Source organism: Flavobacterium profundi, assembly GCF_006491645.1.
Taxonomy (GTDB): domain Bacteria; phylum Bacteroidota; class Bacteroidia; order Flavobacteriales; family Flavobacteriaceae; genus Flavobacterium; species Flavobacterium profundi.
Map to the genome: position 1 here is coordinate 57,672 of NZ_VDCZ01000001.1, position 230,686 is coordinate 288,357.

Below are 230,686 nucleotides of genomic sequence, written 5' to 3' on the forward strand. Positions count from 1 at the left end.
CAAGAGATTTTGATGAAGATAGTTTATTAAACAAAATAAAACTTAGAAAAAACGATACAGGAAAAGTCATTCAAATGGCTCAAAATTGGTTCTTCAGAGTTGTTGCTTTAATTCTTATTTCTCTAGGTGTTTTTATGGTTTACCAAGAAAACACAAATGTGGTTGAATTTGCTAAAAAAGGAGCAAAATCTACTTTTTTATTGCCCGATCAATCAGAAATTACACTTAATTCAGATTCAGAATTAAAATATAAAAATAGAAATTGGGACAACAATAGAACCTTACATTTAACAGGTGAAGCCTATTTTAAAGTTGCAAAAGGAAAAACTTTTGAAGTAAATACAACTTTAGGTAAAGTAACCGTTTTAGGAACACAATTTAATGTTAAAGCTAGAAACAAACGCTTTGATGTAGTTTGTTTTGAAGGTAGAGTTCAAGTAAACCATAACGACACCACTATTATTTTAACCCAAGGCGAAAAAGTTTCTTTTGAAAATAATGACTTAATTATTCAGAAGAAAACCAATGCAACAATTCCTAGTTGGTTAGAAAATGAATTAGCATTTGAACAAGAACAACTTAAAAATATTATAGAAGAAATTGAACGACAGTATAATATTTCAATTGGTTACGACCCAAAATCAGCTAACCAATTATTTACAGGAAAAATTCCTACCAACAACATTTCTGTTGCGCTTGAAATTATTGCCACAACTTATCAATTACAACCTATAAAAATTTCAGATTTACAATATGAATTGATAAAAATGAATGAAATATAGCGTATATCTTTCATACTTATTTTTTATTGCCATTATTCTGAATTCTTTTGCTCAGGATAATGGCAATACTATTGAATTAAAGAAAATTTTAGAAAGTATTTCAACCCAACACAACATTACTTTTAATTATTTAGAAGAAGATATTATTTCCTTTAAAATAATTCCTCCCAATTCAGAATCAACTCTTACAGATAAATTAAATTACCTAACCAATCAAACCAATTTAAAATTTTATTTGGTTACGGAACATTACATTTCTATTGTACCCAATAAAGAAATCAAAATTTGCGGTTATCTTATGGATTCGGAAACCAATGAAGCCATAGAAAACGCTTCCATACATTATACACAAACCAATAGCTTTACAGTTTCAGACGAAAAAGGATATTTTGAAATCACCTACTCTACTTCAAACCCAATAGAAGTCAATCATTTAGGCTATAAAAGATTGACATTACAGTTAAATAAAGAACAAGTCAACGACTGTATTACGTATTATTTAGAGCCCAATTCGAGTCAGCTAAAGGAAGTAATTGCACAAATATATTTAACCAAAGGTATTAGTAAAAAAATTGATGGTTCTTTTGAAATTCAACCTAAAAAATTTTCAATACTTCCAGGTTTAACAGAACCAGATGTCTTCCAAACAATGCAACAAATTCCTGGAATAAATAGTCCAGAAGAAACGGTTTCTAATATAAATGTAAGAGGCGGTTCGCACGACCAAAATTTATTTTTATGGAATGATATTAGACTCTTTCAAACAGGACATTTTTATGGTTTAATTTCTGTTTTAAATCCCAATTTGCCCAATAAAATTAAAATTACAAAAAATGGTACTTCAGCATTGTTTGGAGAAAGTGTATCAAGTACCGTAAGTATTAACACAGAAAACAACACTTCAACCAACAACAATTCCTTCGGTTTAAACTTATTAAATTTTGATTTCAACACTGATTTTAAAATTTCCCCACAATCTAGTTTAACTGTTAGTGGTCGTCGCTCTTATACTGATTTGTTAAGAACTCCAACGTATACAAATTACTACCAACGTATTTTTCAAAATACTGTAGTTTCATCTACTTCCAATGAAAATATCCCTTTTTCAACAGATGAGAATTTCTATTTTTACGATGCAACTGCTCAATACAACCATAAGTTATCCAATAAAAATAGTTTTCAAATTAATTTGATAACTATTTCTAATCAATTAGACTTACAACAAAGTAAAATTGAAAATAACACGGCTGTTCAAAAAAACAGTAGCTTAGAACAACAATCTTTTGGAGGAAGTGCTTGGTTTAAAAGGAACTGGAACGCAAAACATACTACTAAAATGACAGTGTATGCTTCTAATTATCAAATCAATTCTAAAAATGAATCTATTAACGGTAATCAAGTATTTCAACAAGAAAACACTGTTCTAGATACTGGCATTCGAATTGAAAACCAACATGAAGTTAAAGATGTATTCACCCTTAGAGAAGGCTACCAATTTAACGAAATTGGTATTCGTAATAAAGACGCAGTTACCATTCCATCCTTTTCCAGAAATATAAAAAATGTTTTACAGAATCACGCAGTAATAGCTGAAGGAGATTATATTTCAAAAAATCAAAAATGGAACGCCACTTTGGGTTTGAGATATACTTATATTTCCACTTTTCAAAAGTCAATTGTAGAGCCAAGGATTCGGTTCAATTATCAAGTTTCAGAAACCTTATCTTCTCAAGTTTTAGCAGAAAAAAAACACCAGATAAGTACACAAGTAATCGATTTACAACAAGACTTTCTTGGAGTAGAAAACAGAAGATGGGTTCTCGTTACTAACGATGACATTCCTATTATAACTAGTAATCAAGTTTCTTGGGGTTTTACCTTTAAAAAAAACAATTGGTTAGTTTCCATGGATAATTTTTATAAAAAGGTAGACGGAATTACTTCAAGAAGTCAGGGATTTCAAAATCAATTAGAATTTGAAAGAATTGTGGGTGAATATACTATTATCGGTTCTGAAATATTAGTACAAAAACAAATACAAAATTTTACAACTTGGTTAAGCTATACCCTTTCAAGAAACAATTATACTTTTGAAAACTTTGAACCACAAAAATTCCCAAATAATTTTGACATCCAACACAATCTGGAACTAGGTCTGGTTTATAATGCCGATCCTTTTAAAATTGCATTCGGTAGTAGATGGTTTAGTGGTAGACCTACTACACTTCCATTAACAGATATAATTGTAGATAATGACATTGTTTATAACGCTCCCAACTCAGCTCGTCTTCCCGATTATTTCCAAACTAATCTTTCTGCTGGATACACCTATACTTTCGATAATTTAAACAAATTACAAATGGGAGCTTCTGTGCAAAATATTTTCAATACTAAAAATAATCTGAATCAGTATTATAGAATCAATCAAAATACAAATAGTATTGAAAAAGTAAACACCTATTCTTTAGCGCTAACACCTAACGCGTATATTCGATATTTTTTTTAAAAACAAACTACATTCTCCTATCTTCTTAAAATTGTTATCATAGAAATGAAACAATTAAGTGATTTAGACGACTAATTCAATACACTTTTAAATCACAAATTATGATTGTAACAACCACTCCTTCTATTGAAGATTATAAAATAATTGAATATTTAGGTATTGTATCTGGAATTGCAGTGAATATGCAAAAAATGAAAATGACATTTAACATGCAAAAATATTACGAAGGTATTAGTGAAAGTATTGCAGAAGTGAAACAAAAAGCTTTTTCACAATTAAAAAAGAATGCTGAAAATTTAAATGCAAATGCTGTAGTAGGGATCAATATTGATATGGAATTAACGGCTAGTAATTTTGTAACTGTTACCATAACTGGAACTGCTGTATATGTTGCAAAAAAATAAATTTTGGAATTATCAACTATAAATAATAAAAAATGCCGTTGCTGTACAACGACATTTTTTATTGGTAAATGTTTACGCTTTAATTTTAAAGACTTTCCTAAGTATATCTTCCATTAAACACCATTTTGTAATCGAGGATTGTAACAAATTAGCGCCTACAAAAAGGGTAAACCATAACCAATTTTGGTTGACATACATTGCTAAAAGAACACTAAGTAGTATGAATGTTCCTGCAATAGCTCTTATTAATCTATTTATCATATTAATTGTGTTTTTCTACAGTTAAAACTGCAGTGTGAATATGTGATACTGTTTCTTGTTTTGAATTAAATTTTGCTACCAAATCAAATAAAGTATCTATGTTTTGTTTTTCAACAAATGCAAAGAATACTATAGATTCGGTTTCATTCATTTCAGAGCCAAACCAATTGGTTTCAACTGCATCTTCTGTACTATCGCGATACCCTTTTACATCACGATAGGAATAGGACAATACATTTGCTTCCTTCAGTATTTTTTTAACTGTTTTGTCAAACTCCGCGATAACTGTTATAATTACTAATTTCATAGGTTTACTTTTTAATTATTGTTTTCCCATTTTTTTCTCTCGGTGATATAATAGATCAATGGTACAACAAGTAATGTTAGCAAAGTAGAAACTATAGCTCCTGCAACTAACGAAATGGCTAATCCTTGAAAAATAGGATCAAACAAAATAATCGAAGCGCCAATTACTACTGCACCTGTAGTTAATAAAATAGGTGTCGTACGCACGGCTCCTGCTTCAATAATAGCTTGCTTTATTGGAATACCATCATTTAAACGTATTTCAATAAAATCGATTAATAATACCGAATTTCGAACCATAACTCCAGCCAATGCAATCATACCTATAAAGGAAGTAGCGGTAAAGAAAGCTCCCAATAACCAATGTCCTAGAACAATCCCAACTAACGATAATGGAATAGCTACCATCATCACCATAGGTGTTTTAAAATTTTGGAACCAACCTACAATAAGCATATAAATGATAATAATTACTACTAAAAAAGCGGCTCCTAAATCACGGAAAACTTCTAACGTAATTTGCCATTCTCCATCCCATTTTACCGTAAAATCACTTTCATCTGAAGGTTGATCCATATACAATTCATTCACTTTATATCCTGAAGGCAATTGCATTTGTTGCAATTTTTCATTCATTCCTAAGATTGCGTAAACCGGACTTTCTAAAATGCCAGCCATATCTGCCAAAACGTACACCACTCTTTTTTGATCTTTGCGATAAATCGTATTTTGTAAAGTATCTGCTTTTACTTTTACCAAATCGCTTATTGGTACTACATTTCCTTGATTGCCTTTTATTTTTAAATTTTCAATATCCTGAAGTGAGGTTTTATCAGCATCTGCCAAAGACATAACAATACCTACGGGATCATTAGAACGTTCATCATATAAATTAGAGACTGGCATTTCTCTTAACAAGTAGGTTAAATTCCCAACCACTTGCTGTGGAGCAATCCCATTTAGCATGGCTTTTTCTCTATCAATTTCCAATTTATATTCTACTTGAGGAGCTTCAACCATCCAATCGGTATCCACTACATCCGAAGTGCTTTCTAAAATTCTCTTTACTTGATGAGCAACTTTAATTTGCTCTTCATAATCAGGACCATACACCTCAGCTACCAATGTAGATAAAACTGGAGGACCCGGTGGCACTTCTACAATTTTTACATTGGCTCCATATTTTTTAGCTATTTTTTGGATTTGTGGACGTACTAATTTAGCAATATCATGACTTTGTAAATCTCGATCCTCTTTGTGCAATAAATTCACTTGAATGTCTGCCATATTGCTTCCACCTCGCATATCGTAATGACGTACTAAACCATTAAATGTAATAGGTGCTGACGCTCCAATATAATTTTGATAATTCACTACCTCAGGAATCGTGGTAAGATATTGTGCAATTTCTTTAGTAACTACGGCTGTTCTTTCTAAAGTTGTGCCTTCTGGCATATCGATGACTACTTGAAATTCATTTTTATTATCGAAAGGCAACATTTTTACGGCAACCGATTGGGTAAAGAACATCATTACAGAACCTAATAACAACAAAATAGTAATACCAAACATCAGATTTCTTTTTACTGAACTATCTAATAAGGGCTGTTCCAATTTCTTATAGATTTTAAAAATCAGACTGGTTTCTAAACCTTGTTCGTCTTTGTGTTCCTGTTCGTCTTTCTCCTGAAGCAAATGATATCCTAAATAAGGAGTTACCGTTAAAGCAACAAATAAGGATAACAACATGGCTATTGAAGCCCCTATCGGCATCGGACTCATATAAGGTCCCATCATTCCAGATACAAATGCCATCGGTAAAATGGCAGCAATAACGGTAAAAGTTGCTAAAATGGTTGGATTACCTACTTCATTTATGGCATAAATGGCAGCTTGTTTAAAGGGTAAACGCTTCATTTTAAAATGCCTGTGCATGTTTTCAGCAATAATAATACTATCATCTACTACAATTCCTACTACAAAAACCAATGCAAAAAGCGTAATTCTATTTAAAGTATATCCTAATAAATAATAACTGAATAACGTAAGAGCAAAGGTTAAGGGAACCGAAAAGAAAACAACTAAACCTCCTCTCCAACCCATTGCCAGCATGACTAAAATAGTAACGGCTAAAATAGCAACACCTAAATGCAATAATAATTCTCCCACTTTATGGGAAGCTGTTTCTCCATAATTACGTGATACTTCTACATGAACATCTGTAGGAATTAAATGCTTTCTTAACGTTTCTACTTTGCTCAGAATTTTATCTGCAATTTGCATGGCATCTGCTCCTTTTACTTTAGCAACAGAAATGGTAACGGCTGGATATTCCGATTTAAATTGGCTGTACTTTTCATTCGTTTTTCCGTAACCAAAAGAAACGTAGTTCTTAGGAGTTTGGGGTCCGTCTTGAATGATAGCAACTTGTTTTAAATACACCGGTTTATTTTGGTTCACCCCAATAACTAAATTTTCAACATCTTCAGAAGTCGTTAAAAATTGCCCTGTAGTCACTAAATATTCGGTGTCATTTTGAACAAAATTTCCAGATTGTGCACTGCCATTATTGGCTTGAATCATTTGCATAATGCTCAAAGCATCCACATTATTTTCAGCCATTTTATCTTTATCCAACACAACTTTTAATTCTCGTGTTCTACCTCCAATTTCTTTTGTAATGGCTACGTCTTTTACTTTTTCTATTTCTGAAGTAACTTCTTCCGCAATTTGACGCAATTGAAAATCACTATAATTTTCGCTCCAAAGCGTTAACCCTAACATCGGAACATCGTCTATCGAACGTGTTTTAACCATAGGTTGATACACGCCTTGAGGAAACATATCGCGGTGTTTCATCAATTCGTCATATAACTTCACATAAGAATCTTCACTGTTTTCTCCTACGTAAAACTGTACGACTATCATCGCCTGACCGTTCATGGCCATACTATGAATATGCTCTACTCCTTTGATATTTCCAATGATTTTTTCCAAAGGTTTAATTACCCTGCTTTCCACTTCTTTAGGACTAGCACCTGGATAACCCACCATGATGTCTGCCATGGGAACATTAATTTGTGGTTCTTCTTCTCTAGGAATTAAGAACGAACTGTATGAGCCAATTATCATTAATGCTACCATTAATAAAATGGTTAGTTTTGAATTAATGAAAAAATGGGCTATTTTTCCTGATATACCTTCTTGCATTTTTTTTAAGTTTAAAAGTTAGACTTCTCGCCTCTCGACTACGCTCGAGGTGACGGCTTGAAGTGACAAAACTGTGACTGATTACTGGATACTCACTTTTGCTCCATTATACAATTTCCCTTCTGTAGCCACGATATAAGGTTCATTAGCTGACAATCCTGACAACACTTCCACCTCATTTCCATATTTTTTTCCTATACGTAACCAACGTAAGATGGCAATATCATTATCTCCTAAAGTATACACTCCTGTCAATTGTCCTTCTCTAACCAAAGCCGTTTCTGGAACCAAAACAGTAGTGGTTTCATTAGCGATTTGTTGTTTTTCTATTGGAAATTGTACATTTACAAACATGCCCGACAAAATTTTAGCATCGGTTTTTTCTAAATCTATTTTTACTAAATATTGTCCGCCCGTATTTCTAGCCGATAAACTCACTTCACTAACTGCTCCTTTTACTGTGATTCCTAATGACTTTACTAATACTTTTACTTGCATTCCATTGGTAATAGACGTAATATCATTTTCGGAAACCATAGCTGTAACTTGCAGTTTCTGAGCATCTTCTATACTTATCAAAGGCATACCTGGATTAGCCATATCGCCTTCTTTCACAAAAGAATTGGTAATTATTCCACTAAAAGGTGCGGTAATATTTGCATAAGCAAATTGGGCATTAATCTCGTTACGCATTTGTTTCGCTGCTTCTAAACCTGCTTTTGCCATTTCATAACGAGAGGTCATATCATCTAATTCTTTTTGAGAAGCACTTTGTTGCGCAAATAGGTTCGTAAAACGCTCATAATCTTTCTTAGCATTGTTATAAGCTGCCTTAGCTTGAATAATAGAAGCATCTACTTGTGCTTTTTTAGCTTCTAAATCGGTGTTATTAATACTAACTAACAATTGGCCTGCTTTCACTTTTTGTCCCACTTTCACAGGTACTTTGGTTACAAATCCCATCATTCTGGTACTCAAATTGGCACTATTTTCAGATTCAATTTTTCCACTTGCTGCCACATAGGATTGTGTTGCAGTACTAGTTTTTCCATACACTATCACTTTTATGGGAGAGGAAGTAGCAGTAGTATTCTTGGTTTCACTTCCACAAGATATTGCGACAAGTGCTACGATTATCATTAAAGTTATTTTTTTCATATTTAATTTTTATAGGTGGTCTGTCGACGGTTATTTATTTTCTGTTCTCTCTTCACGTCACTTCATGTGCGAAGCGTATCGAGAAGTTTTACTTTATATTTTTTGTTCTCGATACATTTTTTATTGCATTGCATTTCATAAAAAACACTCGAACTAACGGCTTTATTTCATTAAAAACTGCAAATACTCTTTCGTAAAATTATATTCAAAAACGGCTTGCAATACTTCCAATTCTTTCTGAGCCATTTGTGTTTCTGCATGTAGTAAATCGGTTGTTTTTTCTAAACCTTGTGCAAAGCGATTTTGACGAATGCGAAAAACTTCCTGAGATTGTTCATATGCCAATTGACTTAATTGCACTTTGTTTTCAGCATCCACTAATTGACGACTCGTTTTAGTGACTTCTAAAAGACTTTGTTTTTTATAGTGTTCGGTTTCAATTTTAGCTTTATTAAAATCGGCTTTGGCTTTTTGGGTTTTCCCAATGTTTTTATAGCCATCAAATACATCCCAAGACAATTGCGCTCCAAGCAAATAGCCTTTCGCTTGAGTTCCTAAAAATTGACTATCGTATAATTGATAATTTCCAAAGGCATTTAAACGTGGTAAAAAACCATACTTAGAAGATTGAAACATTTTTTTATACGCTTCGGTTGACTTTTCCATGGCTTGAATATCTTTTCTATTCGCATTCAAACCCACCTCAACAGCTTCTAAGGTTACTTCATTGGCTAACGATTCTGCTGGCACATATACTTTTCCATTGGTATCTTCATTTAAAAGAAAAGCCAAATAATCGGAAGCATTTTGCACATTACTTTTGGCATATTGCAATTGGTTTGTTATTTCGTTTACACGAACTTGTACATTCAACACATCGGTTTTTTGTAGCATACCATTGTTGAAGTAATTTTCTACTAGTTTTAAATTTCCTTTTGCGGTTTCGTTTGCTTTTTCTAAAACAAGAACAGCTTTGTAAGCCAATTGCAATTGCATATAGGCTTTGGAAACTTCTAAGACCAAATATTCTTTGGTTCGTTCGGTTTGCAATTGAAAAGCATCCATTTTAGCTTTTGCTGCCTGTCTTCCAAGCAATCCGTCCACATTAATTAGCGGTTGTTTGACTTCAATTACAGTTGCAAAATTTTGAGTTTGATCGGGATTATTCAACAAAGCAGGGTTAAAATCAGCTTGGGTTAAGATTTCCTGATTTAATTTGGACCCAAATGCCATTAGCGGATTGGTAGTAACTATACCTGTATAAGACACATTTACATTCGGCAAAAACAAAGCATTCGATTGACGATAATCGGCTTTTGCAGCTTGATAAGAGGCATCGGCAGCTTGTAGTTGCAAATTTTTCTCAGAAACTTTTTGTAATATTTCTTCTTTTGAAATTGAGATGGTTTCCTGACTAAAAACACCTGCTGTAAAAAAGAGTACGCCTGTAAAGAGGTTCCATTTTATATTCTTCATTGCTATTTTGTTCTTAATTTCTGAAACAAAAGTACAATGGCAAAATGGCCCAATTGGTAACCAAAGTTACACAGACTTGTAACTAAAGTTACATAACTATTTTATTTCCACTATAAGATTTAATGAATAAACTGAAGTTAATTCGGTTGAAACGTAACTCGATTCGTAATAAGCATAATTTGATTTGGTTTAAACATAACTTAATTAGCAATAAGCAAAACTTAATTCGGTTTAAACATAACTTAATTAGCAATAAGCAAAACTTAATTCGGTTTAAACATAACTTAATTAGCAATAAGCAAAACTTAATTCGGTTTAAACATAACTTGATTCGTAATAAGCAAAACTTAATTTGGTTTAAACGTAACTCGATTACTAGTTCTATGCAATCGGTTCATAGAACTATGCAATTGATACAGTGTTCTGTGTAATTGATACATAGTTCTGTGTAATTGATACATAGTTCACTGTATTGAGTTCAGAGTTCTGTGTAATTGATAACTAGTACACTGCAATTGATACACCCTTCACTGTATTGGAAACATAGTCAAGTGCATTGGTTACATAGTTAACAACGCTAAATTTGGTTGAAAAACAATAGAAAAACTAGTTCTCGATACTATTTTTATAAAAAACATTCTCTTTGATAGAATAAGTTGCGAGATTTGACAACTCTTCTAAGATTGTATTTTCTTTTCTGTTTTTTTAAAGTAATTTAATAGAGCCTAATGATATTCATTGAATTTTATAGACTCTATTATGTTTGTTCTGAATGCTTTATTTTTATCAAAATTATCACCATCAATCATGAATTGGATAGAATAAATAGCACCTTTATAAATAAAACTATAATTTTCTACTATTTTCTTTTGTTCTTGAACTTCTAATACAATTTTGATATAAAAAAACTTCACATTCTCTACAGAAAAAACTTTGAAATCTTCAGTAGTAGAAAAAGTTTCACTAATGAGCGTTCCCTTAGTAGAATTAAGGACTCCTTTTTTTATCCCTTTTAAAAACTTATTCATACCCTTTTCGTCACTTATCTTTGAGGCTTCATTTATTCTATCAAATTTTGTATATACTATAATTTCAGTATCGTATATTCCTCTTATAAATTTTCCATTTGCGATTACTCCTTCTTCGGCATTATCAAGAACATCAATAGTAATGTTTTCATCAAATTCATATTGGAATACTTCTTGACTAAAACAATTTAAACTAAAAAAAACAATAGCATTGTAAATGAATTTTAGCATGAATTTCATTTTATTAAATTATACTTGACAAAACTAATCTTTTATTTTTCTAAAAAACTACCAAATGGGAGTTCTCGATACTATTTTTATAAAATTGTTTTTTACATTTTATAAAAATCACTCGAACTGACGCAGTGCTGATTTAAATTTTTATTACATCCGTTTTGTTTACTGTTATGAGTTCTCGATACATTTTCTACTCCATTTCATTTCGTAAAAAACACTCGAACTGACGCAGTGCTGATTACAAAAATAGTAGATAAAATTATATTAACGACTCGTCAGTTCGATTGGTTTTGTGAAGCGCAACGAAACAAAAATATATCGAGAACTCATTTTAATTACCACACCGTCAGTTCGAGTGTTTTTGTGTAGAGTAACGAAACAAAAATGTATCGAGAACTTAAAATTTCTTCTTTGCTAAATTAGGTAAGTCATCAAATTCACCAAATATTAAAGCTTCTTTTTTAGCTCTAGACCACTTTTTTATTTGCTTTTCTTTTTGAATTGCAATAGTAATATCCGTAAACTCAGCATAGAAAACCAATAAAACTGGTCTCCTATTAAAAGTATAACAATCTTGAAAAACACCATTTTCATGCTGAAAAATACGTTGCGAAAGATTACTTGTAACTCCTGTATAATAAGTGTTATCAGAACATTTTAAAATATATACATAAGAAGCTTTCATCTATATTTTTTCAAGTGAGTTCTCGATACATTTTTCCCTCTATTTCATTTCATAAAAATCACTCAAACTGACGCAGTGCTGATTGATTATGTCTGTTTTGAAAAGCGTAATTTGTTTATTTAAGGAAAGAGATTTACTATTTAAGAATCGCTTTTATTTGCTTTTCTAAATCTTTTATTCCTTTAAATTTTTTAAAATTTAACTCTTTCCCAGTTGCTTTTAATTCACTAATTAATTCTAGAACGAGTTCCAAAGGTTCTGCTTCAAACCCAAACATGTTTTGATCAAATTCTGTTCCAATGATAAGTCCGTCATGATCCATACCAATACACCAATTTTCTATAAATTCCACTAATGGAATTTCAGCAATTTTATAATTGGACCATTCTTCTGTTATACAAGATTTTGCCAAAGCAATATCAGACCAAAAGCAAATAATACCAATGGGCTCCTCATCGTAGTTTATATAATTATTGGATGTAGAAGTTGCGTATCCTTCTGTATCTTTTAGGGTGTAAACAATAGAAGATTTACAAACGTTTTTTATAAATTTTTTATATTGTTTCTCTATTAAAATGGAGTCTTGTAGCATTATTATTATTTATAATTATAGAAAACCTTGGGAACAGATTTTATATTTTCAATTTTCTTAATTTGAATCATTCTTTCAAAATCATTTAAGACTTGTTCTACTTCTGGCAGATCGCTAACCACTTTGATTTTATACAACTTACATATTGTAAGTGTAGTTAGATATAATCTTTCCTTTTTATATTTTCGAGCAAATTTTAATCCATATACAAAACCGTAATTTTCATTTTTCAATCTATTTTTAAATTCTAAAATCAGTTCTAATGTAATTCTATTATTTAGTACTTGAAAACTACAATGATAGGTATATTCATCTACTATTTTAGAAAACCATTTATCTAATTTTTTCTGTTTAGAATTTTCTAATTCAAAACCAATATCTTCTAGTTTTTTAAATAAAGGAACATGTTCGAAATTTTTTTTTATTTTCTTTAATTTGAAATGCTCATATATAATAGAACTTATTAGAAACATGACCATTAAAACTAAAAATAACATACCCATAAATTGTTTGATTTTTTTATATATGATAGATTATATCAATTAATTGTTTTATTTATTTGTTTGAATTTCTTTTTTAGCGAGCAAAGCTAACCTTTTATTTTATAAAAGAATACCAAATGCTAGTTCTCGATACAATTTTTATAGAATGACAAATTGTATTGTTTAAAAAAAAGAGTGTCTCAAAAGACACTCTTTTTTAGTTTAATTAGTTAAATTCTATTGAATCTAGAATTTTCTTTCTAAAATCATTATTTTTTTCAAATTCATCTTGTGCATTCATGAATTGAATTGTGTATATAAAACCTTTATAAAAAAAATTAAAGCTTTGGGTTCTTTTACTTTCTCCTCCTGCAACAAAATCTATTGTAAAGGAATAGATTTTAACATCGTTCAAAACAAATTCTTCCTCACTCACAAGCTTTCCTTTTGCAGACTTTAGCAGGCCATCTTTAACTCCTTTAAAAAAATTAACTTTCTTTTTTTCATCCTTACCTTTAAAGATATCTTTTGGTTTATCTGAACTTAGGTAAACAATAATTTCATTTCCAAAGGCACCTTTTACAAATTTCCCATCTAGTAATTCACCTTCTTCAGCTTCTTCAACAACATCAATAGTTAGATTTTCATCAAATTCATATTGAAAAACTTCCTGACTAAAACCATGTAAATTAAAAAGTACGAAAACCGCAAAAAATAGTATTTTTTTCATATTAAAATTTTTTATATATCTATTCAATTTATAAACAAGCTACTTTTCATTTTGAAAATAGCTAGGCAAATCTACTATTTAAAAATTTAAATCTATTATCTTTTTTTATATTTAAAATCTCATTTAAAATAAAAATATTACTATTTTACTTCTTCACCTGCGCTTTAATTTGTTCGAAATACTTCGTATAATTCCCATAATCGATATGTTGGGTAATCTTTCCTTTTTCGATAGTGAGAATGGTTACAAATGGAATGGCTACAAGAATGGTTTCATTTGTTTTTTCCTGAAACCAAGCATTGGGCAAAACACATTCAAAAGTGGAATTGATAATGGTATGATTTCCTGATGTAAAGACTTTTTCGATAACGAAATTCACATAAGGAGGCTTGTCGTTTTTAAATTTGTCTTTAAAAACCGTTTTGAAGAATTGGTACACGTTTTCTTTTCCATCAAAAACAAAATCTTGTTGAAAAGCTGCTTTGGCAGTAGGATCTTCAAAATGAATCGCATCTGCATAAAAGGTTTTCATGGTATCAAAATCCCATTTCCCATAGGCTTGCATATACGCTAAAGCCAGTTTTTCATTTTGATTTTCATTGGTTTGACCAAAGGAAAGAGTAGAAATAATAAGTAGTAACGTTAGGGTTAATGTTTTTTTCATTGTATAATTCCATTTATATTAAAATCCGGCATCAATTCGTTTTTGCACATCGTAAACTTCTTCGTTTAAAAAAATTTTGTGCTGTTTTGGCTCTTTAGAGGAAATAATTATTTTATAAAACAGATAGTTTGCTGTCTATTTTCTTTCATTTTTCGAATAAATTTAAATTTGGGTTAAAATAATACTCATAAAGCAAACCATTTATCAATAGGATTGGATGATACCTAAATTTTATTTCCAAAATTCCCACCATTTTTTTTCAATTATTTGTAATGCTCTGTTACTTTTTGAAATTTCAACGCCTTTACCTTCTTCCACTAATTTCTTTGCAATTTCAAAATCCCATCCAATTTCTGGTCTTATGTGAGGTCCTTCATGCCAATGATCATATGTTACTTTATTTCCGAAAGATTCTATTAACTGTACCAATGCCTCAGTTCCACCAAAAGGAAAACCACCAGGATCGAAAAACAAGGTTCCTTTATCTTTTAATTTCTCTAATTTTATTAATTCATAATCTCCTTGAAAAATAACTTCAATAACAGAATTAAAATCCCAATTATCAGCTGTATTAAAAATTGGATGCTTGTGCCTTATTTCTGGTTTTGTTAAGTTCCAAAGTGCATTATATATTTTTCTTTGTTCAGAATTTGGGGTTAACTCAATTTTAGTAAACCATTTTCTAGCATTTTCATCTAAATATATTGTCCAATCAATATCATTATAAGAGATTTCAGTTTCAGCATTATAATATTCCTCCTTTACTTCCTTTAGCTTTTGAAAGAAAATTTCAAATTTCTCATGCCTCTCATTATCTTCAAAATCATAGTCTATATAAAAAAATTTGTCTCTCATTGTATAAAACTAACTAAATTCTACTTAAGCTCCTATTCATAACTTTTCAATACTTATGAAAAATACTTATAAAACAAAAAAACTAGCTTATTTCTAAACTAGTTTTTTTATAAGTAAGCAAGATACCAAATTACAGTATATAATCGGTATTAATGAAATTACTTTTTTTACTGTCTAATAACTCTTGTAAAATAGCATTGTTATAGTCGTTATCTTTTGACGCAACAAAAGTTCGTATCGAAAACGAGCGCAACGCGTCATGAATACTCAAGGTTCCTACAGCAGAATCTTTTCTTCCAGTAAACGGAAAAACATCTGGACCTCTTTGGCACGAACTATTTAAATTAACCCTACACACTAAGTTAACTAAAACATCAATTAGCGGTGCTACTGTGGTAATGTCTTTTCCAAAAAGACTCACTTGTTGCCCATAATCAGAAGCCGCCATATCATCTAAAGGCTCTTGTATGTCTTTAAAGGTTAAAATCGGCACGACTGGTCCAAACTGCTCTTCGTGATACACTCGCATCGCTTTATTTACAGGAAACAAAACCGCTGGAAAAATATAATTTTCCATGCGTTCGCCCCCTCTTTCGTTGATAATGTTGGCACCATTTGCTTTGGCATCATCAATTAATTCTTGGATATAATCGGGCTTATCCGGCTCAGGAAGTGGTGTTAAAAACACATTTTCTTCCCAAGGATTACCAAATTTTAGCGCATCTACTTTGGCAGCAAAACGCTTGTTGAATTCTTCAGCAATCGATTCGTGTACATAAATCACTTTTAAAGCTGTACAACGTTGTCCGTTAAACGAAAGTGATCCTGTAATACATTCAGAAACGGCCAAATCTAAATTCGCATCAGGTAAAATGATGGCTGGGTTTTTGGCTTCCAAACCTAAAATCAAACGCAATTTGTTTTTATTCGGATGCAAATCTTGTAAGGCAATCGCAGATTTACTATTTCCTATTAAAGATAAAACCGTAACCAACCCCGATTTCATAATGGGTGCCGCCACTTCTCTACCGCGTCCGTATAAAATATTGATAACACCTTTTGGGAACGAACTTTGGAACGCTTGTAACAAAGGAGCTAATAATAAAACACCAAATTTTGCCGGTTTAAACAATACGGTGTTTCCCATAATTAAAGCTGGAATTAATAAAGAAAAGGTTTCATTCAAAGGATAATTATACGGACCCAAACACAAAACCACACCCAACGGACTCCTTTTAATCATGGCATTAATACCTTGCACTTTTTGAAAGCGATTGCCTTCCTGATTTAAGGCTTTGTAATCTTTTATCGTGTCATAAATATATTCTACGGTTCGATCAAATTCCTTTTCGCTATCCGGTAAGGTTTTCCCAATTTCCCACATTAATAATTTAACCACTTCCGAACGCGTTTGTTCCATTTGTTTTACAAATTGCTCCATGCATTTGATACGGTCTTGTACTTTCATGGTAGGCCAATCACCCTGACCATTATTATAAGCTTTGTGTGAAGACTCTAAAGCTGCTAAAGCAGCCGCTTCATTCATATTTGGTACAGAACCCAATAAAGTAGGTTGATAATTAGTCGTTGTAGAAATGGAAGAATATACCTCAGCCGTTTCACCTTCCCAAATTTTAAGTTCGCCATCTAGCAAATAGTCTTTTTGATGCCAAGGTTGTTGCAGTTGTATTTTTTCTGGAATTGTTGTCATTTTATTTGTTTTTATTTTAGAGTTCCAATACTTTTCTATACAAAAAAAGCTACTATAAAATTCCAACTATTTACTGGAAGAACCAAACTTTTTCAACTGAAATACAATTATTTGACGCATTATTATTGATAATTTAAAAAATAAAATACTTCAAACGTTTTCGCATAAAACAGAAATTAAAAAAGCCAAGTATTCTTTAAACAAAAACCTAGAAATCAAACAATTATTTATTGCTTTTTACGTTATATATTTTCAAACAACAACTATGAAAAAAACAGCCCTAAACTATTTCAAAACAGTAGGTTATTGTTTTGTAATTCTAGTAAGTATAGCTTGTTCCAAAGACAATGCGGAAGAAGGTATTGAAGTACACAATCCATTAGAAAATCCACAAGACGGACCACCAGCAGGAAACCCAAATGGCAATTCACCCATTCCTGTAGGAGCAGGAACAGAAAGTGTTACTAATCCTGATGTGGTAATAGGCAATGGAACACCTGAGAGTTGTACCTGTGATGCCGTTGTTGCTGCAGTTGCACAAGGAGGAAAAATTACATTTAATTGCGGTCCCAACCCTGTGACTATTGTTATGGATCGACCGGCACGTGTTTTTAACAATGCCAACCCTGATGTGGTAATTGATGGTGGTGGATTAGTTACTTTAAGTGGTGGTGGTACCACTCGCATTTTATATATGAATACTTGCGATCCTGATTTAGTTTGGACAACAGACCATTGTCAGAATCAAGATCATCCAAGGGTTACGGTTCAGAATATCACTTTTGCAGACGGACATAATATGGATACGGGTTCATCTGGTGGTGGCGCAGCGATTTGGGCAAGAGGCGGACGCTTAAAAGTAGTGAATTGTCGTTTTTTCAACAATCGATGTGTAGGCACAGGTCCGGATGTAGGTGGTGGTGCTATTAGAGCTTTTAGTCAATACAATAGTTTACCTATTTATGTCGTGAATACCACTTTTGGTGGTGGCAGTATTTATGGAAATAGCGGTTCCAATGGTGGTGCCATTAGTAGTATTGGTACCTCTTGGACAATAATTAATAGCTTATTCTCATACAATAAAGCCATTGGAAATGGTGGTAATCCAGCGCAAAGTGGTACACCCGGTGGAGGAAGTGGAGGCGCTATTTACAATGACGGAAATGAAATGACACTGACAATCTTAGGCAGTTTAATCGAACAAAATGAAGTAAATGCTTATGGCTCTTCAATTTTCTTTGTAAGTAATAATCATACAGGAGATATTCGAATTGATAATTCTACCATTAGAAATAATATTGGCGGTTCTTGGTATCCAGTATATCCGAGTATCTCCATGCATGATGACACACCTATTGTTGTAACGAATTCAACTATTCAATAGTTACTCTAATTCAATACACGTATAATTGAAGGTATTAAATAGTTCACAAACTGTTTTAGAAATATTTTTTTCGGCCACAATTCGTAGAATATTATCACAATCTTCTAAATCGAAATTCCATCTTTGAATGTCTTGTATCTCATTTAAATTTTTAGAAATACTTTTAATTTGTTTTTTATCTTCAATTGAAGTTTTGAAAACGTAAACCATAGCTAAAACTAATTATTTATTTGTGCTACAAACTTAAAACCCAAATATGACAACAGTATGTCAATAGGTTTTAACTTTTTTTAGATGAATCAAATAAAAGCAGCAATAATTAGGACTAGCAATAAAAAGTAAATAGCAACTGACACATTAAAATACAAATTCGCATAAATGGATCGGAACGAAATCAACGTTTTCTCTACATACAATTTTAAGAAATATTGACAAGAGGAAATAAAAAAACTAATAACTGTAACCGCTACAAAAGAAAGCAAAAGTGTTTTCAGCATTTCTTCGTAGGTGAAGTTTGACTTAAAATGATTTGTTAAATAATTAAATATTCCAAAATTCAACAAAATTAAACCAATCACAAATAGCACTCTTTTCATGATAAATATTTATTATGTTATAAAATTGGTTATAATTAAATGACAGACCTGTAGGCAATACAGTGCGGTAATAGCATGTCTTTTTGAATGAGAAATAAAAAACGATATGTTTTTTTGTTAGGTACAAAGTTAAACTATAATTCAACATCATGCAATACGTATTTACACGTATTTTGAGCCTTTTTTTATACGTATTTATACGTATATTCTTGATTTTGCCTTCTTATAAACAAAAAAGAGCATTATAAAATACTCTTTTTACTAACCAATTAAAACTACTAAATATCATTTATATAATGATCATTAGTTTCTTGTTCCTCCATGACCTCCAGCAACAATTTTTAGAATTCTTATATTTAAATAAATGAATTTAAAAAATTGAATTATTGGATTTTTCATTTTAGCATGTTGAGATTTTGATATTCTTTGTGCCATAGTATATACTTTACTGGTTAAATATTACTTTAAAAAATTTCTATTTTATATTTACTAAATCATTCAGGAATTAACCACCAAAAAGGTTTCATTTTAGCTTTATAAATAAATGCATAATGTAGGGCTAGTTTTACCCAATGACCTGCTAATCCAATATCGCCAAATGTTTTCTTAATATCTCTTCCTCCTGTATTTTTATATTTTTCATAATCGGGCACAATGGGAAAAGTAGTTATACTTACACCACTTCCTTGTGTAATTCCATAACCTGCAGATGCAATACATGCGGCTCCCATATTTCCTAATGATCCTTTGTGAGATAAACTGGGTTGTCCTTTCTTAATACTATCAATAATATTATCGGCTACCAATTTTGCAGTAATTCCTGAAGGCATTCCTGTGCGAGGTGGTGAAGGAAAGATTTCTGTACCATTTTTACTTTTACGAGGTTTGGAAATAGAATGAGGTGGTGCAAAAGCAATACCTGGTGCAAAAATGTTCTTATAGCTAGGATTTTGATACGTTTCAGGCCAATCTTGCACAGTCCATTCCTCATAAGGCTTGGCTGTATAATCGGCATCAACAATCATAAATCCTTTAAATAATTTGTCTGTGATATCTTCTTCTTTTTTATTATATGCTTTAAATCCATGACCTGAAAATGCAGGAATTAGCATTGCAAAATCAAAAGTTTCAGTTTTATATTCTCCTTCTAAATTTTCATAATATGCTATACCATCCTCAATTCTTTGAACTCCAGCACCTAAAATCCATTTTATTCCTCTGTCTTCAAAAATCATTTCAACCATATCTTTAGACTTCATATTAAATCCATTGTAATCTAAAAGCATTCCGTCCATCCCAAAATCACCTAACTCATATTCGTTAGAAATCCATGTAATTTCCACTCTATTTCTTATACCATATTTAACAAGTTCCTTTTCGATATTTAAAATATATTCGAAAGCAGCTCCTTGACAAGTTGCTTTAGCATGACCTGTTCCAATGAGAATTTTTGCTTTTTTATCTGTGGCTTTTAGTTGCTGTACTAATTTTAGAAAAGCTTCAGAAGCATGTTCTGCATGATCATAAGTACATACAGAATAAACTTTATTAGTTGCTGGTAATAATCCTTCGGTTAATTCAAAAGCTAATTTTGGACCTGTTGCATTAATTAAATAATCATACGTTACTTTTTCCTGATTTCCTTTTTTCTCACCATGAACATATTCTACATTTACAAAAGGTTTTCCAGAAGTATCATTACCTTCTGGATGAAAAGAAATTACTTTAGCTTGTTTATAACCAATATTTTTCTTTTTGTATAAAGGTTCTAAAGGGAAAAGAATTTGTTTTGATTTCATTCTTCCTATTCCTACCCAAATATTCGAAGGAATCCATTGATAATTTTTATTTGGAGAAACTACAAGTACTTCATGTTCTTTACCTAATTTTCTTCTTAAATGAGCGGCAGCTGTATGACCTGCAATACCTGCTCCTAATATTACTATTTTTGACATCTTATTTATACTATTAGATTAATATCTTGAAAGATTACGATTAAATGCAGCTAAATGATTGTATGAAGCATTTAAAAGATTAGTATAAATCTCTTTAGTATAAACATCATTTGTATTACTAATTGCCATTTGTAAATCATAGATATCTTTTTCTTCAATATTTTTTCCTACTTCTAAAGCTTCTATAGTGGAATTTGAACCTTTTTGAATTAAATCATTGTAAAGATGTTGCAATTCTTGACTCATAAAAACTCCAGATTGAGAAGAAATTTCATAGGCGACCTCATTACTTTCCAAAAGTCTTTTTACAGCCTCCATATGCTTGGCTTCACTTTTTTTTATATTTCTAAATATTTGCAAATCCCATTTGTTGGCTAAAAAAGAATAGACATCTAAAGCCATTTTTTCTTCTTCTAACATAAATTTCATTTGATTAATTTCTTCTTGGCTCAAACTAGTTGCTTCTGAATTATTTTGACATGATATATATGTTAATGAAAGAAGGAAAATTCCTAAAAAAATTAATTTTAATCTATTTTTCATTTGTATATAATTAAAGATTACTATACAAATTTGCTATTATTTATTAACTTGTACAGCTACATTTGTTACATAAAAAAAGTGCCTAAGAGGCACTTGGTTTAGTAATAAAAATGAATTGTATCAATAACTCGTATCATCCAATTTTACCTTCCCATAAAACGTTTTATATAGGAAAAGAAAATAAGCCGCTAATAAGGGAGAACCAATGGCTACAATGGTTAGCATAATTCCTAAAGATTTTTGAGAAGAAGCTGCATTATAAATGGTAACACTATGTTCTGGATGTATGCTTGAAGGCAACAATACAGGATACAATTGAAAAGCTACCAACATTAATAAAAAGGCCATAGTTAATGAAGAAAATATCAATGCATAACCGTATTTCTTCTTTGAAACCAACCGTGGCACATTGGCCACAGCCAAAAAAGCCAAAACTGGTAGAACAAAGAAAATGGGATTTTCTTTAAAATTATCGGTTACTCCAGGAATAAAAATTAAGGTATATAAAGACGTAACGGAAAAACTCAAGATAAAGAAAATCATTCCCTTTCTAAGCAGAAATGTAATTCTTTCATACAACTTTCCTTCTGTTTTTAATAACAGAAAAATAGCACCTTGTGTCATAAATAAGAATAAGGTTGTAATTCCTACCATAATGGCATACGGGCTTAAAAAAGAGAGAAAAACACCTCCTTGATATTTAAATTCATGACCAATTTCAAAACCTTCTAAAATATTTCCTAAAACTACACCTAAAAGAAACGAAATAAGTATATTCGAAATAAAATAGATATAATCCCAAGTAGTTCTCCACCAAAGCATTTCTTCTGCACTTCTAAATTTTATAGCCGAAGAACGCAATACTAATAAGACTAAAAAAAGCATAAAAGGAATATACATTGCAGATAACATAGTGGCATACATCACAGGGAATCCAGCAAATAAAGCACCTCCACCAATAATTAACCAAACTTGATTGGCATCCCAAACAGGTCCTATAGCATTAATAGCAATTCGTCTGCTTAAGTCTTTTCTTAGAAACAAATGCCAAGCACCTGCTCCATAATCAAACCCTTCCAAAATAGCGTAACCAGAAAATAACAACCCAACTACTAAATACCAAAGTGTAGGATAATCGATTCCTAAAAATGTTTCCATTTGATGTTTTTTAAATTATATCTAATGCATTTTGAGCTTCATCATAAGGTCCATGCTTAATTTTCTTATTTAAAGAATATAGAAACAATAAGAAAAGTAAACTATAAACGATAGTAAACAGTACTAAGGAAAATACTATTTGGTTTGCAGAAACTTCTTGAGAAAACCCTTGACTGGTTCTTAAATGACCGTAAACAATCCAAGGTTGTCTTCCCATTTCAGCGGTAAACCATCCTACTTGATTGGCAATTTGAGGCAAAATAACAGAAAAAGAAAAAATCCATAAGAGCCATTTCGTTTCAAACAATTTTCCTTTCCACCATAAAAAACAAGCATAGATTGTTAATCCAATTAAAAACATTCCAATAGCAATCATAATGTGATAAAATTGAAATACTGCATTTACTTGACTTGGTCTATCTTCTTTAGGAAAAGCATTCAATCCTATAATTGGTGCTGCAAAATCTTGATGCACTAAAAAAGATAAACCTCCAGGAATCCCTAAACCAGTTACTTCTTGTTGTTCATTATCAACCCAACCCAATAGATATAAATCAGCAGGTGCACTTTCTTCATAATGACCTTCCATTGCTGCTAATTTAGCAGGTTGATTTTTAGCGACTCCATCAGCAGAACTATGTCCTGAGATCAATTGAGAGAATGATATTACAGTTGCTACAACCAATGCCATTTTAAAGGCTTTCTTAGAAATATCGGTATATCTTCCTTTTCTTAAGTAGTAAGCATGTACACTTAAAACCATAAAGGCACCTGCTAAAAAAGCACCTTGCCACACATGAATGATACGATCCAAACTTGACGGATTAAAAACCATAGCCCAAAAGTCTGTCACTTCCGCACGAGCATGAATACCTTCACCTACAATATGATAACCTGCTGGAGTTTGTTGCCAACTATTTGCTACCACTATCCAAACAGCAGAAAACATGGAGCCTAAAAAAACACCAACTGTAGATATAAAATGGACTCTAGGTGACACTCTATTCCAACCAAAAAGCAAAATCCCTAAAAATGTACTTTCTAAGCCAAAAGCAAATAGTCCTTCCGCTGCAAGTGCACTTCCAAAAATATCACCCACATATTTGGAATAGATGGCCCAATTGGTTCCAAATTCAAATTCCATAATGATGCCTGTTGCCACTCCTATTCCGAAGGTTATAGCAAATATTTTTAACCAAAAACGAGTGAGAATTTCATATTCTTTTTTCCTCGTTTTTAAATACAAACCTTCCATGATAACCATTAAAAGGCCAATTCCGATACTTAGTGGAGGATAGATGTAATGAAAAGCAATTGTAAAGGCAAATTGGATTCGAGCAAGTATTTCAACATCCATGGTAGTAAATTTTAGCTTCTTACAAAGTTACCCCATTTGCTTTATATAAGAGTAACAAGAGTTACAATTTTTTACTAATAAAAAGAATTATTTTTTAATTAAATAATATCTCTTTTTCTAAATACTGTTAGTTCGTATTTTTCGACTTTATCTTCCGTAAAATAAATATAGAGGTAATTTTTTTTAAAATAACTCATCCTTTCATTCAAGCGAAAAACCCAAATATCACTATAATAATCATTATAGGATTCAGAAAAGATAGAGTTTATATCTTTTTTGCTTAGCCCAATTAATTTTTCGTAGTTTTTTGAAAAATAATTGGCACTTTTTCGTTCTTTATTAATCGGTAATTTATCGAAAATAGTGCTTAAATCGCTTTCCTTTTTCGCATCATCTAATATTTCATTCAAGTTCTTCCCTAAGCTATCATTACTCATTTCGTCGTTTTTATTGTTGTCTATTATTTCTGTTGCTAAAGCTAAATAATTTAAAGCACCTTTACTGCTAGCATCATAATCTATCACTGTTTTTCTATGACTTTGCGCTTCACTAATAGTAATATTTCTCACTATTATTGTAGAAAAAACCAATGTTTTGAAATGATTTTTAATCTCCTCTACAATTACGTTGGAAAAAGCCAAACGCTTATCATACATCGTTATTAATACCCCTTCAATGTCTAAATTACGATTATAATTGTCTCGTATTGTTTTGAAAACGTTAAATAATTTAAACAAGCCACTAAGTGCATAAAACTCACATTGTACTGGAATCAATAAAGAATTGGCAATACATAAAAAACTAGTAGTAATAAAATTTAAAGAAGGACCGCAATCTATTATAATATAATCATACTCGTTCTTTATATCTTCAATAGAATGTTTGAGTTCGTGATGTGTTCCAAAATAATTCTTTTCTTGAATTTCCAGATTGGCTAAATTAATATTGGTGGGTATAAAACTAAGATTTGGAGTTTCTGTTTTGAAGGGACGAATACTATTTTTTTCATAATTATATAAATCAATAGTAAAAGTACAATCTTCATTATCTGAAACAGGAAAAGAACTGGTTGTATTCGACTGTGGATCAGCATCAATAAGCAGTGTTTTTTTCTCCAATACAGCCAATGAGGCAGCCAAGTTTATAGACGTAGAAGATTTTCCTACACCTCCTTTTTGATTGGCTATCGCGATAATTCTACACATCAAGTACTAATAAGTCATTAATAAATGTTTTTTGCAGTATTTTCTCCCTCTCCTACAAATATATAAAATAAATTTTTGTAAAAAAATTATTAAAAAAACAAATAAAAAAAGAGGTTTTAAAGACCTCTTTTTCATTCAAAATATCTATTTTCTACATTCTTTCTGGCACTTGTATGCCTAATAAATGAAATGCATTTTTGATTGTATTTCCAACCGTTTTAGACAATTGTACTCTAAAGGCTTTCTTCTCTAAATTTTGTTCAGGTAAAATAGGTACATTTTGATAGAAAGAATTAAACTCTTTTACCAAATCATACGTGTAATTTGCAATCAAAGCCGGACTATGATGGGTTGCTGCATTTTGAACTACCTCAGGGAATAATTGCACTTGTTTGATTAATTCTTTTTCTTTCTCCTGCATTTCCAATCCACTCGATGTTATAGCAACAGTAGAATAATCAAAATCGGCCTTTCTTAAAATCGATTGAATACGTGCATACGTATATTGAATAAAAGGTCCCGTATTGCCATTAAAATCTACCGATTCCTCTGGATTGAATAGCATTTGTTTTTTTGGGTCTACTTTTAACATATAATATTTCAAAGCCCCTAATCCAATTACTTTGTATAAAGCTGCTTTTTCAATATCTGTATAACCATCTAATTTCCCTAATTCTTCTGAAATCTTTTGAGCAGTTTCCGTCATTTCCTCCATTAAATCATCTGCATCAACAACGGTTCCTTCACGTGATTTCATTTTACCAGAAGGCAATTCTACCATTCCATAACTCAAATGAAACAAATGTTCCGCCCAATCAAAACCTAATTTCTTTAAAATTAAAAACAGTACTTTAAAATGGTAATCTTGTTCGTTACCAACGGTGTAAACCATACCGCCTATATCTGCATGATCTTTCACACGTTGAATTGCTGTTCCAATGTCTTGTGTCATATAAACTGCTGTTCCATCCGAACGCAGTACAATTTTCCTATCCAAACCGTCAGCAGTTAAATCAATCCAAACAGAACCATCTGGATCTTTCTCAAAAATTCCTTTTTCCAAACCGAATTGAACCACTTCTTTACCTAAAAGATAGGTGTTACTTTCGTAATAATAACTATCAAAATCAACACCTAAATTTTGATACGTTTGCGCAAAACCATCATAAACCCATTGGTTCATCTTTTTCCAAAGTGCTACTACTTCTTCATCACCCGCTTCCCATTTACGTAGCATTTCTTGTGCTTCCTGAATGGAAGGTGCCATTTTTTTAGCCTCTTCTTCTGTTTTGCCTTGTGCCATTAATTCGTTGATTTCTTTTTTATATTGTTTATCAAATGCAACATAAAAATTACCCACTAATTTATCGCCTTTTAAACCCGTATCTTCTGGAGTGACTCCTTCACCAAATTTTTGCCAAGCCAACATCGACTTACAAATGTGAATGCCTCTATCGTTTATAATTTGTGTTTTATATACTTTTTTACCAGAAGCTTTAATAATTTCAGCTACGGAATAGCCTAATAAATTATTACGAATGTGTCCTAAATGCAACGGTTTATTGGTATTTGGTGAAGAATATTCCACCATAATAGCCTTATCACCTTCTACTGGTGCAACATATCCAAAAGTATCTTGATTTTTAATTGTATTGAAAAAATCAACATAAAAAGTATCGGAAATAACAATATTTAAAAATCCAGCGACTACATTGAATTTTTCAACTACAGCAACATTTTCAACTAAATAGGTTCCAATTTTGGTTCCAATTTCAACTGGATTGCCTTTTAATGCTTTAACCAAAGGAAAAACAACCATTGTAATATCACCTTCAAAGTCTTTCCTAGTCGCTTGAAATTCAACTTTATCAATGGTTAAATTGAAAACTGAATGAACGGCTTCTAAAATGTGTTTGGTTAGTGTTTCTTGTAATGTCATTTTTCTTGATTTTTATAAAGGTGCAAATTTAGTGATTAGTGATTAGTAATTAGTAATTAGTTTACAAAATTTGTTGTAGTGTTAAAAAAAACCAAAAAAACGATAGTCCTTGTAACAAAGAATAAAAACTACAGTCTAGTATAGTATCAATCAAATCACGTTAAACAGTTATTAAAATGAAATTAAAATTATTTATTTTACTTGCATTGAGTAGTTGGTATTCCCTATTTGCTCAAATCTCTGGAAATATTTCAGGAAAAGTAATCGACAAAAAAACAAATGAACCTTTACCTTATGTGACCATTGTGGTAAAACATGACGCAACTTTGGTTACAGGTGGCATTACCAATGAAACTGGAAATTTTGAAATTAATAAATTAGTCCCTCAAAAATATACTCTTGAAATTCAGTTTATTGGTTACAAAACTTTAATCAAAGAAGTAGATTTATCTGAAAATTCACGTATCGACTTAGGCACCATTGCCATTGAAGAAGATGTGGCTCAGTTAGCCGGTGTAGAAGTCGTGAAAGAGCGTTCAATCATGGAACAAAAAATCGACCGAAAAGTAATTAATGTGGGCAAAGATTTAATCAGTGCTGGTGCTACTGCCGGAGAAATCATGAATAACATTCCTTCGGTTTCAGTTGATCCACAAACCAATCAAATTACATTAAGAGGAAATTCGAATGTACGAATTCTTATTGATGGAAAACCAACGAATCTATCACCCGAACAAATATTAAAACAAATTCCATCGGCTTCTATCAAACAAATTGAATTAATTACCAATCCATCGGCAAAATATAATCCGGAAGGAATGAGTGGTATTATTAATATTGTATTGCATAAAAATGCAAATGATGGTTTTAATGGTTCGGTAAATTCTGGAGTTACTTTTGGTATTACTCCTAAAGTAAATTCGTCTTTAGACTTGAATTATAAAACAGGTAAAGTGAATTTCTATGGTAATTATGGTTTCAATCATGGAAAAAATGCCAATAATGGGTATATCAATAGTTTTGAAACCAACAACAGAAACAGACAAGACTTTGATTTCAACAATAAAAACACATCCCATTTATTCAAAATAGGAATGGATTATTTTATTAACGACAAAAACACAGTTTCTTTTTATACCACGCAAAATCTTTTTTATGGTGGCGCTATTGGTCGTACCGATGTTAATTATGAAGACCCAGCAACTAATGACATATTACAGCTATTCAATTCTAAAAGTGACAACACTTCGCAAGCATACAACTTTGATTACAAACACAATTTTAAAAAAGAAGGCGAAAATATTGAATTAGAAGTTAATTTTAATCAAAATGATAGTCCTGAACGCACAACATTTGAGTTTCCACTCATCCCAAGTTATACATTAAATACTGTAGATAACACAAACGACAATGTAATTATTAATTTGGATTATGTAAATCCATTAAATGAAACGACCAAATTAGAAACAGGGTTAGAAACCCGAATTGAGTCAACTGATAATTTATTAAATGTGAACAACAATTATAATTCTAGTTTTAGTTACGAAAGAAAAATATATTCTGCTTATGCTACTTATGGAAAACAGTGGAAAAAATGGAGCGCGCAAGCGGGAGCGCGATTAGAAAAATTTGAAGCCGCAGCCGATTTTAATCAAGTAGGAAATGCAAGTGCTCATTTTTCTGATAGCTTTGTAACAGTGTATCCTTCTGGATTTGTAAGTTATAATCCGAATGACAACAACTCATTCAACTTTAGTGTTGCCAGACGCGTGGATCGTGCCAGCATTCAACAAGTAAACCCAATTAGAGAATGGTCAACACCAACTATCGATTCAAAAGGTAATCCTGATTTAAAACCTCAGTTTACCAATTCTTTTGAATTGAATTATACTCGTAGAACTAAAATTGGTTCCATTACATCTGGTATTTTTTATAGAAAAATTTATGATGAAATCAATCGATATATTTACGAAAGTCCAACAGATCCTAACAAAAACATCTTAAGTTATGATAACTTTAAAGATAATGATGCCTATGGAATGGAAGTTTCTGGAAATTTAAACTTTACAAAATGGTGGAGTGCTAATTTTGGAGTTGATGCTTATTTTAGAAAAATAAGAGGTGTGGTAAGTACTGATTTTGTGGAAGCAGATGCTACTATTTTTAATGCGCGTATCAATAACTCTTTTAAAGCTACCAAAGATTTACGTTTTCAACTTTTTGGAATGTACAGAGGAGAAGACATCAGTTTACAATTTATCAGAAAACCGATGTGGAGAACCGATTTAGGTGCAAGTTACACTGTTTTAGGTGGAAAAGGAACCATTAGCGCTCGTTTTAGCGATATGTTTAAAGCAATGAAATTCAGTTTTGATGGTGACTTGCCTTATCCACAATCTGGTGCTTTTCATTGGGAAAGTCAAACGGTATATCTAGGATTTAATTATCGTTTTGGTGGTGGAAAAAACAGAGCCTTACAACGCAAAGAAAGAGACAATAATCAAACCCAAAAAAGCGGTGGATTATTATAAATCTTGTTAAAAAAGAAAATGCGATTCAAAATTGAATCGCATTTTTTATATTTATTAATTAAGATTACCATCTAATTATCACACTTCCCCAAGTAAAACCACTACCAAAAGCAGCTAATACTACTAAATCGCCTTCTTTTATTTTTCCTTTTTCCCATGCTTCTGTTAAAGCAATAGGAATAGAAGCTGCAGTTGTATTACCATATTTCTGAATATTGTTATACACTTGATCATCTGTCAACCTAAATTTTTGTTGGATAAACTGAGAAATTCTCAAATTGGCTTGATGTGGTACTAATAAATTAATATCGGATACCTGTAAATTATTAGCTTGTAAACCTTCATTTATTACTTCACTGAAACGAACTACTGCATTTTTAAACACAAATTGTCCATTCATATAAGGATAATAACTCTCATCATTAGGATCATTATCAGCTATAATATCTGTAACCCATCTTTTCCCCATTCCTGGAGCAATTAATGATAATTCTTCTGCATGTTGTCCTTCTGAATGCAAGTGCGTAGATAAAATTCCTTTTGTAGTATCTTCTTCTCTACTCAAAATAGCAGCTCCTGCTCCATCTCCAAAAATAACGGAAACACCTCTACCTCTTGTTGTCATATCTAATCCAGTAGAATGTAATTCAGAACCAATGACTAATATGTTTTTATACATACCTGTCTTTATGAATTGATCAGCTACAGAAATGGCATACACAAAACCAGAACATTGGTTTCTAACATCTAATGCACCAATTGTTTTTAAACCTAAATCGCGTTGCACTAAAACACCTGGTCCTGGAAAATAATAATCTGGACTTAAAGTAGCAAAAATGACAAAATCAATATCATCCTTATCAATTTTGGCTCTTTCAATGGCAATTTTAGCTGCTTTTACACCCATTGATGTTGTGGTGTCTTCTCCTCTAATGATATGTCTACGCTCTTGAATACCGGTTCTTTCTTGAATCCATTCATCATTGGTGTCCATAATTTTAGACAAATCATCATTGGTTACTATATTGTCAGGAACATAATATCCTAATCCTGTTATTTTTGAATGATACATTTCTTACACTATTAATATTTTAGGGAGGACAAATTTAATAAATTATCATTTTAAATGAATTATCTAGCTGTTTTTTTCGGTAATCTCAAATTTACAGATTTTAAACTTACATTTTAACAAAATTTACAGATTTTCCGATTTTAATTGGATTATTTTTGAGCAACTAACCATTTTTTATTTTACAATGAAAGTATTTTTTATTAGTGCATGCCTTTTAATTGCTGGTTTCTCTAGCTTTTCTCAGGAAAATGTAACCTACCAAAAACCCCCACAAGAAATTTTAACCTTAGCAGATTACCAAAGAGCGCCAAGTGTTTCCATGGATTCTAAAAAAGAATACATGTTATTAACGTATAGAAATACGTATAAAAATTTAGAAGATTTAAGTCAGGAAGAAATGCGTTTAGGAGGATTGCGCATTAATCCCGTAACTAATATTTCTAGTACAATTACATACGCAAACAACTTAAAAATTGGTACGGTTAAAAACAAATCTGAAACTCAAGTTTCAGGCTTACCTGATAACCCAAAGATTGCTAATATTTCTTGGTCACCCAATGAAAAATATATTGCTTTTACGCACACAACTTCACAAGGTGTAACTCTTTGGTATATTGATGTTGCCACAGCAAAAGCTACAAAATTAAGCAAGGTATTTTTAAATGCCAATATGGGAAACCCTATCAGCTGGTACAAAGACAGTAAGGCTTTATTAGTAACAACTTTAGCAACCAATCCACCCGCTTTAATCAATTCAAAAGAAGCATTACCTAAAGGTCCAATTGTATCTGAAAGCGAAGGAAAAGTTTCTCAAAACAGAACCTATCAAGATTTATTAAAAAACAAAGCTGACGAAGCCAACTTTGTAACTTTAGCAACATCAAAGGTTGATAAAATCGATTTAGATGGAAACCGAACTTCTTTTAGCAAAACTTCTGGATTGTTTTCTGATGTTAGTTTTTCACCAGATGGTAATTATGTTATGATTACTTCTATTGAAAAACCTTTTTCTTATTTGGTTCCTTATTATCGATTTCCTCAAATCACGGTTGTTTATGATATAAATGGTAATGAAATTAAAACGGTAAATGAAGTACCTCTTAATGAAATTTCTCCTAAAGGCTTTATGTCTACTCGCACAGGTAAAAGAAATATGGCTTGGAGAAGTGATGTTCCAGCAACACTTTATTATGTGGAAGCTTTAGATGGGGGTGATCAAGCGAATGAAGTTCCTTTTAGAGACGAAGTTTTTTTATGGGAAGCGCCCTTTACTAATGCACCTCAATCGTTATTAAAAGTACAACAACGTTTTGCTGGAATACAATGGGGAAATAACACAACAGCTATTCTTTCGGATTACTGGTACGACACTAGAAACAGTAAAACCTACCTTATCAACCCTTCGGTTAATGGTGCGGAACCGAAATTAATTTGGGACCGAAATTACCAAGATAAATATAGTGATCCAGGTAGTTTCGAAAGCAAGAAAAACGATTTTGGAAATTATGTTTTAACCATTGAAAACAATAAAATGTTTTTATTAGGCGACGGTTTTACCAAAGAAGGACAATTCCCTTTTATTGATGAATTTGACATAAAAACATTAAAAACCAAACGCATTTACACTTCTAAACTAACTGATAAAAAAGAAGACTTACTATCTATTGAAGACAGTAAAAAAGGAGATGTTTTGGTCATGTTGCAATCTAAAAATGAATATCCAAATTATTATTTTCGAAATTTAAAAACAAAAAAAATCACACCCATCACCGCTTTTAAAAATCCTTTTAAAAGTTTGAACAATGTGTATAAAGAAGTTATTACATACAAAAGAAACGACGGTGTAACGCTTTCTGGAACTTTATATTTACCTGCTAATTACGACAGAAACAAAAAAGATCAGAAATTACCTTTATTGATTTGGGCTTATCCAGAAGAATTTAAAGATAAAAATAGTGCCGGACAAACCACTCAAAATCCAAATGATTTCACCTTTCCATATTATGGCTCTTTTGTATATTGGGTAACCAGAGGTTATGCCGTTTTAGACGATGCTTCTTTTCCTATTATTGGTGAAGGAACGACAGAACCAAACGATACTTTTATTCCACAATTAGTGGCTAATGCTAAAGCAGCAATAGATGCTGTAGATGATTTAGGATATATTAATAGAAAAAAAGTGGCTGTTGGCGGACATTCTTATGGTGCTTTTATGACTGCAAATTTATTAACACACTCTGATTTATTTGCTTGTGGAATTGCGAGAAGTGGTGCTTACAATAGAACCTTAACACCATTTGGCTTTCAAAGTGAACAGAGAAACTATTGGGATGTTCCAGAAGTTTACAATATGATGTCACCTTTTATGAATGCTTCTAAAATGAAAACACCATTACTTTTAGTGCATGGAGAAGCAGATAATAATCCTGGTACGTTTACATTGCAAACAGAGCGCTATTTCCAAGCTTTAAAAGGATTGGGAGCTCCTGTTAGAATGGTTCTTCTACCTAAAGAAAGCCATGGTTATGTTGCAGAAGAAAACATCTTTCATCTCTTATGGGAACAAGATCAGTTCTTAGAAAAATATTTAAAAAATTAAAAAGATAAAAAATAGACTTGTAAAACTACAAGTCTATTTTTATTTTTAGACCTACTGTAGTATTCGGCACTATTCCATATTTATTTTCAAAGAAAATGGTTTGGTTACCCAAAGTCGATTCAATTAGATACGAATTTCCTTTAAAATAGTTTTTCCGAACAACTACTTCAAAGGTAGAATTTTCAGAAATTTCCAATTGATGTGCATAAAGAAATAAACTATCCTCTTCCCACTTGATTTGATTTACTTCACCAAATAAAGAAGCCGAATAAAAAGAACTTGGGTATTTATAAATTTCTTCCGTTTGACCAAAATCAACTAATTCTCCTGCTTTCATAACTAAAACCTGATCACAAAATGACAATACATCCTGAGTATCATGAGTGGCTACGATACAACTAATTTGCTTTTCTTTTAAATAAGCAAAAATTTTTCTTCTCAAACTGTTTTTTAGAAAATTATCGATATGACTAAAAGGCTCATCAAGTAACAACAATTCAGGTTCAAGAGCTAAAACTTTAGCCAAAGCTACTCGCTGCATTTGTCCGCCACTTAAAAACTTCACTTTGGTACTTGAGAAAGAAGTCATTTCTACCACTTCTAACAATTCCTTTACGCGATTCTTTTTCTCTTCTGGATAAAAGTTAGATAAAAATTTACCTACGTTTTCAGCAACAGTTGTGTAAGGCATTAGGTCAAAATCTTGAGCCAAATATTTCATTTTTGACATTCCAGGAACCAAATTGGATTTAGGACCTAATACGGGTTCGTCATTCCAAAAAATAGTTCCAAAATCCAAATCATGTAACCCGTATATTAATTGTAACAGGGTACTCTTACCACATCCGCTTTCTCCAATAAGGGCTAAAAAATTCCCTTCTTTTAAAGAAAAGCTCATTTTTTTTATCAAAGGTTCATTCGTATATGAAAATGATATATTTGATACTTTTAACATTATTTACTCCATTTTTCAACAAACTTACAAATAAATTGACTTTTATGCGGTCCAAGTTTAAAAACAATACATTGTTAATAAAAAGTATTATGGAACATTGAATTTAATTTCTATCTTGCGGCACCCAAAATAACAACCTATTCTAATTTAAAATGGTACGAAATTTATTTTCCATTAGTTTCTTTTTTTGCTTATTTACCCTAACTTCTTATGCGCAATTTGGTATAGAAGTAAATTATGGTCTTAACGGTGTTTTACAACCTAATATCACAAATTTTTCACATATAGGAGGAGGTCTCTTATATGATTTTAACGAATCTTTCGGTGCTAAGTTAGATTTTGGATCTGACCAATTTAGAACCGACAATACTTTTTTTAATAAAGAATCTGGTATTAATATAACTCGTTTTTCACTTCAAGGTACTGCTAATATTTCAGATTTAATTGACCCAACAAGCCTTTATAGTTCTTTTAATTTATCGGGACATTTAGGAGGTGGTTATTCTTTTATAAAATCGACAGAACATAAGAATTCAGATAATACCGTAAATGCTATCATTGGGTTGACCCCAAAACTTAAAATTACCCAAGGATTATATTTCGCAGTAGATGCTTCTGTAATTTTTAACCTCTCTCAACATTATGGTTTCGATGGTGAATACACTTATGATAATTATCCTAATTCAATTACAGGTATCATGTATAATGTTACAGGAGGATTAATCTATAAGTTTAATGAATATTATTAAAAACAAAAAAAGACTGTTGCGTTAAACAACAGTCTTTTTTTTATTGATAGCAATTTTAATTTTGTGCTTCTTTTTGAGCGTCTTGTATCATTTTTTCATTTGCTACAATTGCAAATTCTACACGTCTGTTTTTACTTCTTCCTGCATCAGTATCATTATCTGCAATTGGATCTGCTTCACCCATACCTTTAATTACAAATCGTGAAGAAGAAAGCCCTTTCTGAACTAAATAACTTTTCACACTCGTAGCTCTTTGCTCTGATAAATTTAAGTTATAATCATCTGCACCTTTGCTATCAGTATAACCAAAGATGGTTATATCTGTATCTGCATAATCTTTAAAAACAGGAACTAATTTATCTAAATTTTGTTTCGCTAAAGGTGTTAAACTTGCTTTATTGAAATCAAAATTAACTGAATTTTCTCCTAAAACTAATTGAATTCCTTCTCCTACCCTTTTTACTTCTGCTCCAGGAAGTGCTGTTTCAATTTCTCTTGCTTGTTTGTCCATTTTGTTACCAATAACGCCCCCTGCAACACCACCTACAACACCACCAATAACTGCTCCAAGAGCACCATTACCACCTTTCCCTACATTATTTCCAATAACACCACCAATAATAGCTCCACCAACTGCTCCTATGGCAGCACCACGTTGTGTCTTATTCGAATTTTTAACTGAATTACAACTATTTAAACTCATTAACAAACTCATCGAAAGAGCTGTTAACATTACTATTGATTTTTTCATTTTATTTATTTTTTTAATTATTTCTCACAAATTGATACGTAACTCCTGTATTTTTCCCTGCAACATCAACATGGTCTACTAATTGAAAAGTAGTTTCTGTTACATTTATTAAATCTAAAACATAACCTGTACCAACTCTTTTTGCTTTTTCTGCATCTAAAATTTTCATCACAAAACGACCATCCTTATTCACATACCAAGTGATATTGGATGAATATAGAGAACAAGCATCATTCGTTAAACTAAAGGAACCTTTATTATTGTTAGAAATAAAATTCCATTTACTACCCACAAAACAATTAGAATCTACTAAATCAAAAGAAGTGATTTTTACATATTGTGAATTAGGATAACTCACTTGAGTTAGTATCCAATCTCCTTTTAATGCAACTTCAGTTTTCATATCCAACTTCGTTCCAACAGGAGAATTTGATTTACATGAGATTAATGATAGAATTAAACCCATTAGTATAAGTACTTTTTTCATATCTGTTTTATATTAAATTTTCTTTTACAAATGTATATCAGAAACCATCATATTTTTTTACATAATATTATTTTTCGCTTTCAAAATTTCCATTCAGCCAATTTGTCAGTTTCTGAAAATTGGTATTTCTTTTGAACAATAGAGTATATTATTATGTATAATTAAAAAAATATCAAATATGTCAAGTGGAAAAATTAATGTATCAGTAGAAAACATCTTTCCTTTAATTAAAAAGTTTTTATACAGCGATCACGAAATTTTCTTACGTGAATTAATCTCTAATGCAACAGATGCTACGTTAAAACTAAAACATTTAACTAGTATTGGAGAAGCAAAAGTAGAATATGGCAATCCTAAAATTGAAGTAAAGATTGATAAAGAAGGTAAAAAATTACACATTATCGATCAAGGTTTAGGAATGACCCTAGAAGAAGTGGAAAAATACATCAACCAAATTGCTTTTTCTGGTGCAGAAGAATTTTTAGAAAAATATAAAGATACTGCCAAAGATTCAGGTGTAATTGGTCATTTTGGTTTAGGATTTTATTCTGCATTCATGGTGGCCTCAAAAGTGGAAATCATTACGAAATCCTACAAAGACGAACCAGCAGCACATTGGTCGTGTGATGGAAGTCCAGAATTTACTTTGGTTCCAACAGATAAAAAAGAAAGAGGTACCGAAATTATCCTTCATATTGCAGAAGATTCATTAGAATTTTTAGAAGAAGGAAAAATTAAAGGCTTGCTAACCAAATATAACAAATTCATGCCTATTCCAATTGTTTTTGGAACAAAGCAAGAAGCCTTACCAAAACCTGAAGATGCTCCAGAAGATTATAAAACGGAATATAAAGAGGTAGAGAATATTATTAACAATCCTAATCCTGCTTGGACCAAACAGCCTAGCGATTTAAAAGATGAAGATTATAAAAGTTTCTATCGTGAATTGTATCCAATGCAATTTGATGAGCCTCTCTTCCATATTCATTTAAATGTAGATTACCCATTTAATTTAACCGGTATTCTTTATTTTCCTAAATTAGCAGCAGACTTACAAATTCAGAAAGATAAAATTCAGTTGTACCAAAATCAGGTTTTTGTAACGGATAATGTGGATGGAATTGTACCTGAATTTTTAACGATGTTAAAAGGAGTTATCGATTCACCAGATATTCCATTAAATGTTTCAAGATCGTATCTACAAGCAGACGGAAATGTAAAGAAAATTTCTAATTACATTACTCGTAAAGTTTCAGATAAATTAAAATCCTTATTCAATGAAAATAGAGCTGATTTTGAAGCGAAATGGAACGATATTAAAATTGTATTAGAATATGGAATGCTTTCTGAACCGAAATTTTATGAAAAAGCAGGTGATTTTGTTTTATATCCAACAGTTGATGAGAAATATTATACTTTAGCGGAACTGAAGGAGCAATTAAAAGCTTCTCAAACCGATAAAGATGGAAAATTAGTAGTACTATATGCTTCTAACAAAGAAGCACAACATAGCTATATTGAAGCAGCGAAAGAAAAAGAATATGAAGTATTGTTATTGGACAGTCCAATCGTATCGCACTTAATCCAAAAATTAGAAGCTGATAATGAAAATCTTACTTTTGCTCGTGTTGATGGTGATGTTATTGAAAAATTAATTCAAAAAGACGATGCACAACTTTCCAAATTATCAGATGAAGAAAAAGAAAGCTTAAAATCAGTAATTGAAGCAATTGTACCTAAAGAAAAGTATAGTGTCCAATTAGAAGCAATGGACAGCAAATCAGCACCTTTCTTAATCACCCAACCTGAATTCATGAGACGCATGAAAGAAATGAGTCAGACTGGTGGTGGCATGTTTGGAATGGGTAATTTCCCAGAAATGTACAATTTAGTGGTGAATACGAATTCTGATTTAGCGACTTCTATTTTAAATAGTGAAAATGAAGAAGTAAAAGCCAGTTTAGTAAAGCAAGCATTAGATTTAGCTAAACTATCACAAGGTTTACTAAAAGGAGAAGAGTTAACTTCTTTTGTAAAACGTAGTTTTGAAACCCTAAGATAAGAAGGTATAAAATAGTTCAAACAAAAAACCTGCAAGTAAAAGCTGCAGGTTTTTTTATTTTATATTTGTTGCATAATTTTATGCATTCAAAAATGAAAAACAATTTTATTTTAGTATTTCTATTATGCAATTTTTGTTGGTCACAAAACTTTGATGAAGGCACCGGTTTAAGTAAATTGAATGTAGGAGACACAATTCCTGAATTTAAGTTTACTAATTTAGAAGGTCACCTTATTAATAGTACCGAATATAGTGGAAAATATATTTATATTAATTTTTTTGCTACTTGGTGTGAACCATGTATTAGGGAAATGAAATTAATTGAAAAAGATATTTGGGAAATCCATAAATCGAATTCTAACTTCATAATTTTAAGTTTTGGTAGAGAAGATACAGACGATGATATCAAAAAATTTATTAATCAAAGAAAATTTACTTTCCCAATTTTTCCAGATAAGGATAGAACTATTTATAATTTATTTGCAGTATCATTTATTCCAAGAAATTACATTATAAATCCTGAAGGAATAATAATTTATTCAGAAGGTGGCTTCTACAAAGAAGAATTTGAAAAAATGAAAGAAAAATTGAATTTATTATTATCTAAATAATCTCAAAAAAACCTAAACAATACTGTAAATCATAAAATAGTGAGATATACTTCCACTAAGTACAAATAAGTGCCAAATAAAATGTCCGTAAGGAATACGTTTTGAAGCATAAAAAATCGTTCCCAATGTATAAAAAACACCACCAATAGCCATGTAGGTTAAAGCTTCCCCAGATAACAAATTAAGCAATTGGCTTAGCTCGGCAACTACTAACCATCCCATTAATAAGTACATAAATAAGGATAATTTTTCTACTTTTCCCGTAAGAAATAATTTCATCACTAATCCAATTCCTGCAATACTCCAAATTATAAAAAACAAACGCCAACCTGTTGTTTGTTCTAAAGTAATTAAACAAACTGGTGTATAGGTTCCGGCTATGAGCAAAAAAATACCAATATGATCCATAATTTGAGCTTTTTTCTTTCTTCCTTCATGTTCTAAAGCATGATAAACGGTGGAAGCAGTATATAAAGCAATCAAACACAAACCATAAATCCAAATGCTCAACGTGCTAAAATGCGTTACTCCTCTATTTTTTAATAATAAAAATACTAATCCGAAAACTCCCAATACAATTCCTGCAGCATGTGAAATGGTATTTAAAAATTCTTCCTTATTTTTGAAGTGTAATGCCATTATAATTCCCTACTAATTAATGGTGTAAAGATACAAAAATCCTATGAAAGAAAAACCACTCTTATATTTCAAAAATGATACAGAATGGCGCGAATGGCTACATGAAAACCATACACAATATGAAGGCGTCTATTTAATTTTTTACAAAGTAGCTAGTGAAAATGATAGTATGCGCTGGGAAGAAGCAGTAAAAGTAGCTATATGTTATGGATGGATAGATTCTACCGTCAAAAAAATCGATGATGCTAGAAGAAAACAACTTTTTACTCCTAGAAAAGATAAAAGTGTATGGAGTAAATTAAACAAATCCTATATTGAAGAATTACACGCTCAGAAATTAATTCATGAAAGTGGCTTAAAAAAAATTGAAATTGCCAAACAAAATGGCTCTTGGGAAAGTTTAGATGCGGTTGAAAATTTAGAAATTCCTTTAGATTTACAAGTGGCTTTTGAAAAAAACGAAACAGCTTTTAGCAATTATACCAATTTCAGTAAAACCTATCGAAAAAGTTATTTGTATTGGTTAAACCAAGCCAAAAGAACTGCTACTAGAGAAAATAGAATTCAAGAAATAATCAGTTTGTGTGAAAAAAATATAAAATCTAGATAAATTTTATTCGCAATTTAAATAAAACATAAACATTTAACAAAAAATACGAATTTACTGTAATATAGTTATTTTTTTAATATTTATTTTTATACTAAATCTAACCAAACAATTATAAATATGAAAAAAATTAATTTTAGAAAAATGGTTCTTTTAGCCATTTTTTCGATGACTGTATTTGCATGTGACAAAAATGAGGTACAGGAAGAAGACATTTCAGAAAATGTAAATTCAGTAACCGATGAAATTTACAACACCAAATCTTCTGGCAATTTAATTGATGCTATTTATCTTGGAAGAAATGTAACACTTTTGGAAGTAGAAAATGGAAAATACCTTTATGATGGTGACGTCCTATTAGAAAGAAATGATTTTTCAATTCCTGTTGAAGAAAGCAATCGAGGTGTTTATGGCGGTGGAAATTGGCCCAATCGTAATGTTCGTTGGAAATATGCTAGTGGTGTTTCACAAGATCTTAAAAACAAATGGACAAGTGCTATGAATACTTGGTCAAGTCAACTAAATTTTTCATTTACTCAAATTTCTGGTTCTTCTGGAGATTACATTTTGGTACAACAAAATTCTAGTGGTTCAGCTTATAGTACTAGTATAGGACGAAAAGGCGGACAACAAATAATAAGTGTAGACCCACGATATTATGGTTCGGGAAATGTAGTTCATGAAATTGGCCATGCCGTAGGATTAATACACGAACAAAAAAGACCTGATCGAGATAATTATATTATTGTTAATTATTCGAATATTAGACCTAATTGGACTTCTCAATATGACAAATGCTCCAGTTGTACTCCTAATGGAACTTTTGATTACAGCTCCATTATGTTATATGGTTCAAGAGCAAGTAGTTCGGTTGTATACAATACCAGCATTCCAGCAATGACAAGAAAAGATGGCTCAATTTGGAATGCCCAACGCTCCTATTTATCTACTGGAGACAAGGCTGCAATTAATGCCAAATATTAATATCAAGAAATAAAACAAATCTTGAAAAACAAACTTTAACAAATTCTATAATTTTGTTGTAAGGTGAATTTAAAATTTCTATCTAGATTTGTATCAACAAACAAACAGATCAAGCATGATGAAACCGTCTAAAAATTTTTTTTTAGACGGTTTTTTTCTTTTTAAAAATTATGAAAACAAATTAAACCTAAATTTAAGGTTGCACTTTCTTCTAGAACACAATCAAGATTCCTATATTTACATAGTAAATTATCTTTAAATTATGAAAAAGGAACTTTTTATTGTACTATTCACCATTTTATCTTTCCAAAACAGTTTTAGCCAAATCACTAAAAAACCCTTAAACATTGGTGAAACGGTAACTTTAAACTCTCAAATTCTTTCTGAAGAACGGGTCTTAAACATCTATTTACCCGAAGGATATCAGGAGAATGATTCCATTAGTTATCCTGTTATTTATCTTTTGGACGGTTCAATTAATGAAGATTTTATACATGTAACAGGATTAGTCCAATTTTTTAATTTACAATTACAAATGCCTAAAACGATTGTTGTAGGTATTGCTAATATAGATCGAAAACACGACTTCACTTTTCCTACAACTATCCCTGATTTAAAGAAAGATTTTCCTACTACTGGTGGTTCTGAAGCTTTTATTGCTTTTATCGAAAAAGAAGTTCAGCCATTTATAAACAGTAATTACAAGGTTTCAGAAAAGAAATATCTGTTAGGACAATCTTTAGGAGGCTTATTGGCAACAGAAATATTATTTAAAAAACCTGAATTATTTACGCATTATATTATTACTAGTCCAAGTTTATGGTGGGATGACCAATCCTTGTTACAAAAAGCCAACACGTATTTATCGAAGATTCAAAAACCAGTTTATGTATTTGTAGCAGTTGGTGAAGAACATAAGATTATGATTAGAGATGCTAAAAACTTAGCTTCGGAATTAAAAAAATATCCTAAAACCATTCAATCAAATTTTCAATATTTTGCAAAAGAAAATCATGCCACTATATTACACAACAGCTTATACCACGCCTTTTTATTAGAATTTCCTTATAAAGAACCTAAATAATCATTTTATGAAAACAATCTATTTTTGGTTCGTTTTACTAACTTTTGCAAATGGTATTAGCCAAAATGAAACAGTAGTTCCAGCCTTTGATTTTTTAATTCAATTTACTAATTGTAGAGACTTTACGCTTTCAAAAAGTCAGGATGAACTATATTTTACCATACAAAACACAACGGAAGAAATTTCTCAAATTGTTTGCAGTAAAAAAATAAAAAACAAATGGACAACTCCAGAATTAGTTTCTTTCTCAAGTGAACATAGAGACATAGAACCTTTTCTAAGTGCTGATGGGTTGCGATTGTATTTCTCTTCCAACCGACCTTTGGAAAACACTTCAAACCAAAGTAAAGATTATGACATTTGGTATGTGGAAAGAAAAAACACAAAAGAAAAATGGTCTCACCCCATTAACATTGGAACACCAGTTAATACAGTTAAAGATGAATTTTACCCATCTGTTGCTTTAAATGGAAATTTATATTTTACTTCCGAAAATGACAAATCACTAGGAAAGGACGATATTTTTGTTTCTCGCTGGGAAAATAATGCTTTCACAAATCCAGAAAATTTAGGCCCTAGTATTAACTCAACAGGTTATGAATTTAATGCTTTTATTGCTCCAGATGAATCCTTTTTAATTTTCACAGGTTACAAAAGAGAAGATGGTTTAGGAAGTGGTGATTTATATATTAGCTATAAAAATAAACTGGACGTTTGGGAAAAAGCCACCTCGCTAGGTTCCAAAATAAATTCTTCGGCTATGGATTATTGTCCTTTTTATGATTCCTTAACTCAAACCTTATACTTTACGAGTAAAAGGAATAGAGCTACAAACCAATCCTTTTTAAATCTAGAAACGTTTCTAAAAGAAATAAATCAATATGAAAATGGTTCTAGTAGAATTTACAAATGTAATTTAAAACTATGATGGACTTACAGCCTACCTTAACTCATGAACTTGTGCTTTTAAGACCTTTATTAGAAGACGATTTTGATGATTTATATCAAGTTGCCTCTGACAAATTATTATGGGAACAACATCCTAATTCAGACCGATATCAAAAGGAGGTGTTTGAAGATTTTTTTGAAAAAGCATTAGATTCAAAAGGTGCTTTTGTTATTATCGATCAAAAGAATAAAAATATCATTGGTTCTTCGCGTTTTTATGATTTTAATGCGGATGAAAAAAGTGTTATTATTGGATATACTTTTATAGACAGAAAATTTTGGGGCACAGCCTACAACAAAACCATCAAAAAAATAATGTTAGATTACGCTTTTGAATTTATTGAAACTGTTTATTTTCATGTTGGAAAAACTAATTTTCGTTCGCAAAAAGCCATGGAAAAATTAGGAGGAAAAATCGTAAGCTATACAACAGCTGCAAATGGTACAACAGACAATCCGGTTTATGCAATTTCAAAAGAAGAGTGGTTTAAAAATTAATTTGGCACACTTATTGAAATTCAAATGTTAAATTTTTAACATTTGAATTAAACCTTTTTACCTTTTAAACATCTTATACATAAACACTAAAATAATAAATTATGAAAAGAATATTTGTTTTAACAGCAATCGTAGTATTAGCGGGGTTTTCATTCCAATCTTGTAGTAAAGATGAAACAGAAGCTGCAGTTGTAGATCAAGAATTATTAGTAGCCAATGCTCAAATTGATGTATCTAATGAAATGGATTTTGACTTAGGTTTGGATGTAGCTTCAGAACAAGATACCTACTCTAGTAGAAATGGAGTTTCATCAGCTAGAACTTTTCCTTCTTGTGCCACTATAAGTGTTGAAAACGGAACATTAGGGCAATTTCCTATTACTTTTGCAGTTGATTTTGGCACAGGCTGTTTACACAATGGTATTTTACGCTCTGGAATAATTCGAATTACTTTCGATGATTATTTAATTAATTTTGGAAGCCATATGACCATTACTCGTTCTAACTATTATGTTAATGGTAGAAAAATTGAAGGAACAGTTGTTTACCAAAACCAAACTACTAATGCAGAAGTTCCAAAATGGTCAAGAACAGTTACCGATGGTAAATTAACAACGCTTACTGGCAGTGTATTCACTTTTTCTGGAACAAGAATAGTACAACAAATTGAAGGAGTTGGTACTTTAACATTAGGAGATAATGTATATGAAGTTTTATCTGGAAATCATACTGTTACTAGACCAAATGGAACTTCACTAACAGTAACAGTAGTAACACCACTAATTAAAAAATATGCTTGTACCTATATTTCTCAAGGCCAACTTAACTTACAAGGTGCTTTATTAGATGGTATTTTGGATTATGGAGACAATACTTGTGATAATTTAGCTACTTACACGCATTCCAATGGTGTTGTATATAATGTTTCACTTTAATAGATAACAACATGAAAAAGATTTCTTTTTTATTTTTTCTATTAGCATGGAGTTTTTCTTTCTCTCAAGATGTCGATACAACTCAAAACACAGGAGACAATTTTAGTCTGGAAGGAGCATTAGCTTTATTAAAACAAGCCTCCAATTTAGAAGAATTTGAAAAATTACTGAATGAAGAGCAAAACAATGTTAACAATTTAGATTTAAATGGAGACGGTGAAATTGATTATATTGTAGTAAATGCTATTCAAGAAAAAGATACGCATGTACTTGTTTTAAGCACGTATTTAAATGAAACAGAAAAACAAGATATTGCTACTATTGGCATAGAAAAAACAGGTAATGAAGAAGCTATACTTCAAATTGAAGGAGATGAAGACTTATATGCTGAGAATACTATCGCAGAACCTATAGCTATTGAAGAAAAAGCTACTAAAATGGGTCAAGGCCCAAATTCATTTGAGATTGAAACCATTGCAGTTGTAGTAAACGTTTGGTTTTGGCCTAGCGTTCGTTACCTTTACGCTCCTGGTTATGTTGTTTGGAAATCTCCTTATAGATGGAGGGTTTATCCAAAATGGTGGAAACCTTGGAAACCATACCGACATACCGTTTTTTACACCAAAACAACACCTCACAGAGTGTATTATACAAGAACACCCACAAGACGTGTTGTGGTGGCAAGAAAAGTGTATACTCCTAGAAGAAGCCGATCTACCGTAGTAGTTCACACAAGAAGAGGTACAACAGTAGTTCATAAAAACAAAAGAGGAAAAACTACAGTGGTTCGAACTAAAAAAAGAGCCCGAAGATAATTGTTTAAAATCGCTAATCCTCTCAATTTGATTAGCGATTTTTTTTTGGTTTATCTAAAAATTACCGAACTTTGATTTTTTCAAATAATACGCTATGACTCTTTCGATAGAAACACCAGCTTTACTTTTTTCTGCAACTTCCTTAATTCTTTTAGCTTATACCAATCGTTTTTTAACTATTGCTCAAATTATTAGAAGTTTAAAAAAATCATACGATGAGGAAGAAAGTAAATTAATCTTACTAGAAATTAAAAATTTAAATTTAAGATTAACATTGATACGTTATATGCAACTATTTGGAGTAATGTGCTTGTTTCTATCTGTTTTTGCCATGTTACTTTTATTCTTAGGACATCAACTTACTGGCATCTATCTTTTTGGATTATCCTTATTATGCCTATTAATTTCGTTAGGACTTTCTTTTTGGGAAATTAGTATTTCCGTAAAAGCATTACGCTTGCATTTAAGCGATTTGAATGACAAATATTAAATAAAGACCTTTTCTAAAACTTCTTTTAGCTTTTCCACTTCAAAAGGTTTCCACAAAAAACCGCTAAAATAATTTGTCTCACGGGTTTCTGAAGTTACCATAGTATCAGCTGTAAGTGCTAAAATAGGCGTACTCGAATTGAGATTTTCAGTTGTTCGTATCAATCGAGTGACTTCTATTCCATTCATTTCTGGCATATGAATGTCCATTAAAATAAAATCATAAAACTGCTCTTTTACTTTTTGCAACGCTTTTTCGCCATTATCTACATGTTCAGAGATAATATTCCACCTAGAAAGTAATTTTTGAAGCAGAATAGCATTGATAGTAGTATCTTCTACAATTAAAACTTTTTTATCTTTTAAAATGCCATCTCTAGCATTTGGAACTACATCCACAAGTTGATTTTCTATAATTTCATCTCTTTTCAATTTCAATTTAAAGAAGAAGGTAGTTCCTTTCCCAACAGTACTTTTAACTTTAATCTTGCTTTTATGCAGTTCAATAATTTTCTTAACAATAGCCAAGCCTAGACCTGTTCCACCTTGTTTGCGAGTTAAAACAGGTTTCACTTGAGAAAAACTCTCAAAAATTTCATCTAAATTTTCTTTTGAAATTCCTTCTCCTGTATCTTTAACTTCAAACAATAAAGTATCTTTTTTAGGCGACGACTTTACATGTTTTATTTTTAATTCTACACCTCCTTTTTCTGTAAATTTAATAGCATTACTGATTAAATTATTTAATACCTGAGTAATTTTAGTCTCATCTAAGTTGTATCTAATTTCTTTAGATAAATCGCAATTTAAAGTAAGATACAATCCTTTTTCATGAGCTTGTTTTTCATAAACACTAACAATATTTTTCGCTAAAATGGCTAATGCAGAAGGAACCATTTCAAGTTTTGATTTATTGGAATCCAATTTGGTAAAATCTAAAACATCATTTACAATTTTAATCAAATTTGAAGATGCAAATTTTAGACTCCCTAACAATTCTTTTCCTTCTGGATTCACCTCATCTTTCAATAATTCTACTATTGAAGTAATTGCATTTAAAGGGGTTCTAATTTCATGACTCATAATCGACAAAAAGTCTTGACGCATTTTAATAGCCTTCGCTTCATCAAGATTTTTTTTCTCTAAAAGCAATTGTTTTTCTTTATGAAGTTTTGCCTCATTTTTAAGAACTTCCATTTTAGAAATCAATTCATAATTTTCAATTACTTTTAAAGTTTGCGCATTAATTACGGTTTCCTTTTCTTTTTGATAACGTTCAAAATAATCTAAAGCTAATGCGGGTTCATTTTTGGCTTTATAAATATGATAAATTAGTTTTTTTAATTTAATAGTAGACATGGCTAGTTTTAAGGATGTAGCAATTTCCAGTCCTACAAATGCAGTATCTAAGGCTAACTCTAAATCATTCTTTGTGTAATACAGTTCACCTAGTTTAGTATAGGTCATTGCTTTACCAGTATTTTCACCCATTTGATTGTGAATCTCTAACCCTTTAAAATAATATGCTTCTGCTTTTTCATAGTCTTTTAAGTAAAAGTAAACTTTCCCTTTACCATACAAAGCATAAGCCATTCCTCTTATATCATTGGTCAATTCTTTTTGTGCAATTGATTTATTAATAAATGCCATTGCAAATTTTAGTTTACCATTCTTAGCCAGTATTCCCGATATATTATTATAAACATTCGATTCTAAATTAAAATCATTTATCTTTCTAGCATTTTTTACCGCACTGTAGTATGATTTTAAAGCCGCATGTTGATCTCCAATGTAACCATAAATGGTTCCTAAGGATTTCTCGGTACGGGATTGATTGTAATAATCGTCATTTTTTTGATATATTTTTAAAGCATCGGTAAAAGAAACCAAGCCCAAATGATACAAGTTTGTTTTGTAATACACACCTGCAAGACTGTATTTTGCATCAGCTATACCTCTTTCGTCTTTTAGTTCGGTGTAAAGTGTTAAAGCTAATTTTGAAAAATATTCTGCTTTATCCATCTCACCAATAATCATATAATACAATCCTAACTGGCTGTAACATTTAGCCAATAAAGATTTACTACCCAATTGAGCACTTGACTCAAGGGCAAAAAGAGTCATCGAAATACTCTTCGGAAGATTATGGATTCTAATTTGATGTGCTTCATTAAGCAATAAAAGAATCTCTTTTTCTCTTTTATTAACTTTCAAAGGGTTAGACATTTAAGCAGTATTGGGTCGATAAAAATAGCAAAAAAAAACATATAAAAAATTATTTTTTTATATAATCCACAATAAAACAGGTTTTTGAGTGTTCTGAAGTTGCTTATCTAACTTCTCCATAAAGGCATTTGACACAGCTGGACAACCCCAACTTAACGGACTAAACTTTGGGTATATTTCGTTGTTTTTCACAGCATTCCACGAATGTAAAACCACTACTCTATCGACTGCTGTGGAATTTGTATTCTCCAAACCATGTATCCAATATTTTATTTTAATACCCCAAGAACTACTATCTCTTTTACCAATTTTATATTTGCCTTTCATGGAGCAATGACTATTATTTCTCACATCAAACTTTACTTTTTGCCATTTTTCAGGATTCTCTTGAAACTGATCACAACTGCCATGAGTAACTAAATTCTCATCGATAATCTTTTGATTTTTAAAATCATAAACATAAAAACGGTTTTTACCAGAATGTAGACTCAAATCAATCAAATAATAATAGTCGGTATTAAAATTGTTTTTTTCAATGTATTCCTTAGCTTCCTTATGAAAAGCACTGTAGTCTTTTTTATATTCTTTTGGCTTATTAAGATTTGGAGTAACCTTATTCTCTTTACAACTGAAAAAGAGTAGAGAAAAAATTAGAATTATGTTTTTCATTGAATACTATTAAAATGGAAATTTAAAATTTAATTTAAACCTTTTGTGTTAAATTTTATCTAAAAATAGTAACACTTTTAATTATGAATACAGCAATCACTTGGTCTTTACGATTAGGCTTTTCTAAAAAACAAAGTATTTCTATTGAAAAATTAGGGATTGAGAAATTTTTGGAGCAATCATTTGAATCAAAAGTAGATACTTCTTTACCAGATTGCTTAAAAGAAAGTCCGAAGACACTTGCGCAATTAAAAGAAGTAAGAGAGAAAATAAAAAATGCAACTTCTGAAGAGCAGAAAAAACTTTTAAAAAGTCAAATTAAAGATGCGAATGAACTGCGAATATGGTGGTTGAACAAAATGAAAAACGAAAAATTTCCCTTGCGAGAAAAAATGACTTGCTTTTGGCACAATCACTATGTCGCTTCGATTCAAAAAGTTAAGGTCAATTATTGGGTGTACCAACACAACATGATTTTAAGAGAAAATGCATTTGGAAATTTTAGAGAGCTTACAAAAAAAGTAATTCATACTAATGCGATGGTGCGCTATTTAGACAATATCGATAATCGCAAAGGCAAGTTAAATGAAAACCTAAGTAGAGAATTACTAGAATTATTCACCATAGGCATAGGTAATTACACTGAAGAAGATATTAAAAATGGTGCAAAAGCGTTAGCGGGGTTAAGTTTAGGAGAAGAAGAAGCAATTTATAGAACACGTTTACAAGATGATGACGAAATCACTTATTTAGGGAAAACTGGAAAATTTAAAGCCAACGACTTGATTGACATTATATTCGAACAAAAACAAACCTCTTATTTCTTAACCGAAAAACTGCTAAAATGGTTCATTTATGACAATCCTTCTGAAGATATTATACACTATTATGGAGATTATTTCAGACAAGTAGATTATGAAATACAACCTTTATTAATTAAAATTTTCACAGAAGAATATGAAAAAAATAATGCGGGTTCCAAAATTAAAGACCCTCTTGTTTTTGCTTTTCAACTTTTGGAAGAACTTGAAATAGAAATGCCTGCCAATATTATTATTCCCTTTTTAAAACAACAAGGCATGGAATTATTTAACCAACCTAACGTAAAGGGCTGGATTGGTGGCAATCATTGGCTTACTTCTCAAATTTATTTGCAACGGAATAACGCAATAGATTTTTTAATCAATGGTCAAAATATTCTTGGCAGAAGAAATAAAAACGTAGAAATGAATAGCAACGAAATGAGTAATGACAAGAGAAAACCAAACCTCGTTTTTAATTCTAACGGTAATCATCTAACGATTATTCAAGAGCTCTCTAATAGATTGCTTTTTTTAGTAGAAGAACCCATTCAAAAAGATATGGAAACTATTTTAAAATATGATTTTAATCCAAAAAGTGAAAATGCACAAACTGCTGTCTTACGATTATTTGCATACATTACTAAACTTCCTGAATTCCAACTTATCTAAACTTATTAATTATGGATCGTAGAAAATTTTTCAAACTAGCAGGAACTTACACAGGAGGCTCACTTTTGCTACCTAATTTCCTTCATGCTTTTACCGATTATAATTCCTTTTCATTACAAGAAAAGAGTGTTCTTTTCATACAACTTAATGGTGGTAATGATGGGTTGAATACTTTTATCCCATACGACAACCCTTTATATTACGATTTACGACCCAATATAAGTTTGTCAAGAGATCAAGTTATTGGTAAAAACAAGGGTATGGCATTTCATCCCTCTTTAAAAGGATTTGCTTCAATACAAGATGCAGGCGATTTAACTGTAATTCAAAATGTAGGATATCCTGAACCAAATCGTTCCCATTTCAGAAGTCAGGAGATTTGGCAAACCGCATCAAATGCCAATGAATATAAAAACGACGGTTGGTTAGGACGCTATCTCGATTTTCATTACAAAGAACATCATCCTACTGGTGGAATCAATTTAGATGCTATTGATAATTTAGCCCTAAAAGGAATAGAACCTAATAGTGTTACTGTAAAAGATCCTAACCGATTTAAAATAAAAAACAATTCAGAAGAAGGCATTAAATTATCGAATAACCCGCAATTAGACTTTGTTCGAAAAATTGCTAATTCGGTTATTGATGGTTCAGATGAAATACAAAAAGCCTTATCAAAAGCTAAAACAGAAATAAACTATCCGAAAACAGGGTTAGGTAAAAACCTAGAATGGATTGGAAAACTTATTAAAGGAAATTTGAATTCAAAAATATATTATACTTCATTGGGAGGATTTGACACCCACGACAATCAGTTGGCTGTACATTCCAATAAATTATCTGAATTAAATGATGCTGTATTTACATTATATACCGATTTAAAACAAGCGAATTTATTACCTTATACTACGATTGTGATTTTTTCAGAATTTGGCAGAAGAGTTCAAGACAATGGAAAAGGAACAGATCATGGTACCGCTGCACCTGTTTTTATTATTGGTGGAAATAATCACGGAAACTGCATTGGACATAATCCTAATCTAACCGATTTAGATCATGGTGACTTAAAGTATGCTATTGATTTCAGAAGTGTATATGCTAGTCTTTTAGAAAACCAATTAAATTTCAATCCAAAGACAATTGGTATTCAAAATCCTTCATTAAAAGGAATATTTTAATTCTATGATTAAAAAATTAATTCTTTGCTTATATTTGCGCCCCTTAAAAAAATGAAGTATATGTCAAAGAATGAAATCATAAAAGGAGTTTTTCTAGTAGGCTTAGGAGCAACAAGTTATGGCATGCTTGCTACTATCGTTAAACTAGCCTATCAAAGTGTTGAAAAGTTTACTACTGCAGAAGTAATTTCTGCTCAATTTATATATGGTATTTTAGGAATGCTTCTTATGAATTTGTACCAAAAGACCACAAAAAAAGAAACCATCGTTAAGGCTACACCAAAAAATATAAAAAATTTAATGCTTGCAGGAACTTCTTTGGGAGCTACCAGTATTTTCTATTATTTATGCGTAAAATATATAAATGTATCCATAGCAATTGTATTGCTAATGCAAACTGTTTGGATGGGTGTGCTTGCCGAATGGTTTTTAGATAAAAAAGCACCTTCGAAACAAAAAATACTTGCGGTTTTAGTGGTATTAATAGGTACCGTTTTAGCAACTAATTTATTATTTAGTAAAATCGATTTTAATTGGACTGGATTTATGTGGGGAATTTTAGCAGCGGCATCCTTTACTACAACCATGTTTACCGCAAATAAAATTGCATTAGGTGTTTCATCGGTTCAAAGAAGCTTATACATGCTTTTTGGCGGTGCAATTATTGTGTTATTCTTTGCTCTATATACACAAACAGATGCTTTCAATTTTGCTATTTTTGGAAAATACGGAATTCTTTTAGCATTATTCGGAACAATTATTCCACCCGTATTAATGAATAGTGGTTTTCCAAAAACGGGATTAGGCTTAGGAAGTATTGTTTCTTCTTTGGAATTACCCGTTTCTGTTTCAATGGCTTTTTTCCTTTTAAACGAAGAAGTAGTTGTAACACAATGGCTTGGGATTCTCTTAATTATAGCAGCAATTGTAATTATGAATATAAATTTCAAGAAAAAATAGTTCGTTTCCTTTCTTTTTGGTACTTTCGAAGTAAAAACATACCCTAATGGACTTACCTTGGCATCAATACATGATGGGATTACTTTATATTTTAGCAGGTTTGAATCATTTCAGACAACCTCGTTTATATCTTAAAATTATTCCTCCTTATTTCAAAAACCCTAAACTATTAAATCAACTGAGCGGATTAACTGAAATCATCTTAGGAATATTGGTTTGTATTGAACCTACAAGTATATTTGCTGCATGGGGAATTATCATTCTATTAATTGCTGTCTTTCCAGCAAACTATTATATGTATCAAAATGAAAATGCTTCTTTAGGATTACCTAAATGGCTAAGATTACTGAGACTACCTTTACAGTTAATATTAATATATTGGGCCTATTCATACATTCCTTATATAACCTATGCATAAAAGACAACTATTATATTTTAGTGTATGTTAGATTTATTTCCAAATGAAAAAATCGTTTTAGATTTACCGGATGCCATTTTTGAGTATTATCCCAATTTTCTTACCCAAGAAAAAGCCAATATGATCTATCAAAAATTGTTGGATGAAACTCCTTGGAAACAAGACAGTATAACTATTTACGGAAAAAATCATTTACAACCAAGATTGACTGCTTTATATGGAAATGAAGGCAAACCGTATTCCTATTCAAATATTGTAATGCAACCTCACGCTTGGAACCCAACTTTAATGTTTTTGAAAAACGAAATTGAAGAACATACGCAATTGTCATTTACAACCGTACTTCTTAATTTATATCGTGATGAAAATGATAGTAATGGTTGGCATTCAGATAATGAAAAAGAATTAGGAAGAAATCCAACTATTGCTTCTTTGAGTTTAGGGCAAGATCGCGTTTTCCAAATAAAACACATTGAAAAAAAAGAAATAAAACAAAATATTATTCTCACAAATGGGAGTCTTTTAGTAATGAAAGAAGGCAGTCAAATTTATTACAAACATCAGTTACCAAAAGCCTCAAGCCCAAAAAGAAGCAGAATAAATTTAACATTTAGAACTATTATTTAAATATTTTTTAAAAAAAACTAAGAAAGCTATATTTATATTAACAAATTTTTAAAAATGAAAGAATATATTTTTTTTACCATTTTTTTTAGTAATATTGAACTAAATAACACTAATACATTTACAGATTAATTTTTCATCTGATGAAGAAAAGAAAGATTTCAGAATTGGACAACGAAACACTAGAAAGAGTTGTAACCATGGCTCAAGAGGAAAAAAAACCTTTTGAAGTCTTAAAAGAAGAATTTGGAATTTCAGAAACTGAAGTTACAGAATTAATGCGAAAAAAATTATCGAAAGATAACTTTGAAATTTGGAAAAAGAAAGCTGTTTCAAGTAAACCCAAACCAAAACCCTTAAAATTTGATCCTCTTGAAGATGATGATTTAGATAGTAAATACTACTTTAAAAATAAATTTGATTAAAAATGTTAAGCTCTTCCTAAATGAAGAGCTTTTTTTATTAAAAAATGTAACATTTGCATTGCTTTAACGTCAAATCAAAATATCAATAACGATTTAAATGAAAAAAATAATTTTAACCCTTGCAGTAGCAAGTTTTATTTGGAGCTGTAAACCAGGTGCTACATCTTCAAAAAAAGACGAAGTTAATGTTGCTATCGACTTAGTAAATGTAAAAGATGACAAAGTAATGGTATCCATTGACGCACCTACCTTTACATCAGAAAGTACAACTTTTTTCATACCAAAAACTGTTCCTGGAACTTATTCAGAGGATGACTATGGAAGATTCATTGAAGATTTTAAAGCTTTAGATGCTTCAGGAAATGGTTTACGAGTTACCAAATTAGATAAAAACTCTTATAAAATTGAGGAGGCTAAAAAATTAGCAAAAGTAACCTACCTAGTTAACGACTCTTTTGATACTGAAGGTGGTGGCGGATTTGGACAAAGTGAAGATGTGTTTTCTCCAGCAGGAACGAATATTAAAGCAGGTGAAAATTTCATGTTAAACACCCATGGTTTCGTGGGATATTTTGAAGGAAAAACAGAAACTCCTTATACGCTAACCATCACACACCCAGAAAGCCTTTTAGGTGTATCAGCTATGGTTGATTTAGATGCTTCAAAAAGTAAAGATGTTTTTCAAAGTTCAAAATATGCAACTTTAGTAGAAATGCCATTAATGTATTCTAAACCAGACATTACCACTTTTATGGTTGATGATATGGAAATTATCATTAGTGTTTATTCTCCAACAGGAAAATATACAGCAAAAGATATTACTCCTAACATGGAAGCGATGATGACAGCACAAAAGAAATTTTTAGGCAAATTCAATGCCACTAAAAAATATGCAATTCTATTGTACCTGTCTACTATGGAAAATGACGCTAAAGGTTTTGGAGCTTTAGAACATCCAACTTCTACAACAGTTGTTATGCCAGAAAGAATGGAATTAGAACAATTAAGAGAGCAATTGAAAGACATAGTTTCTCATGAATTTTTCCACATTGTAACACCATTAACTGTTCATTCTAACGAAATACAATATTTCGATTTTAATAACCCTCAAATGTCTGAACATTTATGGATGTATGAAGGTGTTACAGAGTATTTCGCAAATTTATTCCAAGTAAATCAAGGTTTGATTGATGAAACTGAATTTTATGAAAGAATGTCTGATAAAATTCAACAATCTAAAAGAATGAATGACAAAATGAGTTTTACTAAAATGAGTAAAAACGTTTTAAATGAACCTTATAAAGACCAATATATTAATGTATACCAAAAAGGAGCTTTAATTGCAATGTGTGTTGACATTTTAATTAGAGAAAACAGTAATGGTCAAAAAGGTATTCTGAATTTAATGCAAGATTTATCAAATGAATTTGGAACGAAAAAAGCATTTAAAGATGAAGAATTATTTGGCACTATAACTAAATTCACCTATCCAGCTGTTGGTGATTTCTTAAATAAATATGTGGCTGGTGAAACTCCAATTCCTTATGATGACTATTTTGCAAAAATGGGAGTAACTCCTGCAGAAATTGAAGTAGAAGGAAATCCTTTCTTAAAAGGTGGGCAAATTCCTTATATTACTGTTGATCAATCTACAAAAGAGATTATGATTATTCCAAGTGTTGAATTAAATGCATTCATGACCAATTTAGGATTAAAAGGAGGTGATAAAATTTTAGCTGTAAATGGAACCAATTATAACTTAGATAATATTTACGATTTAGTTATAGGAAGTATGGGTTGGAAAGATGGCGAACCGATAACTATGAAAATTAAAAGAGACGGTGCAGAACAAGAAATTAAAGGAACTATTGTGATGCCAAAAGAAAAACGTCAAGGATATCAAGCAACTGATGACTCTAAAAAAGCTGTTAGAGAAGCTTGGTTAAAAGGCTAATCTTTATCATATAAAAATACAATCCTCAAAGTAGCTTCTATTTTGAGGATTTTTTTTATTATTTTGCAACCAAATTATATAATGATGCAAAACCCTCCTTATTTTACAGATGATACAATTGTTTTTGGTTTACTAATGTTACTCTTAGGTTTCGTTTTTTATACCTCTTCAAAAGAAGAAGGCAATTGGAAAAAATTCTATAAAATTGTTCCTGCACTTTTAATGTGTTATTTACTTCCTGCTATTCTAAGTTCAATGAATATTATTGCTCCTGAATGGACAGAAATTTCAGCAAATGGAGAAGAAATTAAAAAATCTTCTCAAATTTACCACATAGCTAGTCGCTATTTATTACCCGCAGCTCTAGTTTTAATGACATTGAGCATTGATTTAAAAGCACTTATGAATCTAGGATTTAAATCAATTATAGTTTTCTTAGCAGGTACAATTGGAATTATTTTAGGAGGCCCTATCGCAATTTTAATAATTTCCATTTTTTCACCAGAAACAGTTGGCGGTAATGATTTTGATGCGGTATGGAGAGGATTATCAACAATTGCTGGTAGTTGGATAGGTGGTGGTGCAAATCAGGCTGCTATGTTAGAGATTTTCAAATTTAACCAATCTAAATATGGAGCAATGGTCTTAGTTGATATTGTAGTAGCTAATATTGGAATGGCATTTTTATTATTTGGTATTGGTAAAAAAGAAACTATAAATAAGTGGTTAAAAGCCGATAATTCATCCATTCAAAAACTACAAGATAAAGTATCCAATTATCAAGAAAGTGTAAAGAGAAATCCTTCTTTAACCGACTATATGGTTATTTTAGCTATTGCATTTACATCAGTTGGAATATCTCATTGGGGTTCTCAAATCATATCCAATTTTTGCACACAAACTTTCGAAGCAGTGAATGACCCTAAAAGTTTTGCTTCAACTTTTGGTGGAACTTTCTTTTGGATGATAACTATTGCTACAATTTTAGGAATTATACTTTCCTATACAAAATTAAAAACTTATGAAGGAGCTGGTGCTAGCAAAATCGGGAGTATCTTTATATATATATTAGTAGCATCAATTGGTATGAAAATGAATTTAACTTCAGTATTTGATAATCCAGGATTAATTCTTGTAGGAATTATTTGGATGATAATTCATTTTATTATCATCTTTGCGGTCGCAAAATTAATAAAAGCACCCTATTTTTTTATAGCGGTTGGTAGTCAAGCAAATGTTGGTGGTGCAGCTTCTGCACCTGTTGTAGCTTCTGCTTTTCATCCTTCCTTAGCTAGCGTAGGAGTTCTTTTAGCAATTTTTGGATATATTATCGGTACATATGGAGCAATTATTTGTACTTTTTTAATGGAACATGCTGCTCCTCAATAATAAAAAAATGAAAATTAAAAAAATGAAAAAAGGACTACTTCTTGGATTTGCATTACTAAGTTTAATAGCTTGTAATGATAATGAGGCTCCAAAAGAAAATTTACACTTAACAGGAAATGTAAAAGGATTAAGCCAAGGTAAATTATATATTAAAAAATTTGAAGACACCACTTTGGTAGCAATCGATAGTATTATTATTAAAGGAAATTCTCATTTTGAGACCACTATACCTTTAAAAAACCCAGAAGTATTCTATTTGTTTTTAGACAGAGGTCAAACCAATTCCATTGATAATAATTTAGTTTTTTTTGCTGAACCAGGTGAAATGAATATAGAGACTTCTCTAAAAGAGTTCTATGCGGGTGCTAAAATTACAGGTTCAAAAAATCAAGAACTTTTTGATGAATTTAATAGTTTCAAATCTAAATTTAATGATGAAAATATAGCCATCATAGAAAAGAGAATTGAGAACAGTACAAATTTTAACCAACAAAGAGCAGATAGTATTGAAGAGGCTTATGGCAGATTAGTTAAAAGAAAATACCGCTATACAGCCAATTTCGCAAGCACACATGGTGAATATGAAATTGCCCCTTATCTTGCATTAACAGAAATTCCCGACATCAATGTAGCTTATTTAGATACAATCGCTAAGCACATGAGCAGAGAAGTTGCTGCTTCGAAATACGGAAAAATTCTTAGAAAACATATTTATGATACAAAAAAAGAAACTTTATCCAATAAAGAATAAGCTTTCTTTTTGAAATTCATTTGTTTTTAGGTATTTTTCAATAAATTTTAATTCCTATAATACCTATGAAAAAACAGCATATTCAAACATTAGCAGTTCATGCTGGTGAAACCAAAGGAAAGAATAAAGACATTATTCAACCCATACATCTTTCGACCACATTTGAACGCAATGAGGACGGAACCACAGGAGAATATATTTATACTCGTGGTGAAAACCCTAACCGAATTGCTGTAGAACAAAAATTGGCACAAATTGAAGGTGCAAAAACAGCTATTGCCTTTGCCTCTGGAATGGCAGCAATAAATGCTTTATTTGATACTTTATTAGAACCAAATTGTCATATTATTATTCCTGATGATTGCTATCATGGAACGCGTCAGTTATTAGATACTTTTTTTAAACGTTGGAATGTAACTACGAATAGGATTGATATGACCGAAGCCACACATGTTGAAAAAGCGATACAACCCAACACGAAATTAATTTGGATTGAAACACCATCAAATCCTCAATTAAAAATAACCGACTTAGAAGCTGTCATTTCGATTGCTAAGAAGAATAATATACTAACCGTTTGTGATAATACTTTTGCAACACCTTTAGCTCAAAAAACAATTCAAAATGGTATTGACTACGTCATGTATTCCTCAACTAAATTTTTTAGCGGTCATTCCGATATTTTAGGAGGTGTTGTCTTAACTAACAAAGAAGATGAATTGAGCCAAAGTATTCGAACGTATCAAAAAATGGCAGGTGCTGTTCCATCTCCATTCGATTGCTGGCTACTCAACAGAAGTTTAGCTACATTTCCTTTACGTTTTAGAGCACAATCTGACAACGCTATTACTATTGCAAATTTTTTAAGTACGCATCCTTCCATTGAGAAAGTGTTTTTTCCTGGTTTAGCTTCCCATGAAAATCATCATATTGCAAAAAAACAAATGCAAAATGGTTTTGGCACTATAGTCTCTATTTTGGTGAAAGGAAACCAAGAAAATGCCTTAGCGTTTACCAATAAACTACACATTTTCAAACACGCTACCTCTTTAGGAGGTGTAGAAAGTTTAGTAGAACACCGAAGAAGTGTTGAAGGCACCAATCCGATTAGCCCAGAGAATTTAATACGTCTTTCAATTGGAATTGAGTATATAGATGATTTACTTTCCGATTTGAAACAGGCTTTGGAATAATTATCCAAAAATATTTTTCATATCTTTAGCTAACAAAAGTAGATCTAAAAACATGCTTTCTATAATGAAATGGTTCAGAAATTACAAAACAGCTATTTTATATGGCATAAGTTTATTTGTTTTGCTTTTTTTTCTGAAATGGTTAGAACTTCGTTATATTTTATTTGATCATTCTTTGGAAATTTATATTGGTTCCATTGCAGTTCTTTTTACAGCATTAGGAATTTGGCTTGCTTTAAAACTTTCTAAACCCAAAACGAAAACCATTATTGTAGAAAAAGAAGTTTTTATCCCAAAAGAGGAAGACTTTACAATGAATCAAGCTCTAATTGAAAAATTAGAATTAAGTGCAAGAGAATTAGAAATACTTGATTTAATGGCTCAAGGAAATAGCAATCAAGAAATTGCGAATAGCATTTTTGTCTCCTTAAGCACCGTAAAAACACACAATCAAAATATTTTTGAAAAATTAGATGTAAAAAGAAGAACGCAAGCTATTGAAAAAGCAAAACGTTTACAAATTATACCTTAAGTGAGTCCTACTTTAGTACTAAATTCATGATAAAAAACAAAAATGTACTAAAGTATGAGTAAAAAAAAGCGGTTAATTTTCACATTTGTGGTTATAAATGATTCCTAAAATGAAAAAAAACATTCTTATCTTCGGACTAATAGCTGGTATAGTTGTTTCTATACCTATGCTTATCATTACTTCTAATTGTACCTCTTTCGATTTTGAAAAAGGAATGCTTATTGGCTACTCCTCCATGCTCATTGCTTTTTCTATGGTCTATGTGGGTATTAAAAATTACAGAGACAAATACAACCAAGGTGTAATCAGCTTTGGTAAAGCATTTAAAATTGGTAGTATTATCGTATTAATTGCTTCTACTATGTATGTGGTGAGCTGGTTGATTAACTATTTTTATTTTGTACCCGATTTTACTGAAAAATATGCCGAGCATATGATAAACGGTTTAAAACAAAGTGGTGCTAGTTTGACAGAAATAGAGCAAAAAACAAAAGAAATGGAAGAGTTTTCCACGATGTATAAAAACCCTTTTTTTAACGCCATGATAACGTATACAGAAATTTTACCTGTTGGGATACTTGTGACGTTAATTAGTTCTTTCATTTTAAAAAGCAAACCTACAGAATAATAACACAAATAGGGAAGTTAACTGAAGACAAATATTATTTTTATTTGGCTTCCCTGTATTTTATTGTATCGCATGACCAAAAAAGAAATTGTTACTCATTTTTTACATCTTGCTGCTAAAGGGCAATCTAGAGAAGCCTTTGAAGTATATGTAGCACCTGATTTTATCCATCACAATGCCTATTTTAAAGGAGATCGAAACACCTTAATGCTTGCTATGGAAGAAAATGCAATTCAAAATCCGAATAAAATTTTTGAAATACAACGCATTTTAGAGGATGAGCATTTGGTTGCTGTACATTCTCGCATTCAATTACAACAAAACAATTTGGAGTTAGCTGTCATGCATATTTTCAGATTTAATGAAAATAAAATTGTAGAACTTTGGGATTTTGGGCAACCCGTTCCAAAAGATATCATTAATGAAAATGGTATGTTTTAATATACAAAAAGTGGAAAAATAAAAAAAGGAAAGCAAATGCTTTCCTTTTTTTTGAGCCGATGGAGGGACTCGAACCCACGACCTGCTGATTACAAATCAGCTGCTCTAGCCAGCTGAGCTACACCGGCAACTCTTAAGGAAACAGCCACTAAAACAAGCTACCTGTTTCCTTTATTGCGGTGCAAATATAATTTTGATTTTTATATTTGCAAAGAAAAATCTGCTTTTTTTTTACTATTTTTTTAATTCAATTTGTTGATTTTTTCAACTATTTGATTTGCAGTATCTTCGTATTCTTTACGAATTTGCTTAAAATGCGCTTTTTTATTTTCAACATCTTTTTTATTGATTTTGGTAACCAATGCATCATAGTTATCGTAGATTTCATCAATAATAGCATCTGTAGTTTCAGTAGGTTTTCCACCATTTGTCATTTCCCACACATACACAATATTTACTAAATCTCCTAAAACGTAGTTGATTTCTTTCTTCAAGTTTTTAACGCTTGCCATTTTGTATTTATTTAAAATTTGAAGCAAAATTAAGGAATATATTCTTATGATATTTAATTAAATAGAAATTTCTAACAACGTAGCATTTCCTTTAAAAACTAAATTATCAATTACAGCTGGTATTAAAATCGTATTTCCCGCTTTCAAACGGAAGCAATCTTCTTCAAAAAGCAAATCCAATTCACCTTCCGTACACATAAAAACACTAAACGCATCTTGTTTTTTGGACCAATTATAGATTCCATCTAAAGGAATTATATTTGTTTTAAAATAAGGACAATCCACAACCTGGTTAGAAGTATTTTCAATGGCCTGAAAAGCAATTGCTGCGTTTGTTTTTTCAAAAGTAATGGCTTCTAAAGCTAAATCAGTATGCAATTCCCTACCCTTACCGTTTGCATCAACCCTATCCCAATCATAAATGCGATACGTTACGTCGCTTGTTTGTTGAATTTCTGCTATAACAACACCAGCTCCAATAGCGTGAATGGTACCTGTTTCTAAAAAAAAGACATCTCCCTTTTTCACAGGTACTTCATTTAAAATTGAAACTAACGTTTTATTTTCCAAATGATGTAAATATTCTTGCTTGGTTGTATTCTCTTTAAATCCAACAACTAAGCGTGAGTTCGAATCGGCTTGCATCACATACCACATTTCTGTTTTCCCGAAAGAATTATGCCTTTTTTTAGCTAAAAAATCATTTGGGTGTAGTTGAATAGATAAATCTTCTTTGGCATCAATAAACTTAAATAATAATGGAAAATCATTTCCAAATCTTTTTATTACAGAATCTCCCAAAAAATCTTTAGAAAACAATTCAATCAACTCATTGATATTTTTCCCTTTTAAAGCACCATTATTCACTACACTCAAATCGTTTGGAACTGTAGAAATTTCCCAACTCTCTCCTGTTATCTCAGAAGAAATAGGTTTATTTAAATAGGTTTTTAATTTGGTTCCGCCCCAAATTCGCTCTTTGAGTATCGGTTTAAAAAGTAATGGATATAAACGATTCATAATGTATTTTTTTGGATACAAATATTGAAGAATTGTAATTTTATTTTATTTTATTTCGACGAATGCGCAACTTATTTATTTCAACAACAAAAAAACTGAGACAACTCGTAAGTTAAATATCGATTTACTTAATTTTTGAAAGCATTATTAAAAAAGCAATAATAGTGAGAATAATATACCCTGAAAAATAGCGTTTAGGAATTTTAGTTTCTTCGTTAATTTTAAAAAGTTTATTTTTGGCAGTACTCGTCATTTCAAAAGGTTTAAGATCTCCTTTTTTACATTGTGAACAACCTACAACAGTTCTTTTTTCTAATGGAAAAATAAAAATTTTTAGTATTAAAAACTTTAGATAAACATCAACAAGTAAACTTGTATCTTGGTTACAAACTTTACATTTCTCGTCTTTGATAATTCCTTGAGAAATTAATCTTTCTCTTGTTCCAATCATAAATAAACCATTTAAAAAGCAAAAATAGAAACTTAAAAGGCAAAAAAAGATTTTATTCTATTTATTTTTAAAATCCTTAAAAATTTCTTTAACCTTATCTTTTGCAATTGAAACATGATTCTTTGCCGACATATTATTATAAATGTACACTAAAGTCCCTTCTGCATTAATAATATAAGTTACCCTACCGGGTAGCAATCCTAATAAATTTGTTGGAACTCCAAATAATTTCCTTAAGCTTTTATCTTGATCAGACAATAATATAAAAGGCAACTTGTATTTTTGAGCGAATTTAGTATGTGCTTTTTCAGAATCACCACTTACACCAATAACTTCAGCACCTAATTCTTTAAAGTCTTCATATTCATCTCTAAAACTGCAAGCTTGAGCTGTACAACCTGGCGTATCGTCTTTTGGATAAAAATATAGTACTATGGGTTTACCTAAATGTTCATCCCAAATAAAATTGGCTCCATGTTGATCTTTCGCACTAAAATTTGGAACTTTATCTCCTACTTTTAAACTCATTTTAATTACCTTTATACGTTACAAAATTTCTTGGAGTCTCATATAGTACCACTTCCATTTCCAAAGTAGAGTCGATGTAAGGCCTTAATTTGTTCCAAATTACCACAGCTATATTTTCTGCAGTAGGATTTAAATCTTCAAAATCTGGAACATCTAAATTTAAATTTTTATGATCGAAAGCATCTTCTATATGTTCTTTTATCAAATCCGATAAAATTTTCACATCCATAACAAAACCTGTTTCAGGATTTATGGGACCAGTTACACTTACAATTAATTCGTAATTATGCCCATGATAATTAGGATTATTACACTTCCCAAAAACCAGATTGTTTTTCTCTTCTGACCAATCTTTTCTATATAATCGATGGGCCGCATTAAAGTGTGCCTTTCTTGAAACCGTTACTTTCATTTGTTTTTAGAAAATTTGTGGCATTAAATTTTATGACTTTCTAGATAATGATAAAATTCATCAAAAATAATTTTAAACCATACCGTATAGCGTTCTGGATGAGTTGCCATATCTTCTCTAATATCTTCTATTTTCATCCATTTCCAATCTTCAACTTCTTCTTTATTAATAACAGGCTCTTCATTATATCTTCCAATCATAACATGATCTAATTCATGTTCGGTTAAACCGTTATCAAAAGGAGCTTTATAGATGAAGTGAAAGAGTTCTTTTAAATCGGTAACAAAACCCATTTCTTCCATTAAGCGCCTTTTACCTGCTAAAATATTAGACTCTCCAGGTCGCTGATGACTACAACAGGTGTTTGTCCACAATAAAGGAGAATGGTATTTCTGAGCTGCTCTTTGTTGCAGCATTACTTCATTTTTATCATTTAAAATAAATACTGAAAAGGCTCTATGCAAAAGCGCTTGTTCATGTGCTGCCATTTTTTCCATTAAACCAATGGCTTCATCATTTGTATCCACTAAAATTACTTTTTCTTCACTCATAGTATTGATTAATGTCTCAAAAATACAAAAAAACTTTGGCTTATGTAAGTCTTTAGAAGTTTATGAGAACATTAACAATTGTATAGCTAAATTTAATTTCTTAACTTAGGTAAAGAATAAACAAAAGAATAAACAGTTGACATTCAATTTTATAAAATTCAAACATTCTCTTCAATTAATATTGTATATTTGTTCCTTAGAAATTTTTTAAATTCTTTTCATTATTTACCTCATAAATAGTTTTAAGTACTACTATAAGATATAATAATTGTTTTTTTTAAATTTTTATCATCTTAAATAATCACTTAAAATTATAAATTAATTAATGGGCAGACCTCAACAATCATTTAATAAAAAAGAGCAAGAAAAGCTTCGTGCTAAAAAACGAAAAGAAAAACAAGAAAAAAAAGAGGCAAGAAAAGCCAATCCTAAATTATCTGGTGAAGATTTATATGTATATGTAGATGAAAATGGTTATTTAACCAGTACACCTCCAGATCCTTCCAAAAAAATAGTTACAGATGTAGAAAGCATTGAAATTAGTATTCCAAAAAGAGAAGAAACAGAAGAAGTTGACAAAGAAAAAAAAGGAATAATCGATTTTTATGATACTTCAAAAGGTTTTGGTTTTATTAAAGAAATCGACTCTGATAATAAATTCTTTTTTCACATAAAAGGACTAATTGATGAGGTAAAAGAAGGAAATAAAGTTACCTATGAATTAGAGAAAGGAATAAAAGGAATGAATGCCGTACGCATAAAAAAGATATAAATCTATCCTTCAATAACCATATAAAATGTTGCTCCATAAGGGAGTGACATTTATTTTTACATTAAACTTTCAGCAATTTTAATAGCACATTTTTCACCATCTATGGCTGCAGAAATAATTCCTCCTGCATAACCTGCTCCTTCACCACAAGGATAAAGGCCTTTTATTTCTAAATGCTCCAAAGTAATTGGATCACGAGGAATTCTAACAGGAGAGGAAGTTCGACTTTCTGGTGCATGCAAAATTGCTTCATTTGTAAAATAACCTTTCATAGATTTTCCAAATTGAACAAAACCCTCTCGCATGGTTTGGGTTAAAAACGAAGGGAATACCTCTCCCAACTCCACTGAAGTAGTTCCTGGAACATAGGAAGTTTTAGGAATTTCCGCAGAACTCTTTTTCTGAGAAAAATCGACCATTCGTTGCGCTGGCACTTTTTGTGTTTTACCAGCAACTTGCCAAGCTTTTTGCTCTATTGCTTTTTGAAATTCCATTCCTGCTAAAGCACCAAACTTTGCAAAAGGTTTAAAATCCTCCAATCGCAATTCAACTACTATTCCAGAATTAGCGGTAGCTTGATCCCTTTTTGAAGGTGACCAACCATTCGTTACAACTTCACCCGGACTTGTGGCACAAGGTGCAATAACTCCTCCAGGACACATGCAAAAAGAATACATCCCTCGTCCTGCGATTTGCTTAACAATTGAATACGGTGCAGGTGGCAAAAATTCTCCTCTAAAATCGCATGAATATTGTATTTTATCAATCAACTCTTGTGGATGTTCTGCACGAACCCCTAGAGCAAACGGTTTTGCCTCAATAAAGATTTTTTTCCTATCTAATAGTTCAAAAATATCTCTTGCAGAATGTCCTGTTGCTAAAATAATTTTTTTTGTTGAAAGGACATTTCCATCCTGCAAAACAACTCCTGCAACTTCATTACTTTTTAACAAAATATCGGTAACCCTTTTTTCAAATAAAACTTCACCACCACTGGCACGAATTTTTTCACGAATATCTTGAATAATTTGTGGTAATTTATTGGTTCCAATATGAGGATGTGCTTCAATCAAAATTTCATCTGAAGCTCCAAAACCAACCAAAAGTTTTAAAATTCTTTCAACATCTCCTCTTTTTTTGGATCGTGTATATAATTTACCATCGGAATAGGTTCCTGCACCACCTTCTCCAAAACAATAATTGGAATCTTCATTAACAATATGATCTACATTTATCGCTTTCAAATCTCTTCTTCGTCCTCTCACATCTTTTCCTCTTTCTAAGACGATTGGTTTCAGCCCTAATTCTATTAATTGTAAGGCTGCAAATAAACCTGCTGGTCCAGCACCTACAACAACTACTTCTTGTGCATGAGACACATTGGGATAATCTGGTAATTCTATAGATGTCGCAACAAATGGCTCACCTAACAAAAACACATTTGCTTTAATGTTTATTTTAATCGATTTTTGTCGGGCATCAATAGAGCGTTTTACCACAATTACCTTTTGAATCTCTTTTGGAGAAACTTGAAATAATTTAGCAACATGATGTGTTAGCAAAACTTCGTTTGCTGCAACTTCTGGAGAGACTTGAAATTGAAATTCGCGTGGCATTAATTGTATTCTATTATAGCTTCAGAAATTAATACTGGTTGGGTTGAACTCACACTATATTTTTTAATTAAAACTGGATAATTATCATTATCATATGTGATTTCATATTCATGCGAAAGTGTTCCGGTAGAAGCGTTCACATCAGAATAGGAATATCTTTTTAAAATATTATTACTACTTATAAAATCGCAAGTTTCATATTGAAGAATAAACTTTAAATAAGGATTCATCATTTTCATTGGATTATTCTTTGCATCATACTCAAAAGTTGATTTATAGGAAGATGAAAAGCTATAATTCTCTGTAATAACTTGCTGAATATTATTCGTAAGAAATATGTATTGTTTTTCAGAATCTGTTATCCAATTTGAGCTTTCTAAATGTTGATTCTTTACCAAAGACAAAGTACCATTATTGTATGTCAAAATTTGCTTTTCATCATTAGAATCATTGACAATTGAGCTCAATAAGGATCCCTCGTAATTTAAATAATTGATTGACATCAATTGATTATTAGAATATTTTTTTATTTGGCTAATCTTATTTGAATTGTAGTAAAATTCAAGAACATTCTGAGTATCAGAAATAGAAACAAGTTTACCTTCTGAATAATTAAAATTAGCAGTGAACTGATAATCAACTTGTTGATTATAATATACCTTTTCTGAATATTTTTTTATCGTTTTTGATAAAGAAACCGTTTCACCATTCTCAGTAGTATCATCATTACTACAACCAAAATTTAATCCAACAACAACTGTTAATAAAACTACTCTCCAATTCATCTTTACATTTTTTTTGCAAAAATAGTGTTTTAAAATAAAAATGAGAGGTAGAAACCACCTCTCATCCCAATTAATTTACTCTATTCTTAATTTTTTAAAAATTTTTGAATAACTATTCCTTCATTAGTGTTCAATTTTACAAAATAAATACCCGATTGCAATTCAGAAACATCCATTTTCAAAACAGTTTCAGTAGTGGTTATATTTTGCAATACTTGCCCGTTTATGGAAACAATTGTTGCTTCATTTATAGCAACTCCTTTATTATTTTCAATTGTAATTTCAGAAAAGGCAGGGTTAGGATATAAAGTAAACCCAATATTGTTTTCAAAATTAGGAGTACCCAAAACTGCAGCATTGTCTAGATAATCAGGAATTGAATTGGTATTAATATCATCATCCATCGGATTAAAATTATGGTTATAATCTTCATCCTTAGTTAAAACACCATCCCCATCATCGTCATCATCAAGGTAATCTGGAATTGTATCGTTATCCGTGTCTAATAAACTACTTGTAGTGCCACGATTAGATCTTGCAAAAACATATTCGTATTCTGTTAAAACAGTATCACCATCATCATCATTATCAGCAAAATTTGGAATACCATCATTATCGGTATCATCATTTGCCAAATTTCCGTCGCCATTTAAATCCTCACTTGATGTTGGCACACTATCTGCGTCAAAATCATTTGAACAATCAATAACTTGAAGTTTTACATCATAAATAACACCTTCAGAAAACGCATAAATTGTTTGTTGTGATTGTGTATTTGCATAATTTAAATCACTTAACGGGTTTGTGTTGTTTTCAGCATCAGCGTAAGTTTCAAAGAATAAGACACTCGATGAGTTTGTTGCATTGATATCGTTTTGAGCTACTGCTAAATTAAACAGACCTAAACCATCAGTATCATCATCACATATGGTATAATAATACACATTAGAATCAAAAGGCAATTTAAAACGATACCCTTCTTGTGCAGCTGTCCAAGCACCTGTATTTCTACCAGGTGGAGCCAAACCTAAAGTCCCATCTGTATTAATTAAACCAACAACAGTTCTTCCTGAATTCCATGTAGCACAGAGCGGTTTATTTACTATTTGTACATCTATCATATTATAGGTTTCATACATAATCACCTGAAAGGTACTTTGTAATGTCGTACAACTAAAATGAGGTTGATTGGTAAACAACACTACCATTTTTCTATAAGGAGCTGTACCTAATATAGAATATATAATTTGTCCTACATTTGACCTATTATCTAAATCATGATAACAACCCAAAATAGCATTTTTTACTGGAAAAGCAGTATTTGGAATGGTTGCATTAAAATTCCAAGGAGACATCTCCATAGGATTACCATCAAAAGTTATATAACCATTTGTGCTCACTAAAAATTGGTCATATGTGTTTCCAAAAAAAGCAAAATCAAATCCTATAGGCACATATTGTGACAATGCATCATCATTTGTAACTAAAGGAGCTCCATTAACCGAATACGTTTGATATGGAATTTGACTTACTTGATAATTATTTTGGGAAAAAAGAAAACTTAAGAATAACAATCCTAAGCATAGAAAAAAGTATTTTTGCTTCATAAACAGGGCATTTTTTAAATTTATTTTCAGCTTACAATATAAACATTTTATAGGAATTACAACCTATTTTTTTGATTCAAAAGTTCTTAAGGCAAAAGAAGCCAACCAATGTTCTCCTTCATAGTTTCCATCTACTACAGAAGGTAAAGAAAACTGCAAATGCGCGTCAGCAATCTTTTTTAGATAAAAAAACTTTTTAGGATACTGTTTGATTAAAGCATATAAATTCCAAGCTCTACTAAAATTCAAACCATCTAAATGTACTAACTGACCATCGGTTCTATCCGAAACTTTAGCGGTTTCCCACTCGAAACTCTTTTTACATAAATTAGGTGCAAATTTATCTAACCAAGGTAAAAATTCTTTTTCAGTTAAAATGCGTTGCATTAATCCAATTTCTTCCATACAAGGAGATAAAAAATCGGTACCACTTGGTTCCCAAATAAACGGACAATTTTCATCGGAACCATACATTCGTAAAGCATTTTCTTTAATTACATTTTGGAATACTTCATTTTTAGAAAAAACAGCATAATCCCAAGCATTTGTTAGCCCAAAAGCAGTATTAGAATGCGTTCCTACACGAATGGGGTACAATAACTTTGGTAAAAAATCGATGTATCTTTCAATTAATAAATCCGTTAGTGGTTTTAAATTTTCTGATAACGGTTTCGCAAATGGCTCATTACTTTGTTCTAATTCTAATTGTAATTTTAGTAACCAATTCCAACCATAAGTTCTTTCAAAAGACTTTTCATGAGGTTTAGCAAAATAAAGCATTTCTTGTTCGATATGCTCTTTCGATAAGTTGGTTTGCAACTTTTGAATAATTTCTTCCCTGTGTGCTAAATCTTTAAAACTATTCAATAAATATACTAAACTCCAATGACCATGTACAGAAGAATGCCAATCAAAGCAGCCATAAAAAGAAGGATGTAACGTTTTAGGTGAAGCCAATTCTGAATCATCTTTTAACAATTGATTCAATTTATTAGGATATTCTTGTTGCAAACATTTAATAGGCAAGCTCGCTAAATGATTCGCTTGTTCCAAAGTTAATTCTTGTGCAAATAAGAAATTCATTCCAAAAATTAAAAAAAGAAAATATTTCATAAGACAAAGTTTTTCCAAATTTAATAAAAACCTACCTTTGAATATTGATTTATTAGAAAGAGGTTCAACATGCGAAAAATAAAATTAATTTGGGATTTTAGAGGAATGGCTGCAGCAAAAACTGCTGAACACCATGAAATTCATTTAAAAGAGTACATTCAAATTGAAAAGTTACCTATAAATATAACCGGTTGGTCCTCTATAAATGAAATGCATGCTATAGCTTATATGGTTGTTGAAGAAAAAGATATGATTCTTGTAAGAGATGCTTTGAAACCACATCGAGGAGAAGTTTACAACACTTGATTTTTCATCCTTTGAAGAAACTCTTTAGTGGTACTTCCTTCTCTTTTTTTAAACAATTTAACAAAATAATTAGGAGAAGCAAACCCTAATTCGTCAGCGATTTGATTTACAGAAAGCTTTCGTTCAACGAGCAAGCGTTTCCCTTCTAGGAGCAAACGTTCTGCGATAATATCAGTTACTGTTTTATCAAGAGTCGCTTTAGTAATTCTATTGAGGTGTTTCAACGTAATTGCCATTTTATCTGCATAAAAAGAAGGCCTTTTTTCAATTTTATAATGCTTTTCCAGCAGGCCTTCAAATTGTTTTAATTTCAAATTAGAATTCGAATTGGTATACTCATTTTTAGGCTCATACCATCTCGCTATTTCAATATGAATAGTATCCAACAGATTGATTAATTTATCTTTTTTGTAGATGAAATGATGCTCTTTCTCTTCCAACATCAAATTAAAATAGACTTGCAATTGTTTTCTTTTTTCATCTGACAATAACATTTCGGAATGATCTTGAAAAGACTCAAAAAAAGCATAGCTTTCAATACTTTTCCCTTTAAAATATAAATCAAAAATTTCTTTGGTATAGAAAACAATATAACCTTCAATATCATCAGATAATTTCCAAGAATGCATTTGCCCAGGCTGCATAAAAAACAAACTTCCCTTTTGAATTGTATACTTTTTAAAGTCTAAAGAATGTACGCCACTTCCATGAGTAAAGAATACTAATAAATAAAAATTATGACGGTGTAAATCTTCAATAAAACGATGTTTTTTCAAATGGTTGGCAAATGAATTTACATAGAATTTATTTTTAAAAATGGTTTCTTCAAAATTTTCAATTTTATAAACGGGATAACGCATAAATGTCTTTTTTGTGCACTTTTTAGCGAAGATACAAAACAGAAACAAATATAAAAGGGGTTAAATTTGCAATAAAAAAAATGACCAACACAATTATTACACTTTTCAGCAATAAATGTCCGAATTGTACTAAAGGAAAAGTTTTTAAAAACGGATTATTTAATTTAGGGTTTGGTTTCCCCAAAATGAATACCACTTGTCCCAATTGCAATTTTAAATTTGAAAAAGAACCAGGTTTCTTCTTTGGAGCTATGTTTGTGAATTATGCATTAGGATGTGCTGAGGCTTTAGTGACGTATTTTATAGCGAAACCTTTTTTTAAAGCTACATTTGATTTACGGGTTTTTCCTATAATTGGAATTGTAATTTTAGCTTTATCCATTTTTAACATTAAACTTTCACGGTTAATTTGGATTTATATTTTTAAAAATTACAAGAAATAAAAAAACTGTTCAAAAACAAGACAAGAAATCTATTTCTTATGTAACGTTTTTGAACAGTTTATAATAGATTAGTTCGCTACTTCGCTAATAAATTTGATTCGCATTAAACGCAATTCTTCAGTATCATAATCACCGTCAAATTCTTTTAAGGCATCTTTGATATTATCCGATTCTGATTCCATAAAATAATCATGAATTTCCTCTTGTTGATCTTCATCTAAAATATCATCTATCCAATAATTAATATTTAATTTGGTTCCGGAATATACAATTTGTTCCATTTCTTTTAACAAACCATCCATATCTAATCCTTTGGCTTTAGCAATATCATCTAGAGCCAATTTTCGATCAACATTTTGAATAATGTATAGTTTTAATCCAGAATTAGCTCCAGTAGATTTCACTACTAAATCATCAGGTCGAATGATATCATTATCTTCAACATAACGAGCAATTAATTCTACAAAATCTTTACCATATTTTTTTGCTTTTCCTTCTCCAACTCCATGAATATTCCCTAATTCTTCAACAGAAATTGGATATTTTAAAGCCATATCTTCTAAAGATGGATCTTGAAAGACAACAAATGGTGGCACACCTAATTTTTTAGCCACTTTTTTTCGCAGATCTTTCAACATACTCATTAAAGCTTCATCTGTTGTACCAGACGATTTGGCTGTTGCAACTATATTTTCGTCTTCTGTTTCACTATATTCGTGATCTTCAGACATCATAAAACTTTCTGGTTTCTTAATGAAATCTTTTCCTTTATCTGTTAATTTAATAACTCCGTACGTTTCAATATCTTTTTTAATATATCCAGAAACTAAAACTTGACGAATTAAAGCCATCCAATAGCGGTCATCAAAAGCACTACCTTTTCCAAAAAAAGCTTGATTATCTAATTTATGAGCTTTCACAACAGCATTTATTTTACCAGTGAGCACTAGTATAATTTCTTTTGCTTTAAATTGTTCTTTCGTTTCATTAATTACGGTTAGTAATAATTGTACTTGCTCTTTTGCTTCGATTTTCTTTTTAGGATTTCTTACATTATCGTCCATATCAGCTCCCTCTCCATTTTCCAAATCAAATTCCTCACCAAAATAATGCAACAAATATTTTCTTCTAGACATGGATGTTTCAGCATAAGCCACAACTTCTTGTAGTAATGCGTAACCAATTTCTTGCTCAGCCAAAGGCTTACCTGCCATAAACTTTTCCAGTTTTTCAATATCCTTATACGAATAGTAGGCTAAACAATGTCCTTCTCCTCCATCACGACCTGCTCTACCGGTTTCCTGGTAATAACTTTCTAAGGATTTAGGGATATCATGATGAATTACAAAGCGAACATCTGGTTTATCGATTCCCATTCCAAAAGCAATCGTAGCTACTACCACGTCTACATCTTCCATTAAAAACATATCTTGATGTTTGGCACGTGTTTTTGCATCTAGTCCTGCATGGTAGGGAACTGCACTTATTCCATTAACTTGCAATAATTGTGCAATTTCTTCAACTTTCTTTCTACTCAAACAATAAATTACTCCTGATTTACCTTTGTTTTGTTTGATAAAACGAATGATATCACTTTCTATGTTTTTTGTTTTTGGGCGTACTTCATAAAATAGATTGGGTCTATTAAAGGAAGCTTTAAAAGTATTTGCATTAGGCATATCCAAATTTTTCAAGATATCTTCTTGAACTTTTGGGGTTGCAGTTGCTGTTAAACCAATGATTGGAATATCACCTAATTGCTTGATAATAAATTTTAAATTTCTGTATTCTGGTCTAAAATCATGTCCCCATTCTGAAATACAATGTGCTTCATCGATAGCTACAAAAGAGAGTTTAACACCTCTTAAAAATTGTATGTACTCTTCTTTGGTTAAGGATTCTGGTGCCACATACAACAGTTTGGTTATTCCTGATGTAATGTCACTTTTTACTTTATTAATTTCTGTTTTGGTTAATGAAGAATTTAATACATGGGCAATACCCGATTCGGAACTGATACCTCTAATGGCATCTACTTGGTTCTTCATTAAAGCGATAAGAGGAGATACAACAATAGCAGTACCTTCTAAAACTAGCGCAGGAAGTTGATAGCATAGTGATTTTCCTCCACCCGTAGGCATAATTACAAAAGTATTATTTCCATAAATAATACTATTAACAACTTGTTCTTGAAGTCCTTTGAATTGGTTAAACCCGAAATATTTTTTTAATTCTTTGTGTAAATCAATTTCGTTTGGTTTCATTCTCTATTAATATGATTTTACCTAAATTTGCAAACATAAAGATACAATTTTCTTTAAAAAAACAAAACATTAATCTATTTAATACTTTGGACACAACAACAACCATTTTAAATTCGGCGAGAAACACTATTTTAACAGAAAGTAAGAGTATTGCTAATTTAACAGAGTATCTTACAGAAGATTTTGCAAAAGCGACAGAAATCATTTATAAATCAAAGGGAAGACTAGTAATTACTGGCATTGGAAAGAGTGCAATTATTGCTCAAAAAATAGTAGCTACGTTGAATTCAACTGGAACACCTTCAGTTTTTCTTCATGCAGCAGAAGCCGTTCATGGCGATTTAGGAATGGTTTTACCAGATGATGTTATCATTTGTATTTCCAAAAGTGGTAATAGCCCTGAAATAAAAGTTTTAGTTCCACTACTAAAACGCTTTGGCAACATTTTAATTGGTATGACAGCCGATTTAAATTCCTTTTTAGGAAAAGAATCACATTATGTTTTGCATGCTTATGTAGAAAGTGAAGCTTGTCCTAACAATTTAGCACCTACCAATAGTACCACAGCACAATTAGTCTTAGGTGATGCTTTAGCTGTTGCTTTAATGGAACTTAGAAATTTTAAAAGTGAAGACTTTGCTATTTATCATCCAGGTGGCGCTTTAGGTAAAAAATTATTATTACGTGTGAAAGACATGTTAGATACAACCCATACACCACAAGTCGCTCCCAATGCAAGTATAAAAGAAGTAATTGTAGAAATTTCCGAAAAAAGATTAGGTGTTACTGCTGTTATTGAAGCTGGAAAAGTTATTGGAATAATTACGGATGGAGATATTCGAAGAATGTTAAATACGAATGATACTTTTACGCATTTACAAGCAAAAGATATCATGACTCACAATCCAAAAAACATCGCATCTTCTATTTTAGTTGCTGATGCTTTAAGCATTTTAGAAAACAATGCTATTACCCAATTGGTTGTGATAGACGATGGCGTTTACAAAGGAATTGTACATTTACATGATATTTTAAAAGAAGGAATTGTATAATGGCAAAGAAAAATTTAGGAGAGATGTCATTTTTAGATCATCTCGAAGAATTAAGATGGTTATTGATAAGAAGTACAATTGCAATTCTAGCTTGTTCGGTAGTTGCCTTTTTCTTTAGTGATTTTGTTTTTGACCAAATTCTTTTCGGACCTAAAAACCCAGATTTTTTTACCTATCAATTTTTTTGCGATTTAGCACAAAAATTTGGTTTAGATAAAAGTTTATGTGTCACAGAAATTAACTTGCCCATTCAAAACAGAGAAATGGGCGGTCAGTTTTCGATACATATGTGGACTTCCATAACGGTAGGATTTATAATTTCTTTTCCATTTGTTTTGTGGCAAATTTGGAAATTTATTAGTCCGGCTTTATATGAAAATGAAAAAAAATATGCAGCTGCTTTTATTATCATTTCCTCTTTATTATTCTTTATAGGTGTTTTATTTGGATATTATTTGATTGCTCCTTTGTCGGTTCAATTTTTTGCCAGTTATATTGTAAGTCCGGAAATCAATAATTCAATTGACATTACCTCTTATATCAGTTTAATGAAAACCTCAACAGTAGCGAGTGGTTTATTATTTGAATTACCCATTATTATTTATTTTTTAACCAAAATAGGTTTAGTTACTCCTCAATTCTTAAGAAAATACAGAAAATATACGTTAGTCATTGTATTGATTTTATCTGCTATTATTACACCGCCAGATGTATTGAGTCAGATTATCGTTTCAATTCCAATTATGTTACTGTATGAGATTAGTATTTTTATAAGTGCTGCCGTAGTAAAAAAACAAAGTACAACAACCGATTTAACAACCTAATTTATGTCAAATTTAGTCCAAGAATTTAATGACTATCGTGCTAAAATGAATGAAAAATTATTAGCCGATAACAACAAAGTAATCAAAAGAATTTTCAATGTAGACACCAATGCCTATATGGCAGGTGCTTTAGACGTTAAAACCAAAGAACTTCTAGGTTTAGTCGCTTCTGCAGTTTTGCGTTGTGACGATTGTATCAAATACCATTTAGAAACTTCATATAAAGAAGGTATTACAAAAGAAGAAATGATGGAAGCTATGGGAATTGCAACTTTAGTAGGTGGTACCATTGTTATTCCACATTTAAGAAGAGCTTACGAGTTTTGGGAAGCTTTGGAAGAAAACACCAAATAAAAAAATAAAAAGAGCTACTTGTTTCAAATACGGAAACACCATCTGACTATAATTAAAATTATGATTTTAAAAAGACAAAATATAAAACAACTCTTAATTTTGTTTTTATTTTTTTTCATCTCTACAAATGGATTTTGTGATACCATTGATTATTGGCATGTATATATTAACAACAAAGTTGTTGCAGAATTTAATCAAAACAGCAGCGATTTGACAATTAAAATTAAAAAGGGTGAAATAACAAAAAAGGACTTAATTACAGTTAGATATTTTTCAGATCACCTTTGTACGGATTGCGTCTATGGGCTAACAGCGCTTGCAGAAATTAAACGCAAAGCCCCTGAAGTAGAAACAGATAATCATTTTGGAGAACTAACAATATCTTTTGATGAATTATTAGACATTCAGAAAACAGATGGAACCAACAAGTTTTATTTTAATTATCATCAAAGAAAAAACAATGCAATTAAAGCTATGTTTAATAAATTGCTATTTATCTTAATTTTACCTGAATAATAATTCAAATTATCTTTTAAAACAAAAGCATCAAAAGAATGAGCTAATTAAGTAAAATATTTTTTTTATGTATTTTAGTTTCGGTTTAAAAAAAATTAAAAATTATTCAAAAACAATGTTTCTTTTGACTAGCTGTATAAAAGTTAAAAATTAAACTAAATTTGTTAAACCTAAAGGCTTTAAAATTTAAAATTTAATACATTTACACCTTACATATTCCATTAAATGAAATTAAGAGCAGAAAATTTAGTAAAAACCTATAAAAAGAGAAGTGTTGTAAAAGGGATTTCTGTAGAGGTAAATCAAGGAGAAATCGTAGGTTTATTAGGTCCAAATGGTGCTGGAAAAACAACTTCATTTTATATGATTGTAGGATTGGTAAAACCAAATAGCGGTACTATTTATTTAGACGATATGAATATTACTAATTTTCCAATGTACAAACGAGCTCAAAACGGAATTGGATACTTGGCTCAAGAAGCTTCTGTTTTTCGAAAATTAAGCATTGAAGACAATATTATGAGCGTTTTGCAATTGACTACGCTTTCGAAAGCAGAACAAGAAGCTAAAATGGAAGCCTTAATTGATGAATTTGCTTTACAGCACATTCGTACCAACAGAGGTGATTTATTATCTGGAGGAGAAAGAAGACGTACCGAAATTGCAAGAGCTTTAGCTACCGATCCTAAATTCATTTTACTGGACGAACCCTTTGCAGGTGTTGATCCCGTTGCAGTAGAAGATATTCAACGAATTGTAGCGCAATTGAAAAATAAAAATATTGGAATTTTAATTACCGATCACAACGTACAAGAAACACTTGCCATTACCGATAAAACCTACTTGATGTTTGAAGGAGGTATTTTAAAAGCTGGAAAACCAGAAGAATTGGCAGAAGATGAAGTGGTACGACGTGTATATCTTGGACAAAACTTCGAGTTGAGAAAGAAAAAAATAGATTTTGAAGCTCCTAAAACCACAATTATTCATGGTAAAGGAGAACTTCTAAAACAAGAAGAAAATAAAGAATAAAAAAAAGAGTACTGTTTAGTACTCTTTTTTATTTTAACAATCACAAGTATAAATTAGTCAATAATTGGAATTTCAATATAACTATCATTATACCATGTAACTTCTAATGGAATATCTGCATCTACAATACTTTCATCTGAAACATCTTTACCTGTTCCGTAATTTATTTGCCAGTATTTGCTTTTACTAACACCAAATAATAAAACGAGTTTACTACCTTTCTCAATTTTTTTACTAACAAAACTAGCATTTTTGACAGGTATTACTTCAATTTTATTTGGCTTTAAAAGTTGACGCTTTGCGCTGTCTTTGGCATAACTAGCTCGACCTATGTAGTCAGAGAGATAAAAAACTTCACCATTAGGCTTAATTTGAATTAAATCAATAGCAATATCTAAATCTTTTTTATTAATAGACAATTTTAAGTTTCCTGTAAAAGATCCATTAATTATAATATCATGTTCTAATGTTTCAGATTCTATAGCTACTCTACCTACACCTATCGAAGCACTATCAACAGCTGTAGAATAATATTTCCTCTTTTCATCCCTATTTTTAAAATCTATGCTCTGTTTGAAGAAAGATTTTATGGAAGGTCTTTTAAAAACTGATTTTAAATTTTTATCATTGTTTATATAAAATTTTAAAGAAATATTACTAGATTCTTTTAATGAATTATAGCTTTTCCATTCATTTGTACCTACAACTTGGATATTAACTTTATCCTTAAGAAATTCAGGTTTAGGTTTATTTTTTAAAATATAGTCAAACCAATCATAATTAAGATTTATAAAATTAACTTTTGCAACAGAGTCTAATTTTAAACCGTATAATTCATTATTTGCAAAATTTTGAGCTGTTTGATGGTCATAAGGACCAATAACTAAATAGTGTTCTGCATTTTTATTATATTTAATATGCTCTTTAAAATAATATAAAGCACCCGTTTGATCAGCATCCCAAAAGCCAGTTGTTGTTAAAATAGGGATATTTATTTTTGCAAATTCTTCTTTATAAGCAACCATACTATTCCAATAAAAATCTTGGCTAGGGTGTTGCAACCATTTTTGAAATATTGTATCTCTTTTATTATTTAAAGAATCTAAATCTTTAAATTTAATTCCTGTTTTATAGTATTTAGTATCTAATTCATACCATCTATTACTATCATCAAAATTTGTTCTATCAGAAAAATTGTCTAATGTTACATAATCCAACCAACGCAACATGTAAGTCATAAATACATTATTCCTCATTGGGTAATCCATGGATCCAATACCAACTGCAACTTGCGGTACTATTGTTTTAAGCGCTGGATGAAGTTTTTTAGTAGCTGCCCATTGACTAAAACCTAAATAACTTCCACCAACCATACCTAGTTCTCCATTACACCATTCTTGTTTACTAATCCAATCTATAATATCATAAATATCATCTCTTTCATGTTCAAAAGGTTCATTTATATCTTTGCTATTTCTTTTCCCTCTTGTATTTACTATTACACCAACATAATCTCTAATTGCAGCTCTCATGCAAAAAACAAAATCCTTATCACTAGCATAGATATTATTTGTTAAAATTACTGGTAAAGATTTTTTTTGCTCTTTACGTTTCATAACAATGACAGACAATTTGGCTCCAGTAGATGTTTCAACCTCGTAAGTTTCAGTAGAAAATTTTTCTTGTATTTTTTTTTCTAAAATTTGTAAAGCCCTATTGTTTACTTGTGATAAAACTTGATAATCTATTATAGACTCCATAAGAACATTTGCGAAAGCTCCATTTATGGAATCTTTATTTTTTAAACTCTCAATATTAATATTTTTATTTTTTTTATAATTTTCAATTTTAACATCAAGTTCCTTTTTTAAATCAATAAGTAAGATTTCATCTAGATTATTGATCTTATCTGTAATGACTTTATTTAAAGCCTTATCAAAATTAATATTCTCATTTATTTGTAAAAGTTTGGTTATTGAAAAGACTTCAAAAGAAAACAAAAGATTTCCATCCCAATTATTAATAGCAGACTGATTCCTATATTCTTTTATTGTATTAATTGCTGAAGAAAAATCTCCTAAAAAGACCTCTTGCTTTATTTTAGTTTTTAGAGAATCTAAATCTCTAGCTTTAAGAAAATTCAAATTTTCTATTTTTATTATTTCTTTTAAATTATTATTGAAAGAGACTGAATCTTTAAAAATATTTTTAGATATAAAATAATTTTGAGCAATAGAAATATTACTTATCAATAAAAAGGTTAGAATGTGTTTAATTGTCATCCTTAATTTCATTTTATATTTTCAATAAAAATATTAAAAATACTCATATGAATTTTTACTAAAGTTTTTAATTAAATAATCAAAATTCAATATGAGTTAATATTTTTCTATGGTATTTGATTGATACCATTTGTTCCTAAATAGGATTTACCATTATCTTCACAATTATCATTATTTTCAGTACCTCTATTCAGATTTTTCATTTTTTCAAAACTTAAAAAAAACTAAATTCATGAAAAGCCAGTCGAAATTCACGAATGTCGACTCACTTTGTTTGCAGAACTTAAAAAACACTTCTAGTTTTGATATCAGAAATAAGGGATGTGCTATTCCTTTATAAAAGATTTAAACCATGGATATGCAATACCTCTTTCAAATTGTTTTAATCATTACCATTCTTATCATATTATATTATTTAATCAAAGTATTGAAAAAGATTTTAGAATTGTTTGATAAACTGGAATAAAGAGTACGTAAAATTACTGCCAAACCTTAAAAATTATAGTTGGCCACTATATTGGGATTGATTCAGCTGTTAGTAACCCATTAAAAAAACGAGCAAAACAGGAATTGGTTAGATTTCCTAAAACAAAACTACCCAACAAGAATAAAGAGAGAGTTGGCTTTTTCTTGTTTTTCGAAGTACCAACTAAAAAAAACAGTCCTACCTAATTATGTTTTGACGAACACTAAGTATGACTGTAATTAATTTAATTAAACAACAAATTTATGAAAAAATTAAATTCAAAGCTTTTTGAAAGCTTACAATTGAACGAGACGGAAATGCAAAGTTGTACAGGAGGAAATTACACTTCTAGAGGTACTGACACTGCATTAAGTTCTACTCAATATGACGTAGTATTTCAAACTACTGATGAAAAAGGAGGTAATGGAGTTTGGGATAACCAAAATACTGGAGCAGGAACAAAAGATCAGCCAACACCCGCTACGTTAACTCAAGAGTAATTTTTTTTAAATTATAAGAAGTGTTTCAAAAGGATATAAGTTTTAATACTAATGACATAAAAAACCATACAGATAATGTACAAGCCATTCATAAATATATTTTCTCTTTAGTAACTTAAACAGAACATTTATCTGCATTGAAGCACTTCTTTACATATAATTCAGTGACAATCAAATTAATCAATTATGAATTCATTATCCAAAATTCTTTTCGTTTTTTTATTTGGGTTAAATAACAGTGTACATGCTCAAGAAAATTATAAAGAGTATTATACTTTATTAAATCTATCTAAAACAACAACAAATCAAGATTCTTCATTTTATTATCTAGAAAAAGCCATTACAACTACTTCTACTCCTTTTGCTGAAGATGTGATGAGTTTAAGCATGCAATTGTTTAATCGAAAGGATATTTCTAAAGCAAAAAAAGTATTCTTAAAAGCAGTTTCTCTAGGGTATGAAATTGATAATGATACTGTGGTTAATTTTATTCCTTATAAAATTGATTACTCTTCTTTTTCTTTTACTTATAAAGTTAAAGAATATATGTTACAGCATTATGAAAAAGAAATTAAAAAACACAGAACAGCCTTTTTAGAAAACTCATTCACAGAGGAGAATAAAATTTTTGAGTCATTTCTTCATAATGAACATTATTTTCAAGATTTACGTTTTCTTTTTTATGATAAAAAAGTGAAAGACTCTGTAGCATTCAATGCTATTTCAAAATATGGAGCAACTCCTAGTAGTTATTTTATGTTAGAAATTTTAAAAAAGAATAAATTCCCTGATAGGAGAAAATGTATACGATTTAATGGACAAACCATTACGATGTTATTGAATCACGCAATTGCTGGCTTTTTAAATAAAGAAGATGCTTTAATGTTTATTACTTTATTATGGCCATTAGTAGAAACAGGTAAATTAACACCTCGTGAATATGCTATGGTATACGACCATTATTATCAATGGTATGTTAGTGAAAATAAAAATTATTTTGGTACTGTATTTGTTTTAAATGACGATAATAAATCGTCTATAATGAGTCTTGCAGATCCTATAAATATTGATACTATAAGAAAAAAACATTTTTTAATTGATTTAAAAACGGAGTGTAAAAACTACAATGTTCAATTACCTGAAAATTATGGAAAAGAATAAATTAATATTAATTTGTTCAGATGAAAATGAACCCAGCACAGATATCGTTTGTTCGTGGTTAAACTATCATAACAAAAAATTCTTAAGAATCTCAGAAAAGAACTTAATTACAATAAAAAAAATAATTATTGAAAACAAAAATGTAGATATCATTTTTGACATTGATGATTTTGAATATAAACTCTCTGAATTGAAATCTTATTGGTATCGAAGGTCTCAATTGAAATTTCAAAATCCAAACTTTATAAAGATTTTAAATAAAACAGAACAAGCGTTAGATGAAAAAATCAATGTGTTTTTAAATAAAGAATTTCATAAAACAATTGAATTTTTTGAATATGAATTAAATAAACTAGCCGTTTTAAATAAATTTGATGATAACTACATAAACAAACTTAAAGTACTCTCTATAGCTAAAGATTTGGGTATAAAAATAAGTAACACCTATATAGTTAATGATTTTGATTCAATTGATTTTAAAGATTCTTATATAACAAAAGCAATATCCGATTTAGTAATTTTTCATGAGAATACAAATTACTATTCTATGACACAAAGAGTAAGTTTTGAAGATGGAGAAAACATTAATAATACTTTGATTCAAAAAGAAGTTAAAAAGAAATTTGAAATTAGAAGTTTCTTTTTTGCTAATACTTTCTATAGCTCAGCCATTTTTTCCCAAGAAAATGAAAAAACATCTTTAGATTTTAGAAATTATGATTTTGAAAACCCTAACAGAGTGGTTCCATATAAATTACCCATCGGGTTAGAAACTAAATTAAAAGAATTATGCAATTTGATTGATTTAAAATCTGGAAGTTTAGATTTAGTATATACCACTGAAAATGAATATTTACTTTTTGAAATTAATCCTGTAGGCCAATTTGAACAAGTTTCTTTTCCTTGTAATTATAATCTACATAAAAAAATAGCAGAAATCTTATGATTTACAAAATCAAATTACCCATAATTATCAAGAAAATCCAATCTACTGAAATTAAAGAGAAAAGTTTTCATGAAATCGAAAGCAATAGTTTACAAACTAAAAAGCACCTTGCGAGAGAGATCTATCCTAGACAATCTTTTTTCCCTGAAAAAAAATAAACCATGTATCAATTTTTTAAAAATATATTTTTAACGAAAGGATTCAACAGAACCTTGGTATACGATTCCTTAACCTCTAAGATTCATTTTTTTCCGAATGATTTATATGATCAATTGTTGTTAAATAATTTTAGAATAGATAAAAAAAATAATGAAGTTTTTGAATTTCTTAATAAAAAAGGATTACTTCAAAAAATAAGCGATGATCTTGTGGATTGCTTTATTGATTTAGATGATGAAATACAAATCCCTTATGATATAGCAACTTTAGTTTTTGAATTATCAGGTTCATCTTCTAAAAACCTATATAAACTTAAAAATCAAAATATACTGCAATATAATTTTATTTTCGCTGATTATACTTCTTTAAAATCAATTGAATTGTTTGTTGATTTTATAAACGAATGTGAATCTGACACGATTGAATTGACTTTTTTAAACGGATTTGTTTATTCTAAACATCTTTTCGAGTTAATCAAATCAGTTAAAAAGATAATATTACTAAATAATTTTGCAGGAATTAAAATTGATGATCCTTCAACACATAAGAACAGGTATCTAAATTCTTGGAACGATATCCATTTTAGGTTATCAATAAATTTTATAAATTATTTGGAATCATTAAAACATCACACCTATTTTAATAAAAAAGTTTTTATAAATAAGGATTGTGAAATAAAAAACTCACAAGAAACAAAAGAAATCTATGGAAATCTAAACAATGATAATTCGTTTGATATAGCTAAAGTTTTTAAAAACCCAACGTTTAAAAAGCTTTGGAGCATAAAAAAAGAAGACACATTGGTTTGTCAAGATTGTGAATTTAGAAGATTATGTGTAGATAATCGATTACCTATAAAAATAAAAAATAATTGGGTTCATGAGGAAGAATGCAATTACAATCCATACATAAGCAAATGGTCTCACGAAGATGGATTTAAATCGTTGAAAGAATTAGACATTATAACCAAAAATGGCTATTTAGAAATGAATAAAGAAAAACTTTCACTAATTACAAATGAATTATGGGAAGGATAACTTATAAAACAAGAAGAGAATAAAGGATAGTTTACTTTAATCAAATAGATTATGCATTGAATGTTTTTTAGTTTAGCCTTTAAAGCATTTTTAGGGCTTATATTACTAGCTATTCTCACAACTTTTATAGTTATAACTAAGCTATTATATATAATATTTATGAATTAAGCTTGCTACTGTAAAAAATTTATTAAAAACTGTGACAAAATAATTTTAAGAAATAAAAATGACACAAGTTTGTGTAAAAATAAATGTGTCAAATTATTTGACACTATATAAATTGCCACAAAATGAATAAAAAATATAATATTCAAAAAACTGTATAACAATTGTGTCTAGATGTTTGTTAAAGTACTGTAAGATAAAGTTTTATATTGTTGTTTCTGTGTTAAAAAAGTACTTAATTCCTGAAAAGCCAGTCGAAATTCCCGAATGTCGACTCACTTTGTTTGCACAACTTAAAAATCACCTCTAGTTTTGATATCAGAAATAAGGAATTTGCTATTCCTTTATAAAAGATTTAAACTATGGATATGCAATACCTGTTTCAAATTGTTTTGATTATTACCATTCTTATCATATTGTATTATTTAATCAAAGTATTGAAAAAGATATTAGAATTGTTTGATAAATTGGAATAAAGAGTAAGCAAATTTACTGCAAAACCTTGAAAATTTATAGTTGACCACTATATTGGGATTGATTCTGCTGTTAGTAACCCATTAAAAAAACGAGCAGAACAGGAATTGGTTAGATTTCCTAAAACAAAACTAACCAACAAGAATAAAGAGAGAGTTGGCTTTTTCTTGTTTTCAGAAGTACCAACTAAAAAAAAACAGCCCTACCTAATTATGTTTTGACGAACACTAAGTATGACTGTAATTAATTTAATTAAAGAACAAATTTATGAAAAAATTTGAAGATTTTCACAACCAGAAATTAAATGCAAATTTAGAAAGCCTAAAAATAGATGAGCAGAATTTAAAGCAACTGTATTAAAGACATTAATAGATAGTATTGCTGGAAAGCAAATTAACAATAGTAAATTTGATATGTTGGAATTAAAAAGTAAAAGTAGTAACGTATCAATTTTAAAAATTAATACGTTATTTTTAATGACAAAGCTACTTCCATTTGTTTTGGGATGCTCATTATTTTTATCATGTTCAATAGTAAGTACTGATGCTAGAAAAGATAAACTCCTTAAGCAAGATGAATCTATAGTAATAAAAAAAATAGATCAATTGGTTAAGTCAGACCAAGACAATAGAAAACTTTTAAAATTACATAAAAGTAAAAATGAAAATTACGGTCTTGAAATAGATTCTTTAACTTACATGCATTGGAAAGATTCAATCAAAATGTTACAATTAAAAATTGATTACTCAAATTCTATTGAACTAATTAAAATCACAAAAAAATATGGCTTTCCCGATAGTTCTAGATTATCTAAAAAAAACCTTTCATGGATTATTTTTCAACACACTCCAGAAAGATTAAAGAAAAGAGTAAAAAGAATTTTGATTAAAGAAAATGAAAAAGGAAGGTTTAAAAATAAAGCAACTTTAAAATTTATTATGTGGCATTTAGAAGGAAGAAAGATGGATTTTTTTTAATGATATCAAAAGAAATGAAAAAAGTATTAATGAAAAATGAAAAAATCCCCGAAGGGATTTTTTAAATAATTATGATATGCTATTTAAATTTCACATCGAAAAATATTTCCAAGGTACATACAACATCCCAAAACATTCCCCGTGTTCTTTTCCTAAATGTTTGTGATGAATTTTATGTGCTTTTCTAAGACCAACTAAATATTTATTTTTTGTATTCTTGAACCATTTAAATCGTTGGTGAATTAATACATCATGAATTAAAAAATAAGCAACTCCATAACACAAAATTCCCAAACCAATGAAAAATAAAAAATTGAGTTCTGGATTAATCCCAAAATAAAACAAAGCGATACTCGGAATGGCAAAAATCACAAAAAAAGCATCATTTTTCTCAAATATACCTTGATATTTGGGCTGATGGTGATCTTCGTGCAAATACCATAAAAAACCATGCATTACAAATTTATGAGTCAACCAAGTAACTCCTTCCATCGCTAAGAATGTTAGTATAGTAATTAAAATGTACAATATGATAGACATTAGGCAATAATATTAAATTGATAACGAAGATATGATTTCCCCAAAATTACTAATTTCAAAGGATTTGAAACACTAATTCTTTTACTTAAAAACTCTTCGGGTTGGGTTTTATTAATTTTTTGCATAAGACTTTTATAGTAACGATATGCTGTATAAACTCCAAATTTTGCTTCTGTTGGTAATCTTAAAATACCTTTAAAGGCTTCGTCAAAATCTGAATTAATTTCTGCTACAATTTGTTCCTTATTCGCGTTTGTTAAAGACGAAAAATTGATACCAGGAAAATAAACACGACCTAAATTCTCATAATCGTGTTGCAAATCTCTTAAAAAATTTACTTTCTGAAAAGCGGAGCCTAATTTCATCGCACTCGCTTTTAGCTCATTATATTTTTTTTCATCCCCTTTTACAAATACTTTTAAACACATCAAACCCACTACATCCGCTGAACCAAAAATATATTCTTCATATTCTGCAATTGAATTGTATTCTTTCTTAGTCAAATCCATACGCATACTTTTCATAAACGGAGTAACCAATTCATATAATCCATATCGATGCACCACATCTTGGAATGCATTTAAAATAGGGTTTAAACTAATGCGTCTTTCTAATGCTTTTTGGTACTCAGCTTCAAATTCATCTAATAATAGCTCTTGTTCATACCCTTCAAAAGTATCTACAATTTCGTCTGCACAACGTACAAACCCGTAAATAGCATAGATATCATCTTGGATTTCTGGGGCTAACATTTTAATGGCCAAAGAGAAAGAAGTACTGTACTTCTTTGTGATTGTTTTACTGCATTCTAAGGATGCTTGGTCAAATAATGCTTTCATGATGAGAATTCTTTTATAATTTGTTCACTTACGATTTTTCCAGAGATCAATGACGGTGGCACACCTGGACCAGGTACGGTTAATTGGCCAGTAAAAAATAAATTTTGAACTTTTCTACTCTTTATTTTAGGTCTTAAAAATGCGGTTTGAGTTAAAATATTGGCTAACCCATACGCATTTCCTTTATAAGAATTGTAATCTTTTATAAAATCATTCACACAATACGACTCAACAAATATAACATTTTGTTTTACAGACTGTTGTGTTATTTTCTCTAATCTATGAATAATAATGTCAAAATACTGTTTTCTTATGGCTTCAGTATCTTCAAGACCTGGAGCGATTGGTATCAAAAATGTGGCTGCTTCTTTCCCCTCAGGAGCAAAAAAAGAATCTGTTTTGGAAGGAAAACTTGCATAAAACAAAGGTTCTTTAGGCCAAACTTTAGTATCATAAATTTCTTTTGCATGCGGTTCAAATGGCGTATCAAAAAATAAAGTATGATGCGAAACGTTTTCTAATTTTTTATCAAAACCTACATAAAATAAGAGAGAAGATGGTGCAAATATTTTTTTGTCCCAATAGGCTTCCGAATACATTCTGTTTTTTTTATCTAATAATTGCTCCGAGTGATGATAGTCTGCTCCACTAACCACTATATCAGCATATTCATCACTACCATTCACATGTACTCCAATTGCTTTTCCATCTTTTACTAAAATTTTAGAAACGGTTGCATTGGTGTGTATATCTACCCCTAATTCCTCAGCTAAATTTTGCATGGCTTCAACCACAGCATACATTCCTTTTTTTGGATGCCAAGTACCTAGACCAAAATCTGCAAAATTCATAAAACTATAAAAAGAAGGCGTATCTGAAGGTTTTGCTCCTAAAAACAAAACTGGAAACTCTAAAATTTTAATTAATTTTTCGTTTTTAAAACGCTTTCTTACTTCTTTAGAAATCGTAGAAAAAAACTGCCCCACTCTTGTAATCGTTTCAGGAGTTACGAGTTCTAGTGGAGAATTCCCTGGTTTATAAACCATTTTATCCACTGCAATCGCATAATTATCTTGCGCCTCATTAATAAAGGAACGCAACTTTTTAGCACTACCAGCTTCAATATTTTCAAATGTAGTAGCTATGGCATCCAAATGATCATCAATAGTCACTTTTTCATTCCCTTCAAAATAAACATCATAAGCAGGTGCTAGTTTTTCAAGAACATAATAATCGGATACTTGCTTTCCAAAATCTGCGAAAAACTTATCAAAAACACCAGGCATCCAATACCATGTAGGGCCTATATCAAAATGGAATCCTTCACGCGAAAGCCTTCTTGCTCTTCCACCAACGGAGGCATTTTTTTCATAAAGTGTTACTTTATTTCCAGCTTTCGCTAAATAACAAGCCGCTGATAAAGAAGCAAATCCTGAACCAATGACTATAATTTTTTTGTCCATTATTGTTATTTGTTTTTAAATATAATAAATATTCATTCTTTTTTAAAGATCCAATAGCAAATTTTGAATTTCCGAATAACACATAACCGACTCATATTTTTGAGTTACGTGTTCAATTTGCTTGCCTAAAACATACAATCTATTAGGGGTATCTTTTAAAATAGTTTGATAAAATTGTTCCAAATAGGCATTCACATCTTCCGATAAAGGTTGTACCGTAAAATACGAAATGAAATGTACTTCATCAAAATATTGCTTCATATCTTCTAAATCTTCCATAGGTACACTCTCCCCTAAATACAAAGTGCTATAGCCTTTTTTTAATAATAAATAATTAATGAATACCAAACCTAGTTCGTGAATCTCATTCATTGGAAGGTATAATACAAATACTTTTTTACGGCTATATTTTATTTGTTGATGAGCTTCCTCTATAACAGTATACAATTTTTGTCGGATTAAAGCACTAATAAAATGCTCGTGTATCGGTTTTAAAGTTGCGGTCTGCCATAAAACACCTATTTCATCTAAGAGAGGAATAAAGACTTCATAAAAAATTTCCTCAAATGATTTGGTTTCTGCTAATTTCGCATAAGTCTCATGAAATAACTGCGTATCAAAATTAAACATCGCAAATTTAAAGGAAGAAATAGCTAACGAAGAACTGTTCTTGTCAGAATAGATTTGCTTCACCAAACTATTCATATCTTCAGTAGACAAAGAAGATATTTTCGAAATCTTGTAACCAAAATTATTTAAAAAAGTAATATTAAGTAATTTCAGTAAATCATCTGAATTATACGATCGTATATTATTTTCATTTCTGTCTGGCGAAAATATAGAATAACGCTTTTCCCAAATTCTGATGGTGTGCGCTTTGATTCCTGAAAGGTTTTCAAGATCTTTTACACTAAAAGAAGTTTTAACATTGTTCATCGTTTTTCGAATTTCGTTAAACAAATATAAAACTATTTTTTGATTTATGGTTTAGTACTTTCAATAAATTTTACAAAATCCCCATTAAAAACATTCAAATCTATCATTCCTTTGATGCCTTCAACTTTCGCTTTTTCAGTAAATTGCCACATAAACCACTCCTTTTCGGGTTTCTTTTTCCAAATATTGTAATTGGCAATCCAAAATGGATAATCGGAAAATTCTTTTTTTAGAAAATCGTTGTAATAACTTTCCCCAGAATAAATGATGGGTTTCATTTTATAATGTGCTTCCACTTTGGTTAACCAACGTTTCAGTCCTAATTTCAAACTATCTAAAGATTGTGTTTTGGGTAATTTTTCAATATCCAAGACTGGCGGAAAATCTCCTGAAGACAATTGTACGGTTTGTATAAAGTTATTTGCTTGAAGTATTGAGTTTTCATTAGGACGGTAATAATGATAGGCTCCTCTTACAAAATTATTTTTTTTGGCTTCTTTCCAATTGTATGCAAATTTACTATCCACTTTATCTTTTCCAGCAGTTGCGCGAATGAATGCAAAGGATAAACTAAAAGTATCTTCTACTTTTTGCGCCTTTTCCCAATCGATATTTCCTTGGTATTCTGAAACATCCATGCCAAAAATAAAATCTTTGTGTTCGCTAAGCACTTCATAAATTCGAATATCAGCAATAGCGCGTTCTTCTTTTGTTAGACCGTCTAAACTATTCGTTTTAAATCCCAAATAATACAATACTCCATCTTTAAACTGATATATTCCAAGACTAACGATAATTATCGCACAAAAAAATAAGACATAACCAATACTTTTAGCCAAAGTAAAATTATTTTTTTTAGCTGTTTTTTTTCGAGTAGCTGGACGCTTATTTGAAGAAGGTATCTGAGGCTTATTTTTTTTCAAATTGGTTGACTATTATAGAGATACTGATGTAACCTAAAATAATTAATGGAATAGCTACAAAATTGAACAACAACAATAAAGCTATTGCAAAAATCATAAATAAAATTTGAAGTTTAGCTTCGTTCCAACTGAATGTTTTAAATTTTAAAGCAAACAACGGAATTTCTGCATTTAATAAGTAACAACTTAAAAGTGTGATTCCAAGTAAAATATAAGGATTATACAATGCATCAGTCAACCATTGATACGAATCTACATATTGAATCATTGGGATACTCATAATTAATAATGCATTTGCAGGTGTTGGTAATCCTATAAAAGAATTGGTCTGACGTGTATCAATATTAAAATTAGCCAATCGATAACAAGAAGCCAATGGAATTAAAAGTCCTAAATAAGGTACTACTCCCATATAATAAGTGGCTTCAGTAAGCATATATTCAGGTTGGTTTTGTTGAATGGTATCAAACAATTTGAACATCATTAATCCTGGCACTACTCCACTAGTAACCATATCGGCTAAAGAATCTAATTGTAAGCCTAATGCACTTTGTGCGTCTAATTTTCTAGCTAAAAATCCATCCCAAAAATCAAAAAATATACCTAAACAAACCAATAAAAAGGCATGATCATAATATCCATTAAAAATACAAATAATGGCAATTAAACCACTTAACAAATTTAAAAGAGTAAAAGTATTAGGTATCGACTTTGTAATATTCATAATAACGTGCTTAAAAATGCTCTTAGTTGGTTTGTTTAACCCTGATGGTAGTGAAATCCTTTTTTATTAAAAAAGTAACCTATTTACAATCAATTAATTACTTTTTTAATAAAAAAGATTGAAACGAACAGCAGGAAAACGATTTAAAAAGAGCCTATTGTTTGGTTTTTACTAATTTTAGAACAAATGTAATACAATAAGTTAATACATTTAGAGTTTACTAATTAAGATTTTTATTTCATCTTTGTAAAAAATTAATTTGCTTTGAAAAATACGTTTGTTGTTGTTTTGTTTTTCTATGCCTTAACCTCGAGCAGTCAGACTTTTAGGAAGTATTCCAATGAATTTTTGAGCATTGGAGTGGATGCTGCTGCATTAGGAATGAGTAATACCGTTACAGCTCATACTGGTGATGTTAATTCGGGTTATTGGAATCCTGCAGGTTTATTACAATTAGAGGACAAACAGATTGGTTTGATGCATGCCAATTATTTTGCCAATATAGCGCAATATGATTATGCTGGATTTGCCATGCCTATTGATGACCGAAGTGCTTTAGGAATTTCCTTAATTCGTTTTGGAGTAGATGACATTCTTAATACCACGCAATTGATTGACAATCAAGGCAATATTGACTATAATAGAATTTCTCTTTTTTCGACTGCTGATTATGCTTTAACCCTTTCCTATGCTAGAAGTTTACCTGTCCAAGGAATTAATTATGGTGTAAATGCAAAAATAATTCGTAGAGTAATTGGAGATTTTGCTAATTCTTGGGGATTCGGCTTTGATTTAGGAATTCAATATCAAACTGAAAATGAATGGATGCTTGGATTAATGTTGCGAGACATTACTACGACATATAATACTTGGTCGATTAATACAGAAGAATACGAAAAAATTAAAAATGCAATTCCAGGTGAAAATCAGGAGCTTCCTGAAACCAGTGAAGCTACTTTACCTAAAGCACAATTTGGTGTTGCTAAAAAATACGTATTTCGATACGATTATAGCCTAACCGCTGCTGCTAATTTAAACATGCAATTTACCCAAACGAATGATATTATTTCAACAAGTTTAGTGAGTATTGATCCTGCACTAGGATTTGAATTTGGTTATGTTGATTTGGTTTTTTTAAGAGCAGGTGTTGGTAATTTTCAACAAATCACACAAATTGACAATACAAAAAAATTAAGCTTTCAACCTAATATAGGCTTGGGTTTTAAGTACAAAGGCATCCAAATTGACTATGCTTTAACCGATTTAGGTGATCAAAGTGCCGCTTTGTATTCCAACATTTTCTCTCTAAAGGTTGATTTTAGTATCTTTAGATAGTACAACACCAAAATAATGTTTTGAAATAAAACGATATGATAAAAAAAATACTGTTCTCTTTTTTTCTATTCCTCACTTGTACTTCTTACAGTCAAAATATAAGGTTATCAGAACAAGCAGAAGTGAGTGTTTTAACTTGTGGTACGGGAAATGAATCCTACTCTTTATATGGTCATACTGCTGTTCGTATTAAAGACTTACCGAATCAACTTGATATCGTTTACAATTATGGAACTTTTGATTTTGAAACCCCTAATTTTATTTTAAAATTTGTAAAAGGAGACTTACAATATTTTATGTCGGTAAGCAATTATCCTAGTTTTGAATACAGTTACCGATATGAAAATCGTTCGATTTACGAACAAACACTACTACTCTCTTTAGTAAAAAAACAACAACTTTTTGACTCTTTAAATTCTGACTTGCAAAGTGAAAATCGATTTTATACCTACAAGTTTATTGATAGAAATTGTACCAATATGGTTGTAGACAAATTAAACACTATTCTTGGTGATACGCTCATTCATACTCAAAAACCAGTTGAAATAACCTATCGAGAAATATTATTCCCTTATTCAAAAAATCATTTTTGGGAACAATTGGGAATTAATATCATTTTTGGAACTAAAGTAGATCAGAAAGCCGAACGCTTATTCCTCCCTTTTGAATTTCTTGAGGCTTTAAGAAACACAACCCAAGATAAGAAAGCTTTAACCACAGAAACAAAGACACAATTTGAAGCAACAGCAGCAAATTACACCTCTTCTTTTTTCAACAGCATTTATCCTATTATAATAGTACTACTACTTATTGTTTTACTTCACAAGAAAAGCATAAACTTCATCTATTTTGGTTTTGTTGGGTTAATTGGTGTATTTCTATGTGGCGTTGGTTTTTATTCGTTACACAAAGAAGTCATGTGGAATTACAATGCGTTATTATTTAACCCATTATACATTGTTTTTCTATTTTACTATTACAAAAACAATAGCAAAAAAATGATTTTTTGGGGAAAAATTATAGCCGGATTATTATTGGTATATTTATTATATATGCTAAACAAAGTGCATTTATATCTTATGACTCCGTTTATAGTGGCTCATTTTATTTTCTTAGGTAGAATAATAGTAACACAAAAGAAAAATAGTCATTAATAAAGACATTCTGAAAAATCTATTCAAAAGTATATTATTGTCCTCTTGCAAAAAGAATGGTACTCAATGTTTTCATTACGATATTAATATCCAAAAACAAACTTCTGTGCTTAATATAATATAAATCGTAACGCAGTTTCATCAAACTATCTTCCAACGAAACTCCATAAGGATAATTTACTTGTGCCCAACCCGTTAATCCAGGTTTAATAACATGTCTCGTTTGATATAAAGGAATATTCTTGGCAATCTCATCCACAAATACCGGACGTTCTGGTCGTGGTCCTATAAGCGCCATTTCCCCTTTCAATACATTTATAAATTGAGGGACTTCGTCAATTCTTGTTTTACGTAAAAACCGACCGAATGATGTTATCCTTATATCATTTACTTTAGCAAATACAGCGCCATCCTTTTCTGCATTTACAATCATCGTTCTTAATTTATAAATCTCAAAAGGAATACCATTTTTACCAATACGTTCTTGTTTATATAGAAGAGGACCTTTATTCCATAATGCATTAAATAATATAATAAAAGGCAAAATACACAATAACCCCAAAAGACCTATAATAGATAAGAGCACGTCTAAAAAACGAATATAAAAAGCATATAAAGCATTTTGATTACTTCTACTAAAGGGAAAGAATTTATACAATTCTTTATCTTCGAAATGAATCGGCAAACGATTGGTGCTGTATTCATACACTTCTGCATATTGACGTATTACGATTCCTTTTTCAAGTAATTTTAATAGTTGAGAATACAATGCAACAGAAATCACTTTACTATTGTCATTGGTAACTACAATTTCAGAAATATAATGCTTTGAAAAAAAGGACTCCAATTCTGAAAGGGATAAACTTTGCAAGGTTGTCTTAACTGTTTTATCATCAGTGGCTATAAAACCAATTACTTTATAATGTGGATTCACTCTTGTAAGTTCTTCTACTAAGCTCTCTACTTTTTTACTACTACCTACAAACAATACTGTTTTTACGAAGCGGTTAGCTGCTAAGAAATAAATATAAAGGTTTCTCCAAAGCAACAAAGCGAATAAAATTGCAACAAAGAAGTAAACAATCTGAAGTCGGTTCGACGGAAGTATTGGCGTATAAAAAGGTGTTAATAAATATAAAAGAGTGGTAACTGCTGTTGTTAAAATTGTGCTTCTTAAAATTAGAAATTTATTATTCGCGATTTGAAGGTTATACATTTCAAATATAGTTCCTATACTTGTTATATATAAAGCCAGTACAATAGTCCAATAATAATTGGAAGCGGTAATTTGAAAGTAGGTAAAATTAAAATATTTCCCAATTAGGAATAATACAAGCAAAACGAAAAAAATATCAAAAACACGAAGTAAAATTTTCCTTTCCGATATTTCAAAATGTATTTTTCTAGAAATTGACATAATTTGGGGAATTATTTCCCTGCAAATTAAGGAATAAATTAGCAACAAATTATCGAAATAGTAACTTTTCTATCCTAAAATTAAATTCCATTGTTCTTTTACCCTATTCCAATCCATAGTTTCTACAAGTTTTCTTGCAGCATTTATTCTTGAATATGATTCTTTTGGATAGATTACAATGCTATCTATTGCCTGACACATAGCTAATACATCACCATCATTAACCAACAAAGCATTTTCATGATGGGTTAATAAAAAGGGTAGACCACCTACATTAGTTGATACGATTGCTAATCCTAGAGCCATTGCTTCTAAAACGCTTACTGGCGTGTTATCAAAATGAGTAGTATTGATAAAAATATCATGTTCAGATGCTAATTGCCACCACTCTTCTTTAGAAAGTTGCCCTGTAAAACGAACAAAAACGCCCAAATCGTTTGCTTTTTGTTGAACTTTTTGCAAACTACCGTCTTTATCAGGTCCTACCATTGTGAGTGTTGCATTTGGGTATTTCTTTTGAAGTTCAAACAAAACTTCAACTGCCATAACAGGGTTATAAATAGTTGCAAAAGCTCTTACCCAAAGTAATTTAGGGTGAAATACTTTTCTTTCTTTAAATTCATAGTTTTCAATGGAAATAGTATTAGGTACATGTATGACATTTGTAAACCCTTTAGCTTCAAAAGCAGCTTTTAGATAATGAGATGGAGCAACATTTCTCCAAGCATTTTCAAATAGTAATCGACATAAAAAAGGATTGCTTTGCAAACGATTCGGCAAATTACCACCGTGTAGTATAGGAATGTATTTTAGGTTTAGAATTCGAGCTAACTGACTCGTAATCCATGCATACCAAAATGCCTTTGTGCTATAGGTATCGATAAGTACATAATCCGTTCGGTTTGAGTTACGCAATAATGTATAAATCATATCCAAAAGTCTGAAGAAAAAATTCTTTTTTGAAGAAACTGAAACAACTTCATATCCTTCTTCTTTAAGTGATTCTCCTAAAGTCTCAATGGTTGTTTTATTCAAACCATGCTGCGAAAGTTTATTCCCTATGTACAGTAGGTTCTTCATCTTCGCTATTTAATTTTATTCGTATAAGTGACAAGCCGTAAACAAAAGCTGGAGCCGCTAATCGCATAGCAGCATGATTAATAGTTAATAACCAAAATATAAAAAAGGACAATGCAAAAATGTTTTGCCTATTCATAAAGAAAAAAAACAAAGGTGTTATAAATAAAATTAATAAACCTATAATTCCTAAAACGCCATGCTCAGCGAGCATTCTTGATATTTCATTATGAGAAGCAGCTTCAATTCCTGTCAACATTTCCCTATATTCTTTATTTTTACCGACACCTACACCTGTTATTGGATTCTCATAAAACATTAATAACTCCGATTCTATCAATGTCTCTCTACCTGTTAATTTACTTCTCTTTTCTTTTCCACTTGCATCCTGATTAGCGTATCTCTTATCAATTAAGCCTCCAGTTGCTACTGAACTATAGGTCCATATTCCTAATGCTAAAAAAGAACCTATTAATACCATCGCTATTACCCTCATTTTTGCTTTGGAGTTAACCAATGTAAAAGTTATTAAAACCAAAAGCAATATCATTCCAACCCCTACATAAACTCCTCCTCTAGAAAAAGTAATGATTCCTCTAAAAGAAACAACAACTAAAAGAAAAAGAGTAATAATTTTATTTGTTTTCGTTTTTGAAAAAATATAAAAAATAGTAAAATATATAAAAATACCAAACCCTAAAATTGTCGACATTTGATTGGGGCCAAAACCTCCAGAAGTACTATGATTTGATTCGGTACCTGTAATTACAGAACGTATATCTGGAGCATAGAAAATTAAATAAACCACAATAGATAATATAGGTAATCCAAACGCTATAAATATTTTTTTTATTTCCGAAAAAGTAACCACTCTCCCCATACAATACAAAGCGGAGAAACCAAGACAAACTGGCCCAGAAATATTAAATGCTATTGCTTTTCTAATATTAGTATCAAAGCTTAATGTATGAATTCCATAAAAAACACCTGGAATTAATAAAATAATAAATATTACATAAATCATACTTGCTTTATAGGTTTTTCTATAGAGAATACCTAGAAACATTAATATGATAATATTGTATTTTCCATATTCATTAATGTACATTCCGTTAGTCATTCTCAAAAAAACTTCCACACCCACAATGTAAGCACTTACAATAAGAACCTCATTATTCCTATTTTTGTTTTTAATTACGATACCATAACCAAACAAAAGAATTAACAAGCTAAAAATTTTTGCTAAAAAAGGAATAGCAAAAATTATTGCACCTAAAACAGCATGAAATCCTAATAATAAGAGATAATAATTTTTACTTTTCTTAAACACTTTAACTTTTCTTATTTATTTTAAATATTTTGCAAACTCTATCGAACATTTCCGCCTTCCAATTTGATTAACATGAATATTATCATAAAACATTTCCTCGTCAATAAGGAAATTGGATTGATCAATTATACTATCATCATGAATTTTTAATTTTGTTTTGAATATTGGAGAAATGTAAATTCTTAATTTAATATTATTTTGAGAACAAAACTCTTTAATTTTAAAATAAAATGGATTATTAATGACTACCTCTATTTCATCTATTTCTAATTTATTAGGTTTTCCATTTGTTGGATAACAAAAATTACCTTTGTCGTCAAAATGATTTCTTTTATTCGAATTAAAAAAAGATATAATTGATGGATAGAAAATTTCAGTATTGTAATAACTCACTCCTATAATTGGAAAATATCTGGAAAAAGACAAGGGTTTAAATGTTTTTGTTTCCAACTCATTGTAATAATCAAACACATAATCTTCCTGAACGTAAGGAAGAAAACGATAATCATTATTATTTAATTTTGGATTCTTATTTTTTAAATCCCAAGGCGTAACTGCTAAAACCAAACATTTTGCACTCTTATTTGAAGCTTTAAAATGCTGTAGCATTAAAAAATGAGAATTTAAAGAGGTGTCATCCATACTGATATTCAAGCCTTTTTTATTTGTAATGGAATCAATCAATTTCGTATCTAAAGTTGTGAGTCCTGTACTCGATCCTAATACAACATAATCAAAATTAGTATCAATTACAGTATTTTTAACGAATTCAGGTTTATAAAAATTCGATTTACCTAAAATTTGCAAACTCAGAAATGCGATACCATTGAAAAGCAATAAACTCATCAATACATAAAATGCTATTTTTTTTATAAACTGTTTCATATCAAAATTGAAAATATATAAAAGACAATTGATTGCGATAAACCCCCATAAATAAAAGCATTGCCACTAGTAAAAAAAGCATTCCTTTAGACAAAACGATTTCTCCATTATATTTTTTCAAAAAACACCATTCTAATAACAGCAATGCAAAAGATGAAACAAATACTATTGCTGACAATAAGATATATTTAGCGTTTTTAATGTAAAACTGAATGCTAATGGAATCGAATTGAAGCATTCTATGTAAATAATCAAATGCAATTGAAACTGAATCAGCCCTAAAAAATATCCATGCTAAAGATACTAGTAAAAACGTAAGAATGATTTTTGGAAAATCTTTATAACTATAACCTACATTGGATAAATTCCTTCTATTTTTATTGACCAATAACAGTGGAATAAATAAAAAAGCGTGCAAGCCTCCCCACATAATAAAAGTCCAATTAGCACCATGCCAAAATCCGCTAACCAGAAAAATGACAAACACATTTCTAATCTGATACCATTTAGATCCTTTACTACCGCCTAAAGGAATATATAAATAATCTCTAAACCATGAGGACAAAGAAATATGCCATCTTCTCCAAAAGTCGGCAATATCTTTGGCAAAATAGGGAAAATTAAAATTTTTCAATAATTCAATCCCAAATAATTTAGAAGTTCCAATTGCTATATCAGAATAGCCACTAAAATCACCATAAATTTGGAAAGCAAATAAAAAACTTCCAATCCATAATTCAACAGCTGTAAAATTAGTATGATTTTCAAACAATTGATTTACAAAAAATGCACAATTATCAGCAACTACCACTTTTTTAAACAATCCAAATAGGATTAATTTAATTCCTTGAATTCCTTGTTCATACTGAAAAAAACGTTTTATTTTCACTTGTGGTAATAAATGAGTCGCTCTTTCAATAGGTCCAGCTACTAATAGCGGAAAATAACACACGAAGAGCGAATAATCAATAAAGTTTTTTTCTGGTTGTATCCTTTTGTAGTAAATATCAATTACGTAAGACAATCCATGAAAAGTATAAAAAGAGATTCCTACAGGTAGCACTAATTGCAATAAATAAGGTTGTACTTCCAAACCAAAACCTTGAACGAATTCAGCAAAAGAAGAAGCAAAAAAATCATAATATTTAAAAACCCCTAAAAACCCTAAATTTATACTTATAGTTAACCATAGCCAAAATTTTCTTTTGGTTTTCGATTCATATTTACCCATCATTATACCACTAGTATAATCCAAAATAGTAGAAAAAATTAATAAAAATAAGAAGCGCCAATCCCAACACGAATAAAAATAATAACTGGCTAAAATTAATATTGTGTTCTGACTTTTTTTGGATTGATTAAATACAAACCAATACAACAAAAAAACAATTGGAAGAAAAATGGCAAATGTTATGGAGTTAAAAAACATAATACGGTTTTTATTTTATTGAAGATTGGAGAATAGCTGCAATCTTCTTTATTACATTTTCATTACTATACTCATTCAATACTAATTCCCTATTCTTTTCTAGATTATTTCTTTTATTTTCAATAATCGAAAGTTTCATAGCCTCTATACTCATTATTTTTTCTACATTTCCATTTTGAACCCATTCCTCAAGACCTTCATGATATAATGCTAAAACACTTGTTCCTGTTGCAAAAGCTTCCAAGAAAACATTAGGGGTACCTTCTAATTTTGAAGTTGAAATTAAATAATCCGCTTCATATAAATAAGGCCTTACATCATCAACATTTCCTAAAAAATGAATAGGTAAATTATTCGATTGCTTTTTTAAATCTTCCATTAAATACCCTTCACCAAGAATTTTAGCGTCAATAGTATATTTTGCCGCAATCAATAGTGAAACAATACGTATAAATAAATGGGGTTGTTTAATTTCTTTTAAACTTCCAATAAATATTAAATTAATGGTATTACTACTCTTTTTAGGTTTAAATTCAAAATGAGATGCATCTATTATATTAGGCACAAATTTTAACTCTTTTGAATAAAATATTTTTTTACAATTCTGTATCGCATTTTTTGAGTTTGCAATAATGATTTTAGGGAAAAAATAATGCAGCCAAGAGAAAATTCCATTGGCTTCTTTTTCAGCTTTACCATTACTTCTTATGGAACCTATACTAAAAGCTCCTAAAAACATTCCTATTAACCCTACATACACACCCGTATAAAAATGAAAACCATAAATAACATTAGGTTTGAAACTCTTGGCAACTTTAAATATCCTGTATAATTTAGAAAACTTATTGGGTGTGTTTTTTATACTCTCAACTGTAATTCCTAGTGTTCTAATTTCATTTTCGTAAAACTCTCCCGATGTTAAACAAATTACCTTAATTTCATAATTATCTTTCAACAATTTACATAAGTAAAACAATTGTTTTTCCGCTCCTCCTCTTCCTAAAGTTCCTGCTAAAAATAATATCCTCATGAGCTAAACACGATTTAATTTAACATTCCATGACTTTTCCAAATGGGAACCTATTTCATTTGCCCAAGCTTCTAAAGTAAATTGCTTTGAATAAGCGATTGCATTTTCACTCATTAGAGAAAGATTATTTGGATCAGAAAGTAATACATTGATTTTTTTAATCACTTCCTCAGCATTTCTTTCTTCTAATATGGCTCCCGATTTTGATTCTGTTATCATTTGACCCAAAACAGAAACCGGTGTGGTTATTACAAGTAACCCTTGACTCATTGCTTCTAAAACTACTTTTGGAAATCCTTCTGATGCTGTTGGATAAATAAAGAAATCATTTTTTTGTAAAACTTTTAAAACTTCTTCATGATTCAATTTACCGTAAAAGTGAACTTGTTCTTCTACTTGCATTTCAATAGCATACTGCTTTAGCGTTTCCAAATAACTACCATCACCAACTACATCGAACTTAAAATTCATTCCTTTTTCTTTCAATTTATGGATGGCTTCGATTACAATTTCTGTCCCTTTACCTTTTTCTTGTCGACAAACTATACAACAACGAAAAGGATAGTTCCAATTTCTTTTAGCTTCAAAAATTTTTATTTCTTGTAACGTAAGACTGCTAGAAAAAATCCACTTTATATGCTCATTTTTTTGAGAAGGTGACTCTTTTGATCCACCTGTCGTTAAAAAAACGTTTCTCCCTCCAGCAAATTTTTCCATGTACCAATGCCAAAATTGTTCCGCTTTTGTGCGCTGTACAAACCAGTTTCCACAGTGTCTAATATACAAAGGTTTTTGGAACAAATGAGCCAGCAAAAAACCAATTGTACCTATATTACTTGGAATAGGTGCGTGAATAGCATCACATTTCATAATCTCATAAATGAATTTTGGCAAATAAAATAAAAGCCAAAAAGGCATAAATAGCTTGTTCAATATTCCTCTTTTAATCCAAACTTTAACAGGTAAAATGGTAATAGCATCATTTGTAAAAAACACTTCTCCCTTTGGCATTCTATCAATTTGAGGAACTATTATTCTTGTTTCATCAAACAATTTAGACAAATAATCCATATGCATGGCAAAGCCTCCATCTGTAGCCCATTTTGTAGGTGATGCATCACTTTTCCAACATTCTTTATGTGAAAAAACTAATAGTCTCATTTAATTAACTATTTGTATTAAATCGGATACAAACTTTAAATAGGTATTTTCAAAAGTAAACTCCTCTTCAATTTTATTTTTTGCGTTTTTAGCGATTTGCATACGTAATCGCTCATCTTTAAGTGCTTTCTTAATGTCTTTCTCCCAAGTACCACTTGAGACAAGCACATTTACTTTATCTTTAAAACCCATTCCCCAAATTGCGTCTTCAGTAGTTAAAATAGGAATTTCATAATGCATTAACTCTATTAATCTACTTCTGAAACCATACTTGCCTTCAAAAGGAATTACTGCTAAATCTACACCTTCAAAAGCCTCTTCTAAATTTTCAACAAACCCTAACAAAGTAATTCCCTTTTTTTTAGCAATATAATCCTTTAAAAAAGAAGGCGCATTGGAACCTACTATTATCATATGAATTTCAATTTCTTGTATTTTTTCAACAGCTTGAATTACCTGTAAAGCAGCATGTGAATTTCGAATACTACTCAATCCTCCATAATAAACAATAGTATAATGGTTGTGAATTTCTTTTGAATTCCTCCAACTTGCAATTGGATTGAACTTAATTCCCATTGGAAAGTAATAAATTTTTTGGTTAGGAAATTTTATTTTAAGAATGTTTTCCTCTTCTTTATTAATCGCAATTATAAGATTAAAATTTTCCTTTAAGGCTATTTCAAATTCCAAATGAGCATATTTTTTAATTAAAAAGGATTGGTATATTTTGGGTAACCACTTTTTTTTACGAATAAATTCTGTAAAGGAATTCAATAAAATATTATGCGTATCACAAATGACAAATATCCCTCTATTTTTAAGTCTTTTCGCTAATTTATATAAATGCCAATATTCAAAAAGCACCACATCAAATTGAGTTGCTAATTCCTTTTCAATCCCATCAAATAAAAACGGAATAGAAAAATTAGATTCTTTACCGTAACCTAAATAAGGTAAAAATTTAAATAAAAAAGCGACAATCCAATTTGGTTTTTTATTTTTTACATAAACAATTGAAATTCTTTTATTTATAGAACACAAAACTTCCATCTTATTTGGATGACTTTTATTTTCATGTAAGGTATAAATAGTGAGTTCTTCCCATTCATAAGCTAATGCTAATAGCGTATTATAGACACGCTCTACTTGTCCACTTCCTTTTGAAAACGGATTAACATGACTAACAACAGCTATACGTTTACTTTTCATTATGAATAGTAGCAATTACACTTACAAAATTCTCCTTTATGCTTTGACTTAAATTATTTTCAAAAAAATCGGCTATGAGTTTTTGTCGCTCCACAGCAAACTCTTTAGGGTTTTCAATCGCATTTTCCAATAACTTCTTCAAATGTGCTTCATTAATCGCTACTTGAACGGCACCACTTTCGACGATAGGTTTATAGTGATCAAAACTATAAAAACGTGTGTAATTATAGGGATAAATATTTTTATCGGGTGGATTATATCCTACATTGATTGCAGGCTTATTTAACATACATAATTCTAAAGAAACTGTTGATGCCACATTAATTCCTGCAATAGCATTTTTCATTAGACTCACAAAAAATTCTTGATCACTAAGTAAAGGCGTTTGAAAATTAGGTTCCCAATCTACTTCAGGAATAAGAATATCTTTTCTTCTTGTTTTTAACTCCCTAAATACGGAAGCTTTATCTTTTGCATAGGTTCTAACTACTAATTTTATTTCTGGATCTATTGAATAGATTATATCGGCTATTCGCTCTACTACATAAGGTTCATAAGGCATATGATGACTCATTCCAGAAGAATATAAAAAATATTTATCCTCTAAATTAAGCCCGAGTTTTTCATACAATTCCTTTTTAGACAAACATTTATCCTCATCAAAATGATTGATAAATTGAGGAGTCCCTGTTACAATTACCTGATTTTTTTTAACATGAGGATAAATCGTATGAAAATCATTTTTAATTTTTGAATTCCATGCAAAATAGAAATCATATTTCGGCACAACGCGTCCTTGCGAAGTAAGGTTATCCCATGAATATAAAAAGGTGGTGGTCTTGATATTTAAATTATTAGCGGCATAAACTAACGGCAATGCAATTCGCGCATGCGAGTGAGAAGTATTAAAAACCAAATCAAATTTATTTTCTAATAAAAATTTCTGATATTCCAATACTTGCTTTTCTTTACTCGCAAGCCATGCATCAATTTTTTCAGCCCATTGTAGGGTTTTACGATGTGCTAATAAAATAGCAATGCTTTTCTTAATTCTTCTAATTATTTTTTTCTTAATAGAATTCGCTTCCACATCTCTCATTTCCCATCGCACTTTAGCAGCTTCTGACCACATGTACCGATTGTGAGCCAAATCAAAAATTTCAAAGAAAATTTTATATCCATAAGAAAAATTTTCTGTTTTTAACTCGTATAGTTGATCTGAACTTTCAGACAATAATTTCCAAATAGTCTCATTGGGCTTAACGGCATAAAGTGTTACGTGGAAGTATTTCATTACATCTTTAACAATACCCGTGTAGATAAAGTTTCGTATGGTTTCTCCTCGAGGTAATATGATTAAAATTTGGGGTTTCATTGTTTATACAAAATCATTAAGCTTATTGTAAAATTCATGAACTTCATTCGGTTCAATATTTACTTCGTTACTATTATTTTTTTTCTTTCTAAAAAGTCTTTTAATATAAACCTTTGGTCTTAATGAGGTTTTTCTATCGAGCCTTAAGAAATCTTTGACTCTATTTATGAATCTAGTGTCTACTTCTTTTCGATATTTGAGTAAATTATTTTCAAGATTTCTTTGATCTATTTCATTCCATTTTTCGAGTTCCATTAAAATTTCATCCGCAACTCTTTTATATGCGAGGCCATCTAATTTGCCAAATATACCTTCTAAAAAAGTGGCCACATTATCTACATTCCAATTTTGATATTCTTTACTTTTTATAAATGCATCTAACTCTTCAAAATTATTGATTAAGTAGGAATAATCAAGATGTTCTTTATAAGTTTTGCTATTGTAATCGGCATCATCTAATTGAACAACTGGTTTCCCTAACAACCAAGATTCTAAAGCTGTAGTACAATTTCTCTGAATTACTAAATTACTATATTGCAAAAAAGGTCTCACATTCTCATTACTAATTAATTTAATATTGTTAACTCCTTCGAAAACTGTTTCATAATTTGAAATATATGCTTCAGAAGGATGTGCTTTGTAAAAGAAAACTATTTCTGGATTGGATACTGCTAGTTTTTTAATGATAGTTGTATGATTTCTAAACTGATTTTGATTATCATCATAAAAATTACGAATAATTTCATCAGAAAAATTAGCTTTCTTTTTATATCTTGAATAAAATTTTTCAAAACTATATCCTTGATAAGGAGTAGTAGACATATAGGTTATAATCTCCTTATAATCTTGTAAATCATATTTTTTTATAAAATCCAATTTACTAAATCCAAATGAAGACAAACTGGTATTGGTTAAAAAATCGAACCTTGGACTTCCAGTGACAATCATTTTTTGAGAAAACTCATCTGAATAATCTAAATCCTTTACACGCTTTACCATTTGGTTGTTCCAGACTAAGTACTTTGTTACATTTAATTTATCGGCATTTGGATGACCAAAGATTTTGTCGAAACTAGAAATGTCTTTGTAATACCCTTCTGTAAAGAGTAATACAACTCTAACACCAACTGAGTTTGCCCAAACAGCAAGTTCTTTTTTATGATCCCAAACCAAATGATCCATAATTAATACGGCCGGCTTTAGTTTTTCAATCTCTTGTTTCACAGAATAGCCATGAATAAATTGAGATTCTATCGCATAATTTTTATACAAATAATAGCCTACTAGAGCATTCCCTTCAAAATCTCTTGCTTTATATGTTGTTATAAAAAGTACTTTTTTTTCAGATAAATTCATTCTAAATCCTTTGTTAAAAATCGCTCCCCTTTTTCAAAGTCCCTATCTGCTTTGGTTCCTAGAATTTTATTATAATGTTTTGGATGCAACCCAAATCCTGGCCGCACTGATTTAAGATTTTCCACAGTAAAAACAGCTCCTTTTTTTACGTCTTGAGTGATGTATAACGACCTACAAAATTCTCTTCCTTTTATTTGCTTTTCAGTTAATGCATAATCCACTACACCAATAGCTTTTTCTGCTTCTCTTACCGCTTTTACCATCGAGGAAAATTCGGTTTCATCCATAGAAAAAGAAGCATCTGGTCCACCTATTGCTCTATCTAAAATAAAATGTTTTTCAATAATTTTTGCACCAAAAACAGTAGCAACTATAGGAACAGTATTTCCCATAGTATGGTCGGACAAACCGGCAATTACATTATATTTTTCAGCTAAATCTTTTACCATACACATATTGGCTTCTTCAATAGGCGCTGGATAACTGGACGTACATTTAAGTAATGCGATATTTTTATTTCCTACTTTATAACAAGCTTCTAATGCCAATTGAATATCTTCTTCAGTAGCAACACCAGTTGAAATAATGACGGGTTTCATTTTAGAAGCTACGTATTCAATTAAAGGAATATCAGTAATTTCAAATGATGCAATTTTATATGCTGGAGTACCTAGCGTTTCTAAAAAATCAACTGCTGACTTATCAAATGGAGATGAAAAACAGACTAAACCTTCTTCTTTCGCTACTTTAAATAACTCAGCATGCCATTCCCAGGGTGTATAAGCCTCATTATATAAATCATATAATTTTCTTCCATCCCAAATGGTACCTTTTATTAAAAAATCTTCTTTTTCTGAATCCAAAGTAATGGTATCTGCAGTATACGTTTGTAATTTAATACAATTTGCACCTGCCCTCTTAGCAGCTTTGATTGTCTGAATAGCTGTTTCTAAACTTCCATTATGATTTGCGGATAATTCAGCTATAATAAAAACTGGGCTGTTATCATTAATATGAAAAGTATCTATTTTCATTATCTTTTAGTTCTTTTATTTCTTCTTCAGTAAAATATTTTGGATTATAACATCCCACGAGAATTCTATCCTCATTCTTTCCTTCAACCATGTAAAATCCTTTTAATCTGCCTTCAATAACCCATCCTGCTCTATGATACGCTTTTATTGAGGCTACATTAGACACATACATCCCACCATATAATTTTCTAATATCAAACTCCTGAAAAGCCAATTCATTCCCTAATTTAATTGCTTCGACTGCTAAACCTTTCCCTAGAAAATTTCTATTTCCTATCAACGCTACTAAATCAGAAGTTTTATGAACAAAATTAATAGGCCCTAGCTTTAAAGTTCCTATTAGTTCGTTATTTTCATGTACAAATATTCCAAAAGTAAACAAATTCCCTTTTTGCTTTCCTTCTTCAATGGATTGCAAAAGCCTCTCTTTCGTAATTTTATTTTTAGAATTAGAATAAAATTGCATCAACTCTTCATCATCAAACCAAGCCATAACGGTATCATTTATGTTATCAATTTCAATTTCCTTTAAGTACAACCTTTCACTTTTATATTGATTCTTCATAATTCTATTTTTTTACATTCAATTTAGCATGGATAACAACATCAATATACTGACTTTCAATAATAACGTGTTCTTTTAAAACCGCTTCTTTCTTATATCCATTTTGTTCAAATATTTCATATAAATGAGGTCTTACATCAAATGCATAAGTGGAAACTTTATGCAGATCTAATTCTTGAAAAGCAACATTTTCTATTAGTTTTAGAAAAGAGGACCAATTCTCTTTAAGAAATTCTTTTTCCAATTCCGTTTTCATCACAAATGAAATTTCAGCATTTTTATCTTTCCAATTGATATGAACTAATCCACCATATCCAATAAACAGATTATTTTTAAAAAAAGAAAATAAAATTTGAGATGGAAAATTGACTTCAAACAAATTCTTAACTACCGTATTGAAATAAGTATCTTGATCTTCTAAGGTTAATAATTTTTCTTGTCTTAAATGATACAATTGTTCATTTCTAATAGTCATAATTTCATACTTATCACTATCTCGTATAGGTTCGATATGAAAATTTTCAGTAGAAAAAACCGATTGGGATATGCATTTATATTTTCTCATTTCCTTTAAATAATTGGTACTTTAATTCTGCTAGCTTCCAATCTGTTTCATTATCTATATCTTGTACCATAGTTTCTTCTAAAATTATACTACTTGAGTTATTGGTTAACACTGCTTTTTTGTCTAAAACTGTCTTGGCATTCATGAAATAAAACTGCCCTACATCGTGATAGGTGGGTTCCAAATCTTGTGAACGTGTTAATGCAAACTCATGATTTACAAATTCGATTTTTTCATTTATAAAGTGTAACGCTCTTTGTATTGGAAACGAAAAAGGAACAACAGGAAAAACAGAATCCCGAGTCTCCTCTTTTAATTTTTCAAAAGCTCTTTTTATATCTGAAATTTGAATTAATGGCGCACAAGCGTAAAGACAACAGGCGTATTCGAATGTCATTTCTTTTTTTGCATAATTATTTAAAACCTCTTCAATAACATCATACGTTGTAGCAAAATCATCACTATTTTTAGGACTCCTGAAGAAGGGCACACTTGCACCATATTGAGTTGCAATTTCAGCAATTTCAGTATCATCAGTAGAAACCATAACCTCATCAAATAAATTGCTTTGTAATGCTGCCTCGATGGAATAAGCAATTATTGGCTTTCCTAAAAAAAATTTACAATTTTTTCTTGGTATTCTTTTGCTGCCACCTCTCGCAGGTATAATAGCTATATTAGACATAATATTCTTTAATCATTCTAATTACAAAATCTTGCTCTTCTTCAGTTAAAGTGGGGTACATTGGTAAACTGATACAATCTTTATAGTACGCTTCAGCAACAGGTAAATCACCCGTTTTCCACCCTAATTGTTTATAGTAAGGCATCAAATGGCAAGGTATATAATGAATTTGAGCGAAGATATTCTGTTCTCTTAGATAATTATAGAGACCTAGTCTATCTTTTACTTTAATAACATATAAATGATACGCGTGTCCTTCTACAACTCCAGACTGGTTTTTTATGAAATCTTCACCTATAAAACTTTCATAATACTTTACAGCAATTGCAGTTCTTCTTTCAATACCTTGATTTGCTCTTTTTAATTGACTGATTCCTAAAGCTGCTTGAAAATCGGTAAATCGATAATTATAACCTAACTCCTTCATCTCCATATACCATCCTGGATAGTCTCCTTGATTTTTTTCCGTTCCGTTTGCAAAATCAACTGTGTTTTCAAATAATTCCTTGTCTCTAGTTATGCCATGAGTTCTTAGAGTGAGTAATTTTTGATACAATTTTTCATCATTAGTCGTAATCATACCTCCTTCTCCTGTTGCAATATGTTTCACGGGATGAAAAGAAAAAATAGCTAAGTCAGCATATTTTCCATTTCCACAATTTTGTTTAATCCCTTTACTATCTATAAAATATCCACCGGGTGCATGACAAGCATCTTCTAGTATCCAAAGATTGTGTTGGTCTGCCAAATCTTTTAAAGCTTCTAAGTTAACGGCTCTTCCAGCAAAATCTACAGGAATAATACCTGAAAAAGTACCTTTAGGGTGACTTTCTATTACTTTTTGGAGTTGTGGAATATCTATTAAATACGTATCTTCATCTATATCGGAAAACACAATTTGGCCACCACAATAACGGATGCAATTTGCAGAAGCAGCAAAAGTTAAAGGGGTGGTTAAAACTTTTGAATTCTCATTAACACCTAAAGCAAGAGCACTTAAATGCAATGCAGCCGTTCCATTTGAAACAGCAACAGAATATTTGCAACCTATGTAATCTGAAAATGCTTTTTCAAAAGCTAAAATAGTGGGACCTTGAGTTAAAAAATCACCTTTTAAAGCTTCCGTTACAGCTTTTATATCTTCTTCTGTTATATTTTGTTTCCCGTAAGGTATCATAGGAATATTATTTAGGTTCAAAATCACTGTAAAGATGTTCTTTTATTAAAGCACGTAATGAAGCTACAGTTTCCCATTCTGTATTTTCTCCTGAAGTATAACTAAATCCTTGAGGCACTAATGTTGCCTTAAAAACATTTTTATATTCATTTAAATCCCAATTGGTAAGTTGTGGTAATATTACATAATATTCCCCTAAATCGTAGGTTGTAAAAGAATCTGACGCTGTTATCATTTCTTCATGAATTTTTTCTCCTGGGCGAATACCTACTATTTCATGTTTACAATTTGGAGCTATGGCGGTAGCAACATCTAAAATCTTGTATGACGGGAGTTTAGGCACAAATAATTCTCCTCCCCAAGCCTTGTCAAGAGCATGTAAAACCATATCCACTCCACCTTGAAGTGATATATTAAAACGAGTCATTTTTTCATCAGTTATGGGTAACACCCCTTCCGTTCTTTTGTTCATAAAAAAAGGAATTACGGAACCATTAGATCCCATAACATTTCCATAACGAACTACAGAAAATTTAATATCTTGTTTTCCTTTGATATTATTAGCAGCTATAAACAGTTTATCTGAAGTTAATTTTGTTGCCCCATATAAGTTGATAGGTGCACACGCTTTATCGGTTGAAAGAGCAACAACTTTGGTTACAGCACTTGACAAAGAAGCTTTAATCACATTTTCTGCTCCTCCAATATTTGTTTTTACACATTCGTCTGGATTGTATTCAGCGATATGAACATGTTTCATTGCCGCTGCATGAATAACATAATCAATACCATTAAAAGCCCTTTTTAATCTTTCTAAATCTCTTACATCTCCTATAAAATATCGTATTGCTTTATATTTGGATTCTGGAAACTCTTGAGCCATTTGATATTGCTTTTGCTCATCTCTAGAATAAATAACTAGTCTTTTTACATCTGGCCATTTCTCCAAAATTGTTTTAGTAAGCGCTTTCCCTAAAGATCCAGTTCCTCCTGTAATTAATATTGATTTATTATTAAGCATTATTTTTTACTATTTTAATTAATTGATTTGCAAAAAAGGCTCCATATTTACCCTCATTTTTTTGTTCGGCTAGTGCGATCACAATTTCTTTACTTTTATTTTGAATGCTATTTTTATCATTTATATACTGATGCAATTGATTAAAAAACATCTCCCAATTCGTAATATTATTTAATAATTTTTGGTCGTTTAAATTTTTAAGGTGAATAAATTTATAACTAACATCTTTTAAAAAATCATCATATTGTTTGTCTTCCGTCAGATTTTCAGTGATATTAATATGTGGTTTGTTAAACATACTTGCGTCTAATAATGTTGTAGAACTGGTAGCAATTACAATATCAGAATAATAAAAAGTACTTACCCAATTTTCCAACATGGCTTTATTCATAAAACGATTTTTCTCTGTTTTTGAAGTTTGCACTTCACTTTGTATTTTGATTCTTGTATCAATATGTTTAAATTTTGGTATATATTCTGAAAAATCTTTTATAGGATGAGGTCGAATTAAAATTTGATATTTTTCTAAAATTCCTTCTTGCAATGCTAATTTACAAAATTGAAGACAAACATCTATTTCTGTAGTTATAAATAAAGGCGAACCTAAAGTATAAAGCAAAATAGGTAACGAATCATTTAAATGATATTGGTCCAAAAAAACTTCTTTTTTTTGTAAAAAATGCGCATTTGAAAAAATATCATATTGAGGTGTACCAAAAACAAATGTTTTTGCTTTTTTTGTGTAAGGATAATAAGTAAATAATTCTTTTATTCTTACCGAAGACCACAGTCCGTAATAATCTGACTTATAAACCATTCTAGATTTTGTAGTAACATTATCCCATGAAGGAATTATACTTATAATAGGAATATTATTTTTTTTTGCTTCTAATGCTACAATGGGTTCTTCCACCCAAAATGGATTAAAAACCAGCAAATAATCAGGCAATGATTGCTTTAAATCTTGGTTTATTTTCTTATTTCTATTATTTACAGAAACCAATTTAAAAACCAAATTTTCAAGTAATTTGTGCAATCCTAAAAGTGAAAACAAATAGCCTAAAAGAAGTAAAAACTTTATCAGAAACGTTTTTTTGACTTTATATTTTATATTGATTTTAATGCTTTTAGCATCTAATCGATTCATCCATGCATATTCATTTACTCTTCTAATATAACTTGTCCAGTGAGGCAATGGATTAACTTTTGGAAAAGACTTTACTAGTATATCATCCATTTTCCAATCTTCTGGATTTGAAATAAAAGATTTGGCCCAAATTTCTACTTCGAATTCTTGTTTTAATCTTTCCAAAAAAGTAGAATACTGAAGCATTCTATCAGTAAAAACCGATGTAGTTACTATAAGGATTTTAGGTTTATTCAAGTTCTTATTATTTTAGTTCTTGCATCTTTATAAATTCAGCCATTCTCGAATTATTTCTATTTAATAATTCATTGTAGGTTCCATTTTCAATTATTTTACCCTTTTCCAAAACATAAATTTCATCTGCTTTCTTTATTGTTGATAATCTATGTGCAATTACAATTATAGTAATTTTACCGTTTAATTGTTCTAAACTTTCAATAATATTATTCTCAGTCTCAGAATCCAGAGCACTAGTTGCTTCGTCTAAAATTAAAATTTTTGGATTCCTATAAAGTTCTCTTGCAATAGCAATTCTTTGTTTTTGACCTCCCGATAAAGACACTCCTCTGTCTCCTACTTCTCTTAACAAATCCTTTTCAGTTGTAATGATTTCATCTAAATGACTCATCTTTATTACTTCCCACAATTTTGCTTTATCTTTCACAGGATTATAATTCCAAGAAGTAATATTATTTAAAATTGTATCATTAAAAATTACCGATTCTTGTGTGATATATCCAATCGTATTTCTCCATCGATTTACATCAATTGCATTAAGTTCAACTGCGTCCAGAAAAACATTTCCTTCATCAGGTTTTAAAAGTCCAGTTAAAATATTCACAAGAGTACTTTTTCCGGTTCCGCTTTTGCCAACAAAAGCTATTGTTTTGTTTATTGGAACAGTAAAATTAATAGATTGAAGCGTATACTCTTCTGGAGTATATTTAAAACTTACATTTTTTACTGTAATTTGATTTAAGAAATGAGGTTCTAAATCACCCTTATTCATTTCTTGGTTCTCAATTAAACTATTTTCTAGATCAATTACAGAATTTGTACTTCCAATTTGACTTAAAAAATTATTCCATGTAGATTGTGAGGTTAAAAAATAATTGGTTGATCTATAAAACAAAACCAATAGCATTAAAACAATAGAAGTTTCAATTTTAATATAATTTACAGAAATAAAAACTATAAAAAGAACCAAAACGAGTACTGCTGGTTCTTGTATAGCCGAAACAAAATTAGTTCGAATATCTTTTTGAATTTTCAAACTTCTAATTTTTGATACAGTATCACTTAAAAAAGTAGATAAATTTGAAAAATTATTAGTCGATTTTAAATATTTAAAGGATTGGATAAATTGAATTAATAAACTATTAAATTTCGCGTTATGATAGGTGATTTCTTTAGAAATATCTTTTATTTTTATATTTAATTTTTTAAAGCCCAAATAATAAATTGCACCAAAGAAAAGTATACTTATTGCAAAACGATATTCAATAAAAAGGATTATAAAAATAAAGGAAAGACCTGTAAAGATAGTTACCAAATAGTTTGAAAAATAAATAAACCCAGAAACTAAGTTTTCAACTTCTAAAGTAAAAGTGCTAGATAATTTTCCCGTTTCTCTCTTTGTATAATTTGCATAATCAAGTCCTGATAGTTTTTTAATTAACTTTTTTCTAATATCAAGTAAAAATTTACTAGAATAATGGAGCTTTATGTATCCTGTAAAAAATTTAAAAAATGCTTTGATAATAAATAATGAAACAAAAATTAATGTTAGATTTCTAATGGAATATTCAACATTAAAGAAGGAAAGTACATCACTAACAATGGGAAAGTTTAATTCTTTTACGGAATTATTTGTATCCAAAACGGCTTGAAGTATGGGAAAAATCATACTTACTCCAATACTTTCAAGAATCCCAGTTAAAAACGAAAGAAAAATTATAAAAAAGATACCAAATTTTATATACTTGAAATAAAAGGATACTATTCTTAATTTATAGTCTAGTGCTTTTTTAATTTTCATACAGCATTTCATTCAAGTTAATCCATTGCCAAATATAAAAACTATTTTCTTGATTTCCATTTTGATATTCATGCCATAGAGAGAGTACTTTGTCTTTTTTAACCAAATCTGAATTTGAAAAATTTTCAATTTTACTTGTAATATATTCCAATAAATCAGATGCCATCCATTCCCGTTGAGGTGTTTGTAGAGGTCTTTTAGGCGCAAGCGCAACTTCATTTCCTAGCAAATCTTTCATGAGCTCTCTTAGAAGCCATTTTCCTTGTCCTTCTTTTATTTTAACGGCTTCCTTTTGTGAGAATGCTAATTCTACTAATCGATAATCTAGAAAAGGTTCTCTTAATTCTGTACCATGCATCATACTGATTCTATCATTAAATCGTAAGGCTCTTGGAATTTTTGTATAAAATAAATCTCTATATTGAAGATTTTGTAAATCATTATCAAATGGAGTTTCATATACTTCTTTTGATGCATATGCTTGATATTCTTCTGTCAAGACTTCGGGTCGCACTGGTGAGGTTTTTGTACCTTGAATGGTATAACCCGTTTTGGTTTGATAATAGTCATATCCGGCCCAAGCTTCATCCATACCTTGTCCGTCTAAAAGCACTACAACTTTTTTCTCTCGTGCAGTAGCAAAAATTTGGCTATAAGCTAATGTTGGAAAACCTCCAAAAGGCTCATCTTGAAAGGTTGCTATCTTTTTTATTAATTGAGGTACATCAGCAACTTGCAACAAACATTTATTTAAGGGTTTCTTTGTTTTTTCTAACATTAATTCTACCCAGTGCAATTCATCATAACGATAATCATTTGTATAAAAAGTAAAGGCTTCTATAGCGTTATTATTTGGAAATTCATTATTTACTAAAGCTAAAAGCACAGAAGAGTCTAAACCACCACTAATATTAAATCCAACAGCTACATCAGCTCTAAAACGCAAACGTATACTATCTTGTAATAATTGCAAGTAGTTTCTTTTCAACTCTTCCTCAGCAAGTTGTGGCATTTTTAAAACATTTCCAACAAAATCATACCATCTTACAGGTTGAATTTTTTCATCTCCAAGGCTATATTCAAAATAATGACCTCCAGGTAACTGATTTACTTTTTCCCAAAAAGTCTCATTGGGTAAGCCATACGTTCCAAAACTTAAATAATTTGCCCATACCTTTTTATTCTTTACCTTTTCGACACCAGCCGTAAATAACGTCTTTATTTCACTAGCAAAAACTAAATTTTCTCCAATAAATGAATAATAAAAAGGTTTTACTCCAAACCGATCTCTAGCTGCAAAAATTTCACCCTTCAATTTATCATAAATAACAAATGCAAACATTCCGTTCAAATCATGCAACATATCTTTTCCTTTTTGCTGAAAAAGAGCTAATAAAACTTCCGTATCTGAAGAAGTTTTAAATGTATAACTCAGAAGTTGTTGTTTTAATTCTAAATAATTATAAATCTCACCATTAAAAACGATGATATATCTGCCGTTTGAAGAAACCATTGGCTGATCAGCCTCACTACTTAAATCTATAATAGACAATCTGTTATGGCCCAAATAAACATTCCCATCATTCCAAATATGTGTAGCATCTGGGCCACGATGCGCTTGAGATTTCAACATACTTTCTAACTGTTGAATTCCATTTGAATTTGAACCTATTATACCCGCAATTCCGCACATATTATTGTATTCTTAATTGAGAAATCTTATTTTCTGCTATTTCCCAATCTTTCAAAGTATCAATATTGCAAAAATAGTCAGGATTACTTTCAACATAGCTTATAGAGTCTCCGTAAAAGGATTTTTTCTCCTTAATGACATTTATTTTAGTTATATAAACACTTCCATCTCTAAAATAAGCATTAGGCAAATCTTGTCTCCTTTTAATAATTTCTTTCTCGCCAGTTGCAATCTTTAAAGCCCCATTTTTGTCTTCTAAAAAAGTCCAATGAGGATTGTATTCATGAGGAACTTGCTGAACACTTATTAAACAATCCGTTTTTTTATTTATGAATTCTTGGATACACTTATCAATAAATTGATCTTCTCTAAAAGGCGAGGTAGGTTGTAAAAGACAAATAGCATCAAAAAAAATATTTTGTTTTTCAAAAAATTCAACTGCATGTAACACCACATCAATAGAAGATGCTTCATCTGATGCTAGTTCTTTAGGTCGTACAAAAGGCACTTCTAACCCTATTGAATGAGCAATAGAAATGATCGATTCATCATCTGTAGATACTATAATTTTAGATAACAAAGTTGAATTTATCGCAGCTTCATAAGTGTATTGAATAAGTGGTTTATTATGCAGTAACTTACTGTTTTTTTTGGGAACGCCTTTACTTCCTCCTCTAGCGGGTATAATTCCTAATATTTTCATTAGTAAGTTATGGTTTTATGGAATCTAAGTGGACTTTCAGCTAATAAGTTTGCAATTTGAACACCAGCATCACCTCCACCGTAAACAGTAGATAAATTTGGTTTTGGATTATGTAACCAATGTAGTATTGCTTTTTCTATTGCACTACTATCATATTCAACATCAAGAATATTATTTCCTCTTTCTCTTTTGTTTTGTCGAGTACCGATATTAACCACTGGAACGCCTAAATAAGCACATTCTCTTATTCCAACACTAGAATTGCCAATTAAACATTTAGAATTCACAAGTAATCTTAAAAAATCCTCTCCTTCCATATTTTTAAAAAAATGAATATGGTTGGGTTTAAATTTTTCTCTAAAAGATCTAATTCCTGTAGAAGTTCCATCTGCACCTGCGTCTACATTAGGCCAAAACCATAAAACAGGTATTGAAATAGTATTTATAGCTTGTAATGTTTCATTAATATGTTTTCTACTATCTGCATATTCAGTTGTCACTGGATGCTGCATTACAACTATATAACCGTTAGATAAATCTGGACTAGAACCTACACCTCCATATTTTTGATAAGGGTCAAAGTTTAATTCTGGTTTTTCTAAAACATTTTTAGCCAAGTCTATAGAGGGACAACCTGTATTAAATACAGATTCTGATTCTTCCCCTAGTTTCAAAACTCTTTGTTTGGCCCCTTCAGAAGCAACGAAATGATAATCGGCTAATTTTGTTATAGCATGCCTTACTTTTTCATCAATATTTCCAGTCACTTCACCTCCTTGAATATGCACTAAAGGAATATTCATATAAGATGCAGCTATAGCTGTTGCCATCGTTTCAAATCGATCGGCAATTGTTACCACCATATCAGGTTTCAAATTATCAAACACGGTAGAGAGTTCAAGAATCCCTATTCCTGTTGTTTTTGCAGCAGCAGTCAAATTTTCTCCTTCAAGAACATTAAATACTTTTGCACTAATTTCAAATCCATCATTTACGATATAATTTACAGCACTTCCATATCTATCCAATAATGCTGAAGCCGCTACTACTAATTGTAATTCTAATTTTGGATGATCTTTTATAGCTTGTAAAGCAGTTTTAATTCTACTATAACTTGGTCTGGCTGTTACTACAACACATATCTTTCTTTTCGACATATTAAGCGATATTTTCTTTATTTAAAAAATCCCATTGCTTTAAATCTACTAGCAACTCTTTACCAATAACACTTTGAAAATCTTTGGCACTTATCCCTTTATTACCTGGCTTTTTAGATTCTAAATCTGTCATAGTAAGTATGCTTCCTTTTTTCAAATCTTTATTAACACTTAATGATTTACCGAACATAATTTTCAAATCATCAAACTTATTCGTTTCTACTTTTGAAAAATCTGAATGTAGAGAAGTTTCAATAGCTCTCACTCCTTTTACTAGTTCTTTTGTTTCTTCTATGGTAACGGAAGCTTTTGCATCCGGTCCAAATAAATCTTTATGAAAAACCACATGAAATTCTAAAATGGAAGCTCCCATAGCGGTGGCTGCTAATGGTGCTACGATACTAGCAGAATGATCTGAAAACCCAATTGGTATATTAAATTTTTCTTTTAATTTATGAATTTCATTTAGACCCCATTCTTCTGCTTTTGTTGGATATGCTGTTGTGCATTGCAGTAAACTTAATTCATTTTTAAATGGCTTTAGAAATTGGATGGTTTGCTTTAATTCTTCATAATCACTCATTCCAGAAGATAAAATTATTGGCTTACCTGTTTGAGCAATTTTCTGCAACATTAAATAATTATTTAATTCTCCCGAACCAATTTTATATCTTTTAACACCAACCTCTTCTAACAAATCAACAGCTGTACAACTAAATGGAGAGGATATAAACTCTAAACCGACTTCATCACAATGCTGTTTTAGTCCTTTCCATTGTTCCAAAGTAAATTCCATACGACTCCAATATTCATATCTACTTTTATCTTCATAGCTAAAGTTAACTCTAAAAGGCTCAAACATACTACTTTCGGCTTCTGCAATATGCGTTTGAAATTTAATAGCATCAACTCCTGTTTTTGCTAAAGCATCTATATAGCTATGTGCAATACCTAAACTTCCATCATGTGCTTGAGCTATTTCAGCAATTATAAATACTTTGTTCATTGTTAAATTTAAATAAAAGTTCTTTAAAAATCTTTTTAAGACTTTAATTATTTCATATAAGCTGTCAAAAATAAGCTATTTTAGATAGGTAACAAACAATTTTAGTTCTTAAACTCAAATCGAAAGTTCATGATTTAAAGAATAACATTACTTTTGTAAAAAAAATAAAAATGTTATCCTTTTTCAAAGCGAAGCCAAAACTGTATGAATTTATACCCGAAGACTATGTAGACATTCACTCTCATATTTTACCTGGTATTGATGATGGTGCTAAAACCATTGAAGATTCTGAATTTTTAATGAAACAAATGATTGAATTTGGCTTTAAAAAAGTGATTGCAACTCCACACACTATGAGTTCCGTTTGGGAAAACACTAAAACTACCATTCAAAATGCCCAAGCGAAAGTGGAAAAAGAATTAACTGCAGAAAGTAATCGACTTGAATTACATAGTGCTTCTGAATATTTTATGGACGACAACTTTATGAAACGTTTTCAGAATGAAGCGCTATTAACTTTAAAAGATAATTATGTCTTGGTTGAAATGTCCTATCTAAATGCTCCCATTCAACTTTTTGAAATTCTTTTTGAATTGCAATTAAAAGGTTATCAGCCCGTTTTAGCCCATCCTGAACGCTACACTTTTTATCATTCAAATATAAATCAATACGATAAACTAAAAAAAGCAGGTTGCTTGTTTCAAATGAACTTACTTTCTACTGTAGGTTATTATGGAAAAGAAGTGAGTACAGTTGCTGAAAAACTTCTTTCTAGTAATTCTATTGATTTTGTGGGTTCTGACATTCATCATAAAAACCATATCTACTCTTTCAAAGATAAAATAGTTATTAAATCTCTCGATAAACTAGAAAGTGCTATACAAAAAAATTCTTTTTTTAAATAATTGATTTTATTTCTTTAAAAAAGGCAGAAAACTATACCACGGTTTTTTCTCTTCCGTTTGTCCGTAACCATAACCATAACCGTAACCATAACCGGTATTAATTTCGGTATCATTAATAAGAATTGACATATTAGGAAGTTTTTTCTCGTTGTATAAGCGTTCCGGCAACTCTAACATTCTTTTATCTAAGAAATTTGCTCTAGTAACATAAATAAAAGCATCCGCGTATTTAGCAATTAACAAGGTATCTGTAACTAAACTTACTGGAGCTGTATCGACAATGATATAATCATATTCTTTTTTAAGCGTTGCAAATAACTCCCCAATCTTTTTACTCATTAATAATTCGGCAGGATTAGGAGGAATAATTCCTGCTGGCAACACATTTAAATTTTTAAACCCTTCTACCGAAGTAATATAGTTTTGAATAGGTTTCTCATCTTTTGAGGAAAGATAATTGGTAACACCTCTCGATTCTAATTTTAAATACTCATCTAATTTTGGATTACGAATATCTAAACCCACAAGTAAAACTTTCTTTTCTGACAACGCTATAGTAGATGCTAAATTCACAGAAATAAAGGTTTTCCCTTCTTTTGGATAGGTAGAAGTTAAAAACACAACTTTTGCTTCATCTTCATTTACATTAGTTAACAAAAATTCTAGATTGGTTCTAATAATACGAATTGCTTCTGCTGTGCTGGTTCTACTTGTACTGTCTATTATTAATTGTCCACTTTCTAATTTTGGAATTTCACCTAAAAACGGAATTGTAGTGTTTTTCTCTAAATCATATCTAGATTTGATTTTGGTATCAAATAAATCGATTAAATATAAAATACCAAATGGAATTAATCCTCCTAAAAGCAAAGCTGCTAAATAAATCATCCTACGATTGGGAGAAACAGGACTTTTTGAAGCTTTAGCCGCATCAATAACTTTTGCATTTGGAGCCGTTACAGCTAATGAAATAGCCGTTTCTTCTCTTTTTTGCAATAAATACAAATACAAAGATTCTTTGATATTTTGTTTTCTATCGATATCTCTTGAATTTCGCTCTTGAGTAGGAATTTGAGAAATTTTACCACTAATAATTGCATTCTGTCTATTTAAATCGTTTCTTTTAATTTGCAAAGAAGATTTTAATTGACTTAAGCTAGAACTCACACTCCCTTTTAATGCATTAATTTTTGCATCTAAATTTTGCACCAAAGTATTTTTTGAACCAGCAGTTTTTAACAACCTATTTTTTTGTAGAACAAGTTCATTATACTCAGAAATTAATTGGCTCGCTCCTTGATCTTGACCAATAATATTTACAGGTATGAGTTCATTTGTATCCGATGAGTTTACATAATTCATCATGGTTTCTACCACACGTAATTGTGTAGCATTTTCAACTTGCATTCGCTCAAAATCACTTGCATTTTCAAGATAAAGTCCCGCTTCAGAAACAACATCAGTGATACCATTATTTTTTTTAAATACTTCTTTATCTTTTTCAACATCTTGTAATTCTTCTGAAATAATACTCAATCGCTGTTCAATAAACTTAGACGTATTTTCAGAGATGTATTTTTTATCTTGTATAGCATCCTTATTGTAGTTAGCGATAACAGTATTCAAAAAATCTTCTGCTTTTCCTGGAACCGGATCAACAATACTCAATTCTATAACACTCGTATTTTTGCTTAAAGCTGCAACCGTCAGTCTATTTTTAAAGCTTTCAGCTAGTTGAGAAACAGGTAAATATTGTACCCCAATATTATAATTTAAGGTAACAAATTCGGGTTTGTTTACTAAAACTATAAATACTTCTTCCCCAATTTTAAATTTTTCTCCGTATTTAAAAGTACCAATTTTTTGATCGTTGCTATCATAAATAGTAAATGTTGTTGTAGTTGCTTTTTCTATTCGGTAAAAATGACCTTTAGAAGCGTATGCATCACTATACTTTGATAAAATTAATTTGATAGGAGACTTTTTATATAATTCTTCCCATTTTACTCTACCTTGAGAAAAATAAGCAACATTCAACTCTAACTCTCTTACTGCAGATTCTATAAGCGTTCTAGACTTGATAACTTCAATTTCATTATCCACATTACTTTTCACATTTGTCATTAAACCCAAATCAGAAAATGCAGACAATTCTGAGGCCATAGTTCCTTTACGATCATCCTTCACTAAAATAGTAGCAACGGCTTTATAATTAGCCACTGTATATCTTAAATAAAGAAATGCAGCTAGTAAAGCAATAAATATTCCCAAAACAAACCATTTCCAATGCTTCAGATATTTTACAACTTCTTCTTTAATATTAAAATTGCTTTGTGTATGTTGATGTTCTGTCGAATGTAAATTTTGCATTTTATCTAGTGGTTAAAGCGATAATAGTTACGATTAGCGATAAAGCAGATATACCTACAGTAATATTTGGACCAATGGATGAAGAATTAATTCTTGTTTTATTAGGCTCCACATAGAGAACATCATTTTGAGACAAATAATAATAAGGTGAATCTATAAAATCGGTTTTGGTAATATCGATTCGTTCCATTATTTTAGTACCATTTTGTTCTCGAATTAACAAAATGTTATTTCTTTTCCCATAAATAGTTAAATCTCCTGCAAGACTTAACGCTTCTAATAAAGTAATTCTTTCACTTTTAACTGTATAACTTCCTGGATGTGTAACTTCACCAAGAACAGAAATTTTAAAATTTAATATTCTAATATTAACAACAGCATCGGTTACATGTTCTTTTAAAGCTTCTTTTACTCTAGCAACCGCGTCTGATTTTGTTAAACCAGCCAAATGTATCGTCCCTAAAATAGGAAATTCAATGTTCCCATTAGAATCAATAATATACGTTTGTAATTTTGTATTAGCAGTAGCATCTTGCGTATTATTATCTACTATAACAGACTTTAAATTATAGGGTGCTGCTATTTCAGGATTTTCAGAAGTAACTAAAATTAAAAGCACATCATCTTTTTGCAAGTAAGGCTCATAACTAGAGGCCTCTTGATTTTCTTTATTATTTTGTAAATAAACCAAATCTTTTTTAGAAGCACAAGAAACCAAACAAAAGAAGGCAATAGTAAAATAGAATATTTTTATTTTTTTCATTAATTTTCTTTTTGCAAATATAAATGAGATAAATTTAATTGTCTAATTGTTCATAAATTGAATTCATACTTTTAAATTCAGGTATTATTTTCTTCATTTCACAAACAATTTCCATGTCTGTTGCTTTATGGGTTTTATCAATTAATTGCGAAATTTTTAAAATATTATCGTTGTAATTTTCATCCATTTCTTGAGAAATCATAATTTTATCATGATGAGTTGGCAATGTTTTAGAGGTATCATTTAACAATTCTTCATACAATTTCTCACCTGGTCGCAAACCTACAATTTGAATATCAATATCTTTATAAGGTTCATAACCAGCTAATTGAATCATCTTCTTAGCCAAATCAATAATTTTGACTGGTTTGCCCATATCAAATATAAATATTTCTCCACCTTTACCCATGGAACCAGCTTCTAATACAAGTTGACATGCTTCAGGAATTGTCATAAAATAACGAATAATCTTAGGGTGTGTAATCGTAATTGGTCCACCTTTTCGAATTTGCTCGGAAAAAAGAGGCACAACAGATCCATTGGAACCTAGTACATTACCAAATCGTGTGGTAATAAATTTAGTAATTTTATGCTCGTCGTTTTTGTATTTAAAATATAAGGATTGCACATATTTTTCTGCAATTCTCTTACTGGCTCCCATTACGTTACTTGGATTAACTGCTTTATCAGTGGAAACCATAACAAATTTTTTAACACCGTTCTCTAAAGATAAATCGGCCAAATTCTTGGTTCCCAAAATATTGGTAAAAACAGCCTCACAAGGATTTTCCTCCATTAAAGGAACGTGTTTATAAGCTGCTGCATGATACACCATTGTGGGCTTATATTTTTCAAACACACGCTTTAATACTTCTTTATTACGTATATCTCCAATAATGGGAACAATTTTCGTATCCTTTTCAAACTTTGAAATCTCAATAGCTAATTTATGTAAAGGAGACTCAGCCTGATCAAAAATGATAATCTTTTGAGGATTAAATTCTAAAACTTGCCAAACAATTTCACTCCCAATCGAACCTGCAGCGCCCGTTATAAGAACGACTTTATTAGAAATTTGTTTTGAGATTAATTTATTATCTAAAATGATTGGTTTTCGTTCTAATAAATCTTGAATTTCAAAATTTTTAATTTTTTTAGAAATCTCTCTCTCGTTTTCCCAATCGGTAATAATAGGTACAACATATACTTTAATATTGTTTTCCAAACAATCATCAACAATTTGAATTTTTTGCTCTTTAGTTAGGGATTTTTCTGCAAGAATTAATGTTTTTGCACCTATAGAACGAAGTAATACTGAGGCTTTTTTATTCTTGTATAAAATAGGTAATCCTAAGATACTTTTTGATTTATTATGTCTTGATTTATCTAAAAAAGCTACAATTTTAAATCGTGCTGGTATTTCTGATTTCACAGCATTCGCAATAGCAATAGCATTGGCATCTGAACCATAAACCACCGTTCGTATTAGTGTTTTTGAATCGGTTGTTGTAATCTCAAAAACAAATTTTACAATAATTCTAAAAAAGAATAAAAAAGTAAAAGAAAGTACAAAACTTATAATTAACGCTGGAAAGAGGAATATTTTTTTATGCGCAATAAAATAGCAACCGTAATTGATAATACTTAAAACAAGAAAAGAGCAAAAACTTGCAAAAAATATTTTTACAGCATCAATAAAAGTAGAATGCCGAATGATTCCTGAAAAAGTTTTAAAAACTCTAAAGAAAAGAATATTAACTAGTAAAATTAAAAGGTATTGTTCAACCAATGTGATTGTTTTATAAAACCCTAATGTTAAACTAATTACTATAAGATGTGTAAGTAAATTTGCAAAAGATAGAATAATTATATCGATACAAAAAATAATCCACCTTGGTAGATAGCCAATAGAAAACAACCGCTCATTCAACTTTATCATTTGCTCCTCTTAAATTATTGCAAAAGTACTAAAAAAAACTCCTTACTACTGCTGTTATTCTTTCTTTATCTAATGTCGTTAAGTTAGATCCAGAAGGAAGGCAAAGACCTCTTTCAAATAAGCTTTCAGCAATGTTATTTCCGTAATAAGGACTTTCCTTAAAGACAGGCTGTAAATGCATCGGTTTCCACAATGGTCTTGTTTCTATATTCTCTTTTTCAAATGCTAATCGTAATGCTTCTCTTTTGGTATAATCTGGTAACAAAATTGCACTCAACCAATGATTGGAATAAAAGTCGGAATTAGGTTCTTTAAAAAGGACAACATCAGAAATAGATTCGAAAAGATGTTTGTAAAAATGATGCATTTCCCTTCTTTTTGCAACGTGTGCTTCTAAAACTTCCATTTGCCCTCTACCTATACCTGCACAAATATTACTCATTCTATAATTGTAACCAATTTGAGAATGCTGATAATGTGGTGCCTGATCTCTAGCCTGAGTAGCTAAAAAAACAGTATTTTGTTTTACTTTTTCATCTTTGGTAACCAAAGCACCTCCACCAGAAGTAGTAATAATTTTATTTCCATTAAAAGATAAAACAGAAATGGTTCCAAAAGTACCGCACTTTTGTTTTTTATAAGTACTTCCTAAGGCTTCAGCACTATCTTCTAGAACAGGAATATCATATTTTTTAGCAATTGCAATAATTGCATCAACTCTAAAAGGCATCCCATATAAATGCACAGCGATTATTGCTTTTGGTTTTTTACCATTTTCAATACGATCCAAAATAGCTTTTTCTAAAGCTTTGGGACAAATATTCCAAGTATCTTCTTCACTGTCTACAAAAACAGGTGTGGCACCCAAATAAACGATAGGGTTAGCCGAAGCAGAAAAAGTAAATGTTTGACAAATGACTTCATCACCAGCAACTACACCTAATTGTATCAATCCCAAATGTAGAGCAGCCGTACCTGAACTTAATGCAGAAACATGTGAATTATTTCCTAAATAGCCTTGTAAATCTTCTTCAAAACCTGTTACATTTGGTCCTAAAGGTGCAATCCAATTTTCTTTAAATGCTTGTTCAATATAGTGTTGCTCATTGCCACCCATGTGAGGAGAAGACAACCAAATTTTTTCTGGATTCATCCTTTAAAAACGGTTTTAAAAATTATATGCAAATCTACTAAAATACTTCGCTTATAATAGTATTCTAAATTCATTTTTACCTTATCGGGAAACAAAACGGTATCATTATACAATAGGGGATTTTCTTGCAGACTTAAAATAGCTTCTTCATTAGCATATTTAATAGACGCTTCCGACGTTAAACCTGGTTTTAATTCTAAAATTTTTTTTGCTTCCCCTTCTAATTGATCATAATATCCAGGTATATCAGGTCTTGGCCCAACAAAGCTCATCTGTCCAAAAAGAATATTAACCAATTGTGGCAACTCATCTAATTTTGATTTTCTTAAAAAATGTCCATATACAGAAATTCTTTTAGTTGAATCATGAACTGATTTTATCTTGTAAATCAAAAAAGGTTTCCCATACTGACCTATTCTTTTTTGCAAAAACAATCCAAAAGATTTAGTATCAATCGAAGCAATTACAATTCCAAGGAAAAGTATCCAAAAAAATAGCACTAATGCTAGAAAAGAAAAAACAACATCAAAGAGCCGCTTGACTGTCATTTTAAATTCATTTTAATTACTCTTCCTGGATTGCCCACAACTACAGCAAAATCGGGAACATCCTCAATAATAACTGCTCCAGCTCCAATGGTTGCCCATTTCCCAATAGTTATTCCTTGAATGACAGACGCACCTATACCAATTTGAGTTCCCTCACCTACAGACACGTTTCCTGCCAAGGAAGCATTTGGAGAAATATGAACATAATCAGACAGCACACAATCGTGTTCCACAATACTCCCAGAATTTAAAATACAATGTTTACCAATAGTTGCAGCTGCATTAACAACTACTTGTGGCATCACTACACTACCTTCTCCAATTAAAGCAAATGAAGAAATTATGGCTTTTTGATGAATTGCTGTGAGATAATTAAAATGATGTCTTTCTACAATTTCTTTTCTAACCCAATTATCACCAATAGCAATAATAAATTTACTAGAATTGTTTACTTTGAAAACACTTGTTTTAACAACTGGTATCGACAAAAGAAAATCTACCTTTGGATTATCATCTACTATGGAAGAAACTGAATTATCATTTGATAACAATATATCTAGAACCACTTTAGCATGCCCACTTGCTCCAAAAATATAATAGTTTGACTCCATTACTTATAAATTACCTTTAAAAACTTCCATTGTAGCTGCACCTTGCTGAGAAATTCCCTCTCGTACAAAGACTTTTTTTATTGTTAAAAATACTATTTTTAAATCGAGTAAAAAATTATAATTTTTAACATACCAAACATCATATTCAAATTTTTGATTCCAGCTGATGGCATTTCGACCATTAATTTGTGCCCAACCCGTAATACCAGGTCGAATTGAATGTCTTTGTTTTTGAAAATCATTATACAACGGTAAATATTGAACGAGTAAAGGTCTAGGGCCAATTAAACTCATATCTCCTTTAATTACATTAAGTAATTGAGGTATTTCATCTAGCGAAGTTTTTCTAACGAATGCGCCAATTTTAGTCAGCCTTTCCTCATCAGCTAATAAATTTCCGTTAGCATCCTTTCTATCATTCATTGTTTTGAATTTAATAATCTTAAATATTTTTTCCTTTTTTCCTGGGCGCATTTGAAAAAAGAAAGGTTTGCCTTGATTGGCAATATACAAACCTACGGTAACTAAAACAAATACAGGAAGTAACAACAGAAATCCTAATAATGAAAAACTGAAATCTATCATCCTTTTGAAAAAGCTCTTATACATAGTAATTACTTGTTTCTTTATATGAAGCAATGGTTTTATCCCACAATTGTTTTTGCTCAAATTTCGATAAAATTATGCTTCTCGTGGTACTAGCCATCTTTTCGACTATATTTTTATTTTGGAAACAATACAACATAGTTTCATAAAGTATTTTTTCATTTTTAGAGGGAATCAAAAAACCATTAATACCATCAATAATAATTTCATTACATCCAATAATATCAGATGAAATTGAAGGAACATTCATGGCTGCAGCTTCCATTAAAGATATCCCAAAACCTTCTCGATAAGAAGGAAAAACAAAAAGATCCATCATTTTATAAAAAGGTCTAATATCCATTTGAAAACCTACAAGAATAATATTAGGATTAGCATGTATTTCATTTTTAATTTCAGGTAACAAAGGGTCTAAGGTTTCTTCAAAATTTCCTGCAATAATTAATTTAACATTGTTATAATCATTAGAAATAGTTTTAAAAGCAGATACTAATTCGTTAATTCCTTTATCCTTGACCACTCTGCCAATAAAACCAAAAACAAAATCATCTTCAGCTATACCGTATTGTTTTTTAAAATTATTAGAATCAACGATTTGCGAATTAAAAAAAACGCCATCAATTCCATTTATACTTCCATTCCAGATAATTTGAATTTCTTTTTTTGTTATCTTATCATCCTGCATAACCTCTTTTACTCCATGACTCACAGCATAAACCGAAGTTGCTAATTTACAAGAAACTCTTTCCATAGCCATTAGTAATTTCCTCTTAAAACCTGCTACTCCTTGATAACGCAATCCATGAACATAATAGATTCGTGTTGGCACTCTACAAATCCAAGCTGCAATCATAGATAAAAAGCTACCTTTTGGAGTGTTTCCATGAACTATATCTGGTCTTTTCATTATGAAATATCCAATTAATCGCAACAAGCTAAGAAAATCGTTTACTAATGCAATTTCTCTTTTCATTACGATTCCTTTACAAGCAACATTATATTGTTTAGCTGTTTGATAAAGTCTATCTTCAGGAGATGAAATTAAAGTAACATCAAATTCTTCTTTAAGCAAAGCAAGTTGGCCTTTAAAAAAAATTAAAGACAAAGGGATTGTTGTAATGATAAATAACTTTTTTTTACGCATTTAAACCCTTAACTTTTGTGTTTTTAATAATTGTAATTGCTTCTTTAAATTTAGAAATATATTCTTCTGAAACTACCCCTTTACCTCTATTTTTTTGTAGCAGATCTATTTTTCCCATTCCATCTAAAAGATAAACGACTAATGATTTAAAATAAGACTTGGCAAGTAAAATATGAAAACGATTTTCTCCGTATTTACGAATCATATTCCTTTCATTTTTGTAAGCTCTGATAAGTTTTCTTCTAGTTACATTATTTTCTTCCCTGTAGATATACAAAGGTTCTTCTATAGAGATAACCTTTAAATCGTTTTTTTTGGAAGTACGCAACCATAAATCTAAATCTTGAGCAATACTTAAGCTTTCATCATATTTATTTCTTTCATACCATGATTTTTTAGCAATAAGTGCAGCATGCGTAATTCCTACTTTTCGAGTCAAAATATCTTGAAAAGTAACCGATTTATAGTTAACACCTCTCACACCAACGATTTCTAAATTATTTAAAACAGAATACACTCCTGTTGTAACAATATCGACATCGTTTTTAGAGAATAATTCCAATTGTTTTTCAATTCTGTTTGGCATCATTAAATCATCAGCATCCATTCGTACTATATAATCATGTTTTGCCCATTGTGTAACTTCATTCAATCGAGCTGCTAATTTTTTATTTTTCCCATCTGAAATTACTCTCACTCTCTCATCATCTACTGACTTTGCAATAGCAAGAGAACTATCTGTAGAACCATCATCTATTAGTAATAATTCCCAATCTTGAAAAGTTTGAGCAAATACAGAGCGTATTGCATCTGGCAAATATTCTTCGGCATTATAAAATGGAATTGCTATTGTTATTTTCATTATGGGAATAAATTTGGATTGAACTCATACGGAACTAAATTGGACATTTTGGATAAATAAATACCAAAAAAAACTAAATGTATACCTATAAAAGCGACTCTAGGCAAAAGACGATTAAACATGGGCACATCGTTAAGTATAAAAGGCCAGATTAAGATATAACCGAATGAAAAATACAAAGACATTCGTAAAAAGTTTACATCAGAACCTGTTAAACTAACTACCATATAGATAATAGAACTAAAAACGCAGGTATTCAAATAAATATTAAAATAGGCTAAGTTTTCAGTTTTGATATACTTCCTAAAACGAATTAAAACAAATGTCATTACAATAAAAAACAAACTCAACAACAATCCTCCTTGAGCACCTCTATCCTCATATACAGAATACCTGTCTATGGTTGCTTCATCAAAAAGTAGCAAAAATCTACTTAAAAATGTTAAGGCTACAAAAGATAAAATAGAATAATAAAATAATTTCTTTATCGAAAATTCATTTTTCAGAATAAAATAAAAAGGAATCATTATTAAAATGGTTTTGTGAAAAAATGCCCCAACAAGTATCCAAAAAAGGTAATATTTCAAATTTCGTTTTACTAAAAAATAAAAAGAAATACCAAAAAAAGATGCCGCTATGCTTTGACGTGCTCCATTAAACAAGAACAAATAAAAACCTAAAGTGATATATATAAAGATAGAAATTCTTGCATTTAAACTCATTTTTCGAATAGCAAACAATGACAAACCCACAGACAACAAAGCAATTAAAAACAATAAAACCCAATATTGATTTGATATAAAATAAGCTGCTTTTTCTAGCATTAAATATCCAATCTCTAGAGATGAATTCGTTTTATCTATAGGCAATTGCAAGTATTTTAAATTTTGGAAACTACCAACATAATTATTCGTATCTGTACCTACATTTGAAGATCGAAAAGCAGGAAAAATTACTAGGATAAAACCAGACAAATAAAAGGATAAGTTATTATTTTCACCTTTCTTGCTTAGAATACTAAAAACAATTAAAACTAAAAACAATATAATAAAATAGATAATCATTCTCCTTTATTTGAAATATTGATTAAACAGTGTCTGAATCACTTCATTATGCGATTCACATCTCATAATATTATGACTAGAACGCAGGTATTTTTTACCATATAAAATAGCGACCACTCTATTTTTTAAAATTCTATTAAGGTGAATCCAATAGCGATTCAATCCTAAATATTGAGGGAAATACATTTCTTGTTTTCGCTTACAAAAAGCAATCCAAGATGCCATTATAAATTGTGAATCATACACTTTACTAGATCGCTCTTCAATTTGCTTGGATAATGTTATATTTTCAGTAGCATTCATTAAACGGATTCCTCCTTGTGTTGCAGTAATTCCTTTATGGTGCACAGCAAAAGTGTTATTTTCATAAAATTCAACTTTTAACAACAAACCTTCATTCCAAGAAGAATTATTTTCTTTATAACCAAAAATACTATTTCCTTGTCCGTATATAATTTTTTTATCTTTATATTCTTCAATGGAACCAATGCAATGACTGTGTTGACACGTTACTAAATCAGCACCTTTTTCCACAAATTTTCTACATTTCTTTTGAAGCAAAGGGCTAGGATACTCATAATATTCAATACCTCCATGATAAATTACAAGCAAGAAATCAACCTTTTCTTTTAATTTTTCGATGGCATCTAAATCTTCGTAGGGATCAAAATAATTGGAACCGTATTCCGTATCATTGGCACAATTAAATTCTTGTTCCGCATAAGCAAGAATTCCAATTTTCACACCATTTACTACTTTTACAAATGGTTTTTTGGCTTCGTTTATATTTTTTCCAACACCAACTATATCAATTTGATGCTTCAAACAAGTGTCCATAGAAGATTTTACACCCTCTTCTCCACAATCTTTAATGTGATTGTTGGCTAAGCTTAATAAATGAATTCCTGCTTTCTTTAAAACACGAATATAATTGGTTTTCCCGTATAAAATAGGCCCCGATTTTTGTATTGGTTTAGGGGTATCTGTTAATACAAATTCTAAATTTGCCACAACCAAATCGGCTGAATTAAACTCCTGTATTACATCATTAAAAAGCGAACTAGCATTTTCTTCTTCGAAAAACAAAGAGGTATCTTTTGTAGGACATATATCGCCACATAGTATTATTTCAGCTTTTCGATTCATTTTATGCATGACTTTTTATTTTAGCAAATTTATCTTTTAAAATGTATTGCTTGCTTCAAAATTTAAACAATTTTACTATACAGTTCTTCAATTTTTTTTGTATTTATCTCGATATCAAACCCTTTAGACATAATTTTTTCTCCAATCTTTTCTTTAGCGATTGTTTTGTTTTTAGAAATATTATAAACAATCGCATCTGTCCATTCTGAAACAGAAAAAGAATCAAAAAAAGTTACTAAATCTAAATTCATATCTACTGTTTTAGGAAAACCTTTATATAAATAACACGGTAATCCAGCGGCTTGAGCTTCTACAGCAACTAAACCGAAACCTTCTTTTAATGCTGGTCCCACAAATACATCAAAAGAATGCATCACTACAGGAACATCTTCTCTTACATCCAAATACCTAATGCGTTCTGTTACCTTATATTCTTCCGCTTTTTGAAAAATTCTCTGTAGATAATCGGGTTGATCTGCTCTTCCTGCAAACACAAAAACAACATCTAATCCTTTTTTTTGGAGTTCATTTAAAACTTCAATAATAAATAGGACGTTTTTATGACTTACAATTCGTCCCACATTACCTAGAACCAGCGTATTTTCAGTTATATTGTAACTCTTTCTAAGCTTTTCTACAGCTTCATCAGAAACCATTTGAAAAGCTTTTGTGTCTATTGCATTATTAATAACAGCAGTTTTATTTTTTGTAAGTAGTCTTTCATAAAACAAACTTGCATTAGCTTCATTGGAGCAACCCCAATAATAATCAGCATATTTTGCAATTAACCATTTTTGAAATTGAAGTTCTAACTGACTCAAAACTCTAGATACCAGATTTCCTCTAAATTTCAAATCTGCATGTGAATGAACAATTACCGTTTTAATTCCTGCTTTTTTTGCAGCCCAAGCAATAACACCCGACTTTGCATTCATATGTATATGAACTATATCAGGTATTCCTAGCTCCTTACAAATTTTTTCAAATTCAAAAGCATATTTTTTCGGACCAACATCCCATTGTGTAGGTATATATTTGATTTGAGCTCCATTAGCTTGAATTTCTTCGTCAAAATCACCTTTTACTACACCCAATTTACGTTTGTAATTTATTAAAAAATCAAAATGAAAATTTTCTGAAATATTTCTATAGATATCCATCAACATTACTTCTGCACCACCTCGGTTCATAGCTCCAGTAACATGTAGTATTTTTATCTTTTTCATTCGCTTATTGGATTAGGTAATACTAATAAATCGCCCAGTATTTGATCGTATTCTAAGGGCTTAAAATCGGGTAATCCACTTTTTGGATAAAAAGTCATTTCTCCAAAAATGATTTTAGTTTCCACTTCATAAAAATCAATTCTTACAAAAGGAAAATCTTTTGATAAATCCTCAGCAATTTGTATCATCTTATTCAATTGAACTGGAGGATTAATTTTAATATCTGGTCTTGGCAATAGATCTTTTCCAAAAGGTTGAATGTTCCAATTTAAATCATAAAAATTTTGTGCATGATTCGCAGTATCTCTCCCTTTATTAGCTTGAATAAACTGTGCTTTACCATTGAAACAAAAAAACTTATAATCCATTAACTGGCCACTTTCATCTGTAAGAAATTTTTCAACTATTAATCTTGGCTTCATGTTTTTATAAGGCCATTCCCTTCCTGGCCAAAAAATAGTATTGGTTAACCAAAGATTCATAATTTTTTTCCAGATGAACCAATTTATTTTATTTTTATTGGTACACAATAAATTCCATCCACTTCCATGAGTGGCTTTTATAATAAATTGATTGGGTAAATCAGCTACTTTTAATTCAGAAATTGTATCATAAACTGCAATAATTTCATTCAATAAATCGCCATAACCTTTTTCTATCAAAAAGTGTCTCACTTCATATTTATCGGCACAAATTGTGGTTAAATTATTATGATAATGCAACTTCAGCCACTGCAGTTTTTCGCTAAAGGTTTTAGGTTCTTCCAGATTAGGTTTTTTGCCTGAAAAATTTTGATACAATTTCACAATAGCTTCTTCATCAGTAAATTGCTGAAGATTTTTAATTCCTTTTTGTTTCTGTTGGTAAGACCAAAGATATAATAAAAAAGGATTGCTATTTTTCAATTTAACGAGATAACTTCTAATCATACTGACTTTATTTTTCGAAATATAAATCTAGAAGTATACCATATAGAAAGTTTAATTTTCGCCCATAGGTTACCTTTCAAAGATAAATAAAAATATTTAGCTTGTTTTCGTAATGGTTTTCCTGAATGGATGTATTCATAATGTTCTACAAACAATCTATCCACTATTAATTGTTTAGCTTGTGGTTTTAAATCCTCTTTAATATTATCATACATCCCAAAGAGCAAATTCAATTGTTGTCTTAAAAATTCGTCTTTATAAGTTTCATACTCTTGATTTTCTTTTAGAAATTCTTTTACAATATCTAACACATATGCCAAATGAAATAATTTTTCATTTTTCTTAGCTGTTGTTGCATTGGGTTGTTGTCTATAAAAACTTAATTTTTCAGGTAATAGGCTAATGGTTTCCAATTTTGTAATTAAATGCCAATGCACTGGAATATCTTGTCGTGTATAACCTGGAGGAAAATAAATGCCTAATTTTTTAGCAGTTTCCGTTTTAATCATTTTCACCCAAGTAAATGAAGGGCGTTGAAGAAGGGCAATTTTATTTGCAACCTCAAATGTTTCAAGTGCTGATTTTTGTTTTTTCAAAGAATCAATTTCGTTAGTCTCAAAAAATGACACATAATCCCAAATTACCATGTCCTTATTTTCTTTCTCTAAAATGGAAATTGCTTTTTCAAAAAGGCTTTGATCATAAATATCATCTCCATCAAAAAAAACAACATATTTGCCTTTTGCTAGTGCTAAAGATTCATTTCTTGCAACAGCTAATCCTTGATTTTCATTTTTTGCAATAACTTTTATACGTTTGTCTAATGACGCATATTCATTTAAGATAGCTACTGTATTGTCTTTAGAACCATCATCTATACAAATTACTTCAAAATCTGTAAATGTTTGATTTAAAACACTGTCTATACTTTCTTTAATAAAGTCTTCTACGTTATAAGTAGCGATTGTTACAGATAACATTAAATTTTCCATATCATTAATTTAAAAGAGAATTAAAAATATTCTCCCATCTTTCAATCATTTCTGTTTTATTAAACTCTTTTTGAAAATCATTACGAATTCTTTTGCTCATACTATTTAACAAGAGTCTATCATGATATAGGATTTCAATTTTCTTTACCATTTCATCAATATCTTTTGAAACTAAAAAACCGTTTTTCCCATCTTGAATTACTTGACTTGGCCATCCAATATTTGTTGAAACACTCGGTATACTCATTAAAGATGCCTCTCCAAACATTGATGGACCTGCGTCAGCATCTGAAGCAATTAGAATAACATCTACATCTTCATAAAAATCTGGCAATGTTTCTATAGGTCCTGAAAATCGAGATTTTAATTTAATATTTGCATATTTTTGTTGAAGCAATTCTACTACTTTTACAACATGAGAATAATATCCTTTAAATTCTCTTTTAGGATTTCCTGTCCATCCTATTATAAAATCATCTTTTTCAACAATTCTTTTTTTTAAAAAAAGTTTATCATCAATGATACAATTTGCATAAAAAACTTTAGGAAAATATGCAGCATAAAAATTTTTAATTTGATTCGATCCACAAACTAGAACATCAGTTGTACTGCAGAATTCTTTTATAAATTCCTCTGGTGAACCATTAAAATTGGAATTAGATGGAGGAAAACCATCGGTATAAATTCCTGTAATTTTATATTTATAAGTCCATGAAACTTGTAAATGTTTTTCAAAATAAAAAGCTAAATTAAGAACTATATCGTAATTACAATCTTTCTTATGAAGGGTATATTTTTTTTTATCTAAAAAAGTACGTATTCTTTTGATTGGGTTTTTAGATTTTTTTTTTGTGTTATAAATTAGATAATCACAATAAATATCAAATTTATCCGCTAAATTTATTTTTATAAATTGTTGAATTTCAAAATAAGCCCAACCTGGGAAATCCGCTATTATTAGAATAGATGGCTTCATTGTTTTTTTTGATTAATTGATATTATCGTTGTTTAAGATAATTTAATATCTTCTTTTAAAGAAACAATTCTTTTTTAATTATTGCGGGAATTCCTGCAACCATAACATTGCTAGGAACATCTTTAGTTACTACAGAACCCGCAGCAACAATTGAATTTTCACCAATTGTAAGTCCTGGTAAAACGACTGCACTAGTACCTATAAAGACATTATTATGAATTCTACAATTACCTGAAATATTTACATTTGGACACAATTCTACAAACTTACCAATTGTCACATCATGTCCTATAGTTGTATTTAAATTTATTAAAACTCCATTATCTATTTTTATCGAATTAGTAAGAACACAACCCGATGTTATAATTACACCGTATCCTATTTCATTATCAAAACTTCCCACTTCTGCTTTGCTAGAAATGATAGTGTATGGCTTTCCTCCCAAACTCATAAACTTTTCATACATTTTTTTTCGTAGTGAAGGATTACCGATACCAATAATAAACGCATTAGATTTTTCTTTAAAATGCTTTTTAACTTGAGATTCATTTGTATATATATGAAATAAATCAAAAAGTTTTTCGGGTACATTTTCAGTAACATCATCATAAAAACATAAATCTAATGTTTCTCCATTTTTATGTAATATTTCTAAAACCTCTTTAGCAAATCCTTTAGCTCCAACAACTATCATTTTATTAATTATTTTGAATTCTCAACATTAAACGACAAATTAAATCTACTTCCTCATCTGTTAAATCAGGATATAATGGCAAACACAAGACTCTTTTTGAAATATCTTCTGTAATTGGCATTTCTTTAGCTTCTACGTAAGGCAAAACTTTAGATAATGAAGGATAAAAATACCTTCTTGTAAAAATTTCATTTCCATCTAAAATCTCTACAACTTTAAGAAGTAATTTTTCGGATTCAATTATTATAGGATAATAAGCATAATTATCAAATGAACCATTAAACCAAATAGGTCTCGTTGCTTTGAAACTTTTTAAATTGTTAGTATACCTTTCTACAATTCTTTTTCTGTTTTGATATATATATTCGATATATTTTAAATTAACAAGTCCCATTGCAGCATGAAATTCTGAATTTTTGCAATTAATCCCCAATTCAGAAAAAGATTCCGGTCCATTAAAACCAAAATTACGCATATAGGCAATTCTTTTTAAAAGTTCAGCAGATTTAGTTATTACTAACCCTCCCTCAATTGAATGGTATAATTTTGTTGCGTGTAAACTACAAATACTAATATCACCATATTCAAAAATAGATTTGCCCATAATGGTAACTCCAAACGCATGAGCCCCATCATAAATAACTTTTAAATTGTATTTTTTTGCAATTCGATCTATTGCAATTACATCACAAGGGTTCCCATAAACATGGGTCGCTAAAATTGCAGTTGTAGAAGGAGTTATAGCTGCTTCAATTTTATTCGCATCAATATTTAAAGAATTAATATCAATATCTACAAAAATTGGTTTACAACCTTCCCAAACAATACTGCTAGTTGTTGCTACAAAAGAAAAGGGAGTTGTAATTATTTCTCCTCTTAAATCCAATGATTTAATTGCTAATTGTAAAGCTAGAGTTCCATTAGTAACAAAAAGCAAATGTTTAACATTTAAAAAATCTTTTAATTGCATTTCTAAATTGCTAGCTAATGGTCCCATATTGGTTAACCAATTGCGTTGCCATATTCCATTTAAATACTTATTGTATTCTTCTTGAGGAGGTAAAAATGGTTTAGTAACTGGGATCATCTTCTTCTAAGTATTTTTATAATTTCAAAAAAAGCGTTTATTCTTAGTAAATATGTAGTTAACAAATAAGAACTGAGACCAATAGTTGTACCTAGTATTAGCCTTACAAAATCGGTATATTTATGAAATAAAATATCCAATTTAAAGGTACAAAATCCTATTAACATACCAATCAAAATTGTAGGTAACAAATCTTTAAATTGTTCCCAAGCCGTATAGTTTAAAAATTTCCCACTATAATGTGTATTAATAAAAAAGGCTATTACAGAAGTTATAATACTTCCATATAGTAATCCATAAATACCATATTGAAAAGAAATTATTAATACAATTGTCATGATAATTTTCTTTATTATTTCTAATTTAAAAAACAAATCACTTCTACCTTTTACTTTTAAAATTTGCAAATTATAAGAATGTATCGGATATAAAATACCAGTTAAACATAAAATTCTAAAATAAGGAACAGCTGGCAACCATTTATCTGTAAAAAGAAAACGAAAAAGAGGTTCAGCTAATGCTGACATTATAAGCAAAATTGGTACAACCAAATACAAAACCATTTCCATAATTCTCTTATATACTTGCTTAAGTTTGATGTTATCATTCTGTATTGTTGAAAATAAAGGATAGGATACTTTCGTAATAATAGTACTAATATTACCTACAGGAAGCATCTGTAATGTGTCGGCTCTATTAAAATACCCAACTTGTGCTGGTGCAAAAAATTTACCAATAATTATAGTATAACTACTGCTATAAAGTATATCTAAAACACTTGAAAAAAGTAAATTTGTTCCAAATTTAAAATGCTTTTTAAACTTATTTTTTTTAAAACACCATAAAGGTTTCCATTTTGCCCAATACCAAAGTTGAATGGAACTAATAATTGATTGACATATGGCCATATAAACAAGACTCCAAACACCATAATTCAAATTCGCCAAACAAATTCCTAAAGTTCCACTTACTATTAAAGAAGGCACACTTACTTTCATTTGCGTCTTAAAATCCATAAGTTTAGTAAGCCTAGTAGTTTGAATAGTTGAAAATGCATTAATAATAAAGGTTAATCCATATACTCTTATAATTGTTATTAATAAATCTTGTTCATAAAATTTAGCTATATAGGGAGCAGCTATAAAAAACAAACTATAAATCATAAAGCTACCTAGTAAATTAAAATAAAAAACAGTAGTATAATCTTCTTCATCTATTTCTTCAGAACGAATTAAAGAACTGGATAAACCACTATTAATTAACGCATTACCTATACCTATAAAAACGCTTAACATTGCTATAAGTCCAAAGTCTTTTGGCATTAATAAACGTGCTAATACAATATTAACAGAAAATGAAATAATTTGATTAGAAGAAAGCTGTAAAAACGACCAAACGATTCCTTTTAAAGCAATATTTTTTAACGACATTTAATTTATTTTGAATAATAACTTTTATACCATTTTATAAATTTCTCCACCCCTTTTTTAATATTGGTTTGAGGAACATAATCATAATCGGATTTAAAATTTTCTATATCTGCATAGGTCCGCATCACGTCTCCAGCCTGCATGGGTAAAAAATCTTTTATAGCTTCTTTTCCTATTTCTTTTTCAATTGCTTCAACAAAATCCAATAATTTCTCGGGTTTACTATTCCCTATATTATAAATAAGATATTTTTCGGGTCTGATTTTTTCAATTGTTGCAACAACTCCAGAAATGATATCGTCGATATAGGTAAAATCTCTGTATAAATCTCCATGATTAAAAACTTTTACAGGCTTATTATTTAGAATAGCTTCCGTAAATAAAAACATAGCCATATCTGGTCTTCCCCAAGGACCATATACGGTAAAAAAACGCAACCCTATAGTTTGTATATCAAATAAATGACTATACGTATGAGCCATCAACTCATTCGCTTTTTTGGTTGCTGCATATAGACTTATTGGATTATCCACACTATCATTTGTAGAAAATGGAATTGTATCAGAATTACCATATACACTAGAGCTACTAGCATACACCATTTTTTTAACATGATTGTGTCTCATACATTCTAATAAATTGACAAACCCAACCACATTACTCTCTACATACACCATGGGTTCCTCAAGACTGTATCTAACACCCGCTTGAGCGGCTAAGTTACAGACTACATCAAATTTATATTGTTTAAATAATAGTGGTAATTGAACTTGATCTTCGAGACTTAGTTTTGTGAAATGAAAACTATTTGGATGTAAATGGCTTATAGATATTTTGTGTTCGTATATATCGGTAATACCCAGCTGCTTTAAACGAGCCAATTTGAGAGTTATATCATAGTAACCGTTTATATTATCAATTCCCACAACTTCATGACCTAAAGCCACTAACTTTTCGCAAAGATGGTATCCAATAAATCCTGCAGCTCCTGTAACTAATATTTTCATTTTTTTTTAGTTTACATTTTTTAAAGCAAAAAACTTAAAAAAAATTATAACTTCTTATAACTTACCATCTACCTTATCGCCAAGAATACCTTTAACATCGTAAACAACTCCATTGTCGTTTAAATGGGCTTTTAAATCAATTGTTAAAAATTCTTTATGAGAGACTCCTAAAACAATTGCATCATATTTTTCATAAGATAATTTAGTTCTACTTTCTATTTTATATTCGTGCTCTACTTCTTTAGGGTTAGCCCAAGGATCATAAGTAGTAACAGTAATACCATATTCTTGCAAAGCAGTAATTACATCTACTATCTTGGTATTCCTTACATCTGGACAATTTTCCTTAAAGGTAATACCCAACATTAAAACCGAAGCCTTATTAACACTTATTCCTTTCTTAATCATCAACTTCACAATTTGAGAAGCAACATATTCACCCATAGAATCATTTAATCTTCTACCAGCTAAAATAATCTCAGGATGATATCCTTTTTCTTGTGCTTTTTGGGCAAGATAATATGGATCCACACCTATGCAATGCCCACCTACCAAGCCTGGTTTAAAAGGTAAAAAATTCCATTTAGTACCAGCTGCTTCTAGTACAGCATGGGTATCAATTTCAAGTAAATTGAAGATTTTAGCCAATTCATTTACAAAAGCAATATTGATATCTCTTTGTGAGTTTTCAATTACTTTAGCAGCTTCTGCTACTTTAATAGTAGGAGCTAAATGTGTTCCTGCTAGGATAACACTTTTATATAAATTGTCTACTTTCTTCCCTATATCAGGAGTTGAACCAGAGGTGATTTTTAAAATTTTTTCAACCGTATGCTCTTTATCTCCAGGATTAATTCTTTCAGGAGAATATCCTGCAAAAAAATCTTTGTTAAATGTAAGCCCAGAGACACGCTCTAACACAGGAACGCATTCTTCTTCAGTAACTCCGGGATAAACAGTTGATTCATAAATTACTATGTCTCCTTTTTTTAACACTTTCCCTACAGTTTCACTTGCTTTATACAAAGGAGTTAAATCTGGTCTATTGTGTTTATCTACTGGTGTAGGTACTGTGACTATAAAGTAATTACATCCTTTTATATCTTCTAACTTGTTAGAACAAAAAAGACCAATTTCATTATTATTATTTGGCAATAGTACTTTTTTCAAGACATCATTTTCAACTTCTAAAGTAGAGTCGATTCCTTTATTTAGTTCTAGTATTCTATTCTCATTAATATCAAAACCAACAACTGAAAACTGAGTTGCAAACAGTCTAGCTAATGGCAAACCGACATATCCTAAACCTATAATAGCGATTTTATCTTCCATAATTTATGATCCAATAGATTGATAAACAAAACCAATATTTTCCAATTGTTCTTTATTCAATAAATTTCTTCCATCAAATATGAATGCAGGTTTCAGCATACTATCATATATTTTTTGCCAATCGTAATCCTTAAATTCATCCCATTCTGTTAAAATTGCAATTGCATGAGAATTTTCAACAGCTACATATGGATTGGATGCTACATGAATGTATTTTTTGTTTTCCATTTCAGTTCTCGATTCTAAATAATTTAAATCTGAAAGTATTTGTGTTTCTTGAACTTGAGGATCATAAACTGCAACTAAAGCTTGTTCGCTTATCAAATCATCAGCTACATATATGGCTGCTGATTCACGAGTATCATTAGTATCTTTTTTAAAAGCCCAACCTAAAAAAGCTATTTTTTTACCAGAAACTGTATTATAAAGAGTGCTGATAATATTTTTTGAAAAACGTCTCTTTTGGTGATCATTCATTATAATAACTTGTTCCCAATAATCTGCTACTTCATTTAAGCCGTAGGACTTAGCAATATATACTAAATTTAAAATATCTTTTTGAAAACAAGAACCTCCAAAACCTACTGAAGCTTTTAAAAATTTTGATCCAATACGACTATCCATACCAATTGCTTTTGCAACTTCACTAACATCTGCACCTGTTTTTTCACATAACTCACTCATGGCATTTATAGATGAAACACGTTGCGCTAAAAATGCATTTGCTGTTAATTTTGATAGTTCAGAAGACCAAACATTTGTAGTTAGAATTTTATCTCGGGACACCCAATTTGCATAAACTGCAACCAAACTTTCTATTGCTTTTTGACCTTCAGAAGAAGTGTCTCCCCCTATTAAAACCCTATCTGGAGAAAATAAATCTTCAATAGCAGTACCTTCTGCTAAGAATTCAGGATTGGATAAAATTTGAAAATTAACACTGTTTCCAGTATGATCTAAAATATCTTTAATTGCTTGAGCTGTTCGCACAGGCAAAGTTGATTTTTCAACTACAATCTTATCGTTTTTAGCTACTCTTGCAATTTGTCTAGCACAGAGCTCAATATATTTTAAATCTGCTGCCATTCCTTTTCCAACACCATATGTTTTAGTAGGCGTATTCACTGAAATAAAAATCATTTCTGCTTCATCTATTGCCTGATCAACGTCTGTTGAAAAAAATAAATTTCGCCCTCTAGCTTCTTCCACCACTTTATCTAATCCAGGCTCGTATACTGGTAATTTACTAAGGTCTGAATCATTCCATGCGTTGATTCTATCTTGATTTAAATCTACTACAGTTACTTTTATATGAGGACACTTTTGAGCAATTACTGCCATGGTAGGTCCTCCTACATACCCTGCTCCAATACAACAAATATTTTTAATCATAATTTATTTTAAATTTTCCCAATACCAATTTACAGATTCTCTTAATCCCTCTTTTAATTGATATTTAGGTTGATAACCTAAAAGTCTTTTTGCTTTTTCAATACTTGCAAGCGAATGTGGAATATCTCCCACTCTATTTGCTCCATGCAAAACGCTTACATTTTTAATCTCTTGATTGTATTCCGATAAATATTCTTTTAAATAGTACACCAATTCATTTAGTGTGGTTCGATCACCACAGGCTGTATTATAAACTGTATTCACTGCTGTTTTATCTTCAACCAACATTGCTAATTCATTCATTTGAATTACATTATCAATGTAAGTAAAGTCTCTAGAGTAATTTCCATCTCCATTAATAACAGGACTTTCTAAATTTATTAATTGTTTTACAAATTTAGGAATTACTGCAGCATATGCTCCATTTGGATCTTGATTTCTTCCAAAAACATTAAAATAACGTAACCCTATGGTTTCAATTCCATACGTTTTTGAAAACACATCCGCGTATAACTCATTTACATATTTAGTAATTGCATAAGGAGATAGAGGTCTTCCTATAACTTCCTCCACTTTTGGCAAGGATTCAGAATCACCATATGTTGAAGAACTAGCTGAGTAAATAAATCGTTTTACTTTAGCTTCTTTAGAAGCCAATAACATGTTTAAAAAACCAGTAACATTTACATCATTAGAGGTAATTGGATCAGCAATTGACCTTGGAACACTTCCTAATGCCGCTTGATGTAAAACATAGTCAACTCCAGTTGTTACCTTTTTACAATCTTCTAAGTTCCGTATATCGCCTTCAATCAGAGTAAAGTTAGGATTTGATAGAAAAGGCTCAATATTATGTTTGTGACCAGTGGCAAAATTATCCAAACAAATTACAGTATTATCTTTATTTAGAAAATAACCACATAAATTTGAACCAATAAATCCAGCACCTCCTGTAATTAATATTTTTTTATTACGTATCAAATTATTCTTGCTTTATTTATTTTTTATTTCTTTTAAGCATTTTTCGCCATCCTTTTGGTTCTTGCGATTCATCATGATATCCTTCTCCATACACTCCATAACCGTAACCATAGCCATAACCATAGCCATATTTTGCTTTATTTTGAAAACCATTAAACAAAATACTTATGTTTTGTAGTTCACCTCGTCTATGTTTTTCATTTACAACAGATAACATTCCTTTTTTGGTAAATCCTTGTCTGGTAACATACAAAGTAGCATCACAAAAATGGGCTAATTCCAAAGCATCAGAAACCAATCCAACTGGAGGAGTATCCAAAATTATATAATCATATTTTTGCTTAAGCTCTTCTATTAATTCTCTCATACTTTCACTCATCAACAATTCTGCTGGATTAGGAGGTATTGGACCTGAAGAAATTACATCTAAATAAGGTACATGCGTTTTTTGAATTACATCTTCTAATTTCTTTTGACCAATTAAGTAATTTACTACTCCAAAAATATTATCAATATTAAAATCACCAAAAATTCTTGGTTTTCTTAAATCGAGACCCACAATAACTGTTTTCTTTTCGCTAAGAGCAAAAACTGTGGCTAAATTAATCGAACAAAACGTTTTCCCTTCACCACTTACCGAAGAGGTCAGCATTAATATTTTAGCACCGTCTTTGTTTTGCTTCTTATATAAAAATTGTAAAGAAGAACGAATTGCTCTAAATGATTCCGCTAAAGGCGATTTTGGCTTTTCAAACACAGACAAATTGGTATCCGTATTTTTCTTTCCTATTACACCTATTACAGGAATTTTAGTTAGTTTTTGAATATCTTCGATTAGATTAATGTTATTGTCTAGTAAGACAATAACAAAAATAATCAACAATGGAATTAGCAATCCCAATATAGTAGCTAAAATATAGTTGATACTCGTTTTTGGTCCTCTTAAACCTCCTCCTACATCTTTTGCTGGATCGATAAAATCGATATCTGAAATATTTGCAGCTTTAACTATTTCTGCTTCACTTCTTTTTTGTAAAAAAGTGCTATAAATATTATCTTTTAAATTGTATTTTCTAGAGATTTTCAAATGCTCTTGTTGTTGTTCTGGTAAAACACTTACTTCAGACTCAGCTTGAGAGATATTTCGATTTACAATATTCAAATCAATCATTAAAGCACTTTTAGAACTTGAAATATTTTCTAGAAGCACTTTCTTTATAGCGTCCATTTCTACATCAAACTCAGTAAACATCTTACCACTTTTAACCGCATAATTTAATTCGGCTCTTTGTTTAGATAACTCTATTAATCTAGAAACATTATTTACGATATTAGGATCTTCAATACTCGCTACTGTTGGCGCTGGTAAATTAGAAAAATCAACACTTTTGTCTAAATAGGTTTTTAAATTGTCTAAATATCTAATTTTTCTGACAGTCTCGTCTTTTTGAATATCATATTCTGAGATTCTTTGGGTTAATAATTCTCCACCACCTTCTAATTCAAAAACGTTTTTCCCTTTTCTAAAATTTTTCAATTCATTTTCAGCCTCTTTAATTTGACCTTCCATCACCAAAAGAGTACTATCTATAAAATTAATGGTATTGGTAGCAAAAAGGTTTTTGCTATGCAACTCATTCTTTCTCAGTAATTCTACGGTCGTATTTAAATATTCAACCAATCTGTTTTTATTAGAACCAACTAATTGCAAACTAATAACTGATTGTGCTTTATTATCTGCTGCAACATCTATATTTTTATATTTGGCAACTGTAGAATTAAAGTCTTCGAATCTTAAATAATACTCTTGATTCACATATTGATTGGCATCTGAATGAAGATGTAGTTTAAAATGAGCAAAAGGTAAGTTTACTTCTTCGTCTATTTTAAATTTTTTACTAGAATAAGTTTCATCCAAATTTACTTGACTTCTCGAATTATCTACATAATGAATGAGTGTTCGGGAAGGAAATTCATTAAAATCAACACTTAATTCGTATTCACTCGCATTGATAAATTTTATTTTTATCGGAACAAATGCTAATTGTCCTTTGTTTTTATCAATTTTAACATAAAATGGCACATTCCCGTAGGCATCTTCGTAAAAGTATTTCCCTTTCGTTTGATATTGAATGTAATATTCTAATTTATCTACAACTAATTCATTATGTGATCTAGAACGAAGTGTTGTTATAACGGTTTGGACTTTATCAGAAACACCTCCCCAATTAAAAACCAAGCTAGTATTTGAAGTAAAAAATGGATTATTTTCATCTTTAACAACAATTAAAGACTCCATCCCATATAGTTTTTCTTTTCTTATATTAACATTATAAGCAACTACAAATGAGATTAATAATGATAAAACAAACCATTTCCAATAACTAATTACTTTTATAAAAAAACCTTTAAAATCGAAATTAGATTGAGATTCAAAAAAAGTAAAATCTTTTGCGTCTAGCATCTTGTATTACAAATTTCTGGTTAATAAAATTGTGGTTGTAACCAACGACAATGCGGTGATAATAGTACTAATTGTTTGTACACCTGTTGTACCTGTTCCCCAAGATTTTTGTTTTAATGGTTTAATATAAATATAATCATTTGGCTGTAAGTAAAAATAAGGAGAATCTATCGCAGTGTCTTTTGTTAAATCTACGGTATACGTTTCATATCCATGAGGATATTTACGAATAATTTGTACTTTTCTGCGGTCACCAGTCATCGTAATATCACCAGAATTAGCAATAGCTTCCATTATTGTGACTCTATCTTGATACAGTACATTCGTTCCAGGATTTGTAATTTCACCATTTATAGTATATCGTAAACCCGCTAACTTTACTGTAACATACAATCTTGCTTCCGAATTAAAATATTCGTCTAATAATTTCTTTTCAATAGTTGTTCTAATCTCATCTAAGGTATATCCTAAAACATTAAGATTCCCTAAGACAGGAATTCTAATATTTCCATGATCATCTACACTGTATCCCGTAAAATATAAATTTTGAGGCGTATTTTGATTTTGACTTTGATTTTGAACGGTAGAAGTGTTAAACATTTCAACTAACTTTTGATCCAAAGCCTTAATATTTATGGTTAAGATGTCATTGGTTTGTACCCTGTAAGGCTTAGCCACAACTTCTTTCACTTCATTATCATTCGTTTTTTTATCTGTTTTTTGCAGATATACTAAATCCTTATTCGGAATACATGAGGTAAAAAATAACGCAAAAGCGAATATATATATACAATTTTTAATTTTCATTTTCTCACTTTAAATAGCAAATATAGTTTTTAGGAATTAATCTATAACGATACGTACTTAAAATTATATTAAACTTGTTTAATGGATTGTTCAAATGGAATGCGGTGCATTAAGCTTCTACCTAAAGTTACTTCATCCGTATATTCTAATTCATCTCCTATTCCAATACCTCTAGCGATGGTAGATGTTGTTATTCCAAATTCCTTTAATTGTTTATAAATATAAAAATTAGTGGTATCACCTTCCATAGTGGAGCTTAAAGCAAAAATAATCTCATTGACCCCTCCCAAACGCACTTTCTCTATTAACGGTTTTATATTCAATTGCGAAGGTCCAATTCCTTCAATAGGATTAATTTTCCCTCCCAAAACATGATATACTCCTTTAAAAAAACCTGTAGCTTCTATAGCCATAACATCTCTAACGTCTTCCACAACACAAACTGTAGCTGTATCTCTTTTAGGGTTAGCACAAATTAAACAAATGGAAGTGTCAGAAATATTATAGCAAGATTGACAATATTTAACTTCATTTCTCATTTTATCCAATGCTGAAGTCAACTGATTGGTTTGCTCGACAGGTTGTCTCAAAAGATGCAAAGCCAAACGCAAAGCAGTCCTTTTACCAATACCCGGCAATTGAGCAATTTCATTTACTGCGTTTTCTAATAATTTTGAAGGCAATTCCATAACGGCAAAAATACAAAACTTAGTCTTTACAATAATTTATTTATTCTATTATCTTTGTTTCACAAATTAAGATTATGAAACCGATTACAATTATCACAATAATTCTCTCTTATTTTTTAGTATTAGTTGCTTTTTCTTTTTGGGTTGGACGAAAAGAGGAAAAAACGAACGATTCCTTTTTTAAAGGTAACAAACAATCGCCTTGGTATTTGGTAGCATTTGGGATGATTGGTGCCTCGCTTTCTGGAGTAACTTTTATATCCGTTCCAGGTTGGATTGAAAGTTCTCAATTCAGTTATATGCAAGTGGTACTTGGTTATATCGTAGGTTATTTTGTAATTGCAACGGTATTACTTCCTTTGTATTACAAATTAAATCTGACTTCAATTTACACCTATTTAGAAGGTCGTTTTGGAAATCATTCCTATAAAACAGGAGCTTCCTTATTTTTAGTATCCCGAGTGGTAGGCGCCAGTTTTAGATTGTTTTTAGTGGCCAATGTTCTACAAATTATATTATTTGATGAATTGGGAATTGCATTTTGGCAAACTGTAACAATTACCGTTCTTCTCATATGGTTATACACCTTTCAATCGGGAATTAAAACCATAGTCTGGACAGATACTTTACAAACCCTATTCATGCTTATTGCATTAGGAGTGACTATCTATTTTGTAAGTGATTCCTTAGGATTAGATGCTACAACAATCACTAGTTTTATTTCAGAAAGTAGTTTATCAAAAACCTTCTTTTTTGAAGATGTTTTATCCAAAAATTATTTTTGGAAACAATTTATTTCTGGAGCTTTTATCGCTATTGTTATGACAGGTTTGGATCAAGATATGATGCAGAAAAACTTAACCTGTAGATCATTAAAGGATGCTCAAAAAAACATGTTTTGGTTTACCATTGTACTTACAATAGTCAACTTAATCTTTTTATGCTTAGGGCTTTTATTAACTGTTTATGCTCAAAAAAATGGAATTGATGCACACAAAGACGACTTATTTCCTGTTTTAGCCAAAAATTATTTAGGTTCTGATATTTTTATTTTCTTCATCTTAGGATTAATTGCAGCTGCATATAGTAGTGCGGATAGTGCTTTAACCTCATTAACTACTTCGTTTAGTATAGACATCTTAAACATTGAAAAAAAATACAATACTGCTGAGCAAGTTAAAATTAGAAAAAGAATACATGTTCTGATATCACTCCTTTTAATTTTTGTAATCATCGCATTCAAATACCTAATCAAAGATGCAAGTGTTATTTCAAAGTTATTCACTTTTGCTGGTTATACTTATGGTCCTTTGTTAGGTTTATATGCATTTGGCCTTTTTACCAAAATGAAAGTACACGACAAATGGGTGCCGATAATCGCAATTACATCTCCAATATTAACCTATATCATAAGTATTGGAGGTGCAATATACAGTTACCTAACCATCGATTTCGCAACTTGTGAAACCACAAAATGGGATTGTGCAGTTGCATTCGCATCCAATCATTATTACCAATTTGGATTCGAATTATTATTAATCAATGGTGTATTAACCTTTTTAGGCTTAATACTGATTCGTAGCAAGCAAAACTAAAGTACAAGCCACTTCATACAGAATATTATTTTCGTCTAAAAGTGTATAAAATTCTGGATTTTCTGTTCCTGGATTAAAAATAACACGTCTTGGATGTAGTGAAATGATATAATCATAATATTCTCTTTGTACGGTAGGATTAATATATAAAGTAACAGTATCCACTCCTTTAAAAGGAATTTTTTCAGTTTCAATGGTAATATCCAATGCCATTCCTTTTTTGGCACCAATAGCAACCACCTGATGACTTTTCCCTACAAGATTATGAATGGCTTTATATGCGTAACGTTCTTTATTTGTGGTAGCCCCAATGACTAAGGTTTTCATTTGTATTTGTTTATAGTTTGTATTAAATCGAATTGCAATTGTACAATAGTACTTTTTTAGCTTATTTTTAAAGTAATATTTTAGATAAAATTAGTAAAATAAAATATTAATTTTAACTTTGAGATAACTTTATTTTAAAACGTTGTTTTAAAAACAACTGTTTCTTTGCAAAAAAACTATGGAACTATTTATTTATGTCTTTGCTGCTTTATTTTCTGTTTTAAATCCATTAGGTGCAGTACCTGTTTTTGTAGGTTTAACTCAAGACGACAGCAAACAAGAACGCTCTAGAATTTCATTATGGGCTGCAATTAATGTAGCTATCATATTAATCATTTCGTATTTTATAGGAAAATACATGCTTCAATTTTTTGGCATTAGTATTAATGCTTTACGAATTGCGGGTGGTTTACTAATTGTAAACTCGGGCTTTAGTTTGCTTTCGGGAAATGTTAGTAAAAGAAGAGGTGTTAATAAAAAAGTAACGAACGATGCCATGCAAAGAAACGACATTGCTTTAACTCCTTTAGCGATGCCTATGTTAGCAGGACCAGGCTCTATGTCTTTATTAATTGCTATGTATCAAGAACAACCAGAACTACTTCAAAAAATAACAACCTGTGCCGCTATTTTATGTGTTTCAGTTACCATTTTTTTAATTTTAAGAAGCGCTCATTATTTATCCAGAATATTAGGTGCATCGGGTTTAGTTGCTATTTCTAGAATTATTGGTTTTATCGTAATTGCCATTGGAATTCAATATATCAGTAGTTCTATTGTAAACATCTTCCAATCTATTTAACGAATGTTTAATGGTTTTTCTTAGTAACTTTAAAGAAAAATCTTTTTATGAGAATTCTACTTACGGGTGCCAATGGTTATGTAGGAAGACGGTTGTTACCCGAACTTCTAGCCAATGGTCATGAAGTAATTTGTTGTGTAAGAGACAAGAATCGTTTAGGAATCGATGAAGAAACCCTTAAACTTATTCATATTTGGGAAGTTGATTTTCTATTGGAACCTAATTTAGACAATCTTCCTCAAAATATAGATGTTGCTTATTATCTCATTCATTCCATGACGTCTTCAACCACTGCTTTTGATGAAATGGAATCCAAAACAGCTGAAAACTTCAACACCTATATGCTGCACATGAGACCACATCAGGTTATTTACCTAAGTGGCATTGTAAACGACAAGCACTTATCCAAACACTTGCAATCACGAAAAAATGTGGAAGACATTTTATATCAAGGGGATTACAAATTAACAGTTTTAAGAGCGGGAATCATTGTTGGTTCAGGAAGTTCTTCGTTTGAGATTATTCGCGATTTATGTGAAAAACTTCCTTTTATGATTACACCTAAGTGGGTTTTAACGAAAACCCAACCTATTGCCATTCGCAACGTTATTCAATATTTAATTGGAGTGTTATTTCATGACGAATGTTATAATAAATCCTTTGATATTGCAGGACCAGATGTATTATCTTATAAACAAATGCTTCAGTTGTATGCCAAAACTAGAGGCTTTAAAAACTGGATTGTTACTGTTCCTGTAATGACGCCAAAATTGTCTTCCTATTGGTTGTATTTTGTAACCTCAACTTCTTATAAATTAGCCATGAATTTAGTAGACAGTATGAAAATTGAAGTTATTGCAAAAGCCAATAACTTACAAGAATTATTAAATATACATTCGATTAGCTATGTTGAAGCTATTGAATTGGCTTTTTTAAAAATTGAACAAAACTTAGTTATTTCTAGCTGGAAAGACAGTTTAGTCAGCGGTCGCTTTCGAAAAAACTTAACCGAATTCATTCAAATACCGAAATACGGTTGTTTAACAGATCATCAAACTATTCCTGTAAAGAATCTTGAAAAAACTTTGGATAATATTTGGTCTATTGGCGGTTCAAAAGGTTGGTACTACGGCAACTGGATGTGGAAAATAAGAGGTTTTTTGGATAAACTAGTTGGTGGTGTGGGTTTACGAAGAGGTCGTACACATCCTACACATATAGATAATGGAGACGTTTTGGACTTTTGGAGAGTACTATTGGCGGACCGAGAAAAAAAGAGACTATTGCTATTTGCTGAAATGCGTTTACCTGGAGAAGCTTGGTTAGAATTTCGCATTGACGAAGAAAACATCTTACATCAAATTGCAACCTTCAGGCCTAAAGGTTGGTTAGGCAGGTTGTATTGGTACACCTTAATTCCTTTCCACTTTTTTATTTTTGGAGGTATGATACGTAATATAGCCAAAACTTCAGAAAAATGATACATTTAAAAGTGAAACATAAAAATTGAGGCTGTCCTCTTCAACAGACAGCCTCTTTTAATTTTGGATTAAAAAAATTAATCTTTTAAAAGTTTACTTACCTGTAAAATACGGTTACTATTATCATAAAGTTTTAAAAGATAAACCCCTTGTTTTAAACTTTCTAATGAAACTTCTTGTTCTTTACCAACTTTCTCTAATGGAAAGGTTAATACTTTCTTACCATCTATACTATAAATCTCGATTTTGTGAGCATTATTATCCTCATTATATGTAAAGTAAAGATTCTTTTTTACTGGATTAGGAAAAAAATGATAGTTGCTAGCGAGTACATTCTCCTCTAAAGATAAGGTACTCATATTTTTAAATTCATAATAATTAGTTAAGGGAAATTCCTGAATTGTAGGTGTATCAATAAAAAAACTTGAAAATGATATCAGTAATTTTTCATTGGTCAATTCTAAGATTTCATATGTTCTCCCATTAATAATAAGAGCGTTATTCGAACCAAAAGACCAGGTACTCTCAGTAATTTCACTAGGAGTAACATTAAAATAGGCTTGGTAATTATTATTTTCATTAAATCTATACACTAAACCTGTGTAATCTGGATAGGTAATTTCTGTATTATCAATTGAATAATGAACAATCCTATCATCAGGAGATTGAGTAAGAATAGAATAATACTGTTGTATTTCCCAATTTTTATTAATCAATAATTCTGTTTGTGCTTGTACAAAAGAGATTGCTATAAGATTTAAAATAATTATATATTTTTTCATAATTTTTATTTTATAGTTAGTTTTGACCATTAATAAATTTTTTCAAAGCAATATCTGCATTTTTGAAAATAATACATCCTTCAATAAGATTGAGTCTTCTTGACAAGTCTGCTAATTTATTTCCTGAGAAATTACCTTGACAAAAATGATAACCAGTACCTGAAGTCACCACATAAATCTTATTATCAACTTCTACCACACTTCTAGCAACCATACCCGGGTCAAGTGCATGCCCTTGTTTGGTAAAGTTAATAATGGTATACGTTTTATCATAAACAAACATTGTGATAGGGTCATAATATACATCCTCTACTGGATATGCGCAAGAAGGAAAAGATAAAAGTTTAAAAACTCTTCTACCACCTATAAAGCTTGGAGAATTATAAAGCCTATAGGTTTTATCATTTTTACATTCTATTTTATCAGCTGTTTCTTCAGGCTCTTTATTAAAGTTATTCTGTATTTCATTCAACTCATCTTTATCATGAACCAATGATTCAGAAGAAGGTATTTGAGTTAAATCAGGAATCCAATTACTATTACTATTGTTAAATTTATCTTGAACACTTTGAGAAGAAGTTGCAAAAATATCAGATGCGTTTTCAATATGTTCAGTTTTAGTATTAACAGTATTATTAATATCTATAAAATCTTGTTCACTTAAATCAAGTAAAAAACCATTAGGCATTGCATCTTGACTCATCACAAGAGGAGACGCAATCTGAAATTTTGAATACTCTTGCATCGTTCTGTAAACATGCTCTTGAGTACATGGAATACAAACATTATTTGCATCGTAAACTCTAGTTTTATCACAAATTTCTGTAATAATGGTATATTCATGATAAGAAGGATCACCTCCTGGAATATTACTTCTAGTTTCCATTTCATCTAAAACTCTTCTAGCATTTGTATTTTGACTAGTCCTTCTTGCAACAACATCGGTAGCATACTCATCATCTGTTGGAACAGAACCAATATTTGCCTTTATAATTCCATTATCGGTTGCAATCCATTGATTTAATTTATAATCCAATTCTTCTTCAGAATCATCTACAATAGTTTCAGAAGTTCCAGCTAAAATATTATTAGATAGTAAACCATGTCTTTCTTGATTGTATAATGTGTATGATTTCTCTTCAGTTACAGAACCTCTACCATCATATACTATTAACCCTTTGTCGGTTCCAAAAAAAACATTCCCATATTGATTACTCCAAATTGCCCTTGTATTAAAACGTGCTCCAGCAGGTATAATATTTGAAAAATTAGTACTATTCAAATTTGTCCACACACCATCTTTTAAAACAGAAAAACCATTTCCAACTAATGGTGTGGTTGTCCAAACTCCTTTTTCTGTTGCATAAACCCCATTAAATATGCCTCCTGATGTTGAAAAACCAGCTTGCTGAGTTGTTACTTCTGAAACAAATTGCGGTACAGCTGAGTTAGTATATTTTATTAATCTTGGTTTCAAATAGGTAGTAGGTACTACATTCCCCGATGAATTAAAAACCCCATTCGAATCATTATATCCATATACACTGATGTAAATAAACTCACTATCAACAAAAATTGCGTTTACAGTTCTGCTATCGGGACTAACACTAACAGGTGGGTTATAAGTATAAGCTGGATAAGGTAATCCTTCTAACATAATACCTGTTGTAGCTCTATTCTGCCAATCGTTCCAAGTACTATAGTTCTCAAAGGGACCACTAGCATCAGCTATTCTCGAACTAATAGAACCCGGAGTAACAATATAATCAGGAGAACTTGTTACATCATGATAGCGATGTGCTGTCCAAACTTTATTATTTGGATCAACTACTATTTGTTGTACTCTTCTAGTTGGAATACCATCACCTTCTGTATAAACCGTAAAACCTCTAGCATTGATTCCTGGACCAAAATGTTGCACGGCTAAAGTAGTTACATTCACTTTTTCAATTCCTCCTACTCCTCCAGTTGTGTTAATACCTTCATGAGCAATCCAAATATTACCCGACTGATCTTTTGCCATAGAAGTGATTCTTGTACTCCCAATTACAGGATTTGTTCCCAATGATTGTGCAGAAAAAGTTGGTGCTTGCTGCGTCTGATCCATAAAGAAAAGACCTTGACTCGTCGTTCCAGCCCATACATTATTATTACCATCTGTAGTAATAGATGTAAAAACTTGACCTGTTTGAAAAGTTTCAAATATGGGCTGATTATTCACCGTCTGGGAATAAACCAAATGCGCCATAAATAAACCTACATACATTGCAAGCTTACCTAAATTGTAATTTGTTTTCATTTTGTTTGTTGTTTGTATTAAATTAAAAATTATCGTTTCATACTAAAATGTGACTTAAATTCTTTATCGGTACCATTTTCTCTATAATAAACTGTGAACCAATAGTCGGTAGAAGGCAAATTGTGGCCGTTATAGGTGCCATCCCAACCCTCTTTATCGGGTTCTAATTCTTTTAAAAATTTACCATAACGATCGTATATGTACACTTTCGCATTCGGCTGATTTTGTATCCCTCTAATGTGCCAAGTATCATTATAACCATCTCCATTTGGAGTGAAAAACTTATCGTAATCTAATACAATAGCTTCTAAAGTTACTGGCTCACAACCATTGGTGTCATAAACCGTAATGGTATACATTCCAGCAGATACATTTTGAAAAACATTAGACATTTGAACAGGTTCGTTATTCAACTCATACGCATAAACTCCATTCCCAATTGCAGTAACAATGATGTGAATACTATCCTCAAATGAATATTCTACTTTAACAGAAGCCGCTGCTGGCTGAGAAACAATAACTGTACTCCCGATTGGCTCAGAAACGCAACCTGTAATAACGTCAGTAGCCACTACAAAATAATTTCCGCCTTGTGACACTTCTAAAGTAGGTCCAGTTGCATTGGGAAGTAAGGTGCTTTCTTGATACCATTGGAAGGTATAGGCATTATTATCTAATTCCGAATCGATTGTAAAAGTGGAAATCAACTGATTAGTTAGTGGATCTGTACAGATAAATCCATCTTGAGGTGTTGGATTAGGTAACATGGGAACACTAATATCAAAACTTGTAGTCGCCATACATTTGTTCTGTGTAGATTCATCTACGACTTTTACATAAATGGTTTGTGGACTACTTACATTAATATAGTTTGAAATATCTGCGATGGGCTGATCTGACCAAAGATCCATTTCAGATGCATAAAAATGAATTGATATATCAGAATTTCCATTTTGAGAGCCTAAAATATTTGGTACCAAAGGGTTAAAATCAAACACATGGAAACCGTCATTTACACCATCTTCATCACAAATTGTTATAGGACTTGGAGCAACTGCAAAAACGGCATTTTCAGTTACCAATGCAATAGAAACCGTGGCAATACAATTGGTTTGAGTATTCAAAATACTTGCCCAAACAGTTGTAGAAACACTTACATAAGGCGAATTAATAGGATTGATTCTTAATTTTGCTTCATTTTCTGACAAATGATAGCTAACCAAAAACTGATTCGGATTTTGTCCATTTAAAATTTCTGTAGTTTTGGTTTCCAAATCAAACTGTGCTTCACCAGATGTGTTGATGATACAGCTTAAATAAGGTGTAACAGGAACTACTGCTGGTAGCGGATTCACAATAATAGTTTGAGGAACTACTACCGCACAAGTGGTTAAAACACTTACAGGAACAGTAATAATTCTTACATAAATAGTAGTGCTTCCTGTTTCATAGTTCGTAAAATTTAAAATCGGATTCAGTCCCGTTTGCGCATCAGTAGCCAACTCATGATAACTCACTTGATAGGCATTCCCATTCAACATCAAGCCTGTATTTAAGCTCAAATCAAAAATTTCTGTCAAGTTCCCTGAATTAATATCATCGCAAGCAATTAAAGCAGGCAAATTGGTAACCAAATTAGTTGGCTTCGCTACTACCTCTATTTCTTGCTCTACTTCTATAGCACAATTTTGTAAAGTGGTAGCTACATCAGATTGTACTCTTATCCAAATACTAGTTGTTCCAGAAAAATAATTCGTCACTGAAGTAATCGCGTTTATTCCTAACTGCGCATCATTTAAAGAAGCATGATAGGAAACCAATGCCGTTACATCTCCATTTCGAATATAATCAATATTAGTACTTAAATCAAATGACTCTTGTAAATCTCCTGTTAAATTGTCATCACACAAAAGAATTTTAGGAGGATCTGTTCTTGGCATTGGCAAAGGAATCACTTCTAATTCTTGCTCAATAAGTACAGCACAACTCGTTAAAGTACTAATAGGTGTGGTTACCACTCGTATCCAAACACTGGTTGTTGCAGAAGAATAAGCCGTTGGATTCGCAATAGGATTCAATGCTAATTCCGCATCTTGAAACGTTTCATAATAGGTTATGTTCCAAGTGCTATTTCCATTTCTAATATAGGTTTCATTTTGAGTGATATCAAAAATTTCTACTAAATCATGATTCCCAGTAACATCACATAATTCAATTTTTAAGGGTTGCGTTAACGGATTAGGATACGGCACAATTTCTATAGTTACAGAAGTAACGGAATAACAACCCGCTACATCTTCAAAACGCACCCAATAGGTTTGATTGGCAACCGTTTGCAAATAATTGGAATTCGAAATTAATTCCGATGCAACTTCATTCTCAGCCCCATTTTGTGTAAGATAAGAAGTGATTGTATAATTGGATGCATTTGCATGTAAATTCGAAAAATAAGAAGACAAATTAATAATTTCTGTAGTATTTCGATCTAGATCACAAAGTTGAACAGTATGCGGAGTTAATACAATTGGTGCATAAAAAGCATATTCCAACTGCTTAATAATTGGACAACTGGTAGCTATATTGGTTATGGTAACAAAAATAGGAGTTGTAAAATTGGTAAACGTATACACAGAAGGAATACTATTTGTATTGGCCAATGCATCAGCATAAGAAGTATAAAATTGTAAATTCAATGAAGCTGGTGTATACATGTTCAAAATACCATACACTGTTGCTCCTAAATCTATTATTTCTGTTCCATCTGCATTGTTATCGCAAAATTGAGTTAAGACTGGAAAATCATACACTTCATAAAAAGGATTTAATGTTAGGGTAGCATAGGTATCACAATTATTCGCACGACTCAATCGTACATAAACTACACTTGGATTCGGTCCTGCATTTTCATAATTGTTAGGATTTACTAGTGCATTGGTATTATTCTGCATATCTGACAAGCTGGTAAAATATGCAAAACTTACTCCAGTTGCATTTGTAAGCAAACTCGTTGCATCGGTTAAATCAAAAACAGCAACCCCATCATTGTCTGGATCACATTCAGTAAGCGTAGCAGCATTGGTTAACATCGGTACATTAGGCACTAAACCAATAATCACCGCTTTTACCTTACTACAATTATTCACATTGGTTCCTTTTACATAAATGGTTTTGGGAAAATCTGCCAAAGGAATCGTATAATTGGTAGTATTCGTTATCGGATTAATGCCTGCTAAACCATCCGCTTCGGAATTAAAATATTGAAAAGTAAATGGCGTTGGGTCTTCTACCACAGTACCATTTAATTCAGCCAAATCTAAAACATAAATACCATCTAAATTTCCATCGCAAATATCATAGACACTATTAACGAATTTTGGCAAGTTATAAATCTGCAATTCAAGTACTTTTACAGTAAAACATCCGGTTATATTGTCTTGAAAACGAACATATATCGCTGTGGTTTGATTGGCCACTACAGTATAATTTATTGTAGTAACAATCTCAGCCACATTATTTACTGCATTGGCATTACTGGTATGAAAAGAAATGGTATAATCATTTGGATTGCTAATCATTCCTTGGGTTCCTACACGAGGTATTGAAGCTTCTAAATCAAAAATCGCTTGTAATTGATTGGTCGTAGAAATATCACAGCTAAATTGAATCGCATCATAAGCTTCAATAAGTGACAAACGCTCAGGTGTAATGGTAGCAACCGAATAGCATTGAGTAGTATTATCAATCACTTTAACATAAACCGTTTGTGCCACATTGGAACTATTAAAAATCGCATTAAAATTGGTCACATTCGCATTAGACAAAGCATTGATATTGTTTTGTAAATTGGCCAAACTGGTATAGTATTGGAACGTTAAGCCTGTCATAGAAGTAACCAATTGACTTTGGAAAGCGAATAAATTAATCGTTTCGGAACCATTTCCTAAATTATCACACACTAACGGATTAATACTTGTTACCAAAGGAGTTGGTTGAAAATCAATTTCAATTGGGAACACACGAGAACATCCCGGATTCAATCCGCTTTGAATGCGGACATAAACCACACTTCCATCTTGCACTGTAAAACCAACTGGCAATTCTGGTGTTCCTGCAGTAGCATCGGCAAGGGTTTCAAAATACTGAAACGTATATAAAACGGTATTTACAGAAATAATCTGCGCATTAAAAACCTGAAAATCTCCAATTGCCTCGCTATTATCATTATCAAAATCACATTGGTTTACAATAGTAATAACTGATAGTGGTAACGTTCGAATTTCAATGGCAATCGGCACGATACGCGTACAACCTGTAACCGAATTGGTCAGTTGTAAATAAATTGTACCAGAAGTCCCCAAGATCGTCGTATCATAGGTAAACAAATCCCAATCGGGTAGTATCTCATAAACCGCATCACTGGTTTGTGCTGCTAACAAACTCGTATATAATCTTCTAATAATTGGTTGTGAAGGATCTTCGATAACAATAGCAGTTACCAAACTATTTAAATTGCCTAACACAACTTGGTTATCATCATCTAAATCACAATATTCTTGTGTGCCAATGGGATTCACATCCACAGAATCATAAAACCCAAATTGAAATTCCTGAATAGCCGGACAAACTACAGGTGTATTAGGTGGTAAAACCGCTGTCTCTTCTACCCTTACAAAAACCGTTGTGGTAGTCGTTACATTGTATGTAGTGGCATTCGCAATCACATTGGTATTCAAATAGGCATCATTCAAGGTTGGATGTAAGGTTAAAACAGGAGTGGTATAACCCGTAACATCGACCGTTGGTAACAAAGTAGTCAAATCAAAAACCTCAACTCCATCCGCATCAATATCACAAACTTGAGTAACTATGGGTGTTTTAATATCATAGGGTTTCAAGTTGAAATTCAAGGTATAGTCGCTATCACACCCATAAGACGAAACTTTTACATACACAGTGGTTAACGGACCGTTTAAGGTAATCGTAGTAATCGGATTGGAATTGGTAAGATAATCAGCCATAGAAGCATAAGCCGTTACGGTTTCTCCTGGATTATCATTGCGTATGGCTTGTAAATAGGAAACAGGAACGGGACTATTTTCCATATCGATAAACTCTGTATCATCGTTAAAAACATCACAGATTTCGTATTCGATAATTTCATGTCGTTTGTATTTCAAAGGCACAATAATTCTTTTGATTCCAACGATACCATTGGCATCTATAAATCGCACCCAAATCTCCGAATAAGGAGCTACAGGAGTATAGGCACTCACTTCTGCTGGAGTTAAAAGCACAGCAGCATCTGCGGTTTGCGCTCCTAATAAGGTGGTGTAAAAACCAACAGCCGCTGGCACTGGATTTACGGGAACGGCTTGCATCACATTGGTATACACCACATTCAAATCGAAAGTAGGGATCACATCCCCTGTTTCCAAACAAGCACCTAAACCTCCAAAACCGCCGTTTCCGCCTCCGCCGCCACCGCCGCCATCACCACCATCAGCAATACAGAATGTTAAGGTTACTGGAACCACACCAAAACAATAACCCAAAGCATTGGCTAACACATAAATAGTGGTTTCCGTTTGCCCTTGTGGAATACTCACATTAAACGCATTTGGATTACCAATCGCATTGGTTTGGTTATTGGCATTTGCCAAAGAGGTATAGTAGGTTAATTGCAAATCCGCAGGATTTATTGGTCCAACTGAAGCGGTAATTGGAATACTCGTAAGATCAAAAATTTCATTCAAATCGAAATTGGTATCGGGTATACAAGCAACTGTAGGCACATCTAATACCAAACGCGGCAACAACTCCAAACGCACGGTAATAATATCAAAACACTCAGGATGAGCTGTATTATAAACCCGTACATACACATCATAAAAACCAGGTGGATTCGTCAGGTTGATATAGGTAATCGGATTGACATTTGCAGTGGCATTGGCTAGATTCTGAAAATAGCGCACCGACATCCAAGAGCTGGTATACCCTGCAATTTGATTGGTTAAACCCGGCAAATAAATGTTACTTTCTACATTATCATTATTTACATCGCAATAGTACAACGTCACATCATTTAAATCGGGGGTTTGATATAAATTAATGGTAATTCTACCAGTAGAATAACAACTTCCTAAAGTTCTACGATAATATAAAGTAGTAACCGCAGTGGCTAAGTTGTACGCATTCATGTTGGCCAACGGATTCAGGTTATTGTCCGCTTCCAATTGGGAACCATGAAAACTAATCACTTCTGAACCTATTGGCGTTACCAAAGCTTCCACATCATATATTTCACTAGGAAATGGAGCTGTAGCATCACAAACATTTCGAACAATATCGGGGGAAGCAGGAAAACTCGGATCATAGGTAACAGTAAAAACACCTTGAATTTGTCTTGGAATACAGGTATTATAAGTAACCGTAGCGGTATAAAAAGTATCCGCTTGTGGTGGAATTACTTCGATAGGATTACTTGTTCCAATGTTTACTCCAAATTGATTGGTCCAAACAATAGAAGTTGCCGAAGCTCCTGAAGGTGTAAAAACATAGGATTCATTGCTCACTGCAAATTCAGACGTATTTCTACCGGGTGCAGCCACACCCAAAGTCCCATTGGAATTATTCAAACCAATTAACGAGTTACCGTTTCCATTCGCACTACTATTACCTAAACAAGGTAATGGTTTGTCTTGCACATGAATCTCAATCGCATTAGTCGTTTCAAACAACACCACTTGAAAATAAGCCTTAATGGCGTTGGCTCCCAAACAGTTAAAATAGTTCAATCCGTTAAAATTGACTACCATTTGTCGAAAAGGAGCGGTTCCTGTTGTATAATAACTAATGGAACCGCAATCTTCACCAGTTGCACAACCAAACCCAACTGGTGCCATAATATAATCTTGAAAGCCTCCAAAAATCGCATTGCGAATTAAAGACGGACTCGGAGTGCTATTGGTAATCGAGGAAAACGAACCTTCTGGTGTGGATGGGTTGTAACCAAAACGAACGATTCCGTTATCAGAAACGTTTAAAGACGTATAGGAATTGCCATAAAAACAAAAAGTAAACCCAATCGGCACGGTAGCACTCCAAACATCATCACCCGTAATTGCAACAGGGTTTCCGTCGGACAAATTACCGATTAAACCATACGGTATAGTAGCAGCTGTATAATCGGTAGTCGATTGCAAACTCGGATACGTAGCGGTAAGTTGGATTCTTTGAGGAGGGATAAAATTATAGGTACAATCTAGTAACGCATCGTCTACATTGTCATTATGGTCGGAAATAGAAACGGTAGGTGTTTGTCCCATTGCCAAAAAACTAGCCATAGCAAGGGCTAGTGAAAAAATAATTTTTTTCATAGATAGTTTAGATTTTACGCAAAAAAACAACAATTTCCAAACAACCTATCTATATAATCGATGAAATCATCATTTAATCGATGAAAAAAATCGGTCTCTTTTTTCGTACTTTTTATCTCACCAAAAAATTACATTTTAACTATATAAAATGTTAAAAAACAATACTTTTAGCAATTTTTACAACACCCTTATCTTGTAACACTGAGGAAGATTTTTTTCTTAGTTTTGATATACAAAAGAAATGGAACACGAAATTCCTGAATTTCGGGTTAGAGTTTTGTTATTTTCTATAAAAATGTAGCATCTAAAATTAAAAAAATGGATATTTACGGTTTTAAATTTCAAACAAACTATAAAAACAAATTATAAAACAATGAAAAACATCTTTTTACTTAGTTTTTTATTCTTATTACAATTCGCATTTACACAAATTGATAAAAAAGAAGTAAAAGAAATGAGTTATGATGAATTAAAAAAGGGCTTTTTTGAAAATGATGGCAATCTTTTATTGCAAAAAAAATATGCTAATGAATTTATTCAGAAAGCAAAAACTGAAAACAATCAAAGTAAGTTAGCAAGAGGATATTACTACTTTTCTTTAATCAATAATGATAAATTAAAAATTGTGTATTTTGACAGTATAATTAATTATACCAAAACTCCAATAAGTGATAAAAACTTTCCTATAGTCGCCTATTATGAAAAAGCAATGTTTCTTGAAAGTTTATTTCGCTATGATGAAGCTATAGATAATTATTTAAAAGCTGAAAAAATATCGTTAGAAAGAAATACTGACTACTATTATCATTGCAAATTCGCAATAGGAATTTTAAAATCTGAGAAAATGGGTGAAGTTGAAGAAGCTTTACCATTATTTAAAGAATTTAATGCATTTTTTGAAAGTAAAAAGAATGATTCGATATTCTCTTATGATTATGAGAATTCTTTATTTGCTCTTGCTGATGCATACAAATCTCTAAAAAAACTAGATAGTTCAAGCTATTACAATAATATAGGGTATTATCACTCCAAAAAATTCAACAACAAAAATTTAAATGGGATTTTTATTTTAAATGAAGGTGCAAACCAAGTATTAAAAGGTAACTATAGAGCTGCAATAGACAGTATTAATAAAGCCCTTCCAATATTAAAAGAAATAAATGACATTGGGAATAACATACTAGCATCGTACTTTTATTATGGCAAAGCTTACGAAGGACTAAAAGAAAATGAAAATGCTGTAATAAGCTTTATTAAAGTAGATTCTATTTACCAAAATACAAAAATTATAACACCCGAATTCACTGATGGATATCGTTTTTTAATTAACTATTATAAAGAAAAAGATGATATAAAAAAACAATTATACTATATCAATACTTTAATGACTATTGATACTTTGTTTCAAAAAAACTACCGAATACTAACTCGCAAAATCCAGAAAGATTATGATATCCCACATCTCATAAAAGAAAAAGAATCTATAATAGAAGAGTTGAATAATGGCAAAAAAAAGAATTATTTTTTTATTGGTATTTTATTTCTTATAATTTCAATTTCTATTTTTTTAAATATCAGGCAAACAAGACTTAAAAAAAAGTATAAAAAACGGTTTGAAGATTTAATTAAGAATAAACCAAACAATATCAATAAAGATATAATAGCTGAAAATAAAATAGCAACACCAACTAGTGAAAACTTAGGTATTGCTGAAGAAGTGATAGAAATGATTCTTCACCAATTAGAGACTTTTGAAACAAACAAGGGGTATCTCAATTCAAACTTAACCGTTCAAAATTTAGCTCAAGAATTTAATACCAATTCCAAATATCTTTCTATAATAATAAATGCAAAAAAAGAAAAAAACTTTGTCAATTATATTAATGAACTACGAATTGATTATATCGTAAATGAGTTAAAAGAAAATAAAACTTTAAGTAAATTTACTATGAGTGCTATAGCAGAAGAGGCTGGTTTTAATACTGCTGAATCCTTTTCAAATGCTTTTTTCAAGAAAACAGGAATAAAACCTTCATATTTTATAAAAGAATTAAAAAATATTTAACAAACAACAAATCAATACATTACAATTTTAAAGGATCGAAATTCCTGAATTTCGACCACTACTTCCTTTTAAAGGATTTATTTTTAAAATTGAAATGTATATTTGTCTTAGCAAACAAAAAAACATAATGACATGAAAAAACAAAAAGAAAAAAAATTTGGATTTGATAAATTTGAAGTAGCAAAACTTTCAACTTTAAAAAAAACAATAGGTGGAACAGGAGACATCTTAACAAATAATGGTAATGATGATCCAGGTGGTATAACTGATATAATTAAAAAATTAAGTAGTGACAAGTGTGTATAATCAAAACAATAAAAAATCAATTTTGAATAAAATACTTCTAATAATATTTTTAATATCAATTTCTTGTTCAACAAATAAGGAAATAACAGAACATAAAAATACATTTTGGCATCAAAATGATAAAAAAATAAAATTTTCTAATAGTAACCTACTAAATAAATGGCATTCAGAAAATAAATTTAATAAAACAAAAAACACAATAATTGTCGCTGTTTTAGACACCCAAATAGACTTGAATCATGAAGATTTAAAAAATCAAATATGGATAAACAAAAATGAAATACCTAATAATGGCATTGACGATGATATAAATGGTTACATCGATGATCTAAATGGTTGGAACTTTGTGGGTAAACCCAATGGAGGCTATTATGTTTATGGCAATTTTGAATACACAAAAATTGTCAGAAAATATGATTCAATTTTTAACGACTCAAAAGATATTCAAAATGATTCAGAATTTTTGTATAATGAATTTAAAAGAGCCAAACAAAAGCATCAAATTTATTCTGGATTTTATTCAAATTGGTTAAAATCAATGGAGTTTAGTGTAAATGTAGGTCAAATTGCTCGTGATACTTTAAAATATTTCTTCCCAAAAGAAGATTACACTATTGAACAGCTAGACAGTTTATATAAAATTTACAAAATAAATGATAAAACTTACAAACAAAAAAGAGATAGTAACGACAGGGATTTAGGTGCATTAATACATTATGTAAAATCAGATTATTCTACTGGTGATAAAACTGTACGAGATTTAGTAAAATCTAGAGATGACAAAGATTCAATTTTAAACAGAAATTTAAATATCTCTTTCAACCCCAGAGATTTTATTAAAGATGACACTAAAATTCTAAAAAAAGGATACGGTAATAACAAACTAAATAACGCTCCAAATTTAAGAAAACACAGCACAACTGTATCAAGCATTATAGCTTCCAATAGAAAAAATAATATTGGAACTAATGGTTTCCATGACAAGATAAAAATAATGCCTTTAAGTATTTCTACCTCAGGTGACGAATACGATAAAGATATTGCAATGGCTATTTATTACGCCGTCGATAATGGAGCCAAAGTAATTAACATGTCATTTGGGAAAGAATTTTCATTAAATCAACAATGGGTTACTGAAGCATTTAAATATGCTGAAAAACATAATGTGCTCTTAATACATGGTTCAGGAAATAATAGTTTTAACATTGATACCAATCCCTATTATCCTTCTGATTATGATTACGAGAAAAAGAAAGACTTAGTAGCAAACTTCATTAACGTTGGTTCTATTTCCAAACGAACGGATAGCACTATGGTATCCTCTTTCTCTGATTACGGAAAAAATAACGTCGATATTTTTGCTCCAGGAGAAGACATCTATGTTGCTATTCCAGACAATCAGTATAAATATGATTCAGGAACTTCTCTGGCTGCTCCTATGGTATCTGGTACTGCTGCATTGATTTGGTTGTATTATCCTAATTTGACCGTACAAGAAGTAAAGCAAATCATCTTAGAATCGGGTGTAACTATAAACAAGCAAGTCATTAAACCCGGAACAGAAAACGAGTTAGTCCCTTTTTCTGAATTGTGTAAATCTGGCAAAATTTTAAATACCTATAATGCTATAAAAATGGCAGAAGAAAGAAGCAAAAAGAAAAATAAATAATAATGAAGATATATTTTCTTTTATTCTTATTTGTTTTAAATTGCTTTTCTCAATCTAAAGCTATAGAAAAAAACCAATGGCATCTAGACAACAATTCTGACGGCATTTTCTTAGAAAAATGGCATAAAGAAAATCCAAAAAGAACAAACAACACAATAATTGTAGCTGTTTTAGACACCCAAATAGACTTGAATCATGAAGATTTAAAAAATCAAATATGGGTAAATAAAGATGAAATTCCTAACAATGGTATTGATGACGATCAAAACGGTTACATTGATGATACAAATGGATGGAATTTTCTAGGTACAATGGGTGGGCATCATACTACTAAAAACAATTATGAATATGTAAAAATCGTAAGAGACAATAGGCAAGAATATGAATTGAATCAATTGAATTCATATGAAAAAAAAGAATATGAAAAGGCTTCTGAATATTACAAGAATGGATTAAAATATTATACTACATATTTGAGTTCACTAAAATATGCTAAAAAAATTTATCCATTAGCAATCGATAGTCTAAATTATTATTATCCAAATAACAAGTACAAATATACAGAATTAGATAGTATATATAATATAATCAAAAAAAGCGACAATAGGACTTTTAATCAAATGAAAGAAACTAATGCAAATGATTTTATTGCATTAGTTTTTACTTTAAAATCATTTTATCAACTAAACTATTCATCATATAATGAAATTTTAGAAAACGAAAAAAGTTTCGACTCAATAGTCAATACTAATATAAATATCAATTTACAAGAAAGAAAATATATCGGTGATAATGTAAATGTTATGTCCAATAATTATGGCAATAACAAATTAAATATTTATGATCGTCAACTAAACCATAATACAGAAGTCTCAGGAATTATAGCCGCAAATAGAGATAATAAAAAAGGTATCAAAGGTTTTTCAAACAATATAAAAATAATGCCAATTTGTATTGCAAATAATGGTAGTGAACATGATAAAGATATTGCTAATGGCATCTATTATGCGGTTAACAATGGTGCTAAAATAATTAATATGTCTTTCGGTAAAGAATTCTCAATACATAAAAAATGGGTTTGGGACGCAATAAAATATGCTGAATCAAAAAATGTCTTAATTGTTCATTGCTCAGGAAATGATAATATGGATGTAGACATAAACCCCTTTTATCCATCTGATTATGATTACAATCAAAATAAAGAACTATTTAGTAATTTCATCAATGTTGGCTCTATCAATAATAATAAAAACAATGTCTTTGTATCTAGTTTTTCAAACTATGGCAAAATAAATGTAGATTTATTTGCCCCTGGAGAAAAGATTCTTGTTTGTAAAAAACACAACACTTATGAAGAAGATTCAGGAACTTCTCTGGCTGCTCCTATGGTATCTGGTACTGCTGCATTGATTTGGTTGTATTATCCTAATTTGAACGTACAAGAAGTAAAGCAAATCATCTTAGAATCGGGTGTAACTATAAACAAGCAAGTCATTAAACCTGGAACAGAAAACGAATTAGTTCCTTTTTCTGAATTGTGTAAATCTGGTAAAATTTTAAATACTTATAATGCCATGAAAATGGCAGAAGAAAGAAGTAAAAAGAAAAGTAATTAATTATGAAAAAACTCTTGATCTTATTTTTATTTGTTTCTAACTGCTTTTCTCAATCTAAAGCTATAGAAAAAAACCAATGGCATCAAGATAACAATTCTAACGGCATCTCCTTAGAAAAATGGTACAAAGAAAATACAACAAAAAAAAGTAACATTATCATAGTTGCAACTATTGATTCTCAAATAGATTTAAATCATGAAGATTTAAAAAATCAAATCTGGGTAAATAAAGGAGAAATCCCAAATAATAGCATCGATGACGATAATAATGGTTACATCGATGATATAAATGGTTGGAGTTTTTTAGGAAAACCAAATGGTGGTTATTTTAGATATGGGAATTTCGAATACACAAAATTTGTAAATAAATATCAAGATTTATTTAATGGTAAAAATGATATATCTCAAGATTCTTTATACTTATTTAATGAATATAAAAGAGCAAAAGAGCTACATCAAATTTATTCAGCTTTTTATGGTAATTGGTTAAAATCAATGAAATTTAATGTCGAAATAAGACCCTTAGTAGAAGATACTTTAAAGTATTTTTTTCCAAAAGAAGACTATACTATTTCACAGCTAGACAGCTTATATAATATTTATAAAATAAACGATAAATCATTTAGACAAAGAAGAGATGACAAAGATAAAGATTTAGGTGCGCTAATTTACTACATGAAATCAAATCTTGAAGTTAAAAATAGGACTATAAACGATTTGATAAAATCTAGAGACGACAAAGATTCTATTTTAAATAGGAATCTTAATATTGAATATAATCCAAGAAAATTTGTAGGAGACAATCCAGATATTTTAAAGAAAGGTTATGGGAATAATATAGTAAATAATAATACTTTTCAATTAAGCCATAATACATCTGTTTCAAGTATTATAGCATCTAATCAAAAAAACAAAAGAGGCACTTTTGGTTTTCATGATAACATTCAAATAATGCCGCTACATATATCTTGTTCAGGTGACGAATACGATAAAGACATTGCTATGGCTATTTATTACGCAGTTGATAATGGAGCCAAAGTAATTAACATGTCTTTTGGGAAAGAATTTTCATTAAATCAACAATGGGTTACTGAAGCATTTAAATATGCTGAAAAACATAATGTGCTCTTAATACATGGTTCCGGAAATAATAGTTTTAACATTGATACCAATCCCTATTATCCTTCTGATTATGATTACGAGAAAAAGAAAGACTTAGTAACAAACTTCATTAACGTTGGTTCTATTTCCAAACGAACGGATAGCACCATGGTATCCTCTTTCTCTGATTATGGAAAAAACAATGTCGATATTTTTGCTCCTGGAGAAGACATCTATGTCGCTATTCCAGACAATCAGTATAAATACGATTCAGGAACTTCTTTGGCTGCACCTATGGTTTCAGGAACTGCAGCCTTGATTTGGTTGTATTATCCTAGCCTAACAGCGCAAGAAGTAAAGCAAATCATCTTAGAATCGGGTGTAACTATAAACAAGCAAGTCATCAAACCAGGTACAGAAAACGAGTTAGTCCCTTTTTCTGAATTGTGTAAATCTGGTAAAATTTTAAATACCTATAATGCTATGAAACTAGCAGAAGAAAGAAGCAAAAAGAAAAGTTAAATACGAGTATCTTGCTCGTGCTAACTTTTCTTACTTAAAATAAAAAATCATTTACTTGACTCTTTTATTATTTGATCCAACTCTTCTTCTAGCGCAACATTTTCTGTTAAACGAATGTATTTATCAATCCAAATTCGTGCTTCTAGCTTCAATATAGTTTCAATGTTGTTTAAATAGGCTCCTTCATAATAGAAATTGGTTCCAATTTCTTCTAAATCCATCCATGCATAATAAAGCAAATAGAATTTAATTATACGAGAATCATAATAAACAACATATAACTGAAAAAGGGTTTTCAGATTTTCTCGTATTGTAATTCCTTTTAGAATTTTGGAAAGCAAATAATGGGTTTGAGCAAGAACCGCTTCTTCACATTCCAATTCTTCCAAACCTAATTCTCGTAAAACAGCTGTAACATACTTACTAATTTCATGTTTTTCTATAGGCTGAGTAAAAGAGGCCAACATCAAGACTGCATCTGAATCATTCCCTTCATGAAGCAACTCCATCGCCCAATCGACTGCCAATTGATAATCAAAAGGCTCCAAAGCTTTATGACTTTGAATAAATTTATCTATTGGGCTTCTTTCTTTCATTTCAAGCAATTATGTTTTATTTAATAAGTCCTGAGTTGGTGAAGGCTTCTTAGGAAGAACCTTATTTTTCTTGTAGCGACTTTTCCTATAGGCTTTTTTAATTTTCATTTCAAGGGTATCAATATCACATTCTAGAAAAACACTAGAAATAATAATACTCTTTTTATACTCCCAATTATGAGCCCAGCGCAAAAATTTTTTTAATAGATTATCATTTGGACTTTGAATGCGCTTTTCCTCTTTAAAAAAGAATTGAATACTTTTTTTCTTAAGTCTTTGAATCTTAGAAATTTCATCCCATCTTATTTTTCCTATTGCTTCATATCTAGAACGATCTATAATATATTCCTCACAAATAATTATGGCACACTTTCTTGGAAGAAGCATTACTATAGAATACAGACCCGCTAAAAAAAAGACACTTGCAACAATTCCAAATATCACATTTTTAGTTTCAGAGGACAAAAAATTACGCATAAAACGCTCCGGTTCTAGTATAAACCAAACGGATAACCTCAGGAACACAATAGCTAATAAAATCCCTAAAATTATGCGTTTCTTATCAAAATTAATCCTTTCCTCCATTAGAATCGTATTCTAAATTTTCAAATTATTCCCTAATCTTCTGCTGTTCCTTTTCTTGCTGCTGTGATGTCTTTTGGCAAATGCGCTTTTACAATTTGTAAGGCTTCTTCTGCATTTCCTTCGCCCAAGTAAGTAGTACCGTTTATCGTGACTACATATTGGACTTCACTTGGTTTATTTCCTGTAATACCTACAAAAGTTTCAAATCTTTTAGAAGTCACATTAGGCAAACCTACACTATCATAAGGATAACCCGTACACCTACTAAAACATAAGGTATATAAACTCGTATATGGAAACAACAATCGAACAACCTCATCTTGGTAAGCCAATCTTACAAAATCAGTTAACTCTAAAGAGGTGTCTTGTAAAATTAAATTCCAAGTATAGGCAACTTCTTGGTTTGCATCAAACGCAATCGCAATCTCATTAGCCGTAATAGAAGAAAACCGTTCTGCCAAGGCTCTCGTTGGAATTGCATTACAAAGCCAAAACTCCAACATATCGACCAGTTCGGAAAGACTAGAAGCATGTCCATTGGCAAGACAAACGCCATCACTCCAAAAATCAAGCAAAAAAAGTTTCTCATTTTTAGCAATATCAACCTGAGAAAACTTTTTCCCATTTTTAATTACAGCATAGCTAAATGGAAGTGTTTCTAAATCAGAAACTTCAGAAACCCTCAAAACAGAATTTCGCTCCACTAATGCTCTATTTATTACTTTTCCTAGCCCAGCTACTAATTCCAACTTGTCAGAATTGTTTGGAGCAGTTGCTTTCGTTTTAAAAAGTTGTAAAAACTTTGTTATCATATTACCTTCCAAAAGTTTTATTTTCTTTACCAATTTCTATTATCCCAATTCATTATACAGTGGACGTTTACGTTTTCCCGAAGCCACGTCTTGTAATAATGTAAAAACGTTTTGATTTATAGCATCATTGGGTTCCATTTCTATAGCTTTTTCAATATATTTTTTTGCTTCTTCATCATTGCCAGAAACCATCAAATTCACAGCATGATTACAATAAAGTCCAGCATCTTTAGGATTGCGATGCAGGGCCTCCAAAGAGTACTGCAAAGCCAATGGTATATTTCCTAAATCCATTGCTGAAATTGAAGCCTCTCTTGGCAAATCTGGATTCGTTTTTTCAAAAGCAATAGCTTTTTCAAAATGACTCAATGCTTTCTGATGGTCTAAAAGAACCTGATATACTTTTGCAATTAACCAATTCGTTTGCCAATGATTTGGAACCAATGATAAACAAGTTTCATAATATCGAATCGCTTTGTTTGCTTTGCGTTTATCCCAAAAACCTAATTTAGTTGAGACTTTCTCTTTAAGCAACATCACATCTTTTACCAAATCATTGGCTTTTTCAAACTTGTCATTAAACAGTTGTATTTTATCTTCTGGTAATTCGTATTGCATTTTCTGACTATCAATTAAAGTTATTGGGAACAAGAAACCAAACCTTTTACTACGTAATACAATTAGATCAAAGTTGGGCTAGGACACTTATTCTTCGTAAATATAATTTTTATTCTTTTGCAGTACAAACCAAACATTCAATTCGCTACACAAAAAAAGGGCTTTTTAAAGCCCTCTTTCTTAATGTACTAATTTGGTGGTATCCTTATTTCGTTTTGCGCGTCGCATTCTCGATGCAATTCTCGTTATAACATATTCATCCCGCTTCGTTAAGCCATCATACATAATCTTACCCGCTTTGGAAATGGTACTAATGTAAGCATACAAGGCGTCATATTCCTGTCTGTTATCGCTATGCAATTGCTTTTTGATATTCATGACCACGTTTTGCATACCATTTTTAACTTTCATCTCTTCTTTTAATGCGTCTATTTCAGCGGGGAAAGTCGCACTCATGCCTTTGGCTTCTAACACCGCTCTTTTACTTTCCACAAACTGAAGCAACCCATCCAGTTTTAAAATCGCGCCTTCTATGTTTCTATCCATTAGATTGCGCTTTACAGCAGTAATACTGCTCGTACTGATTGCCGCACGTTTAAAATAAAAAGACAGAAAATTCAGGTCTTTGTTAATTTGGTCCGACGTAGTATACAAACTAGCCGTTACGCCTTTTTGTTCCTCGGTTATGACGAGGGATTGCTCTAAACGCGCCACTTTCGCCAGTTGGGCTTCAAAATCGTTTAGATACGTAGTTGAAAATTCGCTAAAACGCGTCGCTAGTTCTTCTCGATCACGCTCAAAACTAGCCTTTAGGAAGGTACCTGCAGGTACATACTCTTCCATCTTTAAATAAAAACCTTTACTCATGTTTATAATTATTTGTTTAATTATGAAACAACATAATCACAACAACTAAGCCAAAAAATAGAACTTTTCTTATCAAAAATCATAAAATTTTCATAATTTCTAAATAAAACGTTGAAGTGTCAATAATATAAGATAAAGGGTTGTTTTTTTTAATATATTCCTATTTCAAAAATTCTCATTATTATTATTGCTCCAGTAAATGTACCAATTAGAATGTAATTTACCTTTTTTGGAATATTAGTCAAGCCATTAAGAAGTAACATTAATGCAGTAAATACTGAAAAAATCTGTAGTCGTAACCTATACAATTCCTGATTATGAAAAAATTCATCTTGAGAGAGCAAAGAATTTCCTTGTACACTTATACCTATCACTGTAATATCTTCTTTCGCATCAGAGAGGTTTTCAAAGTCTGAAGGTGTAAGATATAAATCAACCATTTGTCCACCTTTTAAACGGGATAGGACATCGTGTTTTCCTCTAGTTATACTACCTTTCAAAATATGAAATTGATTTTTATATTCCTTAGTCCAAAATTTATAATCTACAGAACTTTTTCGCCCTTTTACATGAATTATGTCTTTATAAAGCTCAACTGTTATCTTCTTTAATTCTGTTTGTTTTGTTTCTTGATTGTTAGTCAAACCAAAATAAAAGATTAAAATTCCTACTATTATAAAATACCAATTTAAATTTGATTTTTGTCTTGCCAACTTCTATTTATTTTAAAATTACTGCTAATGTTCCTCAAGCTGTGCAAAGCCAGGAGTCCGAAACTTCAGACTTTGCAGAGTGGGCTTTTCATTTTTTCAGAAACCAAGATTTGTCTTTTAATGCTGTTAAAGTAGTTGCAGGAATTCCATGCAAATCATACATTTTTTTACAAATTTCATTAAAGTCTGCCTCTTCAAGAAATGCCATCTCCAGTATATGGTCTGTATCTCCAAAACCACCAGCTGCAAGTAGTAGCTCGTCTGATTTTCTGAATGCTTTGCCTATTTCATTAATTATTTTAAACAATTCAGAAGATATGTTTTTATCTTCCAAATAAAGACTTGAAAACCTTTCGACACAACCTATATGTATTACTTTTTCGTAAATATCAATTCTAAAACTATCTCCTTCACCAGTAATATATTCGGGATTTTCGTATTCAGAAGGAACCAAAAGAATCCACCAATCTCCATTTGGTTTTTTGGTAAAACTTCCGTTTTCTTCTAAATGTAAATATTCCGATTGCAATCGGTTGTAAACACTTTTTAGTTTTGATTTTATTTCCGCAACGGAATAACTTTTTTCTTTTGGAATTATACAGTCAATATGTGTTCCCATAATGTATTTTAACATTAACTATAAGCCATTTTTAAAAGCAACACGCTTGCAATACAATACTTATTTTAGGAAGTATAAGCAAAGGGTTGTTTTACTTTTATTCTCCAAATATAATTTCCTAATTTCTTTTCACAATACACAGGCATACATTTTTCATTCATGGTCGCTCAAAGTAAGAGGAGTAGCACTTTACGCAACTGGACCGATATTATTATCAGTAGCATTTCCCATCCAATTTTTAGCGTATAAAATTCTCATATTCGTTTGTTGTTAACACCCAACTCGTAAACGGATAAATTGAATTCTCATCCTCGTCATTATATTCCTGTATAATAGTATACACATTCTGTCTGTTAATTTTGTTTTTTCCTAGTCCCGTAAAATAAAATGCCGTTGTCCCATTTTCTTTATTGGAACGAAAGAGAACCAATGTCCTTTTGTATTGGGTTGAATAATAAATTACCTCGTTCGGAGTTTCCTCTAGTAATTCAAAAGATCCTGATAATTTTCGTTCTTGGTCCACGCAACCATGTTCATATTCCGTAAACGACAATTTCTTTGGGAATAGTAATTTATCATCCAGTTTAAAGCTAAAATGAATATCGGTTGAATAAGCGTCGGGGGCTCCGCAATCCGGTTCATGTATGTTAAAAGGTATATTCACAAGAACACTGTCATTGGAAATTGTGACCACATTCCTAATATACATTTCCTGAAGAAAACTTTCTTTCAATATTTTATTTTTCTTTCCTTTCAGAATTTCATTTCGAAGAGCGTCTTGATATTTTCCCCAATCATCGAATTGCTTCTCGGTCGTTTTGTTATTTTCCTTTTCATCAGTTATTAAATCCGTGGAAATAGCACTGCTATCTAAAAGAGTTCCATTCGGAGATGTTTTAGCCGGTTCACTTTGTTGTCTACAAGAATACAAAACTAATATTGTTAAAAATGCAAGTAGCTGTCTCATTCTAAAATTACTGATAACTTATTTAATACCCTATACCGTAACATTAATTCTTCTTATTTTATATGGTTTCCCTTTTAGTATTCTCCAAATATAATATCCTAACTTCTTTTCACAATACAAAGGGCATACATTTTTTCATTCATGGTCGCTCAAAGTAAGAGGAGTCGAACTTTAAAGAACGTGGAAAATTAGAAAATATCCCTTTATTACAACATATGTTGTAACGAATTTTTTATATTATTCCGTTCTAAAGAGAGTGTGTTAGATTTATTTTCAGTAAATTGGATTAAATCCAAAAGACGCTTTTTTAGAGATGGATTCTTTTTCAATCTTTCTATAAGTTCAGATTTAATACCAGAATTGACACAACTATAAATCAATACAATTATTTCATCTAATGTTCTGATGTCAATCTGATTGAGTTTTGAAGATATCACTTCGAGTCTTTCTTCAGTAATTTCTAGAATAGATATAGTAAAGTTAGTTTTTATAACACTATCAAGCTCATATAGTGCTTCAAGTTTCGTCTTCTTTTTAGGCTCGAAAAGATTTTCCAAGAACTCTTGAAATTTTTCAATTAATAAACCAATTGCTATTGCTCCACCTTTTGACATCTGTTTTTATATTCATTTATTAAAAATTGAAACAATTCATCTTGTTATTTTAATTATCAATGCCAATCATAACGACAAAATCTACATTGTTTTGCATCTGTTGTACGAGCTATTTTTCCGCATTTCGGACATAAATTTAATGTCAATTCATTTTTATATTCTTTATAAATCCTTGTTGCAGCTTTTATTTTGAATTCCTCAAATCCATTTTCCAATAGCTTTAAAACATTTTTATCAGTAGAAATATGCCTATCTCTTAGCTCAATTAATTTTGGAGGTAAATTCTCTCGACTTCCCCATTTACTCATTCCTATATTATGATTTCTTGCTTTTCTCTCAAGCTCAGTATTGAATTCAGAACAGTATTGATGAATATAATCAATTAATTCAGGATAAATTCCGTCCACTTTTATTCTCTTTCGTATTTATAAATCCGATACCCCTCTTTTTGCTCAAATCCTTTTGGCATATATCCTTTTTTTAAAATTTCGTCCCCTATAATTGCCATATTCATTCCCATAGCGTCATTTAATTCATCCGAAATCATTAGAATTTCTTCTTTTTCATCAAATGATTCAGTTACATAATTTCGAGCTTCTTCAAGTTTCGTAAAAGCCTCCATTTCTTTATTGTTTTCTTTACAGCCAACTAAAATCATTACTGTCAGTAAAATGTAAATATATTTCATATAGGTGTTCGTTATTTTATTTCGTTTCTCATTCTGTTAAACAATTGTTCTATTTCTGTCCAGTCGGTTTTGTCAGTTGGTTCTTGTTCAAGTAGCACAAGAGTTGAGAAGAACTCTTCTTTTCTTTCTTTGTGTTCTTCAACTAATTTTTGCTTGTCTATTTTAATATTTCCCCATTCTTTTGCAACAGCTAACTCAACTTGTTTGTCCATTGCGGCAAAGAAAGATTGTCCAAACACTTTTATTTTATCTATAAATTCGGAATAGTCCATTTCAAAGCTACCGTCTTCCGCTGTCCACAAACTGATTCCATTTTCCAATATATGTTCTGTCTCCCAAATAATTCTCACTTTGTTGTTATTTCTAAAAAACGACAAATGTGGTCCGCCAATCAAGTGTGCAGAGTTAAAAGTTCTTTGGTAGGTCCACGAAATTAATTTGTCATACTCTTCAAAATAAAATTCGCTGTATTCGTCTTCGTCTGAGTCGTAAATGTCTAGCCATTTTTTTGAATCAGATTTGAATTTTTTAAGGTCTTTTGTCAAGGAGTAAAATTCTTTAGGAATAGTTTCTCTAATCTTGTCAAAAAGTTCTATGAAGTCTTCAATAAATCTGACTATCGGATAGTCATTGTATGGTGTAGGTTTATTCTCCCAATGATTAATAGCTTCTGTTGAATATTCATAAATTGTTTGATCCCCAAACTTTAACCATAAGTCACCTTCTGTCAGCCAAAACCAACTTATAGCCAAATTGGGTTCTTGTCCAACGGGTAATATGTCATCTATTTTTTTTAGCTTAAAATTTATCACTGTCTTTTTTTTATAATGACGCCTAACTCACCTATTCACGCTACTCAATAGCACCAATCTAGCCCGTCAGCTGCACAAAACCAGGAGTGCAAAACTTCGGGCTTTGCAAAGCGGGTGTACTTTCAGAGAGGAAAGTCATAAGCAATGAACTATAGCCGTTCTTGTAACCAGTTACTTTTTCCATATCCACCATTTTTTTTGAGTTTCATTTTTCACTCTAAATGGCTTGTCTTCTATTATTTTTCCATTAAAATCTATTAAGTATTCGTTTGATTCCCAGTCAAACAATCTGATGGCATTTTTTTCAATTTCAACTTCTTTCTTTCCGTTTGTATTAACCCAAATATCTCTAGCAGAAAAAGTCCATTTGATATTTCCTTTCAAGTCTATTCTGTGAATTCCCAATTCTCCTCTTAAAAGAATATCTTTTTCAAATTCATAAAATTCAAAAACTTCGGCTACATCAGGTCGTATTTTCCAATTTATGTTCAAAGTTTTTAAGTCAATTGATATTAATGTGAATCCAAGACTTAAAATTAGATTGTCATTATTTATTAAAACTGACTGATATTGATTTTCTCCTTTAGATTTTGAGAATAAAATAAATGATCCATCGATACCAGACAAGATGCAACTTTTCATTGAGCCTTTATTGTCGGTTGCATCAATTTTAATTGCCGTGTAAAAGTTTTCGCTTGTTACCTGTATTATTGGAATATTTTCATTCAGTTCAAGTTTTTTCGTCTTTGCATTTGAACTTTCATAGGACAAATCTACTTTCCAATTTTCATTAGAAATCGAAGTTTCGTGTTCGAAAAATATATCTTTTGTCACTTCCATTTGAAATTCTCGAGTCGCGTTAATTAACTACAACGTCCCGCCGGCTTTGTGGATGGCGAGGATTTTTATTACTGATGCTCACAAATATACCGAAAAGTTTTAAAGGAAAAATCAGCTGCGCAAAGTCCGAAGTTTATGACTTTGCGGAGTGGAAGAATAAATAACTTGTACCTATTAATACCATTCGTTATCTTATCCCCAGTTTTTTTAATAATTCAGTTTCATCAAATCCAGAACAAGAACTATCTTTTATTGCTATTTCTTCATCTCCCACTTTTAGATGGAAATAGGCTTGAAGTGTACAACCTCCATTTGGCCTATTCATCAACTTCATTTGTTTTTCAAAAGTTTCAATAAACACAATTTCTTGTTCTGAGATCATTTTCTTAATTACATATTTCTTTTTCCTATTCGCGTTTTCAGGATATTCCCAGTACGTATATTTAGCTAATAACCCATTTTTTTTAGGTGTGATTTCGAGTTCAGAATCGTCTATTCCAAAACAATGAACAACAGTCATTTTCAAATTCCAATTAGTGCTATTTTCTAAAGCTTTTGCAATTAATGAGCTTGAATTATAATCTTTGAATTTATCTACACAAAGATAAATGCGTTGATTGTTTTCTGTTATTTGAAAAACGGTATCCAATTTTTGCTTGTAAATGTTTTCAAATTCAATTGCAACTTTAGGTTCACTTGTTTTAAATTCTAATTGAAAATTACAACATTTTGTTGTATCAGTAACTAACTCGTGATTTGTTAAAATCTTAAATTTAGTGCGCTCCAAGTCAGTCATAGAAGTACCACCCGATTTACAATAAGAAGTGAATAACTTAATTGTTTTTTGGCTGTAAACAAGACTTGAATAAAATAGTAAAACTAAAATTATACTTTTTTGCAATTGGTTGGTTTTAAATTAATAGCAACGTTAAGCCGTTTGTAGCGGTAGTATCTATTTGAAACAATTATTTCTAGCTAAGATACGTTTTTTAGTAAAAAATCGAACGTGTTTTCTATTGTAAATGTAGCAATTGCTCCAAACCACTGTTATGCGTTCGGCTTTTATCATTTTCTATTTCTTTATGGTAAAAGCCAAAACCTCCATCCATACCAATATTGACTATAATAATATCCAAAATTTTTATAATCTGCATTATAATCAAGGTTTTTGGTTTTCAATATATTTATATAGTCATTTTCTTCTTCAAAAGTTTTGACGGAATTATTGACCAAGTCATAGATGAAATAGCTTCCTTCATAATTTTCATTTCCTTCACTAATAAAGCCATATACAAAATCATCTGCTATTATGAATCTGTCAATTTCTATCATACTTATTGGTCCTTCATCTTGGATATATGCTTGCATTGCATCTACTTCTTGAATTGCTTTTCCGTGTCCGATAGGAATTCTTGCACTGTCACCAAGTCCGTGGTCACCAAAGTGAGAAAACATAAAAAAGAAAAGAAAAATAGATATACATAGACCGCTTAAAACCCAAAGTTTAAGCTTTATCTTTGAAACTCTGTCGAACCAAGAATTTGGTTTATAAATTGCAATTATTTTAAAAACCAAAAGTGTTAAGCTTGCGTAAATACAGCTTAAAATTGATATTTTAATTAGTTCAAATAAGAGGTGAAATAATGCCATTTCTTTTTTTTCTATTTTCCGTACAGTTTTTTAAGCTGATGCATATCGGTTTCGGGCTTTGCATTCGGGCGGGTTTCGGAGCTGATTATTTTCTGTTAAAGATAAAATTTCTTACGAATTATAAACGTGAATTTACCACATAATTCGCAATCTTGTCAAACGCTTGTTAGCAGAAGTTTATTATTCAAAAAATACATCGCCAATTTCTAGATTTTCAGGGTTGATTTCTACAGTAATGCTGCGCTCGTCTCTATGTTTATCATCAGTAAAACCCAATACAATTTCATATTTTTCATTATAGATAATTTCATCGTTTTCAAAATCCCAGAAATCTTTTCTCCATTCTATTCCAATACTATCTAAATAAATTTCATTGCAAAGTCTTTTTCTTTCTTTTTCTCTTTTCTCAGGTTTCCAATGTTTAAGTGATTCATCGCTAAGTTTTTGAGATATTTCGACTTTATAATTCTCAAATTCATTTTTATTTAAGAAGTTAATTAACTTGATAAATAAATTTTCTAAATGAGTGAATTTTTCAAATCTATTAGTACTCAGTTCATTAATAATTTTTTTTTCAACTGTATTAGTAATCGCATATTGAATTCCAATTATATTAGGCAAGAAATCAAATTTGTAATCTCCATCAAAATAATCCTCTGATATTTTAGTATTTTTTAATATTTTACTTTCAAAATTCATATTTGTTTTTTGAATCGAATTTTCCTTAAATTTCTACTAACGGTCCGCGGCTAAAGAAAGTGGCGTAACCGAAAACCAAGTTTACAAATAGTCTTTCCAATTTGTACACCAATATTTTTTAATTAGACTGTAATCTTCAAACGGCAGTATAAACCTCAGCTGGGCAAAACTAGTATATAAACGCTACTCAATAGTACCAATCTATATCTTTAAAGGTGCATATACGAAGGTTTGTTTCATTTTTAGTATACTCCAAATATACCTTTTCCAACTTCTTTTTACAATACGCAGGCATACATTTTTTTACTTATTACTTTAAAGCTATGAGATTTTGAGAAGCTTGTGTTAATCCTTTTCTAGACCAAGAACACTTGGGTTTAAAACTTCTTCTAAATTACCTATTTTCAGCAAATCTGTTATCGTTGCATGAATACATTCTCTTGTCAATTCTGCAACAAATAAGTCTGGTGGAACAATATAAAGGCCCTTTAAATTATTATTTTCGTTTATATCTTGAGTAATAGCAGTTGCTAAAAATTGAAAAGTCCAAACATTTATTCCATAATTTCTGCCATCTGGCAAGTCCACGTGTATGTTTGCAAAGTCATTTTTTATATCCCAAGACGTTGGGTCAACTTCCTCAAATTCCAACCACAATTTAAATTCTGTCATATCAATTAATTTGTCATCTTCCAATAGTTTTATGGCGCCAAACCGCAATCACGTTTGTGTCTGCATGATGCTCGTCTGGATTGTTTTCTATAAGCATCTTTTTTATTTCATAAGCTTTTGTAAAATCGTCAATTAGACCTTTGTCATTCAAATCTGTTGGCAAAAAAGTTTCATCAAAACCTCCACAATTTGTTAAGGCACTTATGCTGAAATCTCGATCTAATAATTCGTAACCCACAAATTCAAAACCTTCAACCATTACATATTTGCAATCTTGTTCAGGTTCTAACACAACTGCTAAAAGGTTAAACGTATCAATAGCTTTCAGTCGTTTAAATACAAAATCAACTGATGTAAAAAGGTCTGTTTGAAATATACCCTCACAATAAATAAAATTCCAATCTTCAGCACTATCAAAATCAGGCTCAACCAAATTTTCATTAAGCATTCCGTCAAGTGAAACAAGTTCTGTCAAGTGTGTCAATTTAGACCATTCAATATATTTATCCCAAGAGAATTCATCTCCTCCATATTCTTTATTGTATATTCCCCGAGCTGCATATAAAAATTTCATTTTTTGTTTCTTTTATGTTGTACAAAAACTAACCAGCTGTGCAAAGTCCGAAGACTTTTCGGAGCGGGAGCACGGTCTACCAACTTTGCTTAGCTAGATTTTCCTATATTTTAATTCTATATTTGAAAATAATCCATACGAATTTAACAAATCATTTTCAATTGATAAAAATACCGCTCGAGTAAAAGTTTTCAATGTATAACTATAAGTGTTTTTTATTTTTTTAATAAGGAGGAAGAAAAACTCTAAAAAATCCTTTCCATGTATAAAGAGTCTAGGTTCATTTAATTCTTTAAATTTATCTTTTACAAATTCAATTTCTTTTTTAAAATCTTCCAATTTATTCACACAATTATTTTTAACAAGAAATTTATTTAAAATTTCTTGTTGGTTATAAGTTATACCCCCTTGAGAATAATTGAAGATTTTTTCAGGTTGTATCAATTGATAACTGCAATTAATCTTTTCACGAGCATATCTTAGACAGAAATTATCAACTAAAATTGGAGTCAATGTTTTAATAACTTCTTCGCTTGACAATGGAAAATTTTTTAACCCTATTTTCAAAATTTTATTTAAACTTTTATTATTAAATAAATACATTTCTAAATTAGCATAATCTGTATAATATAAATAAGGATTTACATTAAAATTCTCATTTAAAACATCAAAATCTTTATCAATCACACATGCAATATTATTTAAAGAATTATCAAATTTTTCGTATATTTTTCTTGATAAAAGCAACACTTTTTCTCTATTGGAAAATATATTCTCATCAAGTTCTGAAAAATCAATAATATCAATGGGATAAATTTGAACATCATTAATTGAATGAAAATCAAGAAATAGTTCAAAAATATTTCCATCTTCTGGACCTTCAATAAATAAATTTTTACTTGTAGGTTCTAATTCAAGTAAAGCTATGTGTTCACTTAACTTTCTTTTATAAGTTTCTTCCATAATATTAATCTTCCAGTTTTACTACATTATTAGTATTTGGAGCTAATAGTTCAATAGAATGGGTAGCAATTATAAATTGGACATAATTTTTTGAACTAAATTTCAACAATGTTTTAAGAAGCATTCTTTGCCATTTTATATTTAATGAAATCTCTGGTTCATCAATAATAAATATAGTTGCTTGATCAGTTGCTGTTATTGTATTAATAAAAAGAAGCAATAATTGTTTTTCTCCGGAAGATAACATTTCAAGATTAAGAGGTTCTCCTGATTTATGATTAATCGAAAAACCTTTAGATAAATCAAAAACTAAAGTCTTATTGGTATAAAATTCATTTATAGCATTTACAAAATCATTAATTACATCATATAATTTTTGCAATGCGTCTAACCTCGCATTTGTACTATTGATAAAAAGTTGAATAATTCCTTGTAATGAATTTTTATTATCAATACTTATTGAGTTAATAGATTTTTTTAACTCTTTGAAATCCAACGAGTCAATTAATCCAATTTCAGAAAGTTTATCACTTTGAGCTTCAAGAACATTTATTTTTTTTATTAACTGATTTAGAGACGGAACTTTTTCTTTTGGTTTATCAAGATTTTTTATTAATTCACTATAAATATGTAAAGTATTAGTCTCTCCAATTTTTGAACTTTGAATTACTTGTTTTCTTATCCAATCAATAAATCTTTCAACTGTTAATTCTAGTGACAACCTTTTTTCATTAAGATATTTTTTAGTTCTTATTTTTTCATAATTACTTGATAGCTCAATATCTGATTTGTTTGATAAAAAATTTAATTCATCATCATAATCTGTAGAATTCTGGCTACTTAAAGTCTTTCTATCTTCTGAAAGATAATAAATAGAAATATTTAAATTTTTAATATAATCAAGAAATCCTCTAAATTCTACATCTTCTTGCGTCTCAGGAGTTACTTGTATTTCATGAGTATCTTTAGTGGCTTTTAATTCAATTTTTTTTATAAATTGACCATTCCTTTTGATATAATAATTATACGATCCAATTATTGATCCTGTTCGTTTTGCACCAATTTCAATACCGTTTGTCAAACTAATAGAAAACAGTTCAAATTTAGTTTGAGCAAGTTTAGTCTTATAACCACTTCTATCTTTTGTTGACAAAAGATAAAAAATTAGATTTAAAATAGTAGTTTTACCTGCTCCATTATCTCCATATAAAATAAAAAGTTTATTTAACTCTTTGATATTACCTTTTTTCGGAAGTTCATAATTATAGTGTCCGAATAATTTTTTGACATTTATTGATTTTATTCCTATTTCCATCTCTTTTTTAATTTTTATAAAGATTTATTCAAACTAGTAAAAATAGTAATATATTGCTTTATTCAACTCCAATTATTTTTCGAAAATTTTCTTCTAATTTAATTTTAATTTCAGGTACTTTTACTCTAATTTTATTAGTTGCGTTTTTTATATTTTCATATTCCATTTCAGCTGATGTTGGTCCAAAAATATACTTAAACGTAAAATCCGCATGACTTTCTTTTAAAAGATTTATAATTTCGTCGATTAATTTGCAAGTTTCAAGATTAAAATACAATTTATGACGCATATAATAAATTAGAAATTTATTTCCTGAAGTTTCAGCTTTTTTTACATTATTTAGTTCTTGTTGTTGTACTTCTTCTTTAGTCATACCTGTTACTATTTTCCAAGATACTATTATTTGCATATCATTATGAAAATCATTCAACATATAATATAATTCCTCAATTCGATCAATTCTTTTGTCATGAAGCTTACTTGCTTTTTGAGAAATCAAGAATAATTCTTGTTTATATAATTCAGCTTTTTTATTTAATTCTAATTCATATGTTTTTAAATCTTTATTAATTAAATTTTGACCTAATTGCTTTATCAACCAAGTTATTAATCCTGATATGATAGTTAATAAACCAAGTTCTTTTAAAATTAATTCCCAATTCATTTTTTAAAAAAATTTACATTTAATTTTATTCTCTATATAAAATTCTAAATTAAGCCATTTTAAAATAGATTTATAAAAATATTCTTACCCCTCAAATCTAACCCATCCCCTTCAAACCCACAATACGTATTTATACGTATTTTTCACCCTTTTCTATACGTATTTATACGTACAAAAAAGCATTTTAGTAAGAAATATTCCTTTAATATATAAAAAAGAAACAGGCAAAAAGAGTACGAATCGACCAGCACCCTATAAAAACGTTTCACAACCTACTCTGTTTAAAAAATTTACTACTCAGACAGCCTAACTCCTACTCAGACGGTCTACTCACCTACTCAGATGGTGTTTTCACCTACTCAGATGGCGTTGCTCCTACTCAGATGGTATTTTCCCTTACTCAGATGGTCTTTCCCCCTACTCAGACAGCGTTGCTCCTACTCAGATGGTGTTTTCCCTTACTCAGATGGCGTTTCCCTAACTCTAATGAGGTATTAACATATTTAAATTTAGCACCACATCGCAAAAAACAGGTTTTAAATGAGTTTATACCTCTATTTTTATAGGGGTATTATAAAAAAGTGTGATTTTTAGTAAAAAATAAGCCCTCAAAAGGTTATTTTATCAAGCTAAAGTGTTATTATACAGTATTTTATAAATAAAAATAAAATTAAAAACGGTTCTCGAAACCTTCCGATTCGCATCGGAACACTTAACCATTCGATGGCAAGAACGCCATCTATAAGAATGTCAATTTTCTTGCTTTACCAACCTCCACCAGGAGAAAACAGAAAATCAATCGGGCTTTCATGGGCTTGTTCGTCTAACCATTGGTAACCGGCTGCACTACCCGTTACAAAAGGTTCGAGCAACTCCACCATATTTTGATAACCAGCGATATCTAATCGGCAAACAAATTGGGTTGCACCCAACCGAGTTATCCCTGTATTACTAGGGTCTTTTACCAAAGTCAATTCGCAAGCCAAAGCTTCAATAAAATCTTGCTCGTGTAAAGCAAGAGTCGCCTTTTCATCTGCAGCTATAAAAGCAACAATCAAATTTTGAAACTGTAAGGCTTCATTGGGTGTAAAATTCCACAACCGAATGAGATTTTCACTAACTACGTCTGTGTATTTTCCGTTATCGGTTAGATCATGTAAATAGTCGAGTTTCATAGGAATTCATAAAGCACCTCAAGTTAATTATTTATTTCAAAAGTAAAGCCGCTTTTCGCTGTTCTAATCTTTCCCTGCCTTTTTCTCGCAACAAATTAAAATAACTGGGATTTTCCATCATAAGCAACAAATCTAACACTTCGCTATCGGTTAATAACGCTAAGTCTTTCTGGAAATACTGTTCGCTAGCAGCTGTCACCCCCATAGCACCATTAGCAAAATCTACCTTTTGTAAAGCAAAATCCAAACATTTTTTTCCACCCACTTTACGAGTCGCTTCATACATAAAAATAGGAGGTGCAAATCGGTTGTAAGCATCAAAATAACCTGGATGTGCATAAATGGTTTCGCAAGCACAAGGTTTTGGTTTACCCAAAAACCGAGACAACAAAGAAGCAGTATAGCCACGCTCCAATCCGTTCGGATTGATTTTCTCATATTGTTTATAAAAAGATTCTGGTAAAGCGGGAGCTGCTTGTATCGATGCAAAAACCTTTTCCTGTTTCGCTGGGGTCATTACCGAGTCAATTCCATTTCTTAAATAAATATAAAAACCCAACAAGAATAACAATCCAATTGACAACACAAATACAAGGCAATTTTTAATTTTTTTTCGCATGACTTCGAATGCTAATTTCTTTGCTAAATCGGCTCTTCCCATTTATTATTTCTTCTTCTTTAAAATAATCTTTTCTTCAGTAAATGATTCTTCTAAAGGTTTCATTTCTTGAAAACTTTTACCAGTCAACTCTAGTATAGAATCGTTTACTAAAGTTATTTCCCACTGATAGGTGTATTGAAACCAATTAGGTGTATCTAAATGCATTTGCATAAAAGTATTGGAATGAGATAGCCTGTATTTTGACTTACTCCTTGTATCTAAATCATAACTATAAATCGTATCTTTTTCAATACGATATTCGGGTGGCCAAACTTCCTCATAAATTGCAATTGGCGGATCCAATGGTGGCAACTTTAGTGATATATCCCTATCAGTAGAGTCCGCTTCTTCATTAATCCATGTACCATATAATTTTTCTTTATCCCATTTGGGTTCAACTTCAGAAACAGTAAAAGAACGGTCTTTGTTAGCTAAAGCAGTTACAGTAAAAGTATTGGCTTTCTCATCTTTCTTAATACCATAAACAACCTCTCCAATAATTAGAAAGTCATTCCCTTCATCAGTCTTCAATTTCCAAGGATAATTTCTAGAATCATAGTCAATTTCATTGCAAATAGAATCCTTAAAATCAACATAAAACGATATGCTGTCCGCTGGATTATAAAACAAAAAGGTCTTTCCTTTAAAAGCGGTCGCATCTAAAGGAGTTGGCTTTGTAGTACAGCTTATTGCAATACCTAAGGCTATAAACAAGTAAAAAAAACGTTTTATCATGTTCTATTTTTTAGTGACTACATTTGATAAAAGTCCCATAATTTGTACTTATCTTTCAAAAATAGCTTATTTTACATACAAATTGATTTCAAAAGACATTTTTATGCGTTCTAGTACTACAATTAATACTTTTATGATACACCAAAAAAAATCCCTAAAGTAAAATACCTTAGGGATAACCACCAAATTATAAATGACACTTAACTATTGAACAAAGCCAACAGCAACTGTGTTATTCGTTTGGGCATCAATTAAAATAAAAGCCCCATTTGCTTTATTGGTTGCAAAAGCATCCAAATACATGGGGTTGGCCAATTTTAATTGTACCAAAGCAATATCGTTTAATTTCAATTCGTGTGAAGCTACATGCTCTAATGGATTTTCGGGTTGGATTAAGTACTCAATCTCTTGAATCTTACACACTCCTGTGCGCGAACCGGTTTGGATATGGTATTTCGCTGAAGTATTTGCAGCTTTTTCGTCTAACCAAACCAAGCGGGCTTTCAACTCTTTGGCAAAAAGATGCTCCTGACTTTCTTTTACGAATAACATCCCGCGACTGATATCGATATCGTCTTTCAAACGCACTTGAATCGAATCTCCGGTGTGTGCTTCGTCTAAAGTGTTGGTAAACTTACGTACCTCCACTACTTCAGAAGCTTTTCCAGAAGGTAAAATCGTCAACGTTTCGCCTACTTTTACACTCCCCGAACTAATTCTTCCTGCATAAGCCCTATAATCGACAAAATTTTCATTTTGTACATGATATACTTGTTGTACATCCATACGGAACGGTTTCGTATCTTCCTCTTTTTTGTTGAAACCATGCAATACAGTAGACAAGGTTTCTCCTTTGTACCAATCCATTTGCTTAGAAAAATGCACCACATTATCCCCTTTTAAAGAACTTATAGGAATAATCGCAATCTCTTGTTCCAATGGCTCTAACTGACGGATCATTTTGTCAATATCGGCTGCAATATTCAAATACACGTCTTCACTATAATCGACCAAATCCATTTTGTTGATACAAAACACCACCGATTGCAAACGCAACAAGCGACTGATAAAATAATGACGGTGGGTTTGTTCCAATAACCCCTTACGAGCATCAATCAAGATAATCGATAAATCCGAATTGGACGCCCCCGTTACCATGTTACGGGTATACTCGATATGCCCAGGACTATCGGCAATGATAAACTTTCTCACCGCAGAAGAAAAATAGATATGCGCCACATCTATGGTAATTCCTTGCTCACGCTCGGCAATTAATCCATCGGTAATCACCGAAAAATCTAAATCTTCTAATCCTTTTTCTTTTGTTTTCTTGCGCACCAACTCTTCTTGTTCAATGGTTAGTGCATTGTTATCGTAAAGGAAGCGCCCTATTAAGGTACTTTTCCCATCATCTACACTTCCTGCTGTATTTATTTTTAGTAATTCCATTGTAATTTTAGTTTTTACACCTCTTTGTTTATCAAAATGATAACCAAAGAAATACCTTGTTTCATTCCCAATTTCTAGTTACCAACATTCGTCAGTTCGAGTGTCCCGATGCGAATCGGGATCTATCGAGAACAATTAAAAATACCCTCCTTTTTTTCTTTGTTCCAATGCTGCTTCCGAACGTTTATCATCGATTCGCGCTCCTCTTTCAGATGACTTAGAAGCTTTGTTTTCATACATCACTTCTTCAATAGTAGCAGCATTAGAAAGTAACGCAGCGGTACACGTCATGTCTCCCACGGTTCTAAAACGAACAACATCGTTTACAATTTCGTCGGTATCTACTAAATTCAAATACTCGGAATGCGCTAAAAAGGCACCGTCTCTTTTGACTAATTTTCTTTCGTGCGCAAAATAAATAGAAGGCAACGCTAAATTTTCTTGTTTGATATAACTCCAAACATCCTCTTCCGTCCAATTGCTAATTGGGAACGCTCGTACGTTTTCACCAAAATTAATTTTCCCATTTAAGATGGTAAACATTTCCGGACGTTGCTTTTTGGCATCCCATTGTCCGAAATCATCACGTACCGAGAAGATACGTTCTTTGGCTCTCGACTTTTCTTCGTCTCTACGGGCACCACCTATACATGCATCAAAGCCAAATTCTTCAATGGCATCTAAAAGTGTTACCGTTTGCAATGAATTCCGACTTGCATATTTACCAGTCTCTTCCTGAGCTTTATTGGAATTGATACTATCTTGTACATAACGCACGACTAATTCCACACCCAATTCTTTAATTAATTGATCTCTAAAAGTAATGGTCTCTGGAAAATTATGACCGGTATCGATGTGCATAAAGACAAATGGAATTTTAGCAGGATAAAACGCTTTTTGCGCTAATCGTGCTACCGTTATTGAATCTTTACCACCCGAAAATAAAAGCACAGGCTTTTGAAATTGAGCTGCTACTTCCCTTAAGATATAAATGCTCTCGTTTTCTAATTCTTCTAAATAATTTCGCATTATACTTACTTTTAAAAATTAATTATTGTTTGCTATATGGATGTGTAATCCGCATTCTTTTTTTCCGTTTTCCCACCACCATCTGCCGGCTCTAAAATCTTCTCCTTCAGCTAAAGCTCTGGTACATGGAGCACAGCCAATACTTAAATATCCCTTTTTATACAAACTGTTTAAAGGAATAGTATGTTGGTTAACCAAGGTTTCTAACTGCTCTAATGAATAATGCAACAACGGATTGAATTTGATCAATTGGTTGTCCTCATCCCATTCTAAAAAAGCCATACTTTCTCTATTCTGAGATTGTTCTGCACGTAAACCCGTTACCCAAACCGATGCTCCTTGTAAAGCTTTACGTAAAGGAATTACTTTTCGTACAAAGCAACATTTTTTTCGGCTTTCAATACTATCATAAAACCCATTTATACCATCTGAATCGATATACTCTTGAATATCTTGTTGATTCGGTAAATAGGTTTTTATTTCTAATCCTTTGTATTTTGTTTGTGTCTTTTGAAACACCTCATAGGTTTCGTTAAACATTCTTCCAGTATCTAAAGTAAAAAATGAAAAATCATTTTTAAGAGGATACAAAAAATGAGTCAATACCTGATCTTCAATTCCGAATGAAGTCGAGAATACTTTCTCGCCTTCTAAATTCTCATTTACAAAAGCCAAACTTTCTTCTAAACTTAATCCTTGTAAAACCGCATTAAGTTGGGTTAATCTTTCTTTTATTTTGTCCATTTTGCCCAAGCTCTTTCGTGAAAAAAGTACAATATCATTTTTGAAAACACCTCAAATCCTCCAATTGAGAAAGCGACTTTAAAGCTGCCTGTCATAAAATAAGACACCACCATCGTATCGATTGTACCTACAATACGCCACGTAATTGCCTTATATGCAGAGACTTTAACCTCTTTTCCTAGCTCAAAAGACTTCTTAGGTCTGATCAAATCTAATAACATAACTTTTAAATTTATTTCATTTTTCAAATATACTATTAGTCTATCGATTTACTAGGGTATTTTTGAAAAAAATTTTTAAAAATTTGCTAAATCATGTAAAGTCTTCTTTTCCAATACGTTAAGAGCATTGTCTCGCACTTGAATCATCAATTTATTTAACGAACAAGTTTCTTCGCTCGGACAATCGTCGCATTTTTCGTAGAAATTAAGACTTACACAAGGCAATAAAGCAATTGGTCCGTCTAAAAAACGGATAATGGTAGCCACTGTAATTTCTTTAGGGTTTTTTAATAAATAATAACCGCCTCCTTTTCCCTTTTTGGAGCCTACTAGACCAATTTTTTTTAAGTCTAAAAGAATCGCTTCTAAAAACTTTTTAGAAATATTCTCTTTCTCTGAAATTTCAGAAATAAGGACAGGCATTAAATCATCTTGCTTTGCAATATAAATTAATGCCTTAATCCCATATTTAGTTTTTCTTGATAACATTTATTCTGCTTTTGGTAAAAATACTTCTGCCATCATACAACGTGCACTTCCTCCACCACAAGCCTCAATAATATCCAAACTAGCATGCACGATTTTGCAATGTTTTTCAATTTTTTCAATTTGAGACGGTGTTAAACTTTCGTAAGCTGCATTACTCATAATTAAGAAGCGTTCGTCATTTGTGCCTCTTACTTGCAACATATTTCCAGCGAAATTATTAACTTGTTCTTCACTGATTACAATAACTTCTTTTCCAGATTCTTTCAGTTTAGAAAGCACCATTTTTCTTTCGGCTTTATCATCGATACAGTCTGCACAAATAACAGCAAAGGTTTCAGCCACACACATGATCACATTTGTATGATAAATATGCTTGCGTTCGCCATTTACGGTTTGAAAAGCTTCAAAAATAACAGGATCGTATTCAAAATCTTCGCAAAATTCAATAAACAATTCTTCATCGGCTCTTGGAGATAACGCACAATAGGCAATTTGATTGGCTCTATCCAAAACAATACTTCCTGTTCCTTCTAGATAATACCCATCTTCCTCAGCTTCGGTATAATCCATGATTTCGTTAATCTCAAAACCGTTATCTTCAATGATATCTAGAATATCTTCTCTACGTTCTAATCTTCTGTTTTCAGCAAACATGGGATACAAAACCACATCTCCTGTTTCATGGAAAGAAACCCAATTGTTTGGAAAAATACTATCAGGTGTATCTGGATTTACTGTATCATCTACAACAATAACTTGTATTCCTACCGCTCGTAATTTCTCAACATACGCATCAAATTCAACTTGTGCTTTTGCATTAACAGTTGCTGGCAATAAATCATCTAATACTTTTTGATAATAATTATTTACAGCGGTTTGTTCGTTCATTCGGAAAGCTACCGGACGAATCATTAGTATGGTATTTGTTGTTTGATTCATTTTATTTATCGTTATAAGTTGTGTGTTGTAAGTTTTAGGTTTTATGTTCTAGGTCTTCCAGTTTTCTTCAACATATTTTATAAAATTAAAAATTTTAGCACTTAATTCATTATACCTACGAATTAATTCTAAATCATCTGGTATTATTTCGGGATACAAATTATTAATCTTTTCAATATGAAAAACTGTTTCTAAACAACTAGACCAAGAGTAAGTTAAAAACTTGATAAAATCAGCTTTATATTTTTTTCTACCATAACCTTCTACAATATTTGTAGTAACAGAATCCGAAGCCCTTCTTAATTGACTTCCTAATTCATACATCTCATATTTTGGTAATTTTAAAGAATATAAATGAGCAATATAAAACAATTCTAATCCTAAATTATATATATCTAAATCTTTATAACTTTTCATCTTCTACATTTAAATTTTACAACTTAGAACTTAGAACCTAGAACTTCTCTTAATCTCTAATTAATGGCAAAGTCGAACATCTTAAAAGTCCTTCTTGCTTTGATATTTCAGCATATGGAATTTCTTCTACAGTGATTCCTTTGCTTCTCATCCAGTCATTTAAACGAGTAAAATTTCTTTCAGAAACGACTACATCTGGTGCAATTGAAAAAATATTCGAATTCATATGATACATTTCTTCTCTTTCGATATGGAATAAATTTTCTTTTCCAAAAAGATTTACTAGATACATATAATCGGCTTCTTCTCTAAAACCACTTTTATAGATAATACCTAAATTGGTTCCCAAAGGTTGAAAACAACAGTCTAAATGTAAAGCATTATCACGAGGTTCAATTTTAGATTTTACCAAATCAAATTCTTTTACAATTTTATGTGGAAACAAATCTTTAATATAATTTACGCCATGCATATTGGTTCTTGCCGTAATATAATCTTTATAATCGGAACCTTTATAGGTACCAATAAAAATATAATCGTTCCAAACCATAACGTCTCCACCTTCAATATGTACTTCTTCGGGTGGTCTCACAATTTTATTGGGGTCAATTTGATCTAAAACATATTGAATGGCGTCCAATTCTCTTTCTCTATCGGGAAGGATATTTGCTTTTACAAAAATATCATCAATAACAAAACCGATATCTCTTGAAAAGATTTGATTATAATTTTCGATGATTTCGGGTCTAAAAACCTGAACCTCATACTTTTCAAACACCGCATTAAAAGCTTCCATTTCTTGAATCATATCTGCTTCAATGGGATAGGTACCTGCTAACAAATGTTCTAATGACTTGGGATCATAAGCCTCTTCCACTTTTGGAGTTGGTCCGTTACTTACTGCAGTTCCTAAAACTACAGCTCTAAGTCTTGAAGACTCGTTCTTAATATTTAATTGCAACATAGTAATTGACTATTAATTCGCCTTTTCATAGCGCTCATACGGCAAAGATAGAAAAAGGAATGTAATTGCATAATTCTAAAAAAATAAATATTTGTAAACATAAATTGTATACATTTGATAAAAAACAACACAAATTATGGGACTTTCAATTTTTTTTAACAGCTTATTCGGCAAAGCCAAAGTTACTGCCGACGAAACTATAGACAAAGCAGCTGAGTTTGCAGCTGAAGCAAAAGTATCTTTAGAAGAATTAGCGGCTTCTGCTTCACAAAAGATTGAAGAATTACAACTTTCAGAAAAAACGGAAGATTTTATTCAAACAACTAAAGAGAAATTAGACGAAGCCAGCGAATGGGCAGATGAAAAATCGCATCAAGCAAGAGAAGCCTTTGAAGATATTATTAAAAAAGTAGAAGAAAAAATAGAAGAATTAAAAAAGGATAAAAAAGAAGCTACAGATACTTCTAATACAGAAGATGCCAATCAAAATCCTGAGTAAAAAGCATAAAAAAATCCGAGTAAAACTCGGATTTTTTGTTTATTATCTTTGATTCACTTCTTTAAAAGATCTAGAAGGACTACCTGTGTAAACTTGTCTAGGACGACCAATTGGTTCTTTGTTGGTACGCATTTCTTTCCATTGTGCAATCCAACCTGGTAAACGACCAATAGCAAATAATACTGTAAACATTTCAACTGGAATACCCATAGCACGATAGATAATTCCTGAATAGAAATCTACGTTTGGATATAAGTTTCTTGATTTGAAATATTCGTCTTCTAAGGCAACTTTTTCTAATTGTTTTGCAATATCTAATAATGGATCATCTACTCCTAAGGCATCTAATACATCATCAGCTGCTTTTTTAATAATGGTTGCTCTAGGATCAAAGTTCTTATACACTCTGTGACCGAATCCCATTAAACGGAATGGATCATCTTTATCTTTTGCTTTCAATACATATTTAGCAACATCTCCTCCATTATTGTTGATTTCCTCTAACATTTCCAAAACCGCTTGGTTAGCACCACCATGTAAAGGTCCCCATAAAGCAGAAACACCAGCAGAAATAGAAGCAAATAAACCAGCATGAGAAGAACCTACAATTCTTACTGTGGACGTAGAACAGTTTTGCTCGTGATCAGCATGTAGAATAAATAATTTATCCAAAGCATCTACAATTTTTTGATCCATTTTGTAGGGTTGTGTAGGAATTTCAAACATTAAACGCATAAAGTTCTCTACATATCCCTTTGTATTATCATAATAATTTAAAGGGAAGCCCATTCTTCTTCTGTATGTCCAAGTTGCAATAACAAGGAATTTACCCATTGTTTTACAAACGGCATCATACATTTCTTTTTCGTTTTCAACATTAACAGACTTTGGATTAAAAGCTGTTAAAGCACTTGTAAGAGAAGACAAAACACCCATTGGATGAGCTGTTTTTGGGAAACCTTCTAAAATAGATTTCATTTCTTCGTTTACCAAAGTGTGCTTTCTAATATCGTTCTCAAATTTATCTAATTGAGCTTGGTTTGGTAATTCACCAAAAATTAAAAGGTAAGCAACCTCTAAGAAATCTGCTTTATCAGCTAAATCTTCGATTGAATATCCTCTATAACGTAAAATTCCTTCTTCACCATCTAAAAAAGTAATTTCACTTTTGCAAGAACCCGAATTTTTATATCCAGGATCTAAGGTAATAGCACCAGTTGCACCGCGCAACTTCTCTATATCGATAGCAACCTCATTTTCAGTTCCAACTATTACAGGAAACTCATACTTTTTGCCATCAATTTCTAATATTGCAGTTTTCGACATCTTATATTATGTGTTTTTGAAAATTTGTAAAGTATTCTGCGAATTTAACGAATTCTAATGTAATTTTAAAGGAATTAACAATAATATATCGTTATAGTTTGATAGCTTTAACTTTATGATTTAACAAATCATAATTTACAAAAAAACCCGATGCATTTTTAGAAGCATCGGGTTGTTAAAATTGTATTTACAAGTAATTTTATTTTTGCTTAAAAGCTTTTTCACCAGGAAAATAAGCTACATCCGCTAATTCTTCTTCAATACGCAATAATTGATTGTATTTAGCCATACGATCTGAACGTGAAGCAGAACCTGTTTTAATTTGCCCACAATTTAAAGCAACTGCTAAATCTGCAATTGTATTATCTTCTGTTTCTCCAGAACGATGCGACATTACAGAGGTATAACCCGCATTATGTGCCATATTAACTGCAGCAATCGTTTCAGAAAGTGTTCCAATTTGATTCACTTTAATCAAGATTGAGTTTGCGATTCCTTTCTCAATACCTTTAGATAATCTTTCTACATTGGTAACAAATAAATCATCCCCAACTAATTGTACTTTATCTCCTATTTTTTCAGTTAATAATTTCCAACCGTCCCAATCGTTTTCGTCCATACCATCTTCAATAGAAACAATTGGATATTTAGCTACTAATTCTGCTAAATAATCTACTTGTTCTGCAGAGGTTCTTACTTTTCCTGTTGGTCCTTCAAATTTAGAATAATCATAATTTCCGTTTACATAAAATTCTGCAGAAGCACAATCTAAAGCAATTTTAATATCTTCTCCAAAAGCATAACCTGCATTGGTAACCGCTAATTTAATAGAATCCAAAGCATCTTCAGTTCCACCAGCTAAATTTGGTGCAAAACCACCTTCATCACCAACTGCGGTTGATAAATTTCTATCGTGTAATACTTTCTTTAAGTTATGAAAAATTTCAGTCCCCATTTGCATTGCTTGAGTAAAAGAAGTTGCTTTTACTGGCATAATCATAAATTCTTGAAAAGCAATAGGTGCATCAGAATGTGAACCACCATTTATAATATTCATCATTGGAACTGGCAATGTGTTACCAGAAACACCACCTACGTATCGATACAAAGGTAAGCCTAATTCGTTAGCTGCAGCTTTAGCCACCGCTAAAGAAACTCCTAAAATAGCATTCGCTCCTAATTTTGATTTATTTGAAGTTCCATCTAATTCAATCATGGTTTTGTCGATTGCATTTTGCTCAAAAACAGACATCCCAACAATTTCAGCTGCTATTGTTGTGTTCACATTTTCAACAGCTTTTAGAACCCCTTTACCCATAAAAGCTTTACCACCATCACGCAATTCAACAGCTTCGTGTTCTCCTGTTGAAGCTCCACTTGGAACTGCTGCTCTACCTAAAATTCCGTTTTCAGTAATTACATCTACTTCAACAGTAGGATTACCTCTAGAATCTAAAATTTGTCTTGCGTGAACTTTAATAATTATGCTCATTCTTTATATTTTTAATTAATATTTTTTACGAATACTAACAAATTTAAAACTTAAAACGTAATAAAATTGTCAAATTCAAAAAACTTATAAACGATAACGTTTTAGTTCTTTGAAGATTTTATATTTTCAATAAACTGATCAAATAAATAAGATGAATCATGAGGTCCAGGACTAGCTTCAGGGTGATATTGAACTGAAAAACAGTTTTTATTTTTCATACGCATTCCAGCCACAGTACCATCATTTAAGTGTTGGTGTGTTAATTCTAATTCGGGATGTTGATCTAATTCTTCTTTAACTACAGCAAAACCATGGTTTTGAGAAGTAATTTCCCCTTTACCAGTTATTAGGTTTTTAACAGGGTGATTAATCCCCCTGTGGCCGTTAAACATTTTGTAAGTAGAAATACCATTAGCTAAAGCAATCACTTGATGACCTAAACAAATCCCAAAAAGTGGTTTATTTTCTTGAAGAATCTCTTTGGCAACTTCTTGCGCATTATGTAATGGTTCAGGGTCACCAGGTCCATTAGACAAAAAATATCCATCTGGCTCAAAAGACTTTAATTCATCAAAACCAGCATTATAAGGAAACACCTTAATATAACAATCTCTAGCAGCTAAATTCCTAAGGATATTCGTTTTAATACCTAAATCTAATGCAGATATTTTAAATTTCGCTTCTTTATTGCCAAAAAAGTAAGGTTCTTTAGTAGAAACCTTAGAAGCCAATTCAAGACCATTCATTTCAGGTGCATGTTTCAGTTTTTCTTTTAAAGCTTCTATTGCTGTTCCATCAGTAGAAATGATTGCATTCATAGCGCCGTTATCTCTAATATAACTTACTAATGCTCTAGTATCAACATCAGAAATAACTATTAAATTTTGCTTTTGTAAATAATCGAATAAACTTTCAGAAGCATTATCTCTTGAATAGTTGAAACTAAAGTTTTTGCAAACTAATCCAGAAATTTTAACACCATTTGACTCCACTTCATCAGAATTTACACCATAATTACCAATATGAGCGTTAGTGGTAACCATTATTTGTCCAAAATAAGAAGGATCTGTGAAAATTTCCTGATATCCAGTTGTTCCTGTATTAAAAGCTACTTCTCCAAAAGTAGTTCCTTCAATACCAATTGATTTGCCATAAAAAATGGTGCCATCTTTTAACAATAAGATAGCTTGTGGTCTATTATTATATTTCATTTGTGTGTTGTTTGTGCAAATTTAATGCAAAATAATGATTTAAGAAAAGGATATAAAAAAAGGATAAACTATAATAGCTTATCCTTTTAATATTTTTAATCATCTTTTCATGATTATTCAGTAGCTTCAGTGTTTTCAGAAGTTTCAGCAGCAGGAGCTTCAGTAGCTGGTTTAGCATCTGATTTTTTAGCTCTACTACGACGTGTAGTTGCTTTTTTCTCTTCTTTTTTACCACCTTTGTATAATTCATTGAAATCTACTAATTCGATCATCGCCATATCTGCGTTATCTCCTAAACGGTTACCCATTTTAATGATACGCGTATAACCTCCTGGGCGATCACCAACTTTAGCCGAAACTTCTCTGAATAATTCAGTTACTGCATATTTATTTCTTAAATAAGAAAATACAATACGTCTGTTGTGAGTTGTATCTTCTTTTGACTTTGTAACTAAAGGCTCAACAAATTGTTTTAAAGCTTTTGCTTTAGCAACTGTTGTGTTTATACGCTTATGCTCAATTAAAGAACAAGCCATATTTGCTAACATAGCAGTTCTGTGTCCTTTTTGTCTGCTTAAGTGATTGAATTTTTTTCCGTGTCTCATGACCTTACTATTTAACCTTCATCTTGCTACAATCCACCTTGGAGAGCAAAATATGAAGTAATTTATTCTTTATCTAATTTGTATTTACCTAAATCCATTCCAAAGTTTAAACCTTTAGCTGCAACTAACTCATCTAGTTCAGTTAATGATTTTTTACCGAAATTACGGAATTTCATTAAGTCATTTTTATTGAAAGAAACTAAGTCTCCAAGTGTATCAACTTCAGCCGCTTTTAAACAATTTAAAGCTCTAACTGATAAATCCATATCCACAAGTTTCGTTTTTAATAACTGTCTCATGTGTAAAGATTCTTCATCGTAAGATTCTGTTTGAGCAATTTCATCAGCCTCAAGTGTAATTCTTTCGTCAGAAAACAACATAAAGTGGTGAATCAACGTTTTTGCTGCTTCAGTTAATGCATCCTTAGGATTGATTGAACCATCCGTAATGATTTCAAAAACCAATTTTTCATAATCAGTTTTTTGTTCTACACGGAAATTCTCAATACTATATTTTACATTCTTTACAGGAGTGTAAATTGAATCTGTAAAAATAGTTCCAATAGGAGCGTTTGCTTTTTTGTTTTCTTCAGCAGGAACATATCCTCTACCTTTTTCGATAGATAATTCCATATTGATAGTAGTTTTACTATCTAAATTACAAATTACAAAATCAGGATTTAAAACTTGAAAACCTGAAATGAATTTTTGGAAGTCACCTGCAGTTATTTGCTCTTTTCCAGAGATAGAAATAGAAACAGATTCATTATCTACATCTTCAATTTGACGTTTGAAACGTACTTGTTTTAAGTTTAAGATAATTTCTGTAACATCTTCTACTACACCAGAAATAGTTGAAAATTCATGCTCAACTCCTTCGATTCTTACAGATGTAATAGCGTATCCTTCTAGAGAAGAAAGTAAAACTCTTCTTAATGCATTACCAACAGTCAATCCGTAACCAGGTTCTAAAGGTCTAAATTCAAATTTACCTTCAAAATCGGTTGAATCGATCATGATAACTTTATCGGGCTTTTGAAAATTAAATAATGCCATATTTCGACTAAAGTCAGTTTTTATTTGTTATACAACTCAACGATTAGTTGCTCTTTAATATTTTCTGGAATCTGAAGTCTTTGAGGAACAGAAACAAAAGTACCTTCTTTTGTATCGTTATTCCAAGTAATCCACTCATATACTTGAGAAGAATTAGATAAAGATCTTTCAATAGCTTCAAGAGATTTTGATTTTTCACGAACAGCTACTTTGTCTCCAGCTTTTAAATGATAAGATGGTACGTTTACCAATTCACCATTTACAGTAATATGTCTATGAGATACAATTTGACGAGCTGCTCTACGAGAAGGAGCTATACCCATTCTATACACTACGTTATCTAAACGAGATTCACATAATTGTAATAAAATTTCACCAGTTACACCTGATGCAGCAGAAGCTTTTTCAAATAAATTTCTGAATTGACGCTCTAAAATACCGTAAGTATATTTCGCTTTTTGCTTTTCCATTAACTGAACAGCATATTCAGATTTTTTACCTCTCTTTTTTGCTAAACCATGTTGCCCTGGAGGGTAATTTCTTTTTTCGAAGGCTTTATCTTCTCCGAATATTGCTTCGCCAAATTTACGAGCAATTTTAGTTTTTGGACCAGTATATCTTGCCATTTTTAAAAATTAATTAAGATAGTGATTATGAATTCAGGTCAAATAATCCTTCGATAATCGTTATTCTATCTTGGTTATACTTATAATTATACTCTTCTTCTTTTTGGAGGTCTACATCCATTGTGAGGCATTGGAGTAACGTCAATGATTTCTGAAACTTCAATTCCACCGTTGTGAATTGAACGTATTGCAGATTCTCTTCCGTTTCCAGGACCTTTAACGTAAACTTTTACTTTTTTAAGTCCAGCCTCTAGTGCTACTTTAGTACAATCTTCTGCTGCCATTTGAGCTGCATATGGAGTGTTCTTTTTAGAACCTCTAAAGCCCATTTTACCAGCTGAAGACCAAGAAATAACTTCACCTTTCTTATTTGTTAAAGAAATAATAATGTTATTAAAAGTAGCATTAATATGTGCTTCTCCTGTAGATTCAACGATAACTTTACGTTTTTTTGTTGTTGCCTTAGCCATATTACTTACTTATTATTTAGTTGCTTTTTTCTTGTTAGCAACAGTTTTTCTTTTACCTTTTCTAGTTCTAGAGTTGTTTTTAGTTCTTTGACCTCTTAATGGAAGTCCAGCTCTATGACGAATACCTCTTTGACATCCAATATCCATTAAACGTTTGATGTTTAATTGAATTTCTGAACGCAATTCTCCTTCAATTTTGAAATAAGAAACAGCGTCACGAATCGCACTGATTTCGTCGTCATTCCAATCTTGAACTTTTTTATCTTCGCTAACTTGAGCTTTAGCTAAAATTTCTTTAGCTCTGCTACTGCCAATACCAAATATGTATGTTAAAGCAATAACTCCTCTTTTCTGTTTAGGTATATCTACCCCTGCAATTCTTGCCATAATTATCCTTGTCTTTGTTTAAATCTAGGATTCTTTTTATTAATCACGTATAATCTTCCTTTTCTACGCACTATAATGCACTCGGCACTTCTCTTTTTTACTGATGCTCTTACTTTCATTTTACTAGCTTTAGTATCTATATGTAATTCTTGCTTTTGTTAAATCGTAAGGGCTCATTTCAAGTTTTACCTTATCTCCTGGTAATAATTTAATATAATGCATTCGCATTTTACCAGAAATATGAGCAATTACAACATGTCCATTTTCTAATTCTACACGAAACATAGCATTAGATAATGCTTCTACTATTGTTCCGTCTTGTTCTATTGCTGATTGTTTTGCCATAAAAAATAATTTAAGCTACTGCTTTTCTATTTTTACCAGTTTTCATCAATCCATCATAGTGTTTATTCAATAAATAAGAATTTATTTGTTGAATAGTATCAATTGCAACTCCTACCATAATTAATAAAGAAGTACCACCATAAAAATAACCCCATGCACCTTGCACTTTCAATAAACTCACAACAACAGCAGGAAAAACTGCTATTAACGCTAAGAATAAAGAACCTGGAAAGGTAATCAAAGACATTATTCTATCTAAGTAGTCTCCAGTTTCAACACCTGGTCTAATTCCAGGAATAAAACCACCACTTCTTTTTAAATCATCAGCCATTTTATTAGTTGGTACAGTAATTGCGGTGTAAAAATACGTAAAAATAATAATTAACAAAGCAAATACTATATTATATACCAATCCGAATGGATTACTAAACATTCCAGCTACTGATTGTGCAGCATCTGATTTAGAAAGTCCAGAAACAGCTGCAGGTATAAACATAATAGCTTGAGCGAAGATGATTGGCATTACACCAGATGCATTAAGCTTTAAAGGTATAAATTGTCTTGACCCCATCATATCTTGCTCAAAATCACCCGATACAGTTCTTCTTGCATATTGTACAGGTATTTTTCTAACAGCCATTACAAGTAAAATACAAGCAATAATTATCACAAACCACAAAACAATTTCAAGTACAATCATCATAATTCCCCCATTTGCTTGAATTGTTCTAGAGCTAATTTCTTGAATAAATGCTTGAGGCATTCTTGCAATAATACCAACCATAATTAACAAAGAAATTCCATTTCCTATTCCTTTATCTGTAATTTTCTCACCAAGCCACATAGCAAATATAGTACCTGTAACAAGAATTAAAACAGATGAAAACAAGAATGAAAAAGAGGTAAACCCTAATAAAAAGGCATCTGCAGGTAGCGTTGTATATAGATTATATATATAACCAGGACCTTGTACCAATGTAATTAAGATAGTTAACCATCTTGTAATTTGATTGATTTTCTTTCTTCCACTTTCACCATCTTTTTGTAATTTCTGTAAATAAGGTATTGCAATACCCATTAACTGAACTACAATCGAAGCTGAAATATAAGGCATGATACCTAATGCAAATACAGAGGCTTGCGAAAACGCGCCCCCTGTAAATACATTGATTAACCATCCTATACCTTGATCGGTTTGATTAGTAAGATTTCCTAATTTAGTAGCATCAATACCTGGAAGTGTTACTTGTGCACCAAAACGGTAAACTAACAACATTCCAAGGGTTAATAAAATTCTATTTTTTAACTCTTCTATTTTCCAAGCGTTGATTAATGAATCTATAAATTTCTTCATTTTACTAAAAGGATTATAAAGTTACAGCTTCTCCACCAGCAGCTTCAATTGCAGCTTTTGCAGTAGCAGTAAATTTGTGAGCACTTACTTTAAGTTTAGCTTTTAGCTCACCTCTTCCTAAAATCTTTACTAAGCTATTTTTTGTAGCCAAACGACTATCAACTATTACTGATAAATCTAAAGTGTCAGTAATAACACCATTATCAACTAAAGATTGAATAGTATCAAGATTGATTCCTTGATATTCAACTCTATTAATATTTTTAAAACCAAACTTTGGTACACGTCTTTGAAGCGGCATTTGACCACCTTCAAAACCAATCTTTTTAGAATATCCAGAACGAGATTTTGCTCCTTTGTGACCTCTTGCAGCGGTACCACCTTTACCAGAACCTTCTCCTCTACCTACTCTTTTATTTTGGTTGTGAACTGAACCTTCAGCTGGTTGTAAGTTACTTAAATTCATAACGAATATTATTATTTAGTTTCTTCAACAGAAACTAAGTGTTTAACTTTATTTACCATTCCAAGGACAGCAGGACTTGCGTCATGCTCAACAACTTGACCTAATTTTCTTAACCCTAAAGATTCTAAAGTTCTTTTTTGAGTTTCAGGACAGTTGATTTTGCTTTTAACTTGTTTTACTAAAATTTTTGCCATTTTCCTTGAATTTTTAACTTTTAAATACTTTTTCTAGAGAAATTCCTCTTTGCTTAGCAACAGTTAAAGCACTTCTCATTTGTAATAAAGCATCAAAAGTAGCTTTAACAACGTTATGAGGGTTTGATGAACCTTGAGATTTTGATAATACATCGTGTACACCAACTGACTCTAATACCGCACGCACAGCACCACCAGCAATAACTCCAGTACCGTGAGAAGCAGGCATTAAAAACACTCTTGCTCCACCAAATTTACCTTTTTGTTCATGAGGTACAGTTGCACTATTCAAAGGTATTCTTACTAAATTTTTCTTTGCATCTTCTACTGCTTTAGCAATAGCTTCAGATACATCTTTAGATTTACCTAATCCGTGTCCAACAACTCCATTTTCATCTCCTACTACAACAATAGCAGAAAATCCAAATGCTCTACCCCCTTTAGTAACTTTAGTTACACGGTTTACACTAACCAAACGATCTTTTAATTCAAGACCACCTGGCTTTACTAGCTCTACATTTTTATATTTTTGATACATAATTTCTTAGAATTTAAGTCCAGCTTCTCTTGCTCCTTCAGCTAATGATTTAACACGACCATGATATAAATATCCACCTCTATCAAAAGTAATACTTGAAATACCAGCTTTAAGAGCTTTTTCAGCTACTAATTTCCCAACTGCATTTGCAGTTTCAACATTTGTACCTTTAGTTACTCCCTTATCGCGAGAAGATGCAGCAACTAGTGTAACACCGTTAACATCATCTATGATTTGTGCATAGATTTCTTTATTAGATCTAAATACAGAAAGTCTAGGTTGAGAAGCAGTTCCGCTAACAACTTTTCTAATTCTGAATTTTATTCTTTGTCTTCTTTCAGTTTTTGTTAATGACATAGTCTTAATTTTTAAGCTGATTTACCTGCTTTTCTTCTTAATACTTCACCTACAAACTTAATTCCTTTTCCTTTATAAGGTTCTGGTTTACGGAAAGCTCTGATTTTAGCAGATACTTGACCTAATAATTGTTTGTCAAATGATGATAATTTTACTATTGGATTTTTACCTTTTTCAGATATAGTTTCAACGGTAACTTCTGGAACAATTTCCATAACGATGTTGTGAGAAAAACCTACAGCTAAATCAAGTTTTTGACCTTGATTAGAAGCTCTATATCCAACTCCAACTAGTTCTAATTGTTTTGTAAAACCTTCTGAAACTCCTACAATCATATTGTTTATAAGAGCACGATAAAGTCCATGTTTCGCTCTTTCATTCTTTTGATCTGATGAACGCTCAACGATAACTTGGTTATCTTCAACTTTCACTGTAACATCAGAAAATTCCTGAGAAAGCTCGCCTAATTTTCCTTTTACTGTAATTACAGCATCTTTAACCTCTACGGTTACTCCTGCTGGAATTGCAACTGGATTTTTACCTATTCTTGACATTCTTTCGTCTTTATTATTAATATACGTAACAAATTACTTCCCCACCAACATTAAGCTGTTTAGCTTGTTTACCTGTCATAACACCTTTAGAAGTTGAAACAATAGCAACACCTAAACCGTTTAAAATTCTAGGTAATTTAGTAGAGCCAGCATATTTACGTAAACCTGGTTTACTAATTCTTTGGATATCTTTAATAACAGACTCTTTAGTCTCTTTATCATATTTAAGTGCAATTTTAATGGTTCCTTGAACTGAACTATCATCAAATTTGTAACTTAAAATATATCCTTGATCGAATAAAATTTTTGTGATTTCTTTTTTCAATTTAGAAGCTGGAATCTCAACAATTTTGTGATTCGCTCTAACAGCATTTCTAATTCTCGTAAGAAAATCTGCAATTGGATCTGTATACATATGTATAAATTTGCGGTTACGGTTTTCACAAGGTACTCACCAAATGAACCTTTAACCAATTAAAATTATTTTTTGGATTGCAAAAGTATAAAATAATTGCGATATTACCAAGAAGCTTTTTTAACTCCTGGAATTAATCCTTGATTTGCCATTTCACGGAAAGTTACACGGGAAATACCAAATTGACGCATATACCCTCTTGGTCTTCCAGTTAACTTACAACGATTGTGTAAACGAACAGGAGAAGCGTTTTTAGGTAATTTTTGTAATGCTTCATAATCTCCAGCTTCTTTTAAAGCTTTTCTTTTTTCTGCATATTTAGCTACTAAAGCTTCTCTTTTCGCCTCACGGGCTTTCATTGATTCTTTTGCCATGTCTTAATTCTTTTTAAAAGGTAAACCTAGTTCTGACAATAATGATTTTGCTTCTTTATCTGTGTTTGCAGAAGTAACAAAAGTAATATCGAAACCAGCAATTTTATTTACTTTATCAATATCAATTTCTGGGAAAATGATTTGCTCTAAAACTCCTAAGTTATAATTACCTCTACCATCAAAACCAGTTGATTTAATTCCACCAAAATCTCTTACACGAGGTAAAGAAGAAGTAATCAATCTATCTAAGAATTCATACATTCTTTCACCTCTTAAAGTTACTTTAGCACCAATTGGCATACCTTTTCTTAATTTAAAAGACGCAACGTCTTTCTTAGAAATTGTAGCTACTGCTTTTTGACCTGTAATTTTTGTTATTTCTTCTACTGCATAATCTACTAATTTCTTATCAGAAACTGCAGCACCAACTCCTCGGCTTACAATAATTTTCTCAAGTTTAGGAACTTGCATTACATTTTTGTAACCGAACTCTTCAGTAAGAGCAGAGATTACTCTACTCTTATATTCTTCTTTTAATCTAGGTATATAAGCCATTACTATAATACTTGATTAGATTTTTTTGAAACTCTTACTTTCTTATCTCCTTCAACTTTAAAACCTACCTTAGTAACTGATTTTGATTTTGGATCAATTAAAGATAAATTAGAAATGTGAATAGGAGCTTCTTTCTTAACGATACCACCTTGAGGGTTTTTTGCACTTGGTTTAGTGTGTTTAGAAACCATGTTAACCCCTTCAACTACCGCTTTATTTTTGTCACGGATAACGCGTAAAACAGTACCTTCAGAACCTTTGTGGTCACCAGCAATTACTTTTACTACGTCTCCTGATTTAATTTTTAGCTTTGTCATCATTTTTAGAATTAAAGCACCTCTGGTGCTAATGATACAATTTTCATGAATTGTTTTTCACGAAGTTCTCTTGCAACCGGACCAAAAACACGAGTACCTCTCATTTCACCTGCAGCGTTCAACAACACACATGCGTTATCGTCAAAACGGATGTAAGATCCATCAGCTCTTCTCACTTCTTTTTTAGTACGTACAACAACTGCAGTTGAAACAGCACCTTTTTTCACGTTTCCGTTTGGCGTTGCATCTTTTATTGAAACTACAATCTTATCTCCAACAGAGGCATAACGACGTTTCGTCCCTCCTAAAACACGAATAGTTAAAACTTCTTTAGCTCCCGTGTTATCTGCTACTTTTAATCTTGATTCTTGTTGTACCATGGTTACTTAGCTCTTTCAATGATTTCAACTAATCTCCAACATTTAGATTTACTTAAAGGTCTTGTTTCCATGATCCTTACTGTATCACCAATGTTACAGTCATTTGTTTCGTCGTGTGCAACATATTTTTTTGTCTTTAACACGAACTTACCGTATAAAGGGTGTTTTACTTTTCTTGTTTCAGAAACAACAATAGATTTCTCCATTTTGTTACTAGTAACAACACCAACTCTTTCTTTTCTTAAATTTCTTTTTTCCATCTTTCAGCAGAATACAATTATTGTAACTCTCTTTTAGTTAATTCAGTTGCAACTCTAGCAACTGCTCTTCTAATAGTTCTTATTTGAAGAGGATTTTCGATTGGAGAAATAGTATGAGCTGCTTTTAATTCAGCGTACTTTCTCTTTAACTCACTAAGTTTTTGTTGTAACTCAGCTGCAGATAGATTATTTATTTCTGATTGTTTCATAATATTTCTTGATTATGCTTCGAAATCTCTAGCAACGACAAACTTAGTTTTAACTGGAAGTTTTTGTGCAGCAAGACGTAAAGCCTCTTTTGCAACAGATAGAGGAACTCCTCCAACTTCAAACATGATTCTTCCAGGTTTTACAACTGCAGCCCAATATTCAACTGCACCTTTACCTTTACCCATACGTACTTCAAGAGGTTTCTTTGTTATTGGCTTATCTGGGAAAATTTTAATCCATAATTGCCCCTCTCTTTTCATAAAACGTGTTGCTGCAATACGAGCTGCTTCAATTTGACGTGATGTGATAAAAGTTGAGTCTAAAGATTTTATTCCAAACATACCATTAGAAAGTTCATGTCCTCTTTGAGAAACACCTTTCATTTTACCTTTCTGTACCTTGCGGTATTTTGTTCTTTTAGGCTGTAACATTTTTCTTTAATTTAAAAAATTACTTTCTTTTGCGTGAATTAGCATTCGGTTTACCTTTTCCAGTAGATCCTGTAGATTTAGATTTTTGTTTATCCATACCTACTAACGGAGAAAGATCTCTTTTTCCATAAACCTCACCTTTCATTATCCATACTTTGATTCCCATTCTACCATAAGTAGTATGAGCTTCAGCTAATGCATAATCAATATCAGCTCTGAAAGTTGACAAAGGAATTCGACCATCTTTAAAACCTTCTGAACGAGCCATTTCAGCCCCATTCAAACGACCAGAAATCAAAACTTTAATACCTTCAGCATTCATTCTCATAGCAGCCGCAATAGCCATTTTGATAGCTCTTCTGTAAGAAATTCTGCTTTCGATTTGACGCGCGATACTGTTTGCAACTAAATAAGCATCAATCTCAGGTCTTTTAATTTCAAAGATATTGATTTGGATTTCTTTGTCAGTAATTTTCTTAAGCTCTTCTTTTAACTTGTCTACCTCTTGCCCACCTTTTCCGATAATAATACCAGGTCTAGCAGTAGTGATAGTAACGGTTACAAGTTTTAAAGTTCTTTCAATAATTACTTTAGACACACTAGCTTTTAATAAACGCGCATGGATATACTTTCTGATTTTAAAATCTTCAGCGATTTTATCACCATAATCATTTCCTCCATACCAGTTTGAGTCCCATCCTCTGATGATACCAAGTCTATTTCCGATTGGATTTGTCTTTTGTCCCATACTGTTTATTAATTGCTTTGTGTGTTATTATTTGAACCCAACACGATAGTTACGTGATTTGAGCGTTTTCTAATTCTGTGTGCACGACCTTGAGGTGCTGGACGTAGTCTTTTTAACATCATTCCACCATCAACTCTGATCTCTTTAACAAATAAGCCTGCTTCTTCTACACTAGTTTCAGTATTTTTCTGCTCATAATTATTGATAGCAGACAACAACAACTTCTCTAATTTTCTTGAAGCTTCTTTACTATTAAATCTTAATATATTAAGAGCTAATTCTACTTTCTGACCTCTAACTAAATCTGCTACAATGCGCATTTTTCTTGGCGAAGTAGGGCAGTTATTTAATTTAGCAAAAGCTACTTGCGTTTTTGCTTCTTTAATCTGCTCTGCTCTTTCTCTTTTACGAACTCCCATAGCTTCTTATTATTTTTTACCTTTATTTTTTGCACCAGCATGACCTCTAAAAGATCTTGTTGGCGAAAATTCCCCTAATTTATGTCCTACCATGTTTTCTGTAACGTAAACTGGTACAAATTGACGACCATTATGCACTGCGATAGTTTGACCAACAAAATCCGGAGTAATCATAGAAGCTCTAGACCAAGTCTTAATAACAGCTTTATTATCTTTCTCTATATTTTCTTGAACTTTTTTCTCTAATTTATAGTGAACATAAGGTCCTTTTTTTAATGAACGTGCCATGTTTATCTAATTATTTCTTTCTACGTTCTACAATATACTTATTACTTGGGTTAACTTTAGAACGAGTTCTATAACCCTTAGCAGGTAAACCTTTTCTTGAACGAGGGTGACCTCCTGATGAACGTCCTTCACCACCTCCCATTGGGTGATCAACAGGGTTCATTGCAACTGGTCTTGTTCTAGGCCTTCTACCTAACCATCTTGATCTACCAGCTTTACCTGAAACAACCAATTGATGATCAGAATTTGATACCGCTCCAATCGTAGCTGAACAAGTCAACAAGATTAATCTTGTTTCACCTGAAGGCATTTTAATTGTCGCATACTTACCATCTCTTGCCATTAATTGTGCAAAAGTACCTGCAGAACGAGCAATAACAGCTCCTTGACCTGGCCTTAATTCGATACATGAAATAACTGTACCTAAAGGAATTTTACTTAAAGGCAATGTGTTTCCTATTTCAGGAGACGCATCTGGACCAGAAACTACAGTTTGTCCAACTTGCAAACCATTCTGAGCAATTACATAAGTTTTAGCTCCATCAGCATATGCCAATAAAGATATAAAAGCAGAACGATTTGGATCGTATTCAATTGTTTTAACCACAGCAGGAACTCCTACTTTAGTTCTTTTAAAATCAATAATACGATACTTTTGTTTATGACCACCACCAATGTAGCGCATGGTCATTTTTCCTTGACTATTTCTACCTCCTGAGTTTTTTTTCGGAGCAAGTAATGAACGCTCCGGCTTATCAGTTGTAATAGTGTCAAAGCTATTCACAACTCTAAAACGCTGACCCGGGGTAATAGGTTTTAATTTTCTAACTGACATTTTCTATTAGATATTAGTATAAAAATCTATTGTTTCTCCTTCTTGAACTTGAACAACTGCTTTTTTGTAAGCATTTGTTTTTCCACTGATTAAACCACTTTTAGTGTATTTAACCGATCTATCAGCTCTGTAATTCATTGTATTTACACCAACTACATTCACACCATAGGCAGCTTCAACTGCATTTTTGATTTGAATTTTATTCGCTTTTTTATCTACTACAAAACCAAAACGGTTAAAAATTTCACCATCTTTAGTTATTTTTTCAGTTATAATAGGCTTAATAATGATACTCATAACCTTTTCTTATTTACTTAAATTATCTTCTATTCCGCTTAAAGCACCTTCTAAAACAACTAAACTATTAGCGTTTAAAATACCGTAAGTACTTAATTCCGAAGAAGTTACCACTGAAGACGTCTTTAAATTTCGTGACGACAAATATACATTTTTATTTGAATCACCCAACACAAATAAAGATTTTTTATTATCTAAACCTAAAGCTTTCAATACGTTAATGAAATTTTTAGTGTTTGGTGTTTCAAATGTAAAATCTTCAAGAACAATTAAACTAGATTCTTTCGCTTTTAATGAAAGCGCAGATTTTCTAGCCAATCTCTTTAAATTTTTATTCAATTTGAAAGAATAATTTCTAGGTCTTGGCCCAAAAACAGTTCCCCCTCCTTTAAACAAAGGATTTTTTGCACTACCCGCACGAGCAGTACCAGTTCCTTTTTGTTTTTTAATCTTACGAGTACTTCCAGCTACTTCAGCTCTTTCTTTTGATTTGTGAGTACCTTGTCTTTGATTAGCAAGATATTGTTTCACATCAAGATATACTGCGTGATTATTTGGCTCTATTGCGAATACTGAATCAGAAAGTTGAACTTTTCTTCCAGTATCTTTTCCGTTGAAATCTAATACTTTTACTTCCATTATTTCTGAATGATTACATAAGAGTTTTTATGTCCTGGAACACATCCTTTAACCACTAAAAGATTTTTATCAGCAACAACTTTTAAAACTTTAAGATTTTGAACTGTAACATTCTCACCACCCATTCTTCCAGCCATTCTCATGCCTTTGAATACTCTAGATGGATAAGAAGAAGCACCAACAGATCCAGGAGCTCTTAAACGGTTATGTTGACCATGAGTTGATTGACCTACACCACCAAATCCGTGACGTTTTACAACCCCTTGAAAACCTTTACCTTTAGACACACCTTGAACATCAACAAACTCTCCTTCGTTGAACAAATCAACAGTAAGAATTTCACCTAATTTGTGTTCTTCTTCAAAAAACTTGAATTCAACAACTTTCTTCTTAGCAACAGTACCCGCTTTTTTGAAGTGACCTTCTTCAGCTTTTACCGAATGCTTTTCAGTTTTGTCATCGAAACCAAGCTGAAGAGCACTATACCCGTCAACCTCATTGGTTCTGACTTGGGTAATAACACATGGACCAGCTTCAATAACTGTACAAGGAATATTTTTCCCGTTTTCGTCAAAGATACTAGTCATGCCAATTTTTCTTCCGATTAACCCAGACATATAAAACTAATTAATTAATTAAACTATTTTTAATACTTATACATATATTATATATGCACATCCTCTTTTTGAGGGTGCAAATATATAATTATTTTTTAATTATCGCAAAAATAATTAGTTACCTATTTTTTTTAAAAAAAGGCCTTTATTTTCTTCATTAAAAAAACCGTAGTACTCACATACTAACGGTTTTTCATATTATTTATACTGTTAAATGACAGCAAAAAAAACTATACTTTTATCTCTACTTCAACTCCACTAGGTAATTCTAACTTCATTAAAGCATCAATAGTTTTAGAAGAAGAGCTATAAATATCCAACAATCTCTTGTAAGAACTTAATTCAAATTGCTCTCTAGACTTCTTATTAACGTGTGGTGAACGTAAAACAGTAAAGATTTTTTTATTAGTAGGTAATGGAATAGGCCCAGTAACTACAGCTCCTGTACTTTTTACAGTCTTAACGATTTTTTCAGCAGATTTATCTACTAAATTATGATCGTATGATTTTAATTTTATTCTGATTTTTTGACTCATTTTCTTAAAAATTAAGCGTTACCTTTTGCTTTTTTGATTACCTCTTCTGAAATATTAGATGGAGTTTCAGCATAGTGAGAAAATTCCATAGTAGAAGTTGCTCTACCTGATGATAATGTTCTCAAAGTTGTAACATATCCAAACATTTCAGATAAAGGAACATCCGCTTTAATAGTTTTTGCTCCTGATCTATCACCCATGTTATTAACTTGACCTCTTCTTCTGTTCAAGTCACCGACAATATCACCCATATTCTCCTCTGGAGTAATCACCTCAATTTTCATAATTGGCTCTAAGATTACAGCACCTGCAGCTTTAGCCACTTCTTTATAACCTAATTTAGCAGCCAATTCGAAAGATAAAGCATCAGAATCCACAGGGTGGAAAGATCCATCCAATAAAGTAACTTTTAAACTATCCACAGCATAACCTGCTAATGGACCAGTTTTCATTGCTTCTCTAAAACCTTTTTCAACAGCAGGAATATATTCTTTAGGAACGTTACCACCTTTAACTTCGTTGATAAATTGTAATCCCATTGCTGGCTTACCATCTACATCATCAGCAGGCTCTAATCTGAAAACAATATCTCCAAATTTACCACGTCCACCAGATTGCTTTTTATAAACCTCTCTATGTTGAGCAGATTTCGTAAATGCTTCTTTGTATTCTACTTGAGGCTCACCTTGGTTTACTTCAACTTTGAACTCACGTTTCATACGGTCTACTAAGATATCTAAGTGAAGCTCACCCATACCTGAAATAATAGTTTGACCTGAAGCCTCATCTGTTCTAACAGTAAAAGTAGGATCCTCTTCAGCTAATTTCGCTAAAGCCATACCCATTTTATCAACATCAGCCTTAGTTTTAGGCTCAATAGCAATACCAATTACTGGATCAGGGAATTTCATAGACTCAAGAATGATTGGGTGTTTTTCATCACACATTGTATCTCCAGTCTTAATATCTTTAAATCCAACAGCAGCTCCAATATCTCCAGCTTCAATAAATTCAATAGGATTTTGTTTATTAGCGTGCATTTGATAAATACGAGAAATACGCTCTTTATTACCTGAACGAGTATTTAAAATATAAGAACCAGCATCCAATCTTCCAGAATAAGCACGGAAGAAAGCCAAACGACCCACATAAGGATCTGTAGCAATTTTAAATGCAAGAGCTGCAAAAGGCTCTTTTGGATCAGGACGACGCAATATTTTCTTTTGATCTTCTTCTAATAAATCAGCATCATCAGGATGAATTCCTTCGATACCTTCTTTATCTAAAGGAGAAGGCAAATATTTACAAACAGCATCTAACATGAACTGAACTCCTTTATTTTTAAAAGAAGAACCAGCAATCATTGGTATGATAGCCATATCAATAGTAGCAGCACGTAAAGCTGTATTGATTTCTTCTTCAGTAATAGAGTTTTCATCTTCCATATATTTATCAAGAAGATTTTCATCATAAGTTGCAATTTCCTCAATAAGAATAGAACGATATTTCTTAACATCATCTACCATATCAGCAGGAATATCAATAATATCAAAAGTAGCTCCTTGCGTTTCATCATGCCATACAATAGCTTGATTTTTTACCAAATCAACCACTCCTTTGAAATCACTCTCTTCTCCAATTGGCAATGTAATTGCAACTGCATTGGATTTCAACATTTCTTTCACTTGTTGACATACTGCTAAAAAGTTAGAACCTTGACGATCCATCTTGTTAACAAATCCCATACGAGGAACTCTATATTGATCCGCTAATCTCCAGTTAGTTTCAGATTGAGGCTCAACACCATCAACTGCACTAAATAAAAACACCAATCCATCTAATACACGTAATGATCTATTTACCTCTACAGTAAAGTCAACGTGACCAGGAGTATCGATAATATTGAAGTGGTAAGCTTGCGATTCCGGCAACAATTTTCCTTGTTGAGTTGGAAAATTCCACTCACATGTAGTTGCAGCAGAAGTAATCGTAATACCTCTTTCTTGTTCTTGAGCCATCCAGTCCATTGTAGCTGCACCATCGTGCACCTCTCCAATTTTATGTGACTTTCCAGTATAAAAAAGAATTCGCTCAGTTGTTGTTGTTTTACCAGCATCAATGTGAGCAGCAATTCCTATATTTCTTGTAAATTTTAAATCTCTAGCCATTTCTTTTGTTTTATGAATTAAAATCTAAAGTGAGAGAAAGCTTTATTTGCTTCTGCCATTTTATGAGTATCCATTCTTTTCTTAACAGCAGCACCTTCTTCTTTAGCAGCAGCTAAAATTTCAGAAGCCAACTTGTTAGCCATTGATTTTTCATTTCTTCTTCTTGCATATAAAATCATCCATTTCATAGAATAAGAAATTTTTCTATCTGGACGAATTTGCATTGGAATCTGGAAAGTAGCTCCACCCACTCTTCTTGAGCGAACTTCCACATGAGGCATAACATTTGTTAATGCATCTTTCCATATTTCTAAAGCAGTTTTCTCTGCATCTTGCTTTTTTGCTTCTACGATATCTAATGCATCATAAAACACTTTAAAAGCTGTTGATTTTTTACCATCCCACATTAAGTTGTTTACAAAACGTGTCACTAACTGATCGTTAAATTTTGGATCTGGCAAAAGAGGTCTTTTTTTGGCCTGTCTTTTTCTCATGTCTTTTCTTTAAAAGATTTAAATTACTTTTTCTTTCCAGTTGTTGCAGCAGCTTGTCCTGGTTTTGGACGTTTTGCTCCATACTTAGATCTACGTTGTGTTCTACCTGCTACTCCAGCGGTATCTAATGCACCACGAACGATGTGGTAACGTACACCTGGTAAATCTTTTACTCTTCCACCTCTAACTAATACTATCGAGTGCTCTTGTAAATTATGTCCTTCTCCAGGGATGTAAGCATTTACTTCATTACCATTTGTTAAACGAACACGGGCAACTTTACGCATTGCCGAGTTTGGTTTTTTTGGCGTTGTAGTATAAACACGCGTACAAACCCCTCTTCTTTGAGGACAAGAATCTAAAGCAGCCGATTTACTCTTCTTAGTTATTTTGGCTCTTCCAGTTCTTACTAATTGTTGAATTGTTGGCATAATTGTTTATAATAATTACTTATAATTTAACTCCCTAACACTATTTAGGGGGTGCAAATGTAGTTATTATTTTTTACAAAACAAATCTAATTTGTTTATTTTCAAGTCAATTGTTTTTTTCTTAACCCTAATTAAACATCTAATCAATGATTTATAGCATACAGACCAATAACACTCACTATAATAAAAAGAAAAAAAAACTCAAATGAATTCAAATTAAAATTTATCACTCATTTTTACGTTACTTTACTGCCATGAAAATCTTTTTTTCCATATTATTCATTTTAGCCAGCTTACAAATTCAAAGTCAATCTTTTTTCCTTGTTGTTAATGGCACATCCAATAAAGAACAAAAAACGATAGACAGCATTGGTTACCAAAAAAAACACGATAAAGTGAGTTCCATTTTGAATGAAATCAAAACTCTTGACTCTTTATTATACAAATTAGGACATATAACTCATTACATTACTGAGCAAAAAAAAACAAATGACAGCACTTTTAATTACACCTATTTTCTTGGCAATCCAATTTCAAACAACAAAATCATAACCACTCAAACCAACCAAAGCTCTAAAGAAATTTTATCCATAACAAAAGACACAATTACAATCTCCTTTTCAGAGACAGAAATATGGATAAAAAGTCAACTTCAAATTTTAGAAAAAAAGGGGTACTCGCAAGCTAATATTCAACTTACGAATCAAAAAATCCACAACTCCTCTTTATATACTAATTTAGATATTTATTTAGGCCCTTCAAGAAAAACAGACGAAATCATAATATTAGGTTATGAAAAATTTCCAAAAAATATACACCATCAATTAAATAAAAGCGTAAAAAACAAAACTTTCAATCAAGAACTTGTAAAAAAAATAAACAACAACTTAAACAACTTATCATTTATTACCCAAGTAAAATACCCTGAAATATTATTTACCAAAGACAAAACAAGCATTTTCGCTTATGTTAACAAATCAAAGCCTAATAAATTTGATGGCTTCATTGGATTTTCGAATACTGATAAAAACAAACTCATTTTTAATGGCTACTTAGACTTACAACTTACAAACATTTTAAACTACGGAGAAAAATTCAAACTCTATTGGAAAAATAATGGAGAACAACAAACTCAATTTGATTTTGAAACCGAAATTCCATATCTATTTAAAACTCCATTAGGAATAAAAACCGAATTAAACATATTTAAACAAGATAGTACTTTTCAAAACACTAAAATAAACACTGACATTGGATATCATTTTTCTTTTAGTCAAAAAATATTTCTTGGTTACCAAAAAACAACTTCCATTGACATCCAAAATAACAATACACAAAATTTAAAAAACTTTACCAATCAATTCTACACCACATCCTATGAATATCTAAAAAACAATTTCTATCATTATTTATTACCTGAAAAAACTAGCTTATTACTCAAACTTGGATATGGTTCAAGAAAAGACAATCAAAACAAAAACAATCAATTCTTCACACAACTAGAAATCAATCACTTGTTTGAAATTAATTTAAAAAATCAAATTTTACTCAAAAACCATTCATTCTATCTGAGTAGTAAAGATTACTTAACAAACGAATTGTATCGTTTTGGCGGAATAAATTCAATAAGAGGCTTTAGAGAAAACTCCCTTCAAGCCAACTTAACTACAGGGATATTTACAGAATACAGATATAATTTAGCCAGCAATTTAATCATTCACTCCATACTTGATTACGCCTACATGGAAGACAAAACCATTTCTAAAACTAACAAACTTTTAGGAATTGGATTAGGATTTGAAATCTTAAGTGAAAATGGATTATTTCATTTTATTTACTCAAACGGCTCAGCTAATAATGAAAATATTAAACTTTCTAATTCACTAATTCAAATTAGTTTTAAGACAAATTTTTAAGATAAGTAATGTTAAATGTTAAAAAAAGATTAAATAATATTAGGATTACAAACTTTTTTTTTTGAATTTTGGGCAACTAATTCAAATTAACATATATGAGATCTAAATTTAACGTATTACTAACTGTATTAGTAGTAATGTTAGGGCAAATGATTTTTGCTCAAGTAAAAACTGTTTCGGGAACAGTTGTAGATCAAAACGGACTTCCCTTACCAAGTGTAGCCATTCAAGAGAAAGGCTCAGGTAATGGTACACAAACCGATTTTGATGGTAATTTTAAAATTGATGTAAGACAAGGCTCAACACTTGTTTTCAGTTATGTAAGTATGAAAACACAAGAAGTGGTTGTTAATTCAACTACTTTAAAAGTAATCATGCAAGAAGACATAACAACACTTGAAGGTGTCGTTGTTACTGCTTTAGGTATCAAAAGAGAGAAAAAAGCTCTTGGTTATGCTACACAAGAAGTAAAAGGAGAAGACGTTGCTGATACTCCAGTAACCAACTTTGCAGACGCATTATCTGGCGAAGTTGCTGGTTTAGATGTTCAATCATCTGGTACTATGGGAGGGTCTACAAATATTGTTGTAAGAGGTTATAACTCTATTAGCGGAAACAACCAAGCATTGATCGTTATAGACGGAACTCCAGTAATTAACAACACTAATAACAGTGTAGGACAAACTGCAGGTAGAGGAGGTTATGACTATGGTAATGCTGCAATGGATATTAATCCAGACGACATAGAATCATTAAACGTATTAAAAGGTGCAGCAGCAACAGCACTGTATGGTTCTAGAGCAAGTAATGGTGCCATTATTATTACAACTAAAAAAGGAAAAAAAGGAAAAGGTATTGGTGTATCCTTTACAAGTTCGATAACTGCAGGAACAGTAGATAAAGAAACTCTACCAAAATACCAAGACAAATATGGTGCTGGTTATGGCCCTTATTATGATGATCCTACAGGATATTTTGATTATTTTGACATTAATGGTGACAGTGTTGACGATTTAATTGTACCTTTTAGAGAAGACGCATCTTATGGAGCGGCTTTTGATCCAAATTTAAATGTTTACCAATGGACTTCTATCTACCCTGAATTACCAGGTTATTTACAAGCTACTCCTTGGGTTGCTGCAAAAAACAATCCTAATAGCGTTTTTAAAACAGCTCTAACTTACACTAATTCAATTTCGTTTGGAAAAAGTACTGATAACAGCTCTTTTAGACTAGGGTATACCAATAAAATTCAAGAAGGTGTAATGCCAAACAGTCAAATTAAGAGAAATACGTTAACATTTTCAGGATCTACAAATTTTTCTGAAAGCTTAACTGGATCAGTTGATTTCTCTTATACTAACAACAATGGTAAAGGTAGAAATGGAACAGGATATGATTCAAAAAATCCAATGCAAGCATTTCGTCAATGGTTCCAAACAAATGTTGACATTCAACAACAAAAAGATGCCTTCTTTAGTACTGGACAAAACATAACTTGGAACGCAACATCTGCTTCAAACAGAAGACCTGCATATACAGACAATGTTTATTGGACATTATACAAAAACTTTCAAAATGATAGTAGAGATCGTTACATTGGTAACTTTACTTTAAATCAAAAAGTTACAAGCTGGTTTAGCTTAATGGGACGTTTCGCTTACGATACTTATTCCGAAATTAGAGAAGAAAGAATTGATGTAGGTTCTGCAGATGTTCCATTATATGCTGTTACCAACAGAAAAACTTCAGAATTAAATTATGATTTAATGGGTACATTTAATTATAATATTACTGAAGACTTAAATTTTGACGGTTTAGTTGGGTTTAACATGAGAGTTAACAAATTAAATTCCTTAGCTGCACAAACCAACGGTGGTTTAGGTTTAGCTGGAATCTTTACTTTAGCAAATTCAGTTAATCCTTTAACTTCAGACGATTACAACAAAGTTGATTACACTAAAAAAGTAGACGGTGTATTTGGTAAAATCGGTCTTGGATACAAAGGGACCTATTATTTAGACATCACAGGAAGAAGAGATAGATCATCATCTTTACCTGTTGACAATAACACTTATTTCTACCCTTCTGTTTCTACTAGTATTGTTTTTTCTAATATCCTTAAACAAGATTGGTTAAACTTTGGTAAAATTAGAGCTAATTATGCAGAAGTAGGTAACGACACTGATCCATATCAAGTATATGACACCTATAATCTAGTACCTCCAATTAGCGGTCAAGGGTCAGCCTCAAATTCTGCTACTTTGAACAACCCTAATTTAAAAGCTGAAAGATCAAGAGATATCGAGTTAGGATTAGAATTAAGCACTCTAAATAATAGATTAGGAATAGATTTCTCATATTACAAACGTGAAACTAAAGATTTAATTTCTAGAGTTGATATTTCTGGAGCTTCTGGTTATACTGGTCAATGGTTAAATGGAGCTGATATGGAAAACAAAGGTATTGAGTTAATCTTAAGTGGTACACCTGTAAAAACAGAGAATTTTTCTTGGGATATTAAAGTTAACTTCGCGAAAAATGAGAGTGAAGTAACTAGATTGGCTGAAGATATCGAATTTATTCAACTAGCAAATGTTCAAGGTGGTGTATCATTAGGTGCTTCATTGGGTGAACCATTTGGTGTAATTAGAGGTAGAGATTTTGTTTATCACGAGAATGGGCAACCAATTGTTGGTACAAACGGTTATTACCAAAGAACTACAGAGAGCAACAAAGTTATTGGTAATATCAACCCAGATTGGACAGGTGGTGTAAAAAACATATTAAAATACAAAAATTTCAACTTAAGTTTCTTAATTGACATTCAAAAAGGTGGAGATGTGTTTTCATTAGACACATGGTACGGTTACGCAACAGGATTGTATGACTTTACAGCTGGAACAAATCGTTTAGGGAATCCAGTTCGTGATGCTGTATCCGCTGGTGGTGGTGTAATACTTCCAGGAGTTCAAGCTGATGGTACTCCAAATACTGTTGTTGCAAGTGCGACTACTTATGCTAATCCATGGGGATATGTTAGAACACCACAAGCAGCTCACGTTTATGACGCTTCTTTTGTAAAATTAAGAGAAGTTACTTTTGGATACAAATTCTCAAATAGAATTGCAGAAAGTCTTTCTTTACAAAACTTAACTTTATCAGTTATTGGTAGAAATTTATGGATTATTGATAAAAACACTCCATATTCTGATCCAGAAGCAGGTTTAAGTGCAGGAAATATTCAAGGTTATCAATCAGGTGTATACCCAACTGTAAGAGAAATTGGGGCTAGCTTAAAATTAGAATTCTAATACAAAATACTATGAAAAAATATTTAATAATATTATTAACTGCAGCGTTAGCGATTAGTTGTGCTTCCGATGAAAGTTATGATAATTTAAACAACGATCCAAATAATCCTTCTGATGTACCTTCTGCAACATTATTTACAGGTGCATTAAAAAACTTATTTGATCAAATGGAGAGTACCAATGTAAACACCAATGTTTATAGATTATTTGCTCAATATTGGACAGAAACAACCTATATTGATGAGTCAAATTACGACTTAAATACTAGAAACATCCCTTCTAATCACTTTACTGAAATGTATACAAATGTATTATATGATTTACAGGATGCGAAAGGAAAATCAGATACGGAAGGTCAAAAAGGCATGATTGGAGTATTAGAAGTATACACTTGGCAGCAACTAGTTGATACTTTTGGTAATATTCCTTACTCAGAAGCTTTAAAAGGTAGAGAAAACCAAAATCCAGCTTACGATGACGCTCAAACAATTTATCAAGATTTATTGGTTAGAATTGATGCTGCGATTTCAACATTAAACAATGCAACAGATAACGGTTACGGGGATGCTGATTTAATATTTAATGGAGATTTAGCACAATGGATTAAATTCGCTAATTCTGTAAAGTTCAAAATTGCAATGAGAATAGCTGATGTTCCATCTATGGCAACAGTTTCTCAAACTGCTGCTGAAAATGCTTTTACAGCTGGTTTATTAGCATCAAATGCAGACAACGTAACTCTTGCTTATGGTGCTGCAACTCCTAATACAAATCCTTTATGGGTAGATTTAGTACAAAGTGGAAGACAAGACTTTGTTGTTGCTAATACTATTGTAGATTACATGAACACACTTTCTGATCCAAGAAGAGCTATCTATTTTGATGATAATTTAGGAGCTGGAACTTATGTTGGCGGACCTTATGGCGACAACAACTCGTTCTCTTCTTATACTCATATTGGAGAACTAATGCACCAACCAACTTTTAGAGGTGTATTAATGGATTACGCTGAAATTGAATTCCTTTTAGCTGAAGCTTCTGAAAGAGGCTATGCAGTTGGAGGTACAGCTGAAACACATTATAATGCTGGTATTACAGCTTCAATGGCTGATTGGGGAGTTGAAAGCACTGAAGTTACTGCATATTTGTTAAATCCAGATGTTGCTTATACTACCGCTAGTGGTACTTGGAGAGAAAAAATTGGTTTCCAATTTTGGTTAGCTATGTACAACAGAGGATTTGAAGGTTGGTCAGTTTACAGAAAATATGACGCACCAGTTATGAATGTAGCTGCTGATTCTGGTTTAGATGTTCCTAAAAGATACACATATCCATTAAGAGAACAAACTATCAACATTACTAATTACACTGCTGCTGCTGCTGCAATTGGAGGTGATGAATTAGACACACCAATTTTCTGGGATGTAAACTAATTCTATTATATAATTAAAATTAGAATTAAACCACCTCAAATGAGGTGGTTTTTTTTATACATTTGCATCATGGAAAAAGAGAATCAAATATTTGGAATTAGAGCTATAATTGAGGCAATTCAAGCTAAAAAAGAAATTGATAAAGTATTTATACAAAAAGAAAATCAAGGCGAATTAATGCAAGAGTTGATGAAAACATTAAAAAAAAACAATGTCAATTTTTCATATGTTCCTGTAGAAAAATTAAATCGTTTAACATCCAAGAATCATCAAGGTGCTGTAGCTACAATTTCTCCAGTGTCATTTTACGATTTAGAAACTTTAATTACAAGTATTATAGAGTCAGAAAAAAAACCACTTTTTCTAGTATTAGATCAATTATCTGATGCTAGAAATTTTGGAGCCATTATACGAACTGCTGAATGTACAGGCGTAAACGGTATTATTATACAAAAACAAGGTTCCGCTCCAGTAAATGGTGATACAGTTAAAACAAGTGCAGGTGCAGTTTTTAATGTCCCTATATGTAAAGTAGAGCACATCAAAGATGCTATATATTTCATGCAAGCAAGTGGTATTCAAACAGTAGCAGCTACTGAAAAAACCGATAATACCATTTATGATATTAATTTCACCGAACCGACTGCTATAATAATGGGAAGTGAGGATAGAGGTGTTAACCCTTCTGTATTAAAAATTGTAGATCATAAAGCTAAATTACCAATGTATGGCACAATTGAATCATTAAATGTTTCTGTAGCTTGTGGTGCATTTCTTTATGAAACGGTTAGACAACGTTTAATTTAATTACTTATAACCTAATGTAGTATAATACATAAAAAGTAGTTTTTTCAAATTTGAAAAAACTACTTTTTATGTATACCTATAAAATCATAAATCACTTTTAAAGAAGAAGTAAAATACTCTTTAATAGTTTCTTCTGGTTTAGGGGGTGGATTAAAATTACCTTTTTCATCAAAATTTTTCATAAAAGAATCTTTATTGGGATCAAAGTCTGGTTGCTCCCACTCATAAATAACTGGTTTCCCAAATTGAGGTGTTTTAATTAAAAGTGCAAATGAAAGTCCCGTTACAAAACCACTAAGATGACCTTCCCAAGAAATACCTTTTTCAATATTTGGGAACATATACCATAACATACCTCCATATAAAAGTATCACTACAAACGACACAGCCATTAAGCGATAATATTTGGTGAAGATTCCTTTAAAAAAAATAAAGCTTACTAGAACATAAATCAAACCACTGGCTCCAATATGATAACTCGATCTTCCTAATAACCAAGTACCCAAACCAGAAAACACAATTCCCAAAACAATAATTTTATAAGTTTGATTTCTATAAAAAAACCGCAAAAAAGACAATAACACTGATAAAGCTAAGGAGTTATTTATTAAATGAGACAGATTACCATGCAATGCCCAACTTAAAAAAATTCCTTTTATTCCAAAATTTTCTCTGGGGTAAATACCATAATGATGAAAATTTATATGAAACTTAGTTTCTATCCAAAAAACAACCCATAAAAAAAGAACAAATAAAAAAGGCAAAAGAATTACTGAATTGGTAAACTTAAATTGATGCTCTGTAATAATTCTTTTCATAATGTTGTTTTTCTTTACAACTTATTCAATTCAAATATAACACCAAAAGAAAATAACAGAAATATTGTCATAGAAACACTCTTTTTGTCATATAAAAATTAATAAAATGTTTTATTTTTAATATATGGAAAGATTACGAAAAATAATAGCAGAAAAAATAGACATATCGGAGAGTGATTGGAAAATTATCTCATCAAAACTTCAATTTCAAGAAATAAAAAAGAAAGATTTTCTTACTAAAGCAAACACAATTGAAGACAAAGTTTATTTTATCATAGACGGCGTTTTTCGTTTATTTATCGAATTACCTGAAAAAGATGTAACTATAGATTTTGGTTTTCCAAATAAATTTTTAAGTAGTTATTCTTCTTTCCTAATGCAATTACCTAGTGTATCTTTCATTCAAAGTTTAACCACTTCAAAAGTAATATTTATCACTAGAAAAGATTTATATGACATTTATAAAGAAACTAATGCAGGAGATGCTATTGGCAGATTATTTGCCGAAGAATTTTTTAGGTACAAATCAAAAAGAGAACTAAGTTTCATGATGGAAACACCTACACAACGCTATCTAAATCTAGTAAAAGAACAGCCTCAATTAATTCTCAAAATTCCTCAAAAATATTTAGCTTCTTATATTGGAATAACTCCACAAGCATTAAGTAGAATTAGAGGTAAAATTTAAAAACGCACCCTATTTATTAACCCAAGTTCATTGTTTTAAATACGCTAAGTGGTTTTCTTTGTCTTATCATTTTAAATAAAAAATTATGGAGACAAATCAATTTAATTATTCCGAAAAAGAAAATCAAAAGATAAAGGAAAAATCACTAGAAAAAGCTAACATATACAAACCTACAGCTGCTTTTATAGGAGCTTCTTGGATAGCCCTTATTACAGGCATGGTTTCCTATTGTATTGGTCTTTGGAACGCAGATATGCAACTAAACGAAAAAGGATACTATTTTTCCATCTTATTATTTGGCCTTTTCTCTGTGATATCAGTACAAAAATCAGTAAGAGACCGTTTAGAAGGAATACCCGTAACCGACATGTATTATGGCATTAGTTGGTTCACTACAATCGCTTCAGTATTACTTTTAATTATAGGTTTATGGAATGCAACGCTTTTATTGAGTGAAAAAGGTTTTTATGGTATGTCATTTTTACTGAGTTTATTTGCAGCGATTACAGTTCAGAAAAACACAAGAGATATGTTGGTCAATTCTAAAACAGATAAAGATTCAAATTGATTTATGAATTCCTGATGTGAAATAAAAAAGAGGTTGAAATAATTTTTCAGCCTCTTTTCTTTTTACAAAATCTTAAAAAATGTAATTTTACAATATGGAAGCACCATTAGCAGAACGTATTCGTCCACAAAAATTAGGCGAATACATAAGCCAATTACATTTAGTTGGAGAACAAGGTTCTTTAACCCAACAAATAAGCAAGGGTATCATTCCCAGTCTAATTCTTTGGGGTCCTCCAGGAACAGGAAAGACTACCTTAGCACAAATTATGGCTCAGGAAAGCAAACGTCCTTTTTATCAATTAAGTGCCATACATTCTGGCGTTAAAGATATAAGAGAAGTAATAGAAAAAGCCAAACAAAGTGGCGGTTTATTCACCTCTAAAAACCCTATTTTATTTATTGATGAAATTCATCGCTTTAGTAAATCTCAACAAGATTCATTGCTAGCAGCGGTAGAAAAAGGTTGGGTTACTTTAATTGGAGCAACTACAGAAAATCCAAGTTTTGAAGTTATTCCTGCATTACTATCAAGATGTCAAGTGTATATTTTAAATGCTTTCACTAAAGAAGATTTAGAAGCATTACTAAAGCGTGCTATAAATACTGATGCTCAACTAAAAAACAAAAAAATAGACTTAAAAGAAACGGAAGCTCTGATACGATTATCTGGCGGAGATGGTAGAAAACTATTGAACATTTTTGAATTGGTTGTAAATGCATCAGAATCTGATACTATTGTTATAACTAATGACAAAGTTTCTCATTTAGTCCAAAAAAACACGGTTCTTTACGACAAAACTGGAGAACAACATTATGATATAGTTTCTGCTTTCATTAAATCCATTCGAGGAAGCGATCCTAATGGAGCAGTATATTGGCTGGCAAGAATGATTGAAGGTGGCGAAGATGTAAAATTTATAGCACGTCGAATGCTTATTCTAGCCAGTGAAGACATTGGCAATGCTAATCCAACAGCACTTATAATGGCAAACAACACGTTTCAAGCTGTTACAACAATTGGTTACCCTGAAAGTAGAATAATTTTAAGCCAATGTGCCATTTATTTAGCAACCTCAGCTAAAAGCAACGCAAGCTATATGGCTATTAATAAAGCACAACAAATAGTAAAGCAAACTGGTGATTTATCCGTCCCCATACATTTAAGAAACGCACCGACTAAATTAATGAAAGAATTAGGTTATGGGGAAGAATATAAATACTCGCATGATTTTCCAAATAATTTTGCAAACCAAGAATTTCTTCCTAAAGAAATAATTGAAACTAAATTTTTTGTACCTGGAGAAAACAGCCGAGAAAAAGAATTAAGAACATTCCTAAAAAACAGATGGAAAGATAAATATGATTATTAAAAACAATATTTTTAATACAAATTGAATCTAATATATATAAAAAGTAGGCAATAAAGTCTACTTTTTTATATGTGTTTTCTCTTTTAAAATTTAACTTCCACTTTTTCAATAACGAGTTTACCTTTTTTATAATATTCATAGTTCCAAACACCTTCTTTTTTATAAAAAATACCCGCATCCATCAGACCTCTCTCAGCCAAATATAAATCTGGTATTGTAGTTTTATTCAATTCAAAAATAACATTTGGAACAGCATTTACCAATTTATAACCTGTATCAGTAGGTAAAGCATATAAAATATTTTTATTCCCTAATTCTGTACCCGTTGGAATTAAATCTTCTAAAACACTTGGTTTTTCAATAATAACATCAGAAACAGAAGTTTTTGTATCTGCTGGTATCTCAAAAGAATTTAACTTGCCTTTAAGTGACGTTAATGCGGCACGAAACGTTTGAGTATAAGCTTTTTCATAACTTTTCTCTCTACTACTGCCCTCTTCACTTACAAGTAATACTTCATTTCTACAATCTCTAATATTTATTGCTATTTTAGTAACAAACATAGATTTATTTTCAATTGCGTTAATATATAAAGCCAAACACCTATTTTTCACCAATTCATCGGGTAATTTATCTGTATCATAAAGAACAGTAAAACCTTCTGTTTCAAAAAAAGATTTGGTTAAAGCATTTAGATTATATTGATTGGGTTCTTTAAAAAACGAAAACTGTTCTGGAACAATGACATATTTATATTTCTCTTTACCATTAGTAAAAAAGGAAACAAGAAGAGCTACAACAAGTAATAATCTTTTCATAATTATAAAAGTTTTTTAAGTTCGACTAATCGGTTAATTTGAGGAATATTTTTATCAATTTTTATATTCTTTTCGTTAAAAAAAATAGCATCAATTCCAAAATCTAAAGCTCCTTCAATATCTGCTTCCATACTATCACCAATCATTACACTATCAGATTTACTAGCTTTTGCAAGTGTTAAAGCATATTCAAAAATGTTCGGATGCGGTTTTTTAACACCGGCTAATTCTGAATTAGTAATCGTACTAAAGTAATGAAATATATTGGCATTTTTCATTTTTTTATCTTGAACATAATGAAAACCATTGGTAACAATATGCAAATGATATTTAGGTTTTAAGTATTCTAAAATTTCAATAGTCCCTTCAAAAAGATGATTACTATTAGGCAAAAGCTCGATATATTCTTCGGAAATTTGATTTACTAATTCTTTTGGAATGGAAGTATTTAATATTTCGAAAACATCATTCAGTCGTCTAAATCGTAAAGCTTCTTGAGAAATTTGATTTACTTGATAGAGTGACCAATAATATTGATTTTTAGGAATATAATGCACTAAAAAGTCTTGCAAACTAAAGCTAAAATCATACTTTTTAAAAATAATATCAAAAGCAACTTCAGAGTTTTTATCAAAATCCCAAAGTGTATGATCTAGATCAAAAAAAAGATGTTTTTTATGTTTAAAAATCATATTTAATTAAAGAATTTCTCCAGTATTTTTATGCAATTTTACATGTAATCTATTTAAAAACAAATATAAAAAAAGCCTTGAAAATAGGCTTAGATTTAATTTCCTGCAGTAATTACAGCATTTTCAATATGATATATCCAATCTTCTACATCATTATCATTATACCTAAATTTCCCTTTTAAAGTTACAAATTGATCTGTTTTTAATTTGGGTAAATCACCTTTAAACTGAATACCCATTAATGTTTCAGGTCCAGATTTGCCACAAAAAAAACAAGCTGCAAAAACGTTTTTACTAACCGCATAGTTCTTGTTATCTATTGGAATAATAAAGCCACTTATAGTTACTTCTTTTCCTTGTAAAGCTTTCAATTTCGGATTAATTACAGGAAACATTATTTCTCCATAAACTTTATCTGCCTTTTTTAAATAGTCTATTTTACCTAATAAACTCCAAGTTAAAGTATCGGTTAGAATTTCTTTTTTATTGGTTACAAAAGTAGCTACGCGATTGTCTTTTTTAGTAAAACTAAATAATGAAATAAATACAACTAAGGCTATTGCAAATTTTAAATAATTACGCATGTGTTAATGTTTTTGAAATATTTAAATAATAGGCTTTAACAGCAGGAATTAAAGCTGCTAAAAAACCTACTAAAATGGTTAATAAAAATAAGACACCTTCTTTTTCCCAAATAAACTCATAAGGATTAAAGCTTAATTTAAAATCTTCCTCAGCAGAGGAAGAGATAAACATTAATGCTACTCTACCCAAAACTGTACCAAAAACAAATCCAACTACACACAAAAGTAAACTTTCAATCATTACTAATGCTAAAAGTTGCATTCTTTTGGCTCCGTTTACTCTAAGTAAGGCAAACTCATTTTTCCGTTCTTTTAAAGTGGTAAATAAGGCAATAAAGATAGAAATACCATATATTAGCATTATCCCATAAGCAAGATAACGTAGTGCATCAATTCCTATTCCGAACATAGAAACCAAACGATTCACTTCGATTGCAGGAGAAACTGCTTGCATTTTTGTATTCTGAGCAATTATTCTTGGCCAAGTTACTATTCCCATTTTATTTCTAAATTGCAATAAAACCGCAGTAATTTCCTTTCCTTCTCCATTCAACGAACTTGTATCTTCAGAATGCAATTCTTCTCCATGTTCATGGTTATGTTCATCTGGATCGTGTTCATGTTGATAATGCTCGTCTCCTTCTTCATGCACATGGCCTTCTTCACCGTGGATAGGATTATGTATTTCTTCATCATGATGTTCTCCTTCATGCTCTTCAACATGAGTATCATGCATTTGCCAAACACTTGGTATCGTACATAAAATCAAATTATCTATTACTTTCCCAGTTGTGGCAGCGATTCCCACTACAGTATAATCATAATGATCATGAACTTCCCCTTCAGCCGCATCTCCATGAGAGCCAAAAAAAGTATCTCCCACTTTTAACTTCAATTTATCAGCTATTTCTGCTCCTACAACTACTTCAAAATTCTTTTCAAATAGTTTTCCCTGAGAAATAGAAGCTTCATATTTTTCTAAATAATCAGGTGTTGTCCCTAAAATTTTAAAACCTTTATAATTATCTCCAAATGCTAATGGAATTGCTTTCTTTACAAATGGATGTTGCATCCAAACTTTAGCAGAATCATAATTTATATTTCCAGTTGGAGCATCTACCTGATATACTGAAGATAAGATTAACTGCAACGGACTTCCTTGAGCACCTAACACTAAATCAACCCCATCAATATTAGAATTAAATTTTTCTTCAAATTGTTTTTCTAATAAGACTAGAACAGTAATAATAGCCACACTTGCAGTTAGTAATATAATACTTAAAATAGTATTCAACGGTTTAAACCAAATATTTCTCCAAGCTAATTTTGTAATCATTTATATTAGGGTTATTCGGTTACTAAATTTTTCTTTAATTCGGCTATCATGTGTTACAATAATCAATGCTGCTTTGTATTCTTTAGACAATGTCGTTAATAAAGAAATTACTTTCTCCGCATTTTTATCATCCAAACTTGAAGTTGGCTCATCTGCTAATAACACTTTCGGTTCATTCATTAAAGCCCTAGCAATAGATACTCTTTGTTGTTGCCCAATACTTAACTGACTAGGCAATTT

233 protein-coding genes, 1 tRNA gene and 1 pseudogene (2 of these 235 only partly in view) are annotated in these 230,686 nt (G+C 30.9%); 62 read left to right on the forward strand and 173 right to left on the reverse strand.

What is annotated here, in order from left to right:
* From FHG05_RS00290 to FHG05_RS00300, 3 genes are all read left to right on the forward strand, one after another.
* A protein-coding gene (locus tag FHG05_RS00290) for a FecR family protein (protein WP_140996020.1) crosses the window boundary here: on the forward strand, positions 1-782 show its 3' portion. Its footprint begins 130 nt before the window's first position; 782 of the gene's 912 nt are visible here — the last part of the coding sequence; the start codon falls outside the window, past its left edge; it ends in the stop codon at positions 780-782.
* Complete coding sequence (locus FHG05_RS00295; protein WP_140996021.1) at positions 772-3,288, forward strand: TonB-dependent receptor; 2,517 nt, start codon at positions 772-774, stop codon at positions 3,286-3,288. The genes FHG05_RS00290 and FHG05_RS00295 overlap by 11 nt, the downstream gene beginning before the upstream one ends.
* A 101-nt stretch (positions 3,289-3,389) precedes the next feature.
* Entirely contained in the window at positions 3,390-3,692 is a 303-nt protein-coding gene (locus FHG05_RS00300) for a YbjQ family protein (protein ID WP_140996022.1), read from the forward strand.
* 72 nt (positions 3,693-3,764) lie between these two features.
* On the opposite strand, the gene FHG05_RS00305 is transcribed toward FHG05_RS00300, so the two are convergent.
* The 13 genes from FHG05_RS00305 to FHG05_RS00365 all read right to left on the reverse strand — a co-directional run bounded on the left by FHG05_RS00305 (position 3,765) and on the right by FHG05_RS00365 (position 17,087).
* Positions 3,765-3,953, reverse strand: a complete 189-nt coding sequence (locus FHG05_RS00305; protein ID WP_140996023.1) for a YgaP family membrane protein — start codon at positions 3,951-3,953, stop codon at positions 3,765-3,767.
* A gap of 1 nt (position 3,954) precedes the next feature.
* Complete coding sequence (locus FHG05_RS00310) at positions 3,955-4,260, reverse strand: hypothetical protein (RefSeq protein WP_140996024.1); 306 nt, start codon at positions 4,258-4,260, stop codon at positions 3,955-3,957.
* A gap of 11 nt (positions 4,261-4,271) precedes the next feature.
* Positions 4,272-7,469, reverse strand: a complete 3,198-nt coding sequence (locus FHG05_RS00315; RefSeq protein WP_140996025.1) for an efflux RND transporter permease subunit — start codon at positions 7,467-7,469, stop codon at positions 4,272-4,274.
* An 81-nt stretch (positions 7,470-7,550) separates the two neighbouring features.
* On the reverse strand, positions 7,551-8,627 hold the full coding sequence (locus tag FHG05_RS00320) for an efflux RND transporter periplasmic adaptor subunit (RefSeq protein WP_140996026.1): 1,077 nt from the start codon (positions 8,625-8,627) through the stop codon (positions 7,551-7,553).
* Between the two features lie 162 nt (positions 8,628-8,789).
* Positions 8,790-10,103 (reverse strand): TolC family protein, encoded by a 1,314-nt coding sequence (locus FHG05_RS00325; protein ID WP_140996027.1) that lies wholly within the window; start codon positions 10,101-10,103, stop codon positions 8,790-8,792.
* Between the two features lie 725 nt (positions 10,104-10,828).
* Positions 10,829-11,362 carry a hypothetical protein gene (locus tag FHG05_RS00330; RefSeq protein ID WP_140996028.1) on the reverse strand — a complete coding sequence of 178 codons (534 nt, stop codon included), beginning with the start codon at positions 11,360-11,362 and terminating at the stop codon, positions 10,829-10,831.
* A gap of 403 nt (positions 11,363-11,765) precedes the next feature.
* A complete protein-coding gene (locus FHG05_RS00335; protein ID WP_140996029.1) occupies positions 11,766-12,053 on the reverse strand; it encodes a GIY-YIG nuclease family protein in 288 nt (95 codons plus the stop codon).
* A gap of 136 nt (positions 12,054-12,189) precedes the next feature.
* Positions 12,190-12,645, reverse strand: coding sequence for a DUF2750 domain-containing protein (locus tag FHG05_RS00340; protein WP_140996030.1), 456 nt, complete (start codon positions 12,643-12,645; stop codon positions 12,190-12,192).
* Positions 12,646-12,650: 5 nt separating this feature from the next.
* On the reverse strand, positions 12,651-13,142 hold the full coding sequence (locus tag FHG05_RS00345; RefSeq protein ID WP_140996031.1) for a hypothetical protein: 492 nt from the start codon (positions 13,140-13,142) through the stop codon (positions 12,651-12,653).
* Between the two features lie 211 nt (positions 13,143-13,353).
* Positions 13,354-13,857 (reverse strand): hypothetical protein, encoded by a 504-nt coding sequence (locus tag FHG05_RS00350; protein WP_140996032.1) that lies wholly within the window; start codon positions 13,855-13,857, stop codon positions 13,354-13,356.
* A gap of 145 nt (positions 13,858-14,002) precedes the next feature.
* Complete coding sequence (locus FHG05_RS00355) at positions 14,003-14,521, reverse strand: nuclear transport factor 2 family protein (protein WP_140996033.1); 519 nt, start codon at positions 14,519-14,521, stop codon at positions 14,003-14,005.
* Between the two features lie 231 nt (positions 14,522-14,752).
* Positions 14,753-15,376, reverse strand: coding sequence for a hypothetical protein (locus FHG05_RS00360; protein WP_140996034.1), 624 nt, complete (start codon positions 15,374-15,376; stop codon positions 14,753-14,755).
* A 130-nt stretch (positions 15,377-15,506) separates the two neighbouring features.
* A complete protein-coding gene (locus tag FHG05_RS00365) occupies positions 15,507-17,087 on the reverse strand; it encodes an NADP-dependent glyceraldehyde-3-phosphate dehydrogenase (RefSeq protein ID WP_140996035.1) in 1,581 nt (526 codons plus the stop codon).
* Between the two features lie 265 nt (positions 17,088-17,352).
* Here FHG05_RS00365 and FHG05_RS00370 point away from each other — a divergent pair, with 265 nt between their 5' ends.
* Entirely contained in the window at positions 17,353-18,471 is a 1,119-nt protein-coding gene (locus FHG05_RS00370) for a hypothetical protein (RefSeq protein ID WP_140996036.1), read from the forward strand.
* On the opposite strand, the gene FHG05_RS00375 is transcribed toward FHG05_RS00370, so the two are convergent.
* The 9 genes and pseudogenes from FHG05_RS00375 to argS all read right to left on the reverse strand — a co-directional run bounded on the left by FHG05_RS00375 (position 18,472) and on the right by argS (position 27,224).
* Positions 18,472-18,681: a hypothetical protein gene (locus FHG05_RS00375; protein ID WP_140996037.1), complete on the reverse strand. Its 210-nt coding sequence runs from the start codon at positions 18,679-18,681 to the stop codon at positions 18,472-18,474.
* Between the two features lie 89 nt (positions 18,682-18,770).
* Positions 18,771-19,067, reverse strand: a complete 297-nt coding sequence (locus FHG05_RS00380; RefSeq protein WP_140996038.1) for a hypothetical protein — start codon at positions 19,065-19,067, stop codon at positions 18,771-18,773.
* 303 nt (positions 19,068-19,370) lie between these two features.
* Entirely contained in the window at positions 19,371-19,502 is a 132-nt protein-coding gene (locus FHG05_RS18625; RefSeq protein ID WP_262710425.1) for a hypothetical protein, read from the reverse strand.
* Positions 19,503-19,561: 59 nt separating this feature from the next.
* Positions 19,562-21,022 (reverse strand): NAD(P)/FAD-dependent oxidoreductase, encoded by a 1,461-nt coding sequence (locus tag FHG05_RS00385; RefSeq protein WP_140996039.1) that lies wholly within the window; start codon positions 21,020-21,022, stop codon positions 19,562-19,564.
* Positions 21,023-21,040: 18 nt separating this feature from the next.
* The gene (locus FHG05_RS00390; protein ID WP_140996040.1) at positions 21,041-21,565 is read right to left on the reverse strand and encodes a DUF2202 domain-containing protein; all 525 of its coding nucleotides are present in this window, start codon (positions 21,563-21,565) and stop codon (positions 21,041-21,043) included.
* Positions 21,566-21,685: 120 nt separating this feature from the next.
* On the reverse strand, positions 21,686-22,723 hold the full coding sequence (gene cydB, locus FHG05_RS00395) for a cytochrome d ubiquinol oxidase subunit II (protein ID WP_140996041.1): 1,038 nt from the start codon (positions 22,721-22,723) through the stop codon (positions 21,686-21,688).
* Between the two features lie 10 nt (positions 22,724-22,733).
* The gene (locus FHG05_RS00400) at positions 22,734-24,080 is read right to left on the reverse strand and encodes a cytochrome ubiquinol oxidase subunit I (protein ID WP_140996042.1); all 1,347 of its coding nucleotides are present in this window, start codon (positions 24,078-24,080) and stop codon (positions 22,734-22,736) included.
* Between the two features lie 446 nt (positions 24,081-24,526).
* Positions 24,527-25,285 (reverse strand): annotated as a pseudogene (locus FHG05_RS00405) (ParA family protein); the annotation flags it as partial.
* Positions 25,286-25,436: 151 nt separating this feature from the next.
* Positions 25,437-27,224: an arginine--tRNA ligase gene (argS, locus tag FHG05_RS00410; RefSeq protein ID WP_140996044.1), complete on the reverse strand. Its 1,788-nt coding sequence runs from the start codon at positions 27,222-27,224 to the stop codon at positions 25,437-25,439.
* A 176-nt stretch (positions 27,225-27,400) separates the two neighbouring features.
* Between argS and FHG05_RS00415 the strand changes: the two genes are divergently transcribed.
* Complete coding sequence (locus FHG05_RS00415; RefSeq protein WP_140996045.1) at positions 27,401-29,755, forward strand: outer membrane beta-barrel family protein; 2,355 nt, start codon at positions 27,401-27,403, stop codon at positions 29,753-29,755.
* A gap of 64 nt (positions 29,756-29,819) precedes the next feature.
* On the opposite strand, the gene FHG05_RS00420 is transcribed toward FHG05_RS00415, so the two are convergent.
* Entirely contained in the window at positions 29,820-30,827 is a 1,008-nt protein-coding gene (locus tag FHG05_RS00420; protein ID WP_140996046.1) for a 3-oxoacyl-ACP synthase III family protein, read from the reverse strand.
* 184 nt (positions 30,828-31,011) lie between these two features.
* On the opposite strand from FHG05_RS00420, the gene FHG05_RS00425 reads away from it, so the two are divergent.
* Positions 31,012-33,426: a S9 family peptidase gene (locus FHG05_RS00425; RefSeq protein ID WP_140996047.1), complete on the forward strand. Its 2,415-nt coding sequence runs from the start codon at positions 31,012-31,014 to the stop codon at positions 33,424-33,426.
* 25 nt (positions 33,427-33,451) lie between these two features.
* Here the strand turns inward: FHG05_RS00425 and FHG05_RS00430 are convergent, their stop codons facing one another.
* Positions 33,452-34,381 carry an ABC transporter ATP-binding protein gene (locus tag FHG05_RS00430; protein WP_140996048.1) on the reverse strand — a complete coding sequence of 310 codons (930 nt, stop codon included), beginning with the start codon at positions 34,379-34,381 and terminating at the stop codon, positions 33,452-33,454.
* A 152-nt stretch (positions 34,382-34,533) separates the two neighbouring features.
* Between FHG05_RS00430 and FHG05_RS00435 the strand changes: the two genes are divergently transcribed.
* Positions 34,534-35,130, forward strand: coding sequence for an outer membrane beta-barrel protein (locus FHG05_RS00435; RefSeq protein WP_140996049.1), 597 nt, complete (start codon positions 34,534-34,536; stop codon positions 35,128-35,130).
* 55 nt (positions 35,131-35,185) lie between these two features.
* Here FHG05_RS00435 and FHG05_RS00440 read toward each other — a convergent pair whose 3' ends face one another.
* Both FHG05_RS00440 and FHG05_RS00445 read right to left on the reverse strand, forming a co-directional pair.
* Positions 35,186-35,881 carry an OmpA family protein gene (locus FHG05_RS00440; RefSeq protein ID WP_140996050.1) on the reverse strand — a complete coding sequence of 232 codons (696 nt, stop codon included), beginning with the start codon at positions 35,879-35,881 and terminating at the stop codon, positions 35,186-35,188.
* Positions 35,882-35,894: 13 nt separating this feature from the next.
* Positions 35,895-36,368, reverse strand: a complete 474-nt coding sequence (locus FHG05_RS00445; RefSeq protein WP_140996051.1) for a lipocalin family protein — start codon at positions 36,366-36,368, stop codon at positions 35,895-35,897.
* 178 nt (positions 36,369-36,546) lie between these two features.
* Here FHG05_RS00445 and htpG point away from each other — a divergent pair, with 178 nt between their 5' ends.
* The gene (gene htpG / locus FHG05_RS00450) at positions 36,547-38,430 is read left to right on the forward strand and encodes a molecular chaperone HtpG (protein ID WP_140996052.1); all 1,884 of its coding nucleotides are present in this window, start codon (positions 36,547-36,549) and stop codon (positions 38,428-38,430) included.
* A 92-nt stretch (positions 38,431-38,522) separates the two neighbouring features.
* Complete coding sequence (locus tag FHG05_RS00455) at positions 38,523-39,041, forward strand: TlpA family protein disulfide reductase (protein ID WP_181369118.1); 519 nt, start codon at positions 38,523-38,525, stop codon at positions 39,039-39,041.
* Positions 39,042-39,053: 12 nt separating this feature from the next.
* Here the strand turns inward: FHG05_RS00455 and trhA are convergent, their stop codons facing one another.
* On the reverse strand, positions 39,054-39,680 hold the full coding sequence (trhA, locus tag FHG05_RS00460; protein ID WP_140996054.1) for a PAQR family membrane homeostasis protein TrhA: 627 nt from the start codon (positions 39,678-39,680) through the stop codon (positions 39,054-39,056).
* Positions 39,681-39,723: 43 nt separating this feature from the next.
* Between trhA and FHG05_RS00465 the strand changes: the two genes are divergently transcribed.
* The 8 genes from FHG05_RS00465 (at position 39,724) to FHG05_RS00500 (ending at position 46,041) form a co-directional block, all read left to right on the forward strand.
* Positions 39,724-40,290 (forward strand): YdeI/OmpD-associated family protein, encoded by a 567-nt coding sequence (locus FHG05_RS00465; protein ID WP_140996055.1) that lies wholly within the window; start codon positions 39,724-39,726, stop codon positions 40,288-40,290.
* Positions 40,291-40,407: 117 nt separating this feature from the next.
* Entirely contained in the window at positions 40,408-41,271 is an 864-nt protein-coding gene (locus FHG05_RS00470) for a M12 family metallopeptidase (protein WP_140996056.1), read from the forward strand.
* A gap of 262 nt (positions 41,272-41,533) precedes the next feature.
* Positions 41,534-42,355 (forward strand): alpha/beta hydrolase, encoded by an 822-nt coding sequence (locus FHG05_RS00475; protein ID WP_140996057.1) that lies wholly within the window; start codon positions 41,534-41,536, stop codon positions 42,353-42,355.
* Positions 42,356-42,362: 7 nt separating this feature from the next.
* A complete protein-coding gene (locus FHG05_RS00480; RefSeq protein ID WP_140996058.1) occupies positions 42,363-43,283 on the forward strand; it encodes a TolB family protein in 921 nt (306 codons plus the stop codon).
* Entirely contained in the window at positions 43,280-43,801 is a 522-nt protein-coding gene (locus FHG05_RS00485) for a GNAT family N-acetyltransferase (protein ID WP_140996059.1), read from the forward strand. Before FHG05_RS00480 ends, FHG05_RS00485 begins: the two co-directional genes overlap by 4 nt.
* A gap of 101 nt (positions 43,802-43,902) precedes the next feature.
* Positions 43,903-44,736: a hypothetical protein gene (locus FHG05_RS00490; RefSeq protein WP_140996060.1), complete on the forward strand. Its 834-nt coding sequence runs from the start codon at positions 43,903-43,905 to the stop codon at positions 44,734-44,736.
* Positions 44,737-44,747: 11 nt separating this feature from the next.
* Complete coding sequence (locus tag FHG05_RS00495) at positions 44,748-45,551, forward strand: hypothetical protein (RefSeq protein WP_140996061.1); 804 nt, start codon at positions 44,748-44,750, stop codon at positions 45,549-45,551.
* 94 nt (positions 45,552-45,645) lie between these two features.
* Entirely contained in the window at positions 45,646-46,041 is a 396-nt protein-coding gene (locus FHG05_RS00500) for a DUF2721 domain-containing protein (RefSeq protein ID WP_140996062.1), read from the forward strand.
* Here FHG05_RS00500 and FHG05_RS00505 read toward each other — a convergent pair.
* Both FHG05_RS00505 and FHG05_RS00510 read right to left on the reverse strand, forming a co-directional pair.
* Positions 46,038-48,254 (reverse strand): ATP-binding protein, encoded by a 2,217-nt coding sequence (locus tag FHG05_RS00505; protein ID WP_181369119.1) that lies wholly within the window; start codon positions 48,252-48,254, stop codon positions 46,038-46,040. The two genes, FHG05_RS00500 and FHG05_RS00505, sit on opposite strands and share 4 nt — an antisense overlap.
* Before the next feature lie 69 nt (positions 48,255-48,323).
* Positions 48,324-48,935, reverse strand: coding sequence for a murein L,D-transpeptidase catalytic domain-containing protein (locus FHG05_RS00510; RefSeq protein ID WP_140996064.1), 612 nt, complete (start codon positions 48,933-48,935; stop codon positions 48,324-48,326).
* 83 nt (positions 48,936-49,018) lie between these two features.
* Between FHG05_RS00510 and FHG05_RS00515 the strand changes: the two genes are divergently transcribed.
* The 13 genes from FHG05_RS00515 (at position 49,019) to FHG05_RS00575 (ending at position 60,900) form a co-directional block, all read left to right on the forward strand.
* Positions 49,019-50,407, forward strand: a complete 1,389-nt coding sequence (locus tag FHG05_RS00515; RefSeq protein ID WP_140996065.1) for a DUF1800 domain-containing protein — start codon at positions 49,019-49,021, stop codon at positions 50,405-50,407.
* An 11-nt stretch (positions 50,408-50,418) separates the two neighbouring features.
* Positions 50,419-51,585, forward strand: a complete 1,167-nt coding sequence (locus tag FHG05_RS00520) for a DUF1501 domain-containing protein (RefSeq protein ID WP_140996066.1) — start codon at positions 50,419-50,421, stop codon at positions 51,583-51,585.
* A 60-nt stretch (positions 51,586-51,645) separates the two neighbouring features.
* Positions 51,646-52,545, forward strand: a complete 900-nt coding sequence (locus FHG05_RS00525; protein ID WP_140996067.1) for an EamA family transporter — start codon at positions 51,646-51,648, stop codon at positions 52,543-52,545.
* 46 nt (positions 52,546-52,591) lie between these two features.
* Complete coding sequence (locus FHG05_RS00530) at positions 52,592-52,963, forward strand: DoxX family protein (RefSeq protein WP_140996068.1); 372 nt, start codon at positions 52,592-52,594, stop codon at positions 52,961-52,963.
* 24 nt (positions 52,964-52,987) lie between these two features.
* Positions 52,988-53,590 (forward strand): alpha-ketoglutarate-dependent dioxygenase AlkB family protein, encoded by a 603-nt coding sequence (locus FHG05_RS00535; protein WP_140996069.1) that lies wholly within the window; start codon positions 52,988-52,990, stop codon positions 53,588-53,590.
* A gap of 140 nt (positions 53,591-53,730) precedes the next feature.
* Positions 53,731-54,012: a DUF2805 domain-containing protein gene (locus tag FHG05_RS00540; RefSeq protein WP_140996070.1), complete on the forward strand. Its 282-nt coding sequence runs from the start codon at positions 53,731-53,733 to the stop codon at positions 54,010-54,012.
* A gap of 97 nt (positions 54,013-54,109) precedes the next feature.
* Entirely contained in the window at positions 54,110-55,966 is a 1,857-nt protein-coding gene (locus FHG05_RS00545) for a M61 family metallopeptidase (protein WP_140996071.1), read from the forward strand.
* 84 nt (positions 55,967-56,050) lie between these two features.
* Positions 56,051-57,355 carry a DUF819 family protein gene (locus FHG05_RS00550; protein ID WP_140996470.1) on the forward strand — a complete coding sequence of 435 codons (1,305 nt, stop codon included), beginning with the start codon at positions 56,051-56,053 and terminating at the stop codon, positions 57,353-57,355.
* A gap of 7 nt (positions 57,356-57,362) precedes the next feature.
* Positions 57,363-58,106, forward strand: coding sequence for a DUF4369 domain-containing protein (locus FHG05_RS00555; protein ID WP_232338033.1), 744 nt, complete (start codon positions 57,363-57,365; stop codon positions 58,104-58,106).
* A 65-nt stretch (positions 58,107-58,171) separates the two neighbouring features.
* Positions 58,172-59,299 carry a trans-sulfuration enzyme family protein gene (locus tag FHG05_RS00560; RefSeq protein ID WP_140996072.1) on the forward strand — a complete coding sequence of 376 codons (1,128 nt, stop codon included), beginning with the start codon at positions 58,172-58,174 and terminating at the stop codon, positions 59,297-59,299.
* A gap of 64 nt (positions 59,300-59,363) precedes the next feature.
* Positions 59,364-59,831, forward strand: a complete 468-nt coding sequence (locus FHG05_RS00565; protein WP_140996472.1) for a response regulator transcription factor — start codon at positions 59,364-59,366, stop codon at positions 59,829-59,831.
* Positions 59,832-59,940: 109 nt separating this feature from the next.
* Complete coding sequence (locus FHG05_RS00570) at positions 59,941-60,459, forward strand: DUF4199 domain-containing protein (protein WP_140996073.1); 519 nt, start codon at positions 59,941-59,943, stop codon at positions 60,457-60,459.
* Positions 60,460-60,531: 72 nt separating this feature from the next.
* Positions 60,532-60,900: a nuclear transport factor 2 family protein gene (locus FHG05_RS00575; protein ID WP_140996074.1), complete on the forward strand. Its 369-nt coding sequence runs from the start codon at positions 60,532-60,534 to the stop codon at positions 60,898-60,900.
* A 54-nt stretch (positions 60,901-60,954) separates the two neighbouring features.
* On the opposite strand, the gene FHG05_RS00580 is transcribed toward FHG05_RS00575, so the two are convergent.
* The 7 genes from FHG05_RS00580 to idi form a co-directional block, all read right to left on the reverse strand.
* A tRNA-Thr gene (locus FHG05_RS00580) sits at positions 60,955-61,028 on the reverse strand.
* A gap of 114 nt (positions 61,029-61,142) precedes the next feature.
* Entirely contained in the window at positions 61,143-61,412 is a 270-nt protein-coding gene (locus FHG05_RS00585; protein ID WP_130734358.1) for a hypothetical protein, read from the reverse strand.
* Between the two features lie 57 nt (positions 61,413-61,469).
* Positions 61,470-62,432, reverse strand: a complete 963-nt coding sequence (locus tag FHG05_RS00590) for a type I phosphomannose isomerase catalytic subunit (protein ID WP_157504127.1) — start codon at positions 62,430-62,432, stop codon at positions 61,470-61,472.
* 124 nt (positions 62,433-62,556) lie between these two features.
* Positions 62,557-62,883 carry a hypothetical protein gene (locus FHG05_RS00595; RefSeq protein WP_140996075.1) on the reverse strand — a complete coding sequence of 109 codons (327 nt, stop codon included), beginning with the start codon at positions 62,881-62,883 and terminating at the stop codon, positions 62,557-62,559.
* Between the two features lie 57 nt (positions 62,884-62,940).
* Positions 62,941-63,411, reverse strand: a complete 471-nt coding sequence (locus FHG05_RS00600) for a peroxiredoxin (RefSeq protein ID WP_140996076.1) — start codon at positions 63,409-63,411, stop codon at positions 62,941-62,943.
* A 1-nt stretch (position 63,412) separates the two neighbouring features.
* Complete coding sequence (locus tag FHG05_RS00605) at positions 63,413-63,823, reverse strand: 6-pyruvoyl trahydropterin synthase family protein (protein WP_140996077.1); 411 nt, start codon at positions 63,821-63,823, stop codon at positions 63,413-63,415.
* A gap of 23 nt (positions 63,824-63,846) precedes the next feature.
* A complete protein-coding gene (gene idi, locus FHG05_RS00610) occupies positions 63,847-64,374 on the reverse strand; it encodes an isopentenyl-diphosphate Delta-isomerase (protein ID WP_140996078.1) in 528 nt (175 codons plus the stop codon).
* Positions 64,375-64,699: 325 nt separating this feature from the next.
* Here idi and FHG05_RS00615 point away from each other — a divergent pair, with 325 nt between their 5' ends.
* Complete coding sequence (locus FHG05_RS00615; protein ID WP_140996079.1) at positions 64,700-65,146, forward strand: cold-shock protein; 447 nt, start codon at positions 64,700-64,702, stop codon at positions 65,144-65,146.
* 56 nt (positions 65,147-65,202) lie between these two features.
* On the opposite strand, the gene FHG05_RS00620 is transcribed toward FHG05_RS00615, so the two are convergent.
* The 4 genes from FHG05_RS00620 to FHG05_RS00635 all read right to left on the reverse strand — a co-directional run bounded on the left by FHG05_RS00620 (position 65,203) and on the right by FHG05_RS00635 (position 70,267).
* Positions 65,203-66,762 carry an NAD(P)/FAD-dependent oxidoreductase gene (locus FHG05_RS00620; protein ID WP_140996080.1) on the reverse strand — a complete coding sequence of 520 codons (1,560 nt, stop codon included), beginning with the start codon at positions 66,760-66,762 and terminating at the stop codon, positions 65,203-65,205.
* Positions 66,762-67,547, reverse strand: coding sequence for a hypothetical protein (locus tag FHG05_RS00625; RefSeq protein WP_140996081.1), 786 nt, complete (start codon positions 67,545-67,547; stop codon positions 66,762-66,764). The genes FHG05_RS00620 and FHG05_RS00625 overlap by 1 nt, the downstream gene beginning before the upstream one ends.
* Positions 67,548-67,633: 86 nt before the next feature.
* A complete protein-coding gene (locus FHG05_RS00630) occupies positions 67,634-69,154 on the reverse strand; it encodes a T9SS type A sorting domain-containing protein (protein ID WP_140996082.1) in 1,521 nt (506 codons plus the stop codon).
* Between the two features lie 63 nt (positions 69,155-69,217).
* Positions 69,218-70,267: a DUF2891 domain-containing protein gene (locus FHG05_RS00635; protein ID WP_140996083.1), complete on the reverse strand. Its 1,050-nt coding sequence runs from the start codon at positions 70,265-70,267 to the stop codon at positions 69,218-69,220.
* Between the two features lie 69 nt (positions 70,268-70,336).
* Here FHG05_RS00635 and FHG05_RS00640 point away from each other — a divergent pair, with 69 nt between their 5' ends.
* Complete coding sequence (locus FHG05_RS00640) at positions 70,337-70,573, forward strand: hypothetical protein (protein WP_140996084.1); 237 nt, start codon at positions 70,337-70,339, stop codon at positions 70,571-70,573.
* Here FHG05_RS00640 and FHG05_RS00645 read toward each other — a convergent pair.
* On the reverse strand, positions 70,561-71,433 hold the full coding sequence (locus FHG05_RS00645; RefSeq protein ID WP_140996085.1) for an AraC family transcriptional regulator: 873 nt from the start codon (positions 71,431-71,433) through the stop codon (positions 70,561-70,563). The two genes, FHG05_RS00640 and FHG05_RS00645, sit on opposite strands and share 13 nt — an antisense overlap.
* Before the next feature lie 80 nt (positions 71,434-71,513).
* Between FHG05_RS00645 and FHG05_RS00650 the strand changes: the two genes are divergently transcribed.
* Positions 71,514-71,876, forward strand: coding sequence for a DUF983 domain-containing protein (locus FHG05_RS00650; RefSeq protein WP_140996086.1), 363 nt, complete (start codon positions 71,514-71,516; stop codon positions 71,874-71,876).
* A 68-nt stretch (positions 71,877-71,944) separates the two neighbouring features.
* On the opposite strand, the gene recQ is transcribed toward FHG05_RS00650, so the two are convergent.
* The gene (gene recQ, locus FHG05_RS00655; RefSeq protein WP_140996087.1) at positions 71,945-74,140 is read right to left on the reverse strand and encodes a DNA helicase RecQ; all 2,196 of its coding nucleotides are present in this window, start codon (positions 74,138-74,140) and stop codon (positions 71,945-71,947) included.
* 86 nt (positions 74,141-74,226) lie between these two features.
* On the opposite strand from recQ, the gene FHG05_RS00660 reads away from it, so the two are divergent.
* The 5 genes from FHG05_RS00660 to lptB all read left to right on the forward strand — a co-directional run bounded on the left by FHG05_RS00660 (position 74,227) and on the right by lptB (position 77,918).
* Entirely contained in the window at positions 74,227-75,192 is a 966-nt protein-coding gene (locus FHG05_RS00660; RefSeq protein WP_232338034.1) for a KpsF/GutQ family sugar-phosphate isomerase, read from the forward strand.
* The gene (tatC, locus tag FHG05_RS00665; RefSeq protein WP_140996089.1) at positions 75,192-76,016 is read left to right on the forward strand and encodes a twin-arginine translocase subunit TatC; all 825 of its coding nucleotides are present in this window, start codon (positions 75,192-75,194) and stop codon (positions 76,014-76,016) included. Before FHG05_RS00660 ends, tatC begins: the two co-directional genes overlap by 1 nt.
* 3 nt (positions 76,017-76,019) lie before the next feature.
* Positions 76,020-76,370, forward strand: a complete 351-nt coding sequence (locus FHG05_RS00670; RefSeq protein WP_140996090.1) for a carboxymuconolactone decarboxylase family protein — start codon at positions 76,020-76,022, stop codon at positions 76,368-76,370.
* Between the two features lie 60 nt (positions 76,371-76,430).
* On the forward strand, positions 76,431-76,886 hold the full coding sequence (locus FHG05_RS00675; protein ID WP_140996091.1) for a hypothetical protein: 456 nt from the start codon (positions 76,431-76,433) through the stop codon (positions 76,884-76,886).
* A 225-nt stretch (positions 76,887-77,111) separates the two neighbouring features.
* On the forward strand, positions 77,112-77,918 hold the full coding sequence (gene lptB / locus FHG05_RS00680; RefSeq protein WP_140996092.1) for an LPS export ABC transporter ATP-binding protein: 807 nt from the start codon (positions 77,112-77,114) through the stop codon (positions 77,916-77,918).
* A 53-nt stretch (positions 77,919-77,971) separates the two neighbouring features.
* Here the strand turns inward: lptB and FHG05_RS00685 are convergent, their stop codons facing one another.
* Positions 77,972-80,200 carry a CocE/NonD family hydrolase gene (locus FHG05_RS00685; protein ID WP_181369120.1) on the reverse strand — a complete coding sequence of 743 codons (2,229 nt, stop codon included), beginning with the start codon at positions 80,198-80,200 and terminating at the stop codon, positions 77,972-77,974.
* A gap of 729 nt (positions 80,201-80,929) precedes the next feature.
* On the opposite strand from FHG05_RS00685, the gene FHG05_RS00690 reads away from it, so the two are divergent.
* The 5 genes from FHG05_RS00690 (at position 80,930) to FHG05_RS00710 (ending at position 86,085) form a co-directional block, all read left to right on the forward strand.
* Complete coding sequence (locus tag FHG05_RS00690; protein ID WP_140996094.1) at positions 80,930-81,166, forward strand: hypothetical protein; 237 nt, start codon at positions 80,930-80,932, stop codon at positions 81,164-81,166.
* Between the two features lie 186 nt (positions 81,167-81,352).
* Positions 81,353-82,327 (forward strand): hypothetical protein, encoded by a 975-nt coding sequence (locus tag FHG05_RS00695; protein WP_140996095.1) that lies wholly within the window; start codon positions 81,353-81,355, stop codon positions 82,325-82,327.
* Positions 82,314-83,273, forward strand: coding sequence for a grasp-with-spasm system ATP-grasp peptide maturase (gene gwsG, locus FHG05_RS00700; protein ID WP_181369121.1), 960 nt, complete (start codon positions 82,314-82,316; stop codon positions 83,271-83,273). The genes FHG05_RS00695 and gwsG overlap by 14 nt, the downstream gene beginning before the upstream one ends.
* A gap of 161 nt (positions 83,274-83,434) precedes the next feature.
* Positions 83,435-84,469 carry a hypothetical protein gene (locus tag FHG05_RS00705; protein WP_140996097.1) on the forward strand — a complete coding sequence of 345 codons (1,035 nt, stop codon included), beginning with the start codon at positions 83,435-83,437 and terminating at the stop codon, positions 84,467-84,469.
* Positions 84,470-85,521: 1,052 nt separating this feature from the next.
* Positions 85,522-86,085, forward strand: a complete 564-nt coding sequence (locus FHG05_RS00710) for a hypothetical protein (RefSeq protein WP_181369122.1) — start codon at positions 85,522-85,524, stop codon at positions 86,083-86,085.
* A gap of 90 nt (positions 86,086-86,175) precedes the next feature.
* Here the strand turns inward: FHG05_RS00710 and FHG05_RS00715 are convergent, their stop codons facing one another.
* From FHG05_RS00715 to FHG05_RS00740, 6 genes are read right to left on the reverse strand one after another with little or no spacing between them, the layout of a single operon-like run.
* Positions 86,176-86,625, reverse strand: a complete 450-nt coding sequence (locus FHG05_RS00715) for a sterol desaturase family protein (RefSeq protein ID WP_157504129.1) — start codon at positions 86,623-86,625, stop codon at positions 86,176-86,178.
* On the reverse strand, positions 86,625-87,464 hold the full coding sequence (locus tag FHG05_RS00720) for a phytoene/squalene synthase family protein (protein ID WP_140996099.1): 840 nt from the start codon (positions 87,462-87,464) through the stop codon (positions 86,625-86,627). The genes FHG05_RS00715 and FHG05_RS00720 overlap by 1 nt, the downstream gene beginning before the upstream one ends.
* Positions 87,461-88,927: a phytoene desaturase family protein gene (locus FHG05_RS00725; RefSeq protein WP_140996100.1), complete on the reverse strand. Its 1,467-nt coding sequence runs from the start codon at positions 88,925-88,927 to the stop codon at positions 87,461-87,463. The genes FHG05_RS00720 and FHG05_RS00725 overlap by 4 nt, the downstream gene beginning before the upstream one ends.
* Before the next feature lie 42 nt (positions 88,928-88,969).
* Positions 88,970-89,863 (reverse strand): MerR family transcriptional regulator, encoded by an 894-nt coding sequence (locus FHG05_RS00730; protein ID WP_140996101.1) that lies wholly within the window; start codon positions 89,861-89,863, stop codon positions 88,970-88,972.
* 44 nt (positions 89,864-89,907) lie between these two features.
* Entirely contained in the window at positions 89,908-90,786 is an 879-nt protein-coding gene (locus FHG05_RS00735) for a glycoside hydrolase family 25 protein (RefSeq protein WP_157504131.1), read from the reverse strand.
* Positions 90,773-91,510, reverse strand: coding sequence for a CDP-alcohol phosphatidyltransferase family protein (locus tag FHG05_RS00740; RefSeq protein ID WP_157504133.1), 738 nt, complete (start codon positions 91,508-91,510; stop codon positions 90,773-90,775). The genes FHG05_RS00735 and FHG05_RS00740 overlap by 14 nt, the downstream gene beginning before the upstream one ends.
* 264 nt (positions 91,511-91,774) lie before the next feature.
* Here FHG05_RS00740 and FHG05_RS00745 point away from each other — a divergent pair, with 264 nt between their 5' ends.
* Both FHG05_RS00745 and FHG05_RS00750 read left to right on the forward strand, forming a co-directional pair.
* Positions 91,775-92,845, forward strand: coding sequence for a putative type IX sorting system protein PorV2 (locus FHG05_RS00745; RefSeq protein ID WP_232338035.1), 1,071 nt, complete (start codon positions 91,775-91,777; stop codon positions 92,843-92,845).
* A gap of 35 nt (positions 92,846-92,880) precedes the next feature.
* Positions 92,881-93,999 (forward strand): lipoprotein N-acyltransferase Lnb domain-containing protein, encoded by a 1,119-nt coding sequence (locus FHG05_RS00750; RefSeq protein WP_140996102.1) that lies wholly within the window; start codon positions 92,881-92,883, stop codon positions 93,997-93,999.
* Positions 94,000-94,033: 34 nt separating this feature from the next.
* Here FHG05_RS00750 and FHG05_RS00755 read toward each other — a convergent pair whose 3' ends face one another.
* The 22 genes from FHG05_RS00755 to FHG05_RS00860 all read right to left on the reverse strand — a co-directional run bounded on the left by FHG05_RS00755 (position 94,034) and on the right by FHG05_RS00860 (position 119,059).
* Positions 94,034-95,416, reverse strand: a complete 1,383-nt coding sequence (locus tag FHG05_RS00755; RefSeq protein WP_140996103.1) for an exopolysaccharide biosynthesis polyprenyl glycosylphosphotransferase — start codon at positions 95,414-95,416, stop codon at positions 94,034-94,036.
* A 69-nt stretch (positions 95,417-95,485) separates the two neighbouring features.
* Entirely contained in the window at positions 95,486-96,496 is a 1,011-nt protein-coding gene (locus FHG05_RS00760) for a glycosyltransferase family 4 protein (RefSeq protein ID WP_140996104.1), read from the reverse strand.
* Complete coding sequence (locus FHG05_RS00765) at positions 96,468-97,823, reverse strand: O-antigen ligase family protein (protein WP_140996105.1); 1,356 nt, start codon at positions 97,821-97,823, stop codon at positions 96,468-96,470. The genes FHG05_RS00760 and FHG05_RS00765 overlap by 29 nt, the downstream gene beginning before the upstream one ends.
* Positions 97,824-97,838: 15 nt before the next feature.
* Positions 97,839-98,708 carry a hypothetical protein gene (locus tag FHG05_RS00770; RefSeq protein WP_140996106.1) on the reverse strand — a complete coding sequence of 290 codons (870 nt, stop codon included), beginning with the start codon at positions 98,706-98,708 and terminating at the stop codon, positions 97,839-97,841.
* A 1-nt stretch (position 98,709) separates the two neighbouring features.
* On the reverse strand, positions 98,710-100,137 hold the full coding sequence (locus tag FHG05_RS00775) for an MBOAT family O-acyltransferase (protein WP_140996107.1): 1,428 nt from the start codon (positions 100,135-100,137) through the stop codon (positions 98,710-98,712).
* 10 nt (positions 100,138-100,147) lie between these two features.
* Positions 100,148-101,167 carry a glycosyltransferase gene (locus FHG05_RS00780; protein ID WP_140996108.1) on the reverse strand — a complete coding sequence of 340 codons (1,020 nt, stop codon included), beginning with the start codon at positions 101,165-101,167 and terminating at the stop codon, positions 100,148-100,150.
* Between the two features lie 3 nt (positions 101,168-101,170).
* Entirely contained in the window at positions 101,171-102,328 is a 1,158-nt protein-coding gene (locus tag FHG05_RS00785; protein WP_140996109.1) for a glycosyltransferase, read from the reverse strand.
* On the reverse strand, positions 102,329-103,537 hold the full coding sequence (locus tag FHG05_RS00790) for a glycosyltransferase family 4 protein (protein WP_140996110.1): 1,209 nt from the start codon (positions 103,535-103,537) through the stop codon (positions 102,329-102,331).
* The gene (locus tag FHG05_RS00795) at positions 103,527-104,912 is read right to left on the reverse strand and encodes a glycosyltransferase family protein (RefSeq protein ID WP_140996111.1); all 1,386 of its coding nucleotides are present in this window, start codon (positions 104,910-104,912) and stop codon (positions 103,527-103,529) included. The genes FHG05_RS00790 and FHG05_RS00795 overlap by 11 nt, the downstream gene beginning before the upstream one ends.
* A gap of 3 nt (positions 104,913-104,915) precedes the next feature.
* Positions 104,916-106,268 (reverse strand): surface carbohydrate biosynthesis protein, encoded by a 1,353-nt coding sequence (locus FHG05_RS00800; RefSeq protein ID WP_140996112.1) that lies wholly within the window; start codon positions 106,266-106,268, stop codon positions 104,916-104,918.
* Complete coding sequence (pseI, locus tag FHG05_RS00805; protein ID WP_140996113.1) at positions 106,265-107,302, reverse strand: pseudaminic acid synthase; 1,038 nt, start codon at positions 107,300-107,302, stop codon at positions 106,265-106,267. Before pseI ends, FHG05_RS00800 begins: the two co-directional genes overlap by 4 nt.
* Entirely contained in the window at positions 107,277-107,867 is a 591-nt protein-coding gene (locus tag FHG05_RS00810; RefSeq protein WP_140996114.1) for a GNAT family N-acetyltransferase, read from the reverse strand. The genes pseI and FHG05_RS00810 overlap by 26 nt, the downstream gene beginning before the upstream one ends.
* A gap of 4 nt (positions 107,868-107,871) precedes the next feature.
* Positions 107,872-108,432, reverse strand: coding sequence for a GNAT family N-acetyltransferase (locus tag FHG05_RS00815; protein ID WP_140996115.1), 561 nt, complete (start codon positions 108,430-108,432; stop codon positions 107,872-107,874).
* Positions 108,419-109,117, reverse strand: coding sequence for a pseudaminic acid cytidylyltransferase (pseF, locus tag FHG05_RS00820; RefSeq protein WP_140996116.1), 699 nt, complete (start codon positions 109,115-109,117; stop codon positions 108,419-108,421). Before pseF ends, FHG05_RS00815 begins: the two co-directional genes overlap by 14 nt.
* Positions 109,110-110,294: a UDP-4-amino-4,6-dideoxy-N-acetyl-beta-L-altrosamine transaminase gene (gene pseC / locus FHG05_RS00825; RefSeq protein WP_140996117.1), complete on the reverse strand. Its 1,185-nt coding sequence runs from the start codon at positions 110,292-110,294 to the stop codon at positions 109,110-109,112. Before pseC ends, pseF begins: the two co-directional genes overlap by 8 nt.
* Positions 110,295-110,301: 7 nt before the next feature.
* Positions 110,302-111,315, reverse strand: coding sequence for a UDP-N-acetylglucosamine 4,6-dehydratase (inverting) (gene pseB, locus FHG05_RS00830; RefSeq protein ID WP_140996118.1), 1,014 nt, complete (start codon positions 111,313-111,315; stop codon positions 110,302-110,304).
* Complete coding sequence (locus tag FHG05_RS00835; RefSeq protein ID WP_140996119.1) at positions 111,308-112,699, reverse strand: hypothetical protein; 1,392 nt, start codon at positions 112,697-112,699, stop codon at positions 111,308-111,310. The genes pseB and FHG05_RS00835 overlap by 8 nt, the downstream gene beginning before the upstream one ends.
* A gap of 7 nt (positions 112,700-112,706) precedes the next feature.
* The gene (locus FHG05_RS00840) at positions 112,707-114,500 is read right to left on the reverse strand and encodes an ABC transporter ATP-binding protein (protein ID WP_181369123.1); all 1,794 of its coding nucleotides are present in this window, start codon (positions 114,498-114,500) and stop codon (positions 112,707-112,709) included.
* Entirely contained in the window at positions 114,490-116,193 is a 1,704-nt protein-coding gene (gene asnB / locus FHG05_RS00845) for an asparagine synthase (glutamine-hydrolyzing) (protein ID WP_140996121.1), read from the reverse strand. Before asnB ends, FHG05_RS00840 begins: the two co-directional genes overlap by 11 nt.
* 1 nt (position 116,194) lies before the next feature.
* The gene (locus tag FHG05_RS00850) at positions 116,195-116,896 is read right to left on the reverse strand and encodes an acylneuraminate cytidylyltransferase family protein (RefSeq protein WP_140996122.1); all 702 of its coding nucleotides are present in this window, start codon (positions 116,894-116,896) and stop codon (positions 116,195-116,197) included.
* The gene (neuC, locus tag FHG05_RS00855) at positions 116,896-118,053 is read right to left on the reverse strand and encodes a UDP-N-acetylglucosamine 2-epimerase (protein ID WP_140996123.1); all 1,158 of its coding nucleotides are present in this window, start codon (positions 118,051-118,053) and stop codon (positions 116,896-116,898) included. The genes FHG05_RS00850 and neuC overlap by 1 nt, the downstream gene beginning before the upstream one ends.
* Before the next feature lies 1 nt (position 118,054).
* A complete protein-coding gene (locus tag FHG05_RS00860) occupies positions 118,055-119,059 on the reverse strand; it encodes an N-acetylneuraminate synthase family protein (RefSeq protein WP_140996124.1) in 1,005 nt (334 codons plus the stop codon).
* Positions 119,060-119,229: 170 nt separating this feature from the next.
* On the opposite strand from FHG05_RS00860, the gene FHG05_RS00865 reads away from it, so the two are divergent.
* A complete protein-coding gene (locus FHG05_RS00865; protein WP_140996125.1) occupies positions 119,230-119,964 on the forward strand; it encodes a tyrosine-protein phosphatase in 735 nt (244 codons plus the stop codon).
* A gap of 6 nt (positions 119,965-119,970) precedes the next feature.
* Here the strand turns inward: FHG05_RS00865 and FHG05_RS00870 are convergent, their stop codons facing one another.
* The 25 genes from FHG05_RS00870 to recR all read right to left on the reverse strand — a co-directional run bounded on the left by FHG05_RS00870 (position 119,971) and on the right by recR (position 148,176).
* Positions 119,971-122,334, reverse strand: coding sequence for a GumC family protein (locus tag FHG05_RS00870; protein WP_140996126.1), 2,364 nt, complete (start codon positions 122,332-122,334; stop codon positions 119,971-119,973).
* A 1-nt stretch (position 122,335) separates the two neighbouring features.
* Positions 122,336-123,097: a polysaccharide biosynthesis/export family protein gene (locus tag FHG05_RS00875; protein ID WP_140996127.1), complete on the reverse strand. Its 762-nt coding sequence runs from the start codon at positions 123,095-123,097 to the stop codon at positions 122,336-122,338.
* A gap of 34 nt (positions 123,098-123,131) precedes the next feature.
* Positions 123,132-125,036 (reverse strand): SDR family NAD(P)-dependent oxidoreductase, encoded by a 1,905-nt coding sequence (locus FHG05_RS00880; protein ID WP_140996128.1) that lies wholly within the window; start codon positions 125,034-125,036, stop codon positions 123,132-123,134.
* Positions 125,037-125,064: 28 nt separating this feature from the next.
* Positions 125,065-126,189 (reverse strand): DegT/DnrJ/EryC1/StrS family aminotransferase, encoded by a 1,125-nt coding sequence (locus FHG05_RS00885; protein ID WP_140996129.1) that lies wholly within the window; start codon positions 126,187-126,189, stop codon positions 125,065-125,067.
* Positions 126,186-126,737, reverse strand: a complete 552-nt coding sequence (locus FHG05_RS00890) for a sugar transferase (RefSeq protein ID WP_140996130.1) — start codon at positions 126,735-126,737, stop codon at positions 126,186-126,188. The genes FHG05_RS00885 and FHG05_RS00890 overlap by 4 nt, the downstream gene beginning before the upstream one ends.
* Positions 126,734-127,348, reverse strand: coding sequence for an acetyltransferase (locus FHG05_RS00895; RefSeq protein ID WP_140996131.1), 615 nt, complete (start codon positions 127,346-127,348; stop codon positions 126,734-126,736). The genes FHG05_RS00890 and FHG05_RS00895 overlap by 4 nt, the downstream gene beginning before the upstream one ends.
* A gap of 3 nt (positions 127,349-127,351) precedes the next feature.
* Entirely contained in the window at positions 127,352-127,957 is a 606-nt protein-coding gene (locus tag FHG05_RS00900) for a sugar transferase (protein ID WP_140996132.1), read from the reverse strand.
* Positions 127,950-129,098 carry a glycosyltransferase family 4 protein gene (locus FHG05_RS00905; protein ID WP_140996133.1) on the reverse strand — a complete coding sequence of 383 codons (1,149 nt, stop codon included), beginning with the start codon at positions 129,096-129,098 and terminating at the stop codon, positions 127,950-127,952. The genes FHG05_RS00900 and FHG05_RS00905 overlap by 8 nt, the downstream gene beginning before the upstream one ends.
* Entirely contained in the window at positions 129,091-129,960 is an 870-nt protein-coding gene (locus FHG05_RS00910) for a glycosyltransferase family 2 protein (RefSeq protein ID WP_140996134.1), read from the reverse strand. The genes FHG05_RS00905 and FHG05_RS00910 overlap by 8 nt, the downstream gene beginning before the upstream one ends.
* Complete coding sequence (locus tag FHG05_RS00915; protein ID WP_140996135.1) at positions 129,960-131,024, reverse strand: EpsG family protein; 1,065 nt, start codon at positions 131,022-131,024, stop codon at positions 129,960-129,962. Before FHG05_RS00915 ends, FHG05_RS00910 begins: the two co-directional genes overlap by 1 nt.
* Positions 131,025-131,030: 6 nt before the next feature.
* Positions 131,031-132,170, reverse strand: coding sequence for a CapA family protein (locus FHG05_RS00920; protein WP_181369124.1), 1,140 nt, complete (start codon positions 132,168-132,170; stop codon positions 131,031-131,033).
* A 62-nt stretch (positions 132,171-132,232) separates the two neighbouring features.
* The gene (locus FHG05_RS00925) at positions 132,233-133,396 is read right to left on the reverse strand and encodes a glycosyltransferase (protein ID WP_140996137.1); all 1,164 of its coding nucleotides are present in this window, start codon (positions 133,394-133,396) and stop codon (positions 132,233-132,235) included.
* Positions 133,393-134,325, reverse strand: coding sequence for an ATP-grasp fold amidoligase family protein (locus tag FHG05_RS00930; RefSeq protein ID WP_140996138.1), 933 nt, complete (start codon positions 134,323-134,325; stop codon positions 133,393-133,395). The genes FHG05_RS00925 and FHG05_RS00930 overlap by 4 nt, the downstream gene beginning before the upstream one ends.
* On the reverse strand, positions 134,322-135,317 hold the full coding sequence (locus FHG05_RS00935) for a glycosyltransferase family 2 protein (protein ID WP_140996139.1): 996 nt from the start codon (positions 135,315-135,317) through the stop codon (positions 134,322-134,324). Before FHG05_RS00935 ends, FHG05_RS00930 begins: the two co-directional genes overlap by 4 nt.
* 4 nt (positions 135,318-135,321) lie before the next feature.
* Entirely contained in the window at positions 135,322-136,293 is a 972-nt protein-coding gene (locus FHG05_RS00940) for a glycosyltransferase (RefSeq protein WP_140996140.1), read from the reverse strand.
* Between the two features lie 55 nt (positions 136,294-136,348).
* Entirely contained in the window at positions 136,349-136,987 is a 639-nt protein-coding gene (locus tag FHG05_RS00945; RefSeq protein ID WP_140996141.1) for an acetyltransferase, read from the reverse strand.
* A gap of 4 nt (positions 136,988-136,991) precedes the next feature.
* On the reverse strand, positions 136,992-138,074 hold the full coding sequence (locus FHG05_RS00950; RefSeq protein ID WP_140996142.1) for a DegT/DnrJ/EryC1/StrS family aminotransferase: 1,083 nt from the start codon (positions 138,072-138,074) through the stop codon (positions 136,992-136,994).
* Complete coding sequence (locus tag FHG05_RS00955) at positions 138,071-139,504, reverse strand: lipopolysaccharide biosynthesis protein (protein ID WP_140996143.1); 1,434 nt, start codon at positions 139,502-139,504, stop codon at positions 138,071-138,073. Before FHG05_RS00955 ends, FHG05_RS00950 begins: the two co-directional genes overlap by 4 nt.
* Positions 139,505-139,509: 5 nt before the next feature.
* Positions 139,510-140,511 carry an NAD-dependent epimerase/dehydratase family protein gene (locus FHG05_RS00960; protein ID WP_140996144.1) on the reverse strand — a complete coding sequence of 334 codons (1,002 nt, stop codon included), beginning with the start codon at positions 140,509-140,511 and terminating at the stop codon, positions 139,510-139,512.
* Between the two features lie 54 nt (positions 140,512-140,565).
* Entirely contained in the window at positions 140,566-141,843 is a 1,278-nt protein-coding gene (locus tag FHG05_RS00965) for a nucleotide sugar dehydrogenase (RefSeq protein WP_140996145.1), read from the reverse strand.
* A 3-nt stretch (positions 141,844-141,846) separates the two neighbouring features.
* Positions 141,847-143,238 carry a UDP-glucose 6-dehydrogenase gene (locus FHG05_RS00970; protein WP_140996146.1) on the reverse strand — a complete coding sequence of 464 codons (1,392 nt, stop codon included), beginning with the start codon at positions 143,236-143,238 and terminating at the stop codon, positions 141,847-141,849.
* The gene (locus tag FHG05_RS00975) at positions 143,239-144,216 is read right to left on the reverse strand and encodes an SDR family oxidoreductase (RefSeq protein ID WP_140996147.1); all 978 of its coding nucleotides are present in this window, start codon (positions 144,214-144,216) and stop codon (positions 143,239-143,241) included.
* Positions 144,217-144,232: 16 nt separating this feature from the next.
* Positions 144,233-146,680 carry an exopolysaccharide transport family protein gene (locus FHG05_RS00980; RefSeq protein WP_140996148.1) on the reverse strand — a complete coding sequence of 816 codons (2,448 nt, stop codon included), beginning with the start codon at positions 146,678-146,680 and terminating at the stop codon, positions 144,233-144,235.
* A 6-nt stretch (positions 146,681-146,686) separates the two neighbouring features.
* Positions 146,687-147,487 (reverse strand): polysaccharide biosynthesis/export family protein, encoded by an 801-nt coding sequence (locus tag FHG05_RS00985; RefSeq protein ID WP_140996149.1) that lies wholly within the window; start codon positions 147,485-147,487, stop codon positions 146,687-146,689.
* A 68-nt stretch (positions 147,488-147,555) separates the two neighbouring features.
* Entirely contained in the window at positions 147,556-148,176 is a 621-nt protein-coding gene (gene recR / locus FHG05_RS00990; protein WP_140996150.1) for a recombination mediator RecR, read from the reverse strand.
* A 74-nt stretch (positions 148,177-148,250) separates the two neighbouring features.
* Between recR and FHG05_RS00995 the strand changes: the two genes are divergently transcribed.
* Positions 148,251-149,771 carry a sodium:solute symporter gene (locus FHG05_RS00995; protein WP_140996151.1) on the forward strand — a complete coding sequence of 507 codons (1,521 nt, stop codon included), beginning with the start codon at positions 148,251-148,253 and terminating at the stop codon, positions 149,769-149,771.
* On the opposite strand, the gene FHG05_RS01000 is transcribed toward FHG05_RS00995, so the two are convergent.
* Entirely contained in the window at positions 149,742-150,098 is a 357-nt protein-coding gene (locus FHG05_RS01000) for a CoA-binding protein (protein WP_140996152.1), read from the reverse strand. The two genes, FHG05_RS00995 and FHG05_RS01000, sit on opposite strands and share 30 nt — an antisense overlap.
* 178 nt (positions 150,099-150,276) lie before the next feature.
* Here FHG05_RS01000 and FHG05_RS01005 point away from each other — a divergent pair, with 178 nt between their 5' ends.
* Both FHG05_RS01005 and FHG05_RS01010 read left to right on the forward strand, forming a co-directional pair.
* Positions 150,277-150,900 carry a MarC family NAAT transporter gene (locus FHG05_RS01005; protein WP_140996153.1) on the forward strand — a complete coding sequence of 208 codons (624 nt, stop codon included), beginning with the start codon at positions 150,277-150,279 and terminating at the stop codon, positions 150,898-150,900.
* Between the two features lie 47 nt (positions 150,901-150,947).
* A complete protein-coding gene (locus tag FHG05_RS01010) occupies positions 150,948-152,381 on the forward strand; it encodes an SDR family oxidoreductase (RefSeq protein WP_140996154.1) in 1,434 nt (477 codons plus the stop codon).
* Between the two features lie 77 nt (positions 152,382-152,458).
* Here FHG05_RS01010 and FHG05_RS01015 read toward each other — a convergent pair whose 3' ends face one another.
* From FHG05_RS01015 to FHG05_RS01025, 3 genes are read right to left on the reverse strand one after another with little or no spacing between them, the layout of a single operon-like run.
* Positions 152,459-153,163, reverse strand: coding sequence for a T9SS type A sorting domain-containing protein (locus FHG05_RS01015; RefSeq protein ID WP_181369125.1), 705 nt, complete (start codon positions 153,161-153,163; stop codon positions 152,459-152,461).
* Between the two features lie 16 nt (positions 153,164-153,179).
* On the reverse strand, positions 153,180-155,462 hold the full coding sequence (locus FHG05_RS01020) for a ligand-binding sensor domain-containing protein (protein WP_140996156.1): 2,283 nt from the start codon (positions 155,460-155,462) through the stop codon (positions 153,180-153,182).
* Between the two features lie 29 nt (positions 155,463-155,491).
* Positions 155,492-162,838: a T9SS type B sorting domain-containing protein gene (locus FHG05_RS01025; protein ID WP_140996157.1), complete on the reverse strand. Its 7,347-nt coding sequence runs from the start codon at positions 162,836-162,838 to the stop codon at positions 155,492-155,494.
* 373 nt (positions 162,839-163,211) lie between these two features.
* On the opposite strand from FHG05_RS01025, the gene FHG05_RS01030 reads away from it, so the two are divergent.
* The 5 genes from FHG05_RS01030 (at position 163,212) to FHG05_RS01045 (ending at position 170,116) form a co-directional block, all read left to right on the forward strand.
* The gene (locus FHG05_RS01030; RefSeq protein WP_140996158.1) at positions 163,212-164,903 is read left to right on the forward strand and encodes a helix-turn-helix domain-containing protein; all 1,692 of its coding nucleotides are present in this window, start codon (positions 163,212-163,214) and stop codon (positions 164,901-164,903) included.
* A gap of 132 nt (positions 164,904-165,035) precedes the next feature.
* Positions 165,036-165,209 carry a hypothetical protein gene (locus FHG05_RS18295; RefSeq protein WP_157504137.1) on the forward strand — a complete coding sequence of 58 codons (174 nt, stop codon included), beginning with the start codon at positions 165,036-165,038 and terminating at the stop codon, positions 165,207-165,209.
* 22 nt (positions 165,210-165,231) lie between these two features.
* On the forward strand, positions 165,232-166,878 hold the full coding sequence (locus FHG05_RS01035) for a S8 family serine peptidase (protein WP_157504139.1): 1,647 nt from the start codon (positions 165,232-165,234) through the stop codon (positions 166,876-166,878).
* Positions 166,879-166,880: 2 nt separating this feature from the next.
* Positions 166,881-168,494, forward strand: coding sequence for a S8 family peptidase (locus FHG05_RS01040; RefSeq protein WP_140996160.1), 1,614 nt, complete (start codon positions 166,881-166,883; stop codon positions 168,492-168,494).
* Between the two features lie 2 nt (positions 168,495-168,496).
* On the forward strand, positions 168,497-170,116 hold the full coding sequence (locus FHG05_RS01045; protein ID WP_140996161.1) for a S8 family peptidase: 1,620 nt from the start codon (positions 168,497-168,499) through the stop codon (positions 170,114-170,116).
* A 47-nt stretch (positions 170,117-170,163) separates the two neighbouring features.
* On the opposite strand, the gene FHG05_RS01050 is transcribed toward FHG05_RS01045, so the two are convergent.
* From FHG05_RS01050 to FHG05_RS01205, 32 genes are all read right to left on the reverse strand, one after another.
* Complete coding sequence (locus tag FHG05_RS01050; RefSeq protein ID WP_140996162.1) at positions 170,164-170,712, reverse strand: hypothetical protein; 549 nt, start codon at positions 170,710-170,712, stop codon at positions 170,164-170,166.
* A gap of 9 nt (positions 170,713-170,721) precedes the next feature.
* Positions 170,722-171,297, reverse strand: coding sequence for an STM3941 family protein (locus tag FHG05_RS01055; protein WP_140996163.1), 576 nt, complete (start codon positions 171,295-171,297; stop codon positions 170,722-170,724).
* 32 nt (positions 171,298-171,329) lie between these two features.
* Positions 171,330-172,109 (reverse strand): DUF6193 family natural product biosynthesis protein, encoded by a 780-nt coding sequence (locus FHG05_RS01060; RefSeq protein ID WP_140996164.1) that lies wholly within the window; start codon positions 172,107-172,109, stop codon positions 171,330-171,332.
* Positions 172,110-172,148: 39 nt separating this feature from the next.
* Complete coding sequence (locus FHG05_RS01065; protein ID WP_140996165.1) at positions 172,149-172,760, reverse strand: tetratricopeptide repeat protein; 612 nt, start codon at positions 172,758-172,760, stop codon at positions 172,149-172,151.
* 147 nt (positions 172,761-172,907) lie between these two features.
* Positions 172,908-173,594, reverse strand: a complete 687-nt coding sequence (locus FHG05_RS01070; protein WP_140996166.1) for a hypothetical protein — start codon at positions 173,592-173,594, stop codon at positions 172,908-172,910.
* 149 nt (positions 173,595-173,743) lie between these two features.
* Positions 173,744-174,307 (reverse strand): hypothetical protein, encoded by a 564-nt coding sequence (locus FHG05_RS01075; RefSeq protein WP_140996167.1) that lies wholly within the window; start codon positions 174,305-174,307, stop codon positions 173,744-173,746.
* An 88-nt stretch (positions 174,308-174,395) separates the two neighbouring features.
* Entirely contained in the window at positions 174,396-174,941 is a 546-nt protein-coding gene (locus tag FHG05_RS01080) for a hypothetical protein (RefSeq protein WP_140996168.1), read from the reverse strand.
* 223 nt (positions 174,942-175,164) lie between these two features.
* On the reverse strand, positions 175,165-175,893 hold the full coding sequence (locus FHG05_RS01085; protein WP_140996169.1) for a hypothetical protein: 729 nt from the start codon (positions 175,891-175,893) through the stop codon (positions 175,165-175,167).
* A gap of 206 nt (positions 175,894-176,099) precedes the next feature.
* Positions 176,100-176,507 carry a hypothetical protein gene (locus FHG05_RS01090; RefSeq protein WP_140996170.1) on the reverse strand — a complete coding sequence of 136 codons (408 nt, stop codon included), beginning with the start codon at positions 176,505-176,507 and terminating at the stop codon, positions 176,100-176,102.
* Positions 176,508-176,563: 56 nt separating this feature from the next.
* On the reverse strand, positions 176,564-176,914 hold the full coding sequence (locus tag FHG05_RS01095; RefSeq protein WP_140996171.1) for a hypothetical protein: 351 nt from the start codon (positions 176,912-176,914) through the stop codon (positions 176,564-176,566).
* A 2-nt stretch (positions 176,915-176,916) separates the two neighbouring features.
* Positions 176,917-177,195: a hypothetical protein gene (locus FHG05_RS01100; protein WP_140996172.1), complete on the reverse strand. Its 279-nt coding sequence runs from the start codon at positions 177,193-177,195 to the stop codon at positions 176,917-176,919.
* Between the two features lie 11 nt (positions 177,196-177,206).
* Positions 177,207-178,007 carry a DUF5984 family protein gene (locus FHG05_RS01105; protein WP_140996173.1) on the reverse strand — a complete coding sequence of 267 codons (801 nt, stop codon included), beginning with the start codon at positions 178,005-178,007 and terminating at the stop codon, positions 177,207-177,209.
* 171 nt (positions 178,008-178,178) lie between these two features.
* On the reverse strand, positions 178,179-178,847 hold the full coding sequence (locus FHG05_RS01110; RefSeq protein ID WP_198172258.1) for a hypothetical protein: 669 nt from the start codon (positions 178,845-178,847) through the stop codon (positions 178,179-178,181).
* 187 nt (positions 178,848-179,034) lie between these two features.
* Positions 179,035-179,748 (reverse strand): hypothetical protein, encoded by a 714-nt coding sequence (locus FHG05_RS01115; RefSeq protein ID WP_140996175.1) that lies wholly within the window; start codon positions 179,746-179,748, stop codon positions 179,035-179,037.
* Positions 179,749-179,927: 179 nt separating this feature from the next.
* Complete coding sequence (locus FHG05_RS01120; RefSeq protein ID WP_140996176.1) at positions 179,928-180,302, reverse strand: hypothetical protein; 375 nt, start codon at positions 180,300-180,302, stop codon at positions 179,928-179,930.
* 375 nt (positions 180,303-180,677) lie between these two features.
* Positions 180,678-181,196: a hypothetical protein gene (locus FHG05_RS01125; RefSeq protein WP_140996177.1), complete on the reverse strand. Its 519-nt coding sequence runs from the start codon at positions 181,194-181,196 to the stop codon at positions 180,678-180,680.
* Between the two features lie 345 nt (positions 181,197-181,541).
* Positions 181,542-181,868 carry a hypothetical protein gene (locus FHG05_RS01130; protein WP_140996178.1) on the reverse strand — a complete coding sequence of 109 codons (327 nt, stop codon included), beginning with the start codon at positions 181,866-181,868 and terminating at the stop codon, positions 181,542-181,544.
* Between the two features lie 13 nt (positions 181,869-181,881).
* Positions 181,882-182,442 carry a hypothetical protein gene (locus FHG05_RS01135; RefSeq protein WP_140996179.1) on the reverse strand — a complete coding sequence of 187 codons (561 nt, stop codon included), beginning with the start codon at positions 182,440-182,442 and terminating at the stop codon, positions 181,882-181,884.
* Between the two features lie 93 nt (positions 182,443-182,535).
* Positions 182,536-183,405, reverse strand: a complete 870-nt coding sequence (locus tag FHG05_RS01140) for a DUF4435 domain-containing protein (RefSeq protein ID WP_140996180.1) — start codon at positions 183,403-183,405, stop codon at positions 182,536-182,538.
* Positions 183,406-183,409: 4 nt separating this feature from the next.
* Entirely contained in the window at positions 183,410-184,720 is a 1,311-nt protein-coding gene (locus FHG05_RS01145; protein ID WP_140996181.1) for an AAA family ATPase, read from the reverse strand.
* 58 nt (positions 184,721-184,778) lie between these two features.
* Entirely contained in the window at positions 184,779-185,384 is a 606-nt protein-coding gene (locus FHG05_RS01150) for a hypothetical protein (RefSeq protein WP_140996182.1), read from the reverse strand.
* Positions 185,385-186,148: 764 nt separating this feature from the next.
* Complete coding sequence (locus FHG05_RS01155) at positions 186,149-186,559, reverse strand: hypothetical protein (RefSeq protein ID WP_140996183.1); 411 nt, start codon at positions 186,557-186,559, stop codon at positions 186,149-186,151.
* A 31-nt stretch (positions 186,560-186,590) separates the two neighbouring features.
* Entirely contained in the window at positions 186,591-187,220 is a 630-nt protein-coding gene (locus FHG05_RS01160; protein ID WP_140996184.1) for a transglycosylase domain-containing protein, read from the reverse strand.
* A 3-nt stretch (positions 187,221-187,223) separates the two neighbouring features.
* A complete protein-coding gene (locus tag FHG05_RS01165) occupies positions 187,224-187,955 on the reverse strand; it encodes a hypothetical protein (protein ID WP_140996185.1) in 732 nt (243 codons plus the stop codon).
* A 204-nt stretch (positions 187,956-188,159) separates the two neighbouring features.
* The gene (locus FHG05_RS01170) at positions 188,160-189,404 is read right to left on the reverse strand and encodes a sulfate adenylyltransferase subunit 1 (RefSeq protein WP_140996186.1); all 1,245 of its coding nucleotides are present in this window, start codon (positions 189,402-189,404) and stop codon (positions 188,160-188,162) included.
* Positions 189,405-189,539: 135 nt separating this feature from the next.
* The gene (cysD, locus tag FHG05_RS01175; RefSeq protein ID WP_140996187.1) at positions 189,540-190,433 is read right to left on the reverse strand and encodes a sulfate adenylyltransferase subunit CysD; all 894 of its coding nucleotides are present in this window, start codon (positions 190,431-190,433) and stop codon (positions 189,540-189,542) included.
* Between the two features lie 18 nt (positions 190,434-190,451).
* Entirely contained in the window at positions 190,452-191,168 is a 717-nt protein-coding gene (locus tag FHG05_RS01180) for a phosphoadenylyl-sulfate reductase (RefSeq protein WP_140996478.1), read from the reverse strand.
* Positions 191,165-191,425, reverse strand: coding sequence for a DUF2061 domain-containing protein (locus FHG05_RS01185; protein ID WP_232338038.1), 261 nt, complete (start codon positions 191,423-191,425; stop codon positions 191,165-191,167). The genes FHG05_RS01180 and FHG05_RS01185 overlap by 4 nt, the downstream gene beginning before the upstream one ends.
* Positions 191,426-191,473: 48 nt before the next feature.
* Positions 191,474-191,887, reverse strand: coding sequence for an RrF2 family transcriptional regulator (locus tag FHG05_RS01190; RefSeq protein WP_140996188.1), 414 nt, complete (start codon positions 191,885-191,887; stop codon positions 191,474-191,476).
* Positions 191,888-192,826 carry a citrulline utilization hydrolase CtlX gene (ctlX, locus tag FHG05_RS01195; RefSeq protein ID WP_140996189.1) on the reverse strand — a complete coding sequence of 313 codons (939 nt, stop codon included), beginning with the start codon at positions 192,824-192,826 and terminating at the stop codon, positions 191,888-191,890.
* A gap of 48 nt (positions 192,827-192,874) precedes the next feature.
* Positions 192,875-193,243, reverse strand: coding sequence for a four helix bundle protein (locus FHG05_RS01200; protein WP_140996190.1), 369 nt, complete (start codon positions 193,241-193,243; stop codon positions 192,875-192,877).
* A gap of 49 nt (positions 193,244-193,292) precedes the next feature.
* On the reverse strand, positions 193,293-194,207 hold the full coding sequence (locus FHG05_RS01205; RefSeq protein ID WP_140996191.1) for a dimethylarginine dimethylaminohydrolase family protein: 915 nt from the start codon (positions 194,205-194,207) through the stop codon (positions 193,293-193,295).
* 136 nt (positions 194,208-194,343) lie between these two features.
* Between FHG05_RS01205 and FHG05_RS01210 the strand changes: the two genes are divergently transcribed.
* Positions 194,344-194,706: a hypothetical protein gene (locus FHG05_RS01210; protein WP_140996192.1), complete on the forward strand. Its 363-nt coding sequence runs from the start codon at positions 194,344-194,346 to the stop codon at positions 194,704-194,706.
* A 42-nt stretch (positions 194,707-194,748) separates the two neighbouring features.
* Here FHG05_RS01210 and FHG05_RS01215 read toward each other — a convergent pair whose 3' ends face one another.
* The 35 genes from FHG05_RS01215 to rpsL form a co-directional block, all read right to left on the reverse strand.
* A complete protein-coding gene (locus FHG05_RS01215; RefSeq protein WP_140996193.1) occupies positions 194,749-196,032 on the reverse strand; it encodes a citrate synthase in 1,284 nt (427 codons plus the stop codon).
* 199 nt (positions 196,033-196,231) lie between these two features.
* Complete coding sequence (gene eno / locus FHG05_RS01220; RefSeq protein ID WP_140996194.1) at positions 196,232-197,524, reverse strand: phosphopyruvate hydratase; 1,293 nt, start codon at positions 197,522-197,524, stop codon at positions 196,232-196,234.
* 101 nt (positions 197,525-197,625) lie between these two features.
* The gene (gene carA / locus FHG05_RS01225) at positions 197,626-198,735 is read right to left on the reverse strand and encodes a glutamine-hydrolyzing carbamoyl-phosphate synthase small subunit (RefSeq protein ID WP_140996195.1); all 1,110 of its coding nucleotides are present in this window, start codon (positions 198,733-198,735) and stop codon (positions 197,626-197,628) included.
* 113 nt (positions 198,736-198,848) lie between these two features.
* On the reverse strand, positions 198,849-199,340 hold the full coding sequence (rplQ, locus tag FHG05_RS01230; RefSeq protein ID WP_140996196.1) for a 50S ribosomal protein L17: 492 nt from the start codon (positions 199,338-199,340) through the stop codon (positions 198,849-198,851).
* Positions 199,341-199,402: 62 nt separating this feature from the next.
* Positions 199,403-200,395, reverse strand: a complete 993-nt coding sequence (locus FHG05_RS01235; protein WP_130734258.1) for a DNA-directed RNA polymerase subunit alpha — start codon at positions 200,393-200,395, stop codon at positions 199,403-199,405.
* Between the two features lie 20 nt (positions 200,396-200,415).
* The gene (gene rpsD / locus FHG05_RS01240; protein ID WP_140996197.1) at positions 200,416-201,021 is read right to left on the reverse strand and encodes a 30S ribosomal protein S4; all 606 of its coding nucleotides are present in this window, start codon (positions 201,019-201,021) and stop codon (positions 200,416-200,418) included.
* An 86-nt stretch (positions 201,022-201,107) separates the two neighbouring features.
* Positions 201,108-201,491 (reverse strand): 30S ribosomal protein S11, encoded by a 384-nt coding sequence (gene rpsK, locus FHG05_RS01245; protein WP_130734256.1) that lies wholly within the window; start codon positions 201,489-201,491, stop codon positions 201,108-201,110.
* 12 nt (positions 201,492-201,503) lie between these two features.
* Positions 201,504-201,878, reverse strand: a complete 375-nt coding sequence (gene rpsM / locus FHG05_RS01250) for a 30S ribosomal protein S13 (protein WP_140996198.1) — start codon at positions 201,876-201,878, stop codon at positions 201,504-201,506.
* Positions 201,879-201,880: 2 nt separating this feature from the next.
* Positions 201,881-201,997 carry a type B 50S ribosomal protein L36 gene (gene ykgO / locus FHG05_RS01255; protein WP_002987490.1) on the reverse strand — a complete coding sequence of 39 codons (117 nt, stop codon included), beginning with the start codon at positions 201,995-201,997 and terminating at the stop codon, positions 201,881-201,883.
* A gap of 10 nt (positions 201,998-202,007) precedes the next feature.
* Positions 202,008-202,223: a translation initiation factor IF-1 gene (infA, locus tag FHG05_RS01260; RefSeq protein WP_045968400.1), complete on the reverse strand. Its 216-nt coding sequence runs from the start codon at positions 202,221-202,223 to the stop codon at positions 202,008-202,010.
* A 10-nt stretch (positions 202,224-202,233) separates the two neighbouring features.
* The gene (secY, locus tag FHG05_RS01265) at positions 202,234-203,577 is read right to left on the reverse strand and encodes a preprotein translocase subunit SecY (protein ID WP_140996199.1); all 1,344 of its coding nucleotides are present in this window, start codon (positions 203,575-203,577) and stop codon (positions 202,234-202,236) included.
* 13 nt (positions 203,578-203,590) lie between these two features.
* A complete protein-coding gene (rplO, locus tag FHG05_RS01270; protein ID WP_140996200.1) occupies positions 203,591-204,043 on the reverse strand; it encodes a 50S ribosomal protein L15 in 453 nt (150 codons plus the stop codon).
* Between the two features lie 11 nt (positions 204,044-204,054).
* Positions 204,055-204,237 (reverse strand): 50S ribosomal protein L30, encoded by a 183-nt coding sequence (gene rpmD / locus FHG05_RS01275; RefSeq protein ID WP_045968406.1) that lies wholly within the window; start codon positions 204,235-204,237, stop codon positions 204,055-204,057.
* A gap of 13 nt (positions 204,238-204,250) precedes the next feature.
* Complete coding sequence (gene rpsE / locus FHG05_RS01280; RefSeq protein WP_140996201.1) at positions 204,251-204,775, reverse strand: 30S ribosomal protein S5; 525 nt, start codon at positions 204,773-204,775, stop codon at positions 204,251-204,253.
* A 6-nt stretch (positions 204,776-204,781) separates the two neighbouring features.
* Positions 204,782-205,132, reverse strand: coding sequence for a 50S ribosomal protein L18 (gene rplR, locus FHG05_RS01285; protein ID WP_140996202.1), 351 nt, complete (start codon positions 205,130-205,132; stop codon positions 204,782-204,784).
* Between the two features lie 11 nt (positions 205,133-205,143).
* Entirely contained in the window at positions 205,144-205,686 is a 543-nt protein-coding gene (gene rplF, locus FHG05_RS01290; protein WP_140996203.1) for a 50S ribosomal protein L6, read from the reverse strand.
* Positions 205,687-205,702: 16 nt separating this feature from the next.
* Positions 205,703-206,101 (reverse strand): 30S ribosomal protein S8, encoded by a 399-nt coding sequence (gene rpsH / locus FHG05_RS01295; protein WP_140996204.1) that lies wholly within the window; start codon positions 206,099-206,101, stop codon positions 205,703-205,705.
* A 104-nt stretch (positions 206,102-206,205) separates the two neighbouring features.
* On the reverse strand, positions 206,206-206,475 hold the full coding sequence (rpsN, locus tag FHG05_RS01300) for a 30S ribosomal protein S14 (RefSeq protein WP_130734248.1): 270 nt from the start codon (positions 206,473-206,475) through the stop codon (positions 206,206-206,208).
* Between the two features lie 3 nt (positions 206,476-206,478).
* The gene (gene rplE, locus FHG05_RS01305) at positions 206,479-207,030 is read right to left on the reverse strand and encodes a 50S ribosomal protein L5 (RefSeq protein ID WP_140996205.1); all 552 of its coding nucleotides are present in this window, start codon (positions 207,028-207,030) and stop codon (positions 206,479-206,481) included.
* A gap of 2 nt (positions 207,031-207,032) precedes the next feature.
* Entirely contained in the window at positions 207,033-207,347 is a 315-nt protein-coding gene (gene rplX / locus FHG05_RS01310) for a 50S ribosomal protein L24 (protein WP_140996480.1), read from the reverse strand.
* 11 nt (positions 207,348-207,358) lie between these two features.
* Entirely contained in the window at positions 207,359-207,727 is a 369-nt protein-coding gene (rplN, locus tag FHG05_RS01315) for a 50S ribosomal protein L14 (protein WP_007803649.1), read from the reverse strand.
* Positions 207,728-207,729: 2 nt separating this feature from the next.
* Positions 207,730-207,987, reverse strand: a complete 258-nt coding sequence (gene rpsQ / locus FHG05_RS01320; protein ID WP_109568503.1) for a 30S ribosomal protein S17 — start codon at positions 207,985-207,987, stop codon at positions 207,730-207,732.
* Positions 207,988-208,004: 17 nt separating this feature from the next.
* Positions 208,005-208,196 (reverse strand): 50S ribosomal protein L29, encoded by a 192-nt coding sequence (gene rpmC / locus FHG05_RS01325; RefSeq protein WP_140996206.1) that lies wholly within the window; start codon positions 208,194-208,196, stop codon positions 208,005-208,007.
* 12 nt (positions 208,197-208,208) lie between these two features.
* Complete coding sequence (gene rplP, locus FHG05_RS01330; protein ID WP_045968424.1) at positions 208,209-208,628, reverse strand: 50S ribosomal protein L16; 420 nt, start codon at positions 208,626-208,628, stop codon at positions 208,209-208,211.
* 19 nt (positions 208,629-208,647) lie between these two features.
* Positions 208,648-209,376, reverse strand: coding sequence for a 30S ribosomal protein S3 (rpsC, locus tag FHG05_RS01335; protein WP_140996207.1), 729 nt, complete (start codon positions 209,374-209,376; stop codon positions 208,648-208,650).
* An 8-nt stretch (positions 209,377-209,384) separates the two neighbouring features.
* Positions 209,385-209,795 (reverse strand): 50S ribosomal protein L22, encoded by a 411-nt coding sequence (gene rplV / locus FHG05_RS01340; protein WP_140996208.1) that lies wholly within the window; start codon positions 209,793-209,795, stop codon positions 209,385-209,387.
* Between the two features lie 9 nt (positions 209,796-209,804).
* A complete protein-coding gene (gene rpsS, locus FHG05_RS01345) occupies positions 209,805-210,083 on the reverse strand; it encodes a 30S ribosomal protein S19 (protein ID WP_045968430.1) in 279 nt (92 codons plus the stop codon).
* A gap of 10 nt (positions 210,084-210,093) precedes the next feature.
* Entirely contained in the window at positions 210,094-210,918 is an 825-nt protein-coding gene (rplB, locus tag FHG05_RS01350; RefSeq protein ID WP_140996209.1) for a 50S ribosomal protein L2, read from the reverse strand.
* 6 nt (positions 210,919-210,924) lie between these two features.
* On the reverse strand, positions 210,925-211,215 hold the full coding sequence (rplW, locus tag FHG05_RS01355) for a 50S ribosomal protein L23 (protein WP_130734242.1): 291 nt from the start codon (positions 211,213-211,215) through the stop codon (positions 210,925-210,927).
* Between the two features lie 9 nt (positions 211,216-211,224).
* The gene (gene rplD / locus FHG05_RS01360) at positions 211,225-211,854 is read right to left on the reverse strand and encodes a 50S ribosomal protein L4 (RefSeq protein WP_140996210.1); all 630 of its coding nucleotides are present in this window, start codon (positions 211,852-211,854) and stop codon (positions 211,225-211,227) included.
* Positions 211,854-212,471, reverse strand: coding sequence for a 50S ribosomal protein L3 (rplC, locus tag FHG05_RS01365; RefSeq protein ID WP_140996211.1), 618 nt, complete (start codon positions 212,469-212,471; stop codon positions 211,854-211,856). Before rplC ends, rplD begins: the two co-directional genes overlap by 1 nt.
* A gap of 230 nt (positions 212,472-212,701) precedes the next feature.
* Entirely contained in the window at positions 212,702-213,007 is a 306-nt protein-coding gene (gene rpsJ, locus FHG05_RS01370) for a 30S ribosomal protein S10 (protein ID WP_045968439.1), read from the reverse strand.
* An 11-nt stretch (positions 213,008-213,018) separates the two neighbouring features.
* Positions 213,019-215,175, reverse strand: a complete 2,157-nt coding sequence (fusA, locus tag FHG05_RS01375) for an elongation factor G (RefSeq protein ID WP_140996212.1) — start codon at positions 215,173-215,175, stop codon at positions 213,019-213,021.
* Between the two features lie 17 nt (positions 215,176-215,192).
* The gene (gene rpsG / locus FHG05_RS01380; protein WP_140996213.1) at positions 215,193-215,669 is read right to left on the reverse strand and encodes a 30S ribosomal protein S7; all 477 of its coding nucleotides are present in this window, start codon (positions 215,667-215,669) and stop codon (positions 215,193-215,195) included.
* A gap of 23 nt (positions 215,670-215,692) precedes the next feature.
* Positions 215,693-216,100 carry a 30S ribosomal protein S12 gene (gene rpsL, locus FHG05_RS01385; RefSeq protein WP_045968445.1) on the reverse strand — a complete coding sequence of 136 codons (408 nt, stop codon included), beginning with the start codon at positions 216,098-216,100 and terminating at the stop codon, positions 215,693-215,695.
* A 254-nt stretch (positions 216,101-216,354) separates the two neighbouring features.
* Here rpsL and FHG05_RS01390 point away from each other — a divergent pair, with 254 nt between their 5' ends.
* The 4 genes from FHG05_RS01390 (at position 216,355) to rlmB (ending at position 223,570) form a co-directional block, all read left to right on the forward strand.
* Complete coding sequence (locus FHG05_RS01390; protein ID WP_140996214.1) at positions 216,355-218,016, forward strand: BamA/TamA family outer membrane protein; 1,662 nt, start codon at positions 216,355-216,357, stop codon at positions 218,014-218,016.
* A gap of 95 nt (positions 218,017-218,111) precedes the next feature.
* Positions 218,112-221,330, forward strand: a complete 3,219-nt coding sequence (locus tag FHG05_RS01395) for a SusC/RagA family TonB-linked outer membrane protein (RefSeq protein ID WP_140996215.1) — start codon at positions 218,112-218,114, stop codon at positions 221,328-221,330.
* Between the two features lie 11 nt (positions 221,331-221,341).
* Positions 221,342-222,763, forward strand: coding sequence for a SusD/RagB family nutrient-binding outer membrane lipoprotein (locus FHG05_RS01400; RefSeq protein WP_140996216.1), 1,422 nt, complete (start codon positions 221,342-221,344; stop codon positions 222,761-222,763).
* Positions 222,764-222,832: 69 nt separating this feature from the next.
* Positions 222,833-223,570 carry a 23S rRNA (guanosine(2251)-2'-O)-methyltransferase RlmB gene (gene rlmB, locus FHG05_RS01405; RefSeq protein ID WP_140996481.1) on the forward strand — a complete coding sequence of 246 codons (738 nt, stop codon included), beginning with the start codon at positions 222,833-222,835 and terminating at the stop codon, positions 223,568-223,570.
* 59 nt (positions 223,571-223,629) lie between these two features.
* On the opposite strand, the gene FHG05_RS01410 is transcribed toward rlmB, so the two are convergent.
* A complete protein-coding gene (locus FHG05_RS01410) occupies positions 223,630-224,388 on the reverse strand; it encodes a rhomboid family intramembrane serine protease (protein ID WP_140996217.1) in 759 nt (252 codons plus the stop codon).
* 124 nt (positions 224,389-224,512) lie between these two features.
* Between FHG05_RS01410 and FHG05_RS01415 the strand changes: the two genes are divergently transcribed.
* From FHG05_RS01415 to FHG05_RS01425, 3 genes are all read left to right on the forward strand, one after another.
* Positions 224,513-225,076, forward strand: coding sequence for a Crp/Fnr family transcriptional regulator (locus tag FHG05_RS01415; RefSeq protein ID WP_140996218.1), 564 nt, complete (start codon positions 224,513-224,515; stop codon positions 225,074-225,076).
* An 85-nt stretch (positions 225,077-225,161) separates the two neighbouring features.
* Positions 225,162-225,644, forward strand: a complete 483-nt coding sequence (gene yiaA / locus FHG05_RS01420) for an inner membrane protein YiaA (RefSeq protein WP_140996219.1) — start codon at positions 225,162-225,164, stop codon at positions 225,642-225,644.
* Positions 225,645-225,738: 94 nt separating this feature from the next.
* Complete coding sequence (locus tag FHG05_RS01425; RefSeq protein ID WP_140996220.1) at positions 225,739-227,016, forward strand: replication-associated recombination protein A; 1,278 nt, start codon at positions 225,739-225,741, stop codon at positions 227,014-227,016.
* Positions 227,017-227,099: 83 nt separating this feature from the next.
* Here the strand turns inward: FHG05_RS01425 and FHG05_RS01430 are convergent, their stop codons facing one another.
* From FHG05_RS01430 to FHG05_RS01450, 5 genes are all read right to left on the reverse strand, one after another.
* Complete coding sequence (locus tag FHG05_RS01430; protein WP_140996221.1) at positions 227,100-227,834, reverse strand: hypothetical protein; 735 nt, start codon at positions 227,832-227,834, stop codon at positions 227,100-227,102.
* Between the two features lie 2 nt (positions 227,835-227,836).
* Complete coding sequence (locus tag FHG05_RS01435; protein WP_140996222.1) at positions 227,837-228,526, reverse strand: YjjG family noncanonical pyrimidine nucleotidase; 690 nt, start codon at positions 228,524-228,526, stop codon at positions 227,837-227,839.
* Between the two features lie 95 nt (positions 228,527-228,621).
* Positions 228,622-229,110, reverse strand: a complete 489-nt coding sequence (locus FHG05_RS01440) for a hypothetical protein (RefSeq protein WP_140996223.1) — start codon at positions 229,108-229,110, stop codon at positions 228,622-228,624.
* Positions 229,103-230,446: an FtsX-like permease family protein gene (locus tag FHG05_RS01445; protein ID WP_140996224.1), complete on the reverse strand. Its 1,344-nt coding sequence runs from the start codon at positions 230,444-230,446 to the stop codon at positions 229,103-229,105. The genes FHG05_RS01440 and FHG05_RS01445 overlap by 8 nt, the downstream gene beginning before the upstream one ends.
* Positions 230,447-230,686: the 3' portion of an ABC transporter ATP-binding protein gene (locus FHG05_RS01450; protein ID WP_140996225.1), read on the reverse strand. 390 nt of this gene lie beyond the right edge of the window; only the last 240 of its 630 coding nucleotides appear in the window; the start codon falls outside the window, past its right edge — the gene reads right to left on this strand; the stop codon is at positions 230,447-230,449.

Excerpts from the sequence above, each read along its gene's own strand:
- FHG05_RS00295 (WP_140996021.1), top strand. The coding sequence starts at position 772 with ATGAAATATAGCGTATATCTTTCATACTTATTTTTTATTGCCATTATT.
- FHG05_RS00300 (WP_140996022.1), top strand. The coding sequence starts at position 3,390 with ATGATTGTAACAACCACTCCTTCTATTGAAGATTATAAAATAATTGAA.
- FHG05_RS00305 (WP_140996023.1), bottom strand. The coding sequence starts at position 3,953 with ATGATAAATAGATTAATAAGAGCTATTGCAGGAACATTCATACTACTT.
- FHG05_RS00310 (WP_140996024.1), bottom strand. The coding sequence starts at position 4,260 with ATGAAATTAGTAATTATAACAGTTATCGCGGAGTTTGACAAAACAGTT.
- FHG05_RS00315 (WP_140996025.1), bottom strand. The coding sequence starts at position 7,469 with ATGCAAGAAGGTATATCAGGAAAAATAGCCCATTTTTTCATTAATTCA.
- FHG05_RS00320 (WP_140996026.1), bottom strand. The coding sequence starts at position 8,627 with ATGAAAAAAATAACTTTAATGATAATCGTAGCACTTGTCGCAATATCT.
- FHG05_RS00325 (WP_140996027.1), bottom strand. The coding sequence starts at position 10,103 with ATGAAGAATATAAAATGGAACCTCTTTACAGGCGTACTCTTTTTTACA.
- FHG05_RS00330 (WP_140996028.1), bottom strand. The coding sequence starts at position 11,362 with ATGCTAAAATTCATTTACAATGCTATTGTTTTTTTTAGTTTAAATTGT.
- FHG05_RS00335 (WP_140996029.1), bottom strand. The coding sequence starts at position 12,053 with ATGAAAGCTTCTTATGTATATATTTTAAAATGTTCTGATAACACTTAT.
- FHG05_RS00340 (WP_140996030.1), bottom strand. The coding sequence starts at position 12,645 with ATGCTACAAGACTCCATTTTAATAGAGAAACAATATAAAAAATTTATA.
- FHG05_RS00345 (WP_140996031.1), bottom strand. The coding sequence starts at position 13,142 with ATGTTATTTTTAGTTTTAATGGTCATGTTTCTAATAAGTTCTATTATA.
- FHG05_RS00350 (WP_140996032.1), bottom strand. The coding sequence starts at position 13,857 with ATGAAAAAAATACTATTTTTTGCGGTTTTCGTACTTTTTAATTTACAT.
- FHG05_RS00355 (WP_140996033.1), bottom strand. The coding sequence starts at position 14,521 with ATGAAAAAAACATTAACCCTAACGTTACTACTTATTATTTCTACTCTT.
- FHG05_RS00360 (WP_140996034.1), bottom strand. The coding sequence starts at position 15,376 with ATGAGAGACAAATTTTTTTATATAGACTATGATTTTGAAGATAATGAG.
- FHG05_RS00365 (WP_140996035.1), bottom strand. The coding sequence starts at position 17,087 with ATGACAACAATTCCAGAAAAAATACAACTGCAACAACCTTGGCATCAA.
- FHG05_RS00370 (WP_140996036.1), top strand. The coding sequence starts at position 17,353 with ATGAAAAAAACAGCCCTAAACTATTTCAAAACAGTAGGTTATTGTTTT.
- FHG05_RS00375 (WP_140996037.1), bottom strand. The coding sequence starts at position 18,681 with ATGGTTTACGTTTTCAAAACTTCAATTGAAGATAAAAAACAAATTAAA.
- FHG05_RS00380 (WP_140996038.1), bottom strand. The coding sequence starts at position 19,067 with ATGAAAAGAGTGCTATTTGTGATTGGTTTAATTTTGTTGAATTTTGGA.
- FHG05_RS18625 (WP_262710425.1), bottom strand. The coding sequence starts at position 19,502 with ATGGCACAAAGAATATCAAAATCTCAACATGCTAAAATGAAAAATCCA.
- FHG05_RS00385 (WP_140996039.1), bottom strand. The coding sequence starts at position 21,022 with ATGTCAAAAATAGTAATATTAGGAGCAGGTATTGCAGGTCATACAGCT.
- FHG05_RS00390 (WP_140996040.1), bottom strand. The coding sequence starts at position 21,565 with ATGAAAAATAGATTAAAATTAATTTTTTTAGGAATTTTCCTTCTTTCA.
- cydB (WP_140996041.1), bottom strand. The coding sequence starts at position 22,723 with ATGGAAACATTTTTAGGAATCGATTATCCTACACTTTGGTATTTAGTA.
- FHG05_RS00400 (WP_140996042.1), bottom strand. The coding sequence starts at position 24,080 with ATGGATGTTGAAATACTTGCTCGAATCCAATTTGCCTTTACAATTGCT.
- argS (WP_140996044.1), bottom strand. The coding sequence starts at position 27,224 with ATGACATTACAAGAAACACTAACCAAACACATTTTAGAAGCCGTTCAT.
- FHG05_RS00415 (WP_140996045.1), top strand. The coding sequence starts at position 27,401 with ATGAAATTAAAATTATTTATTTTACTTGCATTGAGTAGTTGGTATTCC.
- FHG05_RS00420 (WP_140996046.1), bottom strand. The coding sequence starts at position 30,827 with ATGTATCATTCAAAAATAACAGGATTAGGATATTATGTTCCTGACAAT.
- FHG05_RS00425 (WP_140996047.1), top strand. The coding sequence starts at position 31,012 with ATGAAAGTATTTTTTATTAGTGCATGCCTTTTAATTGCTGGTTTCTCT.
- FHG05_RS00430 (WP_140996048.1), bottom strand. The coding sequence starts at position 34,381 with ATGTTAAAAGTATCAAATATATCATTTTCATATACGAATGAACCTTTG.
- FHG05_RS00435 (WP_140996049.1), top strand. The coding sequence starts at position 34,534 with ATGGTACGAAATTTATTTTCCATTAGTTTCTTTTTTTGCTTATTTACC.
- FHG05_RS00440 (WP_140996050.1), bottom strand. The coding sequence starts at position 35,881 with ATGAAAAAATCAATAGTAATGTTAACAGCTCTTTCGATGAGTTTGTTA.
- FHG05_RS00445 (WP_140996051.1), bottom strand. The coding sequence starts at position 36,368 with ATGAAAAAAGTACTTATACTAATGGGTTTAATTCTATCATTAATCTCA.
- htpG (WP_140996052.1), top strand. The coding sequence starts at position 36,547 with ATGTCAAGTGGAAAAATTAATGTATCAGTAGAAAACATCTTTCCTTTA.
- FHG05_RS00455 (WP_181369118.1), top strand. The coding sequence starts at position 38,523 with ATGAAAAACAATTTTATTTTAGTATTTCTATTATGCAATTTTTGTTGG.
- trhA (WP_140996054.1), bottom strand. The coding sequence starts at position 39,680 with ATGGCATTACACTTCAAAAATAAGGAAGAATTTTTAAATACCATTTCA.
- FHG05_RS00465 (WP_140996055.1), top strand. The coding sequence starts at position 39,724 with ATGAAAGAAAAACCACTCTTATATTTCAAAAATGATACAGAATGGCGC.
- FHG05_RS00470 (WP_140996056.1), top strand. The coding sequence starts at position 40,408 with ATGAAAAAAATTAATTTTAGAAAAATGGTTCTTTTAGCCATTTTTTCG.
- FHG05_RS00475 (WP_140996057.1), top strand. The coding sequence starts at position 41,534 with ATGAAAAAGGAACTTTTTATTGTACTATTCACCATTTTATCTTTCCAA.
- FHG05_RS00480 (WP_140996058.1), top strand. The coding sequence starts at position 42,363 with ATGAAAACAATCTATTTTTGGTTCGTTTTACTAACTTTTGCAAATGGT.
- FHG05_RS00485 (WP_140996059.1), top strand. The coding sequence starts at position 43,280 with ATGATGGACTTACAGCCTACCTTAACTCATGAACTTGTGCTTTTAAGA.
- FHG05_RS00490 (WP_140996060.1), top strand. The coding sequence starts at position 43,903 with ATGAAAAGAATATTTGTTTTAACAGCAATCGTAGTATTAGCGGGGTTT.
- FHG05_RS00495 (WP_140996061.1), top strand. The coding sequence starts at position 44,748 with ATGAAAAAGATTTCTTTTTTATTTTTTCTATTAGCATGGAGTTTTTCT.
- FHG05_RS00500 (WP_140996062.1), top strand. The coding sequence starts at position 45,646 with ATGACTCTTTCGATAGAAACACCAGCTTTACTTTTTTCTGCAACTTCC.
- FHG05_RS00510 (WP_140996064.1), bottom strand. The coding sequence starts at position 48,935 with ATGAAAAACATAATTCTAATTTTTTCTCTACTCTTTTTCAGTTGTAAA.
- FHG05_RS00515 (WP_140996065.1), top strand. The coding sequence starts at position 49,019 with ATGAATACAGCAATCACTTGGTCTTTACGATTAGGCTTTTCTAAAAAA.
- FHG05_RS00520 (WP_140996066.1), top strand. The coding sequence starts at position 50,419 with ATGGATCGTAGAAAATTTTTCAAACTAGCAGGAACTTACACAGGAGGC.
- FHG05_RS00525 (WP_140996067.1), top strand. The coding sequence starts at position 51,646 with ATGTCAAAGAATGAAATCATAAAAGGAGTTTTTCTAGTAGGCTTAGGA.
- FHG05_RS00530 (WP_140996068.1), top strand. The coding sequence starts at position 52,592 with ATGGACTTACCTTGGCATCAATACATGATGGGATTACTTTATATTTTA.
- FHG05_RS00535 (WP_140996069.1), top strand. The coding sequence starts at position 52,988 with ATGTTAGATTTATTTCCAAATGAAAAAATCGTTTTAGATTTACCGGAT.
- FHG05_RS00540 (WP_140996070.1), top strand. The coding sequence starts at position 53,731 with ATGAAGAAAAGAAAGATTTCAGAATTGGACAACGAAACACTAGAAAGA.
- FHG05_RS00545 (WP_140996071.1), top strand. The coding sequence starts at position 54,110 with ATGAAAAAAATAATTTTAACCCTTGCAGTAGCAAGTTTTATTTGGAGC.
- FHG05_RS00550 (WP_140996470.1), top strand. The coding sequence starts at position 56,051 with ATGCAAAACCCTCCTTATTTTACAGATGATACAATTGTTTTTGGTTTA.
- FHG05_RS00555 (WP_232338033.1), top strand. The coding sequence starts at position 57,363 with ATGAAAATTAAAAAAATGAAAAAAGGACTACTTCTTGGATTTGCATTA.
- FHG05_RS00560 (WP_140996072.1), top strand. The coding sequence starts at position 58,172 with ATGAAAAAACAGCATATTCAAACATTAGCAGTTCATGCTGGTGAAACC.
- FHG05_RS00565 (WP_140996472.1), top strand. The coding sequence starts at position 59,364 with ATGAAATGGTTCAGAAATTACAAAACAGCTATTTTATATGGCATAAGT.
- FHG05_RS00570 (WP_140996073.1), top strand. The coding sequence starts at position 59,941 with ATGAAAAAAAACATTCTTATCTTCGGACTAATAGCTGGTATAGTTGTT.
- FHG05_RS00575 (WP_140996074.1), top strand. The coding sequence starts at position 60,532 with ATGACCAAAAAAGAAATTGTTACTCATTTTTTACATCTTGCTGCTAAA.
- FHG05_RS00585 (WP_130734358.1), bottom strand. The coding sequence starts at position 61,412 with ATGGCAAGCGTTAAAAACTTGAAGAAAGAAATCAACTACGTTTTAGGA.
- FHG05_RS00590 (WP_157504127.1), bottom strand. The coding sequence starts at position 62,432 with ATGAATCGTTTATATCCATTACTTTTTAAACCGATACTCAAAGAGCGA.
- FHG05_RS00595 (WP_140996075.1), bottom strand. The coding sequence starts at position 62,883 with ATGATTGGAACAAGAGAAAGATTAATTTCTCAAGGAATTATCAAAGAC.
- FHG05_RS00600 (WP_140996076.1), bottom strand. The coding sequence starts at position 63,411 with ATGAGTTTAAAAGTAGGAGATAAAGTTCCAAATTTTAGTGCGAAAGAT.
- FHG05_RS00605 (WP_140996077.1), bottom strand. The coding sequence starts at position 63,823 with ATGAAAGTAACGGTTTCAAGAAAGGCACACTTTAATGCGGCCCATCGA.
- idi (WP_140996078.1), bottom strand. The coding sequence starts at position 64,374 with ATGAGTGAAGAAAAAGTAATTTTAGTGGATACAAATGATGAAGCCATT.
- FHG05_RS00615 (WP_140996079.1), top strand. The coding sequence starts at position 64,700 with ATGGGCAGACCTCAACAATCATTTAATAAAAAAGAGCAAGAAAAGCTT.
- FHG05_RS00620 (WP_140996080.1), bottom strand. The coding sequence starts at position 66,762 with ATGCCACGCGAATTTCAATTTCAAGTCTCTCCAGAAGTTGCAGCAAAC.
- FHG05_RS00625 (WP_140996081.1), bottom strand. The coding sequence starts at position 67,547 with ATGAATTGGAGAGTAGTTTTATTAACAGTTGTTGTTGGATTAAATTTT.
- FHG05_RS00630 (WP_140996082.1), bottom strand. The coding sequence starts at position 69,154 with ATGAAGCAAAAATACTTTTTTCTATGCTTAGGATTGTTATTCTTAAGT.
- FHG05_RS00635 (WP_140996083.1), bottom strand. The coding sequence starts at position 70,267 with ATGAAATATTTTCTTTTTTTAATTTTTGGAATGAATTTCTTATTTGCA.
- FHG05_RS00640 (WP_140996084.1), top strand. The coding sequence starts at position 70,337 with ATGCGAAAAATAAAATTAATTTGGGATTTTAGAGGAATGGCTGCAGCA.
- FHG05_RS00645 (WP_140996085.1), bottom strand. The coding sequence starts at position 71,433 with ATGCGTTATCCCGTTTATAAAATTGAAAATTTTGAAGAAACCATTTTT.
- FHG05_RS00650 (WP_140996086.1), top strand. The coding sequence starts at position 71,514 with ATGACCAACACAATTATTACACTTTTCAGCAATAAATGTCCGAATTGT.
- recQ (WP_140996087.1), bottom strand. The coding sequence starts at position 74,140 with ATGAAACCAAACGAAATTGATTTACACAAAGAATTAAAAAAATATTTC.
- tatC (WP_140996089.1), top strand. The coding sequence starts at position 75,192 with ATGGCAAAGAAAAATTTAGGAGAGATGTCATTTTTAGATCATCTCGAA.
- FHG05_RS00670 (WP_140996090.1), top strand. The coding sequence starts at position 76,020 with ATGTCAAATTTAGTCCAAGAATTTAATGACTATCGTGCTAAAATGAAT.
- FHG05_RS00675 (WP_140996091.1), top strand. The coding sequence starts at position 76,431 with ATGATTTTAAAAAGACAAAATATAAAACAACTCTTAATTTTGTTTTTA.
- lptB (WP_140996092.1), top strand. The coding sequence starts at position 77,112 with ATGAAATTAAGAGCAGAAAATTTAGTAAAAACCTATAAAAAGAGAAGT.
- FHG05_RS00685 (WP_181369120.1), bottom strand. The coding sequence starts at position 80,200 with ATGACAATTAAACACATTCTAACCTTTTTATTGATAAGTAATATTTCT.
- FHG05_RS00690 (WP_140996094.1), top strand. The coding sequence starts at position 80,930 with ATGAAAAAATTAAATTCAAAGCTTTTTGAAAGCTTACAATTGAACGAG.
- FHG05_RS00695 (WP_140996095.1), top strand. The coding sequence starts at position 81,353 with ATGAATTCATTATCCAAAATTCTTTTCGTTTTTTTATTTGGGTTAAAT.
- gwsG (WP_181369121.1), top strand. The coding sequence starts at position 82,314 with ATGGAAAAGAATAAATTAATATTAATTTGTTCAGATGAAAATGAACCC.
- FHG05_RS00705 (WP_140996097.1), top strand. The coding sequence starts at position 83,435 with ATGTATCAATTTTTTAAAAATATATTTTTAACGAAAGGATTCAACAGA.
- FHG05_RS00710 (WP_181369122.1), top strand. The coding sequence starts at position 85,522 with ATGTTGGAATTAAAAAGTAAAAGTAGTAACGTATCAATTTTAAAAATT.
- FHG05_RS00715 (WP_157504129.1), bottom strand. The coding sequence starts at position 86,625 with ATGTCTATCATATTGTACATTTTAATTACTATACTAACATTCTTAGCG.
- FHG05_RS00720 (WP_140996099.1), bottom strand. The coding sequence starts at position 87,464 with ATGAAAGCATTATTTGACCAAGCATCCTTAGAATGCAGTAAAACAATC.
- FHG05_RS00725 (WP_140996100.1), bottom strand. The coding sequence starts at position 88,927 with ATGGACAAAAAAATTATAGTCATTGGTTCAGGATTTGCTTCTTTATCA.
- FHG05_RS00730 (WP_140996101.1), bottom strand. The coding sequence starts at position 89,863 with ATGAACAATGTTAAAACTTCTTTTAGTGTAAAAGATCTTGAAAACCTT.
- FHG05_RS00740 (WP_157504133.1), bottom strand. The coding sequence starts at position 91,510 with ATGAATATTACAAAGTCGATACCTAATACTTTTACTCTTTTAAATTTG.
- FHG05_RS00750 (WP_140996102.1), top strand. The coding sequence starts at position 92,881 with ATGATAAAAAAAATACTGTTCTCTTTTTTTCTATTCCTCACTTGTACT.
- FHG05_RS00755 (WP_140996103.1), bottom strand. The coding sequence starts at position 95,416 with ATGTCAATTTCTAGAAAAATACATTTTGAAATATCGGAAAGGAAAATT.
- FHG05_RS00760 (WP_140996104.1), bottom strand. The coding sequence starts at position 96,496 with ATGAAGAACCTACTGTACATAGGGAATAAACTTTCGCAGCATGGTTTG.
- FHG05_RS00770 (WP_140996106.1), bottom strand. The coding sequence starts at position 98,708 with ATGAAACAGTTTATAAAAAAAATAGCATTTTATGTATTGATGAGTTTA.
- FHG05_RS00775 (WP_140996107.1), bottom strand. The coding sequence starts at position 100,137 with ATGTTTTTTAACTCCATAACATTTGCCATTTTTCTTCCAATTGTTTTT.
- FHG05_RS00780 (WP_140996108.1), bottom strand. The coding sequence starts at position 101,167 with ATGAGGATATTATTTTTAGCAGGAACTTTAGGAAGAGGAGGAGCGGAA.
- FHG05_RS00785 (WP_140996109.1), bottom strand. The coding sequence starts at position 102,328 with ATGAGACTATTAGTTTTTTCACATAAAGAATGTTGGAAAAGTGATGCA.
- FHG05_RS00790 (WP_140996110.1), bottom strand. The coding sequence starts at position 103,537 with ATGAAAAGTAAACGTATAGCTGTTGTTAGTCATGTTAATCCGTTTTCA.
- FHG05_RS00795 (WP_140996111.1), bottom strand. The coding sequence starts at position 104,912 with ATGAAACCCCAAATTTTAATCATATTACCTCGAGGAGAAACCATACGA.
- FHG05_RS00800 (WP_140996112.1), bottom strand. The coding sequence starts at position 106,268 with ATGAATTTATCTGAAAAAAAAGTACTTTTTATAACAACATATAAAGCA.
- pseI (WP_140996113.1), bottom strand. The coding sequence starts at position 107,302 with ATGAAAATAGATACTTTTCATATTAATGATAACAGCCCAGTTTTTATT.
- FHG05_RS00810 (WP_140996114.1), bottom strand. The coding sequence starts at position 107,867 with ATGAAGAATCAATATAAAAGTGAAAGGTTGTACTTAAAGGAAATTGAA.
- FHG05_RS00815 (WP_140996115.1), bottom strand. The coding sequence starts at position 108,432 with ATGAGAAAATATAAATGCATATCCCAATCGGTTTTTTCTACTGAAAAT.
- pseF (WP_140996116.1), bottom strand. The coding sequence starts at position 109,117 with ATGTCTAATATAGCTATTATACCTGCGAGAGGTGGCAGCAAAAGAATA.
- pseC (WP_140996117.1), bottom strand. The coding sequence starts at position 110,294 with ATGATACCTTACGGGAAACAAAATATAACAGAAGAAGATATAAAAGCT.
- pseB (WP_140996118.1), bottom strand. The coding sequence starts at position 111,315 with ATGCTTAATAATAAATCAATATTAATTACAGGAGGAACTGGATCTTTA.
- FHG05_RS00840 (WP_181369123.1), bottom strand. The coding sequence starts at position 114,500 with ATGAAAATTAAAAAAGCACTAGACTATAAATTAAGAATAGTATCCTTT.
- asnB (WP_140996121.1), bottom strand. The coding sequence starts at position 116,193 with ATGTGCGGAATTGCGGGTATAATAGGTTCAAATTCAAATGGAATTCAA.
- FHG05_RS00850 (WP_140996122.1), bottom strand. The coding sequence starts at position 116,896 with ATGAAAATATTAGGAATTATACCCGCTAGAGGAGGAAGTAAAGGCGTT.
- neuC (WP_140996123.1), bottom strand. The coding sequence starts at position 118,053 with ATGTCGAAAAGAAAGATATGTGTTGTAGTAACAGCCAGACCAAGTTAT.
- FHG05_RS00860 (WP_140996124.1), bottom strand. The coding sequence starts at position 119,059 with ATGAACAAAGTATTTATAATTGCTGAAATAGCTCAAGCACATGATGGA.
- FHG05_RS00865 (WP_140996125.1), top strand. The coding sequence starts at position 119,230 with ATGTTATCCTTTTTCAAAGCGAAGCCAAAACTGTATGAATTTATACCC.
- FHG05_RS00870 (WP_140996126.1), bottom strand. The coding sequence starts at position 122,334 with ATGCAAAATTTACATTCGACAGAACATCAACATACACAAAGCAATTTT.
- FHG05_RS00875 (WP_140996127.1), bottom strand. The coding sequence starts at position 123,097 with ATGAAAAAAATAAAAATATTCTATTTTACTATTGCCTTCTTTTGTTTG.
- FHG05_RS00880 (WP_140996128.1), bottom strand. The coding sequence starts at position 125,036 with ATGATAAAGTTGAATGAGCGGTTGTTTTCTATTGGCTATCTACCAAGG.
- FHG05_RS00885 (WP_140996129.1), bottom strand. The coding sequence starts at position 126,189 with ATGAATCCAGAAAAAATTTGGTTGTCTTCTCCTCACATGGGTGGCAAT.
- FHG05_RS00890 (WP_140996130.1), bottom strand. The coding sequence starts at position 126,737 with ATGACAGTCAAGCGGCTCTTTGATGTTGTTTTTTCTTTTCTAGCATTA.
- FHG05_RS00895 (WP_140996131.1), bottom strand. The coding sequence starts at position 127,348 with ATGGAGTCAAACTATTATATTTTTGGAGCAAGTGGGCATGCTAAAGTG.
- FHG05_RS00900 (WP_140996132.1), bottom strand. The coding sequence starts at position 127,957 with ATGTATAAGAGCTTTTTCAAAAGGATGATAGATTTCAGTTTTTCATTA.
- FHG05_RS00905 (WP_140996133.1), bottom strand. The coding sequence starts at position 129,098 with ATGCGTAAAAAAAAGTTATTTATCATTACAACAATCCCTTTGTCTTTA.
- FHG05_RS00910 (WP_140996134.1), bottom strand. The coding sequence starts at position 129,960 with ATGAAAATAACAATAGCAATTCCATTTTATAATGCCGAAGAATATTTG.
- FHG05_RS00915 (WP_140996135.1), bottom strand. The coding sequence starts at position 131,024 with ATGATTATCTATTTTATTATATTGTTTTTAGTTTTAATTGTTTTTAGT.
- FHG05_RS00920 (WP_181369124.1), bottom strand. The coding sequence starts at position 132,170 with ATGAATCGAAAAGCTGAAATAATACTATGTGGCGATATATGTCCTACA.
- FHG05_RS00925 (WP_140996137.1), bottom strand. The coding sequence starts at position 133,396 with ATGAAAAAGATAAAAATACTACATGTTACTGGAGCTATGAACCGAGGT.
- FHG05_RS00930 (WP_140996138.1), bottom strand. The coding sequence starts at position 134,325 with ATGATTAGAAGTTATCTCGTTAAATTGAAAAATAGCAATCCTTTTTTA.
- FHG05_RS00935 (WP_140996139.1), bottom strand. The coding sequence starts at position 135,317 with ATGGAAAATTTAATGTTATCTGTAACAATCGCTACTTATAACGTAGAA.
- FHG05_RS00940 (WP_140996140.1), bottom strand. The coding sequence starts at position 136,293 with ATGAAGCCATCTATTCTAATAATAGCGGATTTCCCAGGTTGGGCTTAT.
- FHG05_RS00945 (WP_140996141.1), bottom strand. The coding sequence starts at position 136,987 with ATGATAGTTGTTGGAGCTAAAGGATTTGCTAAAGAGGTTTTAGAAATA.
- FHG05_RS00950 (WP_140996142.1), bottom strand. The coding sequence starts at position 138,074 with ATGATCCCAGTTACTAAACCATTTTTACCTCCTCAAGAAGAATACAAT.
- FHG05_RS00955 (WP_140996143.1), bottom strand. The coding sequence starts at position 139,504 with ATGTCGTTAAAAAATATTGCTTTAAAAGGAATCGTTTGGTCGTTTTTA.
- FHG05_RS00960 (WP_140996144.1), bottom strand. The coding sequence starts at position 140,511 with ATGAAAATATTAGTTACAGGAGCTGCAGGATTTATTGGATACCATCTT.
- FHG05_RS00965 (WP_140996145.1), bottom strand. The coding sequence starts at position 141,843 with ATGGAAGATAAAATCGCTATTATAGGTTTAGGATATGTCGGTTTGCCA.
- FHG05_RS00980 (WP_140996148.1), bottom strand. The coding sequence starts at position 146,680 with ATGCTAGACGCAAAAGATTTTACTTTTTTTGAATCTCAATCTAATTTC.
- FHG05_RS00985 (WP_140996149.1), bottom strand. The coding sequence starts at position 147,487 with ATGAAAATTAAAAATTGTATATATATATTCGCTTTTGCGTTATTTTTT.
- recR (WP_140996150.1), bottom strand. The coding sequence starts at position 148,176 with ATGGAATTGCCTTCAAAATTATTAGAAAACGCAGTAAATGAAATTGCT.
- FHG05_RS00995 (WP_140996151.1), top strand. The coding sequence starts at position 148,251 with ATGAAACCGATTACAATTATCACAATAATTCTCTCTTATTTTTTAGTA.
- FHG05_RS01000 (WP_140996152.1), bottom strand. The coding sequence starts at position 150,098 with ATGAAAACCTTAGTCATTGGGGCTACCACAAATAAAGAACGTTACGCA.
- FHG05_RS01005 (WP_140996153.1), top strand. The coding sequence starts at position 150,277 with ATGGAACTATTTATTTATGTCTTTGCTGCTTTATTTTCTGTTTTAAAT.
- FHG05_RS01010 (WP_140996154.1), top strand. The coding sequence starts at position 150,948 with ATGAGAATTCTACTTACGGGTGCCAATGGTTATGTAGGAAGACGGTTG.
- FHG05_RS01015 (WP_181369125.1), bottom strand. The coding sequence starts at position 153,163 with ATGAAAAAATATATAATTATTTTAAATCTTATAGCAATCTCTTTTGTA.
- FHG05_RS01020 (WP_140996156.1), bottom strand. The coding sequence starts at position 155,462 with ATGAAAACAAATTACAATTTAGGTAAGCTTGCAATGTATGTAGGTTTA.
- FHG05_RS01025 (WP_140996157.1), bottom strand. The coding sequence starts at position 162,838 with ATGAAAAAAATTATTTTTTCACTAGCCCTTGCTATGGCTAGTTTTTTG.
- FHG05_RS01030 (WP_140996158.1), top strand. The coding sequence starts at position 163,212 with ATGAAAAACATCTTTTTACTTAGTTTTTTATTCTTATTACAATTCGCA.
- FHG05_RS18295 (WP_157504137.1), top strand. The coding sequence starts at position 165,036 with ATGAAAAAACAAAAAGAAAAAAAATTTGGATTTGATAAATTTGAAGTA.
- FHG05_RS01040 (WP_140996160.1), top strand. The coding sequence starts at position 166,881 with ATGAAGATATATTTTCTTTTATTCTTATTTGTTTTAAATTGCTTTTCT.
- FHG05_RS01045 (WP_140996161.1), top strand. The coding sequence starts at position 168,497 with ATGAAAAAACTCTTGATCTTATTTTTATTTGTTTCTAACTGCTTTTCT.
- FHG05_RS01050 (WP_140996162.1), bottom strand. The coding sequence starts at position 170,712 with ATGAAAGAAAGAAGCCCAATAGATAAATTTATTCAAAGTCATAAAGCT.
- FHG05_RS01055 (WP_140996163.1), bottom strand. The coding sequence starts at position 171,297 with ATGGAGGAAAGGATTAATTTTGATAAGAAACGCATAATTTTAGGGATT.
- FHG05_RS01060 (WP_140996164.1), bottom strand. The coding sequence starts at position 172,109 with ATGATAACAAAGTTTTTACAACTTTTTAAAACGAAAGCAACTGCTCCA.
- FHG05_RS01070 (WP_140996166.1), bottom strand. The coding sequence starts at position 173,594 with ATGAGTAAAGGTTTTTATTTAAAGATGGAAGAGTATGTACCTGCAGGT.
- FHG05_RS01080 (WP_140996168.1), bottom strand. The coding sequence starts at position 174,941 with ATGTTAAAATACATTATGGGAACACATATTGACTGTATAATTCCAAAA.
- FHG05_RS01085 (WP_140996169.1), bottom strand. The coding sequence starts at position 175,893 with ATGAGACAGCTACTTGCATTTTTAACAATATTAGTTTTGTATTCTTGT.
- FHG05_RS01090 (WP_140996170.1), bottom strand. The coding sequence starts at position 176,507 with ATGTCAAAAGGTGGAGCAATAGCAATTGGTTTATTAATTGAAAAATTT.
- FHG05_RS01100 (WP_140996172.1), bottom strand. The coding sequence starts at position 177,195 with ATGAAATATATTTACATTTTACTGACAGTAATGATTTTAGTTGGCTGT.
- FHG05_RS01110 (WP_198172258.1), bottom strand. The coding sequence starts at position 178,847 with ATGGAAGTGACAAAAGATATATTTTTCGAACACGAAACTTCGATTTCT.
- FHG05_RS01120 (WP_140996176.1), bottom strand. The coding sequence starts at position 180,302 with ATGTTTTCTCACTTTGGTGACCACGGACTTGGTGACAGTGCAAGAATT.
- FHG05_RS01125 (WP_140996177.1), bottom strand. The coding sequence starts at position 181,196 with ATGAATTTTGAAAGTAAAATATTAAAAAATACTAAAATATCAGAGGAT.
- FHG05_RS01130 (WP_140996178.1), bottom strand. The coding sequence starts at position 181,868 with ATGACAGAATTTAAATTGTGGTTGGAATTTGAGGAAGTTGACCCAACG.
- FHG05_RS01135 (WP_140996179.1), bottom strand. The coding sequence starts at position 182,442 with ATGAAATTTTTATATGCAGCTCGGGGAATATACAATAAAGAATATGGA.
- FHG05_RS01140 (WP_140996180.1), bottom strand. The coding sequence starts at position 183,405 with ATGGAAGAAACTTATAAAAGAAAGTTAAGTGAACACATAGCTTTACTT.
- FHG05_RS01145 (WP_140996181.1), bottom strand. The coding sequence starts at position 184,720 with ATGGAAATAGGAATAAAATCAATAAATGTCAAAAAATTATTCGGACAC.
- FHG05_RS01150 (WP_140996182.1), bottom strand. The coding sequence starts at position 185,384 with ATGAATTGGGAATTAATTTTAAAAGAACTTGGTTTATTAACTATCATA.
- FHG05_RS01155 (WP_140996183.1), bottom strand. The coding sequence starts at position 186,559 with ATGAAACTCGACTATTTACATGATCTAACCGATAACGGAAAATACACA.
- FHG05_RS01160 (WP_140996184.1), bottom strand. The coding sequence starts at position 187,220 with ATGGGAAGAGCCGATTTAGCAAAGAAATTAGCATTCGAAGTCATGCGA.
- FHG05_RS01165 (WP_140996185.1), bottom strand. The coding sequence starts at position 187,955 with ATGATAAAACGTTTTTTTTACTTGTTTATAGCCTTAGGTATTGCAATA.
- FHG05_RS01170 (WP_140996186.1), bottom strand. The coding sequence starts at position 189,404 with ATGGAATTACTAAAAATAAATACAGCAGGAAGTGTAGATGATGGGAAA.
- cysD (WP_140996187.1), bottom strand. The coding sequence starts at position 190,433 with ATGCGAAATTATTTAGAAGAATTAGAAAACGAGAGCATTTATATCTTA.
- FHG05_RS01190 (WP_140996188.1), bottom strand. The coding sequence starts at position 191,887 with ATGTTATCAAGAAAAACTAAATATGGGATTAAGGCATTAATTTATATT.
- ctlX (WP_140996189.1), bottom strand. The coding sequence starts at position 192,826 with ATGAATCAAACAACAAATACCATACTAATGATTCGTCCGGTAGCTTTC.
- FHG05_RS01200 (WP_140996190.1), bottom strand. The coding sequence starts at position 193,243 with ATGAAAAGTTATAAAGATTTAGATATATATAATTTAGGATTAGAATTG.
- FHG05_RS01205 (WP_140996191.1), bottom strand. The coding sequence starts at position 194,207 with ATGTTGCAATTAAATATTAAGAACGAGTCTTCAAGACTTAGAGCTGTA.
- FHG05_RS01210 (WP_140996192.1), top strand. The coding sequence starts at position 194,344 with ATGGGACTTTCAATTTTTTTTAACAGCTTATTCGGCAAAGCCAAAGTT.
- FHG05_RS01215 (WP_140996193.1), bottom strand. The coding sequence starts at position 196,032 with ATGTCGAAAACTGCAATATTAGAAATTGATGGCAAAAAGTATGAGTTT.
- eno (WP_140996194.1), bottom strand. The coding sequence starts at position 197,524 with ATGAGCATAATTATTAAAGTTCACGCAAGACAAATTTTAGATTCTAGA.
- carA (WP_140996195.1), bottom strand. The coding sequence starts at position 198,735 with ATGAAATATAATAATAGACCACAAGCTATCTTATTGTTAAAAGATGGC.
- rplQ (WP_140996196.1), bottom strand. The coding sequence starts at position 199,340 with ATGAGACACGGAAAAAAATTCAATCACTTAAGCAGACAAAAAGGACAC.
- FHG05_RS01235 (WP_130734258.1), bottom strand. The coding sequence starts at position 200,395 with ATGGCATTATTTAATTTTCAAAAGCCCGATAAAGTTATCATGATCGAT.
- rpsD (WP_140996197.1), bottom strand. The coding sequence starts at position 201,021 with ATGGCAAGATATACTGGTCCAAAAACTAAAATTGCTCGTAAATTTGGC.
- rpsK (WP_130734256.1), bottom strand. The coding sequence starts at position 201,491 with ATGGCTAAGGCAACAACAAAAAAACGTAAAGTTATCGTTGAATCTACA.
- rpsM (WP_140996198.1), bottom strand. The coding sequence starts at position 201,878 with ATGGCAAGAATTGCAGGGGTAGATATACCTAAACAGAAAAGAGGAGTT.
- ykgO (WP_002987490.1), bottom strand. The coding sequence starts at position 201,997 with ATGAAAGTAAGAGCATCAGTAAAAAAGAGAAGTGCCGAGTGCATTATA.
- infA (WP_045968400.1), bottom strand. The coding sequence starts at position 202,223 with ATGGCAAAACAATCAGCAATAGAACAAGACGGAACAATAGTAGAAGCA.
- secY (WP_140996199.1), bottom strand. The coding sequence starts at position 203,577 with ATGAAGAAATTTATAGATTCATTAATCAACGCTTGGAAAATAGAAGAG.
- rplO (WP_140996200.1), bottom strand. The coding sequence starts at position 204,043 with ATGAATTTAAGTAACTTACAACCAGCTGAAGGTTCAGTTCACAACCAA.
- rpmD (WP_045968406.1), bottom strand. The coding sequence starts at position 204,237 with ATGGCAAAAATTTTAGTAAAACAAGTTAAAAGCAAAATCAACTGTCCT.
- rpsE (WP_140996201.1), bottom strand. The coding sequence starts at position 204,775 with ATGTATCAAAAATATAAAAATGTAGAGCTAGTAAAGCCAGGTGGTCTT.
- rplR (WP_140996202.1), bottom strand. The coding sequence starts at position 205,132 with ATGTCATTAACAAAAACTGAAAGAAGACAAAGAATAAAATTCAGAATT.
- rplF (WP_140996203.1), bottom strand. The coding sequence starts at position 205,686 with ATGTCAAGAATAGGTAAAAATCCAGTTGCAATTCCAGCAGGAGTAACC.
- rpsH (WP_140996204.1), bottom strand. The coding sequence starts at position 206,101 with ATGTATACAGATCCAATTGCAGATTTTCTTACGAGAATTAGAAATGCT.
- rpsN (WP_130734248.1), bottom strand. The coding sequence starts at position 206,475 with ATGGCAAAAGAATCAATGAAAGCCCGTGAGGCGAAAAGAGAAGCTTTA.
- rplE (WP_140996205.1), bottom strand. The coding sequence starts at position 207,030 with ATGGCTTATATACCTAGATTAAAAGAAGAATATAAGAGTAGAGTAATC.
- rplX (WP_140996480.1), bottom strand. The coding sequence starts at position 207,347 with ATGACAAAGCTAAAAATTAAATCAGGAGACGTAGTAAAAGTAATTGCT.
- rplN (WP_007803649.1), bottom strand. The coding sequence starts at position 207,727 with ATGGTACAACAAGAATCAAGATTAAAAGTAGCAGATAACACGGGAGCT.
- rpsQ (WP_109568503.1), bottom strand. The coding sequence starts at position 207,987 with ATGGAAAAAAGAAATTTAAGAAAAGAAAGAGTTGGTGTTGTTACTAGT.
- rpmC (WP_140996206.1), bottom strand. The coding sequence starts at position 208,196 with ATGAAACAATCAGAAATAAATAATCTATCTGCAGCTGAGTTACAACAA.
- rplP (WP_045968424.1), bottom strand. The coding sequence starts at position 208,628 with ATGTTACAGCCTAAAAGAACAAAATACCGCAAGGTACAGAAAGGTAAA.
- rpsC (WP_140996207.1), bottom strand. The coding sequence starts at position 209,376 with ATGGGACAAAAGACAAATCCAATCGGAAATAGACTTGGTATCATCAGA.
- rplV (WP_140996208.1), bottom strand. The coding sequence starts at position 209,795 with ATGGGAGTTCGTAAAAGAGAAAGAGCAGAGCAGATTAAAGAAGCAAAA.
- rpsS (WP_045968430.1), bottom strand. The coding sequence starts at position 210,083 with ATGGCACGTTCATTAAAAAAAGGACCTTATGTTCACTATAAATTAGAG.
- rplB (WP_140996209.1), bottom strand. The coding sequence starts at position 210,918 with ATGTCAGTTAGAAAATTAAAACCTATTACCCCGGGTCAGCGTTTTAGA.
- rplW (WP_130734242.1), bottom strand. The coding sequence starts at position 211,215 with ATGAGTATCATTATTAAGCCTATTATAACTGAAAAAATAACTAAAGAT.
- rplD (WP_140996210.1), bottom strand. The coding sequence starts at position 211,854 with ATGGAAGTAAAAGTATTAGATTTCAACGGAAAAGATACTGGAAGAAAA.
- rplC (WP_140996211.1), bottom strand. The coding sequence starts at position 212,471 with ATGTCTGGGTTAATCGGAAGAAAAATTGGCATGACTAGTATCTTTGAC.
- rpsJ (WP_045968439.1), bottom strand. The coding sequence starts at position 213,007 with ATGAGTCAAAAAATCAGAATAAAATTAAAATCATACGATCATAATTTA.
- fusA (WP_140996212.1), bottom strand. The coding sequence starts at position 215,175 with ATGGCTAGAGATTTAAAATTTACAAGAAATATAGGAATTGCTGCTCAC.
- rpsG (WP_140996213.1), bottom strand. The coding sequence starts at position 215,669 with ATGAGAAAAAGACAGGCCAAAAAAAGACCTCTTTTGCCAGATCCAAAA.
- rpsL (WP_045968445.1), bottom strand. The coding sequence starts at position 216,100 with ATGCCAACAATTCAACAATTAGTAAGAACTGGAAGAGCCAAAATAACT.
- FHG05_RS01390 (WP_140996214.1), top strand. The coding sequence starts at position 216,355 with ATGAAAATCTTTTTTTCCATATTATTCATTTTAGCCAGCTTACAAATT.
- FHG05_RS01395 (WP_140996215.1), top strand. The coding sequence starts at position 218,112 with ATGAGATCTAAATTTAACGTATTACTAACTGTATTAGTAGTAATGTTA.
- FHG05_RS01400 (WP_140996216.1), top strand. The coding sequence starts at position 221,342 with ATGAAAAAATATTTAATAATATTATTAACTGCAGCGTTAGCGATTAGT.
- rlmB (WP_140996481.1), top strand. The coding sequence starts at position 222,833 with ATGGAAAAAGAGAATCAAATATTTGGAATTAGAGCTATAATTGAGGCA.
- FHG05_RS01410 (WP_140996217.1), bottom strand. The coding sequence starts at position 224,388 with ATGAAAAGAATTATTACAGAGCATCAATTTAAGTTTACCAATTCAGTA.
- FHG05_RS01415 (WP_140996218.1), top strand. The coding sequence starts at position 224,513 with ATGGAAAGATTACGAAAAATAATAGCAGAAAAAATAGACATATCGGAG.
- yiaA (WP_140996219.1), top strand. The coding sequence starts at position 225,162 with ATGGAGACAAATCAATTTAATTATTCCGAAAAAGAAAATCAAAAGATA.
- FHG05_RS01425 (WP_140996220.1), top strand. The coding sequence starts at position 225,739 with ATGGAAGCACCATTAGCAGAACGTATTCGTCCACAAAAATTAGGCGAA.
- FHG05_RS01430 (WP_140996221.1), bottom strand. The coding sequence starts at position 227,834 with ATGAAAAGATTATTACTTGTTGTAGCTCTTCTTGTTTCCTTTTTTACT.
- FHG05_RS01435 (WP_140996222.1), bottom strand. The coding sequence starts at position 228,526 with ATGATTTTTAAACATAAAAAACATCTTTTTTTTGATCTAGATCATACA.
- FHG05_RS01440 (WP_140996223.1), bottom strand. The coding sequence starts at position 229,110 with ATGCGTAATTATTTAAAATTTGCAATAGCCTTAGTTGTATTTATTTCA.
- FHG05_RS01445 (WP_140996224.1), bottom strand. The coding sequence starts at position 230,446 with ATGATTACAAAATTAGCTTGGAGAAATATTTGGTTTAAACCGTTGAAT.